Origin of the sequence: Cupriavidus sp. KK10 (assembly GCF_018223725.1) — a bacterium.
Taxonomy (GTDB): domain Bacteria; phylum Pseudomonadota; class Gammaproteobacteria; order Burkholderiales; family Burkholderiaceae; genus Cupriavidus; species Cupriavidus necator.
Genome location: NZ_CP073677.1, coordinates 4,803,879 through 5,032,302 on the forward strand (window position 1 = coordinate 4,803,879; position 228,424 = coordinate 5,032,302).

Annotated in this window: 209 protein-coding genes, 5 tRNA genes and 1 pseudogene (2 of these 215 only partly in view); 75 read left to right on the forward strand and 140 right to left on the reverse strand. The window is 66.0% G+C overall.

Features of this window, described 5'->3' with window-relative positions:
• Positions 1-511 carry the end of an IS4 family transposase gene (locus tag KB879_RS22375; RefSeq protein ID WP_211979784.1) on the forward strand. It extends 806 nt beyond the left edge of the window, so only the last 511 of its 1,317 coding nucleotides appear in the window; the start codon falls outside the window, past its left edge; it ends in the stop codon at positions 509-511.
• Between the two features lie 69 nt (positions 512-580).
• On the opposite strand, the gene def is transcribed toward KB879_RS22375, so the two are convergent.
• From def to smc, 4 genes are read right to left on the reverse strand one after another with little or no spacing between them, the layout of a single operon-like run.
• Positions 581-1,114: a peptide deformylase gene (gene def, locus KB879_RS22380; protein ID WP_013956965.1), complete on the reverse strand. Its 534-nt coding sequence runs from the start codon at positions 1,112-1,114 to the stop codon at positions 581-583.
• A 14-nt stretch (positions 1,115-1,128) separates the two neighbouring features.
• Entirely contained in the window at positions 1,129-3,258 is a 2,130-nt protein-coding gene (gene ligA, locus KB879_RS22385; protein ID WP_153954592.1) for an NAD-dependent DNA ligase LigA, read from the reverse strand.
• 12 nt (positions 3,259-3,270) lie between these two features.
• On the reverse strand, positions 3,271-4,608 hold the full coding sequence (locus tag KB879_RS22390) for a cell division protein ZipA C-terminal FtsZ-binding domain-containing protein (RefSeq protein ID WP_211979785.1): 1,338 nt from the start codon (positions 4,606-4,608) through the stop codon (positions 3,271-3,273).
• Positions 4,605-8,120, reverse strand: a complete 3,516-nt coding sequence (gene smc, locus KB879_RS22395; protein WP_211979786.1) for a chromosome segregation protein SMC — start codon at positions 8,118-8,120, stop codon at positions 4,605-4,607. The genes KB879_RS22390 and smc overlap by 4 nt, the downstream gene beginning before the upstream one ends.
• Positions 8,121-8,551: 431 nt before the next feature.
• Between smc and KB879_RS22400 the strand changes: the two genes are divergently transcribed.
• On the forward strand, positions 8,552-9,379 hold the full coding sequence (locus KB879_RS22400; RefSeq protein WP_013956969.1) for a ferritin-like domain-containing protein: 828 nt from the start codon (positions 8,552-8,554) through the stop codon (positions 9,377-9,379).
• A gap of 14 nt (positions 9,380-9,393) precedes the next feature.
• Here the strand turns inward: KB879_RS22400 and KB879_RS22405 are convergent, their stop codons facing one another.
• On the reverse strand, positions 9,394-10,362 hold the full coding sequence (locus KB879_RS22405) for a DMT family transporter (protein ID WP_153954594.1): 969 nt from the start codon (positions 10,360-10,362) through the stop codon (positions 9,394-9,396).
• A 193-nt stretch (positions 10,363-10,555) separates the two neighbouring features.
• Here KB879_RS22405 and dapC point away from each other — a divergent pair, with 193 nt between their 5' ends.
• From dapC to KB879_RS22440, 7 genes are all read left to right on the forward strand, one after another.
• A complete protein-coding gene (gene dapC, locus KB879_RS22410; protein WP_211979787.1) occupies positions 10,556-11,755 on the forward strand; it encodes a succinyldiaminopimelate transaminase in 1,200 nt (399 codons plus the stop codon).
• A gap of 69 nt (positions 11,756-11,824) precedes the next feature.
• On the forward strand, positions 11,825-12,652 hold the full coding sequence (dapD, locus tag KB879_RS22415; RefSeq protein WP_013956972.1) for a 2,3,4,5-tetrahydropyridine-2,6-dicarboxylate N-succinyltransferase: 828 nt from the start codon (positions 11,825-11,827) through the stop codon (positions 12,650-12,652).
• A gap of 93 nt (positions 12,653-12,745) precedes the next feature.
• On the forward strand, positions 12,746-13,129 hold the full coding sequence (locus tag KB879_RS22420) for a hypothetical protein (protein WP_011615476.1): 384 nt from the start codon (positions 12,746-12,748) through the stop codon (positions 13,127-13,129).
• A 22-nt stretch (positions 13,130-13,151) separates the two neighbouring features.
• Positions 13,152-13,499: an ArsC family reductase gene (locus tag KB879_RS22425; RefSeq protein ID WP_153954595.1), complete on the forward strand. Its 348-nt coding sequence runs from the start codon at positions 13,152-13,154 to the stop codon at positions 13,497-13,499.
• 19 nt (positions 13,500-13,518) lie between these two features.
• Positions 13,519-14,682 carry a succinyl-diaminopimelate desuccinylase gene (dapE, locus tag KB879_RS22430; protein ID WP_013956974.1) on the forward strand — a complete coding sequence of 388 codons (1,164 nt, stop codon included), beginning with the start codon at positions 13,519-13,521 and terminating at the stop codon, positions 14,680-14,682.
• A 26-nt stretch (positions 14,683-14,708) separates the two neighbouring features.
• Positions 14,709-15,602, forward strand: a complete 894-nt coding sequence (gene prmB / locus KB879_RS22435) for a 50S ribosomal protein L3 N(5)-glutamine methyltransferase (RefSeq protein ID WP_013956975.1) — start codon at positions 14,709-14,711, stop codon at positions 15,600-15,602.
• Positions 15,603-15,979: 377 nt separating this feature from the next.
• Positions 15,980-17,242 carry an MFS transporter gene (locus KB879_RS22440; protein ID WP_211979788.1) on the forward strand — a complete coding sequence of 421 codons (1,263 nt, stop codon included), beginning with the start codon at positions 15,980-15,982 and terminating at the stop codon, positions 17,240-17,242.
• Between the two features lie 6 nt (positions 17,243-17,248).
• On the opposite strand, the gene KB879_RS22445 is transcribed toward KB879_RS22440, so the two are convergent.
• The gene (locus KB879_RS22445; RefSeq protein ID WP_153954596.1) at positions 17,249-18,571 is read right to left on the reverse strand and encodes a HipA domain-containing protein; all 1,323 of its coding nucleotides are present in this window, start codon (positions 18,569-18,571) and stop codon (positions 17,249-17,251) included.
• Positions 18,564-18,884 carry a helix-turn-helix domain-containing protein gene (locus tag KB879_RS22450; RefSeq protein WP_013956979.1) on the reverse strand — a complete coding sequence of 107 codons (321 nt, stop codon included), beginning with the start codon at positions 18,882-18,884 and terminating at the stop codon, positions 18,564-18,566. The genes KB879_RS22445 and KB879_RS22450 overlap by 8 nt, the downstream gene beginning before the upstream one ends.
• 329 nt (positions 18,885-19,213) lie before the next feature.
• On the opposite strand from KB879_RS22450, the gene KB879_RS22455 reads away from it, so the two are divergent.
• The 3 genes from KB879_RS22455 to KB879_RS22465 all read left to right on the forward strand — a co-directional run bounded on the left by KB879_RS22455 (position 19,214) and on the right by KB879_RS22465 (position 22,019).
• Positions 19,214-20,230, forward strand: a complete 1,017-nt coding sequence (locus KB879_RS22455) for a tripartite tricarboxylate transporter substrate binding protein (protein WP_013956980.1) — start codon at positions 19,214-19,216, stop codon at positions 20,228-20,230.
• A gap of 65 nt (positions 20,231-20,295) precedes the next feature.
• Positions 20,296-21,846 carry a class I adenylate-forming enzyme family protein gene (locus KB879_RS22460; RefSeq protein WP_013956981.1) on the forward strand — a complete coding sequence of 517 codons (1,551 nt, stop codon included), beginning with the start codon at positions 20,296-20,298 and terminating at the stop codon, positions 21,844-21,846.
• Between the two features lie 96 nt (positions 21,847-21,942).
• A tRNA-Val gene (locus tag KB879_RS22465) sits at positions 21,943-22,019 on the forward strand.
• A 64-nt stretch (positions 22,020-22,083) separates the two neighbouring features.
• Here the strand turns inward: KB879_RS22465 and KB879_RS22470 are convergent.
• From KB879_RS22470 to KB879_RS22480, 3 genes are read right to left on the reverse strand one after another with little or no spacing between them, the layout of a single operon-like run.
• On the reverse strand, positions 22,084-23,232 hold the full coding sequence (locus KB879_RS22470) for a CaiB/BaiF CoA-transferase family protein (RefSeq protein WP_153954598.1): 1,149 nt from the start codon (positions 23,230-23,232) through the stop codon (positions 22,084-22,086).
• Between the two features lie 14 nt (positions 23,233-23,246).
• Positions 23,247-24,260 carry an NADPH:quinone oxidoreductase family protein gene (locus tag KB879_RS22475; protein WP_153954599.1) on the reverse strand — a complete coding sequence of 338 codons (1,014 nt, stop codon included), beginning with the start codon at positions 24,258-24,260 and terminating at the stop codon, positions 23,247-23,249.
• Between the two features lie 11 nt (positions 24,261-24,271).
• Positions 24,272-25,267, reverse strand: coding sequence for a tripartite tricarboxylate transporter substrate binding protein (locus KB879_RS22480; RefSeq protein WP_153954600.1), 996 nt, complete (start codon positions 25,265-25,267; stop codon positions 24,272-24,274).
• Positions 25,268-25,510: 243 nt separating this feature from the next.
• Here KB879_RS22480 and KB879_RS22485 point away from each other — a divergent pair, with 243 nt between their 5' ends.
• A complete protein-coding gene (locus KB879_RS22485; RefSeq protein ID WP_153954601.1) occupies positions 25,511-26,410 on the forward strand; it encodes a LysR family transcriptional regulator in 900 nt (299 codons plus the stop codon).
• A gap of 12 nt (positions 26,411-26,422) precedes the next feature.
• On the opposite strand, the gene KB879_RS22490 is transcribed toward KB879_RS22485, so the two are convergent.
• From KB879_RS22490 to KB879_RS22565, 16 genes are all read right to left on the reverse strand, one after another.
• Positions 26,423-27,385: a phosphatidate cytidylyltransferase gene (locus tag KB879_RS22490; RefSeq protein ID WP_153954602.1), complete on the reverse strand. Its 963-nt coding sequence runs from the start codon at positions 27,383-27,385 to the stop codon at positions 26,423-26,425.
• Positions 27,382-28,008 (reverse strand): 1-acyl-sn-glycerol-3-phosphate acyltransferase, encoded by a 627-nt coding sequence (locus KB879_RS22495; protein ID WP_211979789.1) that lies wholly within the window; start codon positions 28,006-28,008, stop codon positions 27,382-27,384. Before KB879_RS22495 ends, KB879_RS22490 begins: the two co-directional genes overlap by 4 nt.
• A gap of 6 nt (positions 28,009-28,014) precedes the next feature.
• Positions 28,015-28,446 carry a hypothetical protein gene (locus KB879_RS22500; RefSeq protein ID WP_013956988.1) on the reverse strand — a complete coding sequence of 144 codons (432 nt, stop codon included), beginning with the start codon at positions 28,444-28,446 and terminating at the stop codon, positions 28,015-28,017.
• The gene (locus KB879_RS22505) at positions 28,436-29,827 is read right to left on the reverse strand and encodes a phosphatase PAP2/dual specificity phosphatase family protein (protein ID WP_211979790.1); all 1,392 of its coding nucleotides are present in this window, start codon (positions 29,825-29,827) and stop codon (positions 28,436-28,438) included. Before KB879_RS22505 ends, KB879_RS22500 begins: the two co-directional genes overlap by 11 nt.
• On the reverse strand, positions 29,824-31,593 hold the full coding sequence (locus KB879_RS22510) for a bifunctional alpha/beta hydrolase/class I SAM-dependent methyltransferase (protein WP_153954606.1): 1,770 nt from the start codon (positions 31,591-31,593) through the stop codon (positions 29,824-29,826). The genes KB879_RS22505 and KB879_RS22510 overlap by 4 nt, the downstream gene beginning before the upstream one ends.
• 4 nt (positions 31,594-31,597) lie before the next feature.
• Positions 31,598-32,224 carry a CDP-alcohol phosphatidyltransferase family protein gene (locus tag KB879_RS22515; protein ID WP_013956991.1) on the reverse strand — a complete coding sequence of 209 codons (627 nt, stop codon included), beginning with the start codon at positions 32,222-32,224 and terminating at the stop codon, positions 31,598-31,600.
• Positions 32,225-32,465: 241 nt separating this feature from the next.
• Positions 32,466-33,536: a M14 family metallopeptidase gene (locus KB879_RS22520; RefSeq protein ID WP_211979791.1), complete on the reverse strand. Its 1,071-nt coding sequence runs from the start codon at positions 33,534-33,536 to the stop codon at positions 32,466-32,468.
• Positions 33,537-33,599: 63 nt separating this feature from the next.
• Entirely contained in the window at positions 33,600-34,364 is a 765-nt protein-coding gene (locus tag KB879_RS22525) for a hypothetical protein (protein ID WP_153954608.1), read from the reverse strand.
• 79 nt (positions 34,365-34,443) lie between these two features.
• Positions 34,444-35,262 carry a M55 family metallopeptidase gene (locus KB879_RS22530; protein WP_114130982.1) on the reverse strand — a complete coding sequence of 273 codons (819 nt, stop codon included), beginning with the start codon at positions 35,260-35,262 and terminating at the stop codon, positions 34,444-34,446.
• Entirely contained in the window at positions 35,262-36,308 is a 1,047-nt protein-coding gene (locus KB879_RS22535; protein ID WP_153954610.1) for a P1 family peptidase, read from the reverse strand. The genes KB879_RS22530 and KB879_RS22535 overlap by 1 nt, the downstream gene beginning before the upstream one ends.
• Positions 36,309-36,324: 16 nt before the next feature.
• The gene (gsiD, locus tag KB879_RS22540) at positions 36,325-37,239 is read right to left on the reverse strand and encodes a glutathione ABC transporter permease GsiD (protein WP_013956996.1); all 915 of its coding nucleotides are present in this window, start codon (positions 37,237-37,239) and stop codon (positions 36,325-36,327) included.
• 7 nt (positions 37,240-37,246) lie between these two features.
• The gene (gsiC, locus tag KB879_RS22545; protein ID WP_013956997.1) at positions 37,247-38,167 is read right to left on the reverse strand and encodes a glutathione ABC transporter permease GsiC; all 921 of its coding nucleotides are present in this window, start codon (positions 38,165-38,167) and stop codon (positions 37,247-37,249) included.
• Positions 38,168-38,324: 157 nt separating this feature from the next.
• Positions 38,325-39,881: a glutathione ABC transporter substrate-binding protein GsiB gene (gene gsiB / locus KB879_RS22550; RefSeq protein ID WP_013956998.1), complete on the reverse strand. Its 1,557-nt coding sequence runs from the start codon at positions 39,879-39,881 to the stop codon at positions 38,325-38,327.
• 38 nt (positions 39,882-39,919) lie between these two features.
• The gene (locus KB879_RS22555; protein WP_249221177.1) at positions 39,920-41,824 is read right to left on the reverse strand and encodes a dipeptide ABC transporter ATP-binding protein; all 1,905 of its coding nucleotides are present in this window, start codon (positions 41,822-41,824) and stop codon (positions 39,920-39,922) included.
• Between the two features lie 52 nt (positions 41,825-41,876).
• A complete protein-coding gene (locus KB879_RS22560) occupies positions 41,877-42,851 on the reverse strand; it encodes an isoaspartyl peptidase/L-asparaginase family protein (protein ID WP_013957000.1) in 975 nt (324 codons plus the stop codon).
• Between the two features lie 8 nt (positions 42,852-42,859).
• Positions 42,860-43,822, reverse strand: coding sequence for a MurR/RpiR family transcriptional regulator (locus KB879_RS22565; RefSeq protein WP_013957001.1), 963 nt, complete (start codon positions 43,820-43,822; stop codon positions 42,860-42,862).
• A gap of 284 nt (positions 43,823-44,106) precedes the next feature.
• Here KB879_RS22565 and KB879_RS22570 point away from each other — a divergent pair, with 284 nt between their 5' ends.
• Positions 44,107-46,041: an ATP-binding cassette domain-containing protein gene (locus KB879_RS22570; RefSeq protein WP_013957002.1), complete on the forward strand. Its 1,935-nt coding sequence runs from the start codon at positions 44,107-44,109 to the stop codon at positions 46,039-46,041.
• An 87-nt stretch (positions 46,042-46,128) separates the two neighbouring features.
• Here the strand turns inward: KB879_RS22570 and KB879_RS22575 are convergent, their stop codons facing one another.
• From KB879_RS22575 to alr, 4 genes are all read right to left on the reverse strand, one after another.
• Complete coding sequence (locus KB879_RS22575) at positions 46,129-46,614, reverse strand: disulfide bond formation protein B (protein ID WP_010810635.1); 486 nt, start codon at positions 46,612-46,614, stop codon at positions 46,129-46,131.
• Positions 46,615-46,758: 144 nt separating this feature from the next.
• Positions 46,759-47,322 (reverse strand): GNAT family N-acetyltransferase, encoded by a 564-nt coding sequence (locus tag KB879_RS22580; protein ID WP_211979792.1) that lies wholly within the window; start codon positions 47,320-47,322, stop codon positions 46,759-46,761.
• A 2-nt stretch (positions 47,323-47,324) separates the two neighbouring features.
• On the reverse strand, positions 47,325-48,686 hold the full coding sequence (gene radA, locus KB879_RS22585; RefSeq protein WP_010810633.1) for a DNA repair protein RadA: 1,362 nt from the start codon (positions 48,684-48,686) through the stop codon (positions 47,325-47,327).
• A 95-nt stretch (positions 48,687-48,781) separates the two neighbouring features.
• Positions 48,782-49,903 carry an alanine racemase gene (alr, locus tag KB879_RS22590; protein WP_114130991.1) on the reverse strand — a complete coding sequence of 374 codons (1,122 nt, stop codon included), beginning with the start codon at positions 49,901-49,903 and terminating at the stop codon, positions 48,782-48,784.
• A 570-nt stretch (positions 49,904-50,473) separates the two neighbouring features.
• On the opposite strand from alr, the gene lplT reads away from it, so the two are divergent.
• Positions 50,474-51,793 carry a lysophospholipid transporter LplT gene (lplT, locus tag KB879_RS22595; RefSeq protein ID WP_041227955.1) on the forward strand — a complete coding sequence of 440 codons (1,320 nt, stop codon included), beginning with the start codon at positions 50,474-50,476 and terminating at the stop codon, positions 51,791-51,793.
• A 42-nt stretch (positions 51,794-51,835) separates the two neighbouring features.
• On the opposite strand, the gene KB879_RS22600 is transcribed toward lplT, so the two are convergent.
• The 4 genes from KB879_RS22600 to tsaB are packed head-to-tail and all read right to left on the reverse strand — an operon-like array spanning position 51,836 to position 55,119.
• Positions 51,836-52,975, reverse strand: a complete 1,140-nt coding sequence (locus KB879_RS22600) for a DUF1853 family protein (protein ID WP_013957007.1) — start codon at positions 52,973-52,975, stop codon at positions 51,836-51,838.
• Positions 52,950-53,807, reverse strand: a complete 858-nt coding sequence (locus KB879_RS22605) for a uracil-DNA glycosylase family protein (RefSeq protein WP_211979793.1) — start codon at positions 53,805-53,807, stop codon at positions 52,950-52,952. Before KB879_RS22605 ends, KB879_RS22600 begins: the two co-directional genes overlap by 26 nt.
• Positions 53,804-54,364: a ribosomal protein S18-alanine N-acetyltransferase gene (rimI, locus tag KB879_RS22610; RefSeq protein ID WP_211979794.1), complete on the reverse strand. Its 561-nt coding sequence runs from the start codon at positions 54,362-54,364 to the stop codon at positions 53,804-53,806. Before rimI ends, KB879_RS22605 begins: the two co-directional genes overlap by 4 nt.
• Positions 54,361-55,119: a tRNA (adenosine(37)-N6)-threonylcarbamoyltransferase complex dimerization subunit type 1 TsaB gene (gene tsaB / locus KB879_RS22615; RefSeq protein ID WP_211979795.1), complete on the reverse strand. Its 759-nt coding sequence runs from the start codon at positions 55,117-55,119 to the stop codon at positions 54,361-54,363. The genes rimI and tsaB overlap by 4 nt, the downstream gene beginning before the upstream one ends.
• Positions 55,120-55,248: 129 nt before the next feature.
• On the opposite strand from tsaB, the gene KB879_RS22620 reads away from it, so the two are divergent.
• Positions 55,249-55,518, forward strand: a complete 270-nt coding sequence (locus KB879_RS22620) for an acyl-CoA-binding protein (protein WP_011615505.1) — start codon at positions 55,249-55,251, stop codon at positions 55,516-55,518.
• Positions 55,519-55,543: 25 nt separating this feature from the next.
• On the opposite strand, the gene KB879_RS22625 is transcribed toward KB879_RS22620, so the two are convergent.
• Both KB879_RS22625 and KB879_RS22630 read right to left on the reverse strand, forming a co-directional pair.
• A complete protein-coding gene (locus tag KB879_RS22625) occupies positions 55,544-57,025 on the reverse strand; it encodes a DHA2 family efflux MFS transporter permease subunit (protein WP_013957012.1) in 1,482 nt (493 codons plus the stop codon).
• Positions 57,022-57,498, reverse strand: a complete 477-nt coding sequence (locus KB879_RS22630; RefSeq protein WP_211979796.1) for an SRPBCC family protein — start codon at positions 57,496-57,498, stop codon at positions 57,022-57,024. Before KB879_RS22630 ends, KB879_RS22625 begins: the two co-directional genes overlap by 4 nt.
• Positions 57,499-57,633: 135 nt before the next feature.
• Between KB879_RS22630 and KB879_RS22635 the strand changes: the two genes are divergently transcribed.
• The 6 genes from KB879_RS22635 (at position 57,634) to KB879_RS22660 (ending at position 60,763) form a co-directional block, all read left to right on the forward strand.
• Positions 57,634-58,308 (forward strand): SGNH/GDSL hydrolase family protein, encoded by a 675-nt coding sequence (locus tag KB879_RS22635; RefSeq protein ID WP_211979797.1) that lies wholly within the window; start codon positions 57,634-57,636, stop codon positions 58,306-58,308.
• 117 nt (positions 58,309-58,425) lie between these two features.
• Positions 58,426-58,824, forward strand: coding sequence for a VOC family protein (locus tag KB879_RS22640; RefSeq protein WP_013957015.1), 399 nt, complete (start codon positions 58,426-58,428; stop codon positions 58,822-58,824).
• Between the two features lie 161 nt (positions 58,825-58,985).
• Positions 58,986-59,234 carry an AbrB/MazE/SpoVT family DNA-binding domain-containing protein gene (locus tag KB879_RS22645; RefSeq protein ID WP_013957016.1) on the forward strand — a complete coding sequence of 83 codons (249 nt, stop codon included), beginning with the start codon at positions 58,986-58,988 and terminating at the stop codon, positions 59,232-59,234.
• Positions 59,228-59,548 (forward strand): type II toxin-antitoxin system PemK/MazF family toxin, encoded by a 321-nt coding sequence (locus KB879_RS22650; RefSeq protein ID WP_013957017.1) that lies wholly within the window; start codon positions 59,228-59,230, stop codon positions 59,546-59,548. The genes KB879_RS22645 and KB879_RS22650 overlap by 7 nt, the downstream gene beginning before the upstream one ends.
• A 203-nt stretch (positions 59,549-59,751) precedes the next feature.
• The gene (locus KB879_RS22655; RefSeq protein ID WP_013957018.1) at positions 59,752-60,564 is read left to right on the forward strand and encodes a MetQ/NlpA family ABC transporter substrate-binding protein; all 813 of its coding nucleotides are present in this window, start codon (positions 59,752-59,754) and stop codon (positions 60,562-60,564) included.
• Positions 60,565-60,676: 112 nt separating this feature from the next.
• Positions 60,677-60,763 (forward strand) — tRNA-Leu (locus KB879_RS22660).
• 75 nt (positions 60,764-60,838) lie between these two features.
• On the opposite strand, the gene KB879_RS22665 is transcribed toward KB879_RS22660, so the two are convergent.
• A complete protein-coding gene (locus tag KB879_RS22665; protein ID WP_211979798.1) occupies positions 60,839-61,663 on the reverse strand; it encodes a substrate-binding domain-containing protein in 825 nt (274 codons plus the stop codon).
• 120 nt (positions 61,664-61,783) lie between these two features.
• Between KB879_RS22665 and KB879_RS22670 the strand changes: the two genes are divergently transcribed.
• The 4 genes from KB879_RS22670 to KB879_RS22690 all read left to right on the forward strand — a co-directional run bounded on the left by KB879_RS22670 (position 61,784) and on the right by KB879_RS22690 (position 65,982).
• Positions 61,784-62,689, forward strand: coding sequence for a LysR family transcriptional regulator (locus tag KB879_RS22670; protein WP_041228411.1), 906 nt, complete (start codon positions 61,784-61,786; stop codon positions 62,687-62,689).
• Positions 62,690-62,792: 103 nt separating this feature from the next.
• Positions 62,793-62,879: transfer RNA gene (locus KB879_RS22675), tRNA-Leu, on the forward strand.
• Positions 62,880-63,521: 642 nt separating this feature from the next.
• Complete coding sequence (locus tag KB879_RS22685) at positions 63,522-65,072, forward strand: serine hydrolase (RefSeq protein WP_211979799.1); 1,551 nt, start codon at positions 63,522-63,524, stop codon at positions 65,070-65,072.
• A 43-nt stretch (positions 65,073-65,115) separates the two neighbouring features.
• Positions 65,116-65,982 (forward strand): cytochrome c, encoded by an 867-nt coding sequence (locus tag KB879_RS22690; RefSeq protein ID WP_211979800.1) that lies wholly within the window; start codon positions 65,116-65,118, stop codon positions 65,980-65,982.
• Here the strand turns inward: KB879_RS22690 and KB879_RS22695 are convergent.
• The 7 genes from KB879_RS22695 to KB879_RS22725 form a co-directional block, all read right to left on the reverse strand.
• Entirely contained in the window at positions 65,967-67,070 is a 1,104-nt protein-coding gene (locus KB879_RS22695) for a mandelate racemase/muconate lactonizing enzyme family protein (protein ID WP_211979801.1), read from the reverse strand. The two genes, KB879_RS22690 and KB879_RS22695, sit on opposite strands and share 16 nt — an antisense overlap.
• 109 nt (positions 67,071-67,179) lie before the next feature.
• Positions 67,180-68,166 carry a tripartite tricarboxylate transporter substrate binding protein gene (locus KB879_RS22700; protein ID WP_013957025.1) on the reverse strand — a complete coding sequence of 329 codons (987 nt, stop codon included), beginning with the start codon at positions 68,164-68,166 and terminating at the stop codon, positions 67,180-67,182.
• Positions 68,167-68,219: 53 nt separating this feature from the next.
• Positions 68,220-69,506: a phosphopyruvate hydratase gene (eno, locus tag KB879_RS22705; RefSeq protein ID WP_211979802.1), complete on the reverse strand. Its 1,287-nt coding sequence runs from the start codon at positions 69,504-69,506 to the stop codon at positions 68,220-68,222.
• A 10-nt stretch (positions 69,507-69,516) separates the two neighbouring features.
• Positions 69,517-70,935 (reverse strand): pyruvate kinase, encoded by a 1,419-nt coding sequence (pyk, locus tag KB879_RS22710; protein ID WP_211979803.1) that lies wholly within the window; start codon positions 70,933-70,935, stop codon positions 69,517-69,519.
• Entirely contained in the window at positions 70,932-72,182 is a 1,251-nt protein-coding gene (locus KB879_RS22715) for a glycerate kinase (RefSeq protein ID WP_211982269.1), read from the reverse strand. Before KB879_RS22715 ends, pyk begins: the two co-directional genes overlap by 4 nt.
• Positions 72,183-72,233: 51 nt before the next feature.
• Positions 72,234-73,589 (reverse strand): dicarboxylate/amino acid:cation symporter, encoded by a 1,356-nt coding sequence (locus KB879_RS22720; protein WP_013957029.1) that lies wholly within the window; start codon positions 73,587-73,589, stop codon positions 72,234-72,236.
• Between the two features lie 149 nt (positions 73,590-73,738).
• Positions 73,739-74,827: a tartrate dehydrogenase gene (locus tag KB879_RS22725; protein WP_013957030.1), complete on the reverse strand. Its 1,089-nt coding sequence runs from the start codon at positions 74,825-74,827 to the stop codon at positions 73,739-73,741.
• Between the two features lie 113 nt (positions 74,828-74,940).
• On the opposite strand from KB879_RS22725, the gene KB879_RS22730 reads away from it, so the two are divergent.
• Positions 74,941-75,864, forward strand: a complete 924-nt coding sequence (locus KB879_RS22730; RefSeq protein WP_211979804.1) for a LysR family transcriptional regulator — start codon at positions 74,941-74,943, stop codon at positions 75,862-75,864.
• 47 nt (positions 75,865-75,911) lie between these two features.
• Here the strand turns inward: KB879_RS22730 and KB879_RS22735 are convergent, their stop codons facing one another.
• From KB879_RS22735 to KB879_RS22755, 5 genes are all read right to left on the reverse strand, one after another.
• A complete protein-coding gene (locus tag KB879_RS22735) occupies positions 75,912-76,577 on the reverse strand; it encodes a response regulator transcription factor (protein WP_211979805.1) in 666 nt (221 codons plus the stop codon).
• On the reverse strand, positions 76,558-78,228 hold the full coding sequence (locus tag KB879_RS22740; RefSeq protein ID WP_211979806.1) for an MASE1 domain-containing protein: 1,671 nt from the start codon (positions 78,226-78,228) through the stop codon (positions 76,558-76,560). The genes KB879_RS22735 and KB879_RS22740 overlap by 20 nt, the downstream gene beginning before the upstream one ends.
• Positions 78,229-79,062: 834 nt before the next feature.
• Positions 79,063-82,002 carry an HD domain-containing phosphohydrolase gene (locus KB879_RS22745; RefSeq protein ID WP_211979807.1) on the reverse strand — a complete coding sequence of 980 codons (2,940 nt, stop codon included), beginning with the start codon at positions 82,000-82,002 and terminating at the stop codon, positions 79,063-79,065.
• Positions 82,003-82,241: 239 nt separating this feature from the next.
• Positions 82,242-83,261 (reverse strand): hypothetical protein, encoded by a 1,020-nt coding sequence (locus KB879_RS22750; protein WP_041227960.1) that lies wholly within the window; start codon positions 83,259-83,261, stop codon positions 82,242-82,244.
• A gap of 29 nt (positions 83,262-83,290) precedes the next feature.
• Positions 83,291-83,878: a hypothetical protein gene (locus KB879_RS22755; protein ID WP_153954628.1), complete on the reverse strand. Its 588-nt coding sequence runs from the start codon at positions 83,876-83,878 to the stop codon at positions 83,291-83,293.
• Between the two features lie 207 nt (positions 83,879-84,085).
• Here KB879_RS22755 and KB879_RS22760 point away from each other — a divergent pair, with 207 nt between their 5' ends.
• From KB879_RS22760 to KB879_RS22790, 7 genes are all read left to right on the forward strand, one after another.
• Complete coding sequence (locus KB879_RS22760) at positions 84,086-85,033, forward strand: lactate dehydrogenase (protein WP_153954629.1); 948 nt, start codon at positions 84,086-84,088, stop codon at positions 85,031-85,033.
• A 54-nt stretch (positions 85,034-85,087) separates the two neighbouring features.
• Positions 85,088-86,566 carry a DASS family sodium-coupled anion symporter gene (locus tag KB879_RS22765; RefSeq protein ID WP_211979808.1) on the forward strand — a complete coding sequence of 493 codons (1,479 nt, stop codon included), beginning with the start codon at positions 85,088-85,090 and terminating at the stop codon, positions 86,564-86,566.
• A 246-nt stretch (positions 86,567-86,812) separates the two neighbouring features.
• Positions 86,813-87,091 (forward strand): hypothetical protein, encoded by a 279-nt coding sequence (locus tag KB879_RS22770; protein ID WP_013957039.1) that lies wholly within the window; start codon positions 86,813-86,815, stop codon positions 87,089-87,091.
• Positions 87,092-87,219: 128 nt separating this feature from the next.
• Positions 87,220-87,483: a hypothetical protein gene (locus KB879_RS22775; protein WP_211979809.1), complete on the forward strand. Its 264-nt coding sequence runs from the start codon at positions 87,220-87,222 to the stop codon at positions 87,481-87,483.
• Complete coding sequence (gene mdtN, locus KB879_RS22780; RefSeq protein ID WP_211979810.1) at positions 87,480-88,529, forward strand: multidrug transporter subunit MdtN; 1,050 nt, start codon at positions 87,480-87,482, stop codon at positions 88,527-88,529. The genes KB879_RS22775 and mdtN overlap by 4 nt, the downstream gene beginning before the upstream one ends.
• On the forward strand, positions 88,510-90,489 hold the full coding sequence (locus KB879_RS22785; protein WP_211979811.1) for an FUSC family protein: 1,980 nt from the start codon (positions 88,510-88,512) through the stop codon (positions 90,487-90,489). Before mdtN ends, KB879_RS22785 begins: the two co-directional genes overlap by 20 nt.
• On the forward strand, positions 90,476-92,041 hold the full coding sequence (locus KB879_RS22790; RefSeq protein WP_211979812.1) for a TolC family protein: 1,566 nt from the start codon (positions 90,476-90,478) through the stop codon (positions 92,039-92,041). Before KB879_RS22785 ends, KB879_RS22790 begins: the two co-directional genes overlap by 14 nt.
• A gap of 18 nt (positions 92,042-92,059) precedes the next feature.
• Here the strand turns inward: KB879_RS22790 and KB879_RS22795 are convergent, their stop codons facing one another.
• The 3 genes from KB879_RS22795 to KB879_RS22805 all read right to left on the reverse strand — a co-directional run bounded on the left by KB879_RS22795 (position 92,060) and on the right by KB879_RS22805 (position 94,194).
• Positions 92,060-92,524, reverse strand: coding sequence for a bacterioferritin (locus tag KB879_RS22795; RefSeq protein WP_153954635.1), 465 nt, complete (start codon positions 92,522-92,524; stop codon positions 92,060-92,062).
• 72 nt (positions 92,525-92,596) lie between these two features.
• Entirely contained in the window at positions 92,597-93,028 is a 432-nt protein-coding gene (locus KB879_RS22800) for a universal stress protein (protein ID WP_211979813.1), read from the reverse strand.
• 248 nt (positions 93,029-93,276) lie between these two features.
• Entirely contained in the window at positions 93,277-94,194 is a 918-nt protein-coding gene (locus KB879_RS22805) for a LysR family transcriptional regulator (protein WP_211979814.1), read from the reverse strand.
• A 243-nt stretch (positions 94,195-94,437) separates the two neighbouring features.
• On the opposite strand from KB879_RS22805, the gene KB879_RS22810 reads away from it, so the two are divergent.
• The 3 genes from KB879_RS22810 (at position 94,438) to KB879_RS22820 (ending at position 97,883) form a co-directional block, all read left to right on the forward strand.
• Complete coding sequence (locus KB879_RS22810) at positions 94,438-96,201, forward strand: ABC transporter ATP-binding protein/permease (protein ID WP_211979815.1); 1,764 nt, start codon at positions 94,438-94,440, stop codon at positions 96,199-96,201.
• Between the two features lie 85 nt (positions 96,202-96,286).
• Positions 96,287-97,324, forward strand: coding sequence for a transporter (locus KB879_RS22815; RefSeq protein ID WP_211979816.1), 1,038 nt, complete (start codon positions 96,287-96,289; stop codon positions 97,322-97,324).
• 76 nt (positions 97,325-97,400) lie between these two features.
• On the forward strand, positions 97,401-97,883 hold the full coding sequence (locus KB879_RS22820) for a DUF4440 domain-containing protein (RefSeq protein WP_041227965.1): 483 nt from the start codon (positions 97,401-97,403) through the stop codon (positions 97,881-97,883).
• A 75-nt stretch (positions 97,884-97,958) separates the two neighbouring features.
• Here the strand turns inward: KB879_RS22820 and phbB are convergent, their stop codons facing one another.
• From phbB to KB879_RS40225, 4 genes are all read right to left on the reverse strand, one after another.
• Positions 97,959-98,702, reverse strand: coding sequence for an acetoacetyl-CoA reductase (gene phbB, locus KB879_RS22825; protein ID WP_013957050.1), 744 nt, complete (start codon positions 98,700-98,702; stop codon positions 97,959-97,961).
• Between the two features lie 267 nt (positions 98,703-98,969).
• Positions 98,970-99,527 carry a TIGR01841 family phasin PhaP3 gene (gene phaP3, locus KB879_RS22830; RefSeq protein ID WP_013957051.1) on the reverse strand — a complete coding sequence of 186 codons (558 nt, stop codon included), beginning with the start codon at positions 99,525-99,527 and terminating at the stop codon, positions 98,970-98,972.
• Positions 99,528-99,895: 368 nt separating this feature from the next.
• Positions 99,896-101,974 (reverse strand): copper-translocating P-type ATPase, encoded by a 2,079-nt coding sequence (locus KB879_RS22835; protein WP_211982271.1) that lies wholly within the window; start codon positions 101,972-101,974, stop codon positions 99,896-99,898.
• A gap of 459 nt (positions 101,975-102,433) precedes the next feature.
• Complete coding sequence (locus KB879_RS40225) at positions 102,434-102,877, reverse strand: CzcE family metal-binding protein (RefSeq protein WP_211979817.1); 444 nt, start codon at positions 102,875-102,877, stop codon at positions 102,434-102,436.
• A gap of 498 nt (positions 102,878-103,375) precedes the next feature.
• Here KB879_RS40225 and KB879_RS22845 point away from each other — a divergent pair, with 498 nt between their 5' ends.
• Positions 103,376-104,629, forward strand: coding sequence for an IS256 family transposase (locus tag KB879_RS22845; protein WP_211982273.1), 1,254 nt, complete (start codon positions 103,376-103,378; stop codon positions 104,627-104,629).
• A 101-nt stretch (positions 104,630-104,730) separates the two neighbouring features.
• Here the strand turns inward: KB879_RS22845 and KB879_RS22850 are convergent, their stop codons facing one another.
• Positions 104,731-105,168, reverse strand: coding sequence for a YciI family protein (locus tag KB879_RS22850; protein WP_211979818.1), 438 nt, complete (start codon positions 105,166-105,168; stop codon positions 104,731-104,733).
• 152 nt (positions 105,169-105,320) lie between these two features.
• On the opposite strand from KB879_RS22850, the gene KB879_RS22855 reads away from it, so the two are divergent.
• Positions 105,321-105,686: a helix-turn-helix transcriptional regulator gene (locus KB879_RS22855; protein ID WP_013957056.1), complete on the forward strand. Its 366-nt coding sequence runs from the start codon at positions 105,321-105,323 to the stop codon at positions 105,684-105,686.
• Positions 105,687-105,726: 40 nt separating this feature from the next.
• Here KB879_RS22855 and arsB read toward each other — a convergent pair whose 3' ends face one another.
• The 7 genes from arsB to KB879_RS22890 form a co-directional block, all read right to left on the reverse strand.
• Positions 105,727-106,803, reverse strand: a complete 1,077-nt coding sequence (arsB, locus tag KB879_RS22860; protein ID WP_211979819.1) for an ACR3 family arsenite efflux transporter — start codon at positions 106,801-106,803, stop codon at positions 105,727-105,729.
• Positions 106,804-106,819: 16 nt separating this feature from the next.
• Positions 106,820-107,314 (reverse strand): arsenate reductase ArsC, encoded by a 495-nt coding sequence (locus KB879_RS22865; RefSeq protein ID WP_013957058.1) that lies wholly within the window; start codon positions 107,312-107,314, stop codon positions 106,820-106,822.
• 14 nt (positions 107,315-107,328) lie between these two features.
• A complete protein-coding gene (locus KB879_RS22870) occupies positions 107,329-107,811 on the reverse strand; it encodes an ArsI/CadI family heavy metal resistance metalloenzyme (protein WP_211979820.1) in 483 nt (160 codons plus the stop codon).
• Between the two features lie 13 nt (positions 107,812-107,824).
• Positions 107,825-108,139, reverse strand: a complete 315-nt coding sequence (locus tag KB879_RS22875) for a helix-turn-helix transcriptional regulator (protein ID WP_013957060.1) — start codon at positions 108,137-108,139, stop codon at positions 107,825-107,827.
• A 118-nt stretch (positions 108,140-108,257) separates the two neighbouring features.
• Positions 108,258-108,953, reverse strand: a complete 696-nt coding sequence (locus KB879_RS22880) for a hypothetical protein (RefSeq protein ID WP_211979821.1) — start codon at positions 108,951-108,953, stop codon at positions 108,258-108,260.
• A gap of 101 nt (positions 108,954-109,054) precedes the next feature.
• Positions 109,055-110,440: an alkaline phosphatase gene (locus tag KB879_RS22885; RefSeq protein ID WP_013957062.1), complete on the reverse strand. Its 1,386-nt coding sequence runs from the start codon at positions 110,438-110,440 to the stop codon at positions 109,055-109,057.
• Positions 110,441-110,466: 26 nt separating this feature from the next.
• On the reverse strand, positions 110,467-111,918 hold the full coding sequence (locus tag KB879_RS22890; protein ID WP_211979822.1) for an alkaline phosphatase: 1,452 nt from the start codon (positions 111,916-111,918) through the stop codon (positions 110,467-110,469).
• 242 nt (positions 111,919-112,160) lie between these two features.
• Here KB879_RS22890 and KB879_RS22895 point away from each other — a divergent pair, with 242 nt between their 5' ends.
• From KB879_RS22895 to KB879_RS22915, 5 genes are all read left to right on the forward strand, one after another.
• On the forward strand, positions 112,161-112,559 hold the full coding sequence (locus tag KB879_RS22895; protein WP_211982275.1) for a hypothetical protein: 399 nt from the start codon (positions 112,161-112,163) through the stop codon (positions 112,557-112,559).
• Positions 112,560-112,625: 66 nt separating this feature from the next.
• Entirely contained in the window at positions 112,626-113,927 is a 1,302-nt protein-coding gene (locus tag KB879_RS22900) for a TolC family protein (protein ID WP_211979823.1), read from the forward strand.
• On the forward strand, positions 113,924-115,468 hold the full coding sequence (locus tag KB879_RS22905) for an efflux RND transporter periplasmic adaptor subunit (protein WP_211979824.1): 1,545 nt from the start codon (positions 113,924-113,926) through the stop codon (positions 115,466-115,468). Before KB879_RS22900 ends, KB879_RS22905 begins: the two co-directional genes overlap by 4 nt.
• Positions 115,465-118,635: an efflux RND transporter permease subunit gene (locus KB879_RS22910; protein ID WP_211979825.1), complete on the forward strand. Its 3,171-nt coding sequence runs from the start codon at positions 115,465-115,467 to the stop codon at positions 118,633-118,635. The genes KB879_RS22905 and KB879_RS22910 overlap by 4 nt, the downstream gene beginning before the upstream one ends.
• Positions 118,632-118,970 carry a copper-binding protein gene (locus tag KB879_RS22915; protein ID WP_013957068.1) on the forward strand — a complete coding sequence of 113 codons (339 nt, stop codon included), beginning with the start codon at positions 118,632-118,634 and terminating at the stop codon, positions 118,968-118,970. Before KB879_RS22910 ends, KB879_RS22915 begins: the two co-directional genes overlap by 4 nt.
• A 78-nt stretch (positions 118,971-119,048) precedes the next feature.
• Here KB879_RS22915 and KB879_RS22920 read toward each other — a convergent pair whose 3' ends face one another.
• Complete coding sequence (locus tag KB879_RS22920; protein WP_211979826.1) at positions 119,049-119,927, reverse strand: LysR family transcriptional regulator; 879 nt, start codon at positions 119,925-119,927, stop codon at positions 119,049-119,051.
• Positions 119,928-120,054: 127 nt separating this feature from the next.
• Here KB879_RS22920 and KB879_RS22925 point away from each other — a divergent pair, with 127 nt between their 5' ends.
• Together KB879_RS22925 and KB879_RS22930 are read left to right on the forward strand one after the other, a co-directional pair.
• A complete protein-coding gene (locus tag KB879_RS22925) occupies positions 120,055-121,125 on the forward strand; it encodes an alkene reductase (protein ID WP_153954647.1) in 1,071 nt (356 codons plus the stop codon).
• A gap of 41 nt (positions 121,126-121,166) precedes the next feature.
• Positions 121,167-121,754, forward strand: coding sequence for an isochorismatase family protein (locus KB879_RS22930; protein WP_013957070.1), 588 nt, complete (start codon positions 121,167-121,169; stop codon positions 121,752-121,754).
• 73 nt (positions 121,755-121,827) lie between these two features.
• On the opposite strand, the gene KB879_RS22935 is transcribed toward KB879_RS22930, so the two are convergent.
• Positions 121,828-122,154 carry a hypothetical protein gene (locus tag KB879_RS22935; protein ID WP_010810552.1) on the reverse strand — a complete coding sequence of 109 codons (327 nt, stop codon included), beginning with the start codon at positions 122,152-122,154 and terminating at the stop codon, positions 121,828-121,830.
• A 272-nt stretch (positions 122,155-122,426) separates the two neighbouring features.
• On the opposite strand from KB879_RS22935, the gene KB879_RS22940 reads away from it, so the two are divergent.
• Entirely contained in the window at positions 122,427-122,705 is a 279-nt protein-coding gene (locus KB879_RS22940; protein WP_238552994.1) for a hypothetical protein, read from the forward strand.
• Position 122,706: 1 nt separating this feature from the next.
• Here the strand turns inward: KB879_RS22940 and KB879_RS22945 are convergent, their stop codons facing one another.
• The 3 genes from KB879_RS22945 to KB879_RS22955 form a co-directional block, all read right to left on the reverse strand.
• Positions 122,707-123,108, reverse strand: coding sequence for a TraR/DksA family transcriptional regulator (locus KB879_RS22945; RefSeq protein WP_211979827.1), 402 nt, complete (start codon positions 123,106-123,108; stop codon positions 122,707-122,709).
• 236 nt (positions 123,109-123,344) lie between these two features.
• Positions 123,345-123,677: a DUF883 family protein gene (locus KB879_RS22950; protein WP_153953580.1), complete on the reverse strand. Its 333-nt coding sequence runs from the start codon at positions 123,675-123,677 to the stop codon at positions 123,345-123,347.
• Between the two features lie 327 nt (positions 123,678-124,004).
• Positions 124,005-124,583, reverse strand: coding sequence for an elongation factor P (locus KB879_RS22955; RefSeq protein ID WP_013957074.1), 579 nt, complete (start codon positions 124,581-124,583; stop codon positions 124,005-124,007).
• A 330-nt stretch (positions 124,584-124,913) separates the two neighbouring features.
• Here KB879_RS22955 and KB879_RS22960 point away from each other — a divergent pair, with 330 nt between their 5' ends.
• Entirely contained in the window at positions 124,914-125,351 is a 438-nt protein-coding gene (locus KB879_RS22960) for a universal stress protein (RefSeq protein WP_211979828.1), read from the forward strand.
• 174 nt (positions 125,352-125,525) lie between these two features.
• Here KB879_RS22960 and KB879_RS22965 read toward each other — a convergent pair whose 3' ends face one another.
• On the reverse strand, positions 125,526-127,106 hold the full coding sequence (locus KB879_RS22965) for an isocitrate lyase (RefSeq protein ID WP_211979829.1): 1,581 nt from the start codon (positions 127,104-127,106) through the stop codon (positions 125,526-125,528).
• A gap of 393 nt (positions 127,107-127,499) precedes the next feature.
• The gene (locus KB879_RS22970; protein WP_211979830.1) at positions 127,500-128,456 is read right to left on the reverse strand and encodes a helix-turn-helix domain-containing protein; all 957 of its coding nucleotides are present in this window, start codon (positions 128,454-128,456) and stop codon (positions 127,500-127,502) included.
• A 261-nt stretch (positions 128,457-128,717) separates the two neighbouring features.
• Here KB879_RS22970 and KB879_RS22975 point away from each other — a divergent pair, with 261 nt between their 5' ends.
• From KB879_RS22975 to KB879_RS22985, 3 genes and pseudogenes are all read left to right on the forward strand, one after another.
• Entirely contained in the window at positions 128,718-129,539 is an 822-nt protein-coding gene (locus KB879_RS22975) for an alpha/beta fold hydrolase (protein WP_211979831.1), read from the forward strand.
• Positions 129,540-129,770: 231 nt separating this feature from the next.
• Positions 129,771-130,211 (forward strand): annotated as a pseudogene (locus KB879_RS22980) (cysteine hydrolase).
• Positions 130,212-130,275: 64 nt separating this feature from the next.
• On the forward strand, positions 130,276-130,971 hold the full coding sequence (locus KB879_RS22985) for a dienelactone hydrolase family protein (RefSeq protein WP_211982277.1): 696 nt from the start codon (positions 130,276-130,278) through the stop codon (positions 130,969-130,971).
• A gap of 333 nt (positions 130,972-131,304) precedes the next feature.
• Here KB879_RS22985 and KB879_RS22990 read toward each other — a convergent pair whose 3' ends face one another.
• Positions 131,305-131,550, reverse strand: a complete 246-nt coding sequence (locus tag KB879_RS22990) for a DUF1484 family protein (protein WP_013957083.1) — start codon at positions 131,548-131,550, stop codon at positions 131,305-131,307.
• Positions 131,551-132,004: 454 nt separating this feature from the next.
• On the opposite strand from KB879_RS22990, the gene KB879_RS22995 reads away from it, so the two are divergent.
• A complete protein-coding gene (locus KB879_RS22995) occupies positions 132,005-132,955 on the forward strand; it encodes a LysR family transcriptional regulator (protein ID WP_211979832.1) in 951 nt (316 codons plus the stop codon).
• On the opposite strand, the gene KB879_RS23000 is transcribed toward KB879_RS22995, so the two are convergent.
• From KB879_RS23000 to KB879_RS23015, 4 genes are all read right to left on the reverse strand, one after another.
• A complete protein-coding gene (locus KB879_RS23000) occupies positions 132,952-134,454 on the reverse strand; it encodes a M20/M25/M40 family metallo-hydrolase (RefSeq protein WP_211979833.1) in 1,503 nt (500 codons plus the stop codon). The two genes, KB879_RS22995 and KB879_RS23000, sit on opposite strands and share 4 nt — an antisense overlap.
• A gap of 4 nt (positions 134,455-134,458) precedes the next feature.
• Positions 134,459-135,451 carry a tripartite tricarboxylate transporter substrate binding protein gene (locus tag KB879_RS23005; protein ID WP_211979834.1) on the reverse strand — a complete coding sequence of 331 codons (993 nt, stop codon included), beginning with the start codon at positions 135,449-135,451 and terminating at the stop codon, positions 134,459-134,461.
• 270 nt (positions 135,452-135,721) lie between these two features.
• Positions 135,722-137,308: a malate synthase A gene (gene aceB, locus KB879_RS23010; protein ID WP_013957087.1), complete on the reverse strand. Its 1,587-nt coding sequence runs from the start codon at positions 137,306-137,308 to the stop codon at positions 135,722-135,724.
• Positions 137,309-137,358: 50 nt separating this feature from the next.
• Positions 137,359-138,060 carry a haloacid dehalogenase type II gene (locus KB879_RS23015; protein WP_013957088.1) on the reverse strand — a complete coding sequence of 234 codons (702 nt, stop codon included), beginning with the start codon at positions 138,058-138,060 and terminating at the stop codon, positions 137,359-137,361.
• 272 nt (positions 138,061-138,332) lie between these two features.
• Between KB879_RS23015 and KB879_RS23020 the strand changes: the two genes are divergently transcribed.
• Together KB879_RS23020 and KB879_RS23025 are read left to right on the forward strand one after the other, a co-directional pair.
• Positions 138,333-139,283 carry a substrate binding domain-containing protein gene (locus KB879_RS23020; protein ID WP_211979835.1) on the forward strand — a complete coding sequence of 317 codons (951 nt, stop codon included), beginning with the start codon at positions 138,333-138,335 and terminating at the stop codon, positions 139,281-139,283.
• A 171-nt stretch (positions 139,284-139,454) separates the two neighbouring features.
• A complete protein-coding gene (locus KB879_RS23025) occupies positions 139,455-139,889 on the forward strand; it encodes a universal stress protein (protein WP_013957090.1) in 435 nt (144 codons plus the stop codon).
• Between the two features lie 82 nt (positions 139,890-139,971).
• Here the strand turns inward: KB879_RS23025 and KB879_RS23030 are convergent, their stop codons facing one another.
• The 35 genes from KB879_RS23030 to KB879_RS23200 all read right to left on the reverse strand — a co-directional run bounded on the left by KB879_RS23030 (position 139,972) and on the right by KB879_RS23200 (position 177,786).
• Positions 139,972-140,733 carry a M48 family metalloprotease gene (locus KB879_RS23030; RefSeq protein WP_114134201.1) on the reverse strand — a complete coding sequence of 254 codons (762 nt, stop codon included), beginning with the start codon at positions 140,731-140,733 and terminating at the stop codon, positions 139,972-139,974.
• Between the two features lie 244 nt (positions 140,734-140,977).
• Positions 140,978-141,053: transfer RNA gene (locus KB879_RS23035), tRNA-Met, on the reverse strand.
• A gap of 273 nt (positions 141,054-141,326) precedes the next feature.
• Positions 141,327-142,622, reverse strand: coding sequence for an isocitrate lyase (gene aceA, locus KB879_RS23040; protein WP_211979836.1), 1,296 nt, complete (start codon positions 142,620-142,622; stop codon positions 141,327-141,329).
• Between the two features lie 335 nt (positions 142,623-142,957).
• Positions 142,958-143,911 carry an alpha/beta fold hydrolase gene (locus KB879_RS23045; RefSeq protein WP_228772356.1) on the reverse strand — a complete coding sequence of 318 codons (954 nt, stop codon included), beginning with the start codon at positions 143,909-143,911 and terminating at the stop codon, positions 142,958-142,960.
• 97 nt (positions 143,912-144,008) lie between these two features.
• Entirely contained in the window at positions 144,009-144,425 is a 417-nt protein-coding gene (locus tag KB879_RS23050) for a gamma-glutamylcyclotransferase (protein WP_013957094.1), read from the reverse strand.
• A 2-nt stretch (positions 144,426-144,427) separates the two neighbouring features.
• A complete protein-coding gene (gene rraA, locus KB879_RS23055) occupies positions 144,428-144,925 on the reverse strand; it encodes a ribonuclease E activity regulator RraA (RefSeq protein ID WP_211979837.1) in 498 nt (165 codons plus the stop codon).
• A gap of 48 nt (positions 144,926-144,973) precedes the next feature.
• Entirely contained in the window at positions 144,974-146,713 is a 1,740-nt protein-coding gene (locus KB879_RS23060) for a thiamine pyrophosphate-binding protein (RefSeq protein WP_013957096.1), read from the reverse strand.
• Between the two features lie 52 nt (positions 146,714-146,765).
• Entirely contained in the window at positions 146,766-148,025 is a 1,260-nt protein-coding gene (locus tag KB879_RS23065) for an MFS transporter (RefSeq protein ID WP_041227981.1), read from the reverse strand.
• A 133-nt stretch (positions 148,026-148,158) separates the two neighbouring features.
• Entirely contained in the window at positions 148,159-148,983 is an 825-nt protein-coding gene (locus tag KB879_RS23070; RefSeq protein WP_013957098.1) for a LytTR family DNA-binding domain-containing protein, read from the reverse strand.
• A gap of 99 nt (positions 148,984-149,082) precedes the next feature.
• Positions 149,083-150,258, reverse strand: a complete 1,176-nt coding sequence (locus KB879_RS23075; protein ID WP_013957099.1) for a sensor histidine kinase — start codon at positions 150,256-150,258, stop codon at positions 149,083-149,085.
• 62 nt (positions 150,259-150,320) lie between these two features.
• Positions 150,321-150,689, reverse strand: a complete 369-nt coding sequence (locus KB879_RS23080) for a terminase (protein WP_153953593.1) — start codon at positions 150,687-150,689, stop codon at positions 150,321-150,323.
• Between the two features lie 267 nt (positions 150,690-150,956).
• On the reverse strand, positions 150,957-151,901 hold the full coding sequence (locus KB879_RS23085) for a CysB family HTH-type transcriptional regulator (protein ID WP_013957101.1): 945 nt from the start codon (positions 151,899-151,901) through the stop codon (positions 150,957-150,959).
• Positions 151,898-153,007: a sulfate/molybdate ABC transporter ATP-binding protein gene (locus KB879_RS23090; protein WP_013957102.1), complete on the reverse strand. Its 1,110-nt coding sequence runs from the start codon at positions 153,005-153,007 to the stop codon at positions 151,898-151,900. The genes KB879_RS23085 and KB879_RS23090 overlap by 4 nt, the downstream gene beginning before the upstream one ends.
• Positions 153,004-153,933: a sulfate ABC transporter permease subunit CysW gene (gene cysW / locus KB879_RS23095; protein WP_013957103.1), complete on the reverse strand. Its 930-nt coding sequence runs from the start codon at positions 153,931-153,933 to the stop codon at positions 153,004-153,006. Before cysW ends, KB879_RS23090 begins: the two co-directional genes overlap by 4 nt.
• A 1-nt stretch (position 153,934) precedes the next feature.
• Positions 153,935-154,897: a sulfate ABC transporter permease subunit CysT gene (gene cysT, locus KB879_RS23100; protein ID WP_211979838.1), complete on the reverse strand. Its 963-nt coding sequence runs from the start codon at positions 154,895-154,897 to the stop codon at positions 153,935-153,937.
• Positions 154,898-155,055: 158 nt separating this feature from the next.
• Complete coding sequence (locus KB879_RS23105) at positions 155,056-155,727, reverse strand: alpha/beta hydrolase (RefSeq protein ID WP_211979839.1); 672 nt, start codon at positions 155,725-155,727, stop codon at positions 155,056-155,058.
• Positions 155,724-156,575, reverse strand: coding sequence for an EAL domain-containing protein (locus KB879_RS23110; RefSeq protein ID WP_013957106.1), 852 nt, complete (start codon positions 156,573-156,575; stop codon positions 155,724-155,726). Before KB879_RS23110 ends, KB879_RS23105 begins: the two co-directional genes overlap by 4 nt.
• A 187-nt stretch (positions 156,576-156,762) precedes the next feature.
• On the reverse strand, positions 156,763-157,680 hold the full coding sequence (locus KB879_RS23115) for an ATP-binding cassette domain-containing protein (protein WP_211979840.1): 918 nt from the start codon (positions 157,678-157,680) through the stop codon (positions 156,763-156,765).
• Between the two features lie 35 nt (positions 157,681-157,715).
• A complete protein-coding gene (ssuC, locus tag KB879_RS23120) occupies positions 157,716-158,519 on the reverse strand; it encodes an aliphatic sulfonate ABC transporter permease SsuC (protein WP_153953598.1) in 804 nt (267 codons plus the stop codon).
• A gap of 13 nt (positions 158,520-158,532) precedes the next feature.
• Positions 158,533-159,696, reverse strand: a complete 1,164-nt coding sequence (gene ssuD / locus KB879_RS23125; RefSeq protein ID WP_011615572.1) for an FMNH2-dependent alkanesulfonate monooxygenase — start codon at positions 159,694-159,696, stop codon at positions 158,533-158,535.
• A 35-nt stretch (positions 159,697-159,731) separates the two neighbouring features.
• The gene (locus KB879_RS23130) at positions 159,732-160,760 is read right to left on the reverse strand and encodes a sulfonate ABC transporter substrate-binding protein (protein ID WP_211979841.1); all 1,029 of its coding nucleotides are present in this window, start codon (positions 160,758-160,760) and stop codon (positions 159,732-159,734) included.
• A 158-nt stretch (positions 160,761-160,918) separates the two neighbouring features.
• Complete coding sequence (gene ssuE / locus KB879_RS23135; RefSeq protein ID WP_211979842.1) at positions 160,919-161,542, reverse strand: NADPH-dependent FMN reductase; 624 nt, start codon at positions 161,540-161,542, stop codon at positions 160,919-160,921.
• Positions 161,543-161,615: 73 nt separating this feature from the next.
• A complete protein-coding gene (locus KB879_RS23140) occupies positions 161,616-162,620 on the reverse strand; it encodes a sulfate ABC transporter substrate-binding protein (protein ID WP_013957111.1) in 1,005 nt (334 codons plus the stop codon).
• Positions 162,621-163,019: 399 nt separating this feature from the next.
• The gene (locus KB879_RS23145; protein ID WP_013957112.1) at positions 163,020-163,562 is read right to left on the reverse strand and encodes a bacterioferritin; all 543 of its coding nucleotides are present in this window, start codon (positions 163,560-163,562) and stop codon (positions 163,020-163,022) included.
• Positions 163,563-163,841: 279 nt separating this feature from the next.
• Complete coding sequence (gene clpB, locus KB879_RS23150) at positions 163,842-166,430, reverse strand: ATP-dependent chaperone ClpB (protein ID WP_211979843.1); 2,589 nt, start codon at positions 166,428-166,430, stop codon at positions 163,842-163,844.
• 223 nt (positions 166,431-166,653) lie between these two features.
• Positions 166,654-167,535, reverse strand: coding sequence for a MaoC/PaaZ C-terminal domain-containing protein (locus KB879_RS23155; protein WP_013957114.1), 882 nt, complete (start codon positions 167,533-167,535; stop codon positions 166,654-166,656).
• A complete protein-coding gene (gene phaZ2, locus KB879_RS23160; protein WP_211979844.1) occupies positions 167,535-169,691 on the reverse strand; it encodes a D-(-)-3-hydroxybutyrate oligomer hydrolase in 2,157 nt (718 codons plus the stop codon). Before phaZ2 ends, KB879_RS23155 begins: the two co-directional genes overlap by 1 nt.
• A gap of 122 nt (positions 169,692-169,813) precedes the next feature.
• The gene (locus tag KB879_RS23165) at positions 169,814-171,358 is read right to left on the reverse strand and encodes a long-chain fatty acid--CoA ligase (protein WP_013957116.1); all 1,545 of its coding nucleotides are present in this window, start codon (positions 171,356-171,358) and stop codon (positions 169,814-169,816) included.
• A gap of 14 nt (positions 171,359-171,372) precedes the next feature.
• Positions 171,373-172,449: a branched-chain amino acid ABC transporter permease gene (locus tag KB879_RS23170; protein ID WP_013957117.1), complete on the reverse strand. Its 1,077-nt coding sequence runs from the start codon at positions 172,447-172,449 to the stop codon at positions 171,373-171,375.
• An 11-nt stretch (positions 172,450-172,460) separates the two neighbouring features.
• Complete coding sequence (locus KB879_RS23175) at positions 172,461-173,486, reverse strand: branched-chain amino acid ABC transporter permease (protein WP_013957118.1); 1,026 nt, start codon at positions 173,484-173,486, stop codon at positions 172,461-172,463.
• A gap of 15 nt (positions 173,487-173,501) precedes the next feature.
• Entirely contained in the window at positions 173,502-174,242 is a 741-nt protein-coding gene (locus tag KB879_RS23180) for an ABC transporter ATP-binding protein (RefSeq protein WP_211979845.1), read from the reverse strand.
• The gene (locus tag KB879_RS23185; RefSeq protein WP_041227982.1) at positions 174,235-174,996 is read right to left on the reverse strand and encodes an ABC transporter ATP-binding protein; all 762 of its coding nucleotides are present in this window, start codon (positions 174,994-174,996) and stop codon (positions 174,235-174,237) included. Before KB879_RS23185 ends, KB879_RS23180 begins: the two co-directional genes overlap by 8 nt.
• Before the next feature lie 92 nt (positions 174,997-175,088).
• Positions 175,089-176,276, reverse strand: coding sequence for a substrate-binding domain-containing protein (locus KB879_RS23190; RefSeq protein WP_211979846.1), 1,188 nt, complete (start codon positions 176,274-176,276; stop codon positions 175,089-175,091).
• A 77-nt stretch (positions 176,277-176,353) separates the two neighbouring features.
• Positions 176,354-177,136, reverse strand: coding sequence for an enoyl-CoA hydratase/isomerase family protein (locus tag KB879_RS23195; protein ID WP_211979847.1), 783 nt, complete (start codon positions 177,134-177,136; stop codon positions 176,354-176,356).
• Positions 177,133-177,786, reverse strand: coding sequence for a TetR/AcrR family transcriptional regulator (locus KB879_RS23200; protein WP_114134230.1), 654 nt, complete (start codon positions 177,784-177,786; stop codon positions 177,133-177,135). Before KB879_RS23200 ends, KB879_RS23195 begins: the two co-directional genes overlap by 4 nt.
• 241 nt (positions 177,787-178,027) lie before the next feature.
• Here KB879_RS23200 and KB879_RS23205 point away from each other — a divergent pair, with 241 nt between their 5' ends.
• Positions 178,028-178,936, forward strand: a complete 909-nt coding sequence (locus KB879_RS23205; RefSeq protein ID WP_013957124.1) for an alpha/beta fold hydrolase — start codon at positions 178,028-178,030, stop codon at positions 178,934-178,936.
• Here the strand turns inward: KB879_RS23205 and crcB are convergent.
• The 7 genes from crcB to KB879_RS23240 all read right to left on the reverse strand — a co-directional run bounded on the left by crcB (position 178,886) and on the right by KB879_RS23240 (position 185,549).
• On the reverse strand, positions 178,886-179,266 hold the full coding sequence (gene crcB / locus KB879_RS23210) for a fluoride efflux transporter CrcB (protein ID WP_013957125.1): 381 nt from the start codon (positions 179,264-179,266) through the stop codon (positions 178,886-178,888). The genes KB879_RS23205 and crcB overlap by 51 nt on opposite strands.
• On the reverse strand, positions 179,266-179,784 hold the full coding sequence (locus KB879_RS23215) for a molybdenum cofactor biosynthesis protein MoaE (RefSeq protein ID WP_011615581.1): 519 nt from the start codon (positions 179,782-179,784) through the stop codon (positions 179,266-179,268). The genes crcB and KB879_RS23215 overlap by 1 nt, the downstream gene beginning before the upstream one ends.
• 1 nt (position 179,785) lies before the next feature.
• Complete coding sequence (moaD, locus tag KB879_RS23220; RefSeq protein WP_013957127.1) at positions 179,786-180,043, reverse strand: molybdopterin converting factor subunit 1; 258 nt, start codon at positions 180,041-180,043, stop codon at positions 179,786-179,788.
• 30 nt (positions 180,044-180,073) lie between these two features.
• A complete protein-coding gene (gene glp / locus KB879_RS23225; RefSeq protein WP_211979848.1) occupies positions 180,074-181,312 on the reverse strand; it encodes a gephyrin-like molybdotransferase Glp in 1,239 nt (412 codons plus the stop codon).
• A gap of 173 nt (positions 181,313-181,485) precedes the next feature.
• Positions 181,486-182,931, reverse strand: coding sequence for a threonine synthase (gene thrC / locus KB879_RS23230; protein WP_013957129.1), 1,446 nt, complete (start codon positions 182,929-182,931; stop codon positions 181,486-181,488).
• A gap of 21 nt (positions 182,932-182,952) precedes the next feature.
• A complete protein-coding gene (locus KB879_RS23235) occupies positions 182,953-184,263 on the reverse strand; it encodes a homoserine dehydrogenase (RefSeq protein WP_013957130.1) in 1,311 nt (436 codons plus the stop codon).
• 50 nt (positions 184,264-184,313) lie between these two features.
• Positions 184,314-185,549, reverse strand: coding sequence for a pyridoxal phosphate-dependent aminotransferase (locus KB879_RS23240; protein ID WP_211979849.1), 1,236 nt, complete (start codon positions 185,547-185,549; stop codon positions 184,314-184,316).
• A gap of 344 nt (positions 185,550-185,893) precedes the next feature.
• Between KB879_RS23240 and KB879_RS23245 the strand changes: the two genes are divergently transcribed.
• From KB879_RS23245 to KB879_RS23265, 5 genes are all read left to right on the forward strand, one after another.
• Positions 185,894-186,277, forward strand: coding sequence for an Mth938-like domain-containing protein (locus KB879_RS23245; protein WP_211979850.1), 384 nt, complete (start codon positions 185,894-185,896; stop codon positions 186,275-186,277).
• Positions 186,278-186,404: 127 nt separating this feature from the next.
• On the forward strand, positions 186,405-186,869 hold the full coding sequence (locus KB879_RS23250) for a peroxiredoxin (protein WP_013957133.1): 465 nt from the start codon (positions 186,405-186,407) through the stop codon (positions 186,867-186,869).
• A 428-nt stretch (positions 186,870-187,297) separates the two neighbouring features.
• Positions 187,298-189,001: a PhoH family protein gene (locus tag KB879_RS23255; protein ID WP_211979851.1), complete on the forward strand. Its 1,704-nt coding sequence runs from the start codon at positions 187,298-187,300 to the stop codon at positions 188,999-189,001.
• 135 nt (positions 189,002-189,136) lie between these two features.
• Positions 189,137-189,598 carry a hypothetical protein gene (locus tag KB879_RS23260; RefSeq protein WP_013957135.1) on the forward strand — a complete coding sequence of 154 codons (462 nt, stop codon included), beginning with the start codon at positions 189,137-189,139 and terminating at the stop codon, positions 189,596-189,598.
• A gap of 47 nt (positions 189,599-189,645) precedes the next feature.
• The gene (locus tag KB879_RS23265; protein WP_211979852.1) at positions 189,646-190,323 is read left to right on the forward strand and encodes a C40 family peptidase; all 678 of its coding nucleotides are present in this window, start codon (positions 189,646-189,648) and stop codon (positions 190,321-190,323) included.
• Positions 190,324-190,383: 60 nt separating this feature from the next.
• On the opposite strand, the gene KB879_RS23270 is transcribed toward KB879_RS23265, so the two are convergent.
• The 8 genes from KB879_RS23270 to KB879_RS23305 all read right to left on the reverse strand — a co-directional run bounded on the left by KB879_RS23270 (position 190,384) and on the right by KB879_RS23305 (position 196,412).
• Entirely contained in the window at positions 190,384-191,391 is a 1,008-nt protein-coding gene (locus KB879_RS23270; RefSeq protein WP_013957137.1) for an inorganic phosphate transporter, read from the reverse strand.
• Positions 191,392-191,404: 13 nt separating this feature from the next.
• On the reverse strand, positions 191,405-192,031 hold the full coding sequence (locus tag KB879_RS23275; RefSeq protein ID WP_010809517.1) for a DUF47 domain-containing protein: 627 nt from the start codon (positions 192,029-192,031) through the stop codon (positions 191,405-191,407).
• Positions 192,032-192,222: 191 nt separating this feature from the next.
• Positions 192,223-193,614: a replicative DNA helicase gene (locus tag KB879_RS23280; protein WP_013957138.1), complete on the reverse strand. Its 1,392-nt coding sequence runs from the start codon at positions 193,612-193,614 to the stop codon at positions 192,223-192,225.
• A gap of 168 nt (positions 193,615-193,782) precedes the next feature.
• Complete coding sequence (rplI, locus tag KB879_RS23285) at positions 193,783-194,235, reverse strand: 50S ribosomal protein L9 (protein ID WP_013957139.1); 453 nt, start codon at positions 194,233-194,235, stop codon at positions 193,783-193,785.
• A gap of 32 nt (positions 194,236-194,267) precedes the next feature.
• Entirely contained in the window at positions 194,268-194,546 is a 279-nt protein-coding gene (rpsR, locus tag KB879_RS23290) for a 30S ribosomal protein S18 (protein ID WP_006163606.1), read from the reverse strand.
• Positions 194,547-194,549: 3 nt separating this feature from the next.
• The gene (gene priB, locus KB879_RS23295) at positions 194,550-194,849 is read right to left on the reverse strand and encodes a primosomal replication protein N (protein WP_013957140.1); all 300 of its coding nucleotides are present in this window, start codon (positions 194,847-194,849) and stop codon (positions 194,550-194,552) included.
• Positions 194,850-194,926: 77 nt separating this feature from the next.
• Positions 194,927-195,301 carry a 30S ribosomal protein S6 gene (rpsF, locus tag KB879_RS23300; RefSeq protein ID WP_010809513.1) on the reverse strand — a complete coding sequence of 125 codons (375 nt, stop codon included), beginning with the start codon at positions 195,299-195,301 and terminating at the stop codon, positions 194,927-194,929.
• Positions 195,302-195,419: 118 nt separating this feature from the next.
• Positions 195,420-196,412: an asparaginase gene (locus KB879_RS23305; RefSeq protein ID WP_013957141.1), complete on the reverse strand. Its 993-nt coding sequence runs from the start codon at positions 196,410-196,412 to the stop codon at positions 195,420-195,422.
• 258 nt (positions 196,413-196,670) lie between these two features.
• Between KB879_RS23305 and lexA the strand changes: the two genes are divergently transcribed.
• Both lexA and KB879_RS23315 read left to right on the forward strand, forming a co-directional pair.
• Positions 196,671-197,324, forward strand: a complete 654-nt coding sequence (lexA, locus tag KB879_RS23310) for a transcriptional repressor LexA (protein WP_013957143.1) — start codon at positions 196,671-196,673, stop codon at positions 197,322-197,324.
• 110 nt (positions 197,325-197,434) lie between these two features.
• Positions 197,435-197,605, forward strand: a complete 171-nt coding sequence (locus tag KB879_RS23315; RefSeq protein WP_010809510.1) for a hypothetical protein — start codon at positions 197,435-197,437, stop codon at positions 197,603-197,605.
• Positions 197,606-197,644: 39 nt separating this feature from the next.
• Here KB879_RS23315 and KB879_RS23320 read toward each other — a convergent pair whose 3' ends face one another.
• The 4 genes from KB879_RS23320 to dusA form a co-directional block, all read right to left on the reverse strand.
• Positions 197,645-198,022 (reverse strand): hypothetical protein, encoded by a 378-nt coding sequence (locus tag KB879_RS23320; protein ID WP_211979853.1) that lies wholly within the window; start codon positions 198,020-198,022, stop codon positions 197,645-197,647.
• A gap of 58 nt (positions 198,023-198,080) precedes the next feature.
• Positions 198,081-198,156 (reverse strand) — tRNA-His (locus tag KB879_RS23325).
• Positions 198,157-198,262: 106 nt separating this feature from the next.
• On the reverse strand, positions 198,263-198,577 hold the full coding sequence (locus tag KB879_RS23330; protein WP_211979854.1) for a hypothetical protein: 315 nt from the start codon (positions 198,575-198,577) through the stop codon (positions 198,263-198,265).
• A gap of 976 nt (positions 198,578-199,553) precedes the next feature.
• A complete protein-coding gene (gene dusA / locus KB879_RS23335) occupies positions 199,554-200,618 on the reverse strand; it encodes a tRNA dihydrouridine(20/20a) synthase DusA (protein ID WP_211982279.1) in 1,065 nt (354 codons plus the stop codon).
• A 661-nt stretch (positions 200,619-201,279) separates the two neighbouring features.
• On the opposite strand from dusA, the gene KB879_RS23340 reads away from it, so the two are divergent.
• Positions 201,280-201,582 (forward strand): hypothetical protein, encoded by a 303-nt coding sequence (locus KB879_RS23340; RefSeq protein ID WP_211979855.1) that lies wholly within the window; start codon positions 201,280-201,282, stop codon positions 201,580-201,582.
• A gap of 1,349 nt (positions 201,583-202,931) precedes the next feature.
• On the opposite strand, the gene KB879_RS23345 is transcribed toward KB879_RS23340, so the two are convergent.
• The 3 genes from KB879_RS23345 to KB879_RS23355 all read right to left on the reverse strand — a co-directional run bounded on the left by KB879_RS23345 (position 202,932) and on the right by KB879_RS23355 (position 206,369).
• Entirely contained in the window at positions 202,932-203,492 is a 561-nt protein-coding gene (locus tag KB879_RS23345) for an NADPH-dependent FMN reductase (RefSeq protein WP_013957150.1), read from the reverse strand.
• Between the two features lie 129 nt (positions 203,493-203,621).
• A complete protein-coding gene (locus KB879_RS23350; RefSeq protein ID WP_211979856.1) occupies positions 203,622-204,710 on the reverse strand; it encodes an enoyl-CoA hydratase/isomerase family protein in 1,089 nt (362 codons plus the stop codon).
• 93 nt (positions 204,711-204,803) lie between these two features.
• Complete coding sequence (locus KB879_RS23355) at positions 204,804-206,369, reverse strand: methyl-accepting chemotaxis protein (RefSeq protein WP_211979857.1); 1,566 nt, start codon at positions 206,367-206,369, stop codon at positions 204,804-204,806.
• Positions 206,370-206,608: 239 nt separating this feature from the next.
• On the opposite strand from KB879_RS23355, the gene KB879_RS23360 reads away from it, so the two are divergent.
• The 3 genes from KB879_RS23360 (at position 206,609) to KB879_RS23370 (ending at position 209,308) form a co-directional block, all read left to right on the forward strand.
• The gene (locus tag KB879_RS23360; RefSeq protein ID WP_211979858.1) at positions 206,609-207,472 is read left to right on the forward strand and encodes a sterol desaturase family protein; all 864 of its coding nucleotides are present in this window, start codon (positions 206,609-206,611) and stop codon (positions 207,470-207,472) included.
• Positions 207,473-207,642: 170 nt separating this feature from the next.
• Positions 207,643-207,966, forward strand: coding sequence for a hypothetical protein (locus tag KB879_RS39500; RefSeq protein ID WP_249221180.1), 324 nt, complete (start codon positions 207,643-207,645; stop codon positions 207,964-207,966).
• An 829-nt stretch (positions 207,967-208,795) separates the two neighbouring features.
• Positions 208,796-209,308, forward strand: a complete 513-nt coding sequence (locus tag KB879_RS23370; RefSeq protein ID WP_249221343.1) for an autotransporter outer membrane beta-barrel domain-containing protein — start codon at positions 208,796-208,798, stop codon at positions 209,306-209,308.
• Positions 209,309-209,383: 75 nt separating this feature from the next.
• Here KB879_RS23370 and typA read toward each other — a convergent pair whose 3' ends face one another.
• Positions 209,384-211,204 carry a translational GTPase TypA gene (gene typA / locus KB879_RS23375; RefSeq protein ID WP_153953615.1) on the reverse strand — a complete coding sequence of 607 codons (1,821 nt, stop codon included), beginning with the start codon at positions 211,202-211,204 and terminating at the stop codon, positions 209,384-209,386.
• Between the two features lie 188 nt (positions 211,205-211,392).
• On the opposite strand from typA, the gene KB879_RS23380 reads away from it, so the two are divergent.
• The 9 genes from KB879_RS23380 to KB879_RS23420 all read left to right on the forward strand — a co-directional run bounded on the left by KB879_RS23380 (position 211,393) and on the right by KB879_RS23420 (position 220,901).
• Positions 211,393-211,881: a MarR family winged helix-turn-helix transcriptional regulator gene (locus tag KB879_RS23380; RefSeq protein ID WP_211979860.1), complete on the forward strand. Its 489-nt coding sequence runs from the start codon at positions 211,393-211,395 to the stop codon at positions 211,879-211,881.
• 98 nt (positions 211,882-211,979) lie between these two features.
• Positions 211,980-213,524: an efflux transporter outer membrane subunit gene (locus KB879_RS23385; protein WP_211979861.1), complete on the forward strand. Its 1,545-nt coding sequence runs from the start codon at positions 211,980-211,982 to the stop codon at positions 213,522-213,524.
• A gap of 44 nt (positions 213,525-213,568) precedes the next feature.
• Entirely contained in the window at positions 213,569-214,825 is a 1,257-nt protein-coding gene (locus KB879_RS23390) for an HlyD family secretion protein (RefSeq protein ID WP_013957160.1), read from the forward strand.
• Between the two features lie 2 nt (positions 214,826-214,827).
• Positions 214,828-216,441, forward strand: a complete 1,614-nt coding sequence (locus KB879_RS23395; RefSeq protein ID WP_013957161.1) for a DHA2 family efflux MFS transporter permease subunit — start codon at positions 214,828-214,830, stop codon at positions 216,439-216,441.
• 198 nt (positions 216,442-216,639) lie between these two features.
• Positions 216,640-217,422, forward strand: coding sequence for an IclR family transcriptional regulator (locus KB879_RS23400; RefSeq protein ID WP_013957162.1), 783 nt, complete (start codon positions 216,640-216,642; stop codon positions 217,420-217,422).
• A gap of 18 nt (positions 217,423-217,440) precedes the next feature.
• On the forward strand, positions 217,441-218,145 hold the full coding sequence (gene pepE / locus KB879_RS23405) for a dipeptidase PepE (RefSeq protein ID WP_211979862.1): 705 nt from the start codon (positions 217,441-217,443) through the stop codon (positions 218,143-218,145).
• A gap of 60 nt (positions 218,146-218,205) precedes the next feature.
• Positions 218,206-219,129: a DUF1177 domain-containing protein gene (locus KB879_RS23410; protein WP_211979863.1), complete on the forward strand. Its 924-nt coding sequence runs from the start codon at positions 218,206-218,208 to the stop codon at positions 219,127-219,129.
• Complete coding sequence (locus tag KB879_RS23415) at positions 219,126-219,824, forward strand: AroM family protein (protein WP_211979864.1); 699 nt, start codon at positions 219,126-219,128, stop codon at positions 219,822-219,824. The genes KB879_RS23410 and KB879_RS23415 overlap by 4 nt, the downstream gene beginning before the upstream one ends.
• 84 nt (positions 219,825-219,908) lie before the next feature.
• On the forward strand, positions 219,909-220,901 hold the full coding sequence (locus KB879_RS23420) for a tripartite tricarboxylate transporter substrate binding protein (protein ID WP_013957166.1): 993 nt from the start codon (positions 219,909-219,911) through the stop codon (positions 220,899-220,901).
• Positions 220,902-220,938: 37 nt separating this feature from the next.
• Here KB879_RS23420 and truB read toward each other — a convergent pair whose 3' ends face one another.
• The 6 genes from truB to rluB form a co-directional block, all read right to left on the reverse strand.
• The gene (truB, locus tag KB879_RS23425) at positions 220,939-221,886 is read right to left on the reverse strand and encodes a tRNA pseudouridine(55) synthase TruB (RefSeq protein WP_153953618.1); all 948 of its coding nucleotides are present in this window, start codon (positions 221,884-221,886) and stop codon (positions 220,939-220,941) included.
• Positions 221,887-221,985: 99 nt separating this feature from the next.
• Positions 221,986-222,354, reverse strand: a complete 369-nt coding sequence (gene rbfA / locus KB879_RS23430; RefSeq protein ID WP_010809484.1) for a 30S ribosome-binding factor RbfA — start codon at positions 222,352-222,354, stop codon at positions 221,986-221,988.
• 60 nt (positions 222,355-222,414) lie between these two features.
• On the reverse strand, positions 222,415-225,303 hold the full coding sequence (gene infB / locus KB879_RS23435) for a translation initiation factor IF-2 (protein ID WP_013957168.1): 2,889 nt from the start codon (positions 225,301-225,303) through the stop codon (positions 222,415-222,417).
• 91 nt (positions 225,304-225,394) lie between these two features.
• Positions 225,395-226,870: a transcription termination factor NusA gene (nusA, locus tag KB879_RS23440; RefSeq protein WP_013957169.1), complete on the reverse strand. Its 1,476-nt coding sequence runs from the start codon at positions 226,868-226,870 to the stop codon at positions 225,395-225,397.
• Complete coding sequence (gene rimP / locus KB879_RS23445; protein WP_013957170.1) at positions 226,867-227,355, reverse strand: ribosome maturation factor RimP; 489 nt, start codon at positions 227,353-227,355, stop codon at positions 226,867-226,869. Before rimP ends, nusA begins: the two co-directional genes overlap by 4 nt.
• 301 nt (positions 227,356-227,656) lie before the next feature.
• On the reverse strand, positions 227,657-228,424 hold the end of the coding sequence (gene rluB, locus KB879_RS23450) for a 23S rRNA pseudouridine(2605) synthase RluB (protein ID WP_211979865.1). Its footprint extends 1,131 nt past the window's final position; the window shows 768 of its 1,899 coding nt (coding positions 1,132-1,899); its start codon lies beyond the right edge, outside the window; its stop codon occupies positions 227,657-227,659.

The following is a 228,424-nucleotide window of genomic DNA, read 5'->3' on the forward strand; positions in this document are numbered from 1 at the left end:
AGAGACCTGGACAGCTCGCGCGATCCGGGACGAGGAGTCAGAGCGCGTCCTGTTGACCTCGTTGACGGACCGTCGGCGCTTCAAGGCCGCCGATATCCTTGCGTGCTACCGGCGCCGTTGGGAAATCGAAACCAGCTATCGGGAACTGAAGCAGACGATGCTCGGGGCCGAACTGACCTTGCGCAGCCGCCAGCCTGAGGGCGTGCATCAGGAAATCTGGGGGGCACTGATTGCGTACAACCTGGTGCGTCTGGAGATGGCCAAGGCTGCGCTCGAGGCCCGCGTCGAGCCTACCGACCTGAGCTTTGTGCTGGCCTTGCGCCTGATACAGGGCGAACTGACCTGGGCAGCCGGCATGGCCCCAGGCAAGCTGCCGGCCCATCTGCAGCGCATGCGGGCCAAACTTCAGTTGGCGATCGTCCAAAAACGACGGGGGCGTAAGTGCCCCCGCGTGGTCAAAGCCCTGCCTAAGCGCTACACCGTCCGGTTCCTCAGAAAGGACCTTAACTGAACGGCATTAGTCCCCAAGGACCGGTTTTTTTGCGCCTTGCGCGGATTCGATACCGCGCGGCACAGCTCGTCAATCGTCGCTATTCGGCGGCAGATCCGGAAACAACACCTCTGTAAACCCAAACTGCCTGAAATCCTTGATCCGCATCGGATACAGGATCCCCTGCAAGTGGTCGCACTCATGCTGCACCACCCGCGCATGGAAGCCTTCAGCCACGCGCTCGATGCGGTTACCCATCAGGTCGTAGCCGCTGTACTTCAGCCGCAGATGGCGCGGCACCACGCCGCGCAGGCCGGGGACAGACAGGCAACCTTCCCAGCCGTCCTCCATCTCGTCGGACTCCATTTCCAGCACCGGGTTGATCAGCACGGTCTTGGGCACGGTGGGCGCGTCCGGGTAACGCGGGTTGCGGTCGAAGCCGAAGATCACCACCTGCAGGTCCACGCCGATCTGCGGCGCGGCAAGGCCGGCGCCGTTGGCGTGGTCCATGGTGTCGAACATGTCTTCGATCAGCGTGCGCAGCTCCGGCGTATTGAAGCGCTCCACCGGCCGCGCCACCTGCAGCAGGCGCGGATCGCCCATCTTGAGAATCTCGCGGATCATGGTTGTTTCCCCGGTTATTCCTGTGCCGGCGCGGCGCCGGCCTCTGCCAGCAGCGCCAGCATGCCGGCCTCGTCCAGCACCGGCACGCCCAGCGCCTCGGCCTTGTCGAGCTTGCTGCCTGCCTCGGCGCCCGCGACCACGTAGTCGGTCTTCTTCGATACCGAACCCGCCACCTTGGCGCCGGCGGCTTCCAGCAGTTCCTTGGCGTCCTCGCGCGACATGGTGGGCAGCGTGCCGGTCAGCACGAAGGTCTTGCCCGACAGCGGCGCCGGGGCCTTGGCCACCGGCTCGCTTTCCGCCCAGTGTACGCCTGCGGCGCGCAGTTGTTCGATGACCTCGACGTTGTGCGGCTCGGCAAAGAAGTGCGCGATCGACTGCGCCACCACCGGGCCGACGTCGTTCACTTCCAGCAGCGCGGCTTCGTCGGCTGCCATCAGCGCATCGAGCTTGCCGAAGTGCCGGGCCAGGTCCTTGGCGGTGGCTTCGCCCACATGACGGATGCCCAGCGCGAAGATAAAGCGGTTCATGGTGGTCTCGCGCGACGCGTCGATCGCCACCACCAGATTGGCCGCCGACTTGTCGGCCATGCGCTCCAGCGCGGCCAGCTTGGCCACGCCCAGCTTGAACAGATCCGCCGGCGTGCGCACGATGCCCTGGTCAACCAGTTGCTCGACCAGCTTGTCGCCCAGACCTTCGATATCCATGGCGCGCCGCTGCGCGAAATGCAGCAGCGCCTGCTTGCGCTGCGCGGCGCAGATCAGGCCGCCGGTGCAGCGCGCGATGGCTTCGTCCTCGAGCTTCTCGATATGCGAGCCGCACACCGGACAGGCGGTCGGCATCACGAAGGCGCGCGCGTCAGCCGGGCGGCGCTCGGTCACCACGCCGACCACTTCCGGGATCACGTCGCCGGCGCGACGCACGATCACGGTATCGCCGATATGCACGTCCTTGCGGCGGATCTCGTCCTCGTTGTGCAGCGTGGCGTTGGTCACCGTGACTCCGCCGACAAACACCGGCTTGAGCCGCGCCACCGGCGTGATCGCGCCGGTGCGGCCGACCTGCACTTCGATGTCCTCGACGATGGTGGTCATCTCCTGCGCCGGGAATTTGTGCGCCAGCGCAAAGCGCGGCGCGCGCGAGACAAAGCCCAGGCGCTCCTGCTCGGCCAGTGCGTTGACCTTGTAGACCACACCGTCGATGTCATACGGCAGCGCGTCGCGGCGCTGGCCGATATCGCGGTAGAAATCCAGCAGGCCCTGCGCGCCCTTCACCACCGCGCGGTCCTTGCACACCGGCAGGCCCAGCGCGGCAAAGCCGTCGAGCATCACGCTGTGGGTGGGCGGACGGTCCACGCCCTGCAGCTCGCCCAGGCCGTAGGCGAAGAACGACAGCGGCCGCTTGGCGGTGATGCGCGGATCGAGCTGGCGCAGGCTGCCCGCGGCGGCGTTGCGCGGGTTGACGAAGGTCTTCTCGCCGGCCTCGGCCTGGCGTTCGTTGAGCTTGTTGAAGTCGCCGCGGTACATGAAGACTTCGCCCCGCACTTCAAGCACGGCGGGAGCCTGGCCGCGCAGCTTCAGCGGAATCGCCTTGATGGTGCGCACGTTGACCGTGACATCTTCGCCGGTCTCTCCGTCGCCGCGGGTGGCGGCCTGCACCAGGCGGCCGTCCTCATAGCGCAGCGACATGGCCAGGCCGTCGAACTTCAGCTCGCAGGCGTACTCGACCGCGTCGGCGGCGCTGAACAGGTCCTGCTCGCCGGCGGCGGGCGCGGTGCGGCCCAGGCCCTGCGCGCAGCGGCGGTCGAAGTTCAGCACGTCGTCGGCGGCGAAGCCGTTGTTGAGCGACAGCATCGGCACGCGGTGGCGCACCGAGTCGAAGGCCGACAGCGGCTCGCCGCCCACGCGCTGGGTGGGCGAGTCCGGCGTCTGCAGTTCGGGATGCTCAAGCTCCAGCGCCTGCAACTCGCTGAACAGCGCGTCGTACTCGGCGTCGGGAATGGTCGGCGCGTCCAGCACGTAGTACTGGTAGTTGTGGCGATCCAGCTCGTCGCGCAGCCAGGCCACGCGCTTGGCGGCAGCTTCGGGCGGCAAGGGGCCGGCGGGCGCGGAGGCATCTGCCTGCGCGCCGCGGTGTGTTGCGGTCATGGCAGGCTCCGGCTAGATGCTGAACAGGCGCTGCGCCACCAACGAACCGGCCGGCATGCCGCGCGCTTCCAGCTTGTTGTACAGCGTTTCAAGCTGGCTGAAGATCGCGACGAACGAGGCCTCGGTCAGCGGCCGCATATTGTCGTCGACCAGTTGCGCGCCCATGCGCTGGGCCAGCGTGTGGCCGTACTCGCACACGGTCTTGAACGGCTTGGCGGCCTGGTCGGCCACCGGCACGTCGAGCAGCAGCGTGATCTGGCGGCCGGCCTTGACGGTCAGGTCGTCGCGCAGGAAGTTGGTGTCGCCGAACTGCAGCGTAAACAGCGGACGCTGCACGCCTTCGGCGTTGGCCTGGTAGCGGATAAAGCGGGTGCCGTCGCGCGACAGCACCAGCCCGTCCTGCGTGGCCACGTTCTGCACGTACGCCGCCGACCACGGCGCGCCATCCGAAATCACGTTGACGCCCAGCTGCACGTCGCAGCCGGCGGCAAAGCCATCCAGCTCGCGCGCATTGGCGACGGTCTCGCTCATGTCCGGCAGGTCGGCCGAGGCATCGAGCGACTCGGCCAGCGACTCTACCGCGGTGATGAATTCCGAGAACTCCAGCGCGTTGAGCGGGCCGCCGCGGTTGGCCAGCTGCACGCCGACCTGCAGGTCTTCGTACTGGTGGCCGGCGGTGACCGGCTCCCATGCATTGGCTTCGGTGCGCAGGCCCTCGATATGGACCTGCTTGGTGCCGGCGCGGCGCAGCCGGCCGGTCAGGGGCAGGATGCGGTCACCGGAGGCCTTGCGCTCCAGGTGCAGGGGCACGATGCAGTCGATCAGCGGATCGATCAGGGCCGGCGTGGGCTGGCCATCGGGCACGGCGGCAACCGGAGCCGGAGCCGGAGCTGGAGCCGGAGCCGGAGCCGGAGGGGGTACCGGGGCCGGAGTGGCCTCGGCTTCAGCCTCGTCCTCGGTGGTCTCGGCATGCGTCGCGGCGGCCGCGACGGACACTTCCTCGGCGACGACATCGTCGGCGTCCGCGGTGCTTGCTGCGGCCGCAGCCGCCGCAGCCGCGTGGTTGTTGCCCGTCGCCACCGCGACACCGGCCGTGGCCGGCGCCGGGGAAAGCGTCGGCTCACGCCGCGGTGCCTGCTCGGCAGCGGCTTCGTGCAGGCGCGCGGCGGTTTCCGGCGCGGTGCTCTGACCGACCACCGGCTCGCGCATCGGCGGCAGGTCGTCTTCGGGGCTGAGCTCGCGCGGGCGGCGCGCCTTGCGGATCTGCCACTGGTTGTAGCCGAACACCAGTACCACGAAAACCAGGCCCGCGACGATCAGTGCGGTCTGCAGGTCCATGTTCAGTTTCATGCTGCCTCCGCCATCGAAACCGCCGCGTCCATATCCACGGCCACGATACGCGAAACGCCCTGCTCCTGCATGGTCACGCCAATGAGTTGATGAGCCATTTCCATGGCAATCTTGTTATGTGAGATGAAAACGAATTGAGTCTTGTCCGACATGCGCGCCACCATATTGGCGTAGCGTTCGGTGTTGGCGTCGTCCAGCGGCGCGTCCACCTCGTCCAGCAGGCAGAACGGTGCCGGGTTGAGCTGGAACATGGCAAACACCAGCGCGATCGCGGTCAGCGCCTTCTCGCCGCCCGACAGCAGGTGGATGGTCGAGTTCTTCTTGCCCGGGGGCTGCGCCATCACCTGCACGCCGGCGTCGAGGATCTCCTCGCCGGTCATGATCAGGCGCGCCTGGCCGCCACCGAACAGCGACGGGAACAGCTCGCCGAAATGATGGTTGACCTGGTCGAAGGTGCCCTGCAACAGCGCGCGGGTTTCCTGGTCGATCTTGGCGATCGCGTCTTCCAGCGTGTTGATGGCGTCGTTCAGGTCGGCCGACTGCGCATCGAGAAAGGTCTTGCGCTCGCGCGCCGCGGCCAGCTCGTCGAGCGCGGCCATGTTGACCGGGCCGAGCGCGTTGATGGCGTTGTTGATGCGCGTGACTTCGCCCTGCAGGTACGACGGCTTCAGGTCGCCGGTCAGCTTGTCGGCCAGCGCGGCCTCGTCCACCTCGGCCGCGGTCAGCTGCTCGCTGAACTGCTCCTGGTTCAGGCGCGCGGCCTGTTCCTTGAGCTGCAACTCGGTAATGCGGTCGCGCAGCGGCTGCAGGCTGCGCTCGGCGGCCAGGCGCTGCTCGTCGTGCTGGCGCAGCTGTGCCGACAGCGCATCGAGTTCGGTGCGCGCGATGGTGAGCTTTTCTTCCTTCTCGGCGCGGCGCTCCAGCGCTTCCTGCAGGCCGGTATGGGCGGTCTGCTCGTTGATGGTCTCAAGCTCGGCGCGGGCGTTTTCCAGGGATTCGGCAATGCGTTCGGCCTGGTCGGCGGCCACCTGGATATTGCGGCGCAGCTCGTCGATGCGGCTCGCCAGGTTGCGCTCGGCAAAGAGGGCTTCCTGCGCGGCGCGCTCGAAGTCGCGCAGCTGGTGGCGCGCGCCCGAGAGCTTGCTGTCCAGCGCCTCGAAGGCCATCTGCTGGTCTTCGTGGGTGGCCTGCATCTCTGCCAGCGCGGCGTCGTGCTGCTCGAAGCTGGCTTCGGATTCGGCGCGGATGGCGCGCTGCTCTTCGATCTGTGCGTGGATCTCGTCCAGTTCCTCGCGGATCTGGCCGCTGCGGGCGGAATAGCGCTCCATCGCCTGAGACAGCTTGAGCACGTCCATCTGCAACGCGTGCACGCGGCGGGTGGCCTGCTCGGCGCGCGCGCGGGCATCGCCCAGCCCCTGGCTGGCCTGGGTGTAGGCCGCTTCGGCACGCACCGCCTGGGTCTTGGCTTCGTCGGACAGCAGCAGCTGCGCGCGCGCCTGCTTCTGCAGGTTTTCGATTTCCTGCTCGCGCGCCAGCATGCCGGCCTGCTCGGAATCGGCGGCGTAGATCTGGATGGCGTTGCGGCCCACCAGGTGGCCCTCGGCCACGACGAACGACGCACCGTCAGGCAGCGTGTTGCGCGCAGCCAGCGCCTGCGCCATGTCGGTGGCGACATAGATATCGGCCAGCCAGTCCTGCATCACGGCGCGGATGCCCGGCTCGGTGATCTGCACCAGCGACATCAGCGGGCGCAGGCCGGCAGGCGTTTCCAGCGGGCGGGCGGCGGCCGGCGGCGAGTAAAACGCCAGCTTGGCCGGCGGCGCGTCGGACAGGAAGGCCTTGACCCAGTCCAGGTTCGACACTTCCAGCGCGGCCAGCTTCTCGCGCAGCACGGATTCGAGCGCGTTTTCCCAGCCCGGCTCGATATGGACCTTCTTCCACAGGCGCGGCAGCTCGGCCAGCTCATGCTTGGCCAGCCACGGCTGCACCTTGCCGTCGGTCTGCACGTTCTCCTGCAGCTGGCGCAGCGCCGACAGGCGCGCCTCCAGCGTGGCAATGGCGGAGGCTTCGCTGTGCACGCACGCCTGCGCGGCGCGGCGCGATTCGTCCAGGCGCGGCACGCTCTCTTCCGCGTCGGCCAGCACGGCCTGGGCTTCCTCGACCAGTGCTTCCTGCTCGGCCAGCTCGGCGCGGGCCTGCTCCAGGCGGGTCTCGTCGGGGCGGTCCAGGCCCTTTTCTTCCGCCGACAGGCGTTCGCGGCGCTGTTCCAGTTGCTGCAACATCTGGTCGGCGCTGCGCTGCTGCGCGGCTTCGAGCTTCAGGGCCTGCTCGGCCTGCATGATGCCGGCGCGCTGCTCGTTGAGCAGCTGCTGCGCGTCGCGCCATTGCGCTTCCAGCGTCGGCAGTTCGTCGTTCTTGTGGGCGACAGCTTCCTGCGCCTCGACCGTGCGGCCTTCGGCCACGGCCAGGTTTTCTTCGGCCTGCGCCAGCTCGTCGGTGGCCTGTTCGGCCTTGCCCTGCCACTGCTCGCGCTGCCCGGTCAGCGCGGCGATCTGGGCCTGCACGCGATTGCGCGATTCCACCACGTAGCGGATCTCGGCTTCGAGCTTGCTGACTTCGGCATTGGCCTCATACAGCGCGCCCTGCGCGGCGTGCATGCCATCGGACGCCCCGTAATGCGCGGCGCGCATGGTTTCGAGCTCGGCTTCGACATGGCGCAACTGCGCAGTCTGCGCTTCCAGATCGATCTGGGCCTGCTCGATAGCGCGCTGGTGGCGTTCCTGCTCTTGCTGGGCCTCGCGCTTGCGCAGCAGCCACAGCAGGTGCTGCTTTTCTTCGCCGTCGGCGTGCAGCGTCTTGAAGCGCTGCGCCACCTCGGCCTGGCTTTCCAGTTTTTCGAGGTTGCTGCCGAGTTCGCGCAGGATGTCTTCGACGCGGGTCAGGTTCTCGCGCGTGTCAGACAGGCGGTTTTCGGTCTCGCGGCGGCGTTCCTTGTACTTGGACACGCCCGCGGCCTCTTCCAGGAAGATGCGCATGTCATCGGGCTTGGCCTCGATGATGCGCGAGATCATGCCCTGCCCGATGATGGCGTAGGCGCGCGGGCCCAGGCCCGTGCCCAGGAAGATGTCCTGGATGTCGCGCCGGCGCACCGGCTGGTTGTTGATGTAGTAGGACGAAGTGCCGTCGCGGGTCAGCACGCGCTTGACCGCGACTTCGGCGTACTGGCTCCACTGGCCGGCAGCGCGGCCCTCGGCATTATCGAACACCAGTTCGACACTCGCCCGGCCAGCCTGCTTGCGCGCGGTGGAGCCGTTGAAGATGACGTCCTGCATGGATTCGCCACGCAGCTCTGACGCACGTGACTCACCAAGCACCCAGCGCACCGCATCGATGATGTTCGATTTGCCGCAGCCGTTGGGACCTACGATGCCGACCAGTTGGCCGGGCACTTGAAAATTGGTGGGATCGACAAATGACTTGAAGCCCGCCAGCTTGATCGAGGATAGTCGCACGGTTTCTCGTGTGGTATCGGCCACTCCGGTATAGGAACCGGGGTCGGCCTGGTATCGGGGCTATTGCACTGTTCAGAAAGCCGGGCTGCGCGGGAGCCGGCGCGGCGTGACGCCAGCACCTCAAAATACCCCTCGGGCCCGAGAATTGGGGCTAATCATACCATCGCAGATGCCTTCGCCGGCCCGTTTGGCAGTCGCCCCGGCGTCATATCCCATTGCCGATTTCCCTTGCTATTCCGCCCCTTACAAGCGATTCCGCATGCACTTTGACAGGCGCCGCAGGCGCTGTCAGCCATCCGTGCCGGCCAACCGTTGGGAAACTTATTAGGGTAAATGCTAGTCTCTGATCTGTCGGCGTGACCTCGGATGCCCTCCGGGCCGCGCACCCATGAACGCCCCTCGCAGCCCTTGGCCAACCAGGAGGACAGAGCATGAGTGAACCGTCAGCGGCCGCACGGCCGTGGTCTGTCAGCGACATCAACTACCAGGCGATCGACGTGGAACGCGTACGCGGCGACCGCGACCTGTTCTACCTGCTGGTGTCAGCCTCGTTCATCGAGAGCGGGTCCGACACCTATGCCGGCAACCTTGCCACCTATTACGCCCGTGTGCCCGATGCGGCCGACTGGCTTGCCGAGCACTGGGAGGCCGAGGAACTGCAGCACGGGCTGGCGCTGCGGCGCTATGTCGAGCATGTCTGGCCGGAATTCGACTGGGAGCGCGGCTATGCGCGCTTCTTCGACGAGTACAGCAAGACCTGCTCGATCGACCAGTTCGAACCGACCGAGGGCCTGGAAATGGCGGCCCGCTGCGTGGTGGAAACCGGCACCGCCGCCTATTACCGCGCGCTGGAACAGGCCAGCGACGAACCGGTGCTGCGCGACCTGACGCGGCGCATCTCCAACGACGAGGTGCGGCACTACAAGCACTTCTACCAGTACTTCAACCGCTTTGCGGCATCCGAGCGGCTGGGCCGGCTGCGCGTGCTGGGCGCGCTGGCGCGCCGGCTGCTGGAGATCAAGAACGAGGACGCCGCGATCGCGTTGCGCAATGTGTTGCGCATGGAGCGCGGCGTAGAGGCCGTGTCCGAAACCGAGGTGCGCGCGCTCAATGCGCGCGTGTCCGGCGTGATCCGGCGCAACATCCCCATCGAAATGACCGTGAAGATGCTGCTGCGGCCGCTGCACCTGCACCGCGGCGTGGAGCGCGCAGTGCGGGCGCCGCTGGTGGCAGTGGTGTCGCGGGTCATGCTGCACTGACCCGCGCACCGGGCTCAGTTACATGCCACTGCCTCGGCACCTGCTGCGGCCGGCGCCGGCGCGCGGCTGCGGTGCACCAGCCCCGACAAGGCCCCGGCCGCCACGATGCACAGGCCGCCGGCCGCTTCCTTCCAGCTCAGCACCTCGGTCGCCAGCCACCACGCCGATACCGCCGCGATCACGATCTCGAACAGCATCAGCAGCGACACGCGGTTGGCCGGCAGCCGCTGCAGCCCGTATTGCACCACCGAGTTGCTGACCACCAGCACCGCCGCCAGGCCCAGCATCAGCATGCCCACGCTCACCTGCGCGCCCTGGACCATGGTCACCGACGGGCCATCCAGCAGCAGCGCGGCCGGCACGCCCACCACCGTGCAGCCCAGGTAGACCACGACCGTGCGCACGCGTGCGTCCATATCCGGGAAGAGCTGGCCGGCGCGGCGCGACAGCACATTGTTGACGGCAAAGCCCATGCCTCCGATCAGGCCCGACCATTCCGCGGCGGAGCCTGGCAGCGGCACGCCGACCTCGGGTGTCCACAGCATCAGCCCGGCGCCGAACAGGGCCAGCGCCACCAGCGCCAGCCCTGCCGCCGACAGCCGCTCGCCCAGGAACAGCCGGGCAAACAGCGCGGTCCAGACCGGGGTCAGGTAGAACAGCAGCAGCACACGCATCACATGGCCGTTGACGCTGCCCCAGACGAAGCCGGCGTTGGTCACGCCCGCCGCCAGCCCGATCGCGACGAACAGCCAGTGCGGGCGCAGGCCGGCCAGGTGCCGGCGGAAGACCAGCAGCGACAGCACCGCCGCGACCGAGCTGACCAGCGCCGCGGCGTGCATGCCGCCCAGGCCCCAGCCCGCCAGCACGCGGTACGGGAACCAGGCGATGCCCCAGACCGAGGCGCCGATCAGGATGGAAAGCGATGCCTTGACCGCATGGCGGTCGGCCGGCGCATGCTGCGCCGCAACAGTATTTGTGCTCATAAAGGGAATCCGTATGAGGCGAGCCGGGCCGCCGGCCGGTGACAGCAGGCAGCGTCCGGACGGCGCCGGCGGCATCACCAGGGCGTGATGCCCGCCATCCGTGCTCGCGGCCGGCCGTGCGGGCCGGGCCGGCGCACGGAAACCCGCGCCGTTCCTCTATAATGCGTCGTTTTAACCGGCCCCGACTGACACTGTGAATCCGCGCCTCGACCTGCTCCAGCCCTACCCGTTCGAGAAACTGCGGGTGCTCTTTGCGCAGGTAAAGCCTGCCGACAAGCCGGCCATCAGCTTTGGCATCGGTGAACCCAAGCATCCGACGCCTGAGTTCATCAAGCAAGCGCTGGCAGAGTCGCTCGCGGGGCTGGCGAATTATCCCACAACGGCAGGTTCCGATGCACTACGGCAGTGCATCGCCAGCTGGCTGGAACGCCGCTACGGCCTGCCCAAGGTCAACGCCGCCACTGAAGTGCTGCCGGTGACCGGCTCGCGCGAGGCGCTGTTCGCCTTTGCCCAGACCGTGGTCGACGGCACCCGTCCGGGCGCGCTGGTGCTGTGCCCCAACCCGTTCTACCAGATCTACGAAGGCGCGGCGCTGCTGGCCGGCGCCACCCCAGTGTTCGCCAACAGCGACCCGGCGCGCAACTTCGCCCCGGCCTTCGACCGCATTGCCGACGATGTCTGGCAGAAGGTGCAACTGCTGTTCGTGTCCACGCCCGGCAACCCGACTGGTGCGGTGCTGTCGCTGGAAGACTGGAAGCAGCTGTTTGCGCTGTCGGACCGCTACGGCTTTGTGATCGCCTCGGACGAGTGCTACTCCGAGATCTATTTCGACGAAGGCCGCGCCCCGCTGGGAGCGCTGGAAGCCGCGCACAAGCTGGGCCGCGGCCTTGACCGGCTGGTGATGTTCTCGAGCCTGTCCAAGCGCTCCAACGTGCCGGGCCTGCGCTCGGGCTTCGTCGCCGGCGATGCCGCGCTGCTGAAGAAATTCCTGCTATACCGTACCTATCACGGCGGCGCCATGAACCCCGCGGTGCAGAGCGCAAGCATCGCCGCCTGGAACGACGAATCGCATGTGCGCGAGAACCGCGCCGCCTACGTGCGCAAGTTCAGCGAAGTGACGCCGATGCTGGCCGAGGTGCTGGACGTGGCGCTGCCCGATGCCGGCTTCTACCTGTGGGCCGATGTCTCGCGCACCGGCCTCACCGATACCGAATTCGCCGCGCGCCTGCTGGCCGAGCAGAACGTGACCGTGCTGCCCGGCAGCTACCTGGCGCGCGAAGCCGACGGCATCAACCCCGGCGCCAACCGCGTGCGCATGGCCCTGGTGGCCACGCCCGAGGAATGCCTGGAAGGTGCGCGCCGGATCGTGGAATTCTGCCGCGCGCTCGGCTGAGCGCCAACCCATGACCGCGGCGCAGCCTGACCGCTGCGCCTTTATCCGATAACCACTGAAGAAACGCATATGACGCAAGCTCTGCAAGCCCTGATCGACCAGGCCTGGGAAGACCGCACCAGCCTGTCGCCCAAGTCCGCCCCCAACGACATCCGCGAGGCCGTCGCCAATGTCATCAGCCAGCTGGATTCCGGCGCGCTGCGCGTGGCCGAGAAGCAAGGCAAGGACTGGATCGTCAACCAGTGGGTCAAGAAAGCCGTGCTGCTGTCGTTCCGCCTGGAAGACAACGCGCCGATGAGCGCCGGCGGCTTTGCCCAGTTCTACGACAAGGTGCCGACCAAGTTCGCCAACTGGAGCGCCGACGACTTCGCCAAGGCCGGCTTCCGCGTGGTGCCACCTGCCGTGGCCCGCCGCGGTTCGTTCATCGCCAAGAACGCGGTGCTGATGCCGTCGTACGTCAATATCGGCGCCTACGTCGATGAAGGCACCATGGTCGACACCTGGGCCACCGTCGGTTCGTGCGCGCAGATCGGCAAGAACGTCCACCTGTCGGGCGGCGTGGGCATCGGCGGCGTGCTGGAGCCGCTGCAGGCCAACCCGGTCATCATCGAAGACAACTGCTTTATCGGTGCGCGCTCGGAAGTGGTTGAAGGCGTGATCGTCGAAGAGAACTCGGTGATCTCGATGGGCGTGTACCTGGGCCAGTCGACCAAGATCTATGACCGCGAAACTGGCGAGATCCACTATGGCCGCGTGCCGGCGGGCTCGGTGGTGGTGGCGGGCAACCTGCCGTCCAAGGATGGCAAGTACAGCCTGTACTGCGCCGTGATCGTGAAGAAGGTCGACGCGCAGACCCGCGCCAAGACCAGCCTGAACGACCTGCTGCGCGGCGACTGAGCGCGCCTGGCGCAGCCCGCAACGGCTGCGCCGCTCCGGGGCCCGCCCCCCGGGGCAGTATTTCCGTTGTCACCCCGCCTGGCCAGGCTGAACATGCCTTCCCTCCGCAAGCGACTCATGGCCCTGGATCCCACCACCGTCAGTACCGTGCTCTCCCTGCTGCCCACCATTCTCGAGCAGGCCAACAAGACCATCGAGAAACTGAAGAAGAACAAGCGCAAGGATGGAACGCCGGAAGGCGCAGTGGCCGACACGCGTGATCCCGCCGCCCGTATCGCCGAGCTGGAAGCCGCTGCCGTGCAGCAGGCCGAGGCCGTCAAGCTGCTGGCCGAGCAACATGCCATCACCATCGACGCACTGCGCAAGGAAGCCGCCCGGCTGGACCGCCGCCTGCGCCTGATGACCGCGGTGGCCATGGGCGGCGTGGCGCTGGGCTTGGGCGGCCTGGTGATCGCGCTGAACCTGCTGTTCCGCTGAATCCAATCCATCAAGACTAGCCATGACCGTCCTGCTCTACGGCATTCCCAACTGCGATACCGTCAAGAAAGCCCGCACCTGGCTGGATGACAACGGCGTGGCCTACAGCTTCCACGACTTCAAGAAACAAGGCGTGGATGAAGCCATGCTGCGCGGCTGGCTGAAGCACGTGCCGCTGGCGACGCTGCTCAACCGCAAGGGCACCACCTGGCGCGCGCTGTCGGACGCCGACAAGGCCCGCGCCGAGCAGGAAACCGGCGCGATCGCGCTGATGCAGCAAAGCCCGTCGCTGATCAAGCGCCCGGTGCTGGCCCATGATGGCAAGGTGATGGTCGGTTTTTCCGCCGACCAGTACGCCGGCCAGTTCTGATTTCCATTTCCGTAGTCCGATGACCGCCACCCTCGCCGCCACCCTCGCCCTCACCGAAGACCTGATCCGCCGCCGCTCCGTCACGCCCGCCGACGAAGGCTGCCAGGCCATCCTGGAAACCCGCCTTAAGGCGCTCGGCTTTGACTGCGAAGCGCTCGTCAGCGGCCCCGACGATTTCCGCGTGACCAACCTGTGGGCGGTCAGGCGCGGCACGCAGGGCAAGGACGGCAAGCTGCTGGCCTTTGCCGGCCATACCGACGTGGTGCCGACCGGCCCGCTGGAGCAGTGGCATTCGGACCCGTTCGAACCGACGCACCGCGACGGCAAGCTGTACGGCCGCGGTGCCGCCGACATGAAGACCTCGATCGCCGGATTCGTGGTGGCGGTGGAAGAGTTCGTCAAGGCGCACCCTGCGCATGCCGGCTCGATCGCCTTCCTGATCACCAGCGACGAGGAAGGCCCAGCGCACGACGGCACCATCAAGGTGGTCGAGGCCCTGTCCGCGCGCGGCGAGCGCCTGGACTACTGCGTGATCGGCGAGCCGACCTCGGTCGACACGCTTGGCGACATGGTCAAGAACGGCCGCCGCGGCTCGCTGTCGGGCAAGCTCACGGTCAAGGGCATCCAGTGCCATATCGCCTACCCGCACCTGGGCCGCAACCCGATCCATGAAGCCGCGCCGGCGCTGGCCGAGCTGGCCGCCGAGGTCTGGGACCAGGGCAATGAGTACTTCCCGCCGACCAGCTGGCAGATGTCGAACATCCACGGCGGCACCGGCGCCACCAACGTGATCCCGGGCCACGTCACCATCGACTTCAATTTCCGCTTCTCGACCGCCAGCACGCCGGAAGGCCTGAAGGCGCGCGTGCATGCGATCCTGGACCGCCACCAGCTCGAATACGCGCTGGACTGGACCCTGGGCGGCGAGCCCTTCCTGACCCCGCGCGGCGAGCTGTCCGACGCGCTGTCGTCGGCGATCGAGGCCGAGACCGGCGTCAAGACCGAGCTGTCGACCACCGGCGGCACCTCGGACGGGCGCTTTATCGCCAGGATCTGCCCGCAGGTGATCGAGTTCGGCCCGCCCAACGCCAGCATCCACAAGATCGACGAGCACGTTGAAGTGCGCTTCATCGAGCCGCTGAAGAACGTTTACCGCGGCGTGCTGGAACGTCTCGTCGCCTGATTTTTTTCGCCGAAAGACACCCATACATGGCAACGCCCTCTCCCCTGCGCACCGTGCGCGACCTGCTGCGTCTCGCAGTCTCGCGCTTTACCGCCGCGCGCCTGTCCTTCGGCCACGGCAGCGCCAATGCCTATGACGAAGCCGCCTACCTGGTGCTGCATACGCTGAACCTGCCGCTCGACACGCTCGACCCCTTCCTGGACGCGCGCCTGCTGCCCGAGGAAGTCGATGCCGTGCTCAAGGTCATCGACCGCCGCGTCAATGAGCGCGTGCCGGCCGCCTACATCACGCACGAGGCCTTTATGCACGGCCTGCGCTTCTACGTCGATTCACGCGTGATCGTGCCGCGCAGCTTTATCGGCGAACTGCTGCAGGACGGGCTGGAGCCGTGGGTCGGCGAGACCGACAGCATCGGCCCGGTGCTGGAGCTGTGCACCGGTTCCGGCTGCCTGCCGATCGTGGCCGCGCACGTCTGGCCGAACGCGAAGATCGACGCTGTCGACATCTCGCCCGACGCGCTCGCCGTGGCACGCCGCAACGTGGCCGACTACAAGATGGACGACCGCATCCGGCTGTATGAGGGCGACCTGTACGCGCCGCTGCCGCATGGCGCCACCTACGACGTGATCCTGACCAACCCGCCCTACGTCAACGAAGGCTCGATGCAGGCGCTGCCGCCGGAATACCTGGCCGAGCCGCGCATCGCCCTGGCCGGCGGCGACGACGGCATGGACGTGGTGCGGCGGATCATCGCCGGCGCCAAGGCGCGCCTGAACCCGGGCGGCGTGCTGGTGGTGGAGATCGGCAACGAGCACGCCAACGTGGAAGCTGCGTTCCCCGAGCTGGAAATCGTCTGGCTGCCGGTCAGCGCGGGCGATGAGCAGGTATTCCTGCTGACCTACGACGCCCTGCCGGGCTGAGTAGACAGGCAGGCCTGCTCGCCTGCCGTGCAATCTGGGCGAACACCGGCCACGCGCCGACCATGCTGACCGCGCACGCTCTACACTCACTGCTAGGCACCACGTTCGGTCTTGTCACCGAACCGTCCGAGCGTGGCAGCGGCATGACCGACTTCCTGCCGCCTGTCACCTGGCAGCCGCTGCGGTCGACCCGCATCCTGCATGTACGCACCGATGCAACCGGCCACTCGCGCAGGTGCGCCTGTGCATTTCCTCCGATAACAACAACAGCGTGCTCGCTCCGCAGCCGGTGCAGTGGCAAACCCTGCGCCCGCTGGTAGCGGCCGAGATCGCGCAGTACCGAGACTACGCGGCCCGAACAGGCCGCCGCTGAAGCCGTGACCGCCAGCAACGCCCGCCTCCCCGGTTCGCCCGACGCCCTGCCCGCCGATGCCCCGGCAGCGCACGCCGCGCGCGGTATCGCCCTGCTGACGTTCGCCTTTGCGCTCAGCCAGTTCTTCCGCTCCTGCCTGGCGGTAATGGCGCCCGAGCTGCAGCATGATTTCGGGCTGTCGCCGGCGGGCTTTGGCGCACTGTCTTCGTCGTTCTTCCTGGCCTTTGCCGTGGCGCAAATCCCCGTGGGCGTTGCCTTCGACCGCTACGGCGTGGGGCGGCCGACCGCGCTGCTGCTGGCGGTGGGCGCCGTGTCGTCGATCCTGTTCGTGCTGGCGCCCAACGGCGCGGCGGCCACGCTGGCGCAGGTGGGGCTGGGGCTGGCGTGCGCGCCGGTCTTCATGGGCCTGCTGCATTTCGCCTCCGAGCAGCTGTCCGAGCGCGACTACACCCGCGTGGTCAGCCGCTCCAATGCCATGGGCATGATTGGCGCGCTGTGTGCCACGGCGCCGCTGGGCTGGGCCATCTCGCTGATCGGCTGGCGCCCGTCGATGGCGGTATCGGCGCTGGGCATGGTCGCGGCCTGCTATGGCGTGTGGCGCTTCGTGCGCGACCAGGGCCATGCCGAGGCCCGCAGTGCGTCGTGGCCGGCGATGCTGTCGGAAAGCCTGCAGCTGCTGAAGCTGGCGCCGCTGTGGACGCTGATTCCGCTGTGCGTGGCAATGTCCGCCGGCACCGCCTTCCGCAATGCCTGGAGCGGCCCCTACCTGGCCGACGTGTTCGGCCTGGGCTCGGCGCCGCGCGGGGTGGCGCTGGCGCTGCTGAGCCTGGCCGGCTTCCTGACCGCCTTCCTGCTGCCGGTGCTGGTACGCCGCAACACGCTCAAGACCGCCATCGCCGGCTGGTCGTGCTTTGCCATGTCGGGCTCGTTCCTGCTGGCGTTATGGCCGGACAGCGGCATCGGCTACGGCGTGGCGATGATGGCGCTGCTGTCGACCATCGGCATGCTGCACCCGCTGGTGATGGCGCAGGGCCGCGGGCTGGTCCCGCCGTCGCGGCGCGGGCGCGGGCTGGGCCTGCTCAACACCTTTGTGTTCCTGGGATCGGCGCTGACGTCATGGGGCTACGGGCTGATCGCCAATGCCGGCCATGTGCGTGGCTGGCCGCTGCCCTCCACCTATGCGGCGATCTTCCTGTCCGCGGGCCTGCTGATTGCCGCCGCACTGGTGCCCTACTTCTTCAGCCAGCCGCACCCCACCAGTCATTAGCCAGACTCAGGCCGCGGCAAGCGCCCGCACCATGTCGGCGATGATGGTGAAGCGGATCACGCGCAGGCATGCCAGTTCGCCGGCAAACCCGCCGGTGAGCGCCGGGCGCTCCCGCGCCATGGCCGCGTTCTGTTGCTCGGCCTGCTCATAGAGCGCCTGCGCGGCCGGCCCGATGCCGCGCAGCATGGCGTCCAGCCGCCGCTCGGCGGTCACGCCGGTTAGGCCCAGCGCGCGCCCTGCCTCCAGCACCAGCGCGCGCGAGAAATCGCTGTAGAACTCCACCCCCAGCACCGGCCAGGCAAAGCGGTGCGCCTGCGGCCAGCCGGTCTTGTCATAGGTGCGGGTGGCGTAAGCCGCCTCGCTGAGCAGGTCGTAGAACGGCGCCAACGCGATGCCGGCATCGGACACCAGGAAGCTCAGGTTCTTCAGGTGCGCATCCGAATTGCCCACCAGGATGTTGAACACCAGCCAGTCGAACAGCCGTGCACGCGCCACCGCTGGCGCGCGGCATAGCGTTGCCAGTTGCGCCAGCCGCTCGACGCTGCCCTGGTCGTACTTGAAGGTGCGCGGCAGGTTCAGCAGCTGGCAGGCATCGATCGCATGCAGCCGCTGCCACTGCCCGTGCTGCGTGAGGTGGCGATCGAAACGGTCGATCAGGTAGACCGGCGACGGCACATAGCGCCGGTACACCGGCGGCACCTCCAGCTTCAGCCGCACGGCCAGCGACATCACGAACCACTCGTTGATGACCGAATGCGGATAGATCTCCTGCATCTGGTGGGTCGGCTTCAGGATATGCGTGGACGGCGTATCCGCGCCGGGCTCGAACAGCGCGCCGTCCTGCAGCACCACCGCCAGCTTGTGCTGGGCGCCGGCCAGCGACATGCGCTTGACCGCGCCATGTGTAAGCGGCACGCTGGGCAGGCTGTGGATGCGGGCGTCAAGCGCGGCGTCGCTCAAGTGGCGCAGGGCCGGCGCGGTGGCCGGCCCGCGGCCGGGCGGCAGCAGCGTCAGCGAGCCCGCCGATTCCGCCCCATAGTGCGCCAGCAGGGCAAAGGCATCGGCCTCGTTGCGGATGCTGGCATCGCGTGCCAGCAGCGCACGCTGGCCGTCCTCGGGCAGCAGGTTGTCGAAGTACCACTGCACCGGCCGCATCGTGCTGCCATCGGCGAGCGCCTCCGGCTGCAGCGGCAGCGCCGGGCTCAGGGCGAAGGCGTGCGGGTTGCCCAGCCACGCCGCGTCATAGCGGAACGACCAGGCATCGCTGGCCTCATGTAGCTCGCCCACCGGCGTGCCGTTGATGCTGGCGACCAGTACGCGCTCAGCCATGCTGGTCGCCTCCCTTGACCGCTGCGCGCCGGTTGCGGCTACGCGCCTGGCGCTGCCTGAGCTTGGCCAGCTCGGCCGCTACCAGCGGTGCCGCCGCCTCCGGCATGTCGACCACCACGCGCAGGCCAAGCCCTTCCAGCACCTGGAACAGCTTGCCCCACTGGATGCCTTCGGCCCCGTTCTCCACGCGCACCATGAAGTTCTCGCTGACGCCGATGGCGCCTGCGGCATCGTCCTGGCGCAGGCCTTGCGCCTTGCGGGCAGCGCGCACGAAGGCGCCGATATCGCCGGGTTCGGTGAGGGTCACTGGCACAAAAATCTCCTTGATTGCAAAGACTTTAGTGTCTTCAGGCGGGAAAATCAAGAAATCTCCCTGATCGCAAAGATTCAAGCCTCTGATCGCGACCCACCGCCAAAATCTCCTCATTCACAAAGATTATTGCTGTAGCGGGCCGCCGGACAGACACAACGAATCGCGCCGGTGCCGCCGTACCGCTTCGCCAGCAAAAAGCCAGACTTATCGATTTAAGAATTCCGCTGGCGGGCTTACACCTTTACCGTTTGTGACACCAACATCCCAGCCCGACTTGGCGACAAGGGACAACGGCTGCGCCCGCGGCCGACACAACGAGGAGACAACTGATGGCATCCCTGATCGCATCCCGGCGCCCCGCTCGGGGGCGCCGCGCATGGCTGGCCGGCATGCTGGCCACGGCCGCCATGGTCACCACCGCCGCCTTGCCGTCCGGCGCCAGCGCGGAAACCTGGCCATCGCGCCCGATCCAGCTGCTGATTCCCTATCCGCCGGGCGGCAGCGCCGACCTGCTGGCGCGCCCGGTCGCCGCCAAACTGCAGGAGCGCCTGGGCCAGCCCGTGGTGCTGGACTACCGGCCCGGCGCCGGCGGCACCATCGCCAGCCAGGCGCTGGCGCGGGCCAAGCCCGACGGCTACACCCTGATCATGGTGCTGGCCGCCCATGCCATCAATGCCAGCCTGTACCCGAAGCTGCCCTATGACACACGCAAGGACTTCGCGCCGGTCTCGCTAGTGGCCAACCTGCCGATGATCCTGGCTGGGAGCCCTTCGCTGCAGGCCACCAACGTGAAGGAGCTGATTGCCGAGGCCAAGGCCGCGCCCGGCAAGCTGACCTTCGCCTCGGCCGGCAACGGCAATACCGGCCACCTGGCGGGGGAGCTGTTCGATTCCGTCGCGGGCATCAAGATGACCCACGTTCCGTACAAGGGCAGCGCACAGGTGGTGACGGCAATGCTGTCGGGCGAGGTCCAGCTGACCTTCGACAGCATCTCCACCACCCTGCCGCACGTGAAGAGCGGCAAGCTGCGCGCACTGGCCGTGACCGGCAGCCAGCGCGCCGCGGTCGCGCCCGAGGTGCCGACGCTGGCCGAGGCCGGCGTGCCGGGCATCAGCATCACCGGCTGGTACGCGGTGCTGGCACCGGCCGGCACGCCGCAGCCCGTGATCGACCGGCTCAGCACCGAGATTGCCACGGTGCTGCGCCAGCCCGAACTGAAGGCCACGCTGGCCGCCAACGGCTATGAGCCGGTGGGCTCGACGCCCGCCGCGCTGCGCACCCATATCGACGCCGAGATCAACCGCTGGAGCAAGGTGGTGAAGGAGTCCGGCGCACAGATCCAGTAAGTCTGCTTCGATCCATCATCGCTCTTCGGGTGCGCCACGCTGGCACCCGCATCTCCTTGCCGAACATGACCCAACCGACCCCGCTTCTACGCCCCTTCACCACCATGTCCGTGCTCGTGCGCGAGCACGCCACGCAGCGCCCCGCACAGCGCGCCCTGATGCATGGCGAGCGCGTGCTCGACTATGCCGGTCTAGATGCCGCCATGGACCGCATCGCCGCGGCGCTGGCCCGCGACGGCGTGCGCCCCGGCGAAGCCATCGCCATCTGCGCGTCGTCCTCGATCGAATACGCCGCGGTGTACCTGGGCGCGGTGCGCGCCGGCGTGGTCGTGGCGCCGCTGGCGCCGTCATCCACGCCGGACAGCCTGGCCGGCATGGTTGCCGACGCGGGCGCGCGCATCCTGTTCGCGGATGCCACCGTGGCCGACGTGCTGCAGCCCGTGCGCGGCCAGCTGGCCGCCACGCCCATCGTCACGCTGGACGGCAGCGACGCAGGCCAGCCGTACCAGGCCTGGCTGGCACCCGCCGGCACGCCGGTGACCGAGCCCGGGATCCGCCCCGAGATGCCGCTCAACATCATCTATTCCTCCGGCACCACCGGCACCCCCAAGGGCATCGTGCAGTCGCACGGCATGCGCTGGGCCCATGTGTCGCGCGGCGCCGCCACCGGCTACGGCACGCATGCCATCACGCTGCTGTCGACGCCGCTGTACTCCAACACCACGCTGGCCAGCTTCTTCCCGACCATCGGCCTGGGCGGCACGGCGATCCTGATGACCAAGTTCGATGCGGGCCAGTACCTGGCGCTGGCACAGCAGCATCGCGCCACGCACACCATGCTGGTGCCGGTGCAGTACCAGCGGCTGCTGGCACATCCGGAGTTCGACCGCCATGACCTGTCGTCCTTCCAGCAGAAGTTCTGCACCAGCGCGCCGTTCAGCCCCGCCCTGAAGGCCGAAGTGCTGCGGCGCTGGCCGGGCGCGCTGACCGAGCTGTACGGCATGACCGAAGGCGGCGGCGGCTGCCTGCTGTTCGCCGACCAGTTCCCCGACAAGCTGCATACCGTGGGGCGCCCCGCCACCGGTGCCGATGTGCGCATCATCGACGACGAGGGCCGCGAGCTGCCGCCCGGCAGCACCGGCGAAGTGGTGGGCCGCTCGGCGGCGATGATGAACGGCTACCACAACCAGCCGGAGAAGACGGCCGAGACCGAATGGCATGACGCGCAGGGCCAGCGCTTTATCCGCACCGGCGATATCGGCCACTTCGACGAAGACGGCTTCCTGGTGCTGATGGACCGCAAGAAGGACATGATCATCTCGGGCGGCTTCAACATCTACCCGAGCGATCTCGAGGCGGTGGTGCGCGAACACCCGGCGGTGGCAGACGTGTCGGTGGTGGGCGTGCCGTCGGAGCGCTGGGGCGAGACCCCGGTGGCCTTCGTCGCGCTGCGCGCCGGCGGCGGCGCCACGGCGCAGGACGTGCTGGCCTGGGCCAACCAGCACCTGGGCAAGACCCAGCGGCTGGCCGCGATACATGAGGTGGAGAGCCTGCCGCGCAGCGCCATCGGCAAGGTGCTCAAGCGCGAACTGCGCGACCGCATCACCGGCGCCTGACGCGCCGCGCACGGCACAAGCGCAGGCATCCACGCAAAAAGTTCGCGGGGGTGCTTGCGCAATCGAAAAGGCGTCTCTATAATTCGCGCCTTCGCTAGGCTCGTAGCTCAGCTGGTTAGAGCACCACCTTGACATGGTGGGGGTCGTTGGTTCGAGTCCAATCGAGCCTACCAACGCACAACGGAACACGGACGGTACGCATTGCGCACCGTCCGTTTTTCTTTTCCGGCGCCGGTTTCAGCTGCCGATGCCGAACTCCGCCAGCACCGCTTCGGTATGCTGGCCCAGCGCCGGCGCATTGCCTGCCAGCCGTTCCGATCCTGCCATGCCTGGCAGGTTGGCCCACGGCACTTCGCCGATCCCTGCCAGCGGCAGCCGGCCGAACACGCCCGCCTGCGCGCATTGCGCGCTCTCCAGCAGGTCCCGTGCATGGCCCACGCGCGCGAACAGCACATCGTGCTCGGTCAGCAGCGCCTCCCAGTGCGCCAGCGGCTGTGCCGCAATGGCCTGCGCCACGCGCCGGACCAGCTCCGCCGCGCGCGGCAAACGGCCGGCGCTGGTGTGCAGCGTGATATCGGCCAGCCAGTCGTCGAAACCCAGCAGCGTTGCCAGCCGCACGAACATGGCGTCGTTGAGCATGCTCAGGTACAGCCGGCCATCGGCCGCATCGAACAGCCCGGTGGGCGCATTGGCCACGGCCAGCTCCGCATCGGGGAACATGGCGTCATCCACCATCAGGTAAGACTGCAGCGCGGCACTGGTCTCCAGCAGTGACAGCCGCACGTGCCGGCCGCGGCCGTTGCGGGCGGCCTTGTACAGCGCTGCCGACGCATGCTGGGCCGCATAGAGCCCGGTGCTCAGGTCGACCATGTAGAAGGCAATGCGGCGCGGCTGGCCGGCGCTGTCGCGGTTCAGGTGCATCAGGCCGCTGAAAGCCTGCATGGTGGTGTCCACCGCCGGCATGTTCGCCATCGGGCCGGCATGGCCGTAGCCCGAGATCGAGACATAGACCAGCGCCGGGTTGCGCGCGGCCAGTGCCTCGTAGCCAACGCCCATGCGCTCGGCCACGCCGGGGCGGAAGTTCTGGATCACCACGTCGGCCTGCTGCGCCAGCCTGGCGATGGCGGCCCGGCCGCTGCCGCTGCGCGCGTCCAGCAGTACGCTCTCCTTGCCCGCGTTGCAGGCGACCGCAATCGCGGTCTGGCCGGCGCGGATGCGCCCCATCTGCCGCGACCAGTCGCCGCCAGGCGGCTCCACCTTGATCACGCGCGCACCCTGCTGGCGCAGGATCAGGCCGCAGTACGGGCCGGCGATGCCCTGGCTCAGGTCTAGCACGGTCAGGCCGTCGAACATGGCATCTTCCGTTGCCGCTTGTGCATGGTGCATGTCGTGCTCTCCGTTCAGATATCCAGCATGACCTTGCCGATGGCGCGGCGCGACATCGTGGTGTCGACGGCGTTGAGCCAGTCGCTCAGCGGGAAGTGCTGCAGCACGGGCGGTGCCAGCTTGCCGCTGGCTGCCGCCTGCATGATCTCGGCCACCATCGCCTGCACCCTCTGCGCAAAGCGCCGGCGCTCGTCGGTCAGGCCCCAGCCGATGTAGTAGCCGTAGTTGAAGCCGATCAGGGTCAGGTTCTTCACCAGCAGCAGGTTGGCCGGCACCTGCGGGATACGCCCGCTGGCATAGCCGATCGACAACAACCGCGCGCCCGGCTCCGCGCAGCGCAGCGAGGCGTCGAAGAGATCGCCGCCGACCGGATCGAACACCACGTCGGCCCCGCCCGCGGGGCACAGCGCCTTGACCGCTGCCGCCAGCGTGGCCGCGTCGGACGGCAGCGCATGCGCGGCGCCGTTGCGCAGCGCCGCCTCGCGCTTGGCCTCGGTGCTGGCAGTGGCGATCACGCGCGCACCCATCAGCCGGCCCACCTGCACCGCGGCCGTGCCCAGCGCGCCGCTGGCGCCATGGACCAGCATGGTTTCTCCCGGATGCAGCGCGGCGCGCCACGCCAGCGCCGCCCAGACCGTGCCATAGGTGACGGGCAGCGCGGCCGCCTGCGCCAGCTCCAGCCCGTCAGGCACCGGATAGACCGTGTCGGCCATGGCCACCACTTCCTCGGCAAAGCCGCCCCAGTCCAGCGCTGCGGCCACGCGCTGGCCCGGGTGCAGCCGCGTGACATCAGGCGCCACCTCGATGATCTCGCCCGCGGCCTCGGTGCCGGGCGTGAACGGCAGCGGCGGCTTGCGCTGGTACTTGCCAGACACAAACAGGCTCAGCGCAAAGCCCACCCCGGCATGCCGCACGCGGATGCGCACCTGGCCGGGTGCCAGCGGGCGGCGCGGGATGCGTTGCAGTTCCAGCTCGCTCCAGTGGCACCAGCGGGAGCAGACCAGCCCCAGGTAATCGTTTGCTTGCATCGGCACTCCTGTCATTCGAGCGTGATGCCGACATCGCTGATGATGCGGCTCCATTTGTCGCGGTCGTTCTTCATCACCGTGGCGAAGGCTTCCGGCGTGCCGCCGACAGGCACCAGGTTCAGGTCCTGCATCTTCTTCGCGATCTCCGGCAGGCGCACGATGCGCGCGACCTCGCGCGACAAGGCATCGACCCGTGCCTTGGGCACGCCGGCGGGGAACACCAGCCCCATCCACGCATCGGGCTCGAAGCCCTTGTAGCCGGCCTCCCGGAAGGTCGCCACCTTGGGCAACAGCGCCGAACGCTCCGCGCCGGCGATCGCCACCGGCACCAGCTTGCCGCCCTGCAGCAGCGGCATGGCCGTGCCCACGGCAATAAAGCCCAGCTTCACATGGCCAGCCGCCAGGTCGGTGGCCAGCGGCGCGCCGCCCTTGTAGGCGACGTGTTCCATCTGCAGCCCGGCCTCGCGCTTGAGCAGCTCACCCAGGATATGGCCCGTCGTGCCCGCGCCATACGACCCATACGGATACTTGCCGGGATTGGCCTTGAGCAATGCCACCACCTCCGGCAGCGTGCGCGCCGGGAAGTCCGGCGACACCGCCAGGATGGTGGACGAGATCGCCACCTCGCTGACCGGCGTGAAGTCCGCGATCGGGTCATAGCCGATACCCCGATACAGCGACGGATTCTGCACGTGCGCGGTGAAGGTCAACAGCGCGGTGTAACCATCCTTTGCCGCGCGGGCGACGTACTTGGTGCCCGTGGTGGTGCCCGCGCCAGGCTTGTTGTCGACAATGACCGGCTGGCCCCAGCTCCTAGTCAGCTCCTGCCCGATCAGCCGCGCCACGGCATCGTTCACATTGCCCGCCACCGACGGCACCACGATGGTCAGCGGGCGCGAAGGATAGGGCTCGGCAGAGGCGGGATCGGCGGCGCAGATTGCCGCCGGGATGGCCGCCAGCAGCATGGCGGCCACGGCTGCGCGCAGCCGTGCGGAACGGTGTTGCATCGGTGTGTCTCCTGTCCTTGCTCCCTTCTGTGGTGCCCGCGGGAGTGCGGTGCGCGAGGGATGCCAACGCAGTCTAGGCCAGCACCCCGCCCGGCGTGATTCCCGCGCGGCGCGGGTCAAGTCCTGCCAGGCATGGCGCAGCGCCGCATTGTCCTACCCCTCCCCCGCTGACACGGCGAAGGCAATGGGCGGCGCTACAATGGCTCGCACCGTCCCCGCGCCATTGCAGCGCCGTCACGCCCCATGCGATTCGAGGATCTTGAAGCTTTCCTGGTTGTCATCGAGCAAGGCAACCTGCACCGCGCCGCCGACACCCTCGGCATGACCCAGTCCGGCCTGTCCAAGACGCTGGCGCGGCTGGAAGGCGAAGCGGGCATGCCCTTGTTCGAGCGCACCCCGCGCGGGCTGGTGCCGACCAGCGTGGGCCGCACCCTGGTCGCCCATGCGCGCCGGATCTCGCTGGCCGCGGGCGACATGCGCAATGAACTGGCCGAGCAGCGCGCGGCGCGCGCGGGCACGGTGCGCCTGGGCGCCATCCCCTACCTGCTGCCGTCGCTGCTGTCGCCGCTGCTGGCCCGCTTCTTCCTGAGCCGGCCGCTGGCCACATTTTCGATCGAGACCCACCTGAGCGCGCGCCTGATGGCGATGCTGCAGAACGGCGAGGCCGACCTGATCCTGGGCGCGCGCCCGACCAGCCTGCCGCCGGACATTGCCTGGCTGCCGCTCGGTCCGCTGACCATGCAGATCGTGTCCCGCACCGGCCATCCGCGCCGCGAGGCCTTCCGCACGCTGGCCGACCTGAGCGGCGAGCGCTGGGTGGTGCCGGCCACTTCGCTCTACCTGCGCCAGTGGCTGGAGGAACGGTTTACCTCGGTCGGGCTGCCGCCGCCGCGCGTGGCAGTGGAAAGCACGGCGTCGCCGGTGGCCTTCGGCGAGCTGCTGCGGCACTCGGATCTGCTCGGCATCATGCCGCCGCGCATGCTGCGCCAGGCCGAGGGCCAGGGGCTGGCCGCGATCGAGGCGCCGGGCATGTCGTGGCAGCATGAGCTGGCCGTGCTGTGGCGCGCCGATGGCTACCTGTCGCCGATCTGCCAAGACTTCCGCGATGCGGTGGTGACGTGGTGCGAGGAAATGGAGCTGTAAGGGCCGGGGTGCTCAGGGCACCCACCAGTAGCGGGTGATATGGAAGAACACCGGCGCGGCGAACACCACCGAGTCCAGCCGGTCCAGCATGCCGCCGTGGCCCTGGATCATATGGCCCCAGTCCTTGATGCCGCGGTCGCGCTTGATCGCCGACATCACCAGCCCGCCCAGGAAGCCCATCAGCGCAATCACCAGCGCAATCGCGCCTGCCTGCCACGGCGAGAACGGCGTGATCCACCACAGCGCCGCGCCCAGCGCGGTGGCACTGGCCACGCCGCCGACAAACCCCTCGACGGTCTTGGATGGCGACAGCAGCGGCGCGATCTTGTGCCTGCCGCACAGCTTGCCCCACACATACTGCAGCACGTCGCTGCCCTGCACCACGATCACCAGGAAGGCGATCAGCAGCAGGTTGCGGCCTTCGAAGCCCGGGATCGGCAGCGTCAGCAGCGCCGGCACGTGCGAGATGCAGAACACGCACACCATCACCGCCCACTGCACCCCGGCGCAGCGCTCCAGGAAGCGCGTGGTCTCGGACGACAGCGCCGCAAGGATCGGCAGGATCAGGAAGGCATAGACCGGGATCAGGATCGAGAACATGCCGTACCAGCCGATATAGACCAGCACGTACTGCAGCGGCAGGAACACGAAGAAGGCGGCGACGATGGCGTGATGGTCGCCGCGCCGCGTGGTGATGATGGTGACGAACTCGCGCAGCGCGAAGAACGACAGCAGGTAGAACAGCACGATCACCGCGGTGCGCCCCAGCGCAAAGGCCGCGCCCATGATGCCGATCATCCACCACCAGGCCCAGACGCGCTGCGCCAGGTTGTCGATCACCGCGTGCTGGCCGCCGCCCGCCACCCGCCAGCGCAGCAGCGCGGTCACCGTGGAGGCCAGCAGCAGCACGCCGAACAGGCCGCCGAACAGCAGCCAGGTCTCGGGGCTCCAGTGCAAAGTGGGCATGGCGGTCATTCCAGCTCCGGGGCAAGCGCGAGCAGGCCGTCGCGGCAGCGCGCAAGGAAGGCTTCCTTGCTGTCCTCGGCGGCCAGCAGCACCGGCTGGCCAAAGGTGACGGTGCACAGCAGGGGCACCGGCACGACTTCGCCCTTGGGCATCACGCGGTTGAGGTTGTCGATCCACACCGGCACGAACTCCACCCCGGGGCAGGCCCGCGCGAGGTGGTAGATGCCGCTCTTGAACGGCAGCAGGCGCGCGTCGGTGGTATTGCGCGTGCCTTCGGGAAACAGGATCAGCGAGTCGCCGGATGCCAGCGCGCCGTGCATCAGCGCCACCGGGTCGCTGCCCAGTTCGCTGCGGGTGCGGTCGATCAGCAGCGCGTGGAATACGTCGCGGCCGATAAAGCGCCGCAGCGGCGAGCGCTCCCAGTAATCGGCACCGGCCACCGGGCGCGTGACGGTGCGCAGGTCGGGTGGCAGGCAGCCCCAGATCAGTACGAAGTCGCCGTGGCTGCTGTGGTTGGCAAAGTAGACGCGCTGCAGCGCGGCGGGGATGCAGCCCTGCCAGTTGGCGCGCATCCCGGTCAGCAGCCGGGCGAAGACGATGATGGCGCGCGCGGTCGCGCGGGCAAGCCACATGGTTGGTTACCTCAGGATCAGGGTCAGCAAGGCCAGCGCCAGCTGGCACACCGTCAGCGCGGCGCTCGCGCGCACCAGCCGCAGCGCGCCGCGGGCGCGGTCCGGCAACGGGCGGCCGGCGCGTTGCGCTGGCATCCAGCCCAGTTCGAGCAGCGCGCCATCCAATCCGGCCAGGTCGGGCTGGCCTTGCTGCGCGGTCGCAAGCGCATCGAACAGCCGGCGGTCGATGGCAACGCGCAGCAGCAGCCAGAGCTGGGGCAGCGCCAGCAGCAACGACGCGGCCGCCAGCGCGCGCGGGACCGGCGTGGCCACCCCCAGCCATGCCGTGGCGACGGCGAAAGCCAGCCCGGCCCCGCCGATCCACACCGCGCCCGACAGCGCGCCGGTGACGGCGTGCGCGATCCAGGCATCCGTGCGTTGCGTGAACTCAGCGTCCATCGTCGGGCTCCGGCATGGCGGGACGGTCCAGGCAGCGTTGCAGCGCCTCGGCATGTTCGCGCCCGAGCACCACCGCCGGCCGATGCTGGCGCAACGCCGCCAGCGCAGCGCCGGCGTCGCGCAGTCCCTGCCCGCGCGCCAGCCATGCGGCGGCGACCAGCGCGCTGCGCGAATAGCCGAGCGCGCAGCTGACCAGCACGCGGCGGCCCTGCCGGTGCCAGGCGTCGAGTTGAGCCACGGCCTGGTCCAACTGCTCCGGCGTCGGCACGGTCAGGTCCAGCACCGGCACGCAACAATACGCAAGCGCCGGGCCGGTGGCTGCGCGCGGCAGTTCAGCCGTCAGGTCGAGCACGGCATCCGCCCCGATCGCGCGCAGTTCGGCGCGGGTCGGGAAGCGGCCAACCCAGATGCCGTCTGCGATGGCACTGGGCTGCGGCGCGCGCCGCGTCCACCAGCGCGAATTGAGGAAGGCGCCCAGCAGGTAAGGCGCCAGCACCCAGCGCGCGCCCGGCGCCATCGACCCATCACGGACCTTCTGGAACCACGCCGGCGCGGCCAGCGCGTAGATCCTGGCGACGCAGGCCAGCGCCAGCGCGGCCCACAGCAGCAGGAACGCCAGCGTCACCGACGCGCCCACCGCCAGCACCGCGCACAGCAACGCCACCAGCGCGCACACGGTGTAGCGGCGTGACAGCTGGCGCGTGCGCGCATCCGGCGCGCCGGCCGCGGCCGCGGGCAGTTGCATCGGGAACAGGTAAACGCACAGCCAGCCCACCAGCGCGCCGGCGGGCACATCGATCAGGTGGTGCTGCCAGGTGGTCAGCACCGAGACCCCGATCAGCGCAAACCAGCCGTGCAGCAGCCAGCGCCAGCCGCCGCGCAGGTGGGCCGCAAAAGCGACCCACAGGATCACCAGCAGGCTGATATGCAGCGACGGCGCCTGGTTGAACGGCAGGTCGAAACCGCCCAGCAGCGTGAACAGCTGGCCCGGCAGGCCGTCGGCCTCGGGCCGGGCAAAGCTGAAGCGCAGCGGGAAGGCGATAAAGCATGCCACCGACACCAGCTGCGCCAGCACCAGCCGCTTGACGTGCGTGAGCAGCGCCGCGCGCGTGCGCCACAGGAAGAAGGAGATGCCGTACAGCAAATCGATCGACCAGTACGGCAGGATGGTCCACGGCAGGAACGGGATCCCCCGCTCCCATTCGAAATAGACCGCCGGCACGTTGGCACGCTGGCTCGCCAGCCAGTTGGCAAAGCCGTAGCTGGAGAAAAAGAGCGCGCCGGCCAGCGCCAGCAACAGGCAGGCCAGTCCCCAAGGCCGCTGCCCCGCCGGCCGCTCCGGATGCGCCCCGGCGCCAGCCTCCGTCGGCACCGTGCTCATGCGCCGCGCCTGCGCGCCAGGCTGACGGTGAAGATGCCCCACGGGTCGATGCGCTGGGTCACCTTGTCGAAGCCCGCGGCCCGCACCAGTTCGTCCATCTCGGCCTGCGAGCGGCGGCGCATCACCCAGGCGGCGCCGGCGCGGTGGCTGGTGAGCGCGCGCGCGATGAATTCCAGCTGCGGATGCCAGGGCTGGCCGGTGTAGACCAGGTAGCCGCCGGGCGGCACCGCGCGCGCCAGGCCATCGAGCGAGCGCCGCACCATCGCGTTGTCGGGGAACAGTTCGTACAGGCCGGAAACCACCGCCAGTGTCGGCGCCGGTGCCAGCGCCGCCAGGCTGTCGCCGTCGAAGGCATCGCCCTGCTCGAAGCGGGCCACGTCCGCCAGGCCCTTGGCGGCGATCAGGGCGCGGCCCTGCTCGACGTTCAGCGGGCTGTAGTCGCGCAACAGGATCGACTCGACCGCGGCCCCGCCGCCATCCAGCGCGCCCAGGGCCTCAAGCACATAGCGCCCGTGCCCGGCGGCGATGTCGACGATCCGCACCGGCATGCCGCCCGCCCGCAGCCGCCGCACGGCGTCGGCGATCAGGGCCTCGGCGTGGACCTTGCGCTGGCGGATGCCGCGCCAGCCTATCGCGTCCAGGTACTGCTGGTCGGCCAACCGGCCCAGCTTGCCGCGGCCCGAGGGGGCGTTGCGGTAAACATAGTCGAGCGTCGAGCCCGAGTCGAAGCCGGTCTCATGGCCCAGCCGCACCCCGTCCGACAGCATCCCGCCCAGCTTCAGGTTGGCCCGCGCCGCGCGCCAGTACCAGGCGGCCAACCCGGCCGGCGCCGACGCCAGGCGGTCGGATTCCTCGCGGAACGGGCCGATCTGGTCGGCATCGAGCAAGGAGCGCGGTGCCGACGGCGTGTCGAATTCGCGCAGGATAAAGCGGCGCGCGGCATCGACCGCCAGCTTGCGGTCGCGCTCGCCGAGCGTGTCGTGATAGAAGCCGTCCAACACGATGCGCTCCTTGGTGCGCGAACCCAGGCGCTCATAGAAGCGGTCCTGCGGCCCGCGATGCACGACCCAGTCAGCGCCGGAGATCAGCAGCTGCGTCGGCACCGTGATTGCCGCGGCATCGGCGACGATGCGCTCCGCGGTCTCGTACAGGTCCAGCAGGATATTGACCGCGATCGGGCGCGTGATCAGCGGATCGCTGTCGTAGCTGGCGATCCGCTCGGGATCGTGCGTGAGGAATTTGGCCTTGACGTAGCTGTTGACGAAGAACTTGCCGCGCAGGCGCTGCATCAGCTTCAGCCCCGGCCGCGCAAAGGGCACGTAGAGCTTGACCTTAAACGCCGGCGAGGCCAGCACCAGCGCGCGGATCGGCGGCGCGTAGTCGTGCACCCAGGTGGAGGCCAGCACCGCGCCCACGCTCTGCGCGATCACCGCGGTGCGTTCCAGCGGGATGCCGTGGACCTCGGCGATATGGGTGGTGAAGGTCTGGATATCGCGCACCGAGTCCGCCAGGCTGGGGCTGTAGCCGCGCTCGCCGGGCGAACGGCCGTGTCCGCGCGCATCCCAGGCAAAGATCTCGTAGCCGGGCAGGTTCAGTTCGTCGGCCAGGTGGGCGACCCGGCCGGAATGCTCATGGCCGCGATGGAACAGCACCACGGCGCCGCGCGCCGGGCCCTCCACGGCCGGCCAGTGCCGATAGAACAGCGTCTGGCGGTCGTGGGTCTCGAATTGCCGCTCTTGCGGCTGGCGGGGCGACGCTCGGTCCATCTCGCTACTCCACAGTGCGGGACTGGGCCTCGGCGACACCGCGGCGCACCCGGTTGGCAATCGTGAACAACGACAGCAGCGACAGTACCAGCCACAGCCAGCTGGCGGCCGCGCCAAAGCCCAGGCCAACACCGGCCCACAGCGCGATCGCGCCGACCGCGAAGGCGCGGTCGCTCTTGCCCAGCGGGCCGTCGTAGCGCCGGCTGGCCCCGGCCAGCGGGCCGATCAGCCCGGCGGCCTCGACGATCACCGCCAGCAGCGCGAAGGTGCCGACCTGGCCCAGGCTGAAGCCCGGCAGCGCGGCCAGCGGCAGGATCAGCGCCAGGTCCGAGGCAATGTCGCCAAGCTCGTTCAGGTAGGCACCCAATACGCTCTGCTGGCCGTGCTCGCGCGCAAGCATGCCGTCGACGGCGTTGAGCGCCATGCGCAGGAACAACCACAGGGGAAACAGCAGGAACAGCGCCGGGGACTCGGCCACCAGCATGCCCAGCGTGGCCAGCACGCCCACCGCCAGGGAGCCGGCCGCGGCGGCCAGCGTTACCTGGTTGGCAGTCACGCCGCGCTGCGCCAGGTCTTGCACCATGGGGCGCAACCAGGCCTGGAACCTGGGCTTCAGTTCATAGAGGGTCATCGCACCGGCCTCCCTGCCGAGCTGATGCCGGAAGCGACGCCGTGCGCCAGGCCACGGCGACGCGCAGGATCATGCGCCCCGGCCCGCCCCGACCTCTTCCGTCTTGTTCTTGGTTATTTTCTGACTGCGGCCCGGCTGCGGCACGTGCCGGCCAAGGCATGGCGGCAGTGCCTGGCTCAGCACTCTACCGCCAACATCGAGACATTACCAGAAGGCGCTTGCTGCCAGATGCCGTTGCCGGCTAGACGGAAGCAATGGTGTCCCGCACTGCGTCGGTCACCTGCGCCACCACGCCCTCGCGCCAGTCGTCGGCATCGCCATAGAAGGCACGCCACATCGCCTGGCGGACCAGCGCGCGCTGGTTTTCGTCGGCTTCCGGGTGCTGGTGCAGCCAGTGGTCGCCGCGCAGCGCCTCCAGCACCTCGCCCACCGGCAGCGTGCCGAACTCAAGCGCGATGCCGGCATAGTCCGTCGTGGGCAGGGTCTGCAGCACCGCGTGCCAGGCCAGCCCGGTGAGGTTGGCCGAGGTCGACGAGCCATCGTAGATCGAGGTCACCCGCTCGCCCCAGATCGCGCGCGTGCGCGTGAGCGATTGCGGCGTGTCCGGGCCCATGTGGATGGGCTCGCCATAGCCCCAGGGGCCCAGCCCGGTATGGACGTCGATCCAGCGCAGTGCCTCGCGCCCGGCGCCGAAGCGCGCCAGGATGCGGCACAGCGTGTAGTTGCTCCAGGTGGCCTTGTCTCCGCCGTAGAACATGCCGCCCGGATCCTGGTACTGGCCGCGGCTGACCGCGGCCTGGTACCACGGCATGCCGCGCTCGGCCACGGCCTTCATCAGCTGCGCCTGGTCGGTGTCGGACGGCGGCCATTGCGCTGGCACCAGCAGCGGCGCGATCTCGGCGTAGGCTTCGTTGTGCGGCAGCGGCTGCGTGAAGTCCATAAAATTGCGATTCAGGTCGACGTTGTCCTCGTTGACCCGGCGCAGGTGGGAAAAACCGTAGGGATTGATCGCATGCACCAGCAGCAGGCTGGTGTCGGCGGCGGCGCAATCGGCAAGCAGCGCGGCGTCGTGCAGTATCGTCACCTGTGCGCCGGAGCCGGCAAAGCCTTCGGCGCCATGCGTGCCCGAGGTCACCATCAGGCAGCGGCTGGCGTCGGCCGGGCCGGCCAGCGCCACGTCGATCGCGAGGTCCTCGCCGGCACTGCCGCGCTTGGTGGGATGCGGGAACTGCGCCAGCGCGGCCCCGGCCGCGCGCGCGGCGTCAAGGAACTTCTGGCGGGCTTCGGCGTAGCTGCGAGAAAAATGGCTCATGGCGTGACCGGCGGATGCGATGCAGGCATTAGACGCCAAATCCGCAGGTCTTGCCACCCGCCGCTAGAACAGCGATCCGGATGCATACCCGGGCGATGCCGGCGCGGGCTCCGTCCCCGGACCCCAGATGCCAGGCGCGGTGAACGCCTGCGGATGCATCTCGATCCCGGCCGCGGCCAGCTGGCCGGTGGTCAGCACCAGGTGACGGGCCAGCCAGTCGTGCAGGCTGCGCAGGAAGCGGATGTTGTCGACGCTGTTGGACCCCGCGATCAGCCATTCCAGCTTGATATGCGCGGTATAGACGTCCAGCAGGTTGGTGGCGCGCAGCCGCGGCGGCGTGGACGGGCTGCGCTCGATCGCCAAGATGCGGCGCACCTGCGCCATGCCGATGTCGCCGGTGCGCTGGTACTGCTCGTAGACGCCCTCGAGCGCCGGGAAGCGCACTGTCGGCTGCACGCGCGGCACCGCGGCCACCTTCTCCATGCGCAGCACCAGGTAGCGGATCGCGGCGGCGCGCTCGGCGGCCTGCGCCTGGGCGGGGTCACGGCGGCGGGACGGGGGCGCCACCTCGGGCAAGGCCGTGCGCGGCACCACATCGCGCTCGGTGTAGTCCGGCACCTGCCGCAGCAGGCCCGGATGCGGCACCGCGGCACGCGCGCAGTCGTCGCCAAAGGGATATTCATGCCCTGCGCCGTCGCGCAGGATATAAGCCTGCCCGGCCGGAAAGCCATGGTGGCGGCGGCTCGCGCCCCGCGCATGGCAGCGCGTGGCGGGGTCGACGAAGTCCTTGCGTACGGGGATCCAGCCCCCGTCGTGTGCCTGGGTCATGCGATGCGGGTCATGCCTGGTTTGCTAGACCCGCCATTGTCGCCGATCTGCGCGATCGCCCCGGCGAATCTGCCCTGCCCTACTTCAGCATGAACGACATCGCCGACAGGCAGTTCAGCATGCGCACCGCCGCCTGGACCGAATCGGCCTGGAAGGACAGCGTCACCCCGTCGCGGCGCTCCAGCGTCGGCCACTGGCAGAACAGGTCTGCATGCGCGGGCGTCAGGGTCTGCAGGGTGCAAGTTACCGGTGCGGCGATACGCAGGCATTGCGCCTGCGCGCGCTCGCGCACCGCGCTTGCCGCCGCCGCGGCAATGGCCTCGCGCGCCGCCGCCGGCGACAGCGAGGTGCCGCTGCCGAAACCGCCTGCGGACTTGGTCTCGACGTAGCGCACCCACGGCATCAGCGCATGGGTTTCTTGCACAAAGACATCGTCGCCGCTGGCCATCAGCACCGGCGCGCCGAACTCGCCGGCCAGCGCGGCGTAGAGGCCCGCCTCGCCCAGTTCCTTGCCATTGAGCCAGACCCGCGCAAAGGCGCCGCTGTTGATGGTGTGCGCCAGCACGCCGCGGCTCTGGGCGCGGCCGTGGTAGCCGATCATCAGCACGCCGTCGACACCGGCCTCGACGCCGGCCATCATGCCAAGGTAGCGCGGCTTGCCCAGCACCACCCGCGCGCGCGGATCGAGCTGGTCCGGCAGCAGGTTGCGGAAGCCGCCGTGCGAATCGTTGACCAGCACCTCGGTGGCCCCGCCGGCAAAGGCGCCTTCGACCGCGGCATTGGCTTCGCCGGTCATCCAGGCCCGGGCGCGTTCGTATTCGCCGTTGCCGGGGCGCGTCTGCTCGGCGTGGAAGACGCCAGCCACGCCTTCGATATCAGTGGAAACTAGGATTTTCATCAGGCGGTTCGGCCCAGTTCGGGCATCACGTCCAGCAGTGCGCGCCGGCCGTGGCCGTCGCGGCCCTGCACCGGTGCGGCATGCCACAGGGCATGCAGGATGGCTTGCTCGACGCTGTCGGCCGCGGCGCGGAACAGCGGGTCGAGAAGGGTTTCATGCAGCATGGCGACGGCCGGCATCGGCCGCGCGGCGTCATGGGGCACGGTATACGCGGTCGAAAACGCGAGTGCGATATCGCCTGAGCCATGCCCGAACACCGAGCCGGTACGCGCCAGCCCGGCGCCGGCGCGCAGCGACAGCCGGCGCAACTGGCGCGCGTCCAGCGGGGCATCGGTGGCGAGGATCATGATGATCGATCCTTTTTCCGGTTGCGCCGCGGTGTCGGGCTGCGCCAGGCGCTGCACCAGTTCCGGACCGGCCAGCCGGCCGGCCACGGTCAACGATTCCGGCGTGCCGAAATTGGCCAGCACCAGCGCGCCCACGCAATAGCCACCGGCCAGGCGTGAAGCGGTGCCGATACCGCCCTTGACGCCGAACGCCGACATGCCGCGCCCGGCACCGACCGCGCCCTGCGCAACGTCCTCACCGGCACCGGCCAGGGCCGCCTCATAGTGGCTGCCCTCCACCGCCATGCGCTGGATATCGTTCAGGTAGCCGTCATTGCACTCGAACACCAGTGGATTGACGGTCGGCAGCGCGCGGCCGATCTCCGGGTTGGCCGCCACCGCCGCACGGATCTGCGCCTGCGCCACCGCGCCGACCGAAAAGGTATTGGTCAGCGCCAGCGGCGTTTCCAGCACGCCCAGTTCGTCCACCTGCACCAGCCCGATGCTCTTGCCAAAGCCGTTGAGCACGGTAGCCGCTGCGGGCACCTTGTCGCGGTAGGGATCGCCGCCATGCGGACGGATCACGGTGACGCCGGTCTGCACGGCGCCGTCCGCCAGCGTGCAATGGCCGACGGTCACGCCGGCCACGTCGGCAATGCTGTCCAGCGGACCTGCCGGCAGGCTGCCGACATGCGGCACGCCCGTTGTCGATGCGGTCATGTTCAGCGGCTCAGGTTCAACGGCGGTCGATCTTGGGGTCGAGCGCGTCGCGCAGGCCGTCGCCCAGCAGGTTGAAGGCCAGCACGGTCAGGAAGATCGCCAGGCTCGGGAAGATCGCCACATGCGGCGCGGTCACCATGTCGGCGCGGGCTTCGTTGAGCATCGCACCCCATTCGGGCGTGGGCGGCTGCGCGCCCAGCCCCAGGAACGACAGGCTGGCCGCGGTGATGATCGAGGTGCCGATGCGCATCGAGAAATACACCACGATCGACGACACCGTGCCCGGCAGGATATGCCGCATCAGGATGGTCCAGTCCGACGCGCCGATGCTGCGCGCAGCCTCGATGTAGGTCAGCCGCTTGAGCATCAGCGTATTGCCGCGCACCAGCCGCGCGAACGCCGGGATGCTGAAGATGGCCACGGCGAAGATCACGTTGGTCATGCCGTTGCCGAGGATCGCGACGATGCCGATCGCCAGCAGGATGCCCGGGAAGGCGAAGAGCACGTCGGAAATGCGCATCACGATGCGGTCCCACCAGCCTTCGTAGTAGCCCGCCAGCAGGCCCAGCACGGTGCCGATCAGCGCGCCGATGATCACCGACAGGAAGCCCGCCGCCAGCGAGATGCGCGCGCCGGCCAGGATGCGGCTGAAGATATCGCGTCCGAGCGAATCGACTCCCATCCAGTGCGCGGCCGACGGGCCGGCGTTGAGCGCGTCGTAGTCGAAGAAGTTCTCCGGGTCGTACGGCACGATATGCGGCGCCACGATGGCAATCACCACCAGCACCAGCACGAAGGCACCGGCGCCCAGCGCCAGGTGCTGCTTGCGGAATTTGCGCCAGAACTCGGTCCAGGGCGTGCGCACGGCCTCCGGCACGGGGGCAGTGGCGGGTGCCGCTTCACTTGCGGCGGGCGTGGAAAGCTCAGTCATGCCGGCCTCACTTGTAGCGGATGGTTGGGTTGATCACGGTGTAGAGCATGTCCACCACCAGGTTGATCAGGATGAATTCGAGCGAGAACAGCAGCACCTCGGCCTGGATCACCGGGTAGTCGCGCATCTCGACGGCATCGACCAGCAGGCGCCCCAGGCCCGGCCAGTTGAACACCTTCTCGACCACGATCGAGCCGCCCAGCAGGAAGCCGAACTGCAGGCCCATCATCGTCACCACCGGGATCATAGCGTTGCGCAGGCCGTGCTTGGTCACCACCAGCGTCTCGCGCACGCCCTTGGCACGGGCGGTGCGGATAAAGTCTTCCTGCAAGACCTCGACGAACGAGGCCCGGGTAAAGCGCGCCATCACCGCGGCCACCGCCGCGCCCAGCGTGATGGACGGCAACACGTAGTGCTTCCAGCTGTCGGCGCCGATCGATGGCAGCCAGCCCAGTTGCACCGAGAACACCTCCATCAGCAGCATGCCCAGCGCGAAGGCGGGAAACGAAATCCCCGACACCGCCAGCGTCATGCCGAAGCGGTCCGGCCAGCGGTTGCGCCACACGGCCGAGCCGATCCCGATCACCATGCCGAACACCACCGCCCAGGCCATCGACGTCACCGTCAGCAGCAGCGTGGGCATGAAGCGGTCGCCGATCTCCTCGCTTACCGGGCGCTTGGTACGCAGCGAATGGCCGAACTCGCCGCGGACCGCGTTGGAGAAGAAATTGACGAACTGCTCGTGCATGGGCCGGTCCAGCCCGAGGTCCTTGCGCACCAGTTCGACCGTGGCCGAGTCGGCCTCCGGGCCCGCCGCCAGCCGCGCCGGATCACCCGGCAGCAGGTGGACGAACAGGAACACCAGCACTGCCACGATCAGCAGCGTGGGGATCACGCCCAGCACACGTTTTAGGAAGTAATTCAGCATGACACACCAAGAGGAAAGGCCGCGGGCCGCCCGCCTGCGAACCCCGCGTCGCGGGCAGGCGGCCGTCTGTCGGCTTACTGCTTTACTGCTTACTGCTCTGGGATGGGATAGCGTGGATCGGGCACCTTGGTACTGCCGGCGCCCGACCATCTACCCATTACTGCTTGATGTCGATCTCGTCGAAATTGAACGACCCGTCCGGCATCACATAGGCACCGGTCAGCCGCTTGCTCCGCGCGAACAGCACCTTCTCGGTCACCAGGAAGGCCCACGGCGCATCCTTCCAGATGCGTTCCTGGGCGTCCTTGTACAGGCGCGCCTTTTCGCCACGATCGGTGGTGCGCAGCGCGCCGGCGATATCGGCGTCGACCTGGTCGTTCTTGTAGTACGCGGTATTCAGCAGCTTGGGCGGCATCGACTCGGAAGCCAGCAGCGGACGCAGCGCCCAGTCCGATTCACCGGTCGACGACGACCAGCCGATGTAGTAGATGCGCACGCCGGCATCTTCCGGCTTCGGCACGCTCTCGACCTTCTCCACGCGCTGGCCGGCCTCGAGCGCCTGCACCGAGGCCTTGATGCCGACCTGCTGCAGCTGCTGCTGCACGAACTGGATCACCTTCTGCGCGGTGGTGTGGTTGTAGGCCGACCACAGAGTGGTCTCGAAGCCGTTCGGGTAGCCGGCTTCCTTCAGCAGCGCGCGCGCCTTGGCCGGGTCATACGGCCACGGGCCCAGCTTCTCGGCGTAGTCCACGCCCGGCGGCACCACGCCTTCGGCCGGCACCGCGTAGCCCGCAAAGGCGACCTTGGCCAGCGCGTCCTTGTTGATGGCGTAGTTGATCGCCTGGCGCACCTTGGGGTCGTTGAACGGCTTGACCATGGTGTTCATGGACAGGTAGCGCTGGATGATCGACGGCGACGCGATCAGATCCACCTTGGGGCTGTTCTTCAGCACCGCGGCCTGCTCGAACGGGATGCTGAAGGCGAAGTCGGCCTCGCCGGTCTGCATGATCGCGGCGCGCGTGTTGTTGTCCACCACCGGCTTCCAGGTGATGGTGTCGATCTTCGGGTAGCCGGTCTTCCAGAAGCCGGCGAACTTCTTGCCCTTCAGGTGGTCGGGCTGCTTCCATTCAACGAACTCGAACGGGCCGGTCCCCACCGGGTGGAAGGCAATGTCCTTGCCGTACTTCTGCAGCGCGGCTGGCGAGATCATCACCGCCGACGGGTGCGCCAGCACGTTGATGAACGGCGAGAACGGCTCCTTCAGCGTGACCTTGACGGTATTGGCATCGACCACGTCGGTCTTGGCGACACGGTTGAACAGCGTGTAGCGCTTGAGCTTGTTGGCCGGGTTGGTGACGCGGTCCAGGTTGGCCTTGACGGCGGCGGCATCGAAGGTGGTGCCGTCGTGGAACTTGACGCCCTTCTTCAGCTTGATCGTATACGTCAGGCCGTCCTTGCTCACCTCGTAGCTGTCTGCCAGCACATTGACCAGCTTCATGTCCTTGTCCAGGCCGAACAGGCCCTGGTAGAAGCTCTTCCCGACCGCCTGCGACAGCGTGTCGTTCGAATCGTACGGATCCAGCGAGGTGAAGGTCGAACTCACCGCCATCACGGCATCCTTGGCGGCGAAAACAGGGGCCGAAGCCAGCATGCCCAGCGCGCCGGCGGCAAAGGCGCCGGCCATCCATCGGGGCGAAACCATACGTGCAGACATCGTCGAATCTCCTTGGTAACTTCTTGACTTCCAGGACTTCAATAAGCGCCGCCGACGGCATGCCGGGCGACATAATGGCCGAGCGACCCGCTGCCGGCGACCTGGACCAGCGGCTGCACCACCGGTTCGTCGCCGACCACGCGGATCGGGCTGGGGATCTCGTCGTTGAGCGGCTCGCGCCGCAGGTGGCGCCGCGCCGGGTCGGCAATCGGCACCGCCGACATCAGCTTCTTCGTGTAGGGGTGCTGGGGGTTTTCGAAGATCGCGCGGCGCGGCCCGATCTCGACGATCTGGCCCAGGTACATCACCGCCACGCGATGGCTCACGCGCTCCACCACCGCCATGTCGTGCGAGATAAACAGGAAGGCGATGCCAAGCTCGCGCTGCAGGTCCAGCATCAGGTTGACGATCTGCGCCTGGATCGACACGTCCAGCGCGGACACCGATTCATCGGCCACCACCACCTTGGGGTTCAGCGCGAGCGCGCGCGCAATGCAGATGCGCTGGCGCTGGCCGCCGGAGAATTCGTGCGGGTAGCGCGCCGCGTGCGAGGGGTCCAGCCCCACCTTGTCGAGCAGCCAGGCCACGCGCTGCTCGGCCTCCTTGCCGCTGGCCACCTTGTGCACCAGCAGCGGCTCCATGATCGAATAGCCGACCGGCACGCGCGGATCGAGCGAGGCGAACGGATCCTGGAAGATGAACTGGATATTGCGGCGCAGGGTCTGCAGCGCCGGCCCTTCCATCTTGCTGATGTTCTGCCCGGCGAACTCGATGGTGCCGCTCTGGCTTTCCACCAGGCGCAGCAGCGAGCGGCCCGTGGTGGACTTGCCGCAGCCGGACTCGCCCACCAGCGCCAGCGTCTCGCCGGGATAGAGGTCGAAGCTGACTTGCTCGACCGCATGCACGCGCCGCGTAACGCGGCCGAACAGGCCGCCGGGCACGTCGAAGCGCGTCACCAGGTCCTGCACGCGCAGGATGGGAGCAACGCCCGGGGTAACGGTGTCCTGCGGCGCGACCGGCTCAGCGTTGGCGCTGTCCAGCTGCAGCAGCGGGAACTTGGCCGGCAGGTCGGTGCCGCTCATGGCGCCAAGGCGCGGCACCGCCGACAGCAGCGCGCGCGTGTACGGATGGGCGGGGGCACGGAACACATCGTCCGAAGTGCCCTCTTCCACCTTCTCGCCGCGGTACATCACCAGCACGCGGTCGGCGACCTCGGCCACCACACCCATGTCGTGGGTGATGAAGACCACGCCCATGTGCATCTCGGCCTGCAGGCCGCGGATCAGCTGCAGGATCTCGGCCTGGATGGTCACGTCCAGCGCCGTGGTGGGCTCGTCGGCAATCAGCAGCGCCGGCTTGCACGACAGCGCCATGGCGATCATCACGCGCTGGCGCATGCCGCCGGAGAGCTGGTGCGGATAGCGCTCCAGCACGCGGCGCGCCTCGGGGATGCGCACCAGCTCCAGCATGCGCAGCGCTTCAGCGCGCGCCGCGGCGCGGCTCTTGCCCTGGTGCAGCCGGATCGATTCGGCGATCTGCTCGCCCACCGGGAACACCGGGTTGAGCGAGGTCATCGGCTCCTGGAAGATCATCGCCACGTCGGCACCGCGTACGCTGCGCAGCGTGGCGTTATCCGCGCGCGCCAGGTCGAGCACCTCGCCGCCACGCCGGCGCAGCGCCATGCTGCCAGAGACGATCTTGCCGCCGCCATGTTCGACCAGGCGCATCAGCGCCAGCGACGTGACCGACTTGCCCGAGCCCGACTCGCCCACCACCGCCAGCGTCTCGCCGCGGTCGACATGGAAGGACAGGTTGCGCACGGCCTCGACGGTGCGCTCGGACGTAGCAAAGCGCACGGTCAGCCCGTTCACCGAGACGACGCGCTCGGGCGGCAGAGCGGTGCCGGATGCGGAAGCGTGCGATTGCGCAGGGGTAGTGGCCACTGGAACTCCTTGTATTGCTGCTTGATGCTCGGACTTGCAGGTGCGGTGCAGGTCAGCCGTAGATCGACACGTTCACCGCCTCGCCCACCCGGGCGAAACCGCGATACATGCCTTCGGTGTTGAACGGCAGCGTGACGTTGCCGGCGCGGTCCACCGCGATCAGGCCGCCGCGGCCGTTGATGGCGCGCAGTTTTTCCATCACCACGCGCCGGGCCGAATCCTCGAGCGAGAGGCCGGCGTAGCGCATCTGCGCGGACACGTCGTACGCGGCCACGGTGCGGATGAACATTTCGCCGGTGCCGGTCGCCGACACGGCCGCGACGTCATCGGCATAGCAGCCCGCGCCGATCACCGGCGTATCGCCAACGCGGCCCACGCGCTTGTTGGTGACGCCGCCGGTGGAGGTGGCAGCAGCCAGGTTGCCGCGGCTGTCGCATGCGACCGCGCCGACGGTGCCGAACTTGCTGTCGGGATCGATCGGATCGGCCGCGCTGGCCTTGCCCTGCGCGGCCAGCGCGGCGGCGTCGTGGTCCAGCAGCGCCATGCCTGCGGTGCCGCGAGCGCGCTGCCACTGATCGTGGCGAGCCTGCGTGAAGTAATAGTCCGGCGCCACCAGTTCCAGGCCCTGCGCTTCGGCAAATGCCTCGGCGCCGGCGCCGGCAAAGAGCACGTGCTCGCTGTGGTCCAGCACGGCGCGCGCGGCCAGCACCGGGTTGCGCAGGCGCGTGACGCAGGCCACGGCGCCGGCTTCCAGCGTGGCACCGTCCATCACCGCGGCATCAAGCTCATAGGTGCCGGCATGGGTCAGCACGGCGCCCTTGCCGGCGTTGAACAGCGGGCATTCTTCCAGCAGGCGCACCGCCTCGGTGACCGCATCGAGCGCGCTGCCGCCCTCGGCCAGGACGCGCTGGCCGGCTTGCAGCACGTGTTGCAGCGCTTCGATGTATTCGCGTTCGCGGGCGGCGTCCATCGCCGCGCGGGTGATGGTGCCGGCGCCGCCGTGGATGGCAATGACTGCTGGTTGCATGTGGATGCTCAGGACTTGCGGGTGTTGGAGGATCGGCCGCGCTTGGCGCCAGCCGTGAGTTCGGTGGACTGCGGGGTGCCGGGCGCGGCACGGCCGGCGGACTCCGCGGCCGGCGCGCCGTACAGCCACGGCAGCAGGAATTCAGTCATTTCAGCAGCGGCCTTGACCGGGCGCTCGGCCCGGTGCGCCACCGCGCCGCACAGCGCCTCGATCAGCGCCAGCACGGTGGCATCGGAGTTGGCCGAGAGCCGGTTGCCGGCCTGCGCGTAGAGCGCGATATCGGCCAGCGGCGCCAGCGGCGAGGTCGGCCCGTCGGTCAGCGCCAGCACCTGGCCGCCGTGCGACTTGGCCCGCTCGGCCAGTTCGATGGTGTCCGTGACGTAGCGCGGGAAGGCAATCACGATCAGCAGGTCGCTTGGCTGCTGCTTGAACAACTGCCGCGCCGCATGCGAGGCGCCGCCGGCGCCTGCCACCGAGGTCACCATGCGGCAGTGCATTTCCAGCCCGTGCTGCAGCAGGCCCGCCAGGAAACCGCTGGCGCCGAAACCGGCCACGTAGACACGCTGCGCCGCCAGGATCGCCGAGACCGCGCGCTCGCAGGCCTCCGGGTCGATGCCGCGGCGCGTGGCTTCCGCGTTGGCCGCGGCATCTTCCAGCGAGGCGGCGAAGACTTCGGCCGCGGTCGCGGGCCGCTCCAGCTCGCTGCGCAGCCGCTCCACCGGAGCCAGCGTGGCTTCGAAGCCGCGCACCAGCTCGGCCCGGAACTGCGGATAACCGTCGAACCCCAGCGCCCGCGCAAAGCGGTTGGCCGTGGCCACCGACACCTCCACCGCCGCGGCAAATTCGTCGATGCGCATGGTTGCCGCGCGGAACAGATTGGCCAGCACGTATTCCGCCATGCGGCGGTGCGCCGGCGTCAGCGCCGGCAAGCTGCGCGCAATGCGGTCTGAGATCGAATGGCCTTTTGGCATGGTGGAAGCGGTTGGTCTGGACGTCACCGGATGGGCGCCGTTTTCGTGAAAATGAATTTACACGTAACGCACGAACAAGAAAATAGAGTTTTGCGAGACCAAGGGTAATCCCTGAATCGCCGAGGCACGAAGGCACATTGGCGGTGCACGTTGCCGAGCTGTTTTGCACCGCCACGGCGTGCGGCGCACCGGAAACGCTACAATGCCGGCCAGCGCACCAGACCCGGCGGTTGCCCGCTTTCTCCGCGCTTTTTCTGTTTTTCACTCAGGCATTTCCCCCTCTCGTGATCCGAATCGACCAGCTAGTCCTCCAGCGCGGCACCAAGGTGCTGTTCGACCACACCAGCGTGACGCTCAACCCGGGCGAGCGCGTGGGCCTTGTCGGCGCCAACGGCAGCGGCAAGTCGACGCTGTTCGCGCTGCTGCGCGGTGAACTGCATCCGGACGGGGGCGATGTCATCGTGCCGGCGCAGTGGCGCGTCGCGCACGTGGCGCAGGAAACGCCTGCGGTCAGCCGCACCGCCGTGGATTACGTGATCGATGGCGACACCCGTTTGCGCGAGATCGAAGCCGCCATCGCCGCCGCACAGGCCAGCGGCGACGGCAGCGCCGAGGGCGAAGCCCACGCCGCCTTTGCCGACGCCGACGGCTACACCGCCCCGGCGCGCGCCGAGGCCCTGCTGCTGGGCCTGGGCTTCACGCTGGCGCAGGTGTCGCAGCCGGTGGCCTCGTTCTCCGGCGGATGGCGCATGCGCCTGAACCTGGCGCAGGCGCTGATGTGCCCGTCCGACCTGCTGCTGCTCGACGAACCGACCAACCACCTGGACCTGGACGCCATCGTCTGGCTGGAGGACTGGCTGGCGCGCTACCCCGGCACGCTGGTGATGATTTCGCACGACCGCGAATTCCTCGACGCGATCTGCAACGTCACCGTGCATATCGAGAACCAGCAACTGCGCCGCTATGGCGGCAACTACACGCTGTTCGAGACCCTGCGCCTGCAGCAGATGGCGCAGCAGCAGTCCGCCTACGTGCGCCAGCAGAAGGAAATCGCGCACCTGGAATCGTTCATCACGCGCTTCAAGGCCAAGGCGACCAAGGCGCGCCAGGCACAGAGCCGCGTCAAGGCGCTGGAAAAGATGGAGCGGCTGGCGCCGGTGCACGTGGCCGCCGGCTTCGCCTTCGAGTTCCGCGAACCCGACGCCGCGCCCAACCCGATGATGGTGCTCGACGGCGTCGACTGCGGATATGCCGAGGCCGAGCCGCCCGTCACCATCCTGCACAAGCTGGCGCTGTCGATCCAGAACGGCCAGCGCATCGGCCTCTTGGGCGCCAACGGCCAGGGCAAGTCCACGCTGGTCAAGACCCTGGCCGGCACGCAGGACCCGCTCACGGGCAAGCTGCGCCTGGGCAAGGGCCTGCAGATCGGCTACTTCGCCCAGCACCAGCTGGAGACACTGCGCGACCACGACTCGCCGCTGCAGCACCTGGCACGCCTGGCGCCCGACACCCGCGAGCAGGAGCTGCGCGACTTCCTCGGCAGCTTCAACTTCCGCGGCGACATGGCCACCGCGCCGATCGAGCCCTTCTCGGGCGGCGAGAAGGCGCGGCTGGCCCTGGCGCTGATCGTCTGGCAGAAGCCCAACCTGCTGCTGCTGGACGAACCGACCAACCACCTGGACCTCGATACCCGCGAGGCGCTGACCATGGCGCTGGCGCAGTTCGAAGGCACGCTGATCCTGGTCTCGCACGACCGCCACCTGCTGCGCGCCACCGCCGACCAGTTCATGCTGGTGGCCGACGGCACCATCAAGCCGTTCGACGGCGACCTGGACGACTACCGCGACTGGTTGCTGCAACAGGCCGCGGCCAAGCGCAATGCCGCCACCGCCGCGCACCTGGCAGAGAACGCCGGCGATGCCGCGGCGGCGGTCAACCGCAAGGACCAGCGCCGCGCGGAGGCCGACGAGCGCCAGCGGCTGTCAGCACTGCGCAAGCCGTTGACGAAGGAACTGGAAAAGGTGGAAAAGCGCATGGCGGTGCTGCAAACCGCCAAGGAGGAGATCGACCAGTTCATGGCCGATGAAAGCAGCTATGCCGAAGCCAACAAGACGAAGCTGATGGAGATGCTCAAGCGCCAGGGCGAGGTCAATGGCGAGCTGGAGACGCTTGAGGAGAAGTGGCTGGAGTTGCAGGAGCAGATCGAGCAGATTGCGTAATCTGGTTCGAGTCCCCTCCCTCGCACCACCGCAAACAAGAAACGGCGCCAATGGCGCCGTTTCTTATGTCGATGGCTTGCTCCCGACTCAGCGGAAATTCTTCTCGCGCCGGATCAACCCCACCGCCAGTGTCAGCGTCAGGATAAACAGCCAGATCAGCGACCATGCCGGCACCGACAGCCCCAGCACCGGCGGCAGCGGCGCGGTGCACAGGCCATCGGCGTAGAACACCTGAGGCAGCGCCTTGGCAGTCGGCAGCGCGTTGACCCAGTTTTCCAGCGGGTCGATGCCGCAACTGGCCTTGGGATTGAGCAGCAGCGACACGTGGTAGACCGCCACCGCAATGCCGGCGATGCCGGAGAGCATGCCCAGGCCCTGCCACAGCGAGCGCGTGTTCTGCGCCACCGCGGCCAGCAGCGAGAAGATGCCGATGCCGATAAAGGCGAAGCGCTGCATCACGCAGAGCGGACAGGGCTGGTAGCCCTTTTCAAACTGCAGGTAGAGCGCAACGCCGACCAGGCCGAAGGAAACGAGGGCGATCAGCAGGAAGTAGGCGCGGGAGTTGGCTTGCATGGTTGGCGATCAGGTGTTCCGATAATCGGTGCCGTCAGTGGATGGCGCGGCATTGCTGCGCATTATTACCTATTTTGCAGCGCCTGCAGTTGGCGTCACACGCAGCGCAAGCCCCCTGCCCTGTGGCGGATTGACGCAGGGGTGCTACCCGCCGGCTGCCTGCCACGCCGTGCGCGGCAAACGGTACAGGCAATGGGGCCGCAACGGATGCCCTGGCGGCAATGCGGGATGCTCAAAGCCCACGGCATCCTCGCGCATGCCGAGCCTTTCCATGACCGCCCGCGAGCGTGAATTGGCGAGTGTCGTGAAGGACACGATTTCATCCAGCCCCAGCCGCTCAAAGCCCCAGGCAAGCGCGCCGCGTGCCGCCTCGGTCGCGTAGCCGCTGCCCCAAGCGTGCCGCGCCAAGCGCCAGGCGATCTCCACGCAAGGCGCGAACGGCAGCGCCGCGGTGGGCTCGTGCAGTCCGACAAACCCCAGGAAAACACCGTCCGCCTTGCGCTCCGCTACCCAGACGCCCCATCCCTTCGCTGCGATCAGGCTGCGGCAGTGGTCGGCCATCGCATCGCTTTCAACACGCGTCAGCGGCGCAGGGAAATAGCGCATCACCTGCGCATCGGCATTGAGCGCGGCAAACGGCGCATAGTCCGCCTCGCGCCACTGGCGCAGCCGCAGGCGTTCGGTCTCGAAGGCGATGCCGTCGTCCATACTCAGTCCAGATGGCGCACGCGGTCGATGGCCTGCTCGATGCGTTCCACCGCGATCACTTCGAGCCCGTCGATCTTCTGTTTGGGCGCGTTCGCCTTGGGAATCACGGCGATCGTAAAGCCCAGCTTGGCGGCTTCCTTCAGGCGCTCCTGCCCGCGCGGGCTGGGGCGGATCTCGCCGGCCAGGCCGACTTCGCCGAACACCACCAGGCCGCGCGGCAGCGGCTTGTTGCGCATCGATGAATGGATCGACAGCAGCACCGCGAGGTCGGCGGCGGGCTCGGTGATCTTGACCCCGCCCACCGCGTTCAGGAACACGTCCTGGTCAAAGCAGGCAATGCCCGCGTGCCGGTGCAGCACCGCCAGCAGCAGCGCCAGCCGGTTCTGCTCAAGGCCCACCGCCAGCCGGCGCGGGTTGGGTACATGGGCGGTATCGACCAGCGCCTGGATCTCAACCAGCAGCGGACGCGTGCCCTCCTGCGTCACCAGCACGCACGAGCCCGGCACGGTCTCTTCGTGCTGCGACAGGAACAGCGCCGACGGATTGCTGATGCCGCGCAGGCCGCGCTCGGTCATGGCAAACACGCCCAGCTCATTGACCGCGCCGAAGCGGTTCTTGAAGGCGCGGATCAGCCGGTGCGACGAGTGGGTATCGCCCTCGAAATACAGCACCGTATCGACGATATGCTCCAGCACGCGCGGACCCGCCAGGCTGCCTTCCTTGGTCACATGGCCGACCAGGATGATGGTGATGCCGCTGCTCTTGGCAATGCGCGTCAGCTGCGCCGCGCATTCGCGTACCTGCGCGACCGAGCCCGGTGCGGAGGTCAGCGCCTCGGAGTACAGCGTCTGGATCGAGTCGATTACCGCGACTTCGGGCTTTTCCACTTCCAGCGTGGCCTGGATCTTCTCCAGCTGGATTTCGGCAAGCAACCCCAGCGACGGGCTTTCCACGCCCAGCCGCTGCGCGCGCAGCGCGATCTGCGCACCGGATTCTTCGCCGCTGACATAGAGCACGCGGCGCTGGCCCGCAAGGTTGGCCAGGGCCTGCAGCAGCAGCGTGGACTTGCCGATGCCGGGATCGCCGCCGATCAGCACCACCCCGCCCGACACCAGGCCGCCGCCCAGCACGCGGTCGAATTCATCGATGCCGCTGGAGAAGCGCGGCACGTCAGCGGCATCGATCTCCGACAGCTTGCGCACCGTGGCCGAGGCGGCCAGCGGCTGGAAGCGCTTGTTCGCGGCGGACTCGGCCACCGTCTCAACCAGCGTGTTCCACTGCTGGCAATGCGGGCACTGGCCGGCCCAGCGCGGCGTGGTGCCGCCGCATTCAGTACACGTATAGACAGTCTTGGTCTTGGCCAACGGATGTCCTTGCAGGAAAAAACGAGCCGGGCCCACAAGTGGCCCGGCCGGCAGATGGTAAGTGCGCGGGCCTGCGCCCGCACCAACGCCCCGGATCAGGCCACGGCAGGCGCGGCGCTGTCCGAAGCCGTGATCGTCGCCACCGAGGTCGGCACGCGCGGCGCGAGCGCGCACATCAGCTCGTAGCCGACCGTGCCGCTGGCCTGCGCCACCTCGTCGATCGGCAGGCCCTGGCCCCACAGCGTGACCGGGCTGCCGACCTTGGCCTTCGGGCACGGGGTCAGGTCCACGCACAGCATGTCCATCGACACGCGCCCGACCAGTTCGGTGCGCACGCCATCGACCAGCACCGGCGCACGTTGCTCGCCCCAGCCCGACGCGTGGCGCGGGTAGCCGTCGGCATAGCCGCACGCCACCACGCCGATGCGCATCGGCCGCTCGGCGGTGAACAAGGAGCCGTAGCCGACGGTATCGCCCGGCTGCAGGTCCTGCACCGAGATCAGTTCGCTGTGCAGCGACATGGCGGGCTGCAGGCCGGTGCCGGCAATATCGGCATCGCGCCCGGTCGGCGAGGCGCCGTACAGGATGATGCCGGGGCGCACCCAGGCGCGGTGCGCCTGCGGGTGCCACAGCACCGCGGCCGAGTTCGACAGGCTGGCCTCGCCCGGCAGGTTCGCCGTGGCGGCATCGAACGCCTCGATTTGGTGGGCGACGCCTCGGGCACTATCCGCATCGGAAAAATGCGTCATATGGACGATACTGCCTACACAGGGCATGGCACGGGCGCGCTCCCAGGCGGTACGGTAATCCGCCGGATGGAAGCCGAGCCGGTTCATGCCGGTGTTGAGCTTGAGCTGGATGGCCAGCGGCCCCTTGGCGCGTGCGCTTTCCAACATGCGCAGCTGCTCGTCGCAATGGATCGCGGTGGTCAGGCGGTATTGTTCGATGACGGCAACATCCTGCGGCTGGAAGAAGCCCTCCAGCAGCAGGATCGGGCCCTGCCAGCCAAGGTCACGCAGCAGCACGGCCTCGTTCAGGTCCAGCAGGCCGAAGCCGTCGGCACCCCGCAGCGCAGCAAAGACGCGGCGGATGCCGTGGCCGTAGGCATTGGCCTTGACCACCGCCCAGATGCGCGAATCCGGCGCCTTGCGGCGGATGATGTCGAGATTGTTGGCCAGGGCGGGTTGATGGATGACAGCGTGGATGGGTCTTGGCATGGGAGTCACATCTCAGGAAGCGGACGAGCAAGCAGGCGGCGCCGGCGGGATGGGCGGCCGGCGCGGGCGCTGGAAGGACGGCTCTGTCTCAGTATCGATGGCGCAAACGTCACCTGTCGGTGTACAGCAGCATGTTGCGGCGACTGGCATGCGGGAATGTGCGGAATTGGCACGCCCTTGTATCCCAGTCACCATATCGGTTCGACCACGCACCAGATCAGGGAAGACCCGGTCGGCTGGTCGCGATCGCAGTCGTTATTTGAACACATTCGGATGCCGTTGCCGGGGGTCATTGGGGAATCGGCACGGCAATCCGCTGTCAAAAAGAGCCCTTGCCGGGGTTCGGGAATGTCATGTTTTCGTGATATAAAGCCGGACGCTCCGGCCATGTTCTAAAAGCGAAGCATTATGTCAATGACTGTCAGGCAAGCCTCAAGACGCCGCAGCGCAGCACCTCAGACACAATTCGACACGGCCGCGGCACAAGGTTCCCTGCAAACCATGGCCTCCCCGGTGGGCGCTAGCCTGCCCAGCCTGAGCGGAGTTCGCGATGGAGAAAAAGTCGACAGCATGAAGAAGGGTTTTTACACCATCATGGCCGCGCAGTTTTTTTCTTCGCTGGCCGACAACGCCTTACTGATCGCCGCGATCGCCCTTCTCACCGAATTGCATTCCCCGCAGTGGATGACCCCGCTGCTCAAGCTGTTCTTCGTCCTTTCCTACGTCGTCCTCGCCGCCTTCGTCGGCGCCTTTGCCGACTCCATGCCCAAGGGGCGGGTGATGCTCATCACCAACGCCATCAAGGTGGTCGGCTGCGCCATCATGATGTTCGGGCTGCACCCGTTGCTGGCGTATGGCGTGGTGGGATTCGGCGCGGCCGCGTACTCGCCGGCCAAGTACGGCATCCTGACCGAACTGCTGCCGCCAGAGAAACTGGTGATGGCCAATGGCTGGATCGAGGGGCTGACGGTGGGTTCGATCATCCTGGGCACCGTGGTGGGTGGCGCGCTGATCTCGGTGCATATCTCCAGCCTCCTGCTGCGCTTTGACGTCCCCCTCATCAACACCGGCATCGACACCCCGGCCGAAGCCGCGATGGTGGTGATCATGCTGTTCTACGTGGTCGCCTCGATCTTCAACCTGTTTATCCCCGATACCGGCGCCCGCTATCCGGCGCAGGAAAAGAACCCGATCAGGCTGATCGCAGAGTTCGGCGACTGCTTCGTGGCGCTGTGGCGCGACAAGCTGGGCCAGATCTCGCTGGCGGTGACCACGCTGTTCTGGGGCGTGGGCGCCACGCTGCAGTTCATCGTGCTGAAGTGGGCCGAGAAGTCGCTGGGACTGAACCTGTCCCAGGGCGCGCTGCTGCAGGCCGTGGTGGCCGTGGGCGTGGCCGTGGGCGCGATCCTGGCCGCGGCGCGCATCCCGCTGCGCAAGTCGCTGTCGGTGCTGCCCTTTGGCGTGGCCATGGGCGCCACCGTGATGATCATGGCGTTCTACACCAAGGATGCGATGCCCCATGTCACGCTGGACGTGCTGGGCATGCATATGCCGCTGTACATGGCCATCGCCTATGTGTTCCTGATGGTGGTGGGCGCCATGTCGGGCTACTTCGTGGTGCCGATGAACGCGCTGCTGCAGCACCGCGGGCACGTGCTGCTGTCGGCCGGCCACTCCATCGCGGTGCAGAACTTCAATGAGAACGTCTCGGTGCTGCTGATGCTGTGCCTGTATGCGCTGCTGATCAAGCTGAACGTGCCGATCGGCGTGGTCATCATCGCGCTGGGCCTGTTTATCTGCGTGACCATGGCGCTGGTGCTCAAGCTGCACAAGTACAACGTTCGCACCTTCAACTCGCTGGCGATGATCGGCGAGGACAAGCACCACTAGGGTCTCTCCCGCGTCCATCTGCCTGCAGCCGGCGCGAGTGGCTCAGGCCGTGTCGCCCGGCGCGGCCTGCTGCCCTGGCCTGGACGGCTCCGCCGCCCGTGCCAGCGCACGCTCTTCCCACCCCGGCGGCACCACGAACCCGCGCGAGAATTCGCGCCACCAGCCCGGCGCCTCTGGCCCGGCCGGCTCCAGTTCACACAACATCACCGGCGATTCGCGCCGCCAGCCGTGATCATGGCGCGGGTCGGCAAAGCGCTGCGCCAGCATCGCATGCAGTGCGCCGACATCTTCCGTGCCGGCTTCGGGCACCAGCGCGCCCGATAACCACCCGGTACGCGGCAGGCGGCACCAGCGCAAGCCAGGCCGCGCGGCTGCGCGGGCGGCCCAGCCGTCGAGCGTGGACCACCAGCCGTGCAGATGGTCTGGCGCGATGCCCAGCGCATCCAGCCCCGGCGGCACCCGGCCATCGCGATAGAACAGCCACCCCAGCAGGTAGACCTCGCTGCGGTCCACCGTATGTCCCAGCAGGGCCTGTGCCTCCGCGGTGCAGCCCAGCGGGAGCTGGCGGTGCACGATGTGGCCCAGCTTGTCGCCAAGGCGGTCGACCAGGTTCGGGCCGACGAAATCCTGCGCCCGCGGCACCTGGCTGACGCCAGGCGCCATCAGGTAGAACTTGGCCGCCATCTCCCAGTGGACCACCGCGCCCGACGCCTGCTCGCGCCAGATAAAGTCCAGCTCGCCCAGCGTGCGGATACCCTGTCGCCCTGCGCGCCGCACCGGCACGTTGGCAGCCAGCAGCGACAGCCCCTGCATATGGCGCAGCGCGAAATGCAGCAGCCGCTCGGCATGGCGGCCCAGCCGCAGGCTGCGGCTGGCGGGGTCCTGGTCGGGGTCGTCGGCGGAGGGGGCGGCGTGGCCGTCGGCCAGTTCGTCGATGGTGGCGGGCAGCGTGGCGGGGTCCGCGGCTTCCAGCCAGTGCTGCCAGGCGGCCAGTGTGCCGGCAGGCCAGCGTGCCGGGGCCGCGCCCGGCACCGCCGCCAGCAACGGCGGCGAGAGCGTGGTCCAGGCCAGGTCGCGCGTGCGCGCCGACGCGGCGCGGCGCCACAGCGGCGGGCCCGACGGCCTGTTGCCGTCGCCGCCGCGGGTCAGGGAGAGATCAGGCCCCAGCTCCCGCACGGTCATGAACCTCCCTGGCCAGGCACAGGTCTTCCCAGGCGCGCGCCTTGTCGGTCAGGGTGCGCAGCAGGTAAGCCGGATGGTAGGTCACCACCACGGGGATGCCTTCATAGCTATGTACGGTGCCGCGCAGCTTGCCGATCGGCGTGGTGGTGCGCAGCAGCGACTGCGCCGCAAAGCGGCCCAGCACGACGATCACCCTGGGCTTCACCAGCGCGATCTGGCGGCGCAGGAACGGCTCGCACTGCGCCACCTCTTCGGGCTCCGGGTTGCGGTTGCCGGGCGGGCGGCACTTGAGCACGTTGGCGATAAACACATTGCGCCCGCGCGCCAGCCCGAGCGAGCCGAGCATATTGTCGAGCAGCTTGCCGGCCTGGCCGACGAAGGGCTCGCCCTGCAGGTCTTCGTTCTCGCCGGGGGCTTCGCCCACCAGCATCCATTCGGCCTGGCGGTCGCCCACCCCGAATACGGTATTGGTGCGGTTCTGGCACAGGCCGCAGGCGGTGCAGCTTGCCACGGCGGCGTCCAGCGCCGGCCATTCCATGCTGGCGATGGCAGCTTCGCGCCCCGCTTGCGCCGAGCCGGGTTCCGGACCGGCGGGGACCAGGGCAGGCGCAACCGGTGTCCGGGAGACAGGCGGCGCCACCGGCGCCGGCACCGGCATGGCGGGTTCCGCAACCACTGCGGCAAACTCGGCCACAGGCGCCTCGGCAACAGCCATCGCTGCCTGCGCCACGGCCGCCTCCGGCGCGGCGTCTGCCTGCGCATCCGCGCGCTCGCGCGGCACCCATTCGGTCGGGATGCCCAGGACTTCCAGGAACTGTGCGCGGCGGCTCATGCCCTGCCCTCCGTGCCTTCATTGGCGGCGGCCTCCGCCGGCCAGTTGCGGCGCAGCACCAGCGCGTCCTCGCGCTTGCTGCCCAGGGCCGGGTAATAGCCCTTGCGGCGCCCGATCTCGGCAAACCCCGCCGCCTGGTACAGCGCGATCGCCCCGGTATTGGACGGCCGCACTTCCAGCAGCATGGTATGGATGCGGTGCGCGTGCGCGGTGGCCAGCACCACCGCCAGCATCAGCCGCCCCAGCCCCTGGCGCTGGCGCTGCGGCTCGACGGTGATATTGAGCAGGTGCATTTCATCGACCACCGGCATCAGCACGGCGTAGGCCACCAGCGAGCCCACCGGGTCGCGCAGCGTCAGGCCGAGATGCCCGGACTTGACCGAGTTCTCGAAATTGCCGCGGGTCCACGGATGGCTGTAGGCACGCGCCTCGATACCTGCCACGGCCTCCAGGTCGAGCGCGCTCATGCGGCCCAGCGCCCAGCCGACCGGCAGCGCCGGCATGGCGGGCACGGCCGGCCAGTCGTTGCGGTGATCGAGCGGATAGGCTGCACTCACGATGCGCTCCCGGCCTGGGCCGCGGCACGGGCGGCAGCGACGGCTTCGCGTTCGGCGATGGTCTGGGCGACCTTGTCGCGCAGGTAGATCGGCATGGCCTGGTCAGCGTCGATGGCCTCGCCGCGCGCCAGTGCGCGCAGTGCAATCGCGACCATCGGCTGCGCATGGGGCATCGCCTCCGGCAGCACGCGCGCGGCGCGCGCCAGGCCCGCCAGCCGCTCGCCGAAGACGGTGGCTGCGTTGCCGGCCAGCCAGAATTCGCCGTCGGGCAGCGGCACGGTTTCCGGCGCGCTGACCTGCATCGGCGTAACTTCCGCCCATTCCCGCGCGCTGGCATGCCAGCGGAAAGCAGCGGAATAGGCTTCATCCATGCGCGCGTCCAGCGCCACCAGCACCGCGGTATCGTCCGGCAGCGCCGGGGTGGCGGCCCGCGCGCGCTCGGCGCAGGTCATCAGGGTATTGACCGGAACCACCGGCAGCCCGGCGCCGAAGGCCAGCCCCTGTGCCACGCCGCAGGCGGTGCGCAGGCCGGTGAACGAGCCCGGGCCGGCGCCAAAGGCAATCGCAGCACAGTCCGCCAGCGCGATGCCGGCTTCGGCCAGCAGTTCGCCGGCAGCCGGCAGCACGCGTGCCGACGAGCGTGCGCCAGTGTGCTCATGGCGCACCAGGCACTCGACTCCGGCACCCGGCACCGCACGTCCGAGCGCGACCGAGCACCACTCTGTAGAAGTTTCAACAGCAAGAATCCAGGACATGGCGCGATTGTATCCGGTGACGCCCGGAATCGAGGGCTTCTTCGGTTTTATACGGACGGCGCGGCGGCGCCGGGCGGCTATCATCGGCCTGAACTTTCGCAATCCAGACAGCACCTACGGAGGAACCCCATGAGCGACCTGCAGGCACGCTTCGACCAGGCCCAGATCGACGTCAAGCAATTGAGCGAGCGCCCCAGCAACATGTCCCTGCTGCGCCTGTACGCGCTGTTTAAGCAAGGCAGCGAAGGCGATGCCCACGGCGACAAGCCCGGCATGACCGACTTTGTCGGCCGCTACAAGTTTGAAGCCTGGGAAGCCCTGCGCGGCACCGCGCGCGAACAGGCGATGGAGCAGTACATCGCGCTGGTGGAAGAACTGCGCAGCGGCGCAGCCAGCTAAGCCGGCGCAGCCAGGCCCGGCGGCTTCAGGCCGCCGGCACCGGCCGCGGCCGGATCCGCCACGCCGCGAACATCGCGCTGGCGATCACGACACCCACCGCCAGGAAGGTTTCATCGAAGGCCCGGATGCGCGCCGCCTGCACGGCGGCGTCGCCGGCCTGGCCCAGCACCGCGCCGTGCTCCGCCAGCCGCCATTGCAGCCCCACGCCGGCCAGGCTCACGCCGATGGCGCCGCCCAGCTGGCGCAGGAAGTTGATGCAGCTCGAGCCCTGCGCGATCAGCGTGAAGTCCACCCCCCGCATTGCCCCCAGCGTCAGCGACGGCAGGATGCAGCCCAGCCCGATCCGCCCCAGCACCGCCAGTGCCACCAGCACCAGATAAGGCGTGGCGCGCGAGCCCAGCGCCATCAGCAGGAACGACAGCGACAGCAGCGCCAGCCCGAACGACACCTGGACATGCGGCGCGATCTTGTGGGTGAAGCGCCCCGATACGGCAATCGTCAGCGCCAGCACCACGCCCGCCGGGAACAGCACCAGGCCCGCGCGCGACGGCGTGTATTCCAGCGCCATCTGCATATAGATCGGCAGCAGGTAGGTCGAGCCGAACAGCCCCGCGCCGTAGATAAAGGCCACCACCGCCCCGGCCGCGAACTGCCGGTAGCTGTAGAGCCGCAGGTTCATCAGCGGATGCGCCGCGCGCAGCTGCCATAGCACGAACGCCGCCAGCATCAGCACGCCGAAGCCCGACAGCGCCAGGCCTGCGGGCACGCTGTCGCGCATCTCGACCACGCCGTTGAGCAGGCTGACCGTGGCAATGCCGGCCAGGCCCAGCCCGCGCCAGTCCAGCGGCTGGCGCTCGCCCATCATGATCGAGTCCACCGCCATGAAGCGCCGCGCCATCAGCACGCCAATCAGCGTCAGCGGCACCACCACGAAGAAGATCGAGCGCCAGCCGAAGGCCTCGACCAGGAAACCACCCAGGCTGGGCCCCAGCGCCGGCGCCAGCACCACGCCAAAGCCGAACATGCTGATCGCCTTGCCCTGCTCACGCTCTTCGAAGACGCGCAGGATCAGGATATTGGGCAGCGGCTGCATGATGCCCGCGGCGATGCCTTCGGCCACGCGCATCGCGATCATCACGCCGTAGGTCGGTGAAAAGCCGCCGAAGAACCCGCCCGCGCCCAGCAGCAGCGAGGCCCCCAGGAAGGTGCGGCGCAGCCCGTAGCGATTCAGCAGCCAGGGCGTCAGCAGCATCGACAACGTCATCGCGATCATGAAGCTGGCCGCCACCCATTGCGCGCGCTCCTGCCCCAGCACGAAGTGCCGGCTCAGGTCCGGAATCGCTACGTTGATGATGGTGGACGAGACGATCGACGAGATCGTGCCCAGCATCAGCGTCACCAGCACCAGCCAGCGCAGCCGCTCGCCGTAGCGCTCACGCAGCGCCAGCCGGGTCGGCAGACCCGGCCGCTGGCCGGAACCCTCCGGCGTGGCGGAGCCCTCGCTCACCCCAGCCGTCCGGTGTCAGCGATCTCGCGGATCTTGCGCACGGTGTCGATATCGGCCTCGTGGTAGGCGGATTTGACGATCTCGGCGTAGCGGTCATCGCCGCTGGCGTCGACCGCCGGCATGGTGGTGTTGTAGACAAAGCGCAGCAGCAGCGCGCCCGGGCCCGGGGTCTCGATCGCCATGGTCAGCGTGCCGCCGGCATGCTCGGCCGTAGCCGCGGTTTCATAGCGCACCTGCCGGCGCGGCTCGAATACCACATGATCCTGGATCGACGCCTCGCCAAAATGCAGCACGCGATCGATCCAGTTGTCGCCGCGGCCGACTACCTCGGCGCGGTCCAGCCCCAGCACGAAGAGTTCGGGCGACTCGGCGCGCAGCACCAGCCCTTGCCACAGCTGGTCAGGCGTCAGCAGATCCAGTTGAGGATTGCCCGGATCGTTGATCTCAACCAAGTGCTCGAAACGCAACTTCATTCTCCCTGTCTGCAATGATTCGATATTATGAAGTCTCCGCGTGTTCGGGAGTCCTTTTTGTCTGCGCGGTGCAACATGGCTTGACACGAGCCATTGCCCTTTATCGACCAATATCCACGCCAACTGGAGTCCCGCATGAGCGCTGCGCCGCTGGCCGAAACCGATCCCCTGCAGATCCTTGTCTACGCCGACTCGCTGTCATGGGGCATCGTGCCCGGCACGCGCCGGCGCCTGCCGTTCCCGGTGCGCTGGCCCGGCCGGCTGGAGCTGGGCTTGAACGCCGAAGGCGGCGCCCCGGTGCGCATCATCGAAGACTGCCTGAACGGCCGCCGCACGGTCTGGGACGATCCCTTCAAACCCGGCCGCAACGGCCTGCAGGGGCTGGCGCAGCGCATTGAAATCCACTCGCCGCTGGCACTGGTGGTCCTGATGCTGGGCAACAACGATTTCCAGTCGATGCACCCGCACAACGCCTGGCACGCCGCCCAGGGCATCGCCACTCTGGTGCAGGCCATCCGTAGCGCGCCGATCGAGCCTGGCATGCCGGTGCCGCCGGTGCTGGTCGTCACCCCACCCCCGATCCGCACCCCGCGCGGCCCGCTGGCGCCCAAGTTTGCCGGCGGCGAGCATAAGTGGACGGGCCTGCCGCAAGCCGTGGCCGAGGTCTGCACGCAATTGGGCTGTCCGCTGTTCGACGCCGGCACCGTGATCCAGAGCAGCGAGGTCGACGGCGTGCACCTGGATGCCGACGCGCACCTCGCACTCGGCGACGCGCTGCGCCCGGTCGTGTGGCAGATGCTGCGCGCCTAGCGCGCCGTTCCTGACACCTGCCTGCGGCCGGCTGAAACATCACTCCTGACAGCAGGTGTCAGGAGACCCGGCGCACAATGCGGCCGCTCTCACACGGAACGCCGCCAGGAGGCTGTCATGGAGTTGCTGATCAATATCGATGTCGACGATCTGCCGCGCGGCATCGACTTCTACGCGCAGGGGCTTGGCCTGACGCTGAACCGCAAGCTGTTCGACGGCACCGTCGCCGAAATGCTGGGCGGCAATACTCCGATCTACCTGCTCGCCAAGCCCGCCGGCACCCGCCCCACCACCCGCGCCGACACCCGGCGCGACTACCGCCGCCACTGGACCCCGGTCCACCTCGACTTTGTCGTCGCCAACCTGGAACAGGCCATCGAACGCGCGCTGGAAGCCGGCGCCGAGATCGAGGACTGGCCGCAGGACTTTGACTGGGGGCGGCAGGCAACGCTGTCAGACCCGTTCGGGCATGGCTTGTGTTTTATCGAATGGAAGGGCGCGGGGTACGGGGCGTAGCCGGCTGAGCCCGCCGTACCTGCGACACCAGCGGTTTTCGGACTATTCGCGTATCCGTGGCCTGGCCCAAATGTCACATTTCCATGCGGCATCGGGCTTGCCTGTTTCCCTGACGCTCGCGTTGTAATAACATTGTGCTGACGCGCAATGAGGGGCAAGAAATGAAAGCGACGATCCGCAAGATGGGCAACTCACAAGGTGTCCTGATCCCCAAGGCAATCCTGGCGCAGCTAGGTCTGGAGAATGAAGTGGAAATGGAAATCGTGAATGACGCGCTGGTGCTCCGGCGCCCTAGGCAAGCACCGCGGCAAGGCTGGGCGGAAGCCAGCCAGGCCATCGCCGCGGCCGGTGACGACGCCCTGGTATTGGGCGACTTCCCCAACACCGACGACGCGGAGCTGAAGTGGTAGCGCGCGGCGACGTCTGGCTGGTTGCGCTTGACCCGACCGTCGGCAGCGAGATCGAGAAGACACGCCCCTGCGTCATCCTCTCGCCGCCGGAAATGCACGACTACCTGCGCACCGTCACCGTGGCGCCAATGACCACCGGCAGCAGGCCGGCACCGTTTCGCGTCCCGGTGACCTTCCAGCGCAAGACTGGCCTGATCCTGCTGGACCAGCTCCGGACCGTGGACAAGTCCCGGCTGGTCAGGCGGGCCGGCGGCCTGAGTGACAGGATTGTGGAGGACACCTTGCGGACATTGCGCGAAGTCTTTGCAGACTGAGCCGTGACGCAGAAGCATTTAATGCCGGCAATCTGGCGTCATTTGGATTCATAAGCATATGAAAAAGAAATAGACGCCAGATTCATTCCCGCTGCGCCATCTGGACGCAATTGCGTTAATCTGTGGCCATCGCCCCGGTCAGACGATCCCTGCCCAGGCGACAGTCTCACTCGCCACATAACCAGAATATCTCCAGAACTCCTATGCGCAGCACGTCTCTCATCAAGCGTCTGGCGGTCGCAGTGTCCGCCCTTGGTTTTATCGCCGCCGGCAGCGCGTCGCCCCAGGAACAGACTATCCGCGTTGGCACCGTCAGCGGCCCGGACGCCGAGGTCTGGCAAGTCGTCCAGAAAGTGGCCAAGCGCAATGGCCTGAACGTCAAGGTCGTGGAGTTCAACGACTACGTGCAGCCCAATGCCGCACTGGATGCCGGCGACCTGGACGCCAACAGCTTCCAGCACCAGCCCTACCTGGACAGCCAGGTGAAGCAGCGCGGCTACAAGATGCAGAGCGTGGGCTACACCTATATCTCGCCGCTGGGTATCTACGCGAAGAACCTGAAGTCGCCGAAGGACCTGCCGCAAGGCGCCAAGGTAGCCGTGCCCAACGACCCGTCCAATGAGAACCGCGCGCTGCTGCTGCTCCAGTCGCAAGGCGTGATCAAGCTGAAGGCAGGCGCCGGCACCAACGGTGTCAACGCCACCCCGCTGGACGTGGCCGAGAACCCGAAGAAGCTGAAGCTCGTGGAACTGGATGCCGCCCAGCTGGCCCGCGCCCTGCCCGATGTCAGCGCCGCCGTGATCAACACCAACTACGCGCTCGCCGCCGGCCTGCAGCCGACCAAGGACGCGCTCGCGCTGGAAGACATCCACAGCCCGTACGCCAACATCATCGTCGTGCGCACGCAGGACAAGGACAAGCCGTGGGTCAAGAAGCTGGTGGCAGCGTACCAGTCTGAAGACGTGCGCCAGTTCATGAAGGCCCAGTACAAGGGCGCGATGGTGCCGTCGTTCTGATTGCACGTGGCACACCGGATCGCCGTAGCGCAGTCCGGCCAGCGATGCCGCGTGTGCCCGCCGGAGGTGCTTGCAAATTTGTGAACCTTCGGTAAAATGCGCCGCTCACATTGCCCAGGTGGCGGAATTGGTAGACGCACTAGGTTCAGGTCCTAGCGGTGGCAACACTGTGGAGGTTCGAGTCCTCTCCTGGGCACCAAGGTTTCAAAGCGAGAAGCCCGCACGAAAGTGCGGGCTTTTTGTTTTTACAGCCGCCAACGGACATTGACGCGGTTCAGCGTTTTTGCGGCTGCCCCAGGACCGGGGGCGCCGGCGGCGGCAGCGGCGTGGCAACCGGCTCCAGCCCGGTGGTTCGCACGATCGTGGCTGCCGCCGGGGACGCCAGGAACCGAACAAACCGCGAAGCCGCAGCGCTCTGGTGGCCAGCCACCATCCCGGCGGAGAAGAAGACCCGTTGCTGCAGTTCGGCTGGCAGCGGGCCGACGAAATCCAGCTCCTTGAACGGCAGCAGCTCGCTGACTTGCTGGAAGCCGATTTCCGCATCGCCTCGGGCCACCACGGCGCCGACGCGCTCGCTGTTGATCTTGCGGGCCTTGTCCTTGATCTGGTCCGCGACGCCGAGCCGGTGGAACAATTCACCAGACAGATAAGTCCCACTGGCGCTGGCTGAATACGCAATCGATTTAGCGTTGAGCAAGGTCTGCTTCAGGCCCTCCACGGTGCTGATGTCGGGCTTGGGCGTGCCCTTGCGGACCGACATGCCGATCAGCGACTGCGCCAGGTCCACCCGGCTGCCCGCTGCCACCTTGCCCTCCGCTATCAGCTTGTCGAGACCCGAGTCCGCCAGGATCACCACATCAAAGGTCTCGCCGCGTGCCAGCCGGCTGGGGATGGAATCGGGTGCATTGCCCATCGACGCGCCGTAGGCGGTGATGATCCGGTCCTGCGTGGCGGCTTCATACAGCGGCACCAGCTGCTGGTATGCCGCGGTGAAACCGCCCGAGGTAATCACATGGATATCGTCTGCCCAGGCGGGCGCGGCCAGCCATACCAGGAAAACCAGTGCGGCCTTTCTGGCGGCCAGGGCGGTCAGCTTCATTTTGTCTCCTTGATCTCGTTGCTGGCGCCGCAAGAGCTCCAGTCTTCCTCGTTCTTCTGCATTGCCAGAGTAGTCGCGCAACACTATTCTGTGAATTGCAATGTTCTGATGATTTCATGCATGTCACGCATCAATTTCGCACTTGAGGATTTGCAGGCATTTATCGCCACGGCGGAGAAAGGCAGTTTCCGGGTGGCAGCCGAGACTCTGCATATCTCGCAACCAGCGCTGAGCCGCCGGATCGACAAACTTGAAAAGACGCTCGGCTCTCGCCTGCTTGAACGCACCACCCGCCGCGTGGAGATGACACCCGTCGGCAGGCAGTTCCTAGAGGAAGCGCGGGCTGCTCTGGATATTCTCGACAGCGCAGTGTTCCGCCTTGGTGACGAAGCTGCGCTCCGGCGCGGGCTGGTGACGGTGGCGGCGATACCGTCTGCCGCGGCGCATCTGCTGCCCGATGCCATCAGCGTGTTTGCAGCCCGTCATCCTGGCGTGCGCGTGCGCGTGATCGACGAAAGCGCCAACGCGGCGCTGTCCAGCGTGCTGTCGGGCGAATCGGACTTTGGGCTCAACTTCATGGGTTCCCAGGAACCCAATATCGAGTTCCGCCCGATCCGTACCGAGCCCTATCTGCTGGTGTTGCGGCGCGACCATCCCTGGGCCGATCGCAAGTCGGTCGCATGGGCGGACCTGGCGGGGCAGCGCATGGCCGGCGTGTCCAGGCAAAGCGGCAATCGCGCCCTGATCGAGAATGCCATCGCCCATCTTGAACAGCGCCCGACCATCTATTACGAAGCCAACCACGTCGTTGGCGTGCTGGCGCTGGTGGAAGCCCGCCTCGGCATGGCCGTGCTGCCGGGCCTGGCACTGCCACGCGATCATCCCCGCCTGTGCGCCATCCCGCTGACCGAGCCTGCCGTGGACCGTGTCCTGGCGCTGATACGCCGTCGCGACCGAGCGTTGCAGCCTGCGGCCAAGGCGCTGTTTGACATCCTCACTTCTGAGGCTGAAATGTCCGCCGATTGACCAGCAACAGCGGCCCACCGCATCTCAACTGGATTTCTTGCGCCAAAGCCGGCCGAGGGACTTGCAAAATCCGCAGCGCGCTGTAAAATCCGGCGCTCACCTTGCCCAGGTGGCGGAATTGGTAGACGCACTAGGTTCAGGTCCTAGCGGTGGCAACACTGTGGAGGTTCGAGTCCTCTCCTGGGCACCAAGGTTTCAAAGCGAAAAGCCCGCACGAAAGTGCGGGCTTTTTGTTTTGCCTCGACGGACTCGTCATTCATCCGCGCACAGCTTTGCCGCCGTCTGGTCCAGCTGCGCCTTCACCATTGCCAACAGCGAATACACGTTGTGGCAACCCTCCGAACGCTCGCTCTCGATTTCAACCAGCAACAGGAGGGCATTTGCTCAAGGGAGTCGATCGTACCAGCCGGCACGATATGCCGGGATCCTGCAGGGTGATGGGTAGACATTTGCATCGCGCTTATCTCCTACTAACCAGAGAGAGCCCGCCAGCCCAGGTGAGAGGAAGGTGGCGGGCCTGACAACGGGGGTGACATACCGGGGAACCTCAGCAGAAGAAGACCCGGCCAGCCTTGCAACTGCCCCGCCCGGCCCGCCATGGAAACATGGTTGCCCGCGCGACTCTTGATTGAATGAGATCGAATCTGCCGAGGTTCTTTCGGGTTGTCACCCCCGCTCAACGAACCCTTCGGCGAGGCTTGCAGTTTCCCGCCCCCGCTATAGTGCGGCGATAAGACGTTTCGCATTCGCCACTCCGTCACCGATCGCGTACATTATTCCTATCCAAAGGCGCGGCCGTGCCGCCTGACAAGAATCACTACGGAGACCTACCGTGGGCAAACTACAAGAGCGTCGCCATTTCCTGGGAGCCGCGCTGGGCGGCCTGCTTGTCCCCGCCCTGCCCGCCTGCGGCGGCGGCAATGACGATCCGCCCAACCCTCCCGAGCCGGTTCCCGAATCCCAGATCACCCAGGCCATTGCCCAGCTCGACAAGCTGGCCGCCGACCTGATGGCCAGTTCCCGCGTGCCGGGCATGGCCGTCGCCGTGGTGCGCGGCAACCAGACCGTTTACGCCAAAGGCTTCGGCCGTCGGCTGGTGACCGACCCCGCGCCGGTCGATGCCGACACCGTGTTCCAGCTGGCATCGGTGTCTAAATCCGTCGGCGCCACCGTGGTGGCACGCCAGGTCGGCCGTGGCGGCATCGGCTGGGATACGCCGGTGCGCGCGCACCTGCCCTGGTTTGCGCTGTCCGACGCCGAGGTCACGCAGGCCGTCACCATCGGCGATCTCTACGCCCACCGCTCCGGCCTGCCCGACCACGGCGGCGACCTCCTTGAAGACATGGGATACGACCGCCGGCAAGTATTGACGCGACTGCGCTACCTGCCGCTGCATCCGTTCCACGCGGTCTACGCCTACACCAACTTTGGCCTGACCGCCGCCGCCGAGGCGGTCGCCACCGCGGCCGGGATCGACTGGGCCACGCTGTCCGAGCAAGCCATCTACCAACCCCTGGGAATGACCCGCACCAGTTCGCGCTACGCCGACTTTGCCGCACGCGACAACCGCGCCCTGGGCCACGTCAGAGTCAATGGCAACTGGGTGCAAGGCGCGGGCCGGATGCCGGATGCGCAATCCCCCGCCGGCGGCGTCAGTGCCTCGGTCAACGACATGGCGAAATGGCTGGCGATGCTGCTCGCCAAGGGCGAGTTCGCCGGGCAACGCGTGGTCGACGCCGCCGCGCTGGCCCCCGCGCTGAGCCAGCAGATGCAGAGCAGTCCGCCCGTCGACGGACGCCCTGCCGGCTACTACGGCTATGGCTTCAATGTCGGCACCACCGAACTTGGCCTGACCTCCTACAACCACTCCGGCGCCTTCGTGGCCGGCGCGGCCACCAACTTCACCGCGTTGCCGGCGCTCAACCTGGCCATCGTGACGCTGACCAACGCGCAGCCCATCGGCGTTCCGGAAACCCTGAGCGCACAGTTCTTCGACCTGGTGCAATACGGCGCCATCCGCCGCGACTGGGGCAAGATCTACGGCGACGCATTCGCGCCGCTGCTGGCGCCGGAAGGCCGCCTGGTCGGTCAGCCGCGCCCCGCCAGTCCGCTGCCGGCGCGTGCACTGTCGGCGTACACCGGCACCTACCAGAACGACTACTACGGCCCGCTGCAGGTCGCCGACCAGGGCGGCACGCTGGTGATGACGCTGGGCGCCACCCCGCTAGTGCTGCCGCTGAGCCACTGGGACGGAGACGTCTTCACTTTTACGCTCGAAAACGAGAACGCCACGCCGGGCACGATCTCGCAGGCAGCGTTCTCCAGCGACCGCGTGTGGCTGGAGTATTACGACCACGAAGGCTTGGGCATGTTTGTCCGCTAGTACTGCAAGTTGTGCCGGGCCAATTCAACCAGGAGAATGACGCATGAGTAGCTGGCTGGCAAAGGCCGTTGGCGCGCTTGGCTGCGCCCTGGCGTTCCTGGCAGGTCCGGCGTGCGCCGCGGATCCAGCGACCCTGACCATTTCGGCAGGCACGCAGCAGCGCAGCTGGACCCGCGACGAACTGCTGCGCGATCCGCGCCTGGCCGAGGTGCCGGTGGATGACGACAACCTGAAGCGCCGCCTCACATTCAAGGCCATCCCCCTGACAGCCCTGCTGCAGGGCATGCCGGTGAACGACAGCGCCAGTGCCACGACCGCGGCCAGCGATGGCTATGTTGCCCACTTGCCGATGCGCCTGTTGCTGGCCGAGCGCGCCGACGGGCCACGCGCGTGGCTGGCGGTCGAGAACCCCGCCGCGCCGTGGCCAAGGCTCAAGGACCAGGACATCGGCCCGTTCCGCCTGATCTGGACCGTGCCATCCGGGCGCGCCGCCGCGGCGATCAACGAGAGTCACTGGACCTACAGCATCGTGCGCATCGACATCACCGCGTCGCCCGCCGAGCGCTATGCAGCCATCCGGCCCGCCGCTGGCCAGCCTGCCGATGGACCGGTCATGCGCGGCTTCGCAACCTTCCAGCGCGTCTGCTTCTCGTGCCACTCCCTCAACCGGGTCGGCGACGCCAACCTCGGCCCCGACCTGAACGTGCCGTACAACCCGGTGGAGTACCTGGGCGACGACAAGCTGGCCAGGCTGATCCGTGACCCGCAGTCATTGCGCTGGTGGCCGAACTCGCGCATGTCGGCCATCGACGAACAGACGCTGTCCAGCGCGGACCTGAAGGACCTGCTGGCATACCTGCGCCATATGGCCGGGCGCAAGGCGGCCGCGCCCGCTCACGCAACGCGATAGCGCTGAATGACCTCCGGATCCGGGTCGATGCCCAGGCCCGGGCCAGTGGGTACCGCGATCATGCCGTTCCGCGGCACCACGGCATCGCCAAGCACTTGCGCGTCCATGTCGAAATAGCGCCATTCGATCATGGCCGCGGCATCCCCCAGCGCTGCCGTGGCGTGAATACTGGCCAGCAGCCCCGGACCGTCATAGAAGGTATGGACCATCACTTGCGTGTTGTGCGCCTCGGCCAGCGCAAAGACGTTGCGCAAGGCGCTGATGCCACCCATCTTGGCCGGGCTGGGTTGCACCACATCGACGGCGCCCACACTGAGCAGGTGCTGGAACTCCATCAGCGTGGTGGCATTCTCGCCGGCGGCGACCGGGATGGCGCACTGCTGGCGCAGGGCGGCCAGTCCGGCGTAATTCTCCGGCGGCCACAGGGGTTCTTCCAGCCACCGTAGCGAAGAGGGTTCCAGCGCGCGCGCCATGTCGATGGCCTCATGGAGCGGCCACGGGCAGTTCGTATCCAGCGTGATCTCGATATCCGGGCCTGCCGCTTCGCGCGCGGCGCGGATGACCGTCAGGTCGACCTCATGCAGCTTCAGGCTCCGGTAGCCATCGGCGATGGCCCGCCTGACGTTGACCGCGATCGTTGCGGGATCGGCATACCGGATCAGGCTGGCATAGGCAGGCAGGCGGTCCCGCCGCGCGCCGCCGAGCAGCCGGTGAACGGGCAGCCCGGCCGCTTTGCCGCAGAGGTCCCACAGGGCGATATCGAGCGCGGACAGCCCGTAGAAGATGGCCCCGCTGCGCCCGAAGACATGGAACCTGCGCTGCAGGTCCAGGCCGATGGCGTCGATCTGGGTTGCGTCCCGGCCGATGCAGGCAGGTGCCAGCATCTGTTCGATGGCAGCCTTGACCGCCGGAATCCCCACGAATCCGAAGGTCTCGCCCCAGCCGGCCAGCCCGTCGTCGGTCGACACCTTGAGCAGCAGCGAGTCGGCGGCCTGCATCCCGGCGCCGCCCCAGACGCCCGCGGCGGGAACGCCGCCCACCGTGAACGGAACGCGCAGGACGATGGCTTCGATGCTCGCGATCTTCATGGCGCGCCCTCCTTCCGCTACCCGCAGTCCGCCCGTGCATCGCATAAGGCGATGCCGGGCAGAGTTCAATATAGGCGAGAAGGCAAGGAACCGAATGACCGCTGGTCACCTACTCGATCGTCACCTTCCCGTCCTTCACCAGCTTGGCGAACTTGACCGTCTCGTCCTGGATCCTCTTGGCAAACTCTTGCGGGGTGCTCGCCATCGGCTCGGCCCCGACCGCCGCCATGCGCTGCTGGAAGTCCGGCGATTTCACGATCTTGACGATCTCGGCGTTCAGCCGCGTCACGATGGGCGCCGGCGTGGCGGCCGGCGCCAGCACGCCGAACCAGGTGCCGATATCAAAGCCCTTCAGCCCCGCCTCTTCCAGCGTCGGCACATCAGGCAGGACACTGGAGCGCCGCGCGGTGGTCACGGCCAGGGCGCGCAGCTTGCCCGACTTGATGTGCTGCAGCACCGGCGTCAGGGTATCGAACGACATCGTCACCTGCCCGCCGAGCAGATCGGTCGTCAGCGGGCCGCTGCCCTTGTAAGGCACGTGCAGCAGCGGCGCACCCGTGGCGGCCTGGAACTGGGTGCCGATCAGGTGCTGCGCGGTGCCGTTGCCATTGGAGCCATAGGCAAACTCCGGCGACGCCTTCTTCGCCAGGGCCACCAGTTCCGTAACGTTCTTCGCCGAAGTCTTGGCGGCATTGATGACCAGCACGTTGGGAACCATGGCGACCGTGGCGATGGGCGCCAGGTCCTTCTGGAAGCTGTAGGGCAGCTTCTTGTAGACGCTGCTGGCGATGGTATGGTGGACCGCGCCCATCAGCAGGGTGTAGCCGTCGGGCTTGCCCTTGGCGACGTAGTCCGCGCCCACGGTGGCGCCGGCGCCGGGCCGGTTCTCGACGATCACGGGCTGGCCCAGGCTTTTCGACAACTGGTCGCCCAGCGCGCGGGCCAGCACGTCGGTGGTGCCGCCCGACGGGAACGGCACCACCAGGGTGATCGGCTTGGCCGGCCATTCCTGTGCCAGGCAAGTGCCGCTGAGGATAAAGCCGGCTGCCAGCATGGCCACACCGGAAATACGACGCACGAGTTCAGTACCACGCATGATTTGTCTCCTGAATATTCTATGTTTCCCGCCAGCTTCGGCGGGTTGACGCTCTAATTCACCTGCGAAATTGCCTGCCTTCCCGCAAATGTGGCCGCGCACCCCAGCTCGGCCTCAATAAACAGCAGCCGGTTGTACTTGGCCACGCGGTCGGAGCGGCTCAGCGAGCCGGTCTTGATCTGCGTGGCCGCGGTGCATACGCTCAGGTCGGCGATGGTGGTGTCTTCCGTCTCGCCGGAGCGGTGCGACATCACCGATGCGTAGCCGGCCCGCTCCGCCACCGTGATGGCCTGCAGGGTCTCGGTCAGCGTGCCGATCTGGTTCGGCTTGATCAGGATGGCGTTGGCCACGCCTTGCGCGATGCCTTCCTCGAGGATCGCGGCATTGGTCACGAACAGGTCGTCGCCCACCAGCTGCACGCGCCCGCCCAGGCGCTCGGTCAGCAGACGCCACCCTTGCCAGTCCTGCTCCGCCATGCCGTCCTCGATGGTGACGATGGGGTACTGGCGCACCCAGCTGTCCAGCAGGTCGACAAAGCCGTGCGCGTCATAGCTGCAGCCTTCCGACTGCAAGGCATAGCGGCCGCCGTAATAGAACTCGGAGCTGGCTACGTCCAGGCCCAGTGCAATGTCACGGCCGGGCCGGAAGCCGGCGGCTTCGATGGCCTGCATGATGACCTCGAGCGCATGCTCGTTCGACGCCAGGTCCGGCGCGAATCCGCCTTCATCGCCCACCGCCGTGGCTAAGCCGCGCGCCTTCAGCACGCCCTTGAGCGTATGGAACACTTCCGCGCCCCAGCGCAATGCCTCGGAGAAGCTTGGCGCGCCAACCGGCAGGATCATGAACTCCTGCATATCGACGCTGTTGTCGGCATGCGCACCACCGTTGACGATATTCATCATCGGCAGCGGCAGGCGGTTCTCTGTCCTCCCGGCGCCAACCGACCGGTACAGCGGCAAGCCGGCCGAAGCCGCTGCCGCCTTGGCGCTGGCCAGCGAAACGGCCAGCAGCGCATTGGCGCCAAGGCGCGACTTCTCTGGCGTTCCATCGAGGCGGATCAGGCAGGCATCCACCTCAGCCTGGTCCGCGGCGTCCAGGCCGTTGAGCGCTCGCGCGATATCGACGTTGACGTGCTGCACCGCCTTCTGCACCCCCTTGCCGAAATAGCGTCGCTTGTCGCCGTCACGCAGTTCCAGCGCTTCACGCGATCCCGTGGATGCGCCGGACGGCGTGGCAGCGAAGCCCTCCGCGCCATCGGCCAGCACGACCTGGGCCGCCACCGTCGGGTTGCCCCGGGAATCGAGCAGCTCGTAGCCGCGGATTTCCCTGATTGCAGTCATGTAGATCCCCTTACTGGACCTGCGCGATGCGCAGCAGGTTGGTGGTGCCGGCCACGGTGAACGGCAGGCCGGCCGAGATGACGATCTGCTGCCCGGCCACGCCGAACTGCTCTTTCAGCACGGTGCGGCTGGCCAGCTCGGTCATCTCCAGCACATCGACCACTTCATGACAGAGCACCGCATGCACGCCCCAGGCCAGCGCCAGCCGGCGCGCAGTGGCCACGCGCGGCGTCATGCCCAGGATCGGCACTTCGGGCCGTTCGCGCGCCATGCGCAGCGCGGAGTAGCCTGAGCTGGTGTAGGTGACCGCGGCAGGCACGCGCAGCAGGTTCGCCACGTGCCGGACGGCATAGCCAATGGCGTCGGCGGCTTCCGCGCGCGGCTCCGAATGCGAGGCCTGGATGGCTTCGTGGTAGTGCGGGTCCGCTTCGGTGCGCGTGATGATGCTGTCCATCATCTGCACGGCCTCGACCGGATAGCTGCCCGAGGCCGATTCGGCGGACAGCATCACGGCGTCGGCGCCGTCGTAGATGGCGGTCGCCACATCGGAGGCCTCCGCGCGCGTCGGCACCGGCGCGCTGACCATCGACTCCAGCATCTGGGTGGCAACGATCACCGGCTTGCCGGCCTTGCGGCAGGCGCGCACGATGCGCTTCTGCAGCGACGGCACCTGTTCCGCCGGCATTTCAACGCCCAGGTCGCCGCGTGCGACCATGACCGCATCCGACGCCGCCACGATCGCTTCCAGGCTCTGGATGGCTGCGGGCTTCTCCAGCTTGGCGACAATGCCGGCGCGGCCGTCCACGATCTGCCTGATCTCTTCGATATCCTCGGCGCGCTGCACGAACGACAGCGCAATCCAGTCCACGCCCAGCGACAGGCCAAAGTCCAGGTCGCACCGGTCCTTCCCGGTCATCGCCGACAGGGGCAGCACCACGCCCGGCACGTTGACGCCCTTGCGGTCGGACAGCGTGCCGCCGTTGATCACGGTGGTTTCGGCGTACTCCGGACCGCCCCGCTCCACGCGCAGGCGCACGCGCCCATCGTCGACCAGCAGTTCCGCGCCCGGCTGCAGCGCCGCGAAGATCTCCGGATGCGGCAGGCTGACCCGCTCCACCGAGCCCGGCACGCTGGCATCCAGGTCCAGCCGGAATGCCGCCTGTGCGGCCAGCTTCACCGGGCCATCGGCAAAGGTGCCGATGCGCAGCTTGGGTCCTTGCAGGTCCAGCAGCACGCCGATGGGGCGGCCGCGCTCCTGCTCGATGGCGCGGATGCTGTGCAGCCGCTGCTCGTGGTCGGCATGGGTGCCGTGGCTGAAGTTGAGCCGGAACACATCGGCACCGGCGTCAAACAGGCGCTCGATGGTGGCCGGGTCTGTACTGGCGGGACCGAGCGTGGCCACGATCTTGGCGTTGCGAATGCGTCTCATGCGGATGCTCCAGATGCGCGCGTCAGCAAGATCGCGCGAAAGTCGTTGACATTGGTCAGCGTGGGACCGGTAACTACGGCATCCCCCAGCGCCTCGAAAAATCCATGGCCGTCGTTGGCGGCCAGCGCATCCTGCGGGCGCAGGCCGGCGCGCCAGGCACGTTCCAGCGTGTCGGGGCCGAGCACGGCCCCTGCGATCTCTTCCTGGCCGTCGACACCATCGGTGTCGCCCGCGATCGCATGAATGCCGGGTTCGCCGCGCAGCGTCAGCGCCAGCGACAACAGGAACTCCACGTTCCTGCCGCCCCTGCCCGCGCCGCGCACGGTGACCGTGGTCTCGCCACCGGACAGCAGCACGCACGGCGCAGCAAACGGCTGGCCATGCCTGGCGGCTTCCAGCGCGATACCGCCCAGGACCTTGCCGACATCGCGGGCTTCGCCTTCGATGGCGTCGCCCAACGTGTGCACGGCATAGCCGGCCTCGCGGCCCACCTGCGCAGCCGCTTCCAGCGCCAGCCGGGGCGTGGCGATGAACTCGGTGCGGATGCGCGGCAAGCGCGGGTCGCCGGGCTTGAGCGTCTCTGCGGCGTCGGACGCCAGCACTGCCATCACGTTGGGCGGCAGGTCGATCGCATACCGTTTGACGATGGCCAGCGCATCGGCGCGCGTGGTCGGGTCAGGCACGGTCGGACCCGAGGCGATATCGATCGGGTCATCGCCCGGCACATCGGAAATCAGCAGGTTCAGCACCCGCGCCGGATAGCAGGCCGCGGCCAGCCGGCCGCCCTTGATGGCGGACAGGTGCCGGCGCACGCAATTCATCTCCGAAATCGTGGCGCCGGACTTGAGCAGCGCGCGATTGACGCGTTGCTTGTCGTCAAGCGTGATGCCGGCAAGCGGCAGTGGCAGCAGCGACGACCCGCCGCCCGAGACCAGGCAGATCACCAGGTCGTCCTCGCCCAGGCCCGCCACCAGCTCCAGCATGCGCTGCGAAGCGGCCAGCCCGGCGTCGTCCGGCACGGGGTGCGCGGCCTCCACGATCTCGATGCGCGAACACGGCACCGCATAGCCGTAGCGGGTGACGACCAGGCCTTCAAGCGGGCCGGGCCATGCCGCCTCCAGCGCGTTCGCCATGGCCGCCGACGCTTTGCCGGCCCCAATGACAACGGTGCGTCCGCGCGGCGGCGGCGGCAGGTGCCGCGCCAGGGTCCTGGCAGGCTGCGCGGCGGCGACCGCCGCTTCGAACATGCGCTGCAGCAGCACGGTGGGCTCGGAATATGGCTTGGTCACGTCGGCCCCTTAGTGCATCAGATTGGCGTGGGCATCCGCCGCGGCGGCGATGCGTGCGCGTAGCGGGGTTTCATCCCGGCTCGCCGGCACCGCATCGGCTTCGTCATCGAGCTTGCCGTCCAGTGCATCGGCCAGTTGCCGGCGGTCCACCGCCCCCACCCATCGTGCAATGGCCAGTGTGCCCACGGCATTGCCGATCGTGTTGGTGATGGCACGCGCCTCGGACATGAAGCGATCGACACCGAGCAGCAGCACCATGCCGGCAACCGGGATCTTGCCCAGCGACGCCAGCGTTGCCGCCAGCGTGATAAAGCCGGAGCCGGTCACGCCCGCCGAACCCTTGGAGGTCAGCAGCAGCACGCCAAGCACCACCAGTTGGTCCGTCATGGTCAGCGGCGTATTGGTCGCCTGGGCCACGAAGATCGCGGCCATGGTGTAGTAGATGCACTGCCCGTCCGGGTTGAAGGTCAGGCCGGAAGGCACCACCAGCCCCACCACTGGCTTGCTGACGCCGGCGTTTTCCAGCTTGCGCATCAGCTGCGGCACCACCGACTCCGACGAGCTGGTGCCGAGCACGGTGAACAGCTCATCGCGGATGTACTTCAGGAACTTCCACAGGCTGAATCCGGACAGCCGGGCCACGCCCCCCAGCACGATCACCACGAACAGGAAGCAGGTGATGTACATCGTGCCCATCAGCTTGCCCAGCGAGACCACCGAGCCCAGGCCGTATTTGCCCACGGTAAAGGCCATGGCGCCGAACGCCGCGATCGGCGCCAGCCGCATAATCATCCCCACGACAGTGAAGATGCCGTGCGTAAAGGAATCCAGGAAATCCACCACCGGCCTGGCGCGCGCCCCGATATGCGACAACGCAATGCCGAACAACGTGGCAAAGACCAGGATCTGTAGGATGTCGTTCTTGGCCAGCGCGTCGACGATGCTGGTCGGCACCAGGTTCATCATAAAGTCGATGAACGTGTGCGGTTTCTCCGCGGCATGCGTGTAGCTGGCGATGGCCTTGGTGTCCAGGTGCGCCGGATCGATATTCATGCCATGGCCCGGCTGGACCACGTTGACGACGACTAGGCCCAGGGCCAGCGCAAACGTCGACAACACCTCAAAGTAGATCAGGGCCCGCACGCCGACGCGGCCGAGCTCCTTCATGTTCTCCATGCGCGCGATGCCGAGCACCACCGTCGCAAAGATGATGGGCGCGAACACCATCTTGATCAGCTTGATGAACACGTCGCCAAGCGGCTTCAGGTCACTCGCGATATCGGGCGCCCACACGCCCAGGGCAACGCCGGCGCCAACGCCTAGCAATACCTGGACATAGAGCTTGCCAAGCAGCCTATGAATCATTGCTGTCTCCTGCTGTGTCTTTAAGGCAAAGCGCTCCCCGGCGCAGCTCTCAACGGCTGCTCCTCATGCCCGGAAGGCTGTACGGGCCGTGCAGGCCCGCAGGATGCGCCCCGGCCTGGCCGGGACGCGCGGCTGGCGTGGCCTGGCGCTCAGGCCGCCTTCGCCTGCTTGCCGGCGGCGAGGAGGTCGCACACGGCCTTGGTCACTTCAGCGGTGGTCGCCTTGCCGCCCAGGTCGCCGGTATGCAGCGCCGGGTTGGCGGTCACGGCTTCGACGGCCTGCATCACGCGCTGCGCCGCCTCGTTCTCGCCAAGGTGTTCCAGCAGCATGACCACCGACCAGAAGGTGCCGACCGGGTTGGCCAGGCCTTTACCCATGATGTCAAAGGCCGAGCCGTGGATCGGCTCGAACATCGACGGATACCGGCGCTCCGGATCGATATTGCCGGTCGGGGCGATGCCCAGGCTGCCGGCCAGCGCCGCGGCCAAGTCGCTCAGGATGTCGGCATGCAGGTTGGTGGCGACGATGGTGTCCAGCGACGCCGGACGGTTCACCATACGCGCCGTGGCCGCATCGACCAGTTCCTTGTCCCAGGTGACGTCCGGGAATTCCCTGGCCACCTGCACAGCAACTTCGTCCCACATCACCATGGCGTGGCGCTGCGCGTTGGACTTGGTGATCACCGTCAGCAGCTTGCGGGGACGCGACTGGGCCAGCTTGAAGGCAAAGCGCAGGATGCGCTCCACCCCCACGCGGGTCATCATGCTGACGTCGGTGGCTGCCTCGATCGGGTGGCCCTGGTGCACGCGGCCGCCCACGCCCGAGTATTCGCCTTCCGAGTTCTCACGCACGATCACCCAGTTCAGGTCCTCCGCGGCACAGCGCTTGAGCGGCGCATCGATGCCGGGCAGGATGCGCGTCGGGCGCACGTTGGCGTACTGGTCGAAGCCCTGGCAGATCTTCAGGCGCAGGCCCCACAGGGTGATGTGATCCGGGATATGCGGGTCGCCGGCCGAGCCGAACAGGATGGCATCCTTGTCGCGCAGCGCGTCCAGGCCGTCGGCCGGCATCATCACGCCGTGCTGGCGATAGTAGTCGCCGCCCCAGTCGAAGTCTTCGAATTCAAAGCGGAAGCCTGCGCCGGCAGACGCCAGTGCCTCCATCACTTCACGGCCGGCCGGCACCACCTCCTTGCCAATGCCATCGCCGGGGATCGTTGCAATGCGGTACGTCTTCATCTGTGTCTCCTGGTCTGAATCGCGTTGAGTACGTGGAGCGGATTCTGGGCCGTGGACAAGGTATTGGATCGCTTGTAGAGTTAAACCATTCTTAACCTGAAATTAAAGATGGAATGGCTTCATCGTCCGGTATTCAGCCTTCCGAGCTGGGCTTTTTCACATCAGTCGCCACCGCAGGCAGCCTGAGCGCGGCCGCACGCGGCCTCGGAATCACAACGGCCGCGGTCAGCAAGCGGCTGGCGCAGATGGAGGCGCGCATCGGCATGCCGCTGGTGACGCGCACCACGCGGCGCATGAGCCTGACGCCGGAGGGCGAGGTCTATCTGGAGCACGCACGGCGCATCCTCAGCGACATCGACGACCTGGACCAGATCCTGACCCGCTCAAAGGGCCGGCCGAGCGGCCTCTTGCGGGTCAATGCCACGCTGGGGTTCGGGCGCATGCATGTGGCGCCAGTGATTTCCGAGTATGTCGCTGCCTACCCGGAGGTGGACGTCCAGCTCCAGCTCTCCGCCGACCCGCCGCCGCTGACCGAAGACGCCTTCGACGTCTGCATCCGCTTCGGCCAGCCGCCCGACGCCCGCATCGTGGCCAGGAAGCTGGCGCCGAACCGACGCCTGCTGTGCGCCTCGCCCAAATACCTGCGCAGCCACGGCACGCCGCATACGCCCGCGGACCTGCGCCTGCATAACTGCATCGGCATCCGCCAAGGCAGCGACGCCTATGGCGTATGGCGCCTGACCTCAGGCAAGGGGGCGAAGGCGCGGACCGAATCGGTCCATGTGCGCGGCAACCTCACCACCAATGACGGCGAAATCGCGGTGAACTGGGCGCTGGAAGGCCACGGCATCGTGATGCGCGCCGAGTGGGATATCGAGCGATTCCTGCGCAGCGGGCGCCTGGTGCAGGTACTGCCTCAATACGCGACGCCGGAGGCAGACATCTACGCCGTCTACCAGCAGCGGCACCAGCTGTCGTCCCGGATCCGGCTGTTCGTGGAGTTCCTGGCGGCGAAGTTCAGTGAGTTTGGGAAGTAGCGGCGACAAGCAGTCAAGCGTTCACGCAGGCGAAAAAAGCTCAACGCCTATTGGCTCTCGATCCACTGAATCGCGAAGCGCATCAGCTCCTTGCCGTTGGGAATATCCAGCTTTTCCTTGATGTTGGCCTGATGTGCCTCGATGGTCTTGACGCTGCGATTCAGCTTCGCGGCGATCTGGCGGGTGCTGAAGCCGAGTCCGATCAGGTGCAGGACTTCGAACTCCCGTTCCGAAAGGCTCGCGATCGAGCCCGTCGGGTTTTTTTGAGGAGCCTTCAGGGCCCGCGCCAGCTTTTCATGCATGGCGGCGCTCAGGTAGACATTGCCTGCCATCACCTCGCGGATGGCGTTCACAATATGCTCCGTGGCCTCAAGTTTCATCAGATACCCGTTGGCGCCTGCCCGCAGTGCGCGTTCGGCAAACAGCGTTTCGTCATGCATGCTGAGGACAAGGATTGCCAGCTTTGGATAGTGTTGCCGAAGCGTCTTGACAAGATCCAGGCCGGAATTCGAGTGCAGGCTGAGGTCCACAATGGCCATGTCAGGCTGGCAGGTCATCAACGCCAGCGCATCTTCGGCACTACCGGCCGCACAGCAGACGTGCAGGTCCTCATGCAGATTCAGCATTTGGCTTAACCCCTCCCGGATGATGGGGTGGTCATCCACGATCAGGATCTGGGTCGCGCGGCCCGGGCTAGATGGCTGCTGTTGCATGGCCCGGACTCTCTGGTATCGGATAGCTGATGGCAACCGTGGTGCCACCCAGAGCATTGCGGGTGATCGTGCAGGAGCCGCCCAGGAGGCTTGCCCGGTGACGCAGGTTGTGAAGACCCAGCCCCGAAGCACGCTCCATTTTTTCCGGGTCGACCCCCACCCCATCGTCACTGATGGAAAGGCGCTGCATTCCGCCTTCGCGCTCGAGGTCGATCCCGATGTGGTGTCCCTGGCTATATTTCAGCGCATTATTCACGGCTTCCTGTGCTGCACGGTAAAGGTTGATCTGCATCGGCGGATCCAGCATGTCCACGTCTGACCCGATGCGCAGCGTGCAGTCTATGCCGTCCAGTGCGCAGGTCGTCTGCGCCAGGCCTTGCAGTGCGACCGCAAGGCCACCCGATTCCATGGCGACCGGGTCCAGGCCATGGGCAATCTTGCGAGTCATCAAGGACGCCTGCTTCACCAGTCCGACGATGGTAGCCGCGTCCGCGGCAGCCGGGTGGCCATGCTTCTGCAGTGTTTGATTCAAGGTGGCGCAGTAGAAGCCCAGGCTGGTGAGGTGCTGCCCGAGGCCGTCATGCAGTTCCCGGCCGATGAGCCTCTGCTGCTGATCGCCGATCCGGATCAGTTCCGCTTCCAGCAGACGACGACGCGCCATCTCCTGCTTCAGCTCATGGTTTGCCCGCTCCAGGTCCCGGGTTCGCTCCTGCACGCGCCGCTCCAGTTCGATGTGGGATGCCTGCAGCAGGCGATGAACGCGCTTCTCCTGGGCATGTGCCGCCACCAGCAGCAGCCCGGTTACTGCCACGACGTTCGCGAAGGCGCACCATCTCACAAGGCTATCCACTGGAGACTCGGCGGCAAAGGGACCGGTGCCGTTCGTGGTGCCCCAGATGGCCACGATCGAGACCATCAGAGTTGCGAAGGTGGTGCCCAGATGATCGAAGCGCAGAGCCGCCCAGATAATGAACGGAAGAATCGCCAAGGCTGAAGGATAGTAGCCGTGCCCGGCAAGTTCGGGAGCGCCGAAGATGAGGAAACTTGCCCAGAGGATGGCAACGGCCAGTCCGCACGCTTCCACGGCCTGCTTTGCGGAGTGCACAGGGCCAGGACTCGCAAGCAAGCTGAGCAGGGGCGGCGCCACCACCAGCACCCCCATCATGTCACCGAGCCACCATTCCAGGACTGCTTTGCCGTACTCGGAAGCCGACACCCGGCCCGCTCCAAAGAGGGCGGTCGCGCCAATCAGGGCACTCACTGCCGTGCTGACCGCCGCAGCCAGGATGACGAAGGCCAACACGTCCCTGATGCGGTCGAGGGTGATCTGGAATCGGGCCACGCGCGTCAACAACAACGTGGCCGTCAGGGCTGCAGCCGTCGCGCCGAAGCCAATCAGCGCGGCCATTGGCAGTGGCACGCCGACCGACATATTGGCAAGAAAGGAGCCAATGGCAATTCCGGGGGCGGCTGCGAAGCCCATGACAAGGAGCGCAACGAGGGCGATGCCGCTGGAAGGCCACACCAGAGACACTGCACCGCCCACTACTGCATAAGCCAGTCCCAGCCTTGCACTTGCGAAATACGCCAAAGCGACAAATCCGGTATAGACGAAAAGTCTGAGCCTTAAGTTGCGCGGGATAATAAACATTGTTCGCTTCAAATCCTCGGGAACAGACACTGTCACAGCCAGTCATTTCTATCGTTAAGCGGAATGACGACACTCTTGCGAAAGTGAATGTTCCATGCAGCTGCGGCAAATCACGAGCCTGCACCGAATCGATGCAAGGTGAAGTTCTGCAAAACCATGGTGCCGCAACACTACTATGAATCTACTTCAGAACTCCCCCGCGCGGTAAGCGTGGCCGGACGGATTCGATCGCCACCGTGCAGTAATGCAGGGTGAGTCTTCCCTGCCGACCGGCTAGGGCAATCCCCTAGCCTCTTTTCGGAAAAAAGCCTTATTCATATGCTTGCTGTCAGGGCCTACATTTCATTGCACTTGTGCGAAGTTGCGACCCTCAAGCTGAAGCGAAAGAAGAATCGTTTCGGTGTTTTTGCAACGACCTGAAATGGAGGTAAGAAAAATGATAAAGACAGTCATACTGCTCGCTGCGGCGAGTGCGGCGCTTAGTGCCGGAATTGCCTATGCCGGCATCGGGGCGCGGGATGTCTACACTGACGGCGCCAGCACGATGGGGCCGCGAGACCCATATTCCGATGGGGGGAAGACCACAAAATTTGACGTCTATTCAGATGGGGCGAAAGTCACGGATAGACGCGACGCGTTCACCGATGGCGCATGAATCACCAACCGCGATCGACTCGTTGGCGACAGCATGTAAGGAATTACAGAAAAAAGTCCCCTGAAAAAATACGTGTCCGGCACTCAGCCTCCTCGGCCATAAACCAGCAACTCCCCCGAGGCACAGCCTCGGGGGATTTTTATTGCAGGGAGCGGAGTGGCATCGCTCAAGCAGATCAGTCATGTTTCAGCGCTCCCGCGCGTCGTGCTTCGCACACCGTATCGTGCAATGTCAACCTCGTCGATCTGGTCAGCGTGCATGAACCGTTGCGCATACTGCTTATAGACACCGGATGCCAGGAACAGCTGGAACAGTTCGGGATCGATATGGTGCTGTGCCGCGGCCACTGACATGATATGGACCGACTCGGACAGCGTCTTGGCTTTCTTGTACGGTCGATCCGCCGCAGTCAGCGCTTCAAAGATATCCGCGACCGCCAGCATTCTGGCGAGCGGACTCATATCCTCTTGACGCAGCTGGCGCGGGTATCCGGTTCCATCCATCTTCTCGTGATGGCTGCCGGCAATCTCCGGCACCTGGCGCAAATGCTTGGGGAACGGCAAACGCGACAGCATGATCTGCGTCTGGACGATGTGGTCTTCGATCTTGAAGCGCTCTTCTTCGCAGAGCGTACCCCGTCCCACCATCAGGTTGTGCAGTTCGCCCCGGTGGTACAGATAGGCTGGCGTGTTCCGCTTGAATCCCCACGGATTGCCAGCGGCAATCGTATCGTGCACGCTCCGCGGCACCAGGTGTTCCGGTTTGTCCGCCAACAGCGGCTCTTGCGCGGGCAGTGCCGCAGCGGGTATGCCGGCTTTGCGCGCGCGCTCGTCCGGGGACAGGCCGATGCGGTCGTCCAGCGTTCGGGTCCAGGTGCGTGCGGCAATCCGGCGCAGCCGTTCTTTGCGGCCTGCATCCATGGATTCACCACCCTGGTTGCATTCGGCGACGAAGGCGAAGTCGTCATCCAGTTCCTGCAGCGTCGTGTCTCGCCTCGAGATGGCGTCAGCGGCGTCCTCCCCCGCGGCGATACCGCGCAGGCAGCGGATCTCGGCTTCGCGCTTCAGGACTTCAAAGCGCATGCGCACCTCGTGGAGCCTGTCGTACAGCGTTTCCAGCTTCGTTGCCTTGTCGATGATGTACTCGGGGGTCGTCACCTTTCCACAATCATGCAGCCATGCTGCAACGTGCAAGGCTTCCCACTGCGCCTCGCTCATGGAAAACGACTGAAAGGGACCTTCCCTGGCATCGCATGCCGCCTGAGCCAGCATCCTGGCCAGCTCTGGCACCCGGGAGCAATGGCCACCGGTGTGCGGGCTTTTTGCATCAATCGCATCCGCCAGCAAGCGGATGAACGCGTTGAACAGCTCGCGCTGGGCATTGGTGAGCTCCCGAACCTCAATCGCCCCGGCGTAGAGACTGGCCAATGTGCTCACGAAGGCAAGCTGGGCGGCTTCCATCGGCGTCTCGCGCAGCACGAGGATGAGTCCCTGAAGCTCGTGTTGCCGATTGACCAGCGGCATCGCGACGGCGTGATTCACTTCGCCCAGGGACAACGCCCCCAATGCAGCGGACTGGAGTTCGTCCTTCGTCAGGCAGCCGCTTTGCGGGCTGCCTTCACTGGCAGCGGTGCGGATCAGCGGCAAGGCCTGGCCAAGCGATAGCCGCGACAGACCCGGTGTCATGTCATTGCCGTAGCAATCCTGCGCGGCAACCACTGCGAGATCATCGCCATCAGCCAGATAGAAGATACCGGCCTTTCCTTCAGCCTCGTTCAGCGTCTTTTTCAGCAGTACAGGCAATAGCTGCTCGAGGCGCCCTTCGGCAGCGATGGCCTGCACGATGATGAGAAAGCGCCTGATGGTCTGTCTCATTTGTTCGGTGGCGCTGCTGAGCGCATTGACCTCCCTGATTTGGGTCTGTACCGACAATGGATGATGAAAGTCGAAATGGCGAATCCCTTCCAGCCCTTCTGACAAGACGTCCAACGGCCTGGCAATGCGGCGCGACACCAACCAGAGCAATGGCATGCAAAGCAGGACGATGCCAACCGTGACGGCTATTCCTATCCACGCCTGGTATCTTGCATCCGCCAGCAGTTCGTCCTCGGGTACGGCAGACAACAGGAAAAGCGGCTTGCCTTTCGGAGCGGGAATCGGGTCTGTCGTCGTGTACCAGGTTACCCCGTCCACGGACAACGTCTCGCGCCTGGGGGCGCCCCCGCTGGATGACATGGCCGATGCCAGCGCGGTGAGTATCGGAATGCCATACGCGCCCGCAGCCGCGTGAAGATCGGCCTGGGCGACGTCGGGCGCCGTTGAAGATTCGGGCAGCCTGCTGTCTATGCCCAGCACTTTGCCACGGCTATCAAGCAGCGCCAGCATCGTGCTCGCAGTGGCCTTCTTCCTTGCCAGCATCTGCCCAAGGAAGTCCAGCCGGAAATCGCCCCCCACTACGGCTCTGCGCTCGGGTGTACGTGAGGCAAAGGTGCTGCCGGCTTCCCGGTCCGAGAAAAAGAGGTACGGATCCGTTCGCACCAGCGCCTCAGAAGCCATGGCGGCCTGGTACCATGCGCGCGCCCTGGGGTCGAACCGGCGCGCAAAGTCCGTGTCGTCAACTGTCGAGAGGTGAGCCAGATCGGCATCAAAGAAACTGGTCTGCCCGGTGGGCGCCGTACCGCTGCGTTCGACACTGCGAACGGCATAGGCGGCCGTGGCTGGCGCCTTGAAAATGGCCCGGTCCGAGTCCTGGCGCAAGGATCGAACATAGAAAAACGCGCCGTCCGCATAGCCTATGTAGAGCGACTGCAGCGCAGGTGCGTTCTCCAGTGCATCGCGCACCAGGCCGAGTCGCGCCATGCGGGCTTGAAGGGTCCGGGCCTCCGCAAGAGAGCTATGGCTGACCAGCTTGACGGCGATTTGCGCGGGCGCCAGCAACTCGTCGACCTCATCAAGCATCTGCTGGCTGATCCTGCGTGTAGTGTCGGCAGTGGCAGCCTCCAACGCTGCCTTCGTCATCAGGTAGTTGATGCCGCACGACAAGGCGCCGACAAGAAAGACCAGCGAGCCAAACAGCACCCACAGGTACTGATGCAGCGGAAGAGCTCTTGGCAATCGCATACGACCCTCCAGGGGAGACTGTCTGCGCGATGCGTGCGAATCGCTGCAAACTATGGCCCTGAAGCTTCGAATGCGTTTGCCTGTGCGTCAAGCCACACCTGGCTGTGTGCACCAATTCGGTGGGGAAAAGTGCACACAAGGATGCATTTGCGCGTTCGTGCCTGGATAAGAACGGCGTAGTGCGGGCAAAAGCCGGACGCGGCCAGACAACTCCGCGCCTGCTCGTCGCCGCCGCGCTTTCACAGCAGGCGCTCCGCCTCCTCGATCAGGGCGGTGGGCGACAGCATGTCGCCACGCGCGAAACGCACCAGTTCGACGGATCGCACCAGCGGCGGATCGCCCGGGACGTGGGCAGTGAGCAGGTCGATGTCGTATGCCGGCCCCGCGCTGTCCGTCGCGAGCAGCACGTTCATGGCACTAAGCCGCAAATGTCTTTGCTCGATGGAAAAGCAGGAGCGTGCGTCCGCCAGGACCTCAGCCAGACATTCCAGTTGACGGTCAAGCGCCCCGGTTTCGGGGCCGAGCTGCGCAAGTTCCTGCTCGTTCGCGGCAATCTGCCCGCTCAGGTTGGCCTGCTCGCCGGGACTTGCGTCGGCATCGCCGCCGAGCACCGAACGCATGCCGGTGCCTTGCTGCTGGAGCAGGCGCAGGCGCGCCACCAGCAGCGCCTGCTCGCGCGCGAGAACGTCGCGGCGTGACTTGCCGGCAGCGAAACGGGCGAGACCCTCCATGCTGAACTGATCGAACATGCGCCGCACAATTTCCTCGCGCAGCGCGGCCTCGCTGCGAGCGATGATCCTGACCTTATGATCGCCGAAACTGACGGTGGTTTGCGGCACTTCCGTGCGCATGACATCGCCTTCCAGCGCAACCCCGAGCGTGCGCCGCTCGGTCATCGCCATCCCCAGCACTGCAAACGCCTGCGGCGTATCGGGCGACTGTTCGAAGAACGCTCGCAGATCAGGAGAACGGCTGAAGGCCAGCTGCACGTCACGCGGCGTGCCGAAGAAGGCGTGAATATAGGGATCGTCACCCCATGCCTGCATGCTGGCCTCCCGCGGCGCGGGAAGACCCTGGACCAGTTCGCGCACGTAGTCCTGCGCTTGCTCGAGCGCAGGCCGAAGCCGCTGCTGGTAGCGTGATACCAGACGCAAGCGCGGATAGATCCGGGTCACGCGCTCGGTCAGCTCGGCAATCTCTTGCCTGTCGTGCGCGTGGACTTGCGCTTTGCGCCGGCGCAACCACCCCAGAAAACCCATCGGCATGCTCCCACCCGGCGCCGCCTTACTCAGCGGGCATGCTTGGGCGTGACGGAAATGGCAAGGGCTTCGGTGTAGACGGCCTGCACCTGGTCACCGCGTCGAACCGCCTTCAGTTGCTTCGGATCCTCGACATGCACGTCCACCGTCTTGCCTCTTGGCCCTTTGAGCGTCACCATGCCGGTCTTGGCGTTGACGGCCACCACGTCGGCAGTCACCGTCACCTCGCGCCCGACCATGCCGCCGGGCTTGGCGCCAGGAGCGGCCCGGTCGGCGGTCTCGCGTTCGGTGCTGGAGCGCATGCCACTCTGCCTGGCGAGGGTCACTGACAAGGCCTGCGTGTACTCGACCGTGACCATGTCGCCCACGCGGAGCTGCTCGAAGTTGCGCACGTCCTCGCCGACCTGTACGTCCGTGACCTTGCCCTGCTTGTTCTTGAGCGAAATGGTGCGCGTGGCGGCATCGATGGCCACCACCGTGGCGGTCGCCTTGACCGTGCCGGTGGTCTTGGTAGCCCCCACGCCCGACACCGTGTCCACGCGAGTCTCGGGCTGTGCCAGCACCGGAAGAGTTGCCGCGGCAAGTACCGCCGCCACGATTAGCTTGCTGGGATGCATGACTTACTCCTCGAGCCCCGTCTGTGGCATACCGTCGTTCGGCGGCGTCGGCACAACGCTGGCGCTTCTACCGAAAAGATCTATAAACCATAGCATACGAACGGTTATTCGCCTGCCCCGCGCCCGTCACTCCACATTTGCGTTGGCACTCACGGACTGGGCCCTAATTCAGGTATACGACTATCCAGGCACGTGGGAGGCATGCCAATGCATCAACCCAAGATTGTCGTGGTCGGCGCAGGACTGGTTGGCGGCTCGGCGGCCCTGTTTGCGGCCGTGGCCATCCCGAGCGCGGAGGTGGTCATCATCGATGTTGCCCGAATCCGGGCCGAAGGGCAGGCGCTGGACCTCGCCCACTCCGCCGCATTCTGGGGAAACAATCGTTTCTATGCGGGCGACTACGAGAACGCGCGCGACGCGGACGTCGTCGTCATCACTGCCGGCGTCGGCGTGAAGCCGGGGCAGACTCGCCTGGACCTGGCCAAGACCAATGCGGGCATCGCGGCGGAAATCGTGGATCGCATTGCGCCCCTGGCGCCGGATGCCATCTACGTCATCGCGACCAACCCCTGCGATGTGTTGGCTGGCGTCGTTTTTGACCGCCTGCGCTGCGCGCGGGAGCGCGTCATCAGCACAGGCACCTCTCTCGACACAGGACGGCTGCGATCGCTTCTGTCCGAGCGGCTGGGCGTCGTGGCGCCGGGGATTCACGCCTACGTTGTCGGCGAACACGGCGAATCCGCGGTCATCGCATGGTCGGGTGCAACGGTCTGCGGCATGCCCCTCGAAACCTTCCTGTCCAGGACCGGCAAGGAGCTGGGGCCAGCCAGCCGCGATCTGATCCTGCGCTCCGTGCACGAGGCGGCCAAGCTCATCAAGGAAGGCAAGGGCGCCACCCACTATGGCATCGCCAGTGCGATCGGGCGAATCTGCCAGGCCATCGTGCATAACGCCGACCTGATTCTCACGGTTGGCATCGTACATCCCGAAGTCGAAGGCGTGCCAGAGGTGTGCGTGTCGCTGCCGATGGTGGTCAATGGCGGCGGAGCGCAGTTGCTGGCTTACCCGGAACTCAACCCCACCGAGCGCGAGAGCCTGCGGCGCAGCGCGCGCATCGTCAAGGAGGCGACCGACAGCGTGCTGCAGGACCGGTAGGGACATCGCGCACGCTCCGGAGTACCGAACCACGCCGCCGCCAGGAGGCTGATCATGGATGTATCGCCCGCCAAGGCTCCACCGCCTGCAAGCTCCCCGGCCGCGAAACCAGCGGCCCCCGCTGGGCATCTCAAAGATCTCTGGAGATTTCTAGTCCCGGTGGGAATCGGCATCGTCCTCTGGTTCCTGCCGGCGCCGGCCGGCCTGGAGGTGAAGGCGTGGCACATGTTCGCGGTATTTGTCGCCACCATCGCCGGCATCATGACCGCCCCCCTGCCCATGGCCGCCGTCGCCATCATCGGCGCCACGGCAGGCGTGCTTGCTGGTGTCGTGTCCTTTGCCGACGTCACCAAATCCACGGGCACCGACCTGGTCTGGCTGGTGATGCTCGCCTTCTTCATTTCCCGAGGCGTCATCAAGACCGGGCTGGGGCGCCGCATTGCCCTGCTGTTCATGCGCCTGCTGGGCAAGCGAACCGTGGGACTTGGTTATGGGCTGGCCCTGACCGAACTCATGATCTCGCCCGCCATGCCAAGCATCACCGCCCGCGCCGGCGGGGTGATGCTGCCGATTACCAAGGCGATAGCGGAAGTCCTCGGCAGCCATGCCGATGACCCGGATTCCCGCGGCAAGGTGGGAAGCTATCTGATCCTCTGCGCCTTCCACGCGAACATCATTACCGCAGGCATGTTCATCACGGCGATGGCTGGCAATCCCCTTGCGGTCAGGCTGGCCGCGGATCAGGGCGTCTCGATCAGCTGGCTCGACTGGGCGGTGGCCGCATCGGTTCCCGGCCTGGTGTGCCTGGCCATCATTCCGGTCGCCATGCTGTGGATTGTCCAGCCGCAGATCCGCCAGACACCCGATGCAACGGCCCTGGCCCAACGGGAACTCGTCGCCCTGGGCCCCATCTCCGCCAAGGAAATTATCATGGCGGCAATTTTCCTTGGCTTGCTGGTGCTCTGGATTTTCGGTGAGGACCTGGCCATCGGCGCAACGCTGGCGGCGGCTCTCGGCGTCTCGCTGCTGTTCATCACCGGCGTGCTGACCTGGGACGATGCCCTGAACGAGAAGTCCGCCTGGGACACCATGATCTGGATCGGTCTGCTGATCATGCTGGCCTCCAAGCTCAATGAGTACGGCATGGTCTCCTGGTTCGGCAAGGAGTTCGGGGCGCACCTCGAGGGCTTCCACAGGCTGGCCGTCTATATGCTGGTGGCGGCGATCTATTGCTACATTCACTACTTCTTCGCCAGCGCCACGGCACATATCAGCGCGCTCTTCCCCCTGTCCATGGCGCTGATGGTCGCGGCCGGCATCCCGCCTTTCACCGCGGCGGTCGCCCTGGGCGTCCTGAGCAATGTCAACGGTTGCCTGACCCAATATGGCATCGGCTCCGGACCGGTCATGTTCGGCGCGGGCTACGTCACCCAGGGGGAATGGTGGAAGGCTGGCTTTCTGATGAGCCTTATCTACATGTTCGTCTGGCTGGTGATCGGCCCGCTTTGGTGGCAGTTCCTCGGGCACGTCTGACACCGCACCGGGCAGGAAAATGGGCCAGCCCCCCCTGATCGGGGATGGCTCCGGACGGCATCAAGTGCGCACCATGCAGCACTTTTATCCATTCCTTGATTGTTGGAACAACTCGCGCCAATCATGCATCCCTACCCGACTGCCGGCGTCGCTAACAATAGCTTACATACACGGACATCCGGTTGAATTACCCTCCGCTGCCTGAACCTTGCCCGCCCGGGCCCACCACACGGAAAACAGCCACATATGAAGAAGATCCACGCGTACCCCCTGATGGCAATGGCCATGCTGACTACCGCCTCGGGGGCCGCCTTTGCGCAGCATGTCGTGGGGGGAATGGGCGAGGAAGTCAGGATCGGCGCGTTCGCCGGTCCGACGCACGGCACCGACAGCAATCGCGGCATGCCCACCGGGCGCAGGTTCAATACGGCAAAGCCAGGCAGGCAAGCCGCCGACCCGCGTAGCGCACGCCCGATCAACGCGCGCGGAGCTGCACCCACGCTCCCCGGCAAGCATTTGCCATAGCCGCGCGCCTGCGTTCGCGATCATCCTGGATCGCCGACGCGACAACCGGCGCGCCCACGCTGCCCGCGCCTTGGACAAGCCCGAATCCGCGCTGCTATATTGCGTGGATCGATCCTGGTCCAACCTATATGGCACGCACGCTTTTGCCCGCCGCGCTGGCGGCATCGCTCTACGGTTGCGCCGGCGCGCCGTCCTTCAGCCTGTTCGGTGCCTATTTCCCGCTCTGGCTCCTGAGCACCGTGCTTGGCATTGCCGGCGCGGTCGTGTCCTATCGGATCTTCATCATGACGGGCTGGGCGGAAACGGTCCGCTACCAGCTTCTGGTCAATACGGCGATCGGCGTCATGATTGCTGAAATCGTCTGGCTACTGGGTACGGGACACATCCTATGAAAATGGCCGGCCTCCGCAAAAGCCCGCTGCGCGGCAAACTGATCGCCCTGGTCATCGTCCTGCTGGCCGCCCTGCTGTCCTTCTACGCCTACCATCGCACGCTTCGCTTCCCGGCATCGGACGATGCCTCGCTCGATGCCGACCTGGTCCACGTTGCGTCGCCGGTAGGCGGCCGGATTGCACGCATCCATGTGGCGGAGAACCAGCTGGTGGCCAAGGGCGATGTCCTGTTCGAGATCGATCCGGTGCCGTATCAGCTGGCCGTGGCCCAGGCCCGTGCCGACCTGGAGCTGGCGCAGGCAACCCTTGGCACGCGGCGGCGCACGATTGCCACCGAGCAGGCCACGGCGGCGGTGGCGTCAGACCAGATCGCACGGGCCGAGCAGAACTACGCGCTCACGGCGCGCACGGTGGAACGGTTGCGCCCGCTGGCTGCGGACGGCTACGTGCCCAGGCAGCAGCTGGACCAGGCGCAGGTGGCGCAGCGCGACGCCGCGGTGACTTTGAAGCAGGCCAACGTGCAGCGCGCCGCCACGGCACAGGCGGTCGGTGATGAAGCCGGCGCCATCGCCACCGTGCATGCGCGCGAGGCGGCACTGGCGATTGCGCGGCGTGCGCTTGACGACACCGTGGTGCGCGCCCCGCATGCCGGCCGCGTGAGCGGGCTGACGGTGCTGTCCGGCGAGGTCGTGCTCCCCAACCAGTCGCTGTTCCTGCTGGTGCATACCGGGGAATGGTTCGCGGTGGCGAACTTCCGCGAGACTTACCTGGCTGATATCAATGTCGGCGACTGTGCCACGGTCTATTCGATGATCGACCGGCGCCAGGCCATCCGCGGGAAGGTGGAAGGCATCGGTGTCGGCATCACCGATACCGACCGCGTGAACCTGCCGCGCTCCCTGCCCTATGTCCAGCCATCCGTGAACTGGGTACGCGTGGCCAAACGCTTCCCGGTGCGCATCAAGCTGGCAGATCCGCCGGAAGCGCTGGCCAGGGTGGGCGCGAGCGCAACCGTCGAGATCCGGCATGGCGCAGCCTGCAGCTGACAAGTTGCGCCTGGGCCTGGCGGATATCCGGGCCCTGCTGGCGCCGCTCCCCGGCCGTGCGGCAGCTGCCACGCGCATCACGGTGGCCTGCACCCTGACGGTACTGGTGACCAGTATCTACGGCACCCCTGAGGCGGCCATCTCCGCTTATGTGATTTTCTTCATCAACCGGGCCGACCGTACCTCCAGCATCGTCATGAGCGTGGCCGCGCTGGTGCTGGTCAGCATGATCATCGGCCTGGTGATATGGCTCGCCGATTTCAGCGTCGACGACCCGCTGCGCCGCGTGGCGTGCATGGCGGTGGTGTCGGCGGCAGTACTGTTCCTGGCCTCGGCCAGCAAGCTGCGGCCGGTCGGCGCCATCGTGGCGATGATCATCGGCTTTGGGCTCGACGAACTCGGGCTGGTGCCGTCTGGCGAAATCGCTACGCGTGCCCTGCTCTATGCCTGGCTGATGGTGGCGATTCCCCTCGGCGTCAATGTGGTGGTCAACCTGGTGCTGGGCCCGGCGCCGCGCCGGCTGGCGACCGACCGCCTGGCCCATTGCCTGCAGCTTGCTGCACACAGCCTGCAGGCTCCCGATGGTGACCCAGAGGCGCTGCACGAGGCTTTGCGCGATGGCGTCCAGCCTGTCGCAGGCTGGCTGAAGCTGGCGAAGATCGAAGGCAGCATCGACGCGCAGGATCTGCTGGCACTGCGGCAGGCCGCGTCGTCGACCATGGCGATTCTGCTGGCGGCAGATGTCGCACGCCGGCAGCCCGGGGCGCAACTGCCGGCAGCCGTTGCCGTGCCCATCGCCACTACGCTCGACGACATGGCGCGCATGCTCGATGCCGGCGGCTATCCGGTGGAAATCGGGCTGAGCGTGCCCGGTCTTGCAGGGCTGTCGCCCGTGCAGGAAGCGGTTGCCGCGGAACTGGTCGGCGCCATCAACCGCTACGCGGAGCCAGGCGACCCCGCGCCGCAGGAGCAAGCCGACCAGGCACATGGCGGCTTCCTCGATGCCGACGCGTTCTCGAATCCGGCCCATGTCCGCTACGCCCTCAAGACCACCGGCGCGGCAATGTTCTGCTACTTGCTGTATCAGCAGCTGAACTGGCCCGGCATTCATACCTGCTTTATCACCTGCTACCTGGTGTCGCTTGGCACCGCGGCGGAAACCGTGGAAAAGCTGACGCTGCGGCTGGCCGGCTGCCTGGTCGGCGCGGTGATCGGCACGGCAGCCATTGTCTACGTGGTGCCATCACTCACCTCGGTGGGCGGGCTGATGCTGCTGGTGTTTGCCGGCACGTGGATATCGGCATGGGTGGCGCAGGGCTCGCCGCGCATTGCCTACGCAGGCTTCCAGGTGGCGTTTGCGTACTACCTGTGCGTCATCCAGGGTTCCGGACCGGGCTTTGACCTGACCATTGCGCGCGACCGGGTGATTGGCGTGGTGCTGGGCAATCTGGTTGTGTACCTGGTCTTCACGCGGATCTGGCCAGTCAGTATTGCCAGCCGCATCGAGGCGGCACTGGCGGCACTGGTCACGCAATGGCACCAACTGACCGAGGCGCGCCGGCCCGATGCCCGACGCAGCCATGCCGCGGCCGCCATGGCACGGCACGGCGAGATCACGCAGGACCTGATCCTGGCCAACTATGAACCCGCATCGGTCAGCCCGGGGCGGGACTGGATCGAAGACCGGCGCCGGCGCCTGGCCGCGCTCGATGCGATTGCGGGGCCCCTGTTCCTACTCGCGGAGCGCTTTCCCGGCGACCCGGAAATTGCACGGCGATTGCACACGCCGCAGGCTACCGACGCTGTAGCACCAACTGCGCAAGCTGCCAACGGCACCCACGATGCACAAGCCGACAAGGTCCGTCACGCCCTGCTGACCTTGGTCGACCGGCGCCTGGCGGATTCGCCCGCCGAGGCACCGGCTGCGACCTCTCCAACTTCCATTCATGCGCAAACCTGATTCGCTGGCGATCCCGCTGACACTGGTCGCCGCCGTGACGCTGGCCGGATGTGCCACCGCGTCGCTCGACCTGGCCCCGCCGGCCTCCGACCGGCCATGGCAGCCCGAGACCACCGCGTCCGGCGAGATCGTGCCGGGCGCGGCCAGCAAGCCGGCACCGGCAACCCGGCCATCCGACTACACGCTGCCGGCCAACAACGCGCTGGCATCCGTGCCCCCGCCAGCCGAACTCGATACCACGCACGCTTACACGCTGCCCGAGCTGATCGACCTGGCAGAATCCACCAACCCGCTGACCCGGATTGCCTGGAACGACGCGCGCAATGCCGCACTGGCCGCCGGCATCGCCAGGAGCAGCTACCTGCCGTACATCTCCGCGGCGGCGATGGGCGGCTACCAGAACGGACACAGCGCTTCGTCCACGGCGCTGGGCACGCTGGGCGCAAACGCGTCGACGCATGGCGCGGTCTCGGTGCTGTCGCTGCAGTGGCTGTTGTTCGATTTCGGCGAGCGCGCGGGCATTGTCGATGCCACTGAACAGGCATCGATTGCCGCGAACATCGGCTTTACCGCGGCGCACCAGAAGATCATTCACGAAGTCAGCACGGCGTTCTATCGCTACCAGGCCGCGCGTTCGCGCGCGACCACCGTGCAGCAGGCGATGCACAACGCCGATGCCGTGCTTGCCGCCGCCAAGGCGCGCTACCAGCGCGGCATCGGCACCGTGGTGGAAGTCGCCCAGGCCACGCAGAATCGAGCGCAGACCAATCTCGCCACGGTGCAGGCGCAAGGGGCCGAAACCGATGCCTACCTGGCACTGGTCACGGCCATCGGCATCTCCCCGCTTTCCAGGCCCCAAATAGCCGAGATGCCGGTGCGGCTCCTGTCGCCGGCCATGCGCAGCTCGATCGAGCAGATCGTTGAACGTGCGATTGCAAGCCGGCCAGACGTGCTGGCGGCCTATGCCATCGAACGCGCCAGCCAGGCCAAGGTCAGGGCGGCAGAGGCCGGCTTCATGCCCAAGGTGTTCATGTCTGCATTCACGTCGTACGCGTCCGGCGGCTCGGCAATCACCGCGATTCCGCCGGTCGGCCAGCAGCCGCCCACGGTCAACCTGAACGGCTACCGCTACGGCGCCAGCGTGTTCCTGGGCGTGACCGTACCGATCTACGACGGCGGGGTGCGCTCCGCGGTGCTGGCACAGGCGCGCAACGACGCCGACAGCGCGTCGGCCAGGCTGACGCGCGCCAAGGAAGAGTCCGTGCGCCAGATCGTGGTCAGCCAGAGCGCGCTCGAATCGAGCCTGGCCGCCTACGATGCGGCCAGGGCACTGGCCGAGGCCGCGCAGACCACCTATGACGCTGCCTTCGCCGCGTATAGCAAGGGCGTGGGGCCTGTCACCGAAGCCAATCTGGCGCAGAACCAGTTGCTGCTGGCGCGCAATGCGTCTGCCGACGCCTATAACGGGGCGCTCGCCGCTGCGGCGACATTGGCGCTGGCGACGGGGTCGGTCGGCGCGGTGCGCGATGGAGGTGGATGGCCGGTGCGGTGATACCGCCTGGTGTACTGCTCAACCCTGCCGAGGCTGCACCGCCGCCGCAAGGCCGGGCTTGCGCAGCATTTTCTCCACATCTCCCGCGTGCAGTTCCTCCAACTGGATCAACTGCCGCGCATACTCTTCCAGGGCGACGGAGCGCCCTTCGACCAGGCTTAGCAGTTCACGGTACAGATCCAGGGCCTGCATCTCCGTCGCAAGCGATTCACGCAGGATCGCGCCGATATCGGTCGTGTGGCTGTCCAGAAGTCCGCCGATGCCAAGCGAGGGATAGGCGCCGAGGGTCGTGATCCATTCGCCGGCCTGGTGCGCGTGCAGCAGCGACTCATTCGCCTGCTCACGCAGCCACGACACGATGGGAATGCGGCCGAAGCCGAATATCAGGAATGAATAGTGCGTGTAGCGCACAACACCGGCGAGCTCAGCTTCGAGTATTCGATTGAGCACGCCGACGACCTTTTGCTGTTCGATTTCCGACATGGCAGATTCCTCCCTGAGGTAGGTTCGGACTGCAAGCCGGCGCCCGTAGCCGGGCACCGCGCAATCCCCTCATTAGCGGTAGACGAGGACAGGGACCCGGCAATGGGTGAGAACTTTCTGGGTTTCACTGCCGACCAGCAGGCCCTCCAAGCCCCTGCGGCCGTGCGACGCCATGAAGATCACGTCACACCCGTGCCTCGCGGCGGCATCGATGATGCCCTTGTAGGGTACCGAGGTCGTCATATCCGTTTCGCATGTGACTCCCGCGGCCTTGGCTGCAGCAACAACCTCTTCCAGCCTGGCGGTTGCATGCGCGGCCTCCTGCTCCTCGAAGGCCTTGCGCCTGGGATGGCCGGAATCGCCTGACGCCACGTAGGGATACTCTTCCATGCACGTATAGGCCGTCAGCCTGGCGCCACCGGCTTTGACAAAGCCAATGGCCGCGTCCATTGCCATTCTTGAAAGTTCTGAGCCATCGGTAGCCAGCAAAATGTGCTTGAACACGATTCTTCTCCTTGGGCAATTGATCCCGGCGGGCAGCGACAGCCCGCTAGTCAAAGTTCAGTATGGACAAGAATCCGCCTCTCGCCACCCACGCGGATGCACCTGCGCACACGCCGACGCACCGTCTCGCCCTTATCCATCGATCTTGAATCCGACATCCTTGATGAACTGCCCCCAACGCGCATGATCGGCCCCGATCTGCGCGGCGAATGCCTCAGGCGTGGCGGCAGATTCGGGCGCGAATTGGCTCAGGCCGCCCCCCGGAGCGGCCCGAACCGCTCCACGTACAACCCCGCCACCCAATCGACAAACACTCGCACCCGCGGCGCCAGCTGCCGGTGGAACGGATACAGCGCTGACACCGGCAAGTCCGGGCAGGGCCAGGCCTCAAGCACGGGCACCAGCCGTCCTGCGCGCAGGTGCTCTGCCACGCGGAAGCGCGGCACTTGGATCAGGCCGCAGCCGGCCAGGGCCGAGCTGGTATAGCACTCGGCATCGCTCACCGAGATCCAGCCGCGCGCCTTGAACTCCTGCACCTCGCCATCGACGGTCAGCGTGAAGGGATAACGGTAGTCATGGTTGCGCGAGAAGAACCCCACGCCGATGTGTTGCGCCAGTTCCGACGGGTGTTGCGGCGCGCCGTGCGCGGCCAGGTATCCGGGGCTGGCGCACAGCACCTCCGGCATATCCGCAAGACGCCGGGCCACCAGCGAGGAATCGCGCGGCCGGCCGGCACGCACCACGCAATCGATGCCCTCCCCGACCAGGTCGACCAGCCGGTCGCCGCTGCTGACGATCAGGTCGATATGCGGATAGCGCTCCCGGAACTCGCCGATGCGCGGCAGGATGATCATGGTGGCGTGGGTGCCATGCAGGTCCAGCCGCAGCGTGCCGCGCGGGTTGGCCACCTGCGTGCTGAGCGAGGTCTCGGCGTCTTCCAGGTCCTGCAGCACGCGCTTGCTGCGCTCATAGAAGGCCTGGCCGTCCAGCGTGGGGCGCACCTGGCGCGTGGTGCGCTCCAGCAGACGCGCGCCGATGCGGGCCTCAAGTTCCTTGATGGCGTGCGTCGCGGTGGCCCGTGGCATGTCCAACGCGCTGGCGGCGCCGGTGAAGGAACCCAGTTCCACGATCCGGGTAAAGAGTTGCAGCGAGTCGAAGCGGTCCATGCGGGGGCTGTCATAGCGGAAGGGTCACTTCCGGATTGGAATCAGGTTCCCGGCCTGCGTCAAGTCGGATCTCCACTCGCTTGTCCAGGGTCAGTCCCTGAGCCCGGCCAGGGAGCACGAATCAGCCAGGCATCGATTCTGCTAGCCTATATTTCATTTCATAGTCTTCTGCCGTTCTCCCGCGTGTCCCGTGGCGGGGCCATGTGGCGAGTATGCAATCCGGTTAGTGCTGGGAGATGGGATATGAGCGCCGTTCCTGAGTCGCGAGTCACCGGCACCACTTCGGCCCCAGGGAAACGCCCCGTCACTTCCACCCGGCACGTGTGGACCCGATACTGGGCCATTGCAAAACCTTACTGGTTCTCGCGGGAAAAATGGAAAGCCTCGGGCTTGCTGGTCCTGCTGATCCTGCTGCTGTTGGGCCAGACCCAGACCGAGGTACTGATCGTCAAGCAGACCGGTGAATTCACTTCGGCCCTGGCGGCGCAAGACGCGGATCGCTTCTGGGCCTCGATCACGAAGTGTCTTTATATCCTGATGGTGGCAGTTCCCATCTACGCTGTTTATTACTACCTGAGGAATAAGCTTGGCCTGCTCTGGAGGCGCTGGCTGACCAGTCACTATCTGGAACGGTATTTCAAAAGCCGGGTCTACTACAAGCTCAATTCAGATGCCGCGATCGACAACCCGGACCAGCGCATCGCGGAGGACATCAATACCTTCACGCGGCAATCCCTGTTTTTCCTTTCGATCGGCATCGGCGCGCTGCTGCAGCTCATTGCATTCAGCGCCGTCCTGTGGTCGATCTCCAGGGAGCTGGTCTACTTTCTTGTCATCTATGCCATCGCCGGCACATTCATCTCCATCTTCTTCTTCGGCCGCGTCCTGATCGGCCTGAACTTCTTCCAGCTAAGGCGGGAGGCGGATTTCCGCTTCAGCCTGATCCGGGTGCGTGAGAACGCCGAGTCCATCGCGTTCTATCGCGGCGAAGCGCTGGAATCAACCCATGTGAGCGGCCGTTTCGGTAAGGCCTTCCAGAACTTCGACCGCCTCATCAAGTGGCAGCTGAGCCTGAACATGTTCCAGTATGCCTATGGCTTCCTGACCATCCTGCTGCCCAGCGCCATCGTCGCTTCACGCGTGCTTTCCGGCGAGCTTGAAGTAGGCAGCGCCATCCAGGCGGCCGGCGCGTTTGCCGCCATACTGAACGCGCTGACCGTGATCGTTGACAACTTTGAAGACCTGAGCCGGTTCGTGGCGGGGCTGGATCGACTGGACACATTCTCCATCGCGCTGACCGGGACGGCAGCAGCCTCCGTGAAGCCGGCCACCACGATCGAGTCCATCCATGACTCCCGCCTGGCGCTGGAACATGTCACCTTGCGCACGCCGAATCAAGAGCGAACGCTGGTCACCGACCTGACCCTGTCGGTCAACCCGGGAGAGGGCCTGCTCATCGTCGGCGCCAGCGGCGGCGGCAAGAGTTCCCTGATGCGCGCGATCGCCGGATTGTGGAACAACGGCACGGGATGCATCGTGCGGCCAATGCCGCAGGAAATGCTATTCCTGCCGCAGCATCCTTACATGGTGGTCGGCAGCCTGCGCAGCCAGCTGCTGTACCCGAACCACATTGGCCAGCGGATCCCGGACGAGGAGCTTCTGAAGTTGCTGGAGATGGTCAACCTGAAGGACATCGCTGGCCGGTTTGGCGGCCTGGACACGGAAGTGGACTGGGGGAAAGTCCTGTCTCTTGGCGAGCAACAGCGGCTGACCATCGCTCGCGTACTGCTCTCAAAACCGCGCTATGTCATGCTGGACGAAGCGACCAGTGCCCTGGATATCCGCAATGAGGAAAGCATGTACCAGTTGCTGGCCGACCTGCAGGCGACGCTTGTCAGCGTCAGCCACCGCCCCACTCTGCTGAAATTCCACCACCAGGTCCTGGAACTGCCCGGGAACGGAAAGTGGTGGCTGCATCCGACCAGGGACTATCGCCTGGGGTGGTAGGCGTCCAGCTGCCTTGTAGCGGCCCCAACCATCATCGTGCCGTGCTAACGTCGCGCGAGGCACATTTGATGTGGAGGGCGTTTGCATGCAAGCGGGCATTGTCGAGGCCGGCTATGGCTCGGACCCGGTCGGTCTGGTCAGCGGTTTTCTGTTCGAACCCGGCGGACCGGTGCGCGAGATTGATTCCCGCGCCGCAGCGGCATGGCTGCAGCAGATGCCGTCAGTACCGCCGGACGCCGCGCACCATCGCCCCTTCCTGTGGCTACACTTCAACCTGTCGCACAGCGCATGCGAACGCTGGATGAAGGGCCAGCTGGCCCTGCCGGACGAATTCTTCGAGGCCCTGCGGCAGGGTTCGCGCTCGACGCGGATCGAGCGCCTGGACGCCGCCCTGCTGGCCGTGGTCAACGACGTGATCTACAACTTCGGCGTCACGTCGACGGATATCTCCACGCTCTGGGCCCACGCCGACCACCGCTTGCTGGTGACGGCCCGCGCCAGGCCGCTGCGTTCCGTGGACCGGCTGCGCGAGGCGGTGCGGCGCGGAGAGGCATTCCGCTCGCCACTGGACCTTGTGGTGCACCTGTTGCGTGACCAGGCCGACGTGCTGGTGCAGATCGTGCGCGAGACCGGTGTGAACGTCGACCAGATCGAGGACCAGTTGCTGTCGCAGCGCCTGCACGGCAACCGCGCCGACCTGGGTTCGATGCGGCGCGGGCTGGTGCGGCTGCAACGGCTGCTGGCGCCCGAGCCCGGCGCCCTGTTCCGGCTGTTGAACCGGCCGCCGGCCTGGCTGCATGAATCGGACTTGCAGGAGTTGCGTGAATCGACCGAAGAATTCTCGCTGGTACTCAACGACCTGGCCGCGCTGGTCGAACGCATCAAGCTGTTGCAGGAAGAAATTGCCGCCAAGCTCAACGAGCAAACCAACCGCACGCTGTTCACGCTGACGCTGGTGACTGTGCTGGCGCTTCCGATCAATATCGTGGCCGGCTTCTTCGGCATGAATGTGGGCGGCATTCCGCTGGCCGGACACCCGCACGGCTTTTGGGTACTGGTGGCGCTAGTGGCAAGTTTCACGGTACTGGCCGGGCGCTGGGCATTCCGCAAGCAGGCCGGGTAGGTAACGCTTGCGGGATATACCATACTTCAGGCAGTGTCCCCCTGGCTCTCAACCCCCTAACCTGAGGAACCCGGCCATGAAGCTACTTCGCATTGCTGCCCTGGCGTTCGTGCTTTCGGGATGCGCCATGAACCAGGGCGCGCCAGGCACGGCGCAGGCGTCGCGCACAGAAAGCTGCAAGATGACGTCGGAGCAGGAGATTGCGGCGTTGTTTGATCGATGGAATCGGTCACTGCAGACAGGCGATCCACACAAGGTGGTGGCCAACTATGCGGAACGGTCCATTCTTCTTCCGACGGTATCCAACAAGCCTCGCTTGACCGTCGCGGAGAAAGAGGACTATTTCCATCACTTCCTGCAAAACGGTCCGTCCGGGAAGATCGACTTCCGCACCATTGAGCTGGGATGCAATTCCGCGGTGGATTCCGGGCTCTACACCTTCACCTTCGCACGAACGGGCGCCGTGGTGAAGGCCCGCTTTACCTACACCTATCACTGGGACGGCAAGCAATGGCTCATTACAAGCCATCACTCGTCGGCCATGCCGGAGAAGACGTAACTGAGGCCTGAGCCTCAGTTACCGAGGGCGAGGGCCCCGCCGCGCATTCACCTGGCGGCGCCTGGCCCAGCGCCCTTACTGCATGTGCTGCCCGCCGTTGATGGCGATATTGGACCCGGTCACGTAGGCCGCATCCTCCGAGCAAAGGTAGGCAACCAGTGCGGCGACTTCTTCCGGCTTGCCGACGCGGCCGACCGGAATCTGCGGCAGGATCTTGGTCTCCATGATTTCCTTGGGCACGGCGTTGACCATCTTGGTGGCAAGGTAGCCCGGAGAGACGGTGTTGACGGTCACGCCCTTTCTTGCCACTTCCAGCGCCAGCGACTTGGTGAAGCCGTGCATCCCGGCCTTGGCGGCTGCATAGTTGGTCTGGCCAAAGGCGCCCTTGGATGCGTTGACCGACGAGATGTTGATGATGCGTCCCCAGCCGCGTTCGACCATGCCTTCGCAAAGCGGCTTGGTGAGATTGAACACCGAGTCGAGGTTGGTCCGCATCACGGCATCCCAGTTCGGCTTGTCCATCTTCTTGAAGGCCATGTCGCGGGTAATGCCGGCGTTGTTCACCAGGATATCTACGCGACCTACGTCAGCCAGGATCTGCGCAGCGCAAGCCTGGCAGGCATCGTAGTCGGAGACATCCACCTCGTAGGCACGCATCTCGCGGCCGCTGGCGGCCATCGCGGCAAGCCAGTCCTGGGCGTTCGCATTGCCCGGCGAGTGCGTCACCACCACGGTGTGGCCTGCGTCGTGCAACTTGATGCTGATGGCTTCTCCCAGCCCACCCATACCACCTGTTACCAGTGCAATTCTCTTCGTCATGCTGCGTGCTTCATTCTCGTAAAGTTGAAAGACCCCTGCCTTGCCGGGACGGGCGTTTGCCCTGACTATCCCGACCATATTCCCACTGCCCTGGCGCGAAAATAGCGAGGGCGAGCCGGGCCGGATGATTCCGGTCCCGGCTTGTATGCCGATGCGGGAAGATTGGCGTCGCAGTGCTTCACACCAGGAGAACTGATGCCCCTGGCCTGCAAGCCTGCGATCTCTGTTCAGCGCGCTGGCCTGGCCGGCACGGCCGGCCGCACGCCGTTACTGCTTCGAAGCGCGGGGCGCCGCCTGCTGGGCCGCGCCGGACGCAGCTGCGGCGGTCTTGGCAAAGTTGGCCTTGGCGGCTTCAGCCGTCTGCTTTGCGGCGTCCTGGAACGATTGAAAGGTGCTGCTGGCGGCCGCTACGCTCGATTGCAGCAGCGCGGTGATCGCTTCAGACCCGGCCGGCGCGTTCTTCACGAAGGTGTCGACGAAGGCTTGCACATTGCGGTTGTGCTGTTCGTACTGGCCCTCGACCGCCTTGGTCAGTTCCACCTGCGTGTTCGACGCGATTTCGTACACGTGGCGTGCATACGCAACCGCCTTCTCCGCGGCGGGCTGGGCCAGATTGCTCTGCACGGCGAACACGTCACGCAGGTCCTTTCCGGCCAGCACCGCTTCGACATTGCCCTGGCCTTCGGCAAGCGTCGTCCTGACTGCCTGCAGGTTCAACTCGGTCAACTTCTGGAAGCCGTCAAAAGCCATGTTCGTCAGCGCGAACAGTTGGTTCAGACTGGACTTTTGCACTGCAGCAAATTGCTCGGGCATAAAAGGGGACATGCGAAATCTCCTGTGGATTGATCGAACGGATTCGCGCAAGAGTGCTGCAAATTGAATCCGCCACCGTATGGCTTGCGGATTGGCAGCGCCACCAATCCTGCAGCGCACCATCCGAGTGCGAATCCTAGAGGCTTTCCTCTAATTTGATCCCTAGGTATATACCCAAAAAGTCTTTAAAACATGACAATAAACGTGCACTATAAGGCACTTATGTTACATGTATTTACGTGGAAATGTTGCGGTGCATGACACGTGTGGGGCGCACCTCACCCCGGACGCTTGAAACGGATCGCCGAATACACCAAGAGGGAGAAGCGGAAATGGGATCGAGGCAACAGGATCGCGGCGCCCCGAGCTGACGGCACGGCTCATGTAGCAGCCTTCCTGAGCCGCAACGCATTGGTAATGACCGAGGCAGAACTCAGGCTCATCGCCAGCGCCGCAATCATCGGCGACAACAGCAGGCCTGTCATTGGATACAGAACGCCCGCCGCCAGCGGAACGCCCAAGGCGTTATAAATGAACGCAAAACCGAGGTTCTGCTTCATGTTCCGAATGGTCGCTTGCGAGAGTTTCCGGGCACGGGCAATGCCGCGCAAATCCCCTTTGACCAGCGTGACCTGAGCGCTGTTCATCGCGACATCAGTGCCCGTGCCCATGGCAATACCAACGTCCGCCTTCGCCAGCGCCGGCGCATCATTGATACCGTCGCCCGCCATGGCCACCACCGCGCCTGCCTGTTGCAGGGAACTGACAAGTTCAAGCTTGTCGGCCGGCTTCACCTCGCCGTGGAACTCGTCAATGCCGAGTTTCCCGGCCACCGCCTTTGCCGTTGCAATCCCGTCACCGGTCGCCATCACGACACGGATACCTTCTTCCCTGAGATGCGCCAGCGCCTCCGGCGTGGTGGCCTTGACCGGATCCGAGACGGCGAGCAGGCCAGCAAGCGTGCCTTCGACGGCGAGATACATCACGCTGGCGCCTTGCGCACGCAGCGCATCAGCCTGCGCCACGAGCCGATCAATGGGAATTCCTTCAGCTTGCATGAGCGCCGTGTTTCCGATCGCGACCTTCCTGCCGCCCAGCTTGCCTCTTACCCCGATCCCGGAACTCGACTCGAAGCCCTCCGGCTTTTCCAACTGCAGGCCGCGCTCACGGGCTGCTTCAACAATCGCGGCAGCCAGAGGATGTTCGCTGCCCTGATCCAGGCTGGCAGCTAACCGCAGCACGTCCTCCTCGGCATAGCCATTGGTGCCGATCGCGCGCTCAAAAACCGGCCGACCCTCGGTGAGCGTCCCGGTCTTGTCGATAATCAGGGTATCGACCGTGCGCAGGTTCTCGATTGCAGCGGCATCGCGGAACAGCACGCCGTTGGAAGCGCCCTTCCCGCTTGCGACCATGATGGACATCGGCGTGGCGAGACCCAGTGCGCACGGACATGCGATGATCAGCACCGCGACCGCATTGATCAGGCCGAACACCCAGCTCGGCTCGGGGCCGAAGAGTCCCCACGCGACAAAAGTCAGCACCGCAATGCCGATGACACCGAGGACGAAGACGCCGGCAACCTTGTCCGCCATCCGCTGCATCGGCGCCTTCGATCGCTGCGCTTGCGCCACCATCTGGACTATCTGGGACAGCACGGTCTGGGAGCCTACCTTTTCGGATTGGATGACGAGGCTGCCCGACGTGTTCATCGTGGCGCCGATGACGCGGTCGCCGACGCGCTTGGTGGTCGGAATGGGCTCGCCGGTTATCATCGATTCGTCGACCGCGCTGGAGCCTTCCGTTACCACGCCATCGACCGGCACCTTCTCGCCGGGCCGCACGCGCAGCAGGTCGCCCACGTGGACATGGCTGAGCGGCACGTCCTCTTCGGCTCCGTCGGGGCCGATACGCCTCGCCGTCTTTGGCGCCAGTCCCAGCAGCGACTTGATGGCGGCGGAAGTCTGGGAACGGGCCTTTAGTTCAAGCAACTGACCCAGCAGCGTGAGGGAAATGATCACCGCCGCTGCCTCGAAGTAGACACCGATGCGGCCATGCTCGGCAAACACCTGCGGAAATACGCCAGGTATGACGGTCGCAATGACGCTGTAGACATAGGCCGCACCTGTGCCGATTCCGATCAGCGTCCACATGTTCGGACTGCGGTTGACGATCGACTGGAAACACCGCACGAAGAACGGCCAGCCCGCCCACAGCACCACAGGCGTCGCCAATGCAAGCTCTACCCAGCTCTGGGTCGACACCTGCATCCAGCCAAGGCGATGCCCGAACATGGCCAGTACGAACACCACACCGGTGAGCGGTAGCGCCCACCAGAAGCGGTGACGAAAATCCACCAGCTCGGGGTTCTCTCCTTCATCCAGTTCCGGCAACAACGGTTCCAGCGCCATGCCGCATTTGGGGCAGTTGCCCGGATGATCCTGGCGGATCTCCGGGTGCATGGGACAGGTATAGATTGTTCCCTCGGCAGCTGGCTGCGCCGCCCCGGCGCCAGTGCCAGCCTGTTCATGAACATGGTCATGGTGATGCGCATGCTCGTGATGATGACCAGGATCGGACTGATCCTGAGCCGAGGTATGTGCACCGGCGCTGTGGCGGCCAGGCTCGGTTGCATCGCGTTCGTTGCTTGTCCTGTTCATCCTGGCTTCCTTCAGTTGTTGGGCCGGGCATCCACTGCGTCATCCGGCTTGCCTTTTACCTTCATGACACGCTCCTTACGCGAAGATGACGGCCATTCGAGATGGGACGTCCATGTCACGCCTGATGACGCCAGCTTAGAGGTTCCCATCGTTGGAAGGTCAAGGGCAAGGAGGCACGGTGGCTGGACTGCTCTCAAAGGCCAACGCGCTCGGGTCCAGGATGAGTTGGCCGCCAACGAGAAGTCGCCTTCAGGGGCGAGGTCAGCCGCCGGTGAAGAGATGACTACGGTCGATATAGACGCGTACACCTTGAGCATCCGGCACGCCCGGCAAGAGGACCCCCAGGTCTACGTTCGTTCCGCGAATCGATTCGGCAAACTTCCACGTTGCCTCCTGCTCGCCACTCCTGAACGTCACGGTCTCGCTGGACGCAACGTTGACGTACTTCATGCCGGAGGTCACCGCCACGGTGCGGGAAGCTGTTCCTGCAGCTACCTGGCTGCCAAAAAGGGCGGCCTGCGAACCGACACGCGTTGCGCTTACCTGCGCTGCTGCCGGAGCTGCGGCGGGTTCTGCGGCCTGGCGCTGAACATGCTGCGCCACGTCGTCGCCGGCGTTGGTCTTCGACTTATCGGTGCTCCATGCTGTGGAGATGGACAACGCCGAAAGAACCAGCGCGACAGCCACGGACTTGTTGGTTTTCATGGTGCACTCCATTGAAGTTTCGAGGCATCGACCTCTTGAATCAATGGTATGAGGCTATCTCTCACCGGGGCGTTACGCAGCCATTACATGCCGGTAAGCTGTAGTGCCACTAGCCTGTCCAGTCGGCGATGCCGTTCGCGGATGAGTACGTCAGAAGGCAGGCATTCATAATTGCCCTGAAGAACAGCCGACGTTGCTTGACCTTCCTCCCATGGGAAGGTCCATTTGAATGACGATGTCCTTGCCGTGTTCAGGCGGACATGCGAGCAAGAACAATATGTCGTCGCCGATCTTCTCCTGAGCGCCCTCGAAGCCATGGCTGGTCAAGGCCAGGACAGCCGGCAACTGGACGAGACGTACCTAGTTTTGGCGAACTGCTGCGCGCCTGAAAGCCGCGGCAATGCGTGGGATACCGCCCCCGGAGCCTGTCAGATTTCTTGTGTGTTGAGGTCATGAGACGATATCGAAAGAAACGCCCTTATGACCGAAACAACAAGCATGACCAAGAAGAGCAAGAAATCGAGCGCGCCGAAGCTGTTTCCGGATGAGTTGATCGATCAACTGCTGGCTCAGGTACAGAACAAGGACGCCGAGTCGATTCTCGGTGAATCAGGCTTGGCCGGCCTGCTCAAGAAGCAGTTGGCCGAGCGTATGCTTGCCGCCGAACTGACGCACCATCTGGCCAGCGAGGCCAAGCAAGGCAAGAGCGGCAATCACCGCAACGGCAGCAGTGCAAAGACCGTCATCACGCCCAACGGCGAGCTGGAACTGGACATTCCGCGCGACCGGCAAGCCACCTTCGAGCCGCAACTGGTCGCCAAGTACCAACGCCGGCTGTCCGGCTTCGACGACCACGTAATCAGCATGTATGCACGCGGGATGAGCGTGCGTGAGATTCAGGGCCATTTGCAGGAACTGTATGGGCTGCAGGTCTCGCCCGACCTGATTTCCACCATCACCGACGAAGTGCTGGCCGAGGTCGAACAATGGCAGCAGCGCCCGCTGGAGGCGATGTACCCCATTGTCTACTTCGACGCGCTGCGCCTGAAGATCCGCGACGAAGGCACCGTCAGGAACAAGGCGGTGTACCTCGCGCTGGGCATCCGCGCCGATGGGCGCAAGGAAGTCCTCGGCCTGTGGATCGAGCAGACCGAAGGCGCCAAGTTCTGGCTCAAGGTCTTCAACGAACTGAAGAACCGCGGCCTGGAGGACATCCTGATCGCCGTGGTCGATGGCCTGCGCGGCTTCCCCCAGGCCATCGAGGCCGTCTACCCGGGCGCGCAAATCCAGACCTGCATCGTCCACCTGATCCGCAACTCGCTCAACCTGGCGAGCTGGAAGGATCGCAAGGGCCTGGCGACCGCGCTCAAGCCGATTTACCAGGCTGCCACGGCCGACGCCGCCGCCGGCGCGCTGCAGGCGTTCGCCGCCAGCGATTGGGGCCGGAAATTCCCCACGGTGGCCGACATGTGGCGCCGCCAATGGGAACAGGTCATCCCGTTCTTCGTCTACCCGCCGGAAGTACGCAGGATCATCTACACGACCAACGCCATTGAAAGCATGCACATGCAGTTGCGCAAGATCGTCAAGAACCGAGGTCACTTCCCCAGCGACGAGGCGGCCAGCAAGCTGCTTTACCTGGCCTTGCGCAACATCGAGAAAGATTGGAAGATGCCGCCCATCACCTGGAAACAAGCGGCCAACCAGTTCGCCATTCTCTTCGGTGACCGCTTCACCAACGCCCTACGCTGAGATTTATTTAACCGACCTCAGCACACAGAATTCCTGACACCTCCCGCCCCCGCCTCGCAGACAAGCGCGAGGCACCTTGCCCTGTGCGTTTGGGGCTCCCGTCAGCGCGCCTTGTTCGCAAGCGCTTCTACTTCAGCGCGCAACCGCTCTTCCTGCTCCCGCAGTTCTGGCGTGAATTCAGCACCGAAGTCCTCGACCTCAAACAGCGGGCGAATCTCGATTTCGGACTCGCTTTCCATGGGGTTGGGGCAGCGCCTGACCCATTCGACAGCCTCATCCATTGACTCGACCTGCCACAACCAGAATCCGGCAACGAGTTCGTTGGTTTGCGGAAACGGCCCATCCGTCACAGTCCGCTGGTCGCCCGAAAAGCGCACCCGCTTTCCCCTGGCGCTCGGGTGCAAGCCCTCGCCCGCAAGCATGACGCCTGCCTTGACGAGCTCTTCATTGAACTTGCCCATTGCCGCAAGCAACTCCGTGCTTGGCATCTTGCCGCTTTCTGATTCGCTCGTGGCCTTCACCATCACTATGACACGCATTGTGTTCCTCCTAGACGGAATCGTTGGCGCCACAAAATACCGAAGCGGAGCCGCTGCGGCAGTGAGCGCCGGAACCAGGATCCAATCAGAATAGTTGAATTCGACAGCACCTGACTTGCGCGGACCGCGCCAGTGCCTCTACAGTTCGACCGATGAAGAATGAAACTGCCGTAGCAGCGCTCGCTGCACTTGCCCAGGATTCCCGATTGGCGATCTTCCGCTTGCTGGTCCAGGCCGGCCCGGACGGCGTCAGCGCGGGCCGGATCCGCGAAGCGCTGGGTGTGGCACCCGCGACGCTGTCCTTCCATCTGAAAGAACTGGTTCACGCCGGCCTCATCAAAAACACACAGGAAGGCAAGTTCGTGATCTATCGAGCCCAATTCGAGACGATGAACGCGCTCATTGCCTTCCTGACGGAACATTGCTGCGAAGGCAATCCGCAAGGCTGCGGCGTGCCGGATGTAGCATGCAAGCCGGCGGCCACTAAACGCGGCGGCGTCTCGACCGAACCGGCCTGAGCATCACGGTCGTCGAGATCAGAGCGCCCTGGGGCGAGCGTCAGGCCTTGCGCCCCGCTTCATACCAGCCTTGGGTCCGATTGACGATGCCGACCACCAGCAGCATGACCGGCACTTCAATCAGCACCCCGACCACGGTTGCCAGCGCCGCCCCTGACTTGAAGCCGAACAGGCTGATCGCCGTCGCCACCGCCAGCTCGAAGAAATTGCTGGCGCCGATCAGCGAGGACGGGCCCGCCACGCAATGCGCCACACCCAGCTTCCGGTTCAGCAGATACGCCAGGCCGGAATTCAGGAACACCTGGATCAGGATGGGCACCGCCAGCAGCGCGATCACCAGCGGTTGCTCGATGATGGCCTGGCCCTGGAAGGCGAACAGCAGCACCAGCGTCAACAGCAGCGCGGCGATGGAATACGGTCCGAGCTTGCCCACGACCCGCTGGAAATGCGCCACGCCCTTGCTCAGCAGCAGCTTGCGCAGCACCTGCGAAATCGCCACCGGCACCACGATATACAGCGCAACCGACGTCAGCAGCGTATCCCACGGCACCGTGATCGACGACAGGCCAAGCAGCAGTGCCACCACCGGCGCGAACGCCACCACCATGATGGCATCGTTCAGCGCCACCTGCGACAGCGTGAAATACGGGTCGCCCTTGCAGAGCTGGCTCCAAACGAACACCATCGCCGTGCACGGTGCCGCAGCCAGCAGGATCAGCCCGGCGATATAGCTGTCGAGCTGCTCGGCGGGCAGCATGGGCGCAAACAGGTGCCGCACGAACAGCCAGCCCAGCAGCGCCATCGAGAACGGCTTGACCGCCCAGTTGATGAACAGCGTCACACCGATGCCGCGCCAGTGAGATTTCACCTGGCCCAGTGCGCCGAAGTCGATCTTCAGCAGCATCGGGATAATCATGATCCAGATAAGGATGCCGACCGGCAGGTTCACCTGCGCGTACTCCATGCTGCCGATCGCCTGGAACGCGCCCGGCATCGCCTGCCCCAGCGCAATCCCGACGATGATGCACAGGGCAACCCAGATGGTCAGGTAGCGTTCAAAGAAGCCAATGGCGGGCTTCGTCGAAATGGGGGCGTGGGTGGTTGCGTGCTGATTCATTGGAGTTCCGGCGCCTTCAGTTCTTCGCGATCGCGTTGAGTGCGTCCTGCAGCTGCGCATTGCTCATGCCTTCCAGCGGCAACGCCAGCAGTTGCAGCATGCGGTAGCCAATGGCCTCGCGCGTCAGCTCGAATGCCAGGCGCTTGCCTTCGTCGCCGCCCAGGGCGTTGGACGGATCGGCATAGCCCCAGTGCACCTTGACCGGGCTGCCAGGCCAATAGGGGCACTGCTCCGCCGCGGCGCTGTCGCAGACCGTGATCACGATCCGCATTTCCGGCGCGTTGTCGCCGACGAATTCGTCCCAGCTCTTGCTGCGGTAGCCGGTCACGTCGACACCGGCATTGGTCAGCGCCTCCAGTGCGAACGGGTTCAGGCGCCCGCTCGGTGCGCTGCCGGCGCTGAAGGCGCGCACATCCTTGCCGAGCTTCCTGGCCCAATGGTTGAGCATCCCTTCGCTCAGCACACTGCGGGCGGAGTTATGGGTGCACAGGATCAGAACGTTGGTGGTCATGGGAGAAGGTGTGCTCAGCAGCACGACGAGTTGGAGTTCACCGCAATCCCGATCGGCTTGCCGCGCGGGGCACGCGGGGCACAGCAGGCGGAGCCTTCGGCGGACGTCGGTTCAGACTTGCTTTCACCAAATACAGGTACGTTGCCCAGCGTATGGAAGTGCTCCCATGCAATGCCCTGTGGATCGGTAACCCAGTGCTTTTCGCTGCGGGCATAGCAGCAGGTGGTTTCACCCTGGTCCAGCAGCGCCATATCGGCCGCCTCGGCGCGCGCTTTCAGTTCAGCAAGCTCGGCGGCGTCATCAGTCTGGAAACCGAGATGGTCGACGCCCGCCCCCTGGCCGCGCGTGGAGATTGCGAAGTTGATGCGCGGATCCTCGAGCATCCATTTGGCGTAGTCGCTCTCGACTCGCGTCGGTTCAGAGGCAAAGAGCTTCGAATAGAAGGCAATGCTCTTGCCAAGGTCGTCGACATGGACGTGAACGTGAAAGCGCTTCATCTGGACATCTCCATCAGCAGTGACAGGAAACCGCCGCTTCCTCGACGCCTTCGCAGCAATTGGCGGTCAGGTAGCCGAGCAACGCATTCATATGCGCGAAAGCGGCGCGATAGATCAGGTTGCGTCCGTCCCGCTCCTGCGTCACCAGGCCGGCGTGCGCCAGTTCCTTCAGGTGGAACGACAAGGTGGCCGCAGGCACGCCCAGCCGCTCGACCATCGCGCCGGGTGTCATGCCACCCGGGCCGGCGACGACCAGCATCCGAAAGACCTGGAGGCGCAGCCCGTGGGCCAGTGCCGCAAGGGAGCGGACAACATCATTCTCTTCCATATTTCTACAATACTGGAAATGTGGGATTGATGCAATACCCGATCCGGCGAAGCGCTGCGGGCGCCCTGCCCGCCGTCCGCGTCGTTCCTGGGACAACCTGGCCCGCGATGCCCGCGTCCTAGTCCATCAGATCCGTGTACTCACCTTTCGCATAGGGCCTTGTGCGGTTCCACGGAGCGGGTTGCGGCAAGGCAGCGGCGGTCACCCGCGTGATCTTCTTCTGCGTGCCGCTGGCATTGCGCGACTGGACCAGTCGCGGATACTGGCCAGCCACGTCCCACTGGACCGTCACCTGTTCATCGCCGCGCTTTGCGCGGTACTCCTGCACACCGCCGCGCGCAGGGCCGCTTGCGCTCATGGTCTTGAGCGCTGCCGGATCCAGCAGGTGGTAGGCGGTCGCCCACGAGCCGTCGAAGCCGACGTTGCCATACTCGGCCGGGCTGACTTCGAAGGTCTTGCGCATGGCGTCGCTGACCAGCCGCACCGACAGCTTGCCGGACGGCTGCCGCTCGATCCAGCGCGCGGCGGCCGACATGTCCATGTGCTTATGGCCCTTGTCTGCCTTGGCGTGCTCGGCTTCGTCATGCGCCCCTTGCGGGATCTCGCGCTCGATCCAGACCGTGCCGCCCTCGCGGTAGACACGTTCGGTGAAGTAGATGTCGCGACGCACACCGTCGGCCCCGATCGCCGACAACTCATGCTGCACGCGCAGCGCCAGGGGGCCGGTGGCCTTGGCCGGCTCTGCCGCCACGGCGGTGAAGGCTGCCGAGACCAGCAGCAGTGCGAGGACTGGAGTGGCTTGCTTGGTTTTCATGAAATCCGTTCAGAAAGCGAAAATGCGCACGCCGGCAAACCGGCGCGCGCATGGCATCAAAAGACACTGTGCTCAGTCGTGCAGCAAGGCCGCGGCCGCCATCAGAGGCCCAGCGCGGACTTCACGACGCTGAAGACCTTGGTGTTATCGATGGTGCCCTTGAGCGCGGCATTGCCCGGCCCCGTCGAGAACAGCATCACATCGCCGCCGCCGTGGGTTTCCGAGCCCGGCGAGCCGAGGTTCACGCCGACTTCCTGCAGGTAGCCGTCGGCCGTGGTGTCCACCAGCGCGGGATTGTCGCGCGGGGACTTGCGCGGACCACCGCCGTTGCCAAACACCAGCGTGGTGTAAGGCAGGCCGTCGGCCGCCGTGGCCGGCTGCTTGGTCTTGATGTCCGTCACCGTGCCCAGGATCGGGTTGCCGCGATGCGAGTAGCCGTTGATCGTCATCGTGTGGTCGTGGTCGGCGGTGACGACGATCATCGTGTTCGACAGGTCCACCATCGACAGCGCACGCTTGATGGCATCGTCAAACGCGATCGTGTCTTCCAGCGCGCGCTTGGCGTTGGTGCCGTGCAGCGCATGGTCGATCCGGCCGCCCTCCACCATGAGGAAATAGCCGCTGCCGTTCTTCTGCAGGATGCGGATGGCCTTCTCGGTCATGTCGGCCAGGCTAGGCTCGTCGACATTGTTCTTGACGCGGTCCAGCTCGTAGTTGAGGTGGTCCATGTTGAACAGGCCGAGCAGCTTGTTGGTGGATGCCGGATCCACGGCTTTGAACGCGGTGCCGGTGGTCACATAGGTGTAGCCCGGGAACTGCGTGGTCAGGTCGACGCCATCCGTGCGCTTGCCACCCGCGGCACTGGGCAGGAACTGGCGGCGGCCGCCGCCAAGCAGCACGTCCAGGCCGTCCTTGAGCGCCGTGTTGTAGCCGGCGTTGCCGGGCGTTGCCTGTGCGGCGATGTTGTTCTCGCCGTCGCGGTGGCAGACGTGCGAGAAGGTGGCCGCCGGCGTCGCGTGCGTCACGCGCGTAGTGGTCACCGCGCCGACCGACTTGCCGGCGGCCTTGGCCAGTTCCAGCACGGTCACGACCGGCGAGCCGTTGCCGCTGGGACAGGTGCTGTCACCGGCGCTGGTCACATAGGACTTGCCGGTGCCGTCGCTGGCCTTGGTATCAGCCGACATGGAGATGACTTCGTTGTTCATCTTCACGCCGGTCATGTAGGCCGCCATCGACGGCGCGCTGTCGGTGGTCTGCGCGTCGTTCGAATACGTCTTCACGCGCGCGGTGCGCTTGAGCGACTCCATGTTGAGCTTGCCCGTCTCGCCATACTTGTAGATGCGCGAAGCGGTGACGGTGGTCGGGCCCATGCCGTCGCCCAGGAAGAAGATGACATTCTTGGCCTCGCCCGCGGCTTGCGCAGGGAGGGCAATGCAGGCGCAGGCAGCCGCAACTGCGGACAGGCCGGTTCGAATGATGAGTTTCATGGCGTTATTCCGTCAGCGATAGTGGCTTAGAGGTCGATGGCCGTCTTGATCAGGCCGAACACCTCGGTGTTGTTCATCACACCGGTGAAGGATTCGGCACCATTGCCCAGTGCGCCGATAAAGACATCGGTGCCGCCATGGGTCTCGCCACCTGCCGCCATCGGGATCGCGGCTTCCTGGTGATAGCTCTTGTCGTAGACCTGTGCATCGGTCAGCGCGGTGCGCGTGGCCGGGCGGTTTTCGCCGTTGCCGAAACCGATGATGGTGAAGGGATTGCCGCCGGAGTCCGTGGACAGTGCGCCGGTCACGTAGTTCTTCAGCAGGCCCAGCACGCCGGGGTTGCTGTCGCTGGTGGGGCCGGTGCGCTTGGCGTAGCCATTGAGTACCAGCGTGTGGTCATGGTCGGCGGTGACGACGATCAGCGTGTTCTTCAGGCCCGGGTCGATCACGTTGAGCTTGTCGATGGCGGTCTTGATCGCGGTGTCGAAGGCCACGGTGTCCTGTAGCGCCTTGCGCGCGGTGGTTTCATGCAAGGCGTGGTCGATGCGGCCGCCTTCCACCATCAGGAAGAAACCCTTCTTCTTCGCGGCAAGCACGTCGATGGCCTTGCTGGTCATCTCCGCCAGGCTCGGCTCGTCGCCGGGAACGCGGTCCAGGTCGTAGGCCATATGGCTGGACGTGAACAGGCCTGCCACCTTCTTGGCGCTGGCGGCGTCGATCTTGTCGAACTCGGCCTTGCTGGACGCGTAGGTATAGCCGGCCTTCGTCAGCTCGCCAACCAGGTCGCGGCCGTCGGTGCGGGCGCCACCCGCGGCCTTGCTCTGGAAGTGCTTGCGGCCGCCGCCGAAGATCACATCGACGCCGTCGCCTAGCGCGCTGTTGTAGCCGGCGCCGTTCGGCACCAGTTGCGCGGCGATGGTGTTCTCGGCATCGCGGTGGCAGACGTGCGCGTAGGTCGTGGCGGGAGTCGCGTGCGTGATGCGCGTGGTGGTGACCACGCCGGTGCCATAGCCTGCCGTCTTCATCTGCTCGAGCAGCGTCGGCACGCTCTGGCCGTTGCCGGAAGCCGGGCAGGTGCTGTCCGCGCCGGACAGATAGTCCTTGCCGCTGGCATCAAAGGCACTGGTCTCCGGCGTCATCGAGATGACTTCGTTGTTCATCTTGACGCCGGTCATGTAGGCCGCCATCGACGGCGCGCTGTCGGTCACCTGCGCGTTGTTCGAATAGGTCCGGATAAACCCGCTCTCGGGGAGCGTGTCCATGGTCAGCTCACCATCCTCGCCGACCTTGTAGATCCGCGCCGCAGTCATCGTCGCCATGCCCATGCCGTCGCCAAGGAAGAACACGACGTTCTTCGTGGGCGCGGCGCTGCCGCCAGCCGGCGGCTGCGTGACCGACGCATTGCTGTCATCATCGCTGCCGCACGACGCCACGGCCAGCGCCAGCAGCGGTGCCGCCAGTATTGAAAGACGCCTCATATTTCCTCCCCGTTGGTTTTGGCGGGAGGATGCACGACGAATATTTCGGCACCGTGACGCGTCACATATAGACGGCAACGTTGTCACTGCAGTCAAACATCGGAAAGTGCAGCATCAGGCAGCTCGCCATGATCGGCCTGTTGAAGGCGAACGGCCCACCTGTGCGGCGAGCTGCCGCAGTAGTGAAGCTGCCTGGTGACGCTGAACACTGCTATATTGTCGCCAAAACAGGCACCGCTCTCGTGGGTAAATCGCATCGCCGGCCATGGTTCGCCGGCTTCCTCCTCGTTGTCTTCCTGGCAGCCCAGCTGGCAGCGGCGGCGTACGCTTGTACCGGCAGCCGCCACCAGGCGGAACACAGCGGCACGATGGCGGCGATGACCGAGTCCTGTGCCGAGATGGCCGCCAGCGACAGCCAGCAAGGTATCGACCAGAGCGGGCTTTGCCTCGCGCATTGCCAGGCCGATGCCAAGAACGCCGACCATGCTTCGCCGCAGCTTCCGGCCTTCATGCCGGTGCTGATGCGCGTGATTGAGCCAACGCGCGTGGTCCTGGCGGAGGTTCGCGTTGCGCTGCGCGCCGAGGCAGAGGCGCGCGGTCCACCACCCCTCACCATCCTTCACTGCAGTTTCCAGACTTAGCCTCCGGTTCGACGTCACCTGGTGCTGCCCGCCATGCGGGCAGCAGTCGTCGTTCCTGGAGGCTTTATGCTTTATCTACGTCACCTGACCGTGGCGCTGCTCAGCGCGCCCGCAGTGGGCCTGGCTGCGCCGCAAGGCGCGCCCGGGCAATCCGCCCCTTCCCTCTCCCTTGAGGAAGCCGTCGCGATCGCAAGCGCCCATGCCGGCGACGCTGAATCGTCGCGCAGCGCCGTGGAGGCCGCCGGGCAAATGGCGGTAGCCGCCGGCCGCCTGCCGGATCCCGTGCTCAAGCTCGGCGTCAACAACGTGCCCGTCAACGGCTCGGACGCGTTCTCGCTGAGCCGGGATTCCATGACCATGCGCTCGATCTCAGTGATGCAGGAATTCACGCGTGCGGACAAGCGCCGCGCCAGGGCCGCGCGCTTCGAAGCCGAAGCCGCCGCTGCCGACGCGCAGCGTGCGGTGGGGCTGGCAGGCGTGCAGCGCAATGCGGTCAATGCCTGGCTCGACCGGTGGTATGCGGAGCAGGCCGGCGTGCTGCTCGGCCATCACAGCCATCCACTTGAACTGGCACTGCAGGCCGCCACCGCGGCCTACCGCAGCGGGCGCGGCTCGCGTGCGGACGTACTGGCGATGGAGCTGGAAATCCAGAAGCTGCACGACCGCGAGGACGAGAACCGCGCCGCGCTGGCGACCGCCACGCTGAACCTGGAGCGCTGGGTCGGCGCCGCTGCAGGGCGCCCGCTGTCGGATCGGCCACCGCTTGAAGTGCCGCCAGGCGCCCGGCAACTCGCCAGGGGCGAGTTCGAGGCCGTGCCCGAACTGTCGGCTGCGCAGCGCGACGTGGCACTGGCCGAATCGGAGATCCAGGTAGCAACGGAAGCCCGCAAGCCGGACGTGACGGTCGAGCTGATGTACAGCCAGCGCGGCTCGGCCTACTCGAACATGGGCTCGCTCAATGTCAGCTTCCCATTACCGTGGGACCGGGGCAACCGCCAGGACCGCGAAATCAGTGCGCGGCTGGCGCAGGCCAATGACGCGCGGGCCAGGCTGGAAATGGTCCGGCGCAATACCCAGGCCATGGTCGGCGCCAGGCTGGCCGAGCTGCAGCGCAACCTTGACCGGCTGCGGCGCTACGACGACAAGACCTTGCCGCTCGCCCGGGCACAGGCGGATGCGGCACTGACGGCCTACCGCGCCAACACGGGCACCTTGGTGGCGGTCGCCGAAGCCAACCATCGCGCCATCGACACCGCCATGGATCGCCTGCTGCTTGAGGCAAAGACCGCAAAGCTGTGGGCGGACCTGAACTACCTGGTGCCGTTGCCTACCGTCCAGACCGAAGCCGCAGCGAAGGAGGCAAAATGAAGAAGCACGCCATTGCAGCAGCCGCCGGGCTGGTCGTCGCCTGCATCGCCCTCTACGGCGCTTACCACTTCGGGTTCACGCGCGGCACGCAAACTGCGCAACCGTCGGGCACGCCTGGCGCGGAATCCACCGTACTCAAGGCCGGCGACATCGATCCCAAGACCGGCAGGAAAATCCTGTACTGGCACGATCCCATGGTGCCGGGCCAGCGCTTCGACAAGCCGGGCAAGTCGCCCTTCATGGAGATGCAACTGGTGCCGGTCTACGCGGACGGCGATGGCGGTGGCAGCGGTGTCACCGTCGACAGCCATGTCGCACAAAACCTTGGCATTCGCACCGCCGAGGCAAAGCCTGGACGGCTGACCGCGATGCTGCAGGTGCCAGGCAATGTCGCCATCGACGAACGCAGCGTGCAGATCATCCAGGCGCGCACCAACGCCTTTGTGCAGCACGTCGCGGTCCGGGCGACCCTTGACCCGGTCCGGCGTGGCCAGGCGCTGGTCACCCTGTACTCGCCCGACTGGGTCGCGGCGCAAGAGGAATACCTGGCCGTGTCGCGCATGGCAGGAAGTGAACACCTGGGCGACCTGCGCGGCGCGGCGCGGGCTCGCATGCTGCAGGCGGGCATGACGCCGGGCCAGGTCAGTGCGGTCGAGAGATCCGGAAAATTGCAGTCCGGTATTGCCATCGCCAGCCCGGTCGATGGCCTCGTGACCGAGGTGGCGGTGCGCGAGGGCATGACCGTGTCGCCGGGCATGACGCTGTTCCGCCTGGCTGATCTCAGCCAGGTCTGGGTGATTGCCGAGGTACCAGAGGGCCAGGCCGGCACTATCCGGGCCGGCGCGGCTGCGACGGTACTGCAGGGCGGCACGGCCGGCCCCCTTGCCGGCAAGATCGACGCCATCCTTCCCGACGTCAACCCGGCGACCCGCACCGTCAAGGCCCGCATCGACCTGCCCAACCCCGGCAGGCGCCTGCTGCCGGGCATGTTTGTCAGGGTCAGCTTCGACAGTGGCGCACAGCAGGAGGCGTTGCTGATCCCGTCGGAGTCGGTCATCCGCACCGGTCAGCGCAATATCGTCATGGTCGATGCCGGCCAGGCAGGGTTCGTTGCCACCGATATCAAGACCGGCCGCGAGGCCGATGGCATGGTCGAGGTGCTGGACGGACTGGCGCCGGGGCAGAAAGTGGTCACGTCCGGCCAGTTCCTGATCGACTCGGAAGCCAGCCTGCGCGGCAGCGCGGAACGGATGACGGCCACACCAGCAGCGTCTGCACCTGCCGCGCCGGCCGCAGAGCATGAGGGCACCGGCCGCATCGAAGCCGTGAACGGCAGCGAGAGCCTGACCATCTCGCACGGCCCGATCCCGTCGGCACAGTGGGGCGCGATGACCATGGACTTCGCCGCACCGCCAACTGGCCTGCCCAAGGGACTGAAGCCTGGCGACCGCATCCGCTTCCGCTTCCACCTGGACCGCGATGGTGCGGCCACGCTGTCGTCGGTCGAGCCCGCCGGCACCGCCCAGGGAGCCAGGCCATGATCGCGCGCCTTATCCTGGCCTCGATCCGCCACCGCTTCCTGGTCCTGCTGGCCACGGTGATGCTGACCGCATGGGGCCTGTGGGCGGTGCGGAGCACGCCGCTCGACGCCCTGCCCGACCTGTCCGATGTACAGGTGATCATCCGCACGCCCTTCCCCGGCCAGGCGCCGCAGATCGTCGAGAACCAGGTCACGTATCCGCTGACCACCACCATGCTGTCGGTACCCGGCGCCAGAACGGTACGGGGTTACTCCTTCTTCGGCGATTCGTTCGTCTATGTGCTGTTCGAGGATGGCACCGACCTGTACTGGGCGCGCTCGCGGGTGCTGGAATACCTGAACCAGGTGCAGTCCCGCCTGCCCGCCGCGGCCAGGCCGGCGCTGGGGCCGGATGCCACCGGCGTCGGCTGGATCTACGAGTACGCGCTGGTGGACAAGACCGGCCAGCATGACCTTGGCCAGTTGCGTGCACTGCAGGACTGGTTCCTGCGCTTCGAACTGAAATCGCTGCCCAATGTGGCCGAGGTCGCTTCGCTGGGCGGCATGGTGAAGCAGTACCAGGTGGTGCTGATGCCGGACCGGATGCGCGCCTACAACCTGTCGCAGGGCAAGGTGCTGGCGGCGCTCAAGGGCGCCAACCAGGAGGCCGGCGGGTCGGTGCTGGAAATGGGCGAGGCAGAGTATATGGTCCGCGCCAGCGGCTACCTGAAGACGCTCGACGATTTCCGGCAGATCCCGCTGGTGACCAGCGATGCCGGCATTCCGGTGCGGCTGGGCGATGTCGCCGTCGTTCAGCTTGGCCCGGAGATGCGGCGCGGCATCGCCGAACTTGACGGCCTGGGCGAGGTGGCCGGCGGCGTCATCGTGATGCGCTCAGGCAAGAACGCGCTGGAAACCATCGAGGCGGTCAAGGCGAAGCTCGCCACGCTGCAGAAGAGCCTGCCTGCCGGCGTGCAGATCGTCACCACCTACGACCGCTCCACGCTGATCAAGCGCGCGGTGGAAAACCTGACGCACAAGCTGGTCGAAGAGTTCGCCGTGGTCGCGCTGGTGTGCCTGCTGTTCCTGTTCCACCTGCGTTCCGCGCTGGTGGCTATCGTCTCGCTGCCGCTGGGCGTGCTGGCCGCCTTCCTGGTGATGCGCTACCAGGGCATCAATGCCAACATCATGTCGCTGGGCGGCATTGCCATTGCCATCGGCGCCATGGTCGATGCCGCGGTCGTGATGATCGAGAACGCGCACAAGCAACTGGAGCACTGGCATACGGACCATCCCGGCCGGGCGCTGACAGGGGACGAGCGCTGGGGCGTGATCGGCCGGGCCGCCACCGAGGTCGGGCCGGCGCTGTTCTTCTCGCTGCTGATCATCACGCTGTCGTTTATCCCGGTCTTTACGCTGGAGGCGCAGGAGGGCCGGCTGTTCTCGCCGCTGGCCTTTACCAAGACCTATTCCATGGCCGCGGCGGCGGGCCTGTCGGTGACGCTGGTGCCGGTGCTGATGGGCTACCTGATCCGCGGCAGGATTCCTTCGGAGCAGTCCAACCCCTTGAACCGATGGCTGATCCGCGCCTATCGGCCGGTGCTTGCACGGGTGCTGGCCTACCCGAAGACCACCCTCGCGATCGCCGCGGTGCTGCTGGCCGCGACAGCGTGGCCGATGATGCGTACCGGCGCCGAGTTCATGCCGCCGCTTGACGAGGGCGACCTGCTCTATATGCCGTCGGCCTTGCCGGGCCTTTCCGCCGGCAAGGCGGCGCAGCTGCTGCAACAGACCGACCGCCTGATCAGGACCGTGCCCGAGGTGGCGACCGTGTTCGGCAAGGCCGGCCGCGCCGATACCGCGACCGATCCGGCGCCCCTCGAGATGTTCGAGACCACCATCCAGTTCAAGCCGCGCGACCAGTGGCGTGCCGGCATGACCCCCGACAAGCTGGTGGAAGAACTCGATCGCGTAGTCACGGTGCCGGGACTGTCCAACATCTGGGTGCCGCCGATCCGCAACCGCATCGACATGCTTGCCACCGGGATCAAGAGCCCGGTCGGCATCAAGGTGGCGGGCGCGGACCTGAAGGAAATCGATCGCCTGGCGACGCGCATCGAGGAAACCGTCAGGACAGTGCCGGGGGTGACATCGGCGCTGGCCGAGCGGCTGACCGGCGGGCGCTATGTCGATATCGATATCGACCGCGTGGCGGCCGGCCGCTACGGGCTGAACATCGCGGATGTGCAGAGCGTGGTGTCGTCCGCCATCGGCGGCGACAATGTGGGCGAGGTCGTCGACGGGCTGGCGCGCTTCCCGATCAACGTCCGCTACCCGCGCGATTACCGCGACTCCGTGGAGAAACTGCGCAGCCTGCCCATCGTCACTGACAAGGGCCAGCATATCGTGCTGTCCGACGTGGCGCGCATCCAGGTGGTGCAGGGAGCCCCGATGCTGCGCAGCGAAAACGCGCGACTGTCGGGCTGGGTGTATGTCGACATCCGCGGGCGTGACCTGCGCTCGGCTGTCCGGGACATGCAGGCCGCCGTCGCGAAAGCGGTGCCGATGCCGGCTGGCTATTCCCTAAGCTGGTCGGGGCAGTTCGAATACCTGGAGCGGGCCGCCGCAAAGCTGAAGGTGGTGGTGCCGTTCACGCTGCTGATCATCTTCGTGCTGCTGTACCTGGTGTTCGGCCGCCTCGATGAAGCCCTGCTCATCATGGGCACGCTGCCGCTGGCGCTGATCGGCGGCTTCTGGCTGCTTTACCTGCTGGGCTACAACCTGTCGGTTGCCGGCGTGGTCGGCTTCATCGCGCTGGCGGGCGTGGCGGCGGAATTCGGCGTGATCATGCTGCTCTACCTGAAGCAGGCATGGACCGCGCGCGCGAACCAGGGCGATGCCAGCCCGTCCGCGCTGCTTGAAGCCATCCAGGAAGGCGCGGTGCTGCGCGTACGCCCCAAGGCAATGACCGTCGCCGTCATCCTTGCCGGCCTGGTGCCGATCATGTGGTCGCATGGCACCGGCTCCGAGGTCATGCAGCGCATTGCCGCGCCGATGGTGGGCGGCATGCTCACCGCGCCATTGCTTTCGCTCTTCGTGGTGCCGGCGGTGTATTTGCTGATGCGCCGGCGCCAGACCAGACCTCAACCTGTTTCCGTCCACCCATCACTGCAAAAGGAACCCCAATGAAATCCATCAAGACGCTCGCCCTCGCCCTTGCCTTGACCATCACGCCGGGCGCATTCGCAGCGGGCTCGATGGACGGCATGAACATGAAGCCGTCCGCACCCTCGCAACAGGTGCCACAGCCCGTGGCGGCCGAAATCAGGAAGATCGATGTGCAGGCCGGCAAGGTCACGCTCAAGCACGGACCGATCGCCAACCTGGGCATGGGCCCGATGACCATGGCGTTCCCCGTCAGGGATCGCGCATCGCTGAAGGAATTCAAGGAGGGCGAGGCGGTATCCGTGACATTCGACAACGTTGATGGCAAACCTACGGTCGTGGAAATGCGGCGCAAGTGAGGTTGACCGTCACCGAAGGTGGTTGCGCGCTAGATGCACAATCACTGCGGCTCCCCAAGCGACCGACATTTGCCGAGCTCACGCTTTGGTGCCCAAGCGCTCCTTCAGGAACTCGATAAAGCGCTGTGTCTTTGCCGGCAGCAAGCGTGTCTCGGTCAGGGCATAGACCGGCGTCGGCCTGGTCTGCCAGTCAGGCAATATCCGGCGCAGGCGGCCGGCCGCCACATCCTCTGCCGCGACCTCCTCGGCCAGCAATATCACGCCCAGGTCCAGCGTTGCCAGGCGTCGGAACATGCCAACGCTATTGACGTAGAACCTTCCCCCCACCTCCACCTCGACGGTCTCCTCACCGCGATGCAGCGCCCACTTGCCTGCCTTGGGAAAACCGATGCACTGATGCCGTACCAGGTCCGTGGGATGGGTCGGCTCGCCAGCGCGTTCCAGGTAGCCCGGTGAGGCATAGACCTGCACCGAAAGGCGCGCAAGCAGGCGGGCGATCAGGTTCGAGTCCGTCAGCTCGCCCATGCGGATGGCCACATCGAAGGGCTCGGCCACCAGGTCGACACGGCGGGGCGTGAGGTCGAAATCAAAGGTGATGTCCGGGTAGCGGGCAGCGAACTCCGCAATCAGGGGCGCCATGTAGATCATGGCGAAGTCGACCGGCAGCGACGCGCGCAGCACGCCGCTCGGCTGCGCCAGCATCTCCCCCAGTTGCTCGTGTGCAATCCGCGCTTCGTCGACGATGCGCTTGCAGCGCTCGTAGTAGATCTGCCCAGCCTCGGTCAGCTCGACCTTGCGCGTCGTGCGATGCAGCAGCCGCAGGCCGATGGCCTTCTCCAGCGCGCTGATCCGCCTGGACAGTGTGGAGTTCGGCACACCGGTGGCAGCGGCCGCGCCACGAAAGCTCCGCGTCTGGGCGACCTCCACAAACAAGGCCATGTCATTGAGCAGTTCCATCTGGATTGCGCCATTTTTGGATCAATGATTGCCAATCTATCATCTTTATCTCGTCAATGAATTAATCGAGCATACGTCCATGGGCTTCCCTTCGCCGCCTTCGCCCCAACCCGTACAGGAATTGACCATGAGCCAACTGTTCACCCCCGTCCACATCGGCCGCCACATCGCGCCGAACCGCCTCGTCATGGCGCCGATGACCCGCTCCCGCGCCGACGCCGACGGCGTCCCCGGCGACATGACCGTCACCTACTACGCCCAGCGCGCCAGCGCCGGCCTGATCATCACCGAAGGCGTGTTTCCGTCCGCCATGGGCAAGGGCTACGTGAATACGCCCGGTATCGAAACCGAGGCCCAGGTTGCCGGCTGGAAAAAGGTGACTGAAGCCGTGCACGCCCGCGGCGGCCGTATTTTCATGCAGCTGATGCATTGCGGCCGGATCTCGCATCCGTCGCTGCTTGATGGCGCAACGCCCGTGGCACCGTCGGCCATCAAGCCCGAGGGACAGGCGTGGACGCCTGCCGGCCAAGTCGACTTCGTCACGCCCCGCGAACTCAGCCTGGCCGAGATCGCCGGCGTCATTGACGAATATCGCCAGGCCACCCGCCGCGCCATCGACGCGGGCTTCGACGGCGTCGAACTGCATGCGGCCTCCGGCTACCTGCCCGAGCAGTTCCTTTCGTCTGGCAGCAACCACCGGCAAGACCAATACGGCGGCTCGGTCGAAGGCCGCGCTCGCTTTGTGCTGGAAGTGCTGGCCGCGATGGTGGCCGAGGTCGGCGCCGACCGGGTCGGCATCAAGATCTCGCCGGAGATGAACTACAACAGCATCACCGATGCCACGCCCCAGGAGACCTACACCTACCTCGTCGACAAGCTTCGCGGCCAGGGCCTGGCCTATCTGCATGTCGCGCTGTTCGGTGCCACGGTCGACTACCACACCCTGCTGCGCCCGCGCTTCGACGGCACCTACCTGATTGGAGGCGGGTTGACGCAGGACAGCGCCGCAGCCCTGCTGGCCGATGGCAAGGCCGACGCCACCGTCTTCGGCAGCGCCTTCCTCGCGAATCCCGACCTGCCGGAGCGCTTCCGCCAGGGCGCCGCGCTCAACGCGCCGGACCGCAACATGTTCTTTGCGCCGCCGACGGCCCAGGGATACATCGACTATCCGGCGCTGGCTGAAGCCGAAGCGGCTTGAAGCAAGGGGCGTTTGCCCCATTCACCATCAAGGAATGCATCATGAAGTTCGAACGATTCACTGCAGACACCGCCGCCCTGCTCCTGATCGACCATCAGGTAGGCACCATGGGCTGGGTGAAGTCCATTCCCTTTGACGAAATGAAGCGCAACGCGCTGATGGTGGCCAAGACCGCGGCCATCCTGAAAGTCCCTGTCGTGATGACCTCCAGCATGGAGGAGTACGCCCAGGGACCGCTGATCAGCGAGCTGGCGGACATTTTTCCGGCTGAGTTCGCTGCGCGCATCAAGCGCGTTGGTGTTGTGAATGCCATGGACGATGAGAACTTCGCGGCGGCGGTGAAGGCTACCGGACGCAGGAAATTGATCATCGCTGGCGTGACCAATGACGTGTGCACGGTGTATCCGGCGTTGAGCCTGGTGTCGCAAGGTTATGAAGTGCAAGTCGTCGCGGATGCCGGCGGATCGCCGAGCAAGATGGCTGACGATATTGCCTTGCGGCGCATGGAGAAGAATGGTGTCACGCTGACCAGCACCAACCAGTTGATTGCGGAACTGGCCGGGAGTTGGGCTACGCCCGAAGGCAGCCGCATTGTGCAGGAGGTGATAATGGGGGCTTTGCAGGGCTGATGGGGGGCGCCTATGTGGGCTGGGGGCAGGATGCAATCAGCCCCGGCTGGTTGGACCGGGGCTGTCAGATTAGTTAGTGCAGTTGGCGCTTCAGGTCAGCAAGTTCCGAATGCATCGAACTGACTGCATCCTTGACCTTTGCATCGAGACTGCCGGCCTGCTGGCAAGCGCGGTCTGCACGATCACCGATCCGTTCGAGATCATCGACCCACTGCCGGATCCGATCCTCATCCTTGGAAGACACGACCTTCGATGCCGATTTGCACTCCTTGTCGAGCTCATCCACCCAGTTCATCAAGTCTTGTGGAATCCCCGTATCGGCATGACAAGTCCGTGATGTCTCGCTGATGGTTTGCTGCAGATGACTAAAACGTTGCTGCATTTCACTGGCTTGCAACATGATGCCCCCTTCGTGAACACCAATCCACATGAGTTCAGGCAGCAGATGATTGTGTGTTGCCTGTGCCATTGTCATTCGCCCGCATCAGTTGGCTGCCGATGAAGCTCCATTGCGCAGCCTCGAAGCGCGCGAAGGGCACTTTTTCAGTCTAGGTCAAATTCAACCGCACGCTCCGATGTGATCCCCGAGGTTCCGCGGCATTACTAGGCATTAGCCGCGCCTCGCTATATCTTGAACTCAAGACAGTCCGGCGCTCGGGCTGAGCTACGGACATGCGTAAATTGCCGGAGGCTGAAATGTTGGAAAGAAAGCGGTCTTACAAGGGATTCCACGTTGCCCTGTTCGTGCCGGAGGTGATTGAGCCAGGCAAGCCAGGCGGGCGAGTCCAGATCTCCACGCGCAATGAGGACATGGGCATCCGCTTTACGCCGGACTGGCCCCACCCGCCCGCAACGCTGCAGGAGGCAGAGGACTGGCTTTTCGCCTACGCCGCCGGGATCATCGATTGTGAACTGGCTGGCGGCTTCGGCATTGATCTCAGGAACGAGTAAGTCAGTTCGGCGACGAAAGATCTGCGGAAGCCGGTCGGCGCGTCTCCTGCGCCTGGCGGGGATGGCTGTGTTCGTGGAGATTCTGGCATGCCGTGCAGCGCATGGCGGTCGGGTACGCCTGCATGGCCTGCTGGCAGTCAATACAGACGCCATACTGGCCACTCCTCATCCGTGACCGGGCTGCTTCAATGTCGGCCAGTTGCATGCGATAGTGTTTCAGCATCGCGTCGCCCTGGCGCTGCACAGTCTTTTCGTCCGCCATTTCACCATCATCAAGCTGTTCACGTTGTGTTGGCGCCACGACAGGCGAATCCGCGGTTCCGGCGACGGCACGGATGCGCAACTCCTCAGCGTCCATTTGGGCCACCAACTTCGCCAATTCTTCCTTTGTCAGCCCTTCCATGACTGGCCTCCTGGATGAGCATCCTGCGGGTCGCACGTAAGCAGACCCTCCAGCGTAGCGCGCCTGGGCAATCGCACTTGGCGGGCACAGTTGCTGTATTGCCGCTCAGATGTGTTGCCACTCAGATCGAGGCTCCCGCAAGGCGCCGTAGCCATTTGCCGGCATGGCAAAAAACCACGTGTCCCTTGCGGGACCGGCACGTGTCACAGCCGTGCCGGCGCCGCAGTCACGAATGCCTAACGGTGGCTGGCAGCCAGCGCGACGATAGCGCCTGTCGTTGCCGCGATGGCGGCCACGGTACCCATGCTTTGCCATGGATGCTCATGAACGTAGCGATCAGTCGTTGTCGCCCACTCGGAGACTTTGGCGCGACCTTCTTCGCGCAACGTAACGATGCGCTCCTGCAGCGCGCGCTGCCGGGCCTTGAGTGCATGGCGCTCAAGGCTGGTCCCTACGCCGGTTTCGGCTTTGACATCATGAAGAAGTGCCTGAACGTCGGCCATCAGCGTATCGACGTCGCGGGCCAATGCGTCCTTGCGCATAGAGAAATCGGATTGGATGTCGTTCATCTTGCCCTCCTGTTAGCGAAATCATCGCGGTGCGTCGCGCAGCACGATTGGCACTGTGTCAAATATAGGATTGGGTTGACCGCCCGGCATGACAAACAGCAAGCCACGACGAAGCGGCGCGGAAGGGGGCAAGAGGACCGTGGCACTCCTGAGCGACGACGATGGTCATGCGTCACGCATGGCATGCCCATACTTGCATAGGATGCATACACGAGGCGCAAAGTGAAGGACAGGTGCCGGATACGGTACTGCCGACGCTGCCGGCCCCGTCCCGGCGGGACTGTACGCGGCGCCGCGCATGCAGGGAGCGATGGCGCGGCACTGGCGTCACGACTTTCGCGTCCCTCGCCTTATCCGCTCCAAATATTTTCCTGAAGCGACCTCGATTCGCACCGTGTCCCCTTCCTTGACGAACTGAGGAACGAGAACTTCCATGCCGTTATCCAGCGTGGCAGTCTTGAAGGTAGAGGTTTCATGCTCGTGCAGGCCCGGCGGCGTGGACATGATGGTTACCTCGACGGCAGCGGGGAATGCGATGGTGACTGGCTCGCCCTCATAAAGCTGCACCGGGATTCGCATATTGGGGCGAAGAAATTTCTGGTATGCGCCCATGGTTTCCGCAGGAAAACTGATCTGTTCGAAGGTGTCGGGATTCATGAAGAAAAAGGCGTCACCATCGGTGTACAGATATTCCATCTCCTGGTGATCAAGCGCGACCTCTTCGAGCTTGTTGCTCGGGTGCAACCGCAACTCCTTGATGTGACCAGTCTTAAGGCTCTTGAACTTGGCGAAAACTGCGCTCCCCTGTTGGCCGCCGCCGGCGTGGTACCCGGCGCTGGTAACGCTATGAAGTTCACCTTCAAGCATGATGACCATGCCCGACTTCAGTTCGGAAGCTTCGACCATTGGTGTCTCCGCCTGGGCGGCAAGATTTCGCCTTCAGCCTAGCACCGCAGCGCCCCTTCAACAAAGGGCCGGCGGCGACAGCGGTACGCTGAACGAGAAACTCGACGGCGCCGACCGCATTGGGAAGATTGCGCACCTGCGACAGCGGGATGTTGCAGCGCCGAATGCACAAGGCTGATAGGGGGCCAGACCGCCACGGGTCGCCCTGCCCCTGATCAGGGAATCGAGAAGCGCGTCACACCAGAGCAGGAATGATTGTCATACCATCAAGTTCGTAGAGCGTGCCAGCGGGCCGAGGCGGATGGTCCCGCCGGCCACAAGGAGGCCAACATGTTTCAGCATATCCTGGTACCCACCGATGGATCGGCACTCTCCGACGCTGCCGCGCGCATGGCGGTGAAACTCGCCAAGGCATTTGAGGCGAGGATCACTGGATTGCACGTCATCCCGGAATTCCATGTCCTCACGCATCGGGCTGACATGCTGGAAGATGCCCAGGAGCGCTACGCACAACTTGCCGAAATGCATGCGGAGCGATACCTGGCGGTGGTCGCACAAGCGGCAAAGGAAGGGGAGGTGGCATGCGAGACGCTCAGCGTTACCCACAACCACCCCTATGAGGCGATCATCCTGACCGGGGAGGAACGTAACTGTGACCTCATTGTCATGGCGTCGCATGGCCGAGCCGGCCTGCAGGGGCTGCTGATCGGCAGCGAAACCCAGAAGGTCCTGACGCATTGCCGGATCCCGATCTTCGTGTTTCGCTAATCAATACTGCAGACCAACCGCACGCGGCGCAGTGGCGAGCGTCAACCCGACTCGGCCCCTTGACCTGAGCCTTGGCACAAGAAAATGTTTGATGAGAACCCCGCGAGCTATCTCGCCGGACCAAAAAAACGCCAACCCGTATGGGTTGGCGTTTTGCTTGGGGTATTACCGGTATCAGAACTGGTTCATGGTGTTGTCTTTACCCGCCGCTTTCAGGGCCGCTTCGCCGCTGAAATACTCCTTGTGGTCGTCGCCGATGTCCGAGCCGGACATGTTCTGGTGCTTCACGCAGGCGATGCCCTGGCGGATTTCCTTGCGCTGCACGCCAGCCACATAACCCAGCATGCCCTGGTCGCCGAAGTATTCCTTGGCCAGGTTGTCGGTCGACAGTGCGGCGGTGTGGTAGGTCGGCAGCGTAATCAGGTGGTGGAAGATTCCTGCTTCGCGCGACGCGTCGGCCTGGAAGGTCCGGATCTTTTCGTCGGCGAGCTTCGCCAGTTCGGTCTGGTCGTATTCAACGCTCATCAGCTGGGCGCGGTCATATGCCGACACATCCTTGCCCGCGGCTTTCAGCGCGTCATACGCCTGCTGGCGGAAGTTCAGGGTCCAGTTGAATGACGGGCTGTTGTTGTACACCAGCTTGGCGTTCGGGATGACCTTGCGAATCTCGCTGACCATGCCGCCGATCTGGGCGATATGCGGTTTTTCGGTTTCGATCCAGAGCAGGTCAGCGCCGTTTTGCAGTGCGGTGACGCAATCCAGTACGCAGCGCGCTTCGCCCGTGCCGGCGCGGAACTGGAACAGGTTGCTAGGCAGGCGCTTGGGACGCAGCAGCTTGCCGTCGCGCTTGATGATGACGTCACCATTACCCAGTGCGTCGGCCGACAATTCTTCGCAATCGAGGAAGGAATTGTATTGGTCGCCCAGGTCGCCCGGCGTGTGGGTCACGGCGATCTGCTTGGTCAGGCCGGCACCCAGCGAGTCGGTACGGGCCACGATGATGCCGTCGTCCACGCCCAGTTCCAGGAAGGCGTAGCGGATGGCGCGGATCTTGGCCAGGAAGTCCTCATGCGGCACGGTGACCTTGCCATCCTGGTGGCCGCACTGCTTCTCGTCGGACACCTGGTTTTCGATCTGAATGCAGCATGCGCCCGCTTCGATGAACTGCTTGGCCAGCAGGTACGTTGCTTCGGCGTTGCCAAAACCCGCGTCGATGTCCGCGATGATGGGCACGACGTGGGTGACGTGGTTGTCGATCTTCGCCTGGATGGCGGCCTTGGCAGGGCCTTGGGCAGCGTCCAGCTCGCGGAACAGGCCGCCCAGTTCACGGGCGTCAGCCTGGCGCAGGAAGGTGTACAGCTCGCGGATCAGCGCGCTGACGGAGGTTTTTTCGTGCATCGACTGGTCCGGCAGCGGGCCGAACTCGGAGCGCAGCGCAGCCACCATCCAGCCGGACAGGTAAAGGTAGCGGCGCTCGGTGCTGTTGAAGTGCTTCTTGATGGAGATCATCTTCTGCTGGCCGATGAAGCCGTGCCAGCAGCCCAGCGACTGGGTGTACTTCGACGAGTCGGCATCGTAGGCGGCCATGTCGGCGCGCATGATCTTGGCGGTGTATTTGGCGATGTCCAGGCCCGTTTTGAACTTGTTCTGGGCACGCATGCGGGCGGCATACTCGGGATTGATGGCATTCCACGCGCTGCCGTGGTTCTCTTTCAAACCAGCAACTGCCTTGATGTCGTCTTGATACTGGGCCATGGGAATTTCCTAAGAAGAAATTGAGAAAAAAGTTGAGTGTGCTGGCGGATGTCGAGGCAAGCAGCGTGGGTTCATTGTAGGGCGTTCTTGATGCGTGGCGGCAAAGTCTTATATAAGACATAAGAGTTGATTTTCCCTTATTTTTCAATGAGATAGATTGCAAATTTCGCAATGTGGAACACTTTTTCAGAGAACGAAAAATAGCGCCGGGGGAAACACGGCGTAAATTCCACAATGTGAAACGCGCTTTCAGCTGTCGGAGGCAGGGGCGAGCACGGACGGTTGGTTTGCATCTGTCGGCATGCGCGCTACCATCGCGATCCGGCCATCCAGTGGTTACGCACGCAGGTCTTCTAGCCGTTCTTCAAGTAGGTGCCCAGGCCGGGCATCGGCCTAGTGCGGCGCCTGCATGCCGAGATGCGACGCGCGCAGCGTCTGGCTGGGCAGTACGCCGAACAGCCGGCGGTACTGCATGGCGAACCGGCCGATGTCCCAGACCCCGAAGCGCATGCAGATGCTCGTGACCGTCTCGCCTGCTTTGGCATGCAACAGCGCCTGGCGCGCGCGGTGCAAGCGGTGGAGCACCAGATACCGGTGGGGGCTGATGCCGACGTACCGGTTGAACACGTTGCGAATGGTACGTTCCGAGGCACTGGTGGCCGCGCATAGGTCTTCAAGCAGGATGGGCGTGTGCCGCGCCGCTGCCAGGAAATCCATGGCCTGGCTCAGGATGCGACGGTGATTCTGGTGCCTGGCAGTGTCGGTACTGCGCGCTGCCAGCGGCAGCAGGGTGTTGAACGCGTGCCGGAGGAGTTCGCTGCGCGCGGTCTGCTCGCCAGCCGGGTGATGCAACTGGGTAGACTGGCAATCATCGATGAAGAGCAGGCGCCGGGTCAGCGCAAGCAAGGCGCCCAGGCTTGGACCGCCGGTCAAGACAAGATTGCGGGCGAGACATGACAAGTCGGCACTGTCGGCATGTGCCGCCATCCACCGGCAGACGAGCTCGCATGACATGGAGATTGTCATCCAGCTTGCCGGGCGGCTGGCATCTATATGGAACATGCGGTCCGGCGCCATCCAGCCGATTGCGTGGCGGTCGAACCGGCGCCCGTCAACCACCGTGCATTCATGTCCGCTCAGCGGCAGGAACAGGTTGAAGCATCCCGGCATGCCTGCGCCACTGTAGATCGTCGCGGCGCCTTCCTGTCCGGCCATCAAGGCAACGCCATTCAGTTCGAGCACACGCAGGCGCCAGTCCCGTCGCTGCGCCGAGCGCAGCATGTACCGGCCGTTTACGCCATACAGTGACGCTTCGAATTCATCGAACTCCGCATAGCTGGCCTTGGTCATCGTCACCCTCTTGCGCTCAAGTGGATTGGAGTGCCCTGCGGCGGGATGGCTGACACCTGGCGAAGGCTCGGCAAGGCGCCATCCGATTTGCCGATTTTACGTAGCGACTGGCCAGAGTCCAGGAGAATAATTCCGTCACCGCGATGGTTGCCGACCGTGAAGCAGGCTGCCATGTCGACAGCGCACAGGCTGGCGACGATCGCACACATCGGGTCCTCGAGCCGCCGCGGGCTTTCCAATCCCCTTCAGACGGAGCAAGCCATGGGAACGATTACAACCAGGGACGGGACCGAGATCTACCTCAAGGACTGGGGCGCGGGGCAACCAATCGTCTTTCATCACGGCTGGCCCCTGACCGCCGACGACTGGGATGCCCAGCTTCACTTCTTCCTGGCCAGGGGGTTCCGGGTCATTGCGCACGATCGCCGCGGCCACGGCCGCTCCACGCAGACCGCCATCGGCAATGAGATGGACACCTACGCCGCCGACGTAGCCGCGCTCGTTGGGCACCTCGATCTGAAGGACGCTGTCCATGTCGGCCACTCGACTGGCGGCGGCGAAGTGGCGCGCTATGTCGCGAAGCATGGCGCCGGGCGCGTGGCCAAGGCGGTCCTGATCGGTGCCGTACCGCCGATCATGGTCAAGACGGACGCCAATCCGGGGGGCTTGCCGGTGGAGGTGTTTGACGGCTTCCGCGAGCGGGTAGCGATCGACCGCGCCCAGTTCTACAAGGAAGTGCCGGTGCCCTTCTATGGCTACAACCGCGACGGCGCGAAGGTCTCGGAAGGCGTGAAGGACAACTGGTGGCGACAGGGCATGATGGGCGGGGTCAAGGCCCAATACGATTGCATCAAGGCGTTCTCGGAAACTGACTTCACCGAAGACCTGAAGGCCATCGACGTGCCGGTGCTAGTCATGCACGGCGACGACGACCAGATCGTGCCCATCGGGGCCTCGGCCCTGTTGAGCGCGGAGCTGCTGCGCAACGGCACCCTGAAGGTCTACAAGGGCCTGGCGCATGGCATGTGCACGACCCATCCGGATCTCATCAACAACGATCTGCTGGCGTTCGTGCAACGCTGACCAGTGTCGCAGAGGCACGATTGCCAGTGCCGGGGAGGACGATCATGACAGGACCCGCCTACACCAGCGAGTCCACCGGGCTTCTGCTGGTGGATCCGTACAACGCTTTCCTGCGCGAAGGCGGCAAGCTGAACGGCCTGGCCAAGCAGGTGGTCGGACAAACTCGGGACGCTGGCAAATCTGCGTGCGGTGACCAGCGCGGCGCGTTAGCGCGGCATACAGGTATTCTACGTGCCGCACCATCGCGCCCGCCCGGACGAGCATCTCGGCTGGCAGCGCGCCAGCCCCTACCAGCTCGGTCCCAGCCGCGCGCAGGTCTTTGCCGAAGGCACCTGGGGCGGGGACTGGCATCCTGATTTCCGCCCCATGGCCGGCAACGTGATTGTCCATGAGCACTGGGGCGGCAGCGGCTTCGCCAACACGGACCTGGATTTCCAGCTCAAGCAGCACGACATCCGGCAGGTCATCCTGATGGGCTAGCTGGCAAACACCTGCATCGAAGCCATGGGGCGGTTCGCGGCGGAACTTGGCTACCATGTGACCCTGGTGCGGAACGCGACCGCGGCATTCTCGCCGGAAGCCTTGCATGCCGCGCATGAGATCAACGGGCCCACGTTCGCGCATGCCATCCTGACCACCGCCGAATTGCTCGCCGCGCTGGGCGCGCGCTGACGGGGAATTGCGCTACATTGATGGCTGCCCGCATGGGCAAAACCCCCGCATAACAGGAGGCATCATGGGCGAGTACACATCGATCGACGTTCCGGACGGCAACTTCCGGGCCTACCTTGCCAGGCCGACATCAGCGGCAAGCGGCAAGGCCATAGTGGTGATCCAGGAGATCTTCGGCATCAACGACGACATGCGCGCCATTTGCGATCATTTCGCGCAACACGGTTTCACCGCCATCTGCCCGGATCTCTACTGGCGCCAGGAGCCGAACGTCGAACTCACCGACAAGAGCGATGCGGAATGGCAGAAGGCCCTGGCGCTCTACCAGGCCTTCGATGTCGATGCGGGCGTGGGCGACCTGGATGCGACCATCCAGTTCACGCGGCGGCTGGACGGCGTTACCGGCGGCGTGGGCACGGTCGGCTACTGCCTTGGCGGACTGCTGGCATTCCTGACCGCAGTCCGCACCAACGCCGAAGCGGCTGTCTCCTACTACGGCGTCGGCATCGACAAGCATCTCGGCGAGGCCGCGACGTTCACCACGCCGCTGCTGATGCATATCGCCGAGGAAGATGAATTCGTGCCGCCGGAAGCGCGGGCGCGGATCGTCGCGGTGCTGTCGGACAAGCCCAATGTCGAGATACACACGTATCCCGGCTGCATGCACGCCTTCGCGCGAAACCAGGGCGTCCACTATGTCGCCGACGCCGCCAAACGGGCCAATGCCCAGACGCTTTCGTTCTTCCAGGCAATGCCATAGCCTGCGCCGCAACCACGCTACGTCCGGCGGGACCGGGGACGGCGCCGTTGAACCCAATGCTCCCTTGGATCGTCAAGTCAGCTTCGCCGGATGAGGCTTGCGTGAATGGATCAAAAACGCAACGCCGTAGCCAGGCGGCTCAATGAACGTCCGCGCAAGACACTAGACTTCGATACACCGGCGGAACGATTTCATCAATCTGTTGCATCGACCGGTTGATTCCACAGCCGGAGTCGGTCAGCCGCTTTGCAAACAGACCCACTGTTGTTCGCGAATAGCCAGAGGGAAAGACCGCCGCCTAAGCTGCGGCCTTCCATCCGGCCAGAGCATTTCTCATCCACCGGCAACATCAGAACCCAACTCACTCGTCCGGAGAAGCTCCTCCGCAGTCTGATCAAGCTGCGCTTTGAGCATCGCCACCAGACAATGCACGCCGTGGCACACCTCTGACCGTTCGCTTTCAACTTCCAGCAGGGACAGGACGCAGCCCAGGCCGGCGCTGACGCGTCCAAGCGAGTACAGGCAGTCTGGAATGGCGGCCAGGATGATGTCTTGTTTCGAAGCGGTTTGGTCTTGCATTGCGAGCTCCTAGGGAAGGTTGGAGGACCCGCCTGATGCACTCAGTTGGAGGGTGGCGGGTCTGACAGCGGGGGTAGCAATACCGGCAATCCAAGGGAGCCCGGCCAGCCTTTCGGCTGCCCCGCCCGGCCCGCCGTTGAAAGAGAGCCAGCACATGCGCGGAGACGAGGCCGTATGAAACGGCGATCCCTTGGAGCTGTTCAGGTTGCTACGCCCGGTCGCCGTTGTTTCGGCGACGGGTCTAGTGTTGCCGTCCCTTGTGTCTGTGGCGATAAGAGGATTCGCAATCGTCCCGATGGTTCTTCGTCAGCACTAGACATCGGCACGCGTACTTCATGCTGTACGATGGCCATTGAACTGGCATCCGCCATAGTGTCTACACCGCTGTTGCAAGAGGCGCGCTTCAGCGGCGAACAGGACATACTCGTCGCCTGTCCGACGTGACAGCAGCCCATTGCTGAACGCGACACAGGACTTTGCTTACCGCCCCCTCGACATGGACATCTCCACGCGCGACCTACGCGCCTTCCTGGCCTTGATCGAAGCGCGCAACTTCACGCGCGCCGCCAGTGTGTTGGCGCTCTCGCAGCCGGCCTTCAGCGCCCTGATCGCGGCCCTGGAAAACCACGTAGGTGCGAAGCTGTTCGACCGCTCCACGCGTACCATCACGCTGACACCGGAAGGCAAGCTCTTTGCCGAACACGCGGCCCGGCTGCTGGCTGAGATCAACGATGCGGTCGGCAGCGTGCGCGACCATGCTTCGCTCAAGCGCGGCCGGACCACGGTTGCCGTGATACCGAGCCTTGCCGGCGGCTGGTTTCCGGACATCCTGCAGTCATTCGCGCGCCTGCACCCGAACGTCAGCGTGCTGCTGCGAGACGAGTTCTCGCACGAAGCGATCGCCGCCGCGCGCGACGGCGACGCGGACTTCGCCATCGCGACACCGGCAGAGCCCATGATGCCCGGCATGCGGCTCGCTCATTTCCACGCGGACCGTTTCTCGGTGATCTGCCCCAAGGGACATCCCCTCGCCACGCGCCGCACGCTCAAGCCAAGGGACCTGTTGCCCTATCCCTTCATTGCCGCACCGCGCGGCAGCGTCGCCATGGCGCGGCTTGTCGCCAGGATCGCGCCTGCGCGGCTGAATGTCGTGCACGAAGTCGAGCACCTGCACACGATGCTGGGCATGGTGCGTGCTGGCGTGGGCATCAGCGTCGCTCCCAACCTGGCGCTGCAGGCACTCGCGCTGCGTGATCAGGTTGCGATTCCGCTAGACCGCAGCCTGACGCGGGACATCTACCTGGTCACGCGCGAGCCGCCCAATTTCTCTGCCGCGGCGGCGGCGCTGTTCGACTTCATCCAGGATCATCCGCCCGACACGGCGCCGCGCACGCGTAAGTGCTAGAACGGATGGGTCAGCAATCGGCGCAGCGTGCGGATGCCGTCGATGTAGTTGCCCAGACGCAGGTTCTCGTCGTGGCTGTGCTGGTTGTTGTCAGCGTTGACCAGCGGCAGCAGCACGCACGGGACGCCGAGTTCGCGCACCGCAATTCCGGTGGGAACCGAGCCGCCCATCATGCGGATGCACACCGGCGCTTCGCCATGCGCCGCGACCAGTGCTCCTTCCACCCAGCGGCACACGGGCTCGTCGGCCGGGGTACGCACCGCATGGGCCATACCGTTGAAGCGTGGCTGCACCAGGCGCGCCAGTTTTGGGTACCGTCGGCGATCATCCTCGGTGGGCTCGCCCTCGATCAGGTGGAAGCCCTGCGCCAGGACGTGCGCGCGCAGCAGCCCGAACAGCCGTTCCGGGTCTGTCTCCGGCACGGTGCGGACATCGAATGTTGCCGTGGCTTGCGCGGGAATGATCGTGCGCGCCGCTGCGCCGACCTGAGCGGCAGCGATGCCCACCACGTTGAGCGTCGGGTACTGCAGCGCTTCTTGGTATGTCCCGCCCACGCGCTCCGGCTGCGCAATGCCGGCACGCGCGCGCAAGACACCGTCGTCGTCCGGCACGCTTTCGAGCTGGCGGCGGTAGTCGTCGGTCAACGCAATGCCGTCGTAGAACCCGTCCACCCGCACCTTGCCATCGTCGTCTTTCATCGACGCCAGCAACATTGCCAGGCGGAACACAGGGTTCGCCGCGTAGTTGCCGAACTGGCCGCTATGCAGGTCGCGGCGGGGGCCAAATACGGTCAGCGTGGTCATGAACGCGCCGCGATTGCCGAGGATCATGGTGGGGCGATTGCTGGCGTGCATCGAGCCGTCGAGCACCAGCATCGCGTCAGCCTTCAGGGCCTCGCGGTTGGCCGACACCACCGTCCCGAGGTTGGGCGCGCCGATCTCCTCTTCGCTGTCGAGCAGCACCTTGAGATGCACCGACGTGCCGCGCGCCTCTTCGGCCAGGCTGTCCAACGCAGCCAGCAGCATCATGATGGGCCCCTTGTCATCCGCCACCGCGCGCGCCACGAGCCGCGCATCGCGATCGATCTCGTCGCCGACAAGCGCATCGGAAGGATCGATGTATGCGACATCCGGCATCGACCAAGAGGGGCGCAGCGTTGGCTGCCACGGGCTGGGCTGGCTCCATGGCTGGTTGGCCACGGGCTGCGCATCCATATGCATGTAGCAGAGGATGGTTGGCGCTGCCGGATCCGGGCAGCGGCGCCCGGCCAGCAGCATGGGACGTTCGCCGTTTGATAGCGACGTCACCGCGAAGCCGCGGCGCGCGAATGCCTGCGACAGCCAGTCGGCCGTCTTGCATACGTCCGCGGCATCGGCTGTCACATTCGGCAGCCTCAGGAGCGCGAGAAACTCGCGCCAGCTCGCGCGCGCGGCCTGTACGGCGCGCACATCTTCAGTCGCATAGTCCGGCGCGGCGCGCATAGTGGATTGAGCCGGCATCGCGTCACTCCATGCGGATGTTTGCATCCCGCGCCAACTGGCGGAACTGCGTGATCTCTGCGCGCGTCCTGCGCCGGAACTCCTCCGCGCCGCCAGACAGCGTTTCCAGGCCCTGCTTGGCCAGGACTTCGCGATACTCTGCGTCCTGCACGATCGCACGCAACTCCGCCTGCAGCCGATCTACGATCGGCGCCGGGGTGCCCTTGGGCGCGACCAGCCCATACCAGAACGAGGCTCCGCCACTGGCGACGCCCACCTCGGCGAATGTCGGCACGTTGGGTAGCAATGGTGAACGCGTGGCCGAACTAATCGCCAGCGGACGCAGCTTGCCGGCATTGATATTCCCCTGCACGACCGCCACCGGATCGATACTCAGGTCGATCTGCCCGCCGATGACATCGGTTAAGACCTGCGCGCTGCCCTTGTACGGCACCGCCGTCATGTCCGCCTTGATGCTGCGGGCGATCATCGCGCCCACCAGGTGGGGTGCGGAGCCGGGACCGAAGGTGCCGTAGGTCACGCCAGCGCCTCCGGCATTGGCCTGCCTGGCGATATCGGCGAAGCTATGGATCTTGCCAGCGGCGCGCGTCGATACCACCACGGCGGTCTGCGCCACTATGCCGATCGGCGTCCAGGTCGTGTCGGGATTCAGCGGCAGGTCCTGCCGCAGCGCCGGCAGCACGGAGAAAGTGGTCGAACCCGAATACAGCAACGTCAGCCCATCCCGCGCAGCCTTGGCGACGAATTCGCTGCCAATCGCCGTCACCGCACCGGCACGGTTTTCGACGATCACGGGTTGGCCCAGGCGAGCCTGGAGCTTGGAGGCCAGCGCTCGCGCCGCGATGTCGGTCGTACCGCCCGCACCGAACGGTACGACGATCCTGACCGGACGCTGGGGATAAGGGTCGGCATCAGAGGCGATGGCGGCAAGCGGGACGCCTGACAGAGAGATCAGAAGCGCAACGCCAAGGCGTCGACGCAGGGGGGCAACAAGCATGACGGGAACTCGTGGGGGGGATCTGTCTTGCATGCACTCTACGTTTCCGCAACTGAGTTGTGAAATCGATTGTTCAGGTCAAACTATTTGTTTTTCAGATCGAAAATCTGCGCCCTAACACGTCTAGTTGCCAGTATTTGACCATTCGTCATTCGTCTGACAGGCCGACGACCGCATGGGCCCGCAACAATCCTGACATGGAGGGAGACTCCCAAAAGAAAAAACCGCAGCCAAAGCTGCGGTTTTTCATCCTGCTAGAGCCCTACCCGCTCAAACTTCCTCATACAGCGGCAGCGTCAGGAACTCAGCAAAATCCTCCGACGTAGACATCTGCTCAAAAATCTCGGCAGCCCGGTCATACGTCTTGGTATCGCCACCCACCAGTGCCTTCACCTTCGCCAGCTCTTCCGGAATCAGCTTGCGCACCAGCTCAGCGGTCACCTTGGTGCCGTCTTCCAGCTTGCCCTTCGGCGAGCGGATCCACTGCCACACCTGCGAGCGCGAGATCTCGGCGGTAGCAGCATCTTCCATCAGGTTGTGGATCGGCACGCAGCCGTTACCGTCCAGCCAGGCGCCCAGGTAGTGGATGCCGACGTTGATGTTCATGCGCAGGCCGTGCTCGGTGATCGGCGTTTCTGGCTTGAAGTCGAGCAGGTCGGCGCCCTTCACTTGCACGTCCGGGCGTTGCTTGCCGAACTGGTTGGGCTTGTCGCCCAGCACTGCCACGAATTCCTTCATGGCCGGCTCGACTAGGCCCGGATGGGCCACCCAGCCGCCGTCGTAGCCGTCGGTGGCGTCGCGGCGCTTGTCGCTGATGATGCCTTCCATGGCGATGGCGTTCTTCTCCGGATCGTTCTTGATCGGGATCAGCGCGCTCATGCCGCCCATGGCGGGAGCGCCACGGTGGTGGCAGGTCTTGAGCAGCAGCAGCGCGTAGGCGCGCATGAACGGCGCGGTCATGGTGACCTTGGCGCGGTCGGCCAGGCAGAAGTCCTTGTCGTTCTTGAACTTCTTGATGCACGAGAAGATGTAGTCCCAGCGGCCGGCGTTCAGGCCCGCGCTGTGCTCGCGCAGTTCATACAGGATTTCGTCCATCTCGAACGCCGCCAGGATCGTTTCGATCAGGACGGTGGCCTTGATGGTGCCTTGCGGTAGGCTGATTTCGTTCTGCGCCATCACGAAGATGTCGTTCCACAGGCGTGCTTCCAGATGGCTTTCCATCTTGGGCAGGTAGAAGAACGGGCCGGCGCCGCGGGCGATCTGCTCCTTGGCGTTGTGGAACAGGAACAGCGCGAAGTCGAAGATGCCGCCCGAAATGCGCTTGCCGTCGATGGTGACGTGCTTCTCGTCCAGGTGCCAGCCGCGCGGACGCACTTGCAGGGTGGCGATCTTGTCGTTCAGCTTGTATTGCTTGCCCTTGGATTCCAGGGTCAGCGTGCGGCGCACGGCGGCCTTCAGGTTGACCTGGCCCTGCAGCTGGTTGTGCCAGTTGGGGGTGTTGGAATCCTCGAAGTCGGTCATGTAGCTGTCAGCGCCCGAGTTGAAGGCGTTGATGACCATCTTGGCCTCGACCGGGCCGGTGATTTCCACGCGGCGGCATTCCAGGGCCTGGGGGATCGGGGCAACTTTCCAGTCGCCTTCACGGATGCTCTTGGTTTCCGGCAGGAAGTCAGGGATCTCACCGGCGTCCAGGCGCTTGGCGCGTTCCACGCGCGCGGCCAGCAGTTCCTGACGGCGCGGCTCAAAGGCGCGGTGCAGCTTGTCTACCAGGGCCAGGGCTTCCGGCGTGAGGATATCTTCGTAGGCCGGCAGGATCTCGCCGGTAATCTTCATGCCCGCGGGCAGCGTGATAGCCATCAGTCTTCTCCTGTGTTCGATAGCGATAAGGCTTGGTTGAAGGGACCCTGCTACACCGCCACGCCACGGGCGCGGACGAATTCCAGCAGGTCGTTCATGTCGTGCCCGGTGCCGGAGGGGGCTACGTCGAGCCGCTCCGCCGGATGGCCGGCACGGTTGATCCAGAACGTGGTGTAGCCGAACCAGGTGGCGCCGCAGGCGTCCCAGCCGTTGGATGAGACAAAGAGCATCTCTTCCGCGGGCAGGCTGAAGGCTTGCGGCCCCAGCGCGTAGGTGGCCGGCGCGGTCTTGTACTGGCGCACGGCGTCCACCGACAGCACGTGGTCGAACAGGCCATGCATGCCGGAGCTCTTGACCGAGATGTCCAGCATCTCGGCATTGCCGTTGGACAGGATGCCCAGCGGCAGCCTGGCGCGGCGCAGGCGCTTGAGCGCTCCCAGGTTCTCCGGGAACGCGGACAGGCACGCATATTCCTTGAGCAGCTGCGCTTCGGCGGCTTCGTCCAGCGTCAGGCTCAGGCGCTCGGCTGCGTAGCGCAGCGCGTCCACGGTGATCGCCCAGAACGGCTTGTAGCGCGAGCCATCGGGGGCGGCCATGGTGCGGATGCGCGTGTAGTCGATCTGCCGGTCCCGCCACAGCAGCGCCAGCGCCTCGCCGCGGCCCGGGAACAGTTGTTCCGCGCGCGCGGTGACGGAATACACGTCGAACAGCGTGCCATAGGCATCGAAGACGACTGCGCGGATCTTGTTCATGAGGGCCTGGGCAACCTGCAACGGTACGGGCGACTGGGTGGATGGACGAGCAGACCACAGCTGCGTGGCTCTGTACACCATTGAATGCATCGAATTGTAGGGAGACGCTGCAGTGCGGCAAAGTGGTCGCGGGTCACTTGATCTTTTACTTTTAGGCCACTAATCTTGGCTGACTAAAACAAAACTCCGCACCAAATTCTCCTCACTGCCGGCCATATGGACGCAACGCCACCGATTGTGTGCCCATGCCGGCACACAGCAGGCAAACATTTGTGGACCATTTCAAACAACTGGAGACCTTTGTATCCGTCGCGTCGCGCGGCAGCCTTTCCGCAGCGGCGGCGGCCGAAGGCGTGGCGCCGGCCATCATCGGGCGGCGCATCGACGCGCTGGAGGAGCGCCTGGGCGTCAAACTGCTGGTACGGACCACGCGCAAGATCAGCCTGACCTTTGAAGGCTCTGCCTTCCTGGAAGACTGCCAGCGCATCCTGAACGACCTGCACAACGCCGAGGCCAGCGTCTCTGCCGGCGGGGTCAAGGCCAGCGGGCACCTGCGCGTGACCGCCCCGGCGGGCTATGGCCGCAAGCACGTGGCGCCGCTGGTGCCGCTGTTTATTGAGTCGCACCCGGACGTTTCGATCACGCTGGACCTGTCTGACCGCGTGGTCGACCTGGTCAATGAAGGCTTCGACTGCGCCATCCGCCTGGGCGACCTGCCCGACTCCAGCCTGGTATCGATCCGGCTGGCGGAAACGCGCCGCGTGGTGGTGGCCTCGCCCGAGTACCTGGCGCGCGCCGGGCGTCCCGGCGCGCCGGAAGACCTGCAGCGCCACAACTGCCTTGCCTTTGGCGCCAGCGCCAATGTGCAGCGTGGCTGGGTGTTCCAGGAGGAAGGCCGCGCGGTCACGGTCAAGGTGGGCGGCACCATGGAATGCAGCGACGGCGCGGTGCTGCATGAGTGGTGCCTGCAAGGCAACGGGCTGGCGTGGCGCTCCTGGTGGGAGGTGGGCAGCGAGATCGGCAGCGGGCGGCTGGTGACGGTACTGGATGAGTTCCAGGCGCCGCCGATCGGCATCCACGCGGTGTTTCCGCAGCGCAAGCACCTGCCGCTGCGGGTGCGGCTGTTTATCGATCACCTGAAGAACACCTACGGCAACCCGTCCTACTGGCGCCGTGCCGAACAGGCCGCGGCCATGCCGGTTGCGGAGGTCCTGGCGGACTGAGGAATGGGGCGCATGCGGGTGTACTGAGACACTTTCATTGCAATTGATTCCGCGCAATGCCCTTCTCGGCACACTGACTACAATGGATTCGTGACAGGCGCTTCCCGTCGCCCCGGCAACCACCGAGCTGGCTGCCCTGCCCCGATCCCCTAGTCAGAAAAGGAGCCCCGCATGTTCCAACATATCCTGCTACCCACCGACGGCTCGGAACTCTCCAAGAAAGCCATCAACGGCGGACTGGAGCTCGCCAAGGCCATCGGCGCGCGCATCACAGCCTATGTCTGCCTGGAGGAGTACCCCTACACGCCGTTCAGCGAAATCGTGGTCGAGGCCCCGCAGTCCTTCAAGGACCGCATCGAGAACCAGGCCAAGCTATACCTGAAAGAGGTCGAGAACCTGGCCACGGCGGCGGGCGTGACCTTCGATGCCGATATGTCGACCTTTGCCGTGCCCTACCTGGGCATCATCGACGCTGCCGAGCGCCATGGCTGCGATGTGATCTTCATGGCGTCGCACGGCCGGCGCGGCTTGTCCGGCCTGTTGCTGGGCAGCGAGACGCAGAAGGTGCTGACGCATACCGACATCCCCGTGATCGTCTACCGCTGACCCCCGGCGCATAGCGCCAGCAAAGCAAAACCGCCCGCACCGGCATGATCGGTGCGGGCGGTTTTTTGCTTGCGCAGTCCGCTTACGAAGCCTTGCTGATGCGCTGCTCGATATGCTTGGCGCGGTCTTCCGAGCCCGGGTGCGACGAGAACATGCTGGACTTGCCGCCGTCCAGCTTGGCCAGCTTCTGGAACGCCGTCACCAGGCCACGCGTGTTGGCCTTGTTCTTGGTCAGCAGGTCGAAGGAATAGTCATCCGCCGCGCTTTCCTGCGACTGCGAGAACTGCGCATTGATCAGCTGCTCGCCCAGTTCGCCCAGTTGCGACTGCGACAGCGCCGCCACCGCACTGTTGCCGGCAGCTGCTGCTGCGCCGCGTGCGGCCGTGGCCGTGTACGCAACCTGCATGGCCTTCTTGGTGTGGCCCAGCGCCACGTGGCCCAGCTCATGGCCCAGCACGCCACGCACTTCGTCGTCGGTCATCATGTCCATCAGGCCGCTGTAGACGCGCACGCAGCCGTTGGCCATGGCCCAGGCGTTGACGTCCTTGGTCATGTAGACCTTGGCGTTGACGTTGGGCACATCGCTGTTCTTCAGCCCGCTCATGATCTTGACCAGGCGCTTGCTGTAGGTGGTGTTGGCAGCAGCGATCTTGTTGGTCTTGTCCGATTCAGCGCAAGCTTGGTCGGACAGGCTCTTGACGTCGGCGTCAGACAGCGTGGCGGCCTTGGCCAGCGACGTGCCGGCGCTCATCACGCCATCGAGATTGGTGGGCATGCCGCCGGAACAGCCGGCCAGCAGTGCCGCCGCGACGGCGCAGGAAGCGAGCGAGAGAGATGCTTTCATGATGTTGTTCTTGGTGAGTAGCTCGGAAGTGCCGATAAAGGCCCCGGCACTTTAAGCCATCCTTCTTACGGCGGGAATCACCCAAATGCTGCAAGTCGCCAAAATGACAATTTATTGCATTCCAGCAGATTCGCGCCCGCCGCAAGCCCAGCGCTTCGATGCCGGCTCACGGCAATGCATCTCTTCGACCAGGTCGCCAATACAAAAAAACCCGCGCGGCGCGAACCGGGCGGGCTTTCGAATCTGGTTGCGGGGGCAGGACTTGAACCTGCGACCTTCGGGTTATGAGCCCGACGAGCTGCCAACTGCTCCACCCCGCGGGGCGCAATATACGGGAGTTGGCAGCATCTGGATACCCTTGAATGAGAAAAGCCGCTCCGGCGTGAACCTGGCCAGGCTTGGGAGGCAACTCTGCATAGCTTTGAGTCTTGAACACCCGTTGAACGGCAACCCGCCAACCCTCCCCGCGTCGGAAAATAAAAAAACGCGCCGTCCCTGAGAGAGAACGGCGCGGCGCCTAAATCAGAAAGCGTGATGGTCGCACGCCTTCTTTAACCGCCGGACCCACGTTCCGGCGGGGGTGACCAGGAGAGTCAGGCCACTTTCTTGTCTTCGAAGAACTGTTCGTTTTCGGTCGAACCTTTCAGGGCGGTCGTCGACGACTGGCCGCCTTCGATGGTCTGGGTCACGGCGTCGAAGTAGCCGGTGCCGACTTCGCGCTGGTGCTTGACCGCGGTGAAGCCCTTCTCGGCTGCCTTAAACTCGGCTTCCTGCAGTTCCACGAACGCGCTCATCTGGTTGCGGGCGTAGCCGTAGGCCAGGTTGAACATCGAGTAGTTCAGCGAGTGGAAGCCGGCCAGGGTGATGAACTGGAACTTGTAGCCCATAGCGCCCAGTTCCCTCTGGAACTTGGCGATGGTGGCGTCGTCCAGGTTCTTCTTCCAGTTGAACGACGGCGAGCAGTTGTAGGCCAGCATCTTGCCTGGGAACTTGGCGTGCACGGCTTCGGCAAACTTCTTGGCGAACTCGAGGTCCGGCTTGCCGGTTTCGCACCACACCAGGTCAGCCACTTCAGCGTAGGCCAGGGCGCGCGAGATCGACTGCTCCAGGCCGTTGCGCACGCGGTAGAAACCTTCCACGGTGCGCTCGCCGGTGCAGAACGGCTTGTCGTTCTCGTCTACGTCCGAGGTCAGCAGGTCGGCGGCCTCGGCGTCGGTACGGGCGATCACCAGGGTCGGCACGCCCGAGACGTCGGCGGCCAGGCGGGCAGCGGTCAGCTTGGCGACGGCTTCGCGGGTCGGCACCAGCACCTTGCCGCCCATGTGGCCGCACTTCTTCACCGAAGCGAGTTGGTCTTCGAAGTGCACGCCGGCGGCGCCCGCTTCGATCATCGACTTCATCAGTTCGAACGCATTCAGCACGCCGCCGAAGCCGGCTTCAGCATCCGCCACGATCGGGGCGAAGAAGTCGGTGTCGCCCTTGCCTTCGCTCCACTGGATCTGGTCGGCGCGCTGGAAGGTGTTGTTGATGCGCTTGACGACTTGCGGCACCGAGTTGGCCGGGTACAGCGACTGGTCGGGGTACATTTCACCGGCCAGGTTGGCGTCGCCTGCGACTTGCCACCCCGACAGGTAGATGGCCTTCAGGCCGGCCTTCACTTGCTGCATGGCCTGGTTGCCGGTCAGCGCGCCCAGCGAGTTGACGAACGGCTCGGTGTGCAACAGGTTCCACAGCTTCTCGGAGCCGCGGCGTGCCAGAGTGTGTTCGACCTGAACCGAACCACGCAGGCGCACCACGTCTTCGGCGGTGAAGTTGCGCTTGATACCCTTCCAGCGGGGATTGGTATCCCAGTCTTTCTGCAGGGCCTGGATCTGTTCTTGGCGGGTCATGGTCACTCTCCTGATGATGCGGGGATGGCTGAGAATCTCTTGACCACCTGGCCTGGGCTGATCGCGGTGCTGCTGCGTGGGTCGCTGTTTTTCGCGCCTCAGGTCATAGGTCTTATATAAGAGTGTAGAAAACCCTCCCGCGTTGCAACAACCTTGATCTGCGATTGTCGCTTAGTTTTTTATCTCAATAATTCAATGACTTAGCGATTTTATTTCACAATACGGGACATGATCTTCCATCATGAGAAATGGTGTTGTGCTACGCAAACCATGTATTTTTGCGGTCCAAAACATCTTTCCACATTGTGAAAAATGCGCAGAATGCGCTGCCTCCGCTAGCGGATGCGCGCGGCAAACAGCTCCGGTGAGGCAGGCTCCCCTTCCATATGCTCGACAAATTCCCGCACCATGGCGGCAAACCCCTGGGCGTCGGCCAGCGGCAGCCAATGGTGCGCGGGCACGGTGCGGCGCCAGAGTTGCGTGGTCCAGCGGTGCAGGTCTTCGGTCAGCGCCGGCTTCACATACCGGTCATGCAACGGCACGATCACCTGCACCGGCGCATGGGCATGACGCTGGCGCGGGGCACGCAGCACGGGCAGGAAGTTGGCGCGGTACAAGCGCACGCCGTGGCAGCCGTCGGCAGTTTGTGTGGGACTGGGCGCCGTGCGCAGGTCCTCGGTCAGGCGCAGGTAGTGCGGCCACGCACGGCCCAGCCACAGCCGCCAGGTCAGTTCAGGCAGCCACGGCAGGTGGAAGGCGCCGATATACCAGGATGCCGCCAGCTGCCTCAATGTCTTGCCCAACGCAGCCAGCGACCGCTGCCCGCGTAGTTCGCGCAGGCCGATTGCCGCGTGGTCCAGGCATGGGCCGGAGCAGGAGGTAAATGAGGCGATGCGCCCTTGCAGGCGTGCATCGGTGACGAACTCCCAGCTCTGGATCGAACCCCAGTCGTGGCCCACCAGGTGCACCGGGCGCTGCGGCGAGACCTCATCGATGACTGCGATGAAGTCATCGGCAAGCTTCTGCAGCCTGTAAGCGTCTGTCGCACGCGGCGTGGTTGAGCGCCCTGCCCCGCGCACGTCATAGGCCACCACATGGAAGCGCCCCGCCAACTGCGCCGCCACGCCGTGCCAGACCTCGCTGCTGTCGGGATAGCCGTGCACCAGGACGATGGTGGGCCGCCCTGGCCCGGGCTCACCCCAACTGGTGGCGGACAGCCGCACGTCGCCGGCGTGGATAAAGAACTGCTGGGGGAAGACCTGCGGCTGCAGGGATTGCGGAGCGTTCATGGCTGTCGATTCCATTGGTCGATGTCATCGACGGCCATGCTACGCAAAAGCAAACGGCGCCGCGAATCGGCGCCGTTTGTTTGAAACGAGCCGGGGCTCAGGCCTCGGCCGTATCGCGTGCGCGGCGATAGGCCACCCAGTCGCCGCTGACGATGCGCGGCAGCGTGGCCACGGCCGACTCGGCCACTGGATAGAGCAGGCAGGCAACCGGCTGCCCATCCTGCAACACGGCCCGTTCCTCGCGCACGAACAGCGTGGCCTGGCCGGGATAAACCTCTTCGATCTCGTCGAGCACTGGCAACAGCGCGTCGGCAATCTCGTAGAGATCGCCCACGACCGGCCCGCCACCGGCGTCCAGCACCAGGCCGGGATAGGTGCCGAAGTCATAGAGCCTGCCGGCCACCGTACCCGTGCCCAGCAGCGTGGGCGCGGCAATGCCGTGGCGCTGGGCGGCGGCGTTCAGGTCGTTGACCTCGCCGGCACGCAGCGTGCCGTAGACAAAGACGCGCGGCATGCTCAGTTCCCCAGCTTTTCGTCCGAGACCAGCACGCCGTCGGCGTCGACGTAGATCCAGTTGCCCGGGCGCACCACGGCGCCGGGCATCTGCACCGCGACGTCGCTTTCGCCGACGTTGCGCTTCTGGCTTTTCTGCGGATGCACGGCCAGCGCGCGGATGCCGATGTCGCACACGTCCAGCTCGGCGGTATCGCGGATGCAGCCGTTGACGACGATGCCGACCCAGCCGTTCTTCTCGGCCAGCAGGCCAAGGTTGCCACCCACCAGCGCGCAGCGCAGCGAGCCGCCGCCGTCGATCACCAGCACGCGGCCCTGCCCCGGCGCTTCCAGCGCGGCGCGCACCAGCGAGTTGTCTTCGAACACCTTGAGCGTGGCCGCGGGGCCGGCAAAGGCGCCCTGCTTGCCGAAGACTCGGAACACCGGCGCCATCACGCGCAGGGTGCCGTCGGCAAGGCGGTCTTCATGCGCGTCGCACAGGTCGGTGGTGACGGGCTTCATCGATGGTCTCCTGATAGGTAAGAAAGAATCCGCTCGGGCCGCACCGGCTCATGGCTTCTGACTGGCCAGCGCCTGCGCGCGGATCGCGCTCAGCGTGGTGCGCGGCGTGATCACATCCGGGTCCACCTGGATCTCGATCAGCGTCGAGACCGGCGCGGCCAATGCCTCGCGCAATGCCGGGGCAAAGGCTTCGGTCGTGGTTACGGTTGCGCCGCGCGCACCATATGCGCGTGCCAGCGCGGCAAAGTCGGGGTTGTGCAGCTCGGTGCCCGAGACATGGGTCGGGTATTCGCGTTCCTGGTGCATCCGGATGGTGCCGTACATGCCGTTATTGACGACGATGAAGATCACCGGCGCCTGGTATTGCATCGACGTAGCGAGTTCCTGGCCATTCATCAGGAAGCAGCCATCGCCGGCCAGCGCCACCACGGTGCGCTGTGGGAACGCGATCTTGGCACCGACCGCCGCCGGCACGCCATAGCCCATCGCGCCACTGGTCGGGGCCAGCTGGCCGCGGCCGCCGCTGGTGAACGGGCGATAGTGGAAATAGCGGTGCAGCCAGCCAGCGTAGTTGCCGGCGCCATTGGTCACGACCGCGTCGGCCGGCAGCAGCTGGTCCAGCGTGCGGATGACTTCGGCCATGTCGACGCCCTGACCCGTGAACGCGGGCGGCTGCAGGTAGCGTTCATAGTCGGCATGCGCGGCTGCAGTCCACGCCTGCCAGCGCGGCGCGGCGGCGGGCTGCAGACCGGCCAGGCGCGCGGCAATGGCCGGCATCGATGCCTGGATCATCAGGTCGGCCTGGTAGACGCTGCCCAGTTCCTCGGCGCCGGCGTGCACGTGGATCAGTTTTTGCGCGGGCCGCGGCGCGGCGATCAGCGCGTAGCCGCCGGTGGTCATCTCGCCCAGGCGCGGGCCAATGGCCAGCACCAGGTCGGCATTGCGGACGCGCTCGGCCAGCGCCGGGTTGATGCCGATGCCGACATCGCCGGCGTAGTTGGGATGGCGGTTGTCGAACAGGTCCTGGCCGCGGAAGGCGCAGCCCACCGGCAGCGCGAAGCGCTCGGCAAAGGCCTGCAGGTCGGCGCAGGCCTGCGGCGTCCAGCCGCTGCCGCCAGCCAGCACGAATGGGCGCTCGGCGGCGTTGAGCATCTCGGCCAGCCGCGCCAGGTCGGCCTCGCCAGGCCAGCTCATGACGCGCTGGTAGGCCTGCAGCTGCGGCACGGCGGCAGTCTGCGCCAGCATGTCCTCGGGCAGCGCCAGCACCACCGGGCCCGGACGGCCCGAGGTGGCGGTCTGGTAGGCGCGCGCAATGTATTCGGGGATGCGTTCGACCCGGTCGATTTGCGCCACCCACTTGGCCATCTGGCCGAACATGCGGCGATAGTCGATTTCCTGGAAGGCCTCGCGGTCCATGAAGTCGGTGCCGACCTGGCCGATGAAGAGGATCATCGGCGTCGAGTCCTGGAAGGCGGTGTGCACGCCGATGCTGGCATTGGTGGCGCCCGGCCCGCGCGTGCAGAAGGCCAGCCCGGGGCGGCCGGTCAGCTTGCCGTAGGCCTCGGCCATGACTGCGGCCCCGCCCTCCTGGCGGCAGATGATGAAGCGCAACTGGTCGCGGCGGCGGTGGAAGCCGTCCAGCACGGCCAGGTAGCTTTCGCCCGGCACGCCGAAGGCCAGCTCGGCGCCGTGCGCCAGCAGCGCATCGACCAGGATATGGCCGCCCGGCAGCGGGGTGCCGTGTTCGGAATCGTCAGGCTGGGTGGCATTGGCCGGCGTCATTGACATGAAAGCATCCTCAGGCAATCGAATTCGGAAGGCGGTGCTTGGGTGGCCCGGGCTAGGCGGCCTCCGCCTGGCCCGCCGCGCCGCGGCGCGAGCGGTTGCCGTTGCCCACCGTCACCGCGGTGAAGATCGACAGCAACTGGAAGCCGCCGATCATGAAAAACACCCAGGCCGGCAGCTTTGCATCCATTAGCGCACCGAAGAACAACGGGCCGCACGCCAGGCCGATATCCAGGCCCGAGTAGACCACGCCATAGACACGCCCGGTGGCACCGGCGGGGGCGGCCGCGCGCACCAGCAGGTCGCGCGACGGCCCGGCAGTTCCGGCGCCAAAGCCGATCACGCCCATCAGCACCGGCACCAGCAGTGCCGGCACCAGGTCCAGCCCGACCAGCACCGCCATCAGCCCCGACACCGTGAAGCTCACCGCGATCAACCGGTCATGGTTGCTGGTGCGGCTGGCGGCAAAGCCGCCGACGATCATGCCGCCGGCGCTGCACAGCATGTAGATGGTGTAGGACGCGGTCGCCAGCGTGAACGGCATGCCGTACAGGTAGGTCAGCGCGGTCGGGGCAAAGCTCTGGATGCCGGCGGCGGAGAACGTGGTCAGCAGGAAGAAGGCCCAGCACACCCACACCTGCGGCAGGCGCAGGAAGCCCAGCACGCTTCCGCCCGCCGCAGCCTTGGCCGCGGGCCGGCCCACGGCGCCCTGCACTTCGCGCGGGTCCAGCACATGGCGCAGCGCCACCAGCACGGCCAGCACGATAAAGGCCACCGCCGAGGCCGCCGCCAGTGCCACGCGCCAGCTGGCCAGGTTGGCAATCGCCACCAGGAACAGCGGCGCCGCCGCCCAGCCCAGGTTGCCGGAAATGCCGTGCACCGAGAACGCGTGGCCCAGCCGGGGTTGCGACACATGCTTGTTTAGCAGCGTGAAGTCGGCCGGGTGGAACACGCCATTGCCCAGCCCCGCCACGGCCGCACCGAACAGCAGCGCGGCGTAGCCGGAACTGGTCGACAGCAGCAAGGCCGCGGCGCCCAGGAAGGCCAGCCCGGCAAACAGCACCGGCCGCGCGCCGAAGCGGTCGACCACAAAGCCTGACGCGGTCTGCACCACCGCCGATACCGCGAAGAACACCGTCATCAGCAGGCCCAGCTCGGCATAGCTCAGGCCGAATTCCGCCTTGATCCATGGGAACAGCGGGGCCAGCAACAGGTGGTAGAAGTGGGAGACCCCGTGGGCCAGGCCGACCAGCCCGATCACCTGGGCATCATGACGAAGGGGATTGCGCGTGGGATCGAGTGCGGCAGTGGACATGGCGCTGGTGGCAGGGGCTATGCGGCAGGACGGAAGGCGGCAGCCCAAAAAAATACGGGCCGAAGCCCGCATCATAGAGGAAAACCCCTGCCCTCTGCAGCCAGGTGGCGGCCACGCTGCCCGCCGACCGCGCTTACATCTGCTTGAACAGGTGCGCGTACTGGCGCGCCACCGGCAGCAGTTCAGGACGGTCGCGCAGCCGCAGCGACAGCCGTCCCAGCGACTGGTTGACCGCGCTGGCCACGCAGGTGATGTTGACCACCGTGCCGCGATGCACCTGCCAGAAGCGCTCCGGGTCCAGCTGCTGGGTCAGCTCGCGCAGGCTGGTGCGGATCAGCGCTTCGCCGGCGCCGGAAACCACGTTGACGTACTTGTCGGTGGCCTCCAGGTAGATGACTTCGTCCACGGGGATGATGCGCACCTCCTGCCCCACCAGCGCCTTGATAAAGCGCAGGTACTGCCGCTGCGGCGCACCGCCCGGGCCCGGGGTGGCGTGCTCCAGCGATTCCAGGCGCGCCAGCAACTGGCCGAGCCGGTCCGTCTCCGCGATCGAGGCTTCGGACTCGGTGTCTTCATCGTCAGCGGGACCGGCCAACCGGTCCTTCAGGCGCTGCACCGTGGCCTCCAGCCGTTCGCGCTGCACCGGCTTGAGCACATAGTCCACCGCGGCGCGCTCGAATGCCTCCAGCGCGAACTGGTCGTAAGCGGTCACGAAGACCACCAGCGGCGGGGTGTCGAATTCGATCAATTCGCGCGCCACGTCCATGCCGCTCATGCCCGGCATGCGGATATCCAGGAAGGCCACGCGCGGCTGGTGCTCGCGCGCCGCCGCCAGCGCGGCCACGCCATCGTGGACCACGGAAACGATACGGGCCTCGGGCCACAGCGACGTCAGTTCGGATTCCAGCACGCGCGCCAGCAGCGCTTCGTCATCGGCGATCAGAAGGGTCGGGGTCATGGGGGCGTTGGGGTGGTAGATGGGTCCTGGCGTTGTCAGCGGCACCGCCACGGGCGGTGCCAGCCGTTCTTCTTGTCAGGCGTGCTGGCAGGCGGGCGCTCAGAGCCGTTGCATGGCCGGGGTCGATACTGGCATGCCCTCCGGCACGCTGGTGACTGTCTGGGTCAGGGTGGGCGCTTCGGCCGGGCGCTCCAGCGGCAGCGTCAGCCGCACCACCACGCCGCGCGGGGTGTTCTCTTCCATCTGCATGGAGGCCGCCGCGCCAAAGATGCGCGCCAGCCGCTCGCGCACATGGGTGATGCCCAGGCCCGAGCCCTTGCCCGAGGCATGGCCGAAGCCGACGCCGGTATCGGCGATGACGACCTGCACCGCATTGTCGCCGGCCGCGCGCGCCGACAACTGGATATGGCCGCCGATCATGCAGGGCTCGATGCCGTGCGTGACCGCGTTTTCCACCAGCGGCTGGATCAGCATGGGCGGGATCTCTACCTTCGCCAGTTCCCGCGGCAGGTCAATGTCGAACGAGAGCCGCTGGCCGAAGCGCATACCCTGGATGTCCAGGTAGCTGCGCAGCAGCTCGAACTCCTGCCGCAGCGTGCATTGCTCGGCGCGGGTATGTGCCAGCGACATGCGCAGGAAACCGATCAGGCGCTGCAGCAGCTGGCGCGCGGCGGGCGGGTCGGTGGCGATCAACCCGTCGAGGTTGGCCAGCGAGTTGAACAGGAAATGCGGCTCGATCTGCGCCTGCAGCGCCATCAGCTGTGCGCGCACCAGTTGCTTTTCAGCTTCCTCGCGCTGCAGGGCGTCCAGCGCGGCTTGACGCTCCAGCGAGGCCAGCTTCTCGCGCGACCAGTAGAAATAGATCATCGAGGCCGCGGCCAGCATGCCCACCACCAGGCACATGCGCAGCATGCCGCCGGCTTCGTCCGCCGATTTGGGCGGCAGGTCCAGCACCACGCGCGTGGCCCAACTGCCGAACACCACGCCTGCGGGCACCGCGGCGGCGGCCAGCAGCAGGAAGGGCCAGCGGCGCGGCCGGTCGTTCCACCAGATCACCACGCGCGGAATGTCGATCAGCACCCAGATCGACAGGCCGATCAGCTGGCTGTAGACAAAGTTGTGCCACAGGCTGCCGCCGGTCTGGAAGCCGTAGTTCAGGCTGATGGCGATCACCGAGTTCATGCACAGCACGAACAGCAGGTCGCGCCCGAGGATATTGAGCCGGGAGGGGATGGCGGTGGCGACGTTGGAGAAGCAGCGGTCCATGGCGTTCATGTTAGCGCGGACTGAGCCTGGCGCAATGCGGGAATGTGATGAGGCGGGCAGCGCGGGCCACCTCAGCCACCCTGCCCGGCACGCCGGCCGGCCAGCGCGCGCCACCATTGCCCGGACAGCACATAGCGGGGGAATGTGATCCACTGCTCGGCCAGGATGCGGCCCGCGATGTCCGCCGGCCCGGCAAAGGGTTCCGGTGCATGGGCTTCCAGCCGGTGTCCGCGGCCCTGCAGCGCCATCGACATACCCATGCACACCAGCCCCAGCGCCACCGCTGGCAGGCTCAGGTGCAGCAGGCCGTAGAGGCCCAGCACGGTGCCGGCCATGAACATCGGCACGGCCACGATATGCAGCAGCAGGTTGCGGGGATGCTGGTGGTTGCGGGCATAGCCGCGCCACTGCCAGCGCAGCAGCGGTTCGTCTTCGCGCATGATCGTCTCTCTCTCCCTTGCCCGGCCTTTGCAGACCGGCGGCCGCGCGCAAGCTTTGTTGCGCTGCGGTACACGTGCGACGCTCGCCGGACGGCAAGCCGCGGGCACGTGCAAGGAATGTACCCCTCACCCGGGCACGAAGAAAGTCTCTTGCGACGAACGGCGGGCACGGGGCGCGAACGGCACCGTGCCGGAGCGGATGGCGCAGGCCGGCGGCGCTCGGGTGCCCCCTGCGCCGCCTGGCCGCCACCCGCGGTCAGGCCGGAATCAGGCCGCCAGGGCTTGGCGCTCTTGCTCTGAGAGCGCGCTGCTGACGGTGTCGGGCGACAGGTGCGGCGCGAACATGTTGATAAAGGCGTGCGCATAGCCGCGCAGGTAAGCGCCCCGCCGCACCGCCACGCTGGTGGTGTTGGGCGCGAACAGGTGGTCGGCCGAGATCCGCACCAGGCCGGAATCCTTGCGCTCGTCATAGGCCATCGAGGCAATGATGCCCACGCCCAGGTCCAGTTCGGCGTAGGTCTTGATCACGTCGGCGTCCAGCGCGGTCAGCACGATCTCCGGCTGCAGGCCGGCCTCGGCAAAGGCGCTGTCGATCTTGCGGCGGCCGGTGAAGCCGGCGTCGTAGGTGATGAGCTGGAAGCCGGCCACGTCTTCGAGCGTCGGCTCGGGCAGGCGCGTGAGCGGATGGCCGGGCGAGACCACCAGCACGTGCCGCCAGCTGTAGGCCTCGAACGAGGTCAGCCCGGCCTCGGTGGCCAGGGCCTCGGTGGCGATGCCGATATCGGCCTGCCCCGTCAGCAGCAGCTCAACGATATGCGTGGGAGACGCCTCCTGCAGTGCCAGCGTCACATGCGGGTATTCGCGGCGGAATGCCTGCACCACGCGCGGCAGTGCATAGCGCGCCTGGGTGTGGGTGGTGGCAACGGTCAGGCGGCCGGTATGGCGGCCGGCGTATTCGTCGCCGGCCTGGCGCAGGTTCTCGGCCTCAAGCAGCAGGCGTTCGACGATGCGCACGATCTCGCGCCCCGGCTCGGTCAGCCCGGTCAGGCGCTTGCCGTAGCGCTCGAAGATCTCCACGCCCAGTTCTTCTTCCAGCTCGCGGATCTGGCGCGACACGCCGGGCTGCGAGGTGTAGAGCGCATTGGCGACTTCGGTCAGGTTGAACTGGCGGCGCACCGCCTCGCGGATCGATCGGAGTTGCTGGAAGTTCATGTCGTCGCCTTTTCTTGTTGGGTGGACGTGGTACGCGGTTGCGTGAACACACGCAGCTGGCGCGGGCGCACCGCGAGCAGTTCGCCTTCGCGGAAGCCCGCGTGGCGGAAGCGCTCAAGCGGAAGCGCGACTTCGATCACGTCCTGATTGTCTTCGCGTTCGAGCTCAAGCTGCGCGACTGGGCCCAGCGTCAGCGCGCGGCGCAGCGTCACGGCGATGCCGTCGGCGCCGGGCGCGTAGCGCTCCAGGTCCAGGTCATGCGGGCGCACATAGGCCACCGCGTCGCCGGCGGTCTCATGGCCGCTGCCGACCACCGGCAGCACCGCTTCGCCGGTATGCAGCAGGCCGCCGCTCTCGCCCACCTCCAGCCGGCCGTGGAACAGGTTCACGTTGCCGAGGAAGCCGAACACGAAGGGCGTGGCCGGATGGTTGTAGACCGCCTCGGGCGAGCCGTACTGCTCCACGTGGCCGCGGTTCATCAGCACCACCTGGTCGGCCACTTCCAGCGCCTCTTCCTGGTCATGGGTGACGAACACGCTGGTCACGTGCAGTTCATCGTGCAGGCGGCGCAGCCAGCGGCGCAGCTCCTTGCGCACCTTGGCGTCAAGCGCGCCGAAGGGTTCATCCAGCAGCAGCACGCGCGGCTCCACCGCCAGCGCGCGGGCCAGCGCGATACGCTGGCGCTGGCCGCCGGAGAGCTGCGACGGGTAGCGGTCGGCCAGCCAGTCGAGCTGCACCAACTCCAGCAGCGAACGCACCTTGTCGCGGATCTGCGCTTCGCTCGGGCGCTCGGCGCGCGGCTTGACGCGCAGGCCGAAGGCCACGTTCTCGAACACGCTCATATGCTTGAACAGCGCATAGTGCTGGAACACGAAGCCCACCTGGCGCTGGCGCACATGCTGGTCCGAGGCATCGCGCCCGGCCAGCACGATCTGGCCCGCGTCGGCGCGCTCCAGGCCGGCGATGATGCGCAGCAGCGTGGTCTTGCCGCAGCCGGACGGCCCCAGCAGCGCGGTCAGCTCGCCCTCGTCGAAATCGAGCGAGACGTTGTCCAGCGCGACAAAGTCGCCAAAGCGCTTCTCTACGTTCTTGACCTGGATGCTCATGATGCTTGTCCTTGCAAACTTGCCAGCGGCCGCTCGGGTGCAGCCTCTTCGGTTTCCTTGCGGGCGCGGAATTCCACCAGCGTCTTGATGCCGAGGGTGACCAGTGCCAGCAGTGTCAGCAGCGAGGCCACCGCAAAGGCCGCCGCGAAGTTGTACTCGTTGTAGAGGATCTCCACATGCAGCGGCATGGTGTTGGTCAGCCCGCGGATATGGCCCGACACCACCGACACCGCGCCGAACTCGCCCATCGCCCGTGCATTGCACAGGATCACGCCGTACAGCAGGCCCCAGCGGATATTGGGCAGCGTGATATGGCGGAAGGTCTGCCAGCCCGAGGCGCCCAGCACGATCGCGGCCTCTTCTTCTTCACTGCCCTGCGCCTGCATCAACGGGATCAGCTCGCGCGCAACAAAGGGGAAGGTCACGAAGATGGTCGCCAGCACGATGCCCGGCACCGCGAACATGATCTTGATGTCGTGCGCTTCCAGCCACGGCCCCAGCCAGCCCTGCGCGCCGAACAGCAGCACGTAGACCAGGCCGGAGATCACCGGCGACACCGAGAACGGCAGGTCGATCAGCGTGATCAGCAGGTTCTTGCCGCGGAAGTCGAACTTGGCAATGGCCCACGCCGCCGCCACGCCGAACACCACGTTCAGCGGCACCGCGATCGCCGCCACCGTCAGCGTGAGCTGGATCGCGGCGAGTGCGTCGGGTTCGATCAACGCTTCCCAGTAGGTCTGCACGCCCTTGCGCAAGGCTTCATAGAACACCGAGGCCAGCGGCACGAACAGGAACAGCGTGAGGAACAGCACTGCCACCGTGATCAGCGTGTAGCGCACCCACGGCGCTTCGCCAGTGGCGTCAAACCTGTGATGGGCCTGGGCGTTGGCTTGCCCGCCCAAGCGTCCCGCAACTGCGCCGGCCATGTCAGAACTCCTTGCCCGTGGCGGGCGCTTCGGGTGCCAGCGCGGCGCGCACACCGGATTGATGGCGGCGCGTCCAGGCCTGCAGCAGGTTGATCAGCAGCAGCAGACCGAAGGAAATCACCAGCATCACCACCGCCACCGCGGTGGCGCCGGCATAGTCGTATTGCTCCAGCTTGGAATAGATCATCAGCGGCGCGATCTCGGACACCATCGGCATGTTGCCGGAGATAAAGACCACCGAGCCGTACTCGCCGGTGGCGCGCGCGAACGACAGGGCAAACCCGGTCAGCAGCGCCGGCAGGATGGCGGGCAGGATCACGCGCTGGAAGGTCTGCAGGCGGTTGGCGCCCAGGCTCGCGGCCGCTTCTTCCAGCTCCTGCTCAACGTCCTCCAGCACCGGCTGCACCGTGCGCACCACGAACGGCAGGCCGATAAAGGTCAGCGCCACCACCACGCCCAGCGGCGTGAACGCGACCTTGATGCCGAGCGGCTCAAGATAGCGGCCAATCCAGCCATTGCCGGCGAACAGCGCCGTAAGCGCAATACCGGCCACCGCCGTGGGCAGCGCGAACGGCAGGTCCACCAGCGCGTCGATCAGGCGCTTGCCCGGGAAGCGGTAGCGCACCAGCACCCAGGCCACCACCAGCCCGAACACCGTATTGACGATGGCCGCCACCAGCGACGCGCCAAAGCTCAGCTGCAGCGACGCCACCACGCGCGGCGCCGTGACCGAGGTCCAGAACGCGTCCCACGTCATCGTGAACGTCTTCAGGAACGTGGCCGACAGCGGGATCAGGACAATCAGCGTCAGGTAGAACAGCGTGAAGCCGAGCGACAGGCCGAAGCCGGGCAGCACGGTAAAGCGCTGCCTGGACGGGTTGCGCGGCGCGCGCGTGGCGCTGGAGTCAGGGGCACGGGGAGCGGCTGGCGGCGGATTGTCCGCCAGGGAAATGGATGGAGGCATGTCGTCTCGTCTGTGAGCGGTGCGCCGCCGGACCCTGATGGCTGGTCCCGGCGGGCCGTTCTTTGTGACGCCAGCGCATATTGCGCCGGCCTACGAGACAGATTCTGCAGAGTCGCCCTTATAAACAGAACGAATCTTTATGAATTTTCTTAGACGGTTTAGATATAAGGGACGGTAGACACAACCTCGATGCCAGACTCCCAGGCGGCGGATGACTCACTTATGGAGCCGGCATCGCCTGCCTGCGCGATGCGCTGGACCAGGGTATCGAGCAGCGCGAGGCCTTCAGGCCACTCACCCAGTGCGGAATCGGCATTGATGTGGCCCAGGCTGCCCGCATCGACCAGCTCACTGCCCCACAGCGTGCCCCAGCTGAAAGCGGTGCGCTGCGGCATCCAGGGATCGTTGCAGCTGGCTACCATGATGGTCGGGAACGGCAGCCGGTAGGCCGGCAGCAGCGCCGCCACGCCAAATTTGTCCGGATCGGCCGGCGCCACCAGCAATGCGCCGGCAATGCCGACCGGATCCAGCGCCGCCTGGCGCAGCGACGCCAGGCAGCCAAAGCTGTGCGCCACCAGCACCGCGCCGCGCGCGGCCACGCGCTGGGCGCGCATCACGCCTTCGGAGACACGCTCGGCCCACAGCGGCAGGCTGGGGCGCGACCAGTCGTGCTGCTCCACCCGCTGCCAGTCCGGGAAGCGCTGCTCCCAGCGGCTCTGCCAGTGTCCCGGGCCGCTGCCATGCAGCCCCGGCACGGTCAGCACCTGCAGGTGCCGCGGGATGTCCAGGCGCGTGCCATGAGCGCCGGAAAGCCGGTTCGCTTGCGTCATACCACCTCCTTGTCCAATGCATGCGCGGCGCTCGCCAGGCCTGCGCGCAGCCCTGCCGCACTGACCGGCGCGCCGGCGAAGGCGCCCTGCCCCAGGCCGATGCCCGCGGCCTGCAGGCGCTCGATGCTTTCGGCGTTCTGCAGGCGCCGCCCGATCAGCGTTACGCCGGCACTGGCCGCGCTGGCACGCAGGCCCGACAGCTGGCGGTCGGTCCAGGTGCGGCGCATGTCCAGCTTGAGCCAGTCCGGCAACGCGTGCGCCATCAGTGCACCGGCTTCCGCCGGATCCGACGCCTGCAGGCTTACCGCGAAACCGTTGCGCCGATAGTTGCCAACGACATGCAACAGCAGTGACAGGTCGTCATTGGCGCTGGCCGGCACCTGGATCACAAAGCGCTCCAGCGGCAGGCCCAGCGATTGCAATGCGCGCCGGAAGGCAGCGCCGTGGTCGTCGGTGACCGCGGCCAGCAGCCGGTTATGCACGTTCAGCACCAGCTTGTGCTCGCCCTCGGCGGCAAAGTAGTTGATGGCATGCAGCAGGCGCGAAAGCCGGTCCAGCGACACCAGGGTGTTGTCGTCGGCCGCCATCGCAAACAGCTTCCATGCCGCCAGGCCCACGCCGTCCTCTGCGTACGTGTGGATCGAACCCTCATGTGCCACCACCTGCCGGTCTGCCAGCGTCACCAGCGGCTCGAACGCGCTGGTCAGCGAGCAGTTGAAGAACTGGCCCTGCACCTGCCCGCGCGCGTCGCGCCACAATTGCCGGTCAGCCAGCGGCTGGCGCGGCAGCGATTCCAGATAACGTTGGAGCGCAGGCACTGCGCCCGCGGGTTCATGCACGCCTGGCATGGCATTCCTTCGGTTGACCGGGCCCCTCGGCCTCGTGGTCGGATTAGTGATGACGGGCGCTCCATGCGCCCTCTGTGCTGTCGCACCGCATCGGCCTGCCTGCTCATGATAGGAGGTCAGCGGGCGCGAGCGAATGAAGATTACGGCCTGTCGATATGCGCGGCGCACATTGCCGCAGGTGGCACGCTCAAGTTGCCCAGCTCACGTTCAGCTGCGCGGTCGTGGCGCCAGGTTCGGCATGCGCACCGGCATGCGACGGTACCTGCCCCTGCGCCTGCGGCGCTTGCCGCATCACCCGCTGCAGCACCTTCGCCTCCAGTCGCGCAAAGCCAGCCGCGCCGCGTTCGCGCGGGCGCGCCAGCGCCACGCGCTCATCCATGGCGATGCGGCCCTCCTCGATCAGCACGATGCGGTCGGCCAGCGCCACCGCTTCGGACACGTCGTGCGTGACCAGCAGCGCCGTGAAGCCAAGGCGGCGCCACAGCGACTCAATCAGCCCCTGCATCTCGATGCGCGTGAGCGCATCCAGCGCGCCCAGCGGCTCGTCCAGCAGCAACAGCTGCGGGTGGTGGACCAGCGCACGCGCCAGGGCCACGCGCTGGCGCTGGCCACCGGACAGCCGTGCGGGCCAGGCCTGCGCGCGGTCGGCCAGGCCCACCTGCGCCAGCACATTGGCGGCTTCACTGCGGCGTGCGCGCGGCAGGCCCAGCGCGACGTTGTCCAGCACGCGCTTCCACGGCAGCAGCCTTGCGTCCTGGAACATCACGCGCACGTCGGCGTGCCGCGCGCGGCCTTTCGCCGCGGATTCACCGTCGACGGTGATGCTTCCGCCATCGGCCGCTTCCAGCCCCGCCACCAGCCGCAGCAGCGTGCTCTTGCCGCAGCCGCTGCGCCCGACGATCGCCAGGAACTCGCCCGGCGCCACGTCCAGCGCCACGTTGTGCAGCACTTCGCGGCCGTCATAGCGCTTGACCACCTGGCGCACGTGCAACGCCACACCACCCGCCGTGCGCGGCACCTCGGCCACCGGACGGGCCGCCTCGCGGCGCGCCAGGCCGGCTTCCAGTTCGGCCAAAGCCGCTTGTTCCACCGGATACATCTGCATCTCGATCTCCTTGCTTGATTGGGGCGACGGGCCGCTCAGGCCGCGGCGTAGCCCGGATGCCAGCGCAGCCAGTAGCGCTCAAGCCCGCGCGACAACCAGTCGGCCAGCTTGCCCAGCAGCGCATAGAGCAGGATGCCCACCAGCACCACGTCGGTTTGCAAGAACTCACGCGCGTTCATGGTCATGTAGCCGATGCCCGATTGCGCGGAGATGGTCTCCGCCACGATCAGCACCACCCACATCAACCCCAGCGCGAAACGCACGCCCACCAGGATGCCCGGCAGCGCGCCGGGCAGGATGACCTCGCGGTACAGCTGCCAGCCAGACAGGCCGTAGCTGCGTGCCATCTCCACCAGTCCCGTATCGACCGAGCGGATGCCGTGATACGTGTTCAGGTAGACCGGGAAGAACACGCCCAGCGACACCAGGAACAGCTTGGCAGTCTCGTCGATGCCGAACCACAGGATCACCAGCGGAATCAGCGCCAGCGCCGGGATATTGCGCACCATCTGCAGCGTGCTGTCGAGCAGCGTGGCCGCGGTGCGGAAGGTGCCGGTCAGCAGCCCCAGCAGCAGGCCCAGCCCGCCGCCGATGGCAAACCCCACCAGCGCGCGCCAGGTGCTGACCCCTACGTGCTTCCACAGCTCGCCCGAGCGCGCCAGTTCCCAGGCAGCCTGCACCACGGCCAGCGGGGCCGGCAGCACGCGGCTGGAGAGCCAGCCGTTCTGCGAGGCCAGCTGCCAGACCACGATCAGCAGCACCGGCACGATCCACGGAGCCAGCGCGCGCGCCAGTGCCTGAGGTGCCTGACGCGGCGGCTGCGATAGAGGAGCGTTCATGGTTGCCCTCCCCTCAACTCTGCGCGGCGCGCGGCACGATGCCTGTCGCCATGACTTCACCGAACGGACCCGACAGCACCTTGCCCGGCAGCTTGTCGCGCACCGAGCGCGGCAGCAGCGGGAACACCAGTTCGGCAAAGCGGTAGGCCTCTTCCAGGTGCGGGTAGCCGGACAGCACGAAGGTGTCGATGCCCAGCTCGGCGTATTCGCGCATGCGCTCGGCCACGGTGTGCGGATCGCCCACCAGCGCGGTGCCGGCACCGCCGCGCACCAGGCCAACGCCAGCCCACAGGTTGGGGCTGATCTCCAGCGCCTCGCGCGTGCGGCGCGCGCCGCCCGCGTGCAGCGCGGCCATGCGGCGCTGCCCTTCGGAATCCATCTTGGCGAACACGGCTTGCGCACGCGCCACGGTCTCGTCATCGAGCCGGCTGATCAGATCATCGGCCGCAGCCCAGGCGGCGGCTTCGGTCTCGCGCACGATCACATGCAGGCGGATGCCGAACTTCACCGTGCGGCCATGGCGCGCGGCCTGGCGGCGTACGTCGTCGAGCTTCTGCGCCACGTCAGCGGGTGGCTCGCCCCAGGTCAGGTAGGTATCGACCTGCTCGCCGGCCAGCGCATGCGCCGGCGCCGACGAACCGCCGAAGTACACCGGCGGATGCGGCTGCTGCAGCGGCGGATAGAGGACGGTGGCACCTTTCACGCTCAGGTGCTTGCCCTCGTAGTCCACCTTGTCCCCGTCATGGCTGGCCGCCAGCACCTGGCGCCAGATGCGCAGGAACTCGGCCGAGGCCTCGTAGCGCGCGGTGTGGTCCAGGAACAGGCCGTCGCCTTCCAGCTCGGCGGTATCGCCGCCGGTGACCAGGTTGATCAGCAGCCGGCCGTTGGAGATGCGGTCGAAGGTTGCCGCCATCCGTGCGGCCAGCGTCGGCGCCATCAGGCCGGGGCGCACCGCGACCAGGAATTTCAGGCGCTGCGTGACGGCCGCCAGCGCCGATGCCGCCACCCATGGGTCTTCGCACGAGCGCCCGGTCGGGATCAGCACGCCTTCGTAGCCCAGCGTATCGGCGGCCACGGCAACCTGCTTCAGGTAATCGAAGCTAACCTCGCGCGCGCCTTCCGAAGTGCCGAGGTAGCGGCTGTCGCCGTGGGTGGGGATGAACCAGAATACCTGCATGTCGTTGTCCTTTTTGTTCCTGGCGATGGAGGTGGCTATCGCTTCGCCTGCTGCTGCGGCACGTCCCAGCGCGCATCGGCCACCTTGACCGGCTTGGGGATCAGCTTGAGCGAGTGGAAGGCGTCGGCGATGCGTTGCTGCTCGGCCATTACCTCGGCGCTGACCGGGCGTGCGCCGTAGGAGAAGCGCGAGACGGCAAGCTCAAGCACGTCGGCCGGCAGCCCGGTTTCGCCGGTCAGCACCGTGGTGGCCTCCTTGGGGTTCTTTTGCGCCCAGGTGCCCAGCGTGGCCAGTTCGTCCAGGATCAGGCTGACGATCTCCGGCTTTGCTTGTGCATAGGGGCGCGAGGCCAGGTAGAACTGGTGGTTGCTGACCACGTTCTTGCCATCCGCGCCGCGGCCATCGGCGAGCACGCGCGCGCCCAGTTGCTTCTCGGCTGCGGCGAGGAACGGGTCCCAGATCACCCAGGCATCGACCGCCCCGCGCTCGAAGGCGGCACGCGCATCCGCCGGCGGCAGGTAGACCGGCTGGATCTCGCTGTACGGGATGCCGGCCTTCTCCAGCTGGCGCACCAGCAGGTAATGCACGTTCGAGCCCTTGTTCAGCGCCACGCGCTTGCCGCGCAGTTCCGCCACCGAACGGAGCGCCGAGCCCTTGGGCACGACGATGGCCTCGGCCACCGGCGCCGGCGGCTCATTGCCGACGTAGACCAGCTGCGCCCCCGCGGCCTGCGCAAAGATCGGCGGCGCCTCGCCGACGGTGCCGAAATCGACGGCACCGACGTTCAGCCCCTCAAGCAGTTGCGGCCCGGCGGGGAACTCGGTCCATTTGACGGTGATGCCTTGCGGCGCCAGGCGTTTTTCCAGCGAGCCGCGCGCCTTCAGCAGCGTCAGCGTGCCGTATTTCTGGTAACCGATGCGCAGCACCTTGGGGTCGATGTTCTTCGACTGCGCTTCGGCGCGGCCGGGCAATAGTCCGTAGGCCAGGCCGGTGGCAAGCACCAGCGCGGCGGTAATCAGGCGGCGGCGCTGGCTGGCCGCGCGCAACGGGTTGGTCAGTGTCATGCGATGTCCTCCATGGCCCGGGGCAATGCCCTGCTGGCCGGATTGATGTCCAGGATGGTGGCGGCAGCACGCATCCCTGCCGGCCCCGCGTGGCGGGTGGCATGGCGTCGCTGCCGTCGCGCCGGGCAGGCCGGCGCCACTTCAGTCAATCAGTCAGTTCAGGCGGAACATCGCTCGGCCACCGCGATCGCGGCGGCGCGTTGGACCAGGGCGCCGGGCACCACATCGAGCGGCACCTCGATGCGCGAATGCGCCAGCGCATCGCGCACGCGCAGCACGCCCTCGTCCAGGCGTGCCGACAGCGCGGCATCGAAGCGCGCCTGGCGCACGCCGGCGGCTTCAAAGGATTCGATCTGCTGGTCCACGGCAAAGATGCCGGGCAGGATCTGGCGCGAGCCCAGCGCGGACAGCACCGGGCGCAGCGCGTAGTCGATCGCCAGCGCATGGGCCAGGCTGCCGCCGGTGGCGATCGGCAGCACGATCTTGTCGCGCAGGCCGGTCTGCGGCAGCAGGTCCAGGAAGGCCTTGAGCAGGCCGCTGTAGGCGGCCTTGTAGACCGGCGTGGCCAGTACCACCACCTGCGCCTCGGACACGGCATGCGTGGCGGCGGCGATGACGGGGTCGTCCACGCGTGCCGCCAGCAGCGGGCCTGCGGGCAGGTCGCGCAGGTCGAGGTGGCGGGTGCGTTCGCCGGCAGCCTCAAGCGTGGCACGCAGGTGCGCCAGCACTAAGCCGGAGCGGGACTGGACCGACGGGCTGCCGGAGAGCGTCAGGATGGACATCGGGCTTCCTTATTCTGATGGACCGGTCGGCGCCGCGGCCGCCCCACGCGGCCCGGCGCGCCGGCCTCGTGGTTTATTTCTTGCCGGGCTGGTAGATCTGGTCGAACGTGCCGCCATCGGCAAAGTGGGTCTTCTGGGCTTTCTGCCATCCGCCGAAGGCTTCATCGATGGTGAACAGCTTCACCTTCGGGAAGTTGGCCGCGTACTTGGCCGCCACCTTCTCCGAGATCGGGCGGTAGTAGTTCTTCGCCGCGATCTCCTGGCCTTCTTCGGTGTACAGGAACTGCAGGTAGGCCTCGGCCGCCTTGCGCGTGCCCTTCTTGTCGACCACCTTGTCGACCACGGCCACCGGCGGCTCGGCCAGGATCGACACCGACGGCGCGACGATATCGAACTTGTCCGGGCCCAGTTCCTTGATGGCCAGGATGGCTTCGTTCTCCCACGCGATCAGCACATCGCCCAGGCCGCGCTCGACAAAGGTGGTGGTGGCGCCGCGCGCGCCGGAATCCAGCACCGGCACATGCTTGAGCAACTCGCCGACAAACTCGCGCGCCTTGACGTCATTGCCGCCCGGCTGGCGCTGCGCATAGCCCCACGCCGCCAGGTAGTTCCAACGCGCGCCGCCGCTGGTCTTGGGGTTGGGCGTGATCACCTGCACGCCCGGCTTGACCAGGTCGCCCCAGTCCTTGATGCCCTTGGGGTTGCCCTTGCGCACCAGGAACACGATGGTCGAGGTGTACGGCGAGGCGTTGTGCGGCAGGCGCTTCTGCCAGTCCGGCTTGATCAGGCCCTTGTCCGCGATGGCGTCGATGTCATAGCCCAGCGCCAGCGTGACCACGTCGGCGTCCAGCCCGTCGATCACCGAGCGCGCCTGCTTGCCCGAGCCGCCGTGCGACTGGCGCACGGTCACGGCGTCGCCGCCTTGCGCCTTCCAGGCCTTGGCAAAGGCGGCATTGACGTCGACATACAGCTCGCGCGTCGGATCGTAGGAAACGTTCAGCAGGTTGGCGGCCGCTGCGGTCTGCGCCGCGCTCAGGGCGCCAAGTACGGCCAGGCTGATGGCCAGTTTGCGGATCATCTTGTATTGCTCCCGTCAGTGTCGTGAATGGGCGCGAGGCGCCTCTTGCCTTGCCCGCCTTGGGTGGCGGACTTGTGTCAGGAGCAAGACTACCGAGGGACCTATCTGAACGGAACGAATGGTTTCGCCGATGCTTCGCTGTTTTTTGCATAAGATCGGACGGAAATATGGGCATGCCTGCGGGCGCAGGCGCGGCGGGCGCAGGTGGCGCACGCAGGTGGCGCAATCGGCACGCACAAAAGAAAACGCCCGCACCGGCAAGCCGGTGCGGGCGAAGTTTCCATTCTGGAAACGGGTAGACAAGTCATGAAGAGCGCCCCCGCATCTCCATGACAGGACGAATCTTATCGGGCAGGCCGCTGGCGCGGCTTGACCAATATCAAGTGCGTGGCGATCCGGTCAGCCGCCGGACTGCCGGCTCAGCAGGTCGGCCATCTCGTCGGCATGCTCCTCTTCGACGGCGAGGATGCCCTCCATCATCCGGCGCGAGGTCGGGTCGCGCTCGCCCAGGAACCGGATGATTTCCCGGTAGCTGTCAATGGCGATACGCTCGGCAACCAGGTCTTCCTTGATCATTTCGGTCAGCGAGGTGCCCGCCACATATTCCGCGTGCGATCGGCTGGTGAGGCCGTCCGGGGCAAAGTCGGGCTCGCCGCCCAGCTGGACGATGCGCTCGGCAATCTGGTCAGCATGACCTTGTTCCTCGTTGGAATGGGCCAGGAATTCATCCGCCACGCTTTTCGAGTTCGGACCCTTGGCCATGTAGTAGTGTCGGCGATAGCGCAGCACGCAGACGATTTCGGTGGCCAGCGCAGCGTTGAGCAGCTTCAGCACGGTATCGCGATCCGCGGCATAGCCCGCGGTCACGGCGCCATCATCGATGTGCTTGCGGGCGCGCTCGCGCAATGTCTTGACGTCTGAGAGGAAAGGCTTGTCGGTCATTGAAGGGCTCCTTGGGGATGCGGCTGCGTCAGCGCAGCGCCTTGTAGGGAAACTCAACCCTTGTGCAACGCGAGAAGTGTGCCACTCGGCGGATAGCGCGGAACGGCGCGTCTGGCGACGACCCGTGGCATCGTGGCGTGAAAAAATTGCACGGGGCGGGACCGCCTTACACGCAATGCGCGATGGCAAGACAAAAAAAAACCCCTGCGTGGTATCGCAGGGGCCTGGCTATGATCGACTGCTTGTGTGCTCCGGCAGTCTATCGAGCCATGGGTAGCCTTAGTCCAGCTTCCGCCCGAACGTGAACTCGCCATCGACATAATCCACCGGCACCACATCCTTGGCGGCGAACTTGCCCTCCAGGATGGCCCGTGCCACCGGGTTCTCGATCTGCTGCTGGATCGCACGCTTGAGCGGGCGCGCGCCAAACACCGGGTCGTAGCCCGCGCTGGCGATCTTCTCCAGCGCCGTCTCGCTCACCTCCAGCGTCATATCCATGCGGGCCAGGCGGGCCTGCAGGCGATGCAGCTGGATGCGTGCGATCGACTCGATATGCTTCTGGTCCAGCGCGTGGAACACCACGACTTCATCGATCCGGTTCAGGAACTCCGGCCGGAAATGCGTGCGCACTTCCTGCCAGACCGCGCCCTTGATCGCTTCCTGCGGCTCGCCGGTCATCGACTGGATGATCTGCGACCCGAGGTTGGACGTCATCACGATCACCGTGTTCTTGAAGTCCACCGTGCGGCCCTGGCCATCGGTCAGGCGGCCGTCGTCCAGCACCTGCAGCAGCACGTTGAAGACGTCCGGGTGGGCCTTTTCGACTTCATCGAGCAGCACCACGCTGTACGGCTTGCGGCGCACGGCCTCGGTCAGGTAGCCGCCTTCCTCGTAGCCCACGTATCCCGGCGGCGCGCCGATCAGGCGGCTGACGCTGTGCTTCTCCATGAACTCGCTCATGTCGATGCGGATCAGGTGCTCTTCCGAATCGAACATGAACTCGGCCAGGGCCTTGCACAACTCGGTCTTGCCTACACCGGTCGGGCCCAGGAACAGGAACGAGCCATAGGGCCGGTTCTCGTCCGCCAGGCCGGCACGCGAACGGCGGATGGCGTCGGACACCAGCCGCACGGCTTCGTCCTGGCCCACCACGCGCGCATGCAGGCGGTCTTCCATCTTCAGCAGCTTCTCGCGCTCGCCCTGCATCATCTTCGATACCGGGATGCCGGTGGCGCGGCTCACCACTTCGGCGATTTCCTCGGCGCCCACCTGGGTGCGCAGCAGCTTGTTGGGCTGCTTCTGCTCGCTGGCCTCGGCGTCGGTCGCGGCCTTGAGCTTGCCTTCCAGGCCCGGCAGCTTGCCGTATTGCAGCTCGGCCACCTTGTCCAGCTTGCCTTCGCGCTGCAGCTTGGCGATCTCCAGCTTGACCTTCTCGATCTCTTCCTTGAGCGCGGCCGTGCCCTGCGCGGCGCCCTTCTCGGCCTTCCAGATCTCGTCCAGGTCGGCGTACTCCTTCTCCAGGCGCGCGATTTCCTGCTCGATCAGCTCCAGGCGCTTCATCGACGCCTCATCGGTCTCTTTCTTGACCGCCTCGCGCTCGATCTTCAGCTGGATGGTGCGGCGCTCGAGCTTGTCCATCGACTCCGGCTTGGAATCGATTTCCATCTTGATGCGCGCGGCCGCCTCGTCGATCAGGTCGATCGCCTTGTCGGGCAGGAAGCGGTCAGTGATATAGCGATGCGACAGCTCCGCCGCGGCGACGATGGCCGGGTCGGTGATCTCCACGCCGTGGTGCAGCTCATACTTTTCCTGCAGCCCGCGCAGGATGGCAATGGTGGCCTCAACGCTCGGCTCATCCACTAGCACTTTCTGGAAGCGGCGCTCCAGCGCGGCGTCCTTCTCGATGTACTTGCGGTACTCGTCCAGCGTGGTGGCGCCGATGCAATGCAGCTCGCCGCGCGCGAGCGCGGGCTTGAGCATGTTGCCCGCGTCGATCGCGCCCTCGGCCTTGCCGGCGCCGACCATGGTGTGGATCTCGTCGATGAAGACGATGGTCTGGCCCTCGTCCTTGGCGACGTCGTTCAGCACCGCCTTCAGACGTTCCTCGAACTCGCCGCGGTACTTGGCGCCGGCCAGCAGGCCGGCCATGTCCAGCACCAGCACGCGCTTGTTCTTCAGGCTCTCGGGCACTTCGCCGTTGACGATACGCTGCGCCAGGCCTTCGACGATCGCGGTCTTGCCCACGCCCGGCTCGCCGATCAGCACCGGGTTGTTCTTGGTGCGGCGCTGCAGGATCTGGATCGCGCGGCGGATCTCGTCGTCACGGCCGATCACGGGGTCGAGCTTGCCGATGCGGGCGCGCTCGGTCAGGTCGATGGTGTACTTCTTCAGTGCCTCGCGCTGGCCCTCGGCCTCTGCGCTGTTGACCGAATCGCCGCCGCGCACGGCCTGGATGGCCGACTCGAGCGACTTGCGGTTCAAGCCGTTTTCACGCGCGATGCGGCCGGCGTCGCCCTTGTCGTCGGCGACGGCCAGCAGGAACAGCTCGCTGGCGATGAACTGGTCGCCGCGCTTGATGGCTTCCTTCTCAGTGGCGTTGAGCAGGTTCACCAGGTCGCGGCCGATCTGGACCTCGCTGGTGCCCTGCACTTGCGGCAGGCGCTTGATGGCGGCGTCTAGCGCGCTCTGCAGGCCCTGCACGTTGACGCCGGCGCGCGCCAGCAGCGCCTTGGCGGCGCCGTCGTCCTGCGCCAGCAGCGCGCGCAGCAGGTGCTGCGGTTCGATGTATTGGTTGTCGTTGCCCAGTGCCAGGCTTTGCGCATCAGCCAGCGCTTCCTGGAACCGGGTGGTCAGCTTGTCAAGACGCATAAGGATTCCCTCTCTCGGATAAGGTCGTGTCCTGATGCGGGGGCCTCGGCGCCGGTCTTCGTTGCCGGAGCGCCCGTATGCCCTGCCGGACACTGGATGTCTTTCCGAAAGATAAGGCTTTGTCGCGACATTTCAAGGCCGCGCCGGTACGCAATGACCCCGATCCGCCGCTATGTCGGCAACCCCGGCTCCCACGCTCGCAAGTGCCGCAAGCGACACGCGGCTAGGCGGCGCGGCAGGCGCCCTTGTCCGCCAGGTTGCGCACCAGCACGAGTGATTCGCCCTGCACCACCACGCGCCCGTCCGCGCCCGTGACCACGCTGGCCAGGTTGACCAAGTCCTTGCCGGCGCGCAGCCGCACGATGCGCACGCATGCCGTCAGCGGCTCATCCAGCCGCGCGGCTGAAGCGAGGCGCAGCGACTGCTTCATCCACCCCGTGCCCCGTCCGGGCAGTTGCGTGCCGAGCAGGTCCGAGAACATGCCGGCCAGCAGCGGCAGCGGCACCACCGGCCCGCCAAACCCGCGCGCGCGGGCAAAGGCCGGATCGGCGTGATACGGGTTGGCGTCGCCGGTCAGGGTGATGTATTCGTCCAGGTCTGCCTGGGCGAAGGCGCGCGTCGCACGGGCTTCCTGACCAGGGCGCAGGCCGTAAAGGATGGCGTCGCCCGCCTCTGGCGCCTGTGCCGTCTCGCCGGGCAGCCAGGCCAGTGCGTCCGGCCCGGCATCCGGCAGCCAGAGCGATTCGCCCACGGCCGTAACGCGCGGCGCCTCGCCCGGCCCACCCGCGCTGCCAACGGTGGTGCCGTAGCGCGCCAGTCCGGCTGGCGCGTGCTGCGGCGCCAGCGCGATCTGCACCGTATCGCCAACGAAGGCCGGCGTCGGGAACATCAGCGTCTGCCCGACCGGCAACGCCGGCCCGGGCACCTGCCGCCAGGTGTGGGCGCACAGCAGCGAAAACAGGAACATGCCGTGCGCCACGGTGGCGCCGAAATGCGTGCCACGGGCAAAGGACGGATCGCAGTGGATCGGGTTGTCGTCGTGCGACAAGGCGGCGAAGCGGTCAAAGTCGCGCTGCGACAGCACGCGCGGCAGGGCATCGTTCATCAGTCAGGCACCTGTACGGTATTAGCGTTGACGGTAATCGCGTTGCCGGCCGCAGGCGATGCGGCGAACGGCGGCACGTTGGACGGCAGCAGCGTCGGCGCCGGCGTATTGAGGGTGCCCCCGCGCGGCGTGGTGCGCACCACCTGCGACGGCGGCAGCGCCTTGCCCGCGGTGAGGTTGTCGTAGACCGCATCCAGGGCCCGGTTCAGGTAGACGTGCAGCGGCACATAGCGGTTGCTGTAGCCCGGCACCAGGCCGATGAAGGCATCGAAGTGCTGGGCGTTCTCGACCTCCACGTATGACAGCTTGCTGGTCACCCCCTCCTGTTGCCGGTTCAGCCCGAGATACGGGCGCGAGGTATGGTTGACCGGCAGCAGCCCGTCGCTACGCCCGTGCACGATCACCGCCGGCTTGCCGCGCAGGTTGCCGTTGCGCAGCGTCAGCGCCTGGCCGGCTTGCAATGCGCGTGCCGCGGCGTCGGAGCCGGCCAGCAGGCTGCGCAGGCAGTTGGCGCCGTCGTAATTCAGGTCTGCCCGCAGCGTCAACGGTGAAACCGACGCCAGGTTCAGGTACGGGCCATGCTGCGGATCGAGGTCATTGATCAACTGGACCGGCGGCTGCGGCGGCACGCCGTTGCCGGTGGCGAACATCGACGCCAGCGCCGCGGGCGCGATTGCCGCGGGCTTCAGGTCGGTCAGCGTGCTGGCAAAGCTGTAGCCGCACAGCCGGTCGGTGACGCTGGCCTGCGCATACGCGTTGGCATAGTTGACCGAGATCGCGGCGGCGACGTCAAACACGGCCAGCGACGGGTGCAGATCGTCCGATTCCGCTTCCCAGCCAGCGGCACGCAGCGCCTGCAGCGCGCTGGCGCTCTGTTCGTCCGTGTTCGTGCCGCTCACCAGGCCCTTTTCCGCCAGCGTCTGGCAGCGGTTGGCAAAGAACGTCGCCGTGGCGGGGTTGGTGTAGAACGGCGCCTGGGTCAGCGCGGTGGCCCGCGCGGCGCAGTGCTGCAGCAGGTTGGCCGTGGTGGTGTAGTCGTACAGCGTGCGGCCCGAAGCCGCCACCGGCGTTGCGCCGCGTTGCACCACGATGCCGGTATTTGGCGGCATGTTCAGGTTGGGCTCGCCCACCGCCACGCCGTCGATCAGCCCGCCGGCATCCTGCTCGGCCGCCGCTACCGCGGCACCGCCGCCGTTGGACACGCTGGAGGCGATCACCACGATCCTGTCCTTGCCCAGGGTGCGCTGGCGGGTGCCGTTGGCCGACACGGCGCCAAAGCGGTCATTGATCGCCCAGATCGCAAATTCCACCGCCTGCAGCGTGAACTTGCCCCAGTCCTTCTCCGGGTTGCGCTGCGAATGCGCATGCTTGAACGCCAGCCGGTGCGGGTTGGCAGCGGTAAATTCCGCCAGCGAGGTGGCCCCCGCCGGCGCGGCAAACTCCGCGTTCTTGCCGGCCGCCGCGCGCGTGGCGCGGGTGCCGTCGATCAGCGGCACGGTGTCGGTATCCAGGTCATGCGGCGCGGCGCCGGTACCCTTGTCGGTATAGGCCACCGCGCAGCCGCGCTTCAGGCCCCACTCGCCAGTGGCGATGGCGCCATAGACGCCACGCGAACCGGATGAGGTGGCGGTGATCATGCACGGCTTCGACGTGTTGAACGACGCGGGGATCTGCACCAGCATGGTCACGTTCTGCTGGCCCGAGCCATCGTCCGAAAAGGCCAGGTACTCCACGCCGGCCACCTTGCCTTCGGAGCCGGTGACATTGCCCTGCGCGTCGACATTGGGGCCGTAGAGCGAGCCGTAGCCGCCGCTGGCGGTGGTGTCGACAATGGCACGATAGTTGGTATGGATCGCATAGCGCCGCAACTCCGCCGCGGTCGGCGCGGTGGGGTTGGCCGGCAGCGGCGCGGCGGCGCTGGCCAGGCCGTCCTTGCCCAGGCCCGCGGTCAGCAGGTCGTCGGTGGTGCCGTTGTAGCTGTTGATGGTGACCGTGCCGATATTCGCCGGCTTGGTATTGGGGTTGCTGCCGTTGCCGTTGTTGTTGTCATCGCCCGAACCGCAGGCGGCGGCCAGCATCGATGCGGCGGCCGCCAGCACCTTGAGCCTGAGACGGCGTCTCTGTTTCTGCTGCGGCGGGATCTGCGTGGAATGCATGTCAACCTCCTCCTGGCGCACCCGGATGGCCGGGGCTGTCGAGTTGTCTTCAGATCGAGGACTGCGGAGACTGCGAACTGCGGAAATCAAAAACACGGCAACGGCTGGCGCGGCCATGCACCTCAGCCAGAAAACTTTGCGCGCAGCTTGTGCTTTTCCACCTTGCCGGACGGCGTGCGCGGCAGCGCATCGAGAAAGCGTACATGGCGCGGCACCTTGTAGCCGGCCAGCTGCGCCTTGCAGTGGGCGATCACGGCATCGGCCTCCAGGGCTGCGCCCGGGCGCAGCACCACCAGCGCCATGCCGACCTCGCCCCAGCGCGCATCCGGCGCGCCGATCACGGCGGCCTCGGCCACGCCCGGCAGCTGGAACAGCACGCTCTCGACTTCGGCCGGATAGACGTTCTCGCCGCCGGAGATAAACATGTCCTTGGCCCGGTCGACGATGTAGTAGTCGCCGTCCTCGTCGCGGTAGGCGATATCGCCGGAATGGAGCCAGCCGTCGCGGATCGCGGCCGCGGTGGCCTCGGGCAGGTTCCAGTAGCCTGGCGTCACGCCGGGGCCCTTGATCAGCAGTTCGCCACGCTCGCCCGGGCCTACGTCCGCCCCAACCGCATCGACGATGCGCGTCAGCATCGACCCCACCGGCTTGCCGATGGTGCCGATCTTGCGGCGCGCGGTATCTTCGTCGCAGACAAAGACCGTGGGGCCGGTCTCGGTCATGCCGAAGCCGAAGCAGATGGTCACGCCCTTGGCCAGGTAGGCCTCCAGCAGCGGCCTGGGCACCGGCGAGCCCCCCGCCGACATATTGCGCACGCCGGCGAAGTCCGCCTGCGCGAAGCGCGGGTGCTGGCTCAGGAACAGGTACACCGCCGGCACCGCGAAGAACATGGTGATGCCCTCGCCGCTGGCGCGGTCGAGCTTGCCCAGCACCACCTGCGGCTCGAACTGCCGCATGATGTGCACCGTGCCGCCCGCGTGCAGCACCGGGTTGGCATACAGGTTCAGTCCGCCGGTGTGGAAGAACGGCAGCACGTTGAGGAACACGTCGTCGCGCGTGATCTTGTTGGCCAGCATCGCGTTGACGGCGTTGAAGTAGACCATGCCATAGGTCTGGATCACGCCCTTTGGCTTGCCGGTGGTGCCGGAGGTATAGAGCAGGTGCCAGACCTCGGACTCATCGCGGCACGGCATCTCGATGATGCGGCCGGAGGCGGCGTCGAGCACCGCCTCGTACTCGGTCCAGCCACCGGGAACGTCGGCGGCCTCGTCGTCGGCGAGGTGCAGCACCGCGCGCAGCGGGATCGCGCGCGCCAGCTCGGCGGCCACGGCCAGGAAGCCGTCGCCGGCCACCAGCACCTCGGGCGTGCAGTCCTGCAGGATCGGCAGCAACTCTGCCGCCGGCAGGCGCCAGTTCAGGCACACCATCACCATGCCGGCCTTGGCGCAGCCATACAGCATCTCGAAATAGTCCGAGCTGTTGTGCGCCAGCACCGCCACGCGCGTGCCCGGCGCCAGTTGCAGGTGGTCACGCAGGTATTCCGCGAAGCGGCTGGCGCGTTCGTTGAAGTGGCGATAGGTCACCTGGCGGCCGCTCTCCACGTCTACCAGCGCGACCTTGTCGGGGAAATGCTGCGCGTTCTTGTGCAGCCAGTCGATGACGTACATGCGCTAGCCTCCGCTCAGCTTGCCACATCCTGCACGGGCCCGGTGCCGCGCAGCCGCCCCACCACGCCCTGCGGGAAATAATAGACGCTCAGGATAAACAGCAAACCCAGCCACAGCAGCCACCGGTCCGGATGCAGCAGCGACGACAGCAGCGGCAGCGCGGCGGTGGTGTCGCTGGCCAGTTTCATCACGTCCTGCAGGTAGGTCTGCGCCACCAGGAACAGCACCGTGCCGATCACCGCGCCATAGAGCGTGCCCATGCCGCCGATCACCACGATCAGCAGGATGTCGACCATGATCTCGAACGACAGCGAGGTATCGGGCCCGTTATAGCGCAGCCAGATCGCCATCAGCACGCCGGCCAGCGTGGCGAACATCGCCGACAGCACCGTCGACACGGTACGGTACACCACGGTGCGGTAGCCGATCGCCTCGGCACGGAAATCGTTCTCTCGGATCGCCTGCAGCACCCGGCCAAAGGGCGAGTTGACGATGCGCAGCAGCACCAGAAACAGCACCACCGCGCCGGCGAACACCAGGTAGTAGCTGAGCAGCTTGCCGCTCAGCGGCACGCCCAGCCATTCGGCCTCGCCCAGCGTAAAGCCGGGACGCAGCACCTCCGGCACCTTGAAGGTCAGCCCGTCTTCGCCACCGGTCCATTCCGACAGTTGCGACACCAGCGTGGCGAAGGCGGTCGCCACCGCCAGCGTGATCATGGCAAAGAAGATGGCCCGCACCCGCAGCGAGAACAGCCCGATCAGGAAAGCCAGCAGCGCCGACACCGCCAGCGCGCCGACAGTGCCCACCAGCAGCGCCCCCCAGCCTGGTTCCATGCGCGACATGGCGATGGCCACGCCATAGCCGCCAATGCCGAAGAACATGGTGTGGGCGAAGGAAACGATGCCGGTATAGCCCAGCAGCAGGTCATAGCTGGCCACCAGCACCACGAAGATGCAGATCTTGGCCGCCATGTTGAGCGCACGCGCGCCGGGGAAGGCGAATGGGGCGCACGCCAGGGCCACCAGGATCAGCAGCAGGATCACGGTCAGCACGCGGCTGCGCGGCAGGTCGCCGGAGAGAAGTCGGATCATGATCGTTGCCCTCAGCGCCGCGCCACCGGAAACAGCCCCTGCGGGCGCCACAGCAGCACCAGCATCATCAGCAGGATGTTGGAGAACAGAGCCACCTTGGGGAACAGGAAACCGGTGTAGTTGGCCATCAGCCCCACCAGCAACGCGCCGACAAAGCAGCCGGTAGTCGATCCCAGCCCGCCGATGATGATGACGATAAAGATCAGCACATTCACCTGCGCGCCGATCGCCGCGGTGATGTTCTGCTGGTACAGCCCCCACAGCACCCCGCCCAGCCCCGCGAGCGCCGCGCCCGCGACGAACACGCTGATAAACAGGCGCCGCACGCGGTAGCCAAGCGCCTCGACCATCTCGCGGTTCTCCACGCCGGCGCGGATCAGCAGGCCGATGCGGGTGCGGTTGAGCAGCAGTAGCATCGCGATAAAGATCACCAGCCCCAGTGCCATCGCGATCAGCCGGTATTTCTCGATGGCGGCATCGCCCAGCAGCACCGCGCCGCGGAAGGTGGTGGGCACCTGCAGCGCAATGGTCTCAGGACCCCAGATCGCCTTGATCAGCTGCTCGGCCACGATCATGCCGCCCATCGTGATCAGGATCTGCTTCAGGTGCTGGCCGTAGACCGGGCGCACCACCACGCGCTCGAAGAACAGCCCGACCGCGCCGGCTGCGACCATCGCGGCTACGATCGCCAGTGCAAACACCGACAGGTTCAACGCCAGGCTGTCGGCCTCGACCCAGCCTGCCAGTGGCAGCAGGACCGAGGCGGCCACATAAGCACCCAGCGCGATGAAGGCGCCGTGGCCGAAGTTGAGCACATCCATCAGGCCGAACACCAGCGTCAGGCCGGACGAGACGACGAAGATGATCATGCCCATCGCCAGGCCGGCAATGGTCAGCGTCAGCCAGGTCGACGGGCTGCCGACCAGCGGATAGGCCAGCAGCATCAGCAGCGGCGCCAGCGCCAGCGGGGTCCAGTCGAGCCGGACCTTGGGCAGGTCCGTCGGTGCGGCGGCCGGCAATGTCGTTGAAGTGGTCATGTGTGTTGTCCCGCGTTACTGGTGCGCCGCCAGCGACAGCCCCAGCAGCTTCTGCTGCAGCAAGTCGTCTCCAGCCAGCGCCGCCATCGTGCCCGTGTGTACCGTGCGGCCATCGTCCATCACCGCCACCGTATCCCCCACCGACTTCGCCATATGGAAGTTCTGCTCCACCAGCAGGATCGACACCTCGGTCTGCTTGAGCTCGCGGAACACATGGATCATGTTCTGGATGATGGCCGGCGCCAGGCCCTTGGTGGGCTCGTCGACGATCAGCAGCTGGCGCGGCTCGATGATGGCGCGCGCCACCGACAGCATCTGCTTCTGCCCGCCCGACAGCACGCCGGCACGCTGCTGCCAGAAGGTCTTCAGCGCCGGGAACATGCGGAACACCCAGTCCAGCCGGCGCTCATCGATGGCGCCGGTGCGCGCTGCCAGGCGCATGTTCTCGGCCACGGTCAGGTCAGAGAACACGCTCATGTTCTCCGGCACGTAGGCAATGCCGGCCTGCGCGATCGCGGGCGTGCTGTGGCGCGTGATGTCGGTGCCGTCAAAGGTCACCGTGCCCGCGCTGGCCTGCCACAGGCCCATGATGGTGCGCAGCGCGGTGGTCTTGCCGGCGCCGTTGCGCCCCAGCAGCATGGTCACGCCGCCGCGCGGCACCTCGAAGCTCACGCCGTGCAGGATGTGGTACGGGCCGATATGGGTCTGCACGCCCTGCAGCCGCAGGATCGGCCCGGTTGCTTGTGCGTCAGCCATGGCTGCCCTCCTCTTCCGGCATGCCCAGGTAAGCCTGCTGCACCACCGGCGAGGCGATCACCTCGGCCGGGTCGCCGTCGGCCACCAGGGTGCCGTTGTGCAGCACGATGATGCGGTCGGCCAGCGAGCGCACCACGTCCATCTTGTGTTCGACAAGCAGCACGGTCTTGCTGCGGTCCTGGCGGATCTCGCGGATCAGGTCAAGGATCACCGGCACTTCATCCACGCTCATGCCCGCGGTGGGCTCATCAAACATGAACACGCGCGGCTGCAGCGCCAGCAGGATGCCGACCTCCAGCTTGCGCTGGTCGCCGTGCGGCAACGAGGCCACTGTCAACTGGCGCTTGCCGGCCAGCGCCACGCGCTCCAGGATCGCCATGGCCTGGGCCTGCACGTCGCGGTGGCTGGTCCACATCGAGAACAGATCGATGCCGCGCTGCTGGCGCGCCTGCACCGCCAGCCGCACGTTCTCCAGCACCGACAGCTGCGGAAACAGGCTGGTCAGCTGGAAGGCGCGGCCAATGCCGCGGCGCGTCTTCTGCGACACCGGCAGGCGCGTCACGTCCTCGCCATCCAGCAGGATCTGCCCCGCCGTGGGCGGCAACTGGCCCGAGACCAGGTTGAAATACGTGGTCTTGCCGGCGCCGTTGGGGCCGACGATGCAGGTCAGCTCGCCGGGCCGGAACGCGCACGACACCGCATTGACGGCCACGTGGCCGCCAAAGCGGATGGTCAGGCCGCGCGTTTCCAGCAGCGGCTGCGCCCCGGCGGCAGTCGCGCCGGCGTGCCCGGCGGCCGGCTGCGACGGCGCCGGCGCGGACCGGGCGAAAGAGGCTGGCGCGTTCATCAGCGGTGGTTGCGCACGGGCACGGCCATCTCTTCGGGCTTGATCTCGCGCACGAGTTCAGGCACGCCCCAGGCGAAGGCCGGATCCACCTTGATCTTGAAGTGGTACATTGACTGCATGGCCTGGTGGTCTTCCTTGCGGAAGGTCATCTTGCCCTTGGGCGTGTCGAACGACATGCCCTCCATCGCCGTGATCAGCTTCTCGGTGCCGGTCTCGCCGCTGGTCTTCTTCAGCGCCTCGACCAGCGCGATGCCCGCAGTCATGCCGCCGGCCGTGAAGAAATCGGGCGGCGCCTTGAACTTGCTGTAGTGGTTGGACACCAGCCACTCATTGGCCTTGTTCTTGGGGATGCCGAAGTAGTAGTACGTGGCCCCTTCCATGCCCGGGAAGTTCTTGTAGCTGGCCATCGCCGGCAGGATGTTGCCGCCGGTGGCAATCTCGATGCCGTAGCGCTTGGGATCGAGATTGGCGATCTTGAACGGGTTGCCGGCACCGGCCCAGATGATGAAGATCACCTTGCGGCCCGGCTTGTCCTTGAGCGAATCAAACAGCCGCTGCGCGCCGGCGGTGAAGTCCGTGGTGCTGGTCGGCAGGTATTCCTCATGCACGATCTTGGCGTTCTTCAGCGCGCCCTTGAAGGCCTTGACGCCGTCGCGGCCAAAAGCGTAGTCCTGCGCCAGCGTGGCGATCTGCACGCCCGGCTTGTCCAGCGCCACGGCGTTGGAAATTGCGTCCTGCGACGAATTGCGGCCGGTGCGGAAGATATAGCGGTTCCACTTGTCGCCGGTGATCGAGTCAGCCACCGCGGGCTCGACCAGCAGCACCTTCTTGTATTCCTCTGCCACCGGCAGCATCGCCAGCGCGGTGCCGGAAGAGGTGGGGCCGACCGCGATATCGGCGCGGTCGTCGCTGTAGGCAGCGGCCAGCTGGGCCTTGGCCACGTCCGGCTTGCCCTGGGTGTCTTTCTCGATCACCACCAGCTTGTTGCCGTTGACGGTCATGGTGCCGTTGGTGGCGTACTCCAGGCCCATCATCAGGCCGGTCTGGGTCTGCTTGGCGTAGGCCTCGAGCGCGCCGGTCTTGTCATAGACGTGCGCGATGCGGATGTCCTTGGCCAGCGCGGTGCCGGCGGCAAGCAGGCCGGCGGCCATGACCAGGGCACGTACGGCGAGTGGGTTGCGTTGCATTGCTGTCTCCTGTGTTCGGTCTCGTTTGTGTTTGTCTGGATGAAACCTGCTGCAACTGCTTTGGAATGCTGTACGGACTATTCGCGCGTGCGTCCTGCCAGGAAGCACCGCATGCCGTCGGCGGTCTCGGCACTGGCGATCTGGGCGACAAAGGCCGCGCGCTCTCGCTCAAGGCCGGCCGCCAGGGTGTCGGCGTCCCAGCGCAACAGCGCGCGCGTGCGGGCCACGCTGCCCGGCACCTTGCGCATGACGCCGCGCGCCAGCGTCACGGCATCGGCCTCGGCCGAACCCGGCGCGGCCAGCGCGGTGGCCAGGCCAAGTGCCTCTGCCTTCGGCGCGGCGACGATCGTATTGTTCAGCTGCCAGGCGCGCGCCTGCGGCGTGCCGACCAGCTGCGGCAGCATCGCGGTCCAGCCGCCGTCCGGGCTGAAGCCAACCACCGTGTAGTACGGCGCGATGCGCGCATCCCGCGCCAGCACCGCCATGTCGCACGCCAGCACCAGGCCCAGCGAGCCGCCCGTCAGCCAGCCCTCCACCGCCGCCACCACCGGGCAGCGCAGCGCTGCCAGTCGCAGGATCGAGCGGTTCAGCAGTGCCAGCAGCCGGTCGGCGTAGCTGGCTATCGCGTCGCCCTGCGCAGCGAATGCCGCGACGTCGCCGCCGGTGGAGAAATTTTTTCCGGCATGCGTCAGCACCACGGCATGGATCGCGGGGTCGACTTCAATCTCGTCCAGCGCGGCCAGCAGCGCTTCCAGCAACTCGGGCACCAGGCTGTTGTGCCGCTGCGGCCGGTTCAGGCGCAGCAATGCCACGCCATCGGCGCGCTCCCACTGCACCAGGGGTTCTGCGTGGGCGTTCATCGCGGCTGCAGGCCGTGCGAGATCAGGTCGAAGGCGGTGTCGACCACCTTCTCCATCGAAGGCGGGCGCTTCCAGCGCGCATAGCGCATGCCCAGGAAGTTGCTGATGCCAATCAGGCACCAGGCGCGCACCTCGGCGTCGCCGGGCACGATCTCGCCCTGCTCTTCGGCGCGCGTCAGGCGCCGGCTGTAAAGCTCGGCAAACACCTGGAAATAGCTGCTGTAGATGGTCTCGTCCACCGAGTACGAATCCAGCACGATCCGGTACAGGTTCTTGTGGCGCGACACGAATGAGAGAAATGCCTTCAGGCCCAGGCGCTCGGCTTCCATCTGGGTGGCCGCGGCGGCAACGTGCTTGCGCAGGTGGGCGCGCACCAGTTCCAGCATGTGCGCGACCAGTGCGCGGAAGATATCTTCCTTGTCCTTGAAATACAGGTAGAAGGTGCCCATCGCGACCTTGGCTTCCTGCGTGATCTCGGAGATCGACGCAGCGTAATAGCCTTTCTCACCGAACACCTTCTCGGCCGCGCGCAGCAGCGCCTCGCGCGTCTTCTGCCCGCGCGCGGTCTTGGGCGGGCAGATGCCGCCGGCGTGGCCGGGTTCGCGGATTGCGCCGGTTTCGGGCGGTGCGCCCGTGTCGGTCTGGGACATCTTGTCTCCGGTGGCGCTGCGCGCCTTGTCATTGGAATGCCAGCCGCTTCCTGCCATGCCGGCGCAGGCAGGCGCCTCCTCCGCGCCTGCCTGCGCCGGGAATCGCCACTCAGGCAAAACCTGATAGCTGATTCATGTTTCATCGTATAAATTGCCCACCATGGATGTCAATAGAGAGGCACCCTCACCCGGTGGCATCCAGGCCGCTGCCCTTTACCCTCCTGCCAGGAGAGAACCATCGTTGGACGCTCCCGATTCGGCACCTGCCGGCCCCACTCCGCCGCCCTTCGCCAGCCACCCGGCGCGTGGCGCCTTGCCAGGCTGGCGCGAAACCGGCCAGGGACGGCCGCTGCTGCTGCTGCACGGCTGGTCGGTCACCGGCGAGGCCTTCGACGGCCAGCGGGCGCTCGCACTGGCGGGATTCCGCGTGATCGCACCCGACCATGCCGGCCACGGCCTGTCGCGCGAACGCGACGGCACCACGATCACGGCGCTGGCGCGCGACGTCGCCGGACTGGTTGCGCACCTCGGGCTGACAGACGTGGTGGTGGCTGGCTGGTCGATGGGGGCGATGGTGGCATGGGCGCTGCTGCGAGACCATCCGGGTCTTCCGCTGGCAGCGGTCGGCAGCATCGACATGACACCCAGGCTGGTGACCGATCCGGCCTGGCCGCATGGCCTGCACGGCCACTATGAGATTGCGCACGCCGCGCAGATGGCGGCCCGCATCCGGGCCGACTGGCCCCGGCTGGCGCCGTCGGTTGCACTGGGAATGTGGTCGGCGGGAAGGCGCCCGGAAGGCACCGCAATGCAGCGCATCGCGCACATGGCGGACCAGTGCGATGTGGCGGCGCTTGCCGCGCTATGGGAAGACATGGCGCGCCAGGATTTCCGGGAGACACTGCGCGGCACCGGGCGGCCGCTGTTCCATTTGTACGGGGAAGCCAGCCGGCTCTATGCGCCCGCGGTGGGTGCCGCCACGCTCGCACTGCGGCCCGAGGCGGGATTCAGCGTGGTGGCCGGCGCCGGTCATAGCCCCCACATGGAGCGGCCGCAGGCGTTCAATGCCGCGCTGCTGGACCTGATCGCCAGGGCCGCGTCAGGCCAGCAAGCGGTAAGTCCAGAGGCCGAACGCGGTCAGCAGCAGTGAGCCGCCCAGGTGCAGCAGCAGGTGCAGCGCCGCCCAGCCGTAGTCGCCGGCAATCAGGTTCGCCAGCACCTCGCTGGAAAAGGTCGAGAACGTGGTCAGCCCGCCAAGGAAGCCGGTGATAGCCAGCAGGCGCCATTCCGGCGGCAGGCCCGCGTGCGTATCGAAGAATCCGACCGCCAGGCCGATCAGGTAGCCGCCCAGCAGGTTGGCCGCCAGCGTGCCATAGGGTAGCGCGGGATTGATCGCGTTCCACAGCACCGCGAAGCCCCAGCGCAGCCACGCACCGGCCGCGGCGCCCACGCCCACGGCGACAAAGCCGAGCGGCCCCATCAGGGCTGGCTCCCGCCCTGCTTCTCCGGTGGTGCGCCAGCATCGTCGCCGCTGGCATTGAACGATGCGATCCCCCAGCGCTGGAGGGCGGCTTCGTCAGTCACGCGGGCATCGACCCAGCGCGCGCCTTCCGGGGTGTCTTCCTTCTTCCAGAACGGCGCTTCGGACTTGAGGTAGTCCATGATGAACTCGCACGCGGCAAAGGCATTGCCGCGATGCGCCGACGCCACCGCGACCATCACGATCTGGTCCAGCGGCTGCATCGGGCCCACGCGGTGGATGATGGTCACGCCCAGCAGCGCCCAGCGCGCGCACGCAGCCGCCTCGATCTGCGCCAGCGCCTTCTCGGTCATACCCGGATAGTGCTCCAGCTCCATCGCGCTGACCGCGCTGCCGTCGCTGACATCGCGCACGGTGCCGATAAAGCTGGCCACCGCGCCGACCGCCGGATTGCCGGCTCGCAGCGCCGCGACTTCCGCGCCAAGATCGAAATCCTCACGCTGCACCCTGACGCTCATCTCAGCCTCCGGTCACTGGTGGGAAAAAGGCGACTTCGCAGCCGTCGGCAATCGCCGTATCGGGGCGCGCCACCGCATGGTCGACAGCCATGCGCAGCGCGCGCCCTTCAGCCAGGGTCTCGGCCCAGGCGCCGCCGCGCTGGCGCAGCCACTGGCGCAGCTCGCCCACGGTGCGCACGTCGGCCGGCACCTCGGCGCGCTCTTCGGTCACGCCCAGCTGCTCGCGCACGCTGGCAAAGAATCGGAGTTCAATGATCATCACTGCTTCTGTCCTGGTCGTGCTGGCCGGCTACGCGAGCAGGCCGTCAAACGGAATGAACTGCACGGTATCGCCGCGCGCGATCGCCTGGTTGGGCGGATTGTCGATCAGGCCGTCGCCCCAGACGGTCGAGGTCAGCACGCCCGAGCTCTGGTTGGGGAACAGGTCCAGGCCGCCCTCGGCATTGATGCGCGCGCGAAGGAACTCATTGCGGCGGTCGCCCTTGTTCAGTTCGAAATCCGCGCGCAGCGGCAGGCGCCGCGGCGTCACGCCGGCCACGCCCTGCAGGCGCAGGATGAACGGGCGCACGAACAGCAGGAAGGTCACGAAGCTGGACACCGGGTTGCCAGGCAAACCCAGGAAGAACGCCGGCTCGGCATCGTTGTTGACCTGCCCGAACGCCAGCGGCTTGCCCGGCTTGATCGCGATCTGCCACATGTCGAGCCGCCCTTCAGCCTCGACCGCGGGCTTGATATGGTCTTCCTCGCCGACCGAAACGCCGCCCGAGGTGATGATCAGGTCGTGTCCCTGCGCCGCGCGGCGCAGCGTCTCGCGCGTGGCGGCCAGCGTGTCGGGCACGATGCCGAAGTCGCTGACCTCGCAGCCCAGGTTTTCCAGCAGGCCGCGCAGTGTGAAGCGGTTGGAGTTGTAGATGGCGCCCGGCTTGAGCGGCTCGCCCGGCATCGCCAGTTCGTCACCGGTAAAGAACACCGCCACGCGCACGCGCCGCACCACGTCCAGCTTCGCCTGGCCGACCGATGCGGCCAACCCCAGCGCCTGCGGCGTCAGCCGCGTGCCGGCCGGCAGGATCACGCTGCCGGCTTCGATATCCTCGCCCGCGCGCCGCACCCATTCGCCGGGTTGCGGCACGTGGTTGACGATCACGTCCTCGCCCTCGACGGTGCATTGCTCCTGCATCACCACGGCGTCTGCGCCCCGCGGAATCAGCCCACCGGTGAAGATGCGCGCGGCGGTGCCGGGTTCCAGCGCGGTGCCGACATGGCCGGCGGGAATCCGTTGCGATACGCGCAGCCGCGTGCCGGCAGCGGGCACATCGGCCGCGCGCATGGCGTAGCCGTCCATCGAGGTGTTGTCGGCCGGCGGCACGCGCAGCGTGCTGGTCACGGGCGCGGCCAGCACGCGGCCGTTGGCGTCGAGCGTATCGATGGATTCAACCTGCGCCAGCGGACGGGCGGCGCCGAGCAGCGCGTCGAGCGCCTGGGCCATGGTCAGCATCGGGGGGCGGGAAGGTGCTGCGGCTTGGGTCATGGTGCGATGTGGGAAAGAGTTGGCCCACGAAAAACGGCCCGCGCATTGCCGGCACCCACTTGATTGGGGCAGGCAATCCGGGGGCCGAAGATCGGGCCCGCAGCCTGATTGTAGCGAGTTGGCGCGGGCCCGGCATGCGGCAGCGCCGCAGCGGGCTACACGCACCCGCGCGCTTACAGGCCGGTGTGGCCGGCGATGTAGGCCTTGACCTGCGCGGCGTCGGCGGGCATCACTTCAAAGCGCTGCGGCAGCCTCTCGATGCCCTCGAACCTGGCCGGGCGCTCCGGCTCGTGGCCGAGCGCTTCGCGGATGGTGTCGGCGAACTTGGCGGGCAGCGCGGTTTCCAGCACCACCATCGGCACACCGGCGCTGAGATGCTCGCGCGCCACCTTGACGCCATCGGCGGTGTGGGTATCGATGGTGATGCCGTAGCGCGACGACAGGTCGCGGATGGTGGCCAGCCGGTCCTGGTGCGTGCTGCGGCCCGAGACAAAGCCAAACTGGCGGATACGGTCGAATTCCGGCGTGCCCGACAGGTCGAAGCCGCCCTTCTCTTCCACGTCACGGAACAGCGCCGCCAGCTTGCCGGCGTCCTGGCCCAGCAGGTCGAACACGAAGCGCTCGAAGTTCGAGGCCTTGGAGATATCCATGCTCGGGCTCGACGTGTGGTACGTCTCGGCCGACTTGCGCACGCGGTAGGCGCCGGTGCGGAAGAACTCGTCGAGCACGTCGTTCTCGTTGGTGGCGACCACCAGCTTGTCGATCGGCAGGCCCATCATGCGCGCGATATGGCCGGCGCAGACGTTGCCGAAGTTGCCGGACGGCACGCAGAACGAGACCTTCTGGCCCGGGCCGCTGGTAGCCAGCAGCCAGCCCTTGAAGTAGTACACCACCTGGGCCACCACGCGCGCCCAGTTGATCGAGTTGACCGTGCCGATCTTCTGGCGCGCCTTGTAGTCGAGGTCGTTGGAGACCGCCTTGACGATGTCCTGGCAGTCGTCGAACACGCCTTCGACCGCCAAGTTGAAGATGTTGGCATCCTGCAGGCTGAACATCTGCGCGGTCTGGAACGCGCTCATCTTGCGGTGCGGGCTCAGCATGAACACGCGGATACCGCGCTTGCCGCGCATCGCGTACTCGGCGGCGCTGCCGGTATCGCCCGAGGTCGCGCCCAGGATGTTCAGCTCCTGCCCGGCGCGGCCCAGCGCGTACTCGAACAGGTTGCCGAGCAGCTGCATCGCCATGTCCTTGAAGGCCAGCGTCGGGCCGTTGGACAGGCCCAGCAGTTGCAGCTTGGTGCCGCCTTCCTCGCCCAGCGTGCGCAGGGGTGTGATGTCGGCGGTGTTGTCGCCCTCGCGTGCGTTGCAGTACACCTCGGCGGTATAGGTCTTGCGCGTCAGCGCGCGCAGGTCCTCGGCGGGAATATCGTCGCTGAACTTGCGCAGGATCTCGTAGGCCAGGTCGGCATACGACAGCTTGCGCCAGGATTCGAGCTCATCGGCCGTGACTTGCGGGTACTCGGTGGGCAGGTACAGCCCGCCGTCCGGCGCCAGGCCGCCCAGCAGGATCTCGGAGAAGGTTTGCGGCAGCTCATGGCCGCGGGTCGACTGGTATTTCATCTGAATCTGCCGGTCCGGCCCTTAGTTCAGTTCTTCCATGCGCAGGCGCGTCACGTCGGACAGCACGGTCTGCAGCGCCTCGATCTTGGCGATCGCCGCGTTGACGTGCTTCTCGCGCGTGATGTGGGTCAGGATGATGATGTCGGTCTGCGGCTCGCCTTCGCGCGATTCCTTCTGCAGCATGGCGTCGATCGAGATACCGCCTTCGGCCAGGATGCGGGTGATCTCGGCCAGCACGCCGGTCTCGTCGGCCACGCGCATGCGCAGGTAGTACGAGCTGTTGATCTCTTCGATCGGCAGCACCGGCACGCTCGACAGCTCATCCGGCTGGAACGCCAGGTGCGGCACGCGGTGGTTAGGGTCGGCGGTATGCAGGCGGGTCACGTCGACCAGGTCGGCGATCACGGCCGAGGCGGTCGGCTCGGCGCCGGCGCCCTTGCCGTAGTAGAGCGTCGCGCCCACGGCGTCGCCCTGCACCAGCACGGCGTTCATCGCGCCTTCCACATTGGCGATCAGGCGCGAGGCCGGCACCAGCGTCGGATGCACGCGCAGCTCGACACCGTCGTCGCGGCGGCGGGTGATGCCCAGCAGCTTGATGCGGTAGCCCAGTTCCTCGGCGTACTTGATGTCGACGGCCGAGAGCTTGGTGATGCCTTCCACGTGGGCCTTGTCGAACTGCACCGGCATGCCGAAGGCGATCGCGCTCATCAGCGTGACCTTGTGCGCGGCGTCGACGCCTTCGATGTCGAAGGTCGGGTCGGCTTCGGCATAGCCCAGCTGCTGCGCTTCCTTCAGGACCACGTCGAAATCGAGGCCCTTGTCGCGCATCTCGGACAGGATGAAGTTGGTGGTGCCGTTGATGATGCCGGCGATCCACTGGATGCGGTTGGCGGTCAGGCCTTCGCGCAGCGCCTTGATGATGGGGATGCCGCCGGCCACCGCGGCTTCGAAGGCGACGATCACGCCCTTCTTGCGCGCGGCTTCGAAGATCTCGTTGCCGTGCACGGCCAGCAGCGCCTTGTTGGCGGTGACCACGTGCTTGCCGTTCTCGATCGCCTTGAGCACCAGCTCGCGCGCGATGCCATAGCCGCCGATCAGTTCGATGACAATGTCGATGTCGGGGCGGCTGACCACCTCGTTGGCGTCGCTGACGATCTCCACTTCTCCGTTGGTCAATTCGCGCGCGCGTTCGGTGTTGAGATCGGCCACCACGGCAATCTCGATGCCGCGGCCGGCGCGGCGACGAATTTCTTCCTGATTGCGCTTGAGCACGTTGAACGTGCCGCTACCGACGGTACCGATGCCGAGCAGGCCAACTTTGATGGGGTTCATGGACAATCTTCTGAGTTGCTAAGGATGAATTGCGGCGCGGCCCGCGAAAATCAGGCCGCTGCCTTGCCGTGGCGTTTTCGGTACGCCTCGAGGAAGCGCGCGATGCGGCTGATGGCCTCGCGCAGGTCTTCCTCGTGCGGCAGGAACACGATGCGGAAATGGTCGGGCTTGGCCCAGTTGAAGCCCGAGCCCTGCACCAGCAGCACCTTGGACTCCTGCAGCAGTTCGTAGATGAACTCCTGGTCGTCCTGCACCGGGTACATCGACAGGTCGAGCTTGGGGAACAGGTACAGCGCCGCCTTGGGCTTGACGCAGGTCACGCCCGGAATCGCGGTGATCAGCTCGTAGGCCAGGTCGCGCTGGCGGCGCAGGCGCCCGCCTTCGTTGACCAGGTCGTTGATGCTCTGGTAGCCGCCCAGGGCGGTCTGGATCGCCCACTGGCCCGGCACGTTAGCGCACAGGCGCATCGACGACAGCATGTTCAGGCCTTCGATATAGTCGATGGCCGGGCGCTTGTCGCCCGACACCACCATCCAGCCGGCACGGTAGCCGCACGAGCGGTAGTTCTTCGACAGGCCGTTGAAGGTCACGGTCAGCACATCGGTCGAGAGCGAGGCGATCGAGGTGTGGGTGTAGCCGTCGTACAGGACCTTGTCGTAGATCTCGTCGGCATAGATGATCAGGCCGTGCTCGCGCGCGATGGCGACGATCTCGAGCAGCAGTTCGTCCGAATACAGCGCCCCGGTGGGGTTGTTCGGGTTGATGATGACGATGGCCTTAGTATGCGGCGTGATGCGGGCGCGGATATCGGCCGGATCGGGCATCCAGTCGTTGGACTCGTCGCAGATATAGTGCACCGGCGTGCCGCCCGAGAGGCTCACCGCAGCGGTCCATAGCGGGTAGTCCGGCGCCGGCACCAGCACTTCGTCGCCGGCATTGAGCAGCGCGTTGACGGCCATCACGATCAGTTCGGAGGCACCATTGCCCACATAAATATCGTCCAGGCCAACGCCTTCGATATTTTTTTGCTGGGTATAGTGCATGATCGCCTTGCGTGCGGCGAAAATACCCTTGGAATCAGAATAACCTGCCGAATTTGGCAGGTTTCGCATCATGTCCTGCTGAATCTCTTCCGGCGCATCAAAGCCGAACACGGCCAGGTTGCCGATATTCAGCTTGATGATCTTGTGCCCTTCTTCCTCCATCTGCTTGGCCTTTTCCAGCACCGGTCCGCGGATGTCGTAGCAAACGTTATTGAGTTTGTTGGATTTCTGGATGGGTTTCACGGCGATGTCGGGCAAGCGTAGCGTGCCGCGCAGGCGGCACCGGACTGGGAATCTGGGCGAATCTGAATTAATGCCGAAGCCCCGTGCGGAAGCCCCGCGCCGAGGCGCCGTCCGCTGCAATGCAACGCGAACGTGGCAGACAGGGAGGCAAAAGCTATAATTTATCGGATTATGACAGACTTCGGCAGGGATTCTTGCATTGCAGCGTGCGCTTGCCGCGCGTACGCCAGGCGCCTGCGCACTGTCGTCCATCTTGTCGTCCACACCGTACCCGCCCGGGGTGCCGGCCATCCGCCCCACGGGCCGGCCCGCCAGCCCGTGGCGGCCGCCGCAGAGGCCTCCAAGTGAAACTCCACGCCGACCAGCCCCAGTCGCTCAATACCGTCACGGCCTACGGGCCGGGATACATCGAGATCAACCTCGTCCGTCACACCAACTCGGTCCTGGTCATGCCCGAGGGCGAAGTACGGCCCTGGCCGGTCAGCCGCTTCGAAGACCTGGAGCCCGCGCATTTCGAGCAACTGGTGGAACTCGGCCCCGAAGTGGTGCTGCTCGGCACCGGCTTGCGGCTGCGCTTCCCGCACCCGCGCCTGACCGCATCGCTGTCGCGCCGTCATGTCGGGGTGGACGCCATGGACCTGCAGGCCGCCTGCCGCACCTACAACATCCTGATGGCAGAAGGGCGCAAGGTGGCGGCGGTGCTGTTGCTCGAACCCGAAGCCGCCTGACCTTTGCAAAAGTTGAGCCGGCGCCACGCTTGAAGTCCGGCAGGGCGCCCCAATCTGCCCCGCCAAGGTGGCAGCCCCCTCACCCGATTCTCCCGATCCCCTGCCCCCTCCCCCAGGAGCCACAAGCATGACCGTCAGTCTGAACAAGGCCGTACCCGACTTCAGCGCGCCGATGACCGGCGACGCCACCTTCCGCCTTGCCGACTACCGCGGCAAGACGGTGGTGCTGTACTTCTACCCGAAGGACAACACGCCGGGTTGCACCACGGAGGCCATGAACTTCCGCGACCAGTACGAGGATTTCCAGAAGGCCGGCGTGCAGGTGTTCGGCATCTCGCGCGACAGCATCCGCTCGCACGAGAACTTCAAGGCCAAGCTTGAACTGCCCTTCGAGCTGATCTCGGATGCCGACGAAGCCGTGTGCACGTTGTTCGATGTCATCAAGATGAAAAAGCTTTATGGCAAGGAGCACCGGGGCATCGAGCGCAGCACCTTCATCATCGACGGCAAGGGCATGCTGCGCCACGAGCTGCGCGGCATCAAGGTGCCGAACCATGTTGACGAAGTCCTGGAAATCGTGCGCGGGCTCTGAGGTATCGCGTCGGTATCGACCTTGCCTCGACACGGACGCCAAGCCGGACGTGCTGTGTCGCAACAAGCCGATGGCAAACCCAATTGCCAAACCCAAAACCTTCGGATACATTGGCCCGTAATGAGTTCAGATTCCGGATGCCACGCTGTTTCGACTCCCCGGCCCAGGCGGTTCGCGCCACAGGCCGGTAGCGGACCTGCCGTGTCGGCAGTCCACCAAAGAAGCTGCCGGATCCCAGCCGCCAACCCTGTTCAGCAGGCATGGCGGCTTTTTTGTTTGCAGCCGCGTCTGTCCTCATGCCTGTCCGCACCGGGAGCCTCGCGCATGCATGCCCCGGCCATCGGCCGCCACGCCGTCTCCGACGTATCGCGGCGTCGCGGCGCGGACACCCTCGCCCCCTTCTTGTCCCCCTGAAAGGAAAGCCAAGCATGCCGCTGCCTACCATGCCCGCCAAGCCTGCCCAATTGCTGGATCCGAGCGAGTTTGCTCCGGTCTCCGCGGTGCCCAAGGCCAAAGCCGCCACACAGGGCAAGAAACCTGTGCCGGCGCTCGAGCGTGTGGCATTGCTGGAAACCGGCGACACCGAGGTGCCTGAGGTCCAGGCCCGCGCCGCCGGTGGCACCCGCGCCCGCAGCACCGAGGCCCCGGCCGTGTCGACGCCTGCCGTCACTGCCGCGCCAGTCAGCCTGGTCAAGCCGTCCTCCGGCCCCACGCGCCGCGCCCGCAAGTCCGAAGGCCCGAGCAAGCTGTTCGTGCTCGACACCAACGTGCTGATGCACGACCCGGCCTCGCTCTTTCGCTTCGAGGAACACGACATCTATCTGCCGATGATGACGCTCGAAGAACTGGACAACCACAAGAAGGGCATGAGCGAAGTCGCGCGCAACGCGCGCATGGTCAGCCGCACGCTCGATTCGCTGGTGGGCGGCACCGACGGCGTGCTCGACGAAGGCCTGCCGCTGGCCAAGCTGGGTAACCGCGACGCGCAGGGCAAGCTGTTCTTCCAGACGCGCCTGAACGACATCAAGCTGCCTGAAGGCCTGCCGCAGGGCAAGGCCGACAACCAGATCCTGGGCGTGGTCAGCGCGCTGCAGCAGCAGTACCCCGAGCGCCAGGTCGTGCTGGTGTCGAAAGACATCAACATGCGCATCAAGGCACGCGCGCTGGGCCTGCCGGCCGAAGACTACTTCAACGACCAGGTCCTGGAAGACAAGGACCTGCTCTACGCCGGCGTACTGCAGCTGCCCGGCGACTTCTGGACCCGGCACGGCAAGGGCGTGGAAAGCTGGCAGGATCCGAAGTCCGGCGCCATGTTCTACCGGCTCACCGGCCCGCTGGTGCCGTCGTTCCTGGTCAACCAGTTCGTCTACCTGGAACCGGTCGACGGCAGCCTGCCGCTGTACGCGCAGGTCAAGGAGATCAATGGCAAGACCGCGCTGCTGCAGACGCTCAAGGACTACACGCACCACAAGAACAATGTGTGGAGCGTGACCGCCCGCAACCGCGAGCAGAACTTCGCGCTCAACCTGCTGATGAACCCGGACATCGACTTCGTCACGCTGCTTGGGCAGGCCGGCACCGGCAAGACCCTGCTGGCGCTGGCTGCCGGCCTGGAACAGGTGCTGGACCAGAAGCAGTACAACGAGATCATCGTCACGCGCGCCACGGTGCCGGTGGGCGAAGACATCGGCTTCCTGCCCGGCACCGAGGAAGAGAAGATGCAGCCGTGGATGGGCGCGTTCGACGACAACCTCGAGGTGCTGCAGAAGAGCGACGACAGCGCCGGCGACTGGGGCCGCGCCGCCACGCAGGAGCTGATCCGCTCGCGCATCAAGGTCAAGAGCATGAACTTCATGCGCGGGCGCACCTTCGTCAACAAGTTCGTCATCATCGACGAGGCTCAGAACCTGACGCCCAAGCAGATGAAGACGCTGGTGACGCGCGCCGGCCCGGGTACCAAGATCATCTGCCTGGGCAATATCGCGCAGATCGACACGCCGTACCTGACCGAGGGTTCGTCGGGCCTGACCTATGTAGTCGACCGCTTCAAGGGCTGGAGCCACAGCGGCCATATCACGCTGGCGCGCGGCGAACGCTCGCGCCTGGCCGATCACGCCGGCGACGTGCTCTGACACTGGCAGCCTGCGGCGCGCCCTGCCGGTGGCGGGGCGCGCCCGCAGTGCCTGAGCGCCGCCGTCAACGACAAGCACTTTGGGGCTATGATGGCCCATGTTTGCCGTTGCCCCGCATCCCCACTGGAGGCGTCGATGAATATCCAGCATCTGCCCCGCAGGCATGTGCCTGCCATCGCCCGCAGCCAGCACAGGCAGCGCCTTGCGCTGGCCGTGCTGGCTGCCGCCGGCATCGCGCTGGCCGCGAGCTGGCGCCCGGCCCATGCCGCCGAAGAAGAAATGGTGATCCGCACCATGGGCCCGGTCAGCTACGTCTGCGGCGGTGTCGCCGAGGACGAGCGCCAGGCGCTGGCCGCGAAGGAAAAGGACTTCAATATAGGCATCCTGTTCATCCAGGGTGCAAACGGTGAATTCCTGTCGGACGTGGCGGTCAGGCTGGTGCGCGACGAGCAGGAAGTCGCCAGCTTCAACGCCGCCGGCCCGCGCTGCCTGATACGTGCGCCCGAAGGCAGCTACAATATCGAGGCCAGTTACAAGGGCCAGGCCAAGTCCATCAAGGTCAGCACCGGTACGCGCAACGCCCAGCTACGCTGGTAGCGGCAAGGCTTCCGGTGCGCCGGCAGGCCGGCGACCAGAAACCCAGGATGCCATTGCGCCGTACCCGAATCTCTTCCCATCCATTGCGTGCGCAGGGCCTGCTTGCCCAGGTCCGGCTGCCGCTGCTCTGCGCCACCGCCCTGTTGCTGGCGGCCTGCGCAAGTTCCCCGCCTTCGCGCCATGCCGGCCTGCCGCGCACGCCGGGCAAGCCCATGATCGATCCCAGCGCCGGACTGGAAGAGATTTCGATCCAGGCGATGTCGCTGGTCGGCACACCCTATCGCTACGGCGGCAATACGCCAGACTCCGGCTTCGACTGCAGCGGGCTGGTGCGCTACGTGGTGTCGCGCGCGGCCAATGTGAACCTGCCGCGCACGACCGAGGCAATGGGCGCCCGCGGCAGCTCGCTGGACCGCAGCGAGGTGGCATCCGGCGACCTGGTGTTCTTCAACACCACCGGCCGCGCCAATTCGCACGTGGGCATCTACGTCGGACAGAACCGCTTTGTCCATGCGCCGTCTTCCGGCGGCACGGTCCGGCTGGAGGACATGGGCAAGCCCTACTGGGCCTCGCGCTACAACGGCGCGCGCCGCGTGGTGGCGGCGGCCAACCAGCCACCCGCGTCGGTGGCACCCCCGGCAGCGCCACCGCTGCCTGAGCCCGCGCCGGCCCCCGCACCGCTTCCGGTCGACGACGATCCCATCGCGGCCTTCGCCAACCAGTGAAACGCCCAAACAAAAAGCCAGGCATCAGCCTGGCTTTTTGCTGGTACGGCGGCCCCTGCCTTACAGGATATGCCGCCCGATCCACCATGCGATCGCCGCCATGAAGGCCGATGCCGGAATCGTCAGCACCCAGGCCCAGACGATATTGCCGGCCACGCCCCAGCGCACCGCCGACATCTTCTGCGCAGAGCCGACGCCGACGATGGCGCCGGTGATGGTATGCGTGGTCGATACCGGCACGCCCAGCGCCGAGGCAAAGAACAGCGTGATCGCCCCGCCCGTCTCGGCGCAGAAGCCGCCGACCGGCTTGAGCTTGGTGATCTTCTGGCCCATGGTGCGCACGATCCGCCAGCCGCCGAACAGCGTGCCCATGCCGATGGCCACGTAGCAGCTGACGATCACCCAGGTCGGCGGCTGGCCGCCGGCCACCACATGGCCGCTGGCGATCAGCAGCATCCAGATGATGCCGATGGTCTTCTGCGCGTCATTGCCCCCATGGCCCAGGCTGTACATCGATGCCGACACCAGCTGCAGGCGGCGGAACCAGCGGTCCACGCGCGACGGCGGCGTGCGAAAGAAGGTCCAGCCCACAATCACCATCATCAGCGAACCGAGGATAAAACCCAGCAGCGGCGAGATCAGGATAAAGGCCACGGTTTTCAGCAGGCCGCTGCCCACCAGCGCACCGGTGCCGGCCTTGGCCACCGCCGCGCCCACCAGTCCGCCGATCAGCGCGTGCGACGACGACGAAGGGATGCCGTAGTACCAGGTGATGACGTTCCAGGCGATCGCCCCGACCAGCGCCCCGAACACGACGTAATGGTCGACGATACTGACATCGATCGTGCCGGTGCCCACCGTGGCGGCCACCTTCAGATGGAAGATAAAGATCGCGACGACGTTGCACATCGCCGCCATCGCCACCGCGTGGTGCGGCTTGAGCACGCCCGTGGAAACCACGGTGGCGATCGAGTTGGCCGCGTCGTGGAAGCCGTTCATGAAGTCGAACAGCAGCGCGAGCGCCACCAGCAAGGCGATCACCCACAGGCTCATTTGTATGGTCTGCATGCCGATTGCCGCCTCAGGCGTTTTCCAGGACGATGCCTTCGATGATGTTGGCGACGTCCTCGCACTTGTCGGTGATCGTCTCGAGCTGTTCGTAGATGGCCTTCAGCTTGATCAGGCGCTTGACGTCGGTCTCGTCACGGAACAGCTTGGACATCGCCGAGCGCATCACGCGGTCGGCTTCAGACTCGAGCTGGTCGATCTGCTGCGCGGTCTTCAGGATGGTGCTGGCGTTGCCCATGTCCTCAAGCAGGCCCACCGCGATCTTGACCTGGTCGCAGCACTGCACGCAGATGGCCGCCAGGCGCAGCGCCTCGTCGGTCAGGTTGGTCACGTCGTACAGCGAGATGGTCTCGGCCACGTCTTCCATCAGGTCCAGGATGTCGTCCATGGTCGTGATGAGCTTGTGGATCTCGTCGCGGTCCAGCGGCGTGATGAAGGTCTTGTGCAGCAGGTCGATGGTGTCGTGCGTGATCCGGTCGGCCTTCTTTTCGGTGGCCTGGACGCGGCGCGCATGGGCCTCGGCGTTGGGCAAGTCGTTGACCAGTGCCTGGAGCTCATGGGCGGCGGTCACCGCGCAGTCGGCATGCTGGTTGAAATATTCGAAGAACTTGCCCTCCGTGGGCATGAATCGGCCGAACATGGAATGTTCCTTGTGGCAGCGTGGTGACGCTGCTGATTGTGTTGCAGGATTGAGCGGGCGCGTTGCATGACAGTCGCGGGTGGTGACTGTCATCAAAGCGCAATATTTTACAGGGTTACAGGGACATTGCCCGCGAATTTGGCGCAAACAAGACGGCGCCGCACAGACGATTGCAGGCTGGCTTGACTTCGTCAGGTGTCGTTGTCGAAGAAAGCCGGGCCGCCGCTGAAGTTGTCGAACTTCGTGAACTGGCCCAGGAAGGTCAGGCGCACCGTGCCGATCGGGCCGTTACGCTGCTTGCCGATAATGATCTCGGCCGTGCCCTTGTCCTGGGAGTCCGCGTTATAGACCTCGTCGCGGTAGATGAACAGGATCACGTCGGCATCCTGTTCGATAGCGCCGGATTCGCGCAGGTCGGACATCACCGGACGCTTGTTGGGGCGCTGTTCCAGGCTTCGGTTCAGCTGCGACAGTGCAATCACCGGGCAGTTGAGTTCCTTGGCCAGGCCCTTGAGCGAACGGGAAATTTCGGAAATTTCCGTGGCGCGGTTCTCGCCGCCGCCGGAACCTGACATCAGCTGAAGGTAATCGATGATGATCAGGCCAAGCTGCCCGCACTGGCGCGCCAGGCGCCGCGAACGGGCACGCAGCTCCATCGGGTTCAGCGCCGGCGTTTCGTCGATGAACAGCTGGGTGTCGTTCATGCGCTGGATCGCATGCGTCAGCCGCGGCCAGTCTTCATCCAGCAGGCGGCCCGTGCGCAGCCGGTGCTGGTCGAGGCGGCCGACCGAGCCGAGCATACGCATGGCCAGCTGGGTGCCCGCCATTTCCATCGAGAACACTGCCACCGGCAAGCCCTGCTCCACCGCCACGTGCTCGCCGATGTTCAGCGAGAACGCGGTCTTGCCCATCGACGGGCGGCCGGCCACGATGACCAGGTCGCCCGGCTGCATGCCGCTGGTCATCTTGTCCAGGTCGATGAAGCCGGTCGGGACGCCGGTGACGTCGGTGGTGGAATCGCGGTGATACAGCTCGTCGATGCGCTCGACCACCTGGGTCAGCAGCGGCTGGATTTCCTGGAAACCCTTCTGGCCGCGCGAGCCTTCTTCGGCAATCGCAAAGACCTTGGATTCGGCCTCATCCAGCAGTTCGCGCACCTCGCGGCCCTTGGGCGCAAACGCGGCCGAGGCGATATCGTCGGCCGCCGTCACCAGCTTGCGCAGCACCGAGCGCTCACGCACGATCTCGGCGTAGCGGCGGATATTGGCCGCGCTGGGCGTGTTCTGCGCCAGCGAATTCAGGTAGGCCAGCCCGCCCACCTCCTCGGCCTTGCCAGCCACCTGCAGCATTTCATAGACCGTGATCACGTCGGCCGGCTTGGTGGCCGAGATCAACCGGGCGATGCTCTGGAAGATCATCCGGTGGTCAAAACGGTAGAAATCCGCCTCGGAGATGAAGTCCGCAATGCGGTCCCAGGCGGCGTTGTCCAGCAGCAGGCCACCCAGCACCGATTGCTCGGCTTCGATGGAATGCGGCGGGACCTTGAGGTTCTCGAGTTGGGGGTCGGCGACAGGCGCGTTCATGGGGAGGGATTATACCGGCGGGTGGACGCACTTCGCCGTACATTTGGCGACCGGGCCTGCAATGACAAGCGAACAACAAAAAAGGCAGGAGCCAGGGCTCCTGCCTTTCTTGCTTGCAGTGCTTGCGGTGCTTCAGCCGGCGCAGCGCGCCGGCGAGGCGGCACGTCCTTAGACGCTCTCGCCCACGACCGACACGGTCACGTCGACCACGACGTCCGTGTGCAGCGCGACGCTGACCGGGTGGTCGCCCACCATCTTCAGCGGGCCGTTCGGCATGCGAACCTGGGCCTTTTCCAGCTTGAAGCCTTGGCCAGCCAGGGCTTCAGCGATGTCGGCGTTGGTCACGGAACCGAACAGGCGGCCGTCCACACCCGACTTCTGGCTGATCTGTACCGTCAGGCCGTTCAGCTTCTCGCCTTCGGCTTGCGCGGCGGCCAGCTTCTCGGCAGCGGCCTTTTCCAGCTCGGCGCGCTTGACTTCGAATTCGGCGATCGCGGTTTGCGTAGCGCGGCGGGCCTTCTTGCCCGGGATCAGGAAGTTACGGGCGTAACCGTCCTTCACCTTGACGATGTCACCCAGGTTGCCCAAGTTGACGACTTTTTCCAGCAGAATAATTTGCATCGCATTCTCTCCTTAACGGACCTAGGGCCTGATCAGTTCTTGTGCAGGTCGGTGTACGGCATCAGCGCGAGGAAACGCGCACGCTTGATGGCCGTATCCAGCTGACGCTGATAGTGAGCCTTAGTACCGGTCAGGCGGGCCGGCGTGATCTTGCCGTTGTCGCCGATGAAGTCCTTCAGGGTGTCCAGATCCTTGTAGTCGATCTGTTCCACGCCAGCCACGGTGAAGCGGCAGAAGCGCTTGCGCTTGAACAGCGGGTTCTGTTGCTGGAAGCGCTTCTTGTTCTTGTTGTCACGTTTGACGAATGCCATGATTCAATCCTTTTCGAATGCTTTACATCCAGTGATGTGAAAGACGAGAGCCTTGCTGTTGCGGTGCCTGCGGGCCAGGAATCCTTCACAGTCGAGCAGCGTGCCGAGCGGCAACCGCTCCAGACGCTGGCCAACCTGTCCGATCCCCATCGCTGCGATTGCAAACTCGACCTGCCGCGGCGTTTGCGCCTCGACGGCCTCGCCGCTGTACTGCAGGATGCAGTTCACGACGGGGACCCCGGCCGGGGTATAGCGCAGGGCATCGCGTTCCGCCAGGGTGGCGGCAAGCCGAAGCTGGTTCAACGCGGGGCCTCTTGCTGGTTGCAATCCATGCTGCCATGGCTGACGCTGTCAGCCATGGCACGCACCGCAGTCCGCACTCAGGCGGCCTGGCCTTCGGTGGTCGTTTGCGCGGCCTTGCGGGCTTCTTCGCGCTGCACTTCCTTCATCATCGGCGAAGGTGCGGTCTCGGCCTTCTTGGTCTGCACGATCAGGTGGCGCAGGACGGCGTCGTTGAACTTGAACGCGTGTTCCAGTTCAGCCAGCGTTTCCTTGCCGCATTCGATGTTCAGGCAAACGTAGTGAGCCTTGGCCAGCTTCTGGATCATGTAAGCCATCTGGCGACGGCCCCAGTCTTCCACGCGGTGAACGTTGCCGTTCTGCGAGGTCACGAGCTGCTTGTAGCGCTCGATCATGGCCGGCACTTGTTCGCTCTGGTCCGGGTGGACGATGAAGACGATTTCGTAATGACGCATTGACGCTCCTTTTGGATTAGCCACCCGGGCGTCACGAGTCCGGTGTGGCAAGGTTGAATAGCCTTACATTATAGCGCGCGTATCGGCAAGTGCGCAAGCCGCTGTTTACACAGGCAAATCAGGCGTTGGCAATCAAGGCCTGCAGCCTCGCCGGATCCCGCGCCAGCCCTGCGTCGGCTGCTAGCGCCATGGCCAGCAGCACGCGCGCCTTATAGGGATTGAGGTCCGTTGCGGAAACAAAAGCCCCATCCGCCGGGCTGAGCTGGGGCGGAATCGCCACATGGCCGGCCCCGGTGCGGGAACTGCGCACCACGGCCACACCCGCGGCAGCGGCATCGGCCAGCGCCTCGGCCAGCACCTCATGCACCGAGCCATTGCCAGCGGCAGCCACCACCAGTCCGGCGACGCCCGCGCGGACCAGCGCATCCACAGCCACCCTGCCCGGCTGGGCGTAGCTGGCCACGATCTCCACCACCGGCCACGCCGTCGGCATCGGCCCAATCACCCAGGCCGCGCGCGGCGCGCGCGCGAAGCGCACGTAGTCATCCTGCACGAAACCCAGCGGCCCGCAGGCCGAGACAAAGGCATCGACCGCCGACGTGTGGGCCTTGGCCACATCCCGCGCAGCGTGGATCTGCTGGTTCAGCACCACCAGCACACCCTTGCCGCGCGCATCGGGATGAGCGGCCACGCGCACCGCATCCAGCAGGTTCAGCGGGCCATCGGCCGACAGCGACGTCGATGGCCGCATTGCCGCCGTCATCACCACGGGCACCGGACACGATTGCGTCAGGTGCAGCGCCATCGCGGTTTCTTCCAGTGTATCGGTGCCGTGCGTGATCACGATGCCGGCCACGTCGGGCTGCGCGGACCAGTGCTCAACCCGCGCCGCCAGCGTTTGCCAGAGCATGAAGGTCATGTCTTTGCTGTCGACCTGGGCCACCTGCTCGGCTTCGATGCGGGCCGCCGACTGCAGCGCGGGCACCGCTGCCAGCAACGACGACACCGGCACGGTCGCCGCCTGGTAGCGAGCGCTGCTGGCGGAGTTGCCGGCCGCGCCAGCGATGGTGCCGCCGGTGGCAAGTACGACGATGCGAGGCAATTGGGTCATGGAGGCGTGCAAAGAAAGTGGGAAAACAGGAATGCCGATTGTAACGGGCGCGCCCCGCCTCGCCGCGGGCCCGCGCTGGCGATCCACAAATCCATCCATGCGACACGCCCCAAAAATTCTGCTTGCGCTCAGGCCGATACTGTATAAAATCACAGCATACTGTTTAAACATACAGTGCCTGGCCAGCCGGATGCAGGATAAAGGATCGACCGATCCCTTACCCGGAATCCCCGCGGCCCCGCACGGAATGGCGATCCCATGGCGACCCTGACACCCCGGCAGCAGCAGATTTTCGATCTGATCCGCAACACGATCCGCCGCACCGGCTTTCCGCCCACGCGCGCCGAAATCGCCGCAGAATTCGGCTTCTCATCGCCCAATGCCGCAGAAGAACACCTGAGGGCGCTGGCACGCAAGGGCGTGATCGAATTGACCCCGGGCGCCTCACGCGGCATCCGCCTGAAGGTGGCACGCAGCGATTCGGAAATGCCTGACCAGTTTTCGTTGCCGATGGCCGGCGTGATGCAGCTGACGCTGCCGCTGGTGGGCCGCGTTGCTGCCGGCAGCCCGATACTCGCCGCCGAGCATATCGACCGCCAGTACCAGGTCGACGCCTCGGTCTTCGACGAACGCCCCGATTACCTGCTGCGCGTGCGCGGCCTGAGCATGCGCGATGCCGGCATCCTCGATGGCGACCTGCTGGCCGTGCGCCGCGCCAGCGAAGCCGCCAACGGCAAGATCGTGGTGGCGCGCCTGGGTGATGACGTGACCGTCAAGCGCCTGCAGCGGCGCGGTGGCCATATCGAACTGATCGCAGAAAACCCGGACTTCACCAACATCATCGTGGAGCCTGGCGAGGAGTTCTCGCTGGAAGGCATCGCCGTCGGTCTGATCCGATCTTCCGGCTTCTAGCCGGGCACCGCAGGCAGCGAGCCTGCGCGGGCCCACCCGCTTCCATTGCTTTGCAGACGCCACCCGGCTTGCCGGGTGTTGACCCCGCTTTGCCCAAAAGAGGTGCCACCATGCCGCAAATCCACCAAGTCGCCGCCCGTCGCCCGGTCAAGCCCGTGCCGTTCCGCCAGAGCAAGGGCGTACGCGTCTACCAGGGTACGCAGCGCCGCACCATGGTCGGCAGCATGGCGGCGATCTGCCGCATGCTTGAACTCGAAACCGCCGAAAAGCTGGCTGCCTGAACCCTGCGGGCGCAGCCCGCGTAGCCGTGGGCCCCGCCCTCAGCTACGCACACACGCCTTGGCTTCGGCTTCCAGCTCCTGCGGCGTCAGCTGCGGGAACCACGTATCGCTCTTGCGCAGTTCCAGAGCCGTACCATCCGGCTTCGCCGTCAGCGAAATCAGATAGGCGTATCGGTATTCACCCCCAGACGTGGTCTGGCCGATGCGGATCTCAGTCTGGTTCTTCGCCGGATAGTTGATGACCGCGGCGTCATCGCCCAGATTGTTGCGCAGGCATTTCGCAACATCGCCCATCGTTGCTGGCGTGAACAAGCGCATGGGCGCACGCGCGCGAATGTCCTTTTCAGAAGTACCGGTGGCACACCCTGCCACCATGGCTGCCATCGCTACGCCAATCACTGCCGCTCGAACAGACATACCATCCCCGGGGAATGCAAAACGGCGCCCTCGCGAGGCGCCGTTCTGGAAAATGCTTTGGGGTGGCTGATGGGACTCGAACCCACGACGACAGGAATCACAATCCTGGACTCTACCAACTGAGCTACAGCCACCGTAGAAGTCATCAGCGCGTTACGTTGCTGATCGACGAAAACCAAGATTATACAAACAGTTTTCCGGGATGGCTAGTATCCGGCACAATTTTTTTTAGATAAAAGCTCAGGTTCGGGACGGGCTCCACTTTGCCTCAAGCAGCACTGCCTGCTTGATGGCCTCGACGGTCTCGGCTTCGGTATCGAACTGCCCCAACAGGCGGCGCGACTTGCCGTTCAGCACGGCTTCCTGCAACGCCTTGCCCGCGGCTTCCGAAGTGCCGGGGTGCCAGCAGTAGCGTGCCGTCCATTTGCCGTCCTGCAGTTGCTCGGCAACCCAGACCACCCTGAAGTCTTCATAGACAACACCGAACGGCGCTTCGTTTTCCACGTTTGCTCTTTCCACGCTGCCCCCCCCTGCCGGCATCGGTCCGCATGCCATGCCTTGTCTCGCCTGGGGCAAATGCGAGGGATCGTATCACGGCCGCCGACCAGGGCGCCCGGCCCGGCTGGCACCTTCGCGCATGCCGTCGATCGCTCGCGGAAATATGCTGTGCACAGCCCCTACCTCTGCAGGGTTCATGCCGCAAATGCGCGAAGCGATACTTGTGCCTGAGGGACATTGACCCCCCTCGACCTTCCCGTCAGGCGGCCCGCCCCATCGGGCCGCCTGCCTCTTTTTGGCCACCCTGCCCGCTCATTGCCGTGGCGCCAGCACCTGGCGATGGAACCTCGCGAGCGTATGCGAGCCCAATCGACGTCATCGACAAAATCGACACGTCAACGAACGCAGGGAACGGGAATGCAAATCAAGTGTAGATGGCCTGCGCGAATTCTTGCGCTGACAGTATTGGCGGCCTTGCTCGGCGGATGTGCTGGCGGCGGGGTCGACGGCAGGGAATCCAGCATCACGACATACGGCACGCTGGACGTAGGCATCAGCCATACGCGCTAGCCTGCCAGCGTGACCGATGGAACTCTTTACGAGGGCGACCGTCTAATTCCCTCGTCTGGCGCATGCAATGCGAGCGCGCAAAAAAAGAGTCCGCAGCGCGGACTCTTAAATTTAGCGATCTCAAATGCCCTGAAGGCGGTTGCACTGTAACTGTCATCCCGGCAATGCACCATACGGGTAAACGAAGAGCAACAAGCCTGGCGTAGCAGCAAGAAAGCGCCGACAAAAAAAAGCCCGCCGAAGCGGGCTAATAATCAGTTGAAGAAAGCCCTGTATTCGAGGGCAGGCACAGTGTATGGAAGTGCCCTGCCTCAGCGAATTAGGGGAATCCCTTTCCTGGCGCCGGTTTCCGGGCGATCAGGCATTGCAAGTGCGGCGCGCGGTACCCCCGCGCAGCCATGCACATTTTCACGATTTGAAGTTAGAACGCGGCCTCGGCAGTGCGCGCGCGGGCCACGCTCGCTTACGCGGCAAGTGGCTCTTGTGTCTGCGGCCGCAAGTGCGCGCGCGCCTCTTCGAACAATGCATTCACATCGGCACGCGTGCGTGCCGCATTCATGCGCTTGGCATCCGACAGCACGCGGCGCCAGCCGCGCCCGCCCGCAATTCCACGATGCAGGCCGAGCATGTGGCGCGTGACCGCACCCATATATCCACCCCGCTCCACCAGGTCGCCGATATAGCGCTGCATCGCCAGTTCGACGTCGAGCCGCGACGGCGTCGGCGCACTCGCATCGCCATAGAAGCGCGCATCCATTTCGGCCAATACATAGGGCTGATGGTATGCCTCGCGACCGATCATCACGCCATCGACGTGCTCGAGGTGGGCCGCCATCTCGTCATAGCTGACGATGCCGCCGTTGATCAGGATCTCAAGGCCCGGAAACTCCTGCTTCAGCTGGTACGCCACCTCATAGCGCAGCGGCGGAATCTCACGGTTTTCTTTCGGGCTCAGGCCCTTCAGGATCGCATTGCGCGCGTGGACGATAAACGTGCCGCAACCCGCCTCGGCCACCCGGCCGACGAAATCACGAACGAAATCGTAGTGCTCGATCTTGTCGATGCCGATGCGATGCTTGACGGTGACCGGGATGTCCACCGCTTCGCGCATCGCCTTGACGCAGTCGGCCACCAGTTGCGGCTCTGCCATCAGGCAGGCGCCGAAGGCCCCGCGCTGCACGCGCTCGGATGGGCAGCCGCAGTTCAGGTTGACTTCCGCATAGCCCCATTGCTGGCCCAGCTTGGCCGCCATGGCAAGATCGGCCGGCTCGCTGCCGCCCAACTGCAGCGCGACCGGGTGTTCGGCCGCATCGAAATCCAGATGGCGCGGGACGTCGCCATGCAGCAGCGCGCCGGTGGTCACCATCTCGGTGTACAGCCAGGTGTGGCGGCTGAGCTGGCGGTGGAACATGCGGCAGTGGCGGTCGGTCCAGTCCATCATCGGGGCTACAGATATTCTGCGAGCCCTTATATTTCCTTGTTTCCCGCCTGTGGCCTCAGTTTCCGGGGTGCCGTGAGTGCGTTCCATTTCCTGCCGATTCCGCCTATTTCGTCCAATTTTTCCGTCCCAAGCGCTACGATTTAGCACCATCTCAACTTTTGTAGCGCCGAGAATATGGGGACGATCACGCAGCGCGTGCGAAAGGACGGAAGTATAGGGTACACCGCGCAGGTTCGCCTGAGCCAAGGCAGCGCCGTCGTGTTCAACATGGCGCACCTGAGCCCGGTCTTCTCTATCGCCCAGCCGGCATGGGGGTACCCGCTCAACGAGCAAGCCATGGCGGATGCATGCAAGGTGCTCGGCAAGCTTGGAGGCATCAGTCGGTCGAAACGACAATAAGCCACGCAGGGATAGCCACCCTGAAGAAAATGACCGATGGCGATTCCGGTCAGCGCGCTATACTGTATATCCATACAGTACTCATCCATGCCCCCGCCATGTCGCCCGAACCTGCAAACTGCCCCATCTGCGGCGCTGCCGCTGAGCGCACTCGCGCCCCATCTCATGGCTACCTCTACCATTGCCCGAGCTGTGGCGCCTTTCTCATCACCAACAGCGCACTAGTCCGTAGGAAGGACATTCCGAGTTCCACCCGGGAAAATGTCCGGCTGTTGCGGGCTTATGGCCACCAGCCGCAGATCGAGGTTTCTCGGGACGGCGTGCGCGTCGTCGCCGGTCGGAGCTGAGCATGGGCAACAGCAAACGCGCGGCAGGCTGCCATCTTCCGGCCACACCCCCCAAGCCGTTCCCCGCTCCCGGCGCAAACGGCATCCTCGGTCGAGTTCAGGGGCACTACATTGCCGCTGGCCTGCAGACGCTGCCTCGTGCCACGCACGACGGGCCCAGCCACCATGAGGTCCTGGTCGAGGCTGGGCACCTCGGCACCGTCCGGCTTTTCATCGAGAAGGAGCTGGCCCGCCACAACCGACACAGCCACTACTACTGGTCGGCCTATCGGGCTGAGCCAGCTGAAGAGCAACAGCACGGCTAGGCCAACTACCCCCGGGAAACCCGCTCGCAAGCACGCTTCCGCAATCCGGGTAGCGGTGGCGTACTCGGCCAGTGCATTGTTGATGCGAGGGGCGTTGTCCAGTGCTCCACAACTTCCGGTGGTGCCGCCGGATTTGACTCAAATGGAGTAGCAGCGTGTGAAGCTGGCTGCCGGCCCGGTAGCGGCACTATGTGCAGCATGCCAAAGAGTTAGTTGGGCTCAGCCCATCAGGCTTACTCGTTCATCCGACAGAGCTCAGGATGCCTGACGGCCGACCGCGATCACGCTCGGGCGTCCTTTAGTGTCGTCGATGCGTGGAAGGATGCCCGAAGCAATGCTCTGCCTAACCGCGGCTTTCAGCTCAGCAACATCCCAACGCCCCTGTTCGATGGCGCCCAGCGCATCGCCAGCGACTGCGAATCGCCCGCCACAGGCAGCGCAACGGTAAATGCGGCTGCCATGCAGGGGATCTTGTCGGTCGAGCCAGCGTCGCGCCAACGCGGTGCATAGCAAGCAAGGTACGGCTTCGGTTGTACTCACAGCCTACCCTTGGTCGATTGCCCAACCCGCCTGAATGCCGGCCCAGCGTGTTGCAACCGATTTTCGGCTAGGGCGCGCATTATGGAATGCATGCCTCATCGCCCTACTCGGGTGGCCAGCGCAAAAAATGCGAAGACCGCCGGCATGCACTTGGCCAGTACCCCAAAGGCGATCAACTCCCTAAATAATGGCACCCGCAGCAGCCACGGGACCCATAGTTCAGGGGTCAGCATTAGGGACAGCAAGACATAAGTGGTCAATCCTGAGGCATATGGGCGCATGACCGTGTCCTCGTAGTCGCAGTAGTGTCGACTTAAGTTTCAATTGAGAAACATCCCTTTGGAGGGTAGAACTGTTCGCAAGACAACAGAACCAACCGGCGCAGCCGGGGGGCAGCGCCCCCCTAATTAGAGGGATGTCCAGAATGAGGGATAGCGTCATGCTGACGGAAGCGCGCGGATGCGACTCACGCGCTTCCACTTTCCGCCCTCGCCAACCCTGGCCGAGGGCTTTTCTTTGGTCGAACGGCACCTGATACCCGCCCCCGTTCGCCGCGCGGAGACTGGCCGCATCCCACCTGGAGATTAGGCGACGGGGGGGGCGGTGCCGCCGGAGAGATTCAAGCGGCCCGGTCAACGTTGGCATCTTTGCCTACGACTCTTCGAATAATTTGGTCGGGCAAACAATGACTAGCAGCAGTACCACAAATGCACGGAACCGGGGCGGATGCGCACGCCTTCGTAACCTGGCACGCCCACGGGAGTTACAGGCTACCGCGTCGAGGTTCGCAGCGCCCCGCCCCGGCAGTATCAGCGCGGCGCAGTCCGCTCGATCCAGCCTGCAAACGTCGTCAGAAATTTGCCGAGAAAGCCCTTGGTCGATTCATTGGCGATCGCGCCCTGCTCGTCAAGCAGCTTGTCGACGCCGCTGATATACGCCTCAGGCTGCTGCAGCATCGGGACATTGAGGAACACCATCGACTGGCGCAGGTGCTGGTTGGCACCGAAGCCACCGATAGCGCCGGGCGAAGCGCTGATGACGGCGCCAGGCTTGCCGTCCCAAACGCTGCTGCCGTAGGGCCGCGAGCCCACGTCGATGGCGTTCTTCAGCGGCGCGGGCACGGAGCGGTTGTATTCCGGGGTCACGAACAACACGGCGTCGGCGCGGCGGACGCGGTCGCGGAACGTGGTCCAGGCCTGGGTAGGTTTGTCGTCCAGGTCCTGGTTGTACAACTGCAGCTCGCCGATCTCGACAATCTCCAGCCTGAGCTGCGGCGGCGCCAGCGCGATCAGCGCCTTGGCCAGCTTACGGTTGTATGACTCCTTGCGCAGGCTTCCCACCAGTACAACGACATCACGAGGATTGCTCATTGCGACTCCTTTGACTGTGCGAACGGAATGACGCGGACGGCGCACGCGACCAGGGTTGGCCTGGCCCTGTGCGCCGGTCCAGCCGCAACTCTACCCGAGTCGGCGCCGGCGTGTCCTGCGCAGGAATCGTCAGGCAGCGATGCCCAGCGACGCCAGCGGATGCTCCCCGGCGCGCCACGGGCTTTCGAAGAACGACAGCACCTTCTCTCGGCCGACATCATCAAGCCGGGCGTGTTGCCAGTGCGGCTTGTGATCCTTGTCGACGGCGAGCGCGCGGATACCCTCGACACCATCGCCCTTACGGAACACGTAGTACATCATGTCCAGTTCCATGCGCAGCTCGTCTTCGAGCGACATGCTGCGCGCACGGCGGATCTGCTCCAGCGTCACGCACAGCATCAGCGGCGAGCGGCTGCGCAGCATGGCGGCGGTTTGCGCGGCCCAGTCACCCGCGGCGTCGCTGACGGCGGCAAGGATGTCCGGCATGGTGTTGCCCGCGAACAGGCTGTCGATCTGCGCCGACAACCCGCCCAGCGTGCTTTGCGCCGGCACGCAGTCATCGCGGTGCGCAGCGGTAAAGCCTTCGATGTGCGCCAGCACGGCGTCGCCGCTGGCAAACTGCTGTGTGCGCAGCGAATCGACCAGTTCGGCCAGCCGGTTGCCCGGCAGATAGGCGTCGGCCAGCCCGGCGTAGAGCGCGTCGGCGGCATGGATCACGGTGCCGGTCAGCCCCAGGTACTCGCCGATGCGGCCCGGCGTGCGCGCCAGGAACCAGCCGCCGCCCACATCCGGGAACAGTCCGATATTGGTTTCCGGCATCGCCATCTTGGTGCGATCGGTGACCAGGCGCAGCCGCGCCCCTTGCGAGATACCCATGCCGCCGCCCATCACCACGCCGTCCATCAGTGCGATATAGGGCTTGGCGTAGCGGTGGATCAGAAAGTTCAGCGCGTATTCCTCGACAAAGAACTGATCGAGCAGCGGATCGCCTTCGTGCACAGCCTTGTGGAAATAGCGGATATCGCCACCGGCGCAGAAGGCCTTGCCGCCGGCACCGGCGACCACCACTGCCACCACCTCGGGCGCGGCGGCCCAGGTCTGCAGCGCCTGGGTGATGGCGCGGATCATGTCGAGCGACAGGGCGTTGAGCGCCTGCGGGCGGTTCAGCGTCAGGTATCCGATGCCACCGCGTACCTCTGTCGTGACGAATTCAGTCATGTCGTACTCCTCCAATGCAACTCGCGATTTTACGCCAGTCGCATTGGCAAGCGCACCCCTGCGGGCAGCTTGCGGCGCATGCGCCCTGCACCATCAGGCCAGCCGGAACGTCGCCACCAGCGAGGTCAGGCGCTGCGCCTGGTCTTCGAGCGCCGCCGCCGCCGCTGCCGCCTGCTCCACCAGCGCCGCATTCTGCTGCGTCATGCTGTCCATCTGCGACACTGCAACGTTGACCTGCTCGATGCCATTGGACTGCTCGTCCGAGGCAGCGCTGATATCGCCGATGATGGCGCTGACGCGCTGCACCGCATCGACGATGTCCTGCATCGCCCGGCCGGCGTCATCGACCAGCCCCGAGCCTTCACGCACATTGGCCACCGAGGCGCCGATCAGCGCGCGGATCTCCTTCGATGCGCCGGCGCAGCGCTGCGCCAGGTCGCGCACATCGCCGGCCACCACGGCAAACCCGCGGCCGTGCTCGCCGGCACGCGCGGCTTCCACTGCCGCATTCAGCGCCAGGATATTGGTCTGGAACGCAACCTTCTCGATCACGTCGATGATGTCGACGATCTTGCCCGAGCTGGCATCGATCGATTGCATGGTGTTGACCACGCGCAACACGGCCTCGCTGCCGCGCTCGGCCAGGGTCGCGGCATCCGTTGCCAGCCCGCGGGCCTCGCGCGCGCTGTCGGCATTCTGGCGCACGGTACTGGTCAGTTCCTCCATGCTCGAGGCGGTCTCTTCCAGCGAAGCCGCCTGCTGCTCGGTGCGCTGCGACAAGTCGGCGTTGCCGCTGGCGATCTGCTTGCTGGCCGAGGCGATCGCGTCCGCGCCGCCGCGCACGTCGCCCACCATGGCCACCAGGCTGGCCTGCATCCGGCCCAGCATGCCGAGCATGCGCGCGGTCTCGTTGCGCGCTGACTCGTCGGCCAGCACCTCGCCGCCGGAGGCTGCGACGCTCAGGTCGCCACCCGCGATCTTCTCGAAACGCCCGATCGCCGTATCCAGGGGCTGGACGATCGAACCGCGCAGGCGCCATGCCACCACGGTGCTGAAGGCCAGGCCCACGGCCAGCACACATGCCGACAGCGTGAACAGGTTGCGGTAGCGTTGCTGCGACGCCTCGTAGACCTGCTTCGCGCTGGCGACCTGCAGCTTGTTCAGTTCGGTATTGACGGCGGTGAAGGCGATGTCGAGCCGCGGGATGGTTTCGAGCACGGCCTTCATCATGCCATCGCGGTCGCCGGCGTGCAGCGCGGCGATCATGGGCGTGACGCCCTGCTTGAAGAGCGCATCGCGCTTGGCGGTGACATCCTCCACCGCCCTGGCTTCGTCAGCTGAGCGCGGCAAGGCGAGATAGGCCTGCCAGGCTCTCTCGGAATCGCGCGCAAAGCCTTCCGCGGTCGCGGTGCGCGCCTTGGCATCGGTGGGGTCCGTGGCGAAGGTCGCCTGGTCCAGCAGTACGCGCACCAGCAACTGGTTCGAACGCGCTTCGGCCAGGTTGACCGCGGCCGACAGGTGCTGCCCATAGATCTGGTGCGTCGCCTCGTTGCTGCGCGACATGCCGAACCAGCCCACTGCGCCGACAATCAACAACAACAAGTTCGTGACGATAGTGAGGAACCACAATCTGGCTCCGATGGTAGTGTTCTTGAACATGAAGGCTCCGGGGGAAAGGGGAATCGGGGAAATCGGGAGCGCGCGCCGCGCTGCCGCCCTGTTCAACTACGGCGCGCTGGCTGCGTCCTTTACCGGTATTCACCGCCTTCACACGCGTGACAGAATTGCGTGGCAGTACGGCAATCCACCATGTGGCGGATGCGCCGCGAAACCCCCGCGCGGCGCCGTTTGGAGGAACCCCTCGTAGCAATTCCATGCGGAATATGCAAACTGGCGAGATGAACACTGAATCGCTCGATCCCGGACTCGTGCTGCTGGCCTTTGCGCCAGTGTTCCTGCTGACCATTGGCGCCGAGGCCCGGTACTGGGCCCGCCGCGACCCGACCGCCTACAGCCTGCGCGACACCGTATCCAACGCGGCACTGGCGCTGATGCACCAGGCGTCGGATGCGTTCTTCCTCTGGCTGATGATCCGCACGGTCTACACGTGGTGCTACCAGCACGGGCTGCACGCCATGCCGGAGACCATGTGGTCATTCGCGCTGTTGTTGCTGCTGCAGGACTTTCTCTATTACTGGTTCCACCGCGCCAGCCATCGCGTGCGCTGGCTGTGGGCTTCGCACGTGACGCACCATTCGTCGGAAGGCATGAATTTCTCGACAGCGTTCCGGCAGAGCCTGACGTATCCGCTCTCAGGCATGTGGCTGTTCTGGATTCCGCTGGCGTGGATCGGCTTCACGCCGGACTGGGTGATCCTGGCAGTAGGCCTGAACCTGACCTTCCAGTTCTTCGTGCATACGCGGCTGGGGCAACGCAGGCCGCTGATCGAGTCGCTGCTGAATACGCCATCGGTTCATCGCGTCCACCATGCGAAGAACCCGCAGTACATCGACCGCAACTACGCCGGTGTGCTGACGATCTGGGACCGCCTGTTCGGCACCTTCGTCCCCGAGCATGAGGCACCGGTGTACGGCATCACGCGCCAGGTGCGCACCCATAACCCGCTGACGCTGACTTTCCACGAATGGCGCGACATGTTCACCGATGCCTGGCGCGACCGCGACCCGCGCTACCTGTGGAAGCCGCCCGAGTGGCGCAGCCCGCGCGCACCGGCGCTCGAAGTCGTGCCTGGCGCGCAATAGCCATCGCCTTCACAAGTTTCCGAAGGAACCAGACTGTTGATTTCTGCGCAGAAAATACGAAATTGACCCGCCGCCGGCACCGGCATTTACTTCCATCCGGTGCCCGTGCCGATGCAGCGCGTTGCTGCGCATCGTAGCGATCCTCGACAGGGGCAGGCAAAGCACGCGATGTGGAGATCGCGGCAATGGCGTGCGCATGGTCGAGATTCACCGCCGTAACGACGGACCCGCTCGCGGTGGCCGCCGCCGCTCATTTGCTGCCCTGCCCTGCCTATGCGCAGAAGGCCATCTCAGGCGATGGCATCGCACAGATCGACCTGCGGCAGCCTGCGTCGTTCAGCACCTATACCGTCACCGGAGACCCGGCCTCCACGGACGTGGCATTTATCGGCAGCGCCTTCGTTGCGGATACCGATGCGGTCACCGACGGCGGTTCCGCCAGGTCCTATGTGTTCCGTAATCGCGGCACGATCCGCACCAGTGACACCAAGTGAGCGGGGGTCTTGCTCGGCTCCGCCGACGCGGGCAGCACGGTGGTCAATACCGGCCTGGTCGAAAGCGACAGCACTGGCGATGGCATCCGTATCCGCGGCATGGCGGGAGTAGTGCGAAACCAGGGCGGCGCCATCCACGGCGGCACCACCGGCGTGCTGCTGGAGCGCGGCGGCACGGTGACGAACCTGGCCGGCTCGGTGATTGGCGCCAGCAGCGGGCACGGCATCAGCGTCGTGAACGATGGCGGCAGCGTCGCCAATGCGGGTGCGATCTCGGGGGGGCTGATCGGCGTTCTGCTGGACAGCGGCGGCAACGTGGCCAATGGCTCGACGGACGGCGGCGCCACCGTCGCCACCGGTGCGGAGATCTCCGGCGGCACGTACGGGCTGTGGATCGGCGGCAGCGGCGGCAACGTGGTCAACTATGCAGGCAGCACGATAAGGGGTAACGGCAATGCAGGCGTCATGATAGCCGGCGCGTCCGGCACGGTCGACAACCGTGGCACCATCGACGGCCTGAAAGACGGCATCCGGCTGGAAAGCGGCGGCACGGTCATCAACCGCGGCATCGTGCGTGGCGGCACCACTGCCGGCATAGCGCTGGCCAACGGCGGCACGCAGGAACACCTGGGCGGCCAGATCGTGGCGCAGCGCGGCAGCGGCGTGCAGGCCGCCGGCGGCGCCATCATCGACAGCCACGCCACCATCGAGGGCGCGCCCAATGCGGTGCAAGCGCGCCAAGGGCAGCGTGCAGGGCTGGAGCATCGGCGCCTAAGGCACCTGGTACCAGAACGACGAGCACAAGCTCGGCGCTTATGTCGACACGTGGCTGCAGTACGGCTGGTTCGACAACAAGGTGGAAGGCGACGGCCTGCCGACGGTCGGCTATGGCGCCAACGGCTGGGCCATCTCCGGCGAGACCGGTTATGCGTTCCCGTTGCGTGGTGGATGGGTGGCGGAGCCGCAGGCCCAGCTCGTCTACGTGAAGTACGGCGCCGATGACGTCAGCGAGCCCAACGGCACGCGCATCACCGGCGCCGACTCCAGCGGCGCGGTCACGCGCGTGGGTGCGCCCCTGCACCGCACTTTCCTGCGTGTCGACGGCCGCAAGATACAGCCATACGCGACGCTGAACTGGTGGCACGCCGGCATCGACAGCAATATCTCGTTCAACCGCTTGCCGCTCGGCAGCCTGTACACGTCCAACCGCTTTGAGCTCAAGCTCGGCATCAACGCCGACATCGGCAAGCGCTGGAGCGGCTGGGCCAATGTGGCCGGCGCGTGGGGGGCACAAAGTTTCTATCAATACGCGCTGCGTGCCGGGGTGAAGTACGCATGGTAAGCAGGTGCCTCATTACCCCACCGCCAACAAAAAACCGCGCTCACGGGCGCGGTTTTTTGTTGGCACAGCCAGCGCTTATGCGCCTTCGCGCGAAGCGCGCTTGCGCTCGTGCTCCTTCAGGTGGCGCTTGCGCAGGCGGATGCTCTTGGGCGTGAGCTCGACCAGCTCGTCGTCGGCGATGAATTCCACCGCATACTCGAGCGACATCTGGATCGGCGGCACCAGGCGCACCGCTTCATCGGTACCCGAAGCGCGCACGTTGGTCAGCTGCTTGCCCTTGATCGGGTTGACCACCAGGTCGTTGTCGCGGCTGTGGATGCCGATGATCATGCCTTCGTACAGCGCATCGCCCGGCTTGACGAACATGCGGCCGCGGTCCTGCAGCTTCCACAGCGCGTAGGCCACGGCGTCGCCGTCGTCCTGCGAGATCAGCACGCCGTTGTGGCGCTCGCCCAGGCCGCCTTCGCGCACCGGTGCGTAGTCGTCGAAGATATGGCTGATCAGGCCGGTGCCGCGCGTCAGCGTCAGGAATTCGCCCTGGAAGCCGATCAGGCCGCGGGCCGGGATGCGGTATTCCAGACGCGTGCGGCCCTTGCCGTCCGAGGCCATGTCGAGCAGCTCGCCCTTGCGGCGGCCCAGCTCTTCCATCACGCCGCCCTGGTGGCTGTCTTCGACGTCCACGGTCAGCAGTTCGTACGGCTCGTTCTTGACGCCGTCGATTTCCTTGAACACCACGCGCGGACGCGACACGGCCAGCTCGTAGCCTTCGCGGCGCATGTTTTCCAGCAGGATGGTCAGGTGCAGTTCGCCGCGGCCAGACACTTCGAAGATGGTGTCGTCGCCGGTATCGGCCACGCGCAGCGCCACGTTGGACTTCAGTTCGCGGTCCAGGCGCTCGCGCAGCTGGCGGCTGGTCACGAACTTGCCTTCACGGCCGGCCAGCGGCGAGGTGTTGACGCAGAAATTCATGGTCAGCGTCGGCTCGTCCACCTTCAGCATCGGCAGCGCGTCCTGGGCGTCCGGCGCGCACACGGTGCAGCCGATACCCAGTTCTTCGATGCCGTTGATCAGCACGATGTCGCCGGCTTCGGCTTCCTGCACGATCTCGCGCTCCAGGCCCTGGAACTTCAGCACCTGGTTGATGCGGCCCTTGATCGGGTTGCCTTCCGGGCCGAACTTGACCACCACGTCCTGCAGCGGACGGGCGCGGCCACGCGAGATGCGGCCCACGCCGATCTTGCCGACGTAGCTGGAGTAGTCCAGCGAGATGATCTGCAGCTGCAGGGGGCCGTCCCGATCGTCGTCACGCACCGGCACCTTGTCCAGCACGGTTTCGAACAGCGGCTTCATGTCGCCGCCGCGCACGTCTTCGGTCAGGCCGGCAAAGCCGTTCAGGCCCGAGGCGTAGATCACCGGGAAGTCGAGCTGCTCGTCGGAGGCGCCCAGCTTGTCGAACAGGTCGAAGGTCTGGTTGATCACCCATTCCGGGCGCGCGCCCGGGCGGTCGATCTTGTTGACCACCACGATCGGCTTCAGGCCCAGCGCCAGCGCCTTGCGCGTGACGAAGCGGGTCTGGGGCATCGGGCCCTCGACTGCGTCGACCAGCAGCAGCACGCCGTCGACCATCGACAGCACGCGCTCCACTTCACCGCCGAAGTCGGCGTGGCCCGGGGTGTCGACGATATTGATATGGGTGCCGTTGTATTCGACGGCACAGTTCTTCGCGAGAATCGTGATCCCGCGTTCCTTTTCCAGGTCGTTCGAGTCCATCACCCGTTCGGCGACTTGCTGGTTGTCGCGGAAGGTGCCTGCCTGGCGCAGGAGCTGGTCGACCAGGGTGGTCTTGCCATGATCGACGTGGGCGATGATGGCGATATTTCGGATGGCGCGGGTCATTGCTGCGTCTCGCTTTGGAGAATCTGAGGTAACCCAACATTCTAGCATGTTGCAGCGCAAGACGCGTTGATCGGAACCGCCACTTACCGAATGAATATCATTGCGAAAAGTGGAATAACCAATTTCCGTTCTTGCGCATCATTAAACGTGAACATATATTTGTCACAGCAAAGATTGCAAAGGCAAAGATGTCACGGCTCCCTTCCACCGATCAGCCAGCCGAATCCACGGCCGGCCCGTTCGACCCCACCGAGTACCAGATGTGCGATAGCGTCGGCTACCTCATGCAACGCGCCAAGAACATGCTGGCGCATGGGGTCGAGCAGGAAGTGAGCAGTCTGGACATCACACAGGCCCAAGCCAGTTGCCTGATGATGCTGGCCACCGGCCGCGCCGCGACCGTAACTGACCTGGGCCGCGAACTGAATACCGACATGGGCTCGGTCACGCGCCTGCTCAGCCGCATGGAAAAGCGCGGGCTGATCGAACGCCGGCGCCGCGACGCCGACCGCCGCGTGGTCGACCTGTCGGTCACGCCACAGGGCCAGGAACTGGTGGAACGGCTGCCCGCCATCTTCTGCAAGGTACTTGCCCACCACTTCCGCGGTTTTTCCGAGGATGAGATCCAACTGCTGCGCAGCATGCTGCGGCGGATCATCGATAACAACAGCGGGTAGCGGGCTGTACGCCGGCCTCCGGCACACCAGATCGTCCGATCAACCGGACACCGTATCAGCCCGTAGAAACCGTAAGGCTCCGGCAGCGGAGCAACACCATGAAACAAGCTCTCTCCCCCCAATCCCCCCGGCGCGCCACCCCACGCACGCTGGCGCGCCGTGCCAGCGTGCTTGCGCTGACTGCCATGGCCGCGGCGGTGCTGGCCGGTTGCGCGGCACTCGGCAATTCGCACAGCACCCAGACCGTGGCCGACCCGGCCACGATGGCAACCTCGCAGACCCTGCCCGACGAACACGGCCAATGGCCCTCGCAGGACTGGGTCGCGCAGTTCAAGGACCCCCAGCTGAGCGCCCTGGTCGATGAGGCGGTCAAGGACAACCCGAGCCTGCAGGCCGCGTTCGCCCGCGTGGAAGCTTCGCGCGCCATGGCCGATGCCACCCGCAGCGCGCTCTATCCGCACCTGGAGTTCGAAGGCAGCCTGCTCCGCCAGCGCATCTCCGAGAAAGACCTGTTCGAAGGCACCCCGCTGGCGGGATCGTGGCAGAACCAGTCGCGCCTGCAGGTGGGCCTGTCCTATGACTTCGATTTCTGGGGCAAGAACCGCGATGCGCTGGAAGCGGCGCTCTCCGACGACCGCGCCGCCGAGGCTGAAAGCCAGGCCTCGCGCCTGATCCTGGCCACCTCGATCGCCCGCAACTACGCCCGCCTGGCGGCGCTGTACGCCCAGCGCGACGTGGCCGAGCGCGCCATCGCCCAGCGCGGCGACCTGACCGAGCTGTCACGCCAGCGCCTGGCCGCCGGCCTCGACACCCAGGTCGAGACCACGCAGGCGCGCGGCACGGTGGCTGCTTCGCGCACCGACCTGCAGCGCGTGGACGAGGAAATCGCCCTGGCGCGCAACCAGCTTGCAGCGCTGCTGGGCAAGGGCCCGGACCGGGGGCTGCAGATCCAGCCGCCGGTGCTGCTGGCGCAGGCCACGCCGACGCTGCCCGACAACCTGACCATCGGCCTGCTGGGCCGCCGGCCGGACCTGGTGGCGGCACGCTGGCGCGTGGAGGCGGCGTCCAAGGACATCAATGTCGCCAAGAAGGAGTTCCTGCCTGACGTCAGCCTGACCGCCTTTGCCGGGCTTGCCGCGCTGGATCCGTCCAACCTGCTGATGAGCGTCAGCCGCACCTTCGGCATCGGCCCGACTATCCGCCTGCCGATCTTCGAAGGCGGCAAGCTGCGCGCCAACCTGAAGGGCAAGTACGCCGGCTACGACATCGCCGTGGCCAACTACAACCAGGCCCTGGTCGATGCGCTGCGCGAGACCGCCGACACCATGACCAGCATCCGCAGCGTCGACAAGCAGATCCAGACCCAGCGCGAAGCCCTGGACCTGGCCGAGCACGCCTATGCACTGGCCACCACCCGCTACAAGGCCGGCCTGGGCACGCAACTGACCGTGCTGAACGCCGAAAGCAACGTGCTGCAGCAGCGCCGCCTGGCGACCGACCTGCAGGCACGGCGGCTGGACCTGCAGATGGGCCTGATGAAGGCGCTCGGCGGGGGCTACCAGGAGCCTGTGGAAGGCCACGAGAGCGCCGGCCACGACCCGGCGCAGCAACAGCACAACACCCAGGCGGGCGCTCGCGGCTGATCCGCGCACCCGGTGATCGAACACAAGATTATTCAGAAGACATCATGAGCAACAACCAGCAAGCGGCCGGCCCCAACACCCCCCAGCACCCTGCCCAGCAAGCGCCGGCCAGCACCAACAACAACGGCAAGCGCAAGCGCATGCTGCTGTCGCTGACTGCGGCAATCGTGGTCGCCGGCATCGGCTATGGCGTTTACTGGGGCATGTACGCCCGCCACTTTGAAAACACCGACGACGCCTATGTCGCCGGCAACGTGGTCCAGGTCACGCCGCTGGTGGGCGGCACCGTGGTGTCGATCGCCGCCGACGACACGCAACTGGTCACCGCCGGCCAGCCGCTGATCCAGCTTGACCGCGCCGATTCGCAAGTGGCGCTGGAACAGGCCGAAGCCCAGCTGGCCCAGGCCGTGCGCGAAGTGCGCACGCTGTACGTCAACAACGGCTCGCTCGCCGCCAACGTGGCGCTGCGCGAAGCCGACGTGGCCAAGGCCCGCGACGACCTGCGCCGCCGCCAGGCCATCGCCGGCTCGGGCGCGGTCTCGAATGAAGAGATCTCGCACGCGCAGTCCGCGCTCAAGGGTGCGGAGTCGGCGCTGCTGGCCGCGCGCGAGCAACTGGCGTCGAACAAGGTGCTGACCGACCAAACCACGGTGGAGAAGCACCCCAACGTGCAGCGCGCCGCCGCCAACCTGCGCTCGGCCTACCTGTCGTTCGCGCGCTCGGCCATGCCGGCGCCGGTGACCGGCTATGTTGCCAAGCGCTCGGTTCAGGTCGGCCAGCGCGTGGCCGCCGGCGCGCCGCTGATGGCCGTGGTGCCGCTGGACCAGGTCTGGGTCGACGCCAACTTCAAGGAAGTGCAGATCACGCATATGCGCATCGGCCAGCCCGTGACGCTGGAAGCCGACGTGTACGGCTCCAAGGTGGAATACCAGGGCAAGGTCGCCGGCTTCTCGGCCGGCACCGGCTCGGCTTTCTCGCTGCTGCCGGCGCAGAACGCCACCGGCAACTGGATCAAGGTGGTGCAGCGCCTGCCGGTGCGCATCGCGCTTGACCCGCAGCAGCTCAAGGACCACCCGCTGCGCGTGGGCCTGTCGATGACAGTCAAGGTCGACGTGCGCCGCGAGGAAGGCGCCGCCATGGCCGCCGCCGCGCCGGCCAAGCCGATGCAGACCGATGTCTATGAAAAGGTAGCGCAGGACGCCGACCAGCTGATCGCGCACATCATCGCCGCCAACAACGGCGGCCGCAGCACCGGCCTGCCCTCGGCCAGCGCCGCCAACGCCAAGCCCGCCAACACCTGATCATGGCCAACTCCCCCACCGCCGCGCAGTCCGACGGCAGCCAGGCGCCGGCGCGGCCGGTCCCGCCACTGGCGTCGCAGCAGCCGCGGCCGCTGACCGGCGGCAAGCTGGTGGTCGGCACCATCGCGCTGTCGCTGGCCACGTTCATGAACGTGCTGGACTCGTCGATCGCCAACGTGTCGATCCCGGCGATTTCAGGCGACCTGGGCGTCGCGCCCAACCAGGGCACATGGGTCATCACCTCGTTCGCGGTGGCCAATGCGATCTCGGTGCCGCTGACCGGCTGGCTGACCACGCGCTTCGGCGCGGTGCGGCTGTTCATCACCTCGATCCTGCTGTTCGTGCTGGCATCGTGGCTGTGCGGCGTCGCGCCCAACCTCGAGACGCTGCTGGCCGCACGGGTCCTGCAGGGCGCGGTGGCCGGGCCGATGATCCCGCTGTCGCAGTCGCTGCTGCTGTCGAGCTATCCGCCGCAGAAGAGCACCATGGCGCTGGCACTGTGGGGCATGACCACGCTGGTGGCGCCGATCATGGGGCCGCTGCTGGGCGGCTGGATCTCCGACAACATGACCTGGCCGTGGATCTTCTACATCAACGTGCCGGTGGGCATCATCACGGCCTATGTCACCTGGGCCATCTACAAGGACCGCGAGACCCCGACCAAGGTACTGCCGATCGACCGCATCGGCCTGGCGCTGCTGGTGATCTGGGTCGGCTCGATGCAGCTGATGCTCGACAAGGGCAAGGAGCTGGACTGGTTCCACTCGACCGAGATCGTGGTGCTGACGCTGGTGGCAATTGTCGGCTTCCTCTTCTTCCTGGCATGGGAAACCTATGAGAAGCACCCCGTCGTCGACATCAGCCTGTTCAAGGGCCGCAACTTCAGCTCCGGCGTGGTGGCGATCTCGGTGGCGTACGGGCTGTTCTTCGGCAACCTGGTGATCCTGCCGCTGTGGCTGCAGACCATCGTCGGCTATACCGCGACGGATGCGGGCATCGTGATGGCGCCGGTCGGGATCTTCGCGATCCTGCTGTCACCGGTGATCGGGCGCAACCTGCCGAAGATGGACGCGCGCTGGGTCGCCACCGCGGCCTTCATCACCTTCGGCATCGTCAGCCTGATGCGCTCGGGCTTCACCACGCAGGTGGATACCTGGACGCTGATGGTGCCCACGCTGATCCAGGGCGCGGCGATGGCGATGTTCTTCATCCCGCTGACGTCGATCATCCTGTCGGGCCAGCCGCCCGAGAAGATCCCGGCGGCCTCGGGCCTGTCGAACTTCGTGCGGATCACCTTCGGCGGCATCGGCGCCTCGATCTCGACCACCGTATGGGAAAACCGCTCGGCCCTGCACCACGCGCAGCTGGTGGAACAGGTCAACCCGTACAACTCGGCCTACCACGACCAGCTCAGCCACCTGATGCAGATGGGCATGAGCCAGGCCCAGGCAATGGGCGTGATCGAGCGCAACATCTCCCAGCAGGCTGCCATGCTCGGCGCCAACGATATCTTCTGGATCTCGGGGATGCTGTTCTTCGTGCTGATCGGCTTTGTCTGGCTGACGCGGCCGGCCAAGGGCGGTGGCGGGTCGGCTGATGCGATGGCGGCGCACTGACCCGACCTCTCCGGTTTTCAAGACTTGGCCCCTGATCGGGGCCATTTTTTTTGCTTCGCCGCCGGGTTGCTGCGCCGGGAATGCCCCCCTTGTGTTCCTGTCTTCGTGCTTCTATTATTTGTAAACCGAATTACGGAACCTACGTTCCGAAAACCGGAACCAAACAGGTAATAGAGATACGGAGCGTGGAGTGGCGGAGTGAGCATTCTTGAAGGCGTGGAAAGCGTGCTGGACCTGTTCGGGCATCACCGGCACGAGATCACTTTCAACGATGTCCTGGACGAACTGGGCCTTGCCAAGAGTTCGGCCTCGCGCCTGCTCGCCCAGATGGTGCGCTATCGCCTGCTGGAACTGCAGCCGTCCACGCGGCGCTACCGCCCTGGCGCGCTGCTGATCCGCGCAGCGCAGGCCGCTGCACAGGCGCATCCCTTCGACGAGCAATGCCGCGAGATCCTGGCCACTCTGTCCGAAGCCACCGGCTTCACCGCCTATCTGTCGATGCTGGACGGCACCGACACCGTCGTGCTGCAACGCCTGAACGGCAGCAACCCGGTGCAGGTGCTGTCGCCGCCCGGCGCACGCCGGCCGGCATTCACCACGGCGATGGGCCGGGTGCTGCTGTCGCGCCTGCCCGAGCCTGAATTCAGCGCGCGCTATGGCGCCGCCGGCGCCCGCAAGCTGCCGGATGCACCCGCCGGCTGTCCTGCCACGGTTGCCGAGCTGCGCGAACGCGTGGCGACGGCCGGCGCCGAGCGCAGCGCCATCGCCGTGAACGAAGGCATGCCGGGCATCGGCGCCGTGGCCACCACGCTGGCAGACCCGCTCTCAGGCGACGTGCGCGGACTGTGCCTGTCTTTCACCGCGATGCAGGTCAGCCAGGCCCAGGCCCAGGCGCTGCGCGCGACGCTGGTGCAGGCCGTGGCACCCGTGGGACAGCGCATCGGCGACCCACTGTGGCTCGACGCCGCCTCACTTATCTAGACTTTGCCGCAACGACCCATGGAACTCCTGTTACTCAGCAACTCCAGCAGCGACGCCGGCTACCTGGTCCACGCCCAGGAAGCGATCCGCGACCTGGCCGCCAGCCGCAAGACTGCCTGCTTTATCCCGTTCGCCGGCGTCACGCGCGACTGGGACACCTACGAGACGCTGGTCCGCGACGCCTTCGCGCCGGTCGGCATCGCGGTGCAATCACTACACCGTCTGGCCGAGCCGGCGGCAGCCGTGCGCACCATCGAGGCGGCCGAACTGATCGTCGTTGGCGGCGGCAACACGTTCCGCTTGCTGCAGTGCCTGCGCGAGCGCGGCTTGCTGGCGCCGATCTCGGCGCAGGTACGATCCGGTGCGGCGCGCTATATCGGCTGGAGCGCGGGCGCCAACCTGGCCTGCCCGACCATTCGCACCACCAACGACATGCCGGTGGCTGATCCAGGCGGCCTGGACGCCCTGGCGCTAGTCCCCTTCCAGATCAACCCGCACTACTTCAATCTGGTCGTGCCCGGCTTCCGCGGCGAAACGCGCGACCAGCGCCTGGCCGAATTCACCGTGCTGCAGCCCGACATGCCGGTGCTGGGCCTGCCCGAAGGCAACTGGGTACGGGTCTCGGACGATCGCTTCGAAATGGGCGGCACCCATGCCGCGCGATGGTTCAGGGGCGCGGAGATTGCCGACGTGCAGCCCGGCGCGCTTTCACTGCCGCGCTGAATTTGCTGGCCTGAGCCCAAGCGTACGGAACCCCTCCCCAGCCCCAGGAAGTCAAGCAAGATGTCTATCAAGCAGGTTATTGAATCGATCGAGCTGCTGTCGGCAGCGAATGTCGACGGCGCAGCTGTCGCCTCACTGCTGCGCTCGCGCGGCCTGGACGATGTCACCGTCACGCGCGTGGAAAAGAACGGCCTCTACACCGATTTCCTCGCCTGCACGGTACCCGGACAGAACCCGGATGCACCCGCGCTTGGCGTAGTGGGCCGGCTGGGCGGCGTCGGCGCGCGCCCGGCCGTGACGGGCCTGGTATCCGATGCCGACGGCGCCATCGTGGCCGTCGCCAGCGCCCTGAAGCTGGCCGACATGGCCGCCACCGGCGACGTGCTGGCCGGGCCGGTGCGCATCCACACCCATATCTGCCCGCACGCCGCCACGCGGCCGCACCATCCGGTGCCGATGATGAAATCGCCCTTTGCGATGCGCACGATGATGTCGCATGAGGTGCACCAGCGGATGGCGGCGATCCTGTCGGTCGACACCACGCGCGGCAACCGCTTCGTCAACCGCCGCGGCGTGGCGCTGACACCCGTGGCCAAGGAAGGCTGGCTGCTGCGCCTGCCGGAACGGATGCTGGACCTGATGGGATGGGTCAGCGGCGAACTGCCGATGGTGTTGCCGTTGACCACCCAGGACATCACGCCGTATGAAAACGGCCTGTGGCATGTCAACTCGATCATGCAGCCGGCCATCGTGACCCCTGCCCCGGTCGTGGGCGTGGCGCTGACCGCGCAGACCACTGTGCCAGGCTGCGCGACCGGCGTCACCAACGCCTTCGACATCGACGTGGCGACGCGCTTCTGCATCGAGGTGGCGAAGCAGTTCGGCCAGGGCCAATGCGACTTCTACGACGCGGCCGAGTGGGCCGAGCTGCAGCGCCGCTATGGCTCGCTGGCCCATCTGCAGACCGTGGGCACCGAGGCATGAACACGCCTGCCGCACGCCAGCCACGCGTGGCCTTCGTCACCATCGGGCAGGCGCCCAGGACAGATGTGGTCCCGCAGATGATTGCCGACCTGGGCCTGCCGGCCACGGTGGAAGAGTTCGGCATCCTGGACGCGCTGGGCCCGCAGGACATTGCCGCGCTGGCGCCCGCGCCCGGCGAGTACCGCTTTGCCAGCCGGCTGCGTGACGGCACGCAGGCGGTGATGGGCAAGCCGGTGGCCGAGGCGATGCTGGCCCGGCTGATGACCTCGCTGGACGACGGCCGCTTCGACGCCCTGGTGCCACTGTGCACCGGCACCGCCCTGCCGCCGATGCAGACCCTGGTCATCGAACCGCAGCAGGTGGTGGACCACCTGACCGTGGCGCTGGCGCAGGGCTGCAAGCGGCTCGGCATCGTGTTGCCGCTGGAAGCCCAGGTGAGCGGCTTCCACCTGATCCAGCCGGTGTCCTGCGAACTGCGCGTCACGCATGCCTCGCCTTATACGGACACAAGCACCGGCCGCTTCGCGCAGGCGGGCGAGACACTGCGCGGCTGCGACCTGGTGGTGATGCACTGCATGGGCTACACCGAAGCCATGCGGGCTGAGGTGGCGCGCCATGCCGGCGCCCCGGTGCTGCTCTCCAACCGCATGGTGGCAAGGCTGCTGGGGCAGGTACTGGCGGGTGCCGCGGCCTGAATCAGGGCAGGAAGCGAACGCATTTTCGGGTAAGGGCGAGCCCGCTGACAAATTGCCCATGACACTGCTGGAGTGGAAGTAACAATGGAAAAGGTGGCGAAGTGGATGGGGCCGCTGGTGCGCGGCATGATGTGGATGAGCGTGGGCGCGGCGGTGATCCCGGGCGCGCAGGCGCAGGAGTGGAAGCCGGTCAAGCCGGTGCGCCTGCTGGTGGGTTTTGCGCCCGGCGGTTCGGCAGATCTGCTGGCGCGCCTGGTGCAGGCCCCGCTGTCGGAAAGCCTGGGGGTGCCGGTGGTGGTCGAGAACGTGCCGGGTGCGGGTGGCAATATCGCCGCCGACAAGCTGGCCAAGGCCCCGGCCGACGGCTACACCATTGGCATGGGCGCCGCCGGCGCGATGGCGGTGACCCACCTGCTCAACCCCAAGGGCACGCCATACAAGGCGGATGATTTCACGCCCATCGCCATGCTGGCCACCCAGCCGAATGTCGTGATCATCAATCCGGCCCTGCCGGTCAAGACCATGGCGGACTTCGTCGCCTACGTCAAAAAGACGCCGCAGGTCACTTACGGCACAGCCGGCGTCGGAACGTCGAATCACCTGATTGCCGAAACCATGCTGCACCGCCTTGGCATCGACATGGTCCATGCGCCGTACAAGGGTGCCACCCCGGTGATCACCGACCTGATGGGCGGGCATATCGCCATGACGGTCGACAACATCACCACCGCGGCGACGCTGGCCAAGACCGGCAAGGTCAAGGCGCTGGCGGTCACCGGCAGCAAGCGCTCGCCCTTGTTGCCGGAGGTGCCAACGCTTGCCGAGAGCGGCCTGAAGGACTTCAACATGCCCACCTGGCAAGGCATCTTCGGGCCGAAGGACCTGCCGAAGGCGATCGTGGTCCGCTACAACCAGGCGCTGCTCAAGGCCCTGGCGAACCCGGAAGTCAGGAAGAAAATGGCTGAATTCGGCTCCGAGCCCGTGGGCGATACACCGGAGCATTTCGCCGGCTTCCTCACCCAGGATCGCAAGCTGTGGGCCGATGTCATCAAGACGGCCAGGATCACGCTAGAGTAATTGCTGACGGGGCTGCCGCTTACGCCCCTCACGCAATTTACAGCTTGACCAGCCGCTCCGGCCGCAACGCGCCTTCGCGCATGCGCGCCACGCCCAGCAGCCGGGCCGGCTCGCCGGCATAGACGCGCGCCAGCGCATCCTCGGCCAGCCCGGTGCCGGCCGGCAGGTCGCGCTGGGCAATGCGCTGGCCCTGCAGGAAGCGCGCTGCAGCGGCCTCGTCCAGATGCACCGGCGCACACTTCTGCAGCAAGGCGTCCACAGGTGCCAGCATGGTCGGGCGCTGCGCGTCGTCGTGCTGTTCGATCTGTTCCAGCGTCACCGCGCCGTCCAGCGTCAGGTCGCCCACGGCGATGCGGCGCAGTCCGGTCAGGTGCGCGCCACAGCCCAGCGCTTCGCCGATGTCCTCGGCCAGCGTGCGGATATAGGTGCCCTTGCTGCACGTCACCCGCATCGTGAACGACGGGGCATTGGGCAAGGCGCAGTCCAGCAGCGCAATCGAACGGATGGTGACGCGGCGCGCCGCGCGCTCCACGGTCTGGCCGGCGCGCGCGTATTCATACAGCGGGCGGCCGTCCTTCTTCAGCGCCGAATGCATCGGCGGCACCTGTTCGATCTCGCCGAGGAAGCTTGCCAGCGCCTGCTCCACCGCGGCGCGGTCGCAGGTGACCTCGCGCACGTCGAGCAGTTCGCCTTCGGCGTCGCCCGTGCTCGAGCGCGCGCCCAGCCGCACTACGGCGTCATAGGTCTTGTCCGCTTCCAGCAGGTCTTGCGAAAACTTGGTGGCCTCGCCGAAGCACAGCGGCAGCAGCCCCGTGGCAAGCGGGTCCAGCGTGCCGGTATGGCCTGCCTTGGCCGCGCGCAAGAGGCGCTTGGCGCGCACCAGCGCGTCGTTGGACGACAGGCCCAGCGGCTTGTCGAGCAGCAGCACACCATGGACCTCGCGGCGCGGCAGGCGCGGCGGACGGTTGGCGTTGGAATCGGTCATCGGGAGAAAGCGGGAGGCGGGACGGCGATGCGGCGCGGATGGCGGCAATGTAAATCGTGCGGCCGCGAAACCCATGCCAGGGAGGCATGGGCGCCGGCTTCAGTCGTCTTTCGAACGCGTGGCGTTCGCTTCGTTGATCAGCTTGGACATCTCGATCGCATGTTCGACCGAGGTATCGTGGAAGAAGCGCAGCGTCGGCACGGTATGGATGTGCAGGCGCTTGTACAGCAGCGAGTGCAGGTAGCCGGCCTTTTCGTTCAGGATGGCTTCCGCCTCTGCGGCTTCTGCGCCCAGCACGGTGAAGTACACCTTGGCGTGCGCATAGTCAGGCGTCAGCGCGACCGACTGCAGCGTGACCAGGCCGAGGCGCGGGTCGCGCAGTTCGCGCTGGATCATCTCGGCCAGGTCCTTCTGGATCTGGTCGGAGATGCGGAGATTGCGGGAGGAGATGCTGCCTTTCTTGGCCATTCAATACTGTCTAGTCGAGATGACAACGGCAGGCCGAAGCCTGCCGTTGCTTGCGACGCCTTACAGCGTACGCGCCACCTCTGTGATTTCGTACACCTCGAGCTGGTCGCCTTCCTGAACATCATTGAAGTTCTTGATCGACAGACCGCACTCAAAGCCTTGCTTGACTTCCTTGACGTCGTCCTTGAAGCGCTTGAGCGAATCCAGCTCGCCGTCGTGGATGACCACGTTGTTGCGCAGCACGCGCACCAGCGAGTTGCGCTTGACCAGGCCGTCGGTAACCATACAGCCGGCCACCGCACCGATCTTCGGCACGCGGAACACCTGGCGCACCTCGACCTGGCCGATGGTGGTCTCGCGCTTCTCCGGCGCCAGCATGCCCGACATCGCCGCCTTGATCTCGTCTACCGCATCGTAAATGATGTTGTAGTAGCGGATATCGATGCCGTTGTGCTCGGCCAGCTTGCGCGCACCAGCGTCGGCACGCACGTTGAAGCCGATGATGACCGCCTTCGAAGCCGTCGCCAGGTTGACGTCGGACTCGGAGATGCCACCCACGCCGCCATGCACGATCTGCACGCGCACTTCGGCGGTCGACAGCTTCTGCAGCGACTGCACCAGCGCTTCCTGCGAACCCTGCACGTCGGCCTTGACGATCAACGGCAGCGTCTGCACTTCGCCTTCGGCCATCTGCTCGAGCATGTTCTCCAGCTTGGCGGCCTGTTGCTTGGCCAGCTTCACGTCGCGGAACTTGCCCTGGCGGAACAGCGCGATTTCACGTGCCTTGCGCTCGTCCGGCAGCACCAGCACTTCTTCACCGGCGGCAGGCACTTCCGACAGACCCTGGATTTCCACCGGGATCGACGGGCCGGCTTCCTTGGTCGGCTTGCCGTTCTCGTCCAGCATGGCACGCACGCGGCCGTAGGCGCTGCCAGCCAGGACCACATCGCCACGCTTGAGCGTGCCGCTGCTGACCAGGATGGTTGCGATCGGGCCCTTGCCCTTGTCGAGCTGGGCTTCCACCACCAGGCCCTTGGCCGGGGCATCCACCGGCGCCGTCAGTTCCAGCACTTCGGCTTGCAGGAGCACTTGCTCGAGCAGGTCTTCCACACCGGTACCCATCTTGGCGGAAACCGGCACGAACGGCGAATCGCCGCCGTATTCTTCCGGCACCACCTGCTCGGCCACCAGTTCCTGCTTGACGCGGTCCGGGTTGGCATCGGGCTTGTCGATCTTGTTGATCGCCACGACGATCGGCACACCGGCAGCCTTGGCATGCGCGATGGCTTCCTTGGTCTGCGGCATCACGCCGTCGTCGGCGGCCACCACCAGGATCACGATATCGGTCGCCTTGGCACCGCGGGCACGCATGGCCGTGAAGGCCTCGTGACCCGGGGTATCCAGGAACGTAATCACGCCGCGGTCGGTTTCCACATGGTAGGCACCGATGTGCTGCGTAATCCCGCCGGCTTCGCCCGCTGCCACCTTGGTGCGGCGGATGTAGTCCAGCAGCGAGGTCTTGCCGTGGTCGACGTGACCCATCACGGTCACCACCGGCGGACGCGGCAGCAACTCGGCGTCGGTGTGTTCCTCACCACCCACCACCAGCAGCGCTTCCGGATCGTCCAGCTTGGCGGCATACGCCTTGTGGCCCATTTCTTCCACCACGATCATGGCGGTTTCCTGGTCCAGCACCTGGTTGATGGTCACCATCTGGCCGAGCTTCATCATCTGCTTGATGACCTCGGACGCCTTGACGGCCATCTTGTGCGCCAGGTCGGCCACGGAGACGGTTTCCGGCACGTGCACTTCACGCACGACCGGCTCGGTCGGCGCCTGGAAGCTGCTGCGGCTGTCGTCATGCTGCTGCTGCCTGCCGCCGCGGCCACGCGGGCCACCGCGCCAGCCGCCCACGCCACCCGACGTATCGCCACGGGTCTTCAGGCCGCTGCCCTTCTTGCGGCTGCTGTCGTCCTGCCAGCCCGCCTTTACGACCTTGCCCTTCTTGTCGGCGGTTGCCGTGGTCGTGGTCGTGGTGACCGGCTTCTTTTCGTCCTTCTTCGCTTCCGTGGTCGCACCGGCCGGCTTCACCGGCTTGTGCAGCGTACCGGTCTGCTCGGCCTTCTTCTCTTCAGCCTTGCGCTCGGACGGCGCCTTCAGCACGCGCGGCGGGGCGTTCAGCATCTGCTGGATCGCGCGGGCCTCGGCTTCGGCAGCCTCGCGGCGCTTGCGCGCAGCGACTTCCTGCTCGGCGCGGGCCTTGTCGGCAGCAGCCTTGGCCTCGTCGGCAGCCTTCTGCGCCTCGGCGCGTTCGGCGGTTACGCGTGCCTTCTCGTCCTCTGCCTTCTTGCGCGAGGAATCCTCGTTGGCCTCGGTCACGGCGCGCGATGCGGCAGCCTCTTCCTCCGCCTTGCGGGCGGCGAGTTCGGCCTGGCGGCGCTGTTCAGCCTCCAGCGCTTCCTGGCGGGCGCGGCGCTCGGCTTCTTCACGCTCGGCTGCCTCGCGGGCGGCCTTGGCTTCAGCTTCCTGGCGCGCCAGCAGTTCAGCCTGTTGGCGTTCATCCTCGTCGCGGCGTGCTTCCTCGACAGCATCGGCGACAGGCGCCTGGGCTTCGGCCCCGTCGGCCTGGGTATCGGGCGCAGCTTCGTCGCGCTTGATCAGCACGCGCTTCTTGCGCACTTCCACCTGGACCGTGCGGGTCTTGCCGGTGCCATCCGACTGGCGGATCTCGGAGGTTTCGCGCTTGGTCAGTGTGATCTTCTTGCGGGAGCTGTCGTCGGCCTGGCCGTGCGAACGCTTCAGATAGTCCAGCAGCCTGGTCTTATCCGATTCCGTGATGATGTCTTCTGGCGTCGCTTTGCCCACCCCAGCCGCCTGCAATTGTTCCAGCAGGGCAGCTGCGCTGCGACTCAGTTCTGCGGCCAGTTGGGCAACTGTTGTGCTTGCCATTCAAACCCTTTCAATGCTTGGTTTCTACGTCGGGACAAATCGTTGCGGAAAGCGCGCCCGGGCCAAGTGTAGGCCGGCCCGGGCGTGTCCCTCAGTTGAACCAATGTTCCCGTGCTTTCATGATCAGCGACTTGGCTTCTTCCTCGCTGACACCGGTCATCTCGACCAGCTCGTCCACGGCCAGTTCGGCCAGGTCGTCACGCGTATGGATATCGCCTTCGGCCAGCTTGCCGATCAATTCCGGGTTGAGGCCGTCGAGCGAGCGCAGGTCCTGCGACACCTCTTCCACCTTTTCTTCCCGGGCCAGTTCCATCGTCAGGAGCGCATCACGCGCGCGATTGCGCAGCTCGTTGACGGTGTCTTCGTCAAAGGCCTCGATCTCCATCATTTCACTGATGGGGACATAAGCCACTTCTTCCAGCGTGGAGAAGCCTTCCTCGATCAGGATGTCGGCAACTTCCTCGTCCACGTCCAACTTGGCCATGAACAGCTTGCGCACGACATCGCTCTCTTCGGCCTGCTTCTGCGCCGATTCTTCCTGCGTCATGATGTTGATCTGCCAGCCGGTCAGCTCGGACGCCAGGCGCACGTTCTGACCACTGCGGCCGATGGCGACGGCGAGGTTTTCCTCGTCGACCACCACGTCCATGCTGTGCTTCTCTTCATCCACCACGATCGACTGCACCTGCGCCGGCGCCAGCGCGCCGATCACAAATTGCGCCGGGTCTTCCGACCACAGCACGATGTCCACGGCCTCGCCGCCGATCTCGTTACGCACCGCGGTGACGCGCGTGCCACGCACGCCCACGCAGGTGCCGATCGGGTCGATGCGCTTGTCATGCGCGACCACGGCGATCTTGGCGCGCACGCCCGGATCACGGGCAGCCGCCTTGATCTCCAGCAGGCCCTCTTCCATTTCCGGCACTTCGTTCTCGAAGAGCTTGATCAGGAACTCGGGCGCGGTGCGCGACAGTTCAATCTGCGGGCCGCGCGCGGCGCGGTCCACATTCAGGATATACGCACGCACGCGGTCACCGGTGCGCAGGTTTTCCTTGGGGATGATCTGGTCGCGGGCCAGCAGCGCTTCCACGCGGCCGGACTCGACGATCAGGCCCTTCTTGTCGGCGCGCTTGACCGTGCCGGTCATGATCTTCTCGCCGCGATCCAGGTAGTCGTTCAGGATCTGCTCGCGCTCGGCGTCGCGGATGCGCTGCAGGATTACCTGCTTGGCAGCCTGAGCACCGATGCGGCCGAACTCGACCGACTCGATCTGCTGCTCGATAAAATCACCCAGCTCGATGCTGGGGGTTTCATCGCGGGCTTCGAACAGCAGGATCTGCTTGTCCGGCTCTTGCAGGCCCAGCTCGTCGGGAACGACCAGCCAGCGGCGGAAGGTTTCATGCTCGCCCGACTCGCGATCGATCGCGACACGGATATCCACGTCTTCCTCGAAACGCTTCTTGGTGGCCGAGGCGAGCGCCGCCTCCAGGGCACCGAATACCACATCCTTGTCGACGTTCTTCTCACGCGCAAGCGCATCGACGAGCAACAGAACTTCGCGGCTCATTGCTTGTTCCCTTTTCTTTGATTTCCTTTGAAGTCGATCACCGGCACCAGGCGTGCCTTGTCGACATCGGATACGGCAAATTCCAGCAGCGCCGGGCCATCTTTGCCCTCGAACTCCAGGCCAATCTTCTCCTCGCCCGCCGCGCCGGTGGGCTCGCGCAGGATGCCTGTGAAGTTCTTCTGTCCGTTGACGGGCAGGCGCAGCGTCACGCGCACCTCCTCGCCGGCAAAGCGAACGTAGTCGGCCAGCTTCTTCAGCGGCCGGTCCAGTCCGGGCGACGAAACCTCGAGGCGTTCATAGTCGACGTTCTCGACTGTGAACACGTGGGTGAGCTGGCGGCTCACCTTTTCACAATCCTCGATGGCAATGCCGGTTTCAGGCTGATCGATATAGACACGCAGCAATCCGGCCGGGGCACGCTCGAGCTCGACCAGCTCATATCCCATGCCGCTTAGGGTGGTTTCGATCAAATCTGCCAGATGCACTGTTATCCCGAGTAATGGCCATCAACACCGTGGCAGGCAAACCCGCCGGTGCCGTCCGGGACGACCCTGCTGCAGCCCTGCCTGTCCGCCATCCCCCCGCTCCAGCGGAGAGAACCGAAAAACGGGCGAACCAAAAAAAAATGGGCGCAATGCCCATCATTCGCCCATCCTCGACGAGGATGGCTTTTTGAATAGACTTGAATTATACGCGGATTATGTCGAAAAGGCAAAAGCCAGACATTTCCGCGCACTGAACCCGGCGCCGGCGGGCATTCAGCCCGCCATGCGCCGCAATCAGCGCTTATCGGTTGCCGCCGCGGTTGCCACCACGGTTGCCGCCGCCACCGCCACTGCCTCCGCGCGGGGAACGGTTACCGCCCGGTTTCGACGCCTTCGGCATCACATTGCCGTTGGCTTCGCCACCGCCACGACGCGGCTTGCCCTGACCCTGGCCGCCCAGACCGCCCTGGCCACCCTGACCGCGCATGCCACCCATGCCGCCCATGCCGGCGCCACCGCGCCCCTGGCGTGCGCCAGTGCCGCGCCCGCCACCCAGGTTGGCCGCGTGCGAGGTCAGCAACGTGGGCCCGTGGCTGATATAGCCCATCGAGGTCCTCATCGGATCCGGCTGGCTGCTGCGGCCGCCGCCACCGCCCCGGGCACCGCCCTGGTCGAAGCGCGGCAGGCCATCCATACCCGTGGGCATCGGCATGCCGGCAATCGCGGCTTCGGTGCGCTGCTTGCGCCCGCCCACCTTGGTAGCGCCCTTGGGGGCCTGCTCGCCCTTGCCGGGCACCTTCAGGCCGACACCGGCCATCAGCGCCTTGACGTCATTGGGCTCGACTTCCTGCCAGCGGCCGCGCTTGAGGCCGCGCGGCAGCAGGAACTGGCCGTAGCGGGTGCGGATCAGGCGCGACACGGTCAGCCCGACCGCCTCGAACATGCGGCGCACTTCACGGTTGCGGCCCTCGGTCAGGGCCACGTGGTACCACTGGTTGACACCTTCGCCACCGCCGTCGGCAATGCGCAGGAAGTTGGCTTCGCCGTCATCGAGCTTGATGCCGTGCAG

Bases quoted from the DNA above. Each gene is read 5' to 3' on its own strand.
- def (WP_013956965.1), bottom strand. From the start codon at position 1,114: ATGATCCGCGAGATTCTCAAGATGGGCGATCCGCGCCTGCTGCAGGTG.
- ligA (WP_153954592.1), bottom strand. From the start codon at position 3,258: ATGACCGCAACACACCGCGGCGCGCAGGCAGATGCCTCCGCGCCCGCC.
- KB879_RS22390 (WP_211979785.1), bottom strand. From the start codon at position 4,608: ATGAAACTGAACATGGACCTGCAGACCGCACTGATCGTCGCGGGCCTG.
- KB879_RS22400 (WP_013956969.1), top strand. From the start codon at position 8,552: ATGAGTGAACCGTCAGCGGCCGCACGGCCGTGGTCTGTCAGCGACATC.
- KB879_RS22405 (WP_153954594.1), bottom strand. From the start codon at position 10,362: ATGAGCACAAATACTGTTGCGGCGCAGCATGCGCCGGCCGACCGCCAT.
- dapD (WP_013956972.1), top strand. From the start codon at position 11,825: ATGACGCAAGCTCTGCAAGCCCTGATCGACCAGGCCTGGGAAGACCGC.
- KB879_RS22420 (WP_011615476.1), top strand. From the start codon at position 12,746: ATGCCTTCCCTCCGCAAGCGACTCATGGCCCTGGATCCCACCACCGTC.
- KB879_RS22425 (WP_153954595.1), top strand. From the start codon at position 13,152: ATGACCGTCCTGCTCTACGGCATTCCCAACTGCGATACCGTCAAGAAA.
- dapE (WP_013956974.1), top strand. From the start codon at position 13,519: ATGACCGCCACCCTCGCCGCCACCCTCGCCCTCACCGAAGACCTGATC.
- prmB (WP_013956975.1), top strand. From the start codon at position 14,709: ATGGCAACGCCCTCTCCCCTGCGCACCGTGCGCGACCTGCTGCGTCTC.
- KB879_RS22445 (WP_153954596.1), bottom strand. From the start codon at position 18,571: ATGGCTGAGCGCGTACTGGTCGCCAGCATCAACGGCACGCCGGTGGGC.
- KB879_RS22455 (WP_013956980.1), top strand. From the start codon at position 19,214: ATGGCATCCCTGATCGCATCCCGGCGCCCCGCTCGGGGGCGCCGCGCA.
- KB879_RS22460 (WP_013956981.1), top strand. From the start codon at position 20,296: ATGACCCAACCGACCCCGCTTCTACGCCCCTTCACCACCATGTCCGTG.
- KB879_RS22470 (WP_153954598.1), bottom strand. From the start codon at position 23,232: ATGCACCATGCACAAGCGGCAACGGAAGATGCCATGTTCGACGGCCTG.
- KB879_RS22475 (WP_153954599.1), bottom strand. From the start codon at position 24,260: ATGCAAGCAAACGATTACCTGGGGCTGGTCTGCTCCCGCTGGTGCCAC.
- KB879_RS22480 (WP_153954600.1), bottom strand. From the start codon at position 25,267: ATGCAACACCGTTCCGCACGGCTGCGCGCAGCCGTGGCCGCCATGCTG.
- KB879_RS22485 (WP_153954601.1), top strand. From the start codon at position 25,511: ATGCGATTCGAGGATCTTGAAGCTTTCCTGGTTGTCATCGAGCAAGGC.
- KB879_RS22490 (WP_153954602.1), bottom strand. From the start codon at position 27,385: ATGACCGCCATGCCCACTTTGCACTGGAGCCCCGAGACCTGGCTGCTG.
- KB879_RS22495 (WP_211979789.1), bottom strand. From the start codon at position 28,008: ATGTGGCTTGCCCGCGCGACCGCGCGCGCCATCATCGTCTTCGCCCGG.
- KB879_RS22500 (WP_013956988.1), bottom strand. From the start codon at position 28,446: ATGGACGCTGAGTTCACGCAACGCACGGATGCCTGGATCGCGCACGCC.
- KB879_RS22505 (WP_211979790.1), bottom strand. From the start codon at position 29,827: ATGAGCACGGTGCCGACGGAGGCTGGCGCCGGGGCGCATCCGGAGCGG.
- KB879_RS22510 (WP_153954606.1), bottom strand. From the start codon at position 31,593: ATGGACCGAGCGTCGCCCCGCCAGCCGCAAGAGCGGCAATTCGAGACC.
- KB879_RS22515 (WP_013956991.1), bottom strand. From the start codon at position 32,224: ATGACCCTCTATGAACTGAAGCCCAGGTTCCAGGCCTGGTTGCGCCCC.
- KB879_RS22520 (WP_211979791.1), bottom strand. From the start codon at position 33,536: ATGAGCCATTTTTCTCGCAGCTACGCCGAAGCCCGCCAGAAGTTCCTT.
- KB879_RS22525 (WP_153954608.1), bottom strand. From the start codon at position 34,364: ATGACCCAGGCACACGACGGGGGCTGGATCCCCGTACGCAAGGACTTC.
- KB879_RS22530 (WP_114130982.1), bottom strand. From the start codon at position 35,262: ATGAAAATCCTAGTTTCCACTGATATCGAAGGCGTGGCTGGCGTCTTC.
- KB879_RS22535 (WP_153954610.1), bottom strand. From the start codon at position 36,308: ATGACCGCATCGACAACGGGCGTGCCGCATGTCGGCAGCCTGCCGGCA.
- gsiD (WP_013956996.1), bottom strand. From the start codon at position 37,239: ATGACTGAGCTTTCCACGCCCGCCGCAAGTGAAGCGGCACCCGCCACT.
- gsiC (WP_013956997.1), bottom strand. From the start codon at position 38,167: ATGCTGAATTACTTCCTAAAACGTGTGCTGGGCGTGATCCCCACGCTG.
- gsiB (WP_013956998.1), bottom strand. From the start codon at position 39,881: ATGTCTGCACGTATGGTTTCGCCCCGATGGATGGCCGGCGCCTTTGCC.
- KB879_RS22560 (WP_013957000.1), bottom strand. From the start codon at position 42,851: ATGCAACCAGCAGTCATTGCCATCCACGGCGGCGCCGGCACCATCACC.
- KB879_RS22565 (WP_013957001.1), bottom strand. From the start codon at position 43,822: ATGCCAAAAGGCCATTCGATCTCAGACCGCATTGCGCGCAGCTTGCCG.
- KB879_RS22575 (WP_010810635.1), bottom strand. From the start codon at position 46,614: ATGCAAGCCAACTCCCGCGCCTACTTCCTGCTGATCGCCCTCGTTTCC.
- KB879_RS22580 (WP_211979792.1), bottom strand. From the start codon at position 47,322: ATGGACGACGGCATCGCCTTCGAGACCGAACGCCTGCGGCTGCGCCAG.
- alr (WP_114130991.1), bottom strand. From the start codon at position 49,903: ATGCCAAGACCCATCCACGCTGTCATCCATCAACCCGCCCTGGCCAAC.
- lplT (WP_041227955.1), top strand. From the start codon at position 50,474: ATGAAGAAGGGTTTTTACACCATCATGGCCGCGCAGTTTTTTTCTTCG.
- KB879_RS22600 (WP_013957007.1), bottom strand. From the start codon at position 52,975: ATGACCGTGCGGGAGCTGGGGCCTGATCTCTCCCTGACCCGCGGCGGC.
- KB879_RS22605 (WP_211979793.1), bottom strand. From the start codon at position 53,807: ATGAGCCGCCGCGCACAGTTCCTGGAAGTCCTGGGCATCCCGACCGAA.
- tsaB (WP_211979795.1), bottom strand. From the start codon at position 55,119: ATGTCCTGGATTCTTGCTGTTGAAACTTCTACAGAGTGGTGCTCGGTC.
- KB879_RS22620 (WP_011615505.1), top strand. From the start codon at position 55,249: ATGAGCGACCTGCAGGCACGCTTCGACCAGGCCCAGATCGACGTCAAG.
- KB879_RS22630 (WP_211979796.1), bottom strand. From the start codon at position 57,498: ATGAAGTTGCGTTTCGAGCACTTGGTTGAGATCAACGATCCGGGCAAT.
- KB879_RS22635 (WP_211979797.1), top strand. From the start codon at position 57,634: ATGAGCGCTGCGCCGCTGGCCGAAACCGATCCCCTGCAGATCCTTGTC.
- KB879_RS22640 (WP_013957015.1), top strand. From the start codon at position 58,426: ATGGAGTTGCTGATCAATATCGATGTCGACGATCTGCCGCGCGGCATC.
- KB879_RS22645 (WP_013957016.1), top strand. From the start codon at position 58,986: ATGAAAGCGACGATCCGCAAGATGGGCAACTCACAAGGTGTCCTGATC.
- KB879_RS22655 (WP_013957018.1), top strand. From the start codon at position 59,752: ATGCGCAGCACGTCTCTCATCAAGCGTCTGGCGGTCGCAGTGTCCGCC.
- KB879_RS22665 (WP_211979798.1), bottom strand. From the start codon at position 61,663: ATGAAGCTGACCGCCCTGGCCGCCAGAAAGGCCGCACTGGTTTTCCTG.
- KB879_RS22670 (WP_041228411.1), top strand. From the start codon at position 61,784: ATGTCACGCATCAATTTCGCACTTGAGGATTTGCAGGCATTTATCGCC.
- KB879_RS22690 (WP_211979800.1), top strand. From the start codon at position 65,116: ATGAGTAGCTGGCTGGCAAAGGCCGTTGGCGCGCTTGGCTGCGCCCTG.
- KB879_RS22695 (WP_211979801.1), bottom strand. From the start codon at position 67,070: ATGAAGATCGCGAGCATCGAAGCCATCGTCCTGCGCGTTCCGTTCACG.
- KB879_RS22700 (WP_013957025.1), bottom strand. From the start codon at position 68,166: ATGCGTGGTACTGAACTCGTGCGTCGTATTTCCGGTGTGGCCATGCTG.
- eno (WP_211979802.1), bottom strand. From the start codon at position 69,506: ATGACTGCAATCAGGGAAATCCGCGGCTACGAGCTGCTCGATTCCCGG.
- pyk (WP_211979803.1), bottom strand. From the start codon at position 70,935: ATGAGACGCATTCGCAACGCCAAGATCGTGGCCACGCTCGGTCCCGCC.
- KB879_RS22715 (WP_211982269.1), bottom strand. From the start codon at position 72,182: ATGTTCGAAGCGGCGGTCGCCGCCGCGCAGCCTGCCAGGACCCTGGCG.
- KB879_RS22720 (WP_013957029.1), bottom strand. From the start codon at position 73,589: ATGATTCATAGGCTGCTTGGCAAGCTCTATGTCCAGGTATTGCTAGGC.
- KB879_RS22725 (WP_013957030.1), bottom strand. From the start codon at position 74,827: ATGAAGACGTACCGCATTGCAACGATCCCCGGCGATGGCATTGGCAAG.
- KB879_RS22730 (WP_211979804.1), top strand. From the start codon at position 74,941: ATGGCTTCATCGTCCGGTATTCAGCCTTCCGAGCTGGGCTTTTTCACA.
- KB879_RS22735 (WP_211979805.1), bottom strand. From the start codon at position 76,577: ATGCAACAGCAGCCATCTAGCCCGGGCCGCGCGACCCAGATCCTGATC.
- KB879_RS22740 (WP_211979806.1), bottom strand. From the start codon at position 78,228: ATGTTTATTATCCCGCGCAACTTAAGGCTCAGACTTTTCGTCTATACC.
- KB879_RS22745 (WP_211979807.1), bottom strand. From the start codon at position 82,002: ATGCGATTGCCAAGAGCTCTTCCGCTGCATCAGTACCTGTGGGTGCTG.
- KB879_RS22750 (WP_041227960.1), bottom strand. From the start codon at position 83,261: ATGGGTTTTCTGGGGTGGTTGCGCCGGCGCAAAGCGCAAGTCCACGCG.
- KB879_RS22755 (WP_153954628.1), bottom strand. From the start codon at position 83,878: ATGCATCCCAGCAAGCTAATCGTGGCGGCGGTACTTGCCGCGGCAACT.
- KB879_RS22760 (WP_153954629.1), top strand. From the start codon at position 84,086: ATGCATCAACCCAAGATTGTCGTGGTCGGCGCAGGACTGGTTGGCGGC.
- KB879_RS22765 (WP_211979808.1), top strand. From the start codon at position 85,088: ATGGATGTATCGCCCGCCAAGGCTCCACCGCCTGCAAGCTCCCCGGCC.
- KB879_RS22770 (WP_013957039.1), top strand. From the start codon at position 86,813: ATGAAGAAGATCCACGCGTACCCCCTGATGGCAATGGCCATGCTGACT.
- KB879_RS22775 (WP_211979809.1), top strand. From the start codon at position 87,220: ATGGCACGCACGCTTTTGCCCGCCGCGCTGGCGGCATCGCTCTACGGT.
- mdtN (WP_211979810.1), top strand. From the start codon at position 87,480: ATGAAAATGGCCGGCCTCCGCAAAAGCCCGCTGCGCGGCAAACTGATC.
- KB879_RS22785 (WP_211979811.1), top strand. From the start codon at position 88,510: ATGGCGCAGCCTGCAGCTGACAAGTTGCGCCTGGGCCTGGCGGATATC.
- KB879_RS22790 (WP_211979812.1), top strand. From the start codon at position 90,476: ATGCGCAAACCTGATTCGCTGGCGATCCCGCTGACACTGGTCGCCGCC.
- KB879_RS22795 (WP_153954635.1), bottom strand. From the start codon at position 92,524: ATGTCGGAAATCGAACAGCAAAAGGTCGTCGGCGTGCTCAATCGAATA.
- KB879_RS22805 (WP_211979814.1), bottom strand. From the start codon at position 94,194: ATGGACCGCTTCGACTCGCTGCAACTCTTTACCCGGATCGTGGAACTG.
- KB879_RS22810 (WP_211979815.1), top strand. From the start codon at position 94,438: ATGAGCGCCGTTCCTGAGTCGCGAGTCACCGGCACCACTTCGGCCCCA.
- KB879_RS22815 (WP_211979816.1), top strand. From the start codon at position 96,287: ATGCAAGCGGGCATTGTCGAGGCCGGCTATGGCTCGGACCCGGTCGGT.
- KB879_RS22820 (WP_041227965.1), top strand. From the start codon at position 97,401: ATGAAGCTACTTCGCATTGCTGCCCTGGCGTTCGTGCTTTCGGGATGC.
- phbB (WP_013957050.1), bottom strand. From the start codon at position 98,702: ATGACGAAGAGAATTGCACTGGTAACAGGTGGTATGGGTGGGCTGGGA.
- phaP3 (WP_013957051.1), bottom strand. From the start codon at position 99,527: ATGTCCCCTTTTATGCCCGAGCAATTTGCTGCAGTGCAAAAGTCCAGT.
- KB879_RS22835 (WP_211982271.1), bottom strand. From the start codon at position 101,974: ATGCACCCGGAGATCCGCCAGGATCATCCGGGCAACTGCCCCAAATGC.
- KB879_RS40225 (WP_211979817.1), bottom strand. From the start codon at position 102,877: ATGAAAACCAACAAGTCCGTGGCTGTCGCGCTGGTTCTTTCGGCGTTG.
- KB879_RS22845 (WP_211982273.1), top strand. From the start codon at position 103,376: ATGACCAAGAAGAGCAAGAAATCGAGCGCGCCGAAGCTGTTTCCGGAT.
- KB879_RS22850 (WP_211979818.1), bottom strand. From the start codon at position 105,168: ATGCGTGTCATAGTGATGGTGAAGGCCACGAGCGAATCAGAAAGCGGC.
- KB879_RS22855 (WP_013957056.1), top strand. From the start codon at position 105,321: ATGAAGAATGAAACTGCCGTAGCAGCGCTCGCTGCACTTGCCCAGGAT.
- arsB (WP_211979819.1), bottom strand. From the start codon at position 106,803: ATGAATCAGCACGCAACCACCCACGCCCCCATTTCGACGAAGCCCGCC.
- KB879_RS22865 (WP_013957058.1), bottom strand. From the start codon at position 107,314: ATGACCACCAACGTTCTGATCCTGTGCACCCATAACTCCGCCCGCAGT.
- KB879_RS22870 (WP_211979820.1), bottom strand. From the start codon at position 107,811: ATGAAGCGCTTTCACGTTCACGTCCATGTCGACGACCTTGGCAAGAGC.
- KB879_RS22875 (WP_013957060.1), bottom strand. From the start codon at position 108,139: ATGGAAGAGAATGATGTTGTCCGCTCCCTTGCGGCACTGGCCCACGGG.
- KB879_RS22880 (WP_211979821.1), bottom strand. From the start codon at position 108,953: ATGAAAACCAAGCAAGCCACTCCAGTCCTCGCACTGCTGCTGGTCTCG.
- KB879_RS22885 (WP_013957062.1), bottom strand. From the start codon at position 110,440: ATGAAACTCATCATTCGAACCGGCCTGTCCGCAGTTGCGGCTGCCTGC.
- KB879_RS22890 (WP_211979822.1), bottom strand. From the start codon at position 111,918: ATGAGGCGTCTTTCAATACTGGCGGCACCGCTGCTGGCGCTGGCCGTG.
- KB879_RS22900 (WP_211979823.1), top strand. From the start codon at position 112,626: ATGCTTTATCTACGTCACCTGACCGTGGCGCTGCTCAGCGCGCCCGCA.
- KB879_RS22905 (WP_211979824.1), top strand. From the start codon at position 113,924: ATGAAGAAGCACGCCATTGCAGCAGCCGCCGGGCTGGTCGTCGCCTGC.
- KB879_RS22910 (WP_211979825.1), top strand. From the start codon at position 115,465: ATGATCGCGCGCCTTATCCTGGCCTCGATCCGCCACCGCTTCCTGGTC.
- KB879_RS22915 (WP_013957068.1), top strand. From the start codon at position 118,632: ATGAAATCCATCAAGACGCTCGCCCTCGCCCTTGCCTTGACCATCACG.
- KB879_RS22920 (WP_211979826.1), bottom strand. From the start codon at position 119,927: ATGGAACTGCTCAATGACATGGCCTTGTTTGTGGAGGTCGCCCAGACG.
- KB879_RS22925 (WP_153954647.1), top strand. From the start codon at position 120,055: ATGAGCCAACTGTTCACCCCCGTCCACATCGGCCGCCACATCGCGCCG.
- KB879_RS22930 (WP_013957070.1), top strand. From the start codon at position 121,167: ATGAAGTTCGAACGATTCACTGCAGACACCGCCGCCCTGCTCCTGATC.
- KB879_RS22935 (WP_010810552.1), bottom strand. From the start codon at position 122,154: ATGTTGCAAGCCAGTGAAATGCAGCAACGTTTTAGTCATCTGCAGCAA.
- KB879_RS22940 (WP_238552994.1), top strand. From the start codon at position 122,427: ATGCGTAAATTGCCGGAGGCTGAAATGTTGGAAAGAAAGCGGTCTTAC.
- KB879_RS22945 (WP_211979827.1), bottom strand. From the start codon at position 123,108: ATGGAAGGGCTGACAAAGGAAGAATTGGCGAAGTTGGTGGCCCAAATG.
- KB879_RS22950 (WP_153953580.1), bottom strand. From the start codon at position 123,677: ATGAACGACATCCAATCCGATTTCTCTATGCGCAAGGACGCATTGGCC.
- KB879_RS22955 (WP_013957074.1), bottom strand. From the start codon at position 124,583: ATGGTCGAAGCTTCCGAACTGAAGTCGGGCATGGTCATCATGCTTGAA.
- KB879_RS22960 (WP_211979828.1), top strand. From the start codon at position 124,914: ATGTTTCAGCATATCCTGGTACCCACCGATGGATCGGCACTCTCCGAC.
- KB879_RS22965 (WP_211979829.1), bottom strand. From the start codon at position 127,106: ATGGCCCAGTATCAAGACGACATCAAGGCAGTTGCTGGTTTGAAAGAG.
- KB879_RS22970 (WP_211979830.1), bottom strand. From the start codon at position 128,456: ATGACCAAGGCCAGCTATGCGGAGTTCGATGAATTCGAAGCGTCACTG.
- KB879_RS22975 (WP_211979831.1), top strand. From the start codon at position 128,718: ATGGGAACGATTACAACCAGGGACGGGACCGAGATCTACCTCAAGGAC.
- KB879_RS22985 (WP_211982277.1), top strand. From the start codon at position 130,276: ATGGGCGAGTACACATCGATCGACGTTCCGGACGGCAACTTCCGGGCC.
- KB879_RS22990 (WP_013957083.1), bottom strand. From the start codon at position 131,550: ATGCAAGACCAAACCGCTTCGAAACAAGACATCATCCTGGCCGCCATT.
- KB879_RS23000 (WP_211979833.1), bottom strand. From the start codon at position 134,454: ATGCCGGCTCAATCCACTATGCGCGCCGCGCCGGACTATGCGACTGAA.
- KB879_RS23005 (WP_211979834.1), bottom strand. From the start codon at position 135,451: ATGCTTGTTGCCCCCCTGCGTCGACGCCTTGGCGTTGCGCTTCTGATC.
- aceB (WP_013957087.1), bottom strand. From the start codon at position 137,308: ATGGCTATCACGCTGCCCGCGGGCATGAAGATTACCGGCGAGATCCTG.
- KB879_RS23015 (WP_013957088.1), bottom strand. From the start codon at position 138,060: ATGAACAAGATCCGCGCAGTCGTCTTCGATGCCTATGGCACGCTGTTC.
- KB879_RS23025 (WP_013957090.1), top strand. From the start codon at position 139,455: ATGTTCCAACATATCCTGCTACCCACCGACGGCTCGGAACTCTCCAAG.
- KB879_RS23030 (WP_114134201.1), bottom strand. From the start codon at position 140,733: ATGAAAGCATCTCTCTCGCTCGCTTCCTGCGCCGTCGCGGCGGCACTG.
- aceA (WP_211979836.1), bottom strand. From the start codon at position 142,622: ATGACCCGCCAAGAACAGATCCAGGCCCTGCAGAAAGACTGGGATACC.
- KB879_RS23045 (WP_228772356.1), bottom strand. From the start codon at position 143,911: ATGAACGCTCCGCAATCCCTGCAGCCGCAGGTCTTCCCCCAGCAGTTC.
- KB879_RS23050 (WP_013957094.1), bottom strand. From the start codon at position 144,425: ATGCCGCGCGTCTTTGTCTACGGCACGCTGCGTGCCGGCGAGGTCAAC.
- rraA (WP_211979837.1), bottom strand. From the start codon at position 144,925: ATGAAGCCCGTCACCACCGACCTGTGCGACGCGCATGAAGACCGCCTT.
- KB879_RS23060 (WP_013957096.1), bottom strand. From the start codon at position 146,713: ATGTCAATGACGCCGGCCAATGCCACCCAGCCTGACGATTCCGAACAC.
- KB879_RS23065 (WP_041227981.1), bottom strand. From the start codon at position 148,025: ATGTCCACTGCCGCACTCGATCCCACGCGCAATCCCCTTCGTCATGAT.
- KB879_RS23070 (WP_013957098.1), bottom strand. From the start codon at position 148,983: ATGACCCCGACCCTTCTGATCGCCGATGACGAAGCGCTGCTGGCGCGC.
- KB879_RS23075 (WP_013957099.1), bottom strand. From the start codon at position 150,258: ATGAACGCCATGGACCGCTGCTTCTCCAACGTCGCCACCGCCATCCCC.
- KB879_RS23080 (WP_153953593.1), bottom strand. From the start codon at position 150,689: ATGCGCGAAGACGAACCGCTGCTGCGCTGGCAGTGGCGCGGCTATGCC.
- KB879_RS23085 (WP_013957101.1), bottom strand. From the start codon at position 151,901: ATGAACTTCCAGCAACTCCGATCGATCCGCGAGGCGGTGCGCCGCCAG.
- KB879_RS23090 (WP_013957102.1), bottom strand. From the start codon at position 153,007: ATGAGCATCCAGGTCAAGAACGTAGAGAAGCGCTTTGGCGACTTTGTC.
- cysW (WP_013957103.1), bottom strand. From the start codon at position 153,933: ATGGCCGGCGCAGTTGCGGGACGCTTGGGCGGGCAAGCCAACGCCCAG.
- cysT (WP_211979838.1), bottom strand. From the start codon at position 154,897: ATGCCTCCATCCATTTCCCTGGCGGACAATCCGCCGCCAGCCGCTCCC.
- KB879_RS23105 (WP_211979839.1), bottom strand. From the start codon at position 155,727: ATGACGCAAGCGAACCGGCTTTCCGGCGCTCATGGCACGCGCCTGGAC.
- KB879_RS23110 (WP_013957106.1), bottom strand. From the start codon at position 156,575: ATGCCAGGCGTGCATGAACCCGCGGGCGCAGTGCCTGCGCTCCAACGT.
- KB879_RS23115 (WP_211979840.1), bottom strand. From the start codon at position 157,680: ATGCAGATGTATCCGGTGGAACAAGCGGCTTTGGCCGAACTGGAAGCC.
- ssuC (WP_153953598.1), bottom strand. From the start codon at position 158,519: ATGAACGCTCCTCTATCGCAGCCGCCGCGTCAGGCACCTCAGGCACTG.
- ssuD (WP_011615572.1), bottom strand. From the start codon at position 159,696: ATGCAGGTATTCTGGTTCATCCCCACCCACGGCGACAGCCGCTACCTC.
- KB879_RS23130 (WP_211979841.1), bottom strand. From the start codon at position 160,760: ATGACACTGACCAACCCGTTGCGCGCGGCCAGCCAGCGCCGCCGCCTG.
- ssuE (WP_211979842.1), bottom strand. From the start codon at position 161,542: ATGTCCATCCTGACGCTCTCCGGCAGCCCGTCGGTCCAGTCCCGCTCC.
- KB879_RS23140 (WP_013957111.1), bottom strand. From the start codon at position 162,620: ATGATCCGCAAACTGGCCATCAGCCTGGCCGTACTTGGCGCCCTGAGC.
- KB879_RS23145 (WP_013957112.1), bottom strand. From the start codon at position 163,562: ATGACCGACAAGCCTTTCCTCTCAGACGTCAAGACATTGCGCGAGCGC.
- clpB (WP_211979843.1), bottom strand. From the start codon at position 166,430: ATGCGTCTTGACAAGCTGACCACCCGGTTCCAGGAAGCGCTGGCTGAT.
- KB879_RS23155 (WP_013957114.1), bottom strand. From the start codon at position 167,535: ATGAACGATGCCCTGCCGCGCGTGCTGTCGCAGCGCGACTTTGACCGC.
- phaZ2 (WP_211979844.1), bottom strand. From the start codon at position 169,691: ATGCATTCCACGCAGATCCCGCCGCAGCAGAAACAGAGACGCCGTCTC.
- KB879_RS23165 (WP_013957116.1), bottom strand. From the start codon at position 171,358: ATGTACGTCATCGACTGGCTGCACAAGAACGCGCAGCATTTCCCCGAC.
- KB879_RS23170 (WP_013957117.1), bottom strand. From the start codon at position 172,449: ATGATCCGACTTCTCTCCGGCGACCTGCCGCGCAGCCGCGTGCTGACC.
- KB879_RS23175 (WP_013957118.1), bottom strand. From the start codon at position 173,486: ATGACCACTTCAACGACATTGCCGGCCGCCGCACCGACGGACCTGCCC.
- KB879_RS23180 (WP_211979845.1), bottom strand. From the start codon at position 174,242: ATGGCTGACGCACAAGCAACCGGGCCGATCCTGCGGCTGCAGGGCGTG.
- KB879_RS23190 (WP_211979846.1), bottom strand. From the start codon at position 176,276: ATGCAACGCAACCCACTCGCCGTACGTGCCCTGGTCATGGCCGCCGGC.
- KB879_RS23195 (WP_211979847.1), bottom strand. From the start codon at position 177,136: ATGAACGCCCACGCAGAACCCCTGGTGCAGTGGGAGCGCGCCGATGGC.
- KB879_RS23200 (WP_114134230.1), bottom strand. From the start codon at position 177,786: ATGTCCCAGACCGACACGGGCGCACCGCCCGAAACCGGCGCAATCCGC.
- crcB (WP_013957125.1), bottom strand. From the start codon at position 179,266: ATGGGGCCGCTCGGCTTTGTCGCCGTGGGCGTGGGCGCCGCGGCCGGT.
- KB879_RS23215 (WP_011615581.1), bottom strand. From the start codon at position 179,784: ATGAGCGTCAGGGTGCAGCGTGAGGATTTCGATCTTGGCGCGGAAGTC.
- moaD (WP_013957127.1), bottom strand. From the start codon at position 180,043: ATGATCATTGAACTCCGATTCTTTGCCAGCGTGCGCGAGCAGCTGGGC.
- glp (WP_211979848.1), bottom strand. From the start codon at position 181,312: ATGACCCAAGCCGCAGCACCTTCCCGCCCCCCGATGCTGACCATGGCC.
- thrC (WP_013957129.1), bottom strand. From the start codon at position 182,931: ATGAAATACCAGTCGACCCGCGGCCATGAGCTGCCGCAAACCTTCTCC.
- KB879_RS23235 (WP_013957130.1), bottom strand. From the start codon at position 184,263: ATGAACCCCATCAAAGTTGGCCTGCTCGGCATCGGTACCGTCGGTAGC.
- KB879_RS23250 (WP_013957133.1), top strand. From the start codon at position 186,405: ATGACCGTCAGTCTGAACAAGGCCGTACCCGACTTCAGCGCGCCGATG.
- KB879_RS23255 (WP_211979851.1), top strand. From the start codon at position 187,298: ATGCCGCTGCCTACCATGCCCGCCAAGCCTGCCCAATTGCTGGATCCG.
- KB879_RS23260 (WP_013957135.1), top strand. From the start codon at position 189,137: ATGAATATCCAGCATCTGCCCCGCAGGCATGTGCCTGCCATCGCCCGC.
- KB879_RS23265 (WP_211979852.1), top strand. From the start codon at position 189,646: ATGCCATTGCGCCGTACCCGAATCTCTTCCCATCCATTGCGTGCGCAG.
- KB879_RS23270 (WP_013957137.1), bottom strand. From the start codon at position 191,391: ATGCAGACCATACAAATGAGCCTGTGGGTGATCGCCTTGCTGGTGGCG.
- KB879_RS23275 (WP_010809517.1), bottom strand. From the start codon at position 192,031: ATGTTCGGCCGATTCATGCCCACGGAGGGCAAGTTCTTCGAATATTTC.
- KB879_RS23280 (WP_013957138.1), bottom strand. From the start codon at position 193,614: ATGAACGCGCCTGTCGCCGACCCCCAACTCGAGAACCTCAAGGTCCCG.
- rplI (WP_013957139.1), bottom strand. From the start codon at position 194,235: ATGCAAATTATTCTGCTGGAAAAAGTCGTCAACTTGGGCAACCTGGGT.
- rpsR (WP_006163606.1), bottom strand. From the start codon at position 194,546: ATGGCATTCGTCAAACGTGACAACAAGAACAAGAAGCGCTTCCAGCAA.
- rpsF (WP_010809513.1), bottom strand. From the start codon at position 195,301: ATGCGTCATTACGAAATCGTCTTCATCGTCCACCCGGACCAGAGCGAA.
- KB879_RS23305 (WP_013957141.1), bottom strand. From the start codon at position 196,412: ATGACCCAATTGCCTCGCATCGTCGTACTTGCCACCGGCGGCACCATC.
- lexA (WP_013957143.1), top strand. From the start codon at position 196,671: ATGGCGACCCTGACACCCCGGCAGCAGCAGATTTTCGATCTGATCCGC.
- KB879_RS23315 (WP_010809510.1), top strand. From the start codon at position 197,435: ATGCCGCAAATCCACCAAGTCGCCGCCCGTCGCCCGGTCAAGCCCGTG.
- KB879_RS23320 (WP_211979853.1), bottom strand. From the start codon at position 198,022: ATGTCTGTTCGAGCGGCAGTGATTGGCGTAGCGATGGCAGCCATGGTG.
- KB879_RS23330 (WP_211979854.1), bottom strand. From the start codon at position 198,577: ATGGCATGCGGACCGATGCCGGCAGGGGGGGGCAGCGTGGAAAGAGCA.
- dusA (WP_211982279.1), bottom strand. From the start codon at position 200,618: ATGGAACGCACTCACGGCACCCCGGAAACTGAGGCCACAGGCGGGAAA.
- KB879_RS23340 (WP_211979855.1), top strand. From the start codon at position 201,280: ATGGGCAACAGCAAACGCGCGGCAGGCTGCCATCTTCCGGCCACACCC.
- KB879_RS23345 (WP_013957150.1), bottom strand. From the start codon at position 203,492: ATGAGCAATCCTCGTGATGTCGTTGTACTGGTGGGAAGCCTGCGCAAG.
- KB879_RS23350 (WP_211979856.1), bottom strand. From the start codon at position 204,710: ATGACTGAATTCGTCACGACAGAGGTACGCGGTGGCATCGGATACCTG.
- KB879_RS23355 (WP_211979857.1), bottom strand. From the start codon at position 206,369: ATGTTCAAGAACACTACCATCGGAGCCAGATTGTGGTTCCTCACTATC.
- KB879_RS23360 (WP_211979858.1), top strand. From the start codon at position 206,609: ATGAACACTGAATCGCTCGATCCCGGACTCGTGCTGCTGGCCTTTGCG.
- typA (WP_153953615.1), bottom strand. From the start codon at position 211,204: ATGACCCGCGCCATCCGAAATATCGCCATCATCGCCCACGTCGATCAT.
- KB879_RS23380 (WP_211979860.1), top strand. From the start codon at position 211,393: ATGTCACGGCTCCCTTCCACCGATCAGCCAGCCGAATCCACGGCCGGC.
- KB879_RS23385 (WP_211979861.1), top strand. From the start codon at position 211,980: ATGAAACAAGCTCTCTCCCCCCAATCCCCCCGGCGCGCCACCCCACGC.
- KB879_RS23390 (WP_013957160.1), top strand. From the start codon at position 213,569: ATGAGCAACAACCAGCAAGCGGCCGGCCCCAACACCCCCCAGCACCCT.
- KB879_RS23395 (WP_013957161.1), top strand. From the start codon at position 214,828: ATGGCCAACTCCCCCACCGCCGCGCAGTCCGACGGCAGCCAGGCGCCG.
- pepE (WP_211979862.1), top strand. From the start codon at position 217,441: ATGGAACTCCTGTTACTCAGCAACTCCAGCAGCGACGCCGGCTACCTG.
- KB879_RS23410 (WP_211979863.1), top strand. From the start codon at position 218,206: ATGTCTATCAAGCAGGTTATTGAATCGATCGAGCTGCTGTCGGCAGCG.
- KB879_RS23415 (WP_211979864.1), top strand. From the start codon at position 219,126: ATGAACACGCCTGCCGCACGCCAGCCACGCGTGGCCTTCGTCACCATC.
- KB879_RS23420 (WP_013957166.1), top strand. From the start codon at position 219,909: ATGGAAAAGGTGGCGAAGTGGATGGGGCCGCTGGTGCGCGGCATGATG.
- truB (WP_153953618.1), bottom strand. From the start codon at position 221,886: ATGACCGATTCCAACGCCAACCGTCCGCCGCGCCTGCCGCGCCGCGAG.
- rbfA (WP_010809484.1), bottom strand. From the start codon at position 222,354: ATGGCCAAGAAAGGCAGCATCTCCTCCCGCAATCTCCGCATCTCCGAC.
- infB (WP_013957168.1), bottom strand. From the start codon at position 225,303: ATGGCAAGCACAACAGTTGCCCAACTGGCCGCAGAACTGAGTCGCAGC.
- nusA (WP_013957169.1), bottom strand. From the start codon at position 226,870: ATGAGCCGCGAAGTTCTGTTGCTCGTCGATGCGCTTGCGCGTGAGAAG.